This window comes from Lentzea sp. NPDC037011, from assembly GCF_055607425.1.
This window is the reverse complement of the sequence record NZ_JBVJRT010000001.1, coordinates 209,618-431,520: the sequence shown is the minus strand read 5'-3', so window position 1 is coordinate 431,520 and position 221,903 is coordinate 209,618. Positions and strand designations below refer to the sequence as shown.

Sequence of the window (221,903 nt, the reverse complement as noted above, 5' to 3'; positions counted from 1 at the left end):
CCTCAGCCCCGACCGCCAGGTCGTACTGCCGCCGGTAGTGCCCGGCGATGGCGGCCCGCAACTCCAGCACGCCCAACTGCTCGGTGTACCCCAGCGCCTGCTCGCCCAGCACACGCACCGCGGCATCCCGCACCGGCCGCGGCGCCGGACTCGACGGCTGCCCGGCGGCCAGCGACACCACGTCCCCGTGGGTGCGCTGCCGTTGCGCGGCGGCGGACAGCACGTCCATGACGTGGAACGGCGGGACGTCAGCGCGAGCAGCCACGGTCAGCATGGCGCCAGGCTAACTCGCCTGCGGGCCGGTGGGGCCTGAGACCTCGGGCGCACACCCACACATCTGCACACACGCACATCCACCACCGGGTCCAAACGCCACCACCTGCGCTAGCCAGGCCTCACCGGCTGCCCCCTCCGATGATCCCCATCAACCTCGCCGCGAGCCGCACCCGACCGACCATTTCCCCGTTCACCTCCCGGCCGCCCTCCCCGCGTTTCCCCTTTGCGGGCGAGCGAGCGGACGAATCAGGACAAAGCCCACTCGATCGGGTGAGCACGAACGAAACCCGGCGCATTTCCGTCATGCAAACACAGACGGAGATGCGCCGGGTTCCGGACAAAGCTCACTCGGTCGAGTGACGAATCAGTAGCCCTGGTACCCGCCGCCCTGGGACATCGCCTTCAGACCGGGGTGGCCTTCGAAGCCGCCGTAGCGCGAGAACGTGTAGCGGACGCCGGCGATGATGTTGTCGACCGGGTTCCAGATGTCGTCGTGGCCGGGCAGCTTGTGGGCGTTGAACGTCGAGTCGATGCACTGCATGAGGCCCTTGGACGGGGTGCCCTTCTGCGCGTTCGAGTCCCAGAGGTTGATGGCGTGCGGGTTGCCGCTGGACTCCTTCTCGATGATCTTCCAGATCTCGTCGATGTTGTCCTCGGTGACGGGGATGCCGTTGGCCTGCAGGATCTTGATGGCCTCGCGGATCCACTCCTCGACGTTGCCGGGCGGCGGGCTGCCCGACGGCGGACCACCGCTGGGACCCATGCCACCAACACCGCCGCCGCCACCGCCTCCGGAAGCACCACCGCCACCTCCACCGGAAGCACCGGAAGCACCACCCCCGCCACCGCCGCGGTCCTCGACGGGCGCCGGTTTCGCGTCCGAGCTGGACGTGGTCGTGCTGTCGTCCGGCGGCGGGGTCGCGGTCCACTCCACGGGCTTGCCGGGCGCGGGCGTGAAGGTCTGGGTGTTCGGGTCCTCGACGGCCGAGAACTTCGGTGCCAGCGCGCCGGGGCGGCCCTTGAGGGTGCCGGCGGCTGAGCTCAAGGAGCTTTCTGCTTGTGCGACAACGGGTTGTGCGTCGGCGACGGCTTCGGCGCAGTAGCTGCGGATGATGCTGTCGACGTCTTCCTGCGGCTGGCCGTGCAGTTGCCGGCGGACCTGGCGGGCGCGGCTCAGCAGGTTCTCGCAGATGCGGCTCATGGCGCTCTTCGCCGTCTCCAACGCGTTCGCGGCCGCCTCCAGGTCGGCCGCGGCGCCGTTGAGCACGTCCGTCATCGCGGTGCCGCACCTGGTGACGTTGCCCATGTAGGCCACGAAACCGTCGGCCGACGTGCCCTCCCAGGCGCCGTCGAGCTGGGAGACGGACCGCTGCAGCACGTTCGACTGGTCGCCGCACTTGCCGGCCGCCTGCTTCCAGCGGGTGGCGATGTCGCGCACGGCCTGCGGTTGGGCGTTCTCGACCTTGTCGGCGAGCTCGGCCAGCGGTGCGCCGCCGGGCAGGCCCGCGACCTCGTCCATCGCGCTCACGTCACACCGCCCTGAAGGAGTTCCGGTTGGCGTCCTCGACGGCGGCCACGTTGGACTGGATCGCGTCGAGTGCGCTCTCCACCTTGCGCAGCACCTTCTCCGCCGCCGCGAACTCCTGCGCGCCCGCCTGGTCCATTGCACTGACCGCGCTGGAGATCGCCGCGGAGGCGCCGAACTTTCCGAAGATGTCCGAATTGCCGTGTTGGTTGGAAAAGCCGTCACCGATCGCGCCGAATTGTCCGGCCTGACTGCTCACGGTTGTCCGGCACTGTTCCATGGCTTCGCTGTTGAACTTCGCCACAGCCATGCGCACGTACCCCCTCGATGTCTACTCGGAGACCTTAGAACGAATTGAGTCGAGCAGGGCGTCGATTCGCCCTTTCAACGCCGGCCGGGTGATGTCCTCGTCCACGATCACGTCGAGCCGGCACCGGCGCCCGCCATGTGTGGCGATGGCACCGATCCAGGCGCGAACACCTTGCTCCGGCACGAGTTCGGCGAGTGCGGTCGCCATGTCGGCCACCTCGTCGACCACGACCTCGTCGCGGGTGAGCACGACCCTGACCCCGCCGGCGACGACCATGGCGCGCGTCGACGTGCTGCCGATGCCGAGGCGGAGGTCGAGGGCGAGCGCAGGGGTCGCGAGCTGGTGGAAGGCCTTGGCGAGCCACGGGTCCAGCTCGTCAGACTCCACAGTGGACTCTGGCGCGTGCAGCACGATCGGCATCGCGCCCAGGTCGAGGTGGTCCCACGCCGCGCGGAACGCGGACGGGGTGAGTGCTGCTCTCACGGCGGAACTCTCCCGGCATGTCGCGGGCGACGTCCCCTGGCCCCCCAGGCCCGCGTGCGTTACGACGCACGGGCGAGCGCGGGGGTTCCGTGGTCACACTTCCTGGAGGAGCTCCCAAACGGCGGCGGCGAGCCGGTGGTTGTCGACCGGCGTGATGGTGCACCACTTGCGGCCGTCGCTGCTGGGCTTGAGCTGCCGCAGGTAGCGGCCGTTGTGCGTGTCGTGGAACGAGACCACGCGTCCCGCGCGCTGTCCGTTGCGCTGCGCACCGAACTGCCCGCGGGTGGAGGTGCCGTCGAGCATGGCGGCGAGCTCCTGCGCGTCGCCGAGGCGCATGCCCTGGCGTTCCAACGTGGTGATCATGCGCTGGGCGTCCTGCCCGACGTCCTTGGCCGCGGCCACGAGGTCGTCGTACGGCAGGCTGATCGAACGCCCGTACCCGGCCGGCATCTCACCGGCCACGGACACGGCGGCCTCGGCCAGCGCCGTGCCGCGCGCCTCGATCAGCCACATCTCGTCGCGGTCCTGCACGGCGAGGATGGCCTCGTCGCCCACGGCAGCGGCGAGCCCGCTGATCTGCCGGTCGGCCCAGACCCACAGGTCGATCGACATCGGCGCGTTCGCGAGCAACGCGAACCCGTCGGCGAGCTCGGGCACGACCCGGCCGTTGCCGGCCAGGCCGCGCGCTTCGAGCGACTCCCAGGCCCGTTTCACCACCTCGGCCTTCTCGGTGTGGGTGATGGAGGGAATCCGCGTGTCGAGCGCGACGTGGGCGGCCGGGAGGCGTTGCGCCTCCCAGACCACGGCGAACTCCACTGTGGACAGAACCACGGAACCTGGTGAGCTCAAGGGATCTACTTGTCCTTCGGTTCTTCGCCGATCACCGACTGCACCACCATGCGCTCGTCGCCGAACACGTCGTCGGAGTCGACGCCGTACTTGCGCACGTGCTCGCTGTCCTCGTCGCCCTCGCCCTTGGCCGCACCGGCCGCGGGGGACATGAGCGAGCCGGACCCCTTGCCGGCGACGGCGCCACCCTTCCCGGCGGCCGCACCGGGCCGGTTCGCGTCGGGACCGACACCCGTGGAGCCACCCGGCGTCATGCTGCCCGGCACACCCTTGCCGGCCGCACCCGTGCCACTCGCGCCGGCACCCGCGCCGCCGGGACCGCCGCCCGCGCCGGGACCACCCTTGCCACCGCCGCCGATGGTGCTCGGAGCACCCTTCGGTCCGGTCGAGGCGATCGGCGTCTTGGGCGCCTGGCTGGGCCCGCGCCCACCGCCGACGACCTGCGGCCCGCGCGCGTTGCCCGCGGCACCCGCCAGGCCGGCCGCCGCTGCGGTGGCGGCGGTGGCCGCGACCGGGAGCGGGGAGCCGAAGGGCTTGGGGAGGCCGGGGCCTGCGGCGATCGTGCCCGGCGTGGAGGTGCCGGGGAGGATGCCGGTGGTGCTGCCGGGGATGTTCGGGGTGGGGCCGACGGGGACGCCGGGGGAGCCCGGTGAGCCGGGGGTGCCGGTGAAGCCGGGACCGCCCGTGACCCCGGGCGGGGTGGAGTGGGGCATGCCGACCGCGTGGCCGACGGAGGTGGAGGACGGGGCGCTGCTCACCACGATCTCCGGTGCCTGAGGCGGCGGCCGGAAGTCGTTCAGGGAGCCCTGGCTGCCGCCGACGTACCCGTTCAGCGCGTCGATGGCCTGCTGGCGCGCCTTGTTGGTCGCTGCCACCTCGGCGGCGTGGTCGGTTTCATAGCCGACGAGACCGCCGAGCTTGTCGCCGAGGTTCCGCTCGGTGTCACCGTGCAGCTTCTCCTCCTCCGGCGACCGGTAGCGGGCCTGGCTCGTGCTCTCCTGCTGCCGCGCCATCGCGTCGGAGTTCTGCGTCGTCGCCTCACCTGCCTCGGCGACGACCTTGGTGGAAGCCTGGGTCTTGTCCTGGGCGTGCTGGCCGGCCGCGCCGTCCCAGTTGATGCCGAGCTCCTTGAGCTGCAGCTGCAGCTCGTCGTCGACCGACTTCAGCGTGCCGGCCAGGTCGCGAAGCGCATCGGAGGCCGTCGAGAACTTCCGGCCGAGATCACCGTTGTTGAGGCGGTTGACCTCTGCGGCCAGCTCACCGTTCGACCAGCCGTCGAAGTTCCAGTCGGTCAGATCGTGATATCCAGACATTGCCTCCCCCTCACTTCAGCGTCTTGAGCGTGTCCAGCGCGAGGCCGGCGGCCTTCTTCGCCTTGTCACACAGCTGCTGCTGGGTCTCCTTGACAGCGCTGTCCGGCTTGTAGTCCACGATGAGCTGCTGGCCCTCGGCCACGTCCACGGCGACCGCGCAGTCCACGGCGTCGACACCGACGAGCTTGATCTCAGCAGCGCCGTACCCGGCGACGTCGATCACGTCGGCGGTCACGTTCCCACCTTCGGTCAGCCAGTAGTCGACGCCCTTGTTGGTGGCGAGGACGGCGAGGTACGAGTAGGTGAGGTTGTTGCTGAAGAAGCAGGCGGGCATGGGCGTGCTGTCGACCATCTTCGACTGCTGGGAGGAGCCCTCCGCGATCTTGACCTGCTTCATCTGATCAGCGGTCAGGAGCTTGCAGGGCTCGACGCCGGTCACCTTGAGGTCAGCGGGGCGTGCGGGGAGCTTCTTCGTCGCCTGCGAAGTCGCCGTCGTCGTGGGCGGCTCCGGGTTGGGCTTGCCCGCTTCCCCGGTGCCGGTGCACGCCGAGGCCGTCACCAGCAGCAGGGCCGCGACGACTGGTCCGATGTACTTCTTGCTCACGCCTTCGGTCCGAACGTCGCGGTGATGTCTTCCTCGCTGATGTTGTACTGCGTGGCCGCGTCTCGCAGCTGGTCCGACAGAGCTTTCAGGCTCTTCACATATGCTTCGACCCGTCCCGCATAGGTGTCGGAGCCTCCGACCAGCCGGCTGTTCCACGCCTTGGCGATGTCGGCGCCCACTCGCCCGCCGGTGCCCGCGTCGGCGGGGATCTTGAGATCGCTCTGCACGAGCCCGAGCTTGGTCTCGAGCACCTTGGCCTGGTCGTGGATGAGCGCGCCGGCCTTCAGGACGTTCTTCTCGTTGACCTTGAAGTGCTGTGTCGCGGGACCTGCGGACATCTTGTCCAACGCGGCAGAGGCGACCTGGAAGGCGCCCACCGCGGCCCCGATAGCGCCACCCATTGCCGCAGCGGCACCGAGAACGGCATCCGCCCCCGCGTTCTCCTGTGTCACGACGTCCTACCCCCGTACGGTTGGTGACGGTTCGGTCTCGCTTCGCAGGCTACCAACGCCCGCGTAAGACGCACCTGTAGTTCGACGAAGACCACCCCCAGTTGGTTCCACGTCACTCAGCGTTCGTTTGCGCTGGCAGAACGTGCCAAGAACCGGAGCGACCGAACCGGGCACAGGAAGTCGGGTGCGCCGGCGGGGGAGCCCATAGCGTTGGTCGCGTGCTGGAACGACTCAACCAGGCCATGGCCCACATCGAGGACAGTCTCGACCGCGAGGTGGACGTGAAGCAGCTCGCGCGGATCGCGGGCAGTTCGGAGTACCACTTCCGGCGGATGTTCTCGGCGCTCGCCGGGATTCCGCTGAGCGAGTACATCAGGCGCAGGCGGCTCACCAGGGCGGCGAGTGAGGTCCTCAGTGGACAGAGCTCGTTGCTGGACGTGGCCGTCAGGTGGGGTTACGGGTCCAACGAGGCTTTTGCGCGGGCGTTCAGGGCCATGCACGGGGTTGGGCCGCAGGAGGCGCGCAGCACCAGGAAGCCGTTGCAGTCGCAGCAGGTGCTGACGTTCAAGTTGATCGTGGAGGGGAGTGCGAGCATGGAGTACCGGGTCGTCGAGAGGGACGGGTTCCGGGTGGTCGGGCGGGGGACGCGGGTGCCGTTGGTGCACCTGGGGATGAACCCGGCGATCGTGGAGTTCGTCAAGGGCATCGGGATGCCGGTGCTGGAGCGGATGAAGGAGCTCAGCGACAGCGAACCGCGTGGGCTCGTGGCGTTGACCAGCAACCAGGAGGGCAACGAGGAGGGTGACCACCTCGACTACTTCCACGGTGTGGTGACGACCGCGGAGGCGCCGGAGGACATGGAGACCGTCACGGTGCCGAAGGGCACGTGGGCGGTGTTCACGACCGAGGGGCCGTACCCGGAGAGCATCCAGTACATGTGGCGGGACGTCTACACGCAGTGGTTCCCGTCGAACAGCTACGAGAGCGCTGAGGGGCCGACGATGCTGCGGACCGAGATCCACGGGGACACGGCGAAGGCCGAGCTGTGGGTTCCGGTCACCAGCTGAGGCAGAGGCGTTCGATGACGTCCCGCAGTTCCAGGACGGCGAGCCACTGGTCGGGCACCACCTCGGCGCCGTCGCGGGCGCCGAGGAGGTTGCCGCAGATGGAACCGGTCGAGTCGCTGTCGCCGGAGTGGTTCACGGCCAGGCGCACGGCCGTGGCGAAGTCGGGGGCCACGAGGGCCGCGTGCAGGCCGATGGCGAGGGCCTCCTCGCCGACCCAGCCGCCGCCGAGCTCGGACTCGACCTGCTCCGGTGTCAGGGGGCCGAGGCTGACCACCTTGTCCAGCAACGTGGTCTGCTCTTCGTGGCCGTCCCAGCGGACCAGTTCCGCGCGGGCCACGGCCACGGCCGACAGGAGGTCGGCGCCGTCCAGCAGGGAACGCACGACCGCCGCCAGCACGCCCGCGGACAGGTAGCCGCTCGGGTGGTGGTGGGTCATCCGCGCCGTCCCCACCGCCAGGGTGAACACCTCGCGCACGTCCGGGGACCACACGGCGACGGGGGCGGCGCGCATGACGCCGCCGCAGCCCTTCGAGTCGTTCTTCTCGCCGTGCTTCAACGCGGTGATGCACGTGTGACCGGGTGCGCGGCGTGAGTGCAGGCGCCGGTCGGACATCAGCCAGCCGTCGTCGGCCACCGGCGGGCCGCCCTGGGTGTGCAGCCACCGGCCGTAGGCGGCGCGCACCGTCAGCAGCGGGTCCACGCCGTGCTGGCGGGCCAGCAGCAGGCCCTCCAGCGTGAACAGCACCATCTGGGTGTCGTCGGTGATCTCCAGCGACGGCAGGTCGACGACGCCGTCCGGGCCGTGCCGGCGGCGGATCACGTCGATCGAGGAGAACTCGATCGGCGCACCGAGACCGTCACCGACGGCGCCTCCCAGGACGCACCCGAGCAGGCTCACGGCACCGTGATCTGGTCGTCGACGGCCTTCAGCGCGATGTCGGTGCGGTGGTGCGAGCCGGTCAGGTGGATGTCGGCCACCCTCTTGTAAGCGCGCTCACGGGCCTTCGCCAACGACTTGCCGGTGCCCACGACGGACAGCACGCGGCCGCCTGCGGACACCACGGCGCCGTCCTCGCGGCGGCGGGTGCCCGCGTGCAGCACGCCGTCGGCGTCGGAGCCGGTGATCACGTCACCGGTGCGCGGGCGGCCGGGGTAGCCCTCCGCGGCGACCACGACGGTCACGGCGTAGCCGTTCTCCCACTCCAACGGCTCCAGGGACCCCAGGGTGCCGGTGGCCGCGGCCAGGAACAGCGCGGAGATCGGCGACTTCAGCAGCGCCAGCACCGACTGGGTCTCCGGGTCGCCGAAGCGGCAGTTGAACTCGATCACCTGCACGCCGTTCGACGTCAGCGCCAGGCCCGCGTACAGCAGGCCGACGAACGGCGTCTCCCGCGCGCGCAGCTCGTCGACCACCGGCTGCACGCACCGGGCGACGATCTCGTCGACCAGGCCCTCCGGGGCCCACGGCAGCGGCGCGTAGGCGCCCATGCCGCCGGTGTTGGGGCCGGCGTCGCCGTCGCCGACGCGCTTGAAGTCCTGCGCCGGGATCAGCGGCACCACCGAGACGCCGTCGGTGACGCAGAACAGCGACACCTCCGGACCGTCCAGGAAGGACTCCAGCAGCACCGGGTGGCCGCCGTCGAGCAACGTCATCGCGTGCGCGCGGGCCGCGGCCAGGTCGGACGTGACGACCACGCCCTTGCCGGCCGCGAGACCGTCGTCCTTCACGACCCACGTCGGCCCGAAGCGCCCGAGGGCGGCGTCGAGGCGAGCCGGGTTGTCCACGACCTCGCTGTGGGCCGTCGGCACGCCCGCGGCGTTCATGACGTCCTTGGCGAACGCCTTCGAGCCTTCGATGCAGGCCGCCGCCTTCGAGGGCCCGAAGCACGGGATGCCGAGCTCGCGGACCGCGTCGGCGGCCCCGGCGACCAGCGGTTGTTCGGGGCCGATGACGACGAGGTCGGCCTTCCACTCACGGGCGAGGCCGGCGACCGCCGAGGCATCTGCGACGTCCACGCCGTAGATCTCGGCGTGTCCCGCGATGCCTGCGTTGCCCGGCGCGCACGCCAGGGCAGTCAGCTGCGGGTCGCGCGACAACGCGAGGACAAGGGCATGCTCACGGGCTCCAGACCCGATGACCAGGACGCGCACGGTGCCTGAGCGTAGTTCAGCCGAGGGCCTGCTTCGCTCCAGGGTGCAGCGGGACGGGGTCGGACGCCGACGCCTTGGCCCTGTCGATGTCCTTCACGGCCGGGTGCACCTTCTCCAGGTCGGCCTTCTTGTCGAAGATCAGCTTGGTCACGGCGCACGCGTTGTTCGCGGCGAAGTCGTCCCGGACGAGGAGCAGGTTCGGCACCACGATCGTGGACACCTCGGCCACGCCGTAGGTCGCGGCGGGGATCTTGGCCGTGTCGTACACCGGGCTGATCTTCTTCATCTCCGGCAGCAGCGGGGTGATGTCGATGAACTTCACCCGGTCCTTCATGGAGGTGGTGATGTCGGTGATCTGCGGCGTCGGCAGGCCGCCGGACCAGATCAGGCCGTCGATGCTGCCGTCCTTCATCCCGTCCGCGGTCTTGGTGAGGTCGAGGCGCTGGGCGGAGACGTCGGAGTCGATGTTGAGCCCCGCGGACTTCAGCAGCCGGCCCGCGATCACCTCGGTGCCCGACTTGGGCGAGCCGGTGGAGATCCGCTTGCCCTTCATGTCCGCGATCGAGTTGATCCCGGAGTCGGCCCTGACGAGCACCTGCGTGTAGTTCGGGTAGATCCGGGCCAGCGCGGAGACCTTCTGCTTGGTCGTGAACGCGCCGGTGCCGTTGACGGCGTCCGCGGCGGTGTCGGCGAGCGAGAACGCGATGTCGTACGTGCCGCCGACGAGCTGCTGGACGTTCTGCACGGACGCACCGGTCTCGGCCGCTGACGCCTTGAGCTTCGAGTTGTCGCTGATCAGCTTCGCGAGACCGCCGCCGACGACGAAGTAGACGCCGCCGGAGTTGCCGGTCGCGATCGTGATCCGCCCGTCCGACGCCTCGCACGACGCCTGCGAGCCGCTGCCCGCGTCCGGTGTCGTGGGCGTGCGCTTGCCGCCGCACCCGGAAACCACGAGCGCCAGTGCGATCGCGCCGATCGCGTACCTACGCAGCATCAGGAACCCTCCTACGAGTGACCAGGTGGACCGCCACGGCCACCACGAGGAACCCGGCCCCGATGGCGATCGTCAGCGGTTGCAGGTAGAGCAGGAACAACGCGGCCGGCACGCACAGCAGGCGCTCCGGCCAGCGCGCAGGGCCGAACAGCCAGCCGCCCGTCAGCACGGCGAGGGCGGCGACCCCCAGCGCGGACGCGGCGAACGTCCACACCGAGTCCAGCAACGAGCCGCGCAGCAGCAGCCCGGCGCCCTCGTCGGTCAGCACGAACGCGAGCGGCACCAGGAACGCGGGCAGCGTGTACTTCCACGTCTGCCACATCGTCTTCATGACGTCACCGCCGGTCAGTGCGGCCGCGGCGACGGCGGCGAGCGCGGTCGGCGGCGTCACCTCCGACAGCACCGCGTAGTAGAAGATGAACATCGCGGTCTCGGCCGGTTCCACGCCCAGCGTGATCAGCGCCGGCCCGATGACGACCCACGAGATGATGAACGACGCCGTGACCGGCACCGCGAGCCCGAGCACGGACACGGCGACGGCCGCGAGCACCGCGGTGAGCATCAGCACGACCGCGGGTTCCGAGGTCAGCGCCGACGCCAGGTCCACCAGCGAGCCCGCAAGCGCTTGCCCCAGGCCGGTCTTGGTGATCGTCGAGGTGATCACACCCGCTGCCGCGCAGACCGCGATCACCGGGAACGCCGAGCGCACGCCGGCCGACAGCGAGTCGGCGACCATCCGCGGCCAGTCGCGCCGGTGGTTGACCAGCGCGAACAGCGCGGCCACGCCCGTCGCGTACACGACCGCCCTGTAGACGGGGATGTCCAGCGCCAGGAACACGATGATGATCCCGAGCGACAGGAAGTGGTACCAGCCGAGCTTCAGCACGTCGAGGAACCGCGGCGCGTCCACGTCGACCGGCCGCGCGCCGAACCGGCGGACGTCGGCCTCGACGGCCAGCGCGATGCCCAGGTAGTACAGCAGGGTCGGGATGATCGCCCAGATCAGCACCGACAGGTACGACACCTGGAGGTACTCGGCGATGATGAACGCCGCCGCCCCCAGCGTCGGCGGCGACAGGATCGCGCCGATGCCGGACGCCGCGAGCAGCCCGCCCGCGTTCTCCCTGGGGTACCCGGCCTTCTGCAGCATCGGCCACGTGACGGCGCCCAGCGACACCGTCGTCGCGGTGCCCGAACCGGACACCGTGCCGAGCAGGAACCCGGCGGTCGCGGCGGTGCGGCCCGGTGCCGTGCGGGACTTGCGGAACGCGGCGAAGCTGATGTCGACGAAGAACCTGCCCGCGCCGGACGCGTTCAGCACCGCGCCGTAGATCGTGAACAGCACGATGTAGGTCGCGGCGACGTCGAGCGGTGTGCCGTAGAACCCGCTGGCGTCGTTGAAGAAACCGTTGATGATCTGGGAGAAGTCGACACCGGAGTGCGCGATCGACCACGACGGCGGCAGGAACCCGCCGTAGTAGGCGTAGGCGATGAACGCCAGGCACACCACGGGGAGCACCCAGCCGGTCGTGCGCCGGCAGGCCTCCAGGACCAGCACGAGCAGCACGGCGCCCGCGGCGACGTCGAGCGCGGTGAGCTGCCCCTGCCGGTCGAGGAACGCGTCGAAGCCCCCGAACAGCGGGTAGGCGCCGACGACGAACGCCAGGGCCGCCAGCACCCAGTCCCACCACGGCGGCTGGTGCCCGCGGCCGTAGGACAGGAACACCAGCGGCAGCGTCACCGCGAGGAAGATGATCAGGTAGTACTGGCTTCCCTTGGCGAACGGGAAGAACACCTGCTTGAGCACCAGCAGTGCGATCAGCAGGCCGGCGATCCACAGCGCCCGCTCCCACCGGGGTGAGAGCGAGCGCGACGGCATCTCCTCGTCGTGCTCCGCGACGATGCGGGCGAGGTCGGGGTTGGCCACGGACCGACCGTACTGTGGGGCCGATCACAGCCCCAGGGGATCAATCCAAAGGAACTGCAAAGAGTCACCGCGACCGTCCACACGGCACGCGCAGGACAGCGCTCCCGCCATTGCGCAGAATGAGCGCATGGTCGGGCCTGAAGTCTTGCTGCTGCTGCTCGGGGCGTTGGTCGTCACGTCCATCGCCCGTCGGCTCAACTGGTCGGCACCGCTGGTGCTGGTCGCCGTCGGGCTCGTGGTGTCGTTCATACCCGGCGTGCCGGAGTTCGAGATCGACCCGCACCTGATCCTGCTGGTCGTGCTGCCGCCGCTGCTCTACAGCGCCGCGCTGGACAGCTCCTACCTCAACATCCGCGCGAACCTGCGGCCGATCGGCCTGCTCGCGATCGGCCTGGTGCTGTTCACGACGCTCGTGGTGGGGCTGACGGCGAAGCTGGTGTTCCCCGACCTGCCGTTCGCCGCCGCGCTGGTCCTCGGTGCCGTCGTGGCACCGCCGGACGCCGTGGCCGCGGTCGCCATCGGGCGCAAGCTGGGCCTCCAGCGCCGCGCGATGACGTTGCTGGTCGGCGAGAGCCTGATCAACGACGCCACGGCGCTGACCGCGTTCAAGGTGGCGGTGGCCGCCGCGGCCGGCGCCGCCATGCACCCGGTCGAGGGCGTCGGGTTGTTCTTGCTGGTCACGGCGGGCGGCATCGCGGTCGGCCTGGCCGTGGGCGTGGTGGTCAGGTTCCTGCGCAAGCGGCTCTGCGAGGGTGTGCTGGAGAGCGCGCTGGGCCTGCTGGTGCCGTTCGGCGCCTACCTGCTCGCGGAGGAGGTCGCGCACGTCTCCGGTGTGCTCGCGGTCGTCGTGGCCGGCCTGTACGTCGGTCACCACTCGCCGCGCGGCACCTACACCACCCGGTTGCAGGACGCGGCGGTGTGGCGGGCCCTGGACGTGCTGCTGGAGTCGTTCGTCTTCGCGCTGATCGGCCTGCAGCTGTCCTCGATCATCGGTGCCGCCGACCTCAACGCGAGCCTGCTGCTCGGTGCCGCTGCGGTGCTGCTGGCGACGGTGCTGGCCCGGTTCGCCTGGATGTACCCGGCCGCGTGGATCCCGTACCGGCTGTCGAAGAAGCTGCGGGAACGGGAACGGCCGCCGCACACCGGTCAGCTCACGGTGATCTCGTGGGCCGGCATGCGCGGTGTGGTCACGCTCGCCGCGGCGGCCGCGATCCCGCCGGACGTGCCTGGCCGCGACATCATCGTGTTCTGCGCGTTCGTCGTGACGGTCGCCACGCTGCTGCTGCAGGGCACGACGCTGCCGTGGCTGATCGGCAAGATCGGCTTCGAGGGCGACGACGCGCGGCAGGACGCGCTGGCGGAGGCCCAGGTGCAGCACCGGGCGGCGCGGGCCGCGGTCGACCGGCTGGACCAGGAGGTCGACGAGGTGCCCGACCACGTGCGCGACCAGCTGCGGTCGCTCGCCGAGCACCGGGGCAACGCCGCGTGGGAACGCCTGGGGCGCCAGGACGAGGAGAGCCCGGCCGCGGCGTACCGGCGGTTGCGCCGGGTGATGCTGAAGGCCGAGCGCGACGAGTTCATCAAGGCCAGGGACTCCGGCGAGATCGACGACGAGGTGCTGTTCCGGGTGCTGCGCGAGCTCGACCTGGAGGAGGCGGCACTGTCCCGTGAGTAACCGTTCACCTGCTTTTCGTGTTGCGATGCTTGGGTGCGCTCTCAACACGAAATGGGAGGTCGAACGATGGATCCCAAGAGGGGTCGCGGCCGTGGCCTGGCCGCCGTGGTCCTCGTGTTCGCGGGTGCGGTGGTGGCGTCACTGCCCTCCGCGTCCGCACACGACGACAAGGGGCCGATCGTCATCGGGCACCGCGGTGCGTCGGCGTACCGGCCGGAGCACACGCTCGCGGCGTACGAGCTCGCCGCGCGCATGGGGGCCGACTACATCGAGCCGGACCTGGTGCCCACCAAGGACGGCAAGCTGGTCGCGCGGCACGAGAACGAGATCGGCGGCACCACCGACGTCTCCGCCAAGCCGCAGTTCGCCGACCGCAGGAAGACCAAGACGATCGACGGCGTCGCGGTCACCGGCTGGTTCACCGAGGACTTCACGCTCGCCGAGCTGAAGACGTTGCGCGCCAAGGAACGCATCCCCGCGATCCGCCCGCGCAACACGCTCTACGACGGCCGCTTCGAGGTGCCGACGCTGCAGGAGGTCATCGACCTCTCCCAGCGCCTGTCCCGGGAGCTGCACCGCGAGATCGGCATCTACCCCGAGACCAAGCACCCGACGTACTTCCAGTCGATCGGGCTCGCGCTGGAGCCGAAGCTCGTCGACGTGCTCAACCGCAACGGCCTCAACCGCCGCGGCGCCAAGGTGTTCGTCCAGTCGTTCGAGGTGGCGAACCTCAAGGAGCTCAACCGGTCGCTGCGCGTGCCGATCGTGCAGCTGGTCAACGGTTCCGGCGCGCCGTACGACTTCGTCGTGGCCGGGGACAAGCGCACCTACGCCGACCTGGTCACGCCGGCCGGTCTGCGCGAGGTCCGCTCGTACGCCGACGGCGTGGGCCTGACCAAGGACATCATCATCCCCAGGGACGCCAACGGGTTCCTCAAGGCGCCGACGACCGTCGTCAGGGACGCGCACAGGCTCGGGCTGGCCGTGCACTCGTGGACGTTCCGCAACGAGAACTCGTTCCTGCCGGCGGACTTCCGGTCCTCGACCGACCCGGCCGCGTACGGCCGGGCCTTCGAGGAGTACGACCTGTTCTTCAAGCAGGGCATCGACGGCGTGTTCGCGGACAACCCCGACACGGCCGTCGAGGCCAAGGTCAAGCGCTAGCGAGTGAGAGCGTGCGGTCCCCGTCGAGCAACCCGCGTTGCTCCAACAGGGGCCGCACGCCCTCCCCGAACCAGTAGGCCTCTTCCAGGTGCGGGTAGCCGGAGAGGATGAACTCGCTGATCCCGATGGAGTGGTACTCCTCCACGAGATCCGCTACCTCCGCGTGCGAGCCCACCAGCGCCGTCCCTGCGCCGCCGCGCACCAGTCCGACCCCGGCCCACAGGTTCGGGTGGATCTCCAGACCCCGCACACCGCGGCTGAGGTCGCCGCCGTGCAGGGCCACCATCCGTTGCTGGCCAACGGACTCCGACTTGCCCAGCTGCGCCTGCGCCTGTGCGACGGCAGCCGGGTCCAGCGCGTCGAGCAACCGCGCCGCGGCCGCCCACGCCTCGGCCGAGGTGTCGCGGCTGATCGTGTGCAGCCGGATGCCGAACCGGATCGGCCGGTCCGTCAGCGCCCGCACCCGTGCGATCTTCGCCGCGACGTCGGCGGGCGGCTCGCCCCACGTCAGGTACACGTCGGCCCTGGCGGCGGCCACCGGCAGCGCGGCGTCGGACGAGCCGCCGAAGTAGATCGGCGGCACCGGGTCCGGTGCGCGCAGCACGGTCGCGCCCTCGACCTGGTAGTGCCTGCCGTGGAACGAGTAGGGCTGCCCGCTCCACACCCCGCGCACGACCTCCAGGAACTCGTCGGTGCGCGAGTAGCGCTCGTCGTGGTCGAGCCAGTCGCCGAACCGCTGCTGCTCGACGGAGTCGCCGCCGGTGACGACGTTGAGCAGCAACCGGCCGCGGGAGATCCGCTGGTAGGTCGCGGCCATCTGCGCGGCCAGCGTCGGCGACAGCACGCCCGGCCGGAACGCCACCAGGAACTTGAGCGTCGAGGTCTGGCTGATCAACGCGGCCGTGGTCAGCCACGCGTCCTCGCGCCACGTGCCGGTGGGCGTGAGCACCCCGGTGAACCCGACCTGCTCGGCCGTCCGCGCGATCTGCGCCAGGTAGTCGATGTCCGGTTCACGGCGGGCGCCGGCGGCGGGGGCGCGCTGCGCGTGGAAGTGCTCCACGACGGTGCGGCCGTCACCGGAGGTCGGCAGGAACCAGTGCAGCGTGATGCTCATGTGAGATCTCCCTGGAACCTCGTGTCGACGAACTTCGCGAAGTCGACCTTGCCGGGCAGCGTCCCGTCCTCGGTGAACGCGTCGGCGAGCTCCTGCTCCGACCTGATGAGCGTGTCGTCGATCTTCACCGGCAGGTCGCCGTTGCGGTTGACCGCGGCGAGCGCGACCTCGTGCTTGAGCCCGGTCTCCGCGGCCCACGCCTTCGCCCACTCCTCGCGGTGCGTGTCGGCCCACTTCTGGGCCTTGTAGTAGCGGATCAGGTACTCCTTGAGCGCCGGGGCCTTCCCCTTGTCGTCCAGGGCTTTCCGGCCCGCCACCTGGAACCCGTACCCGTTGGACCTGCCCTCACCGGTGGTGAGCACGCGGGCCTTGGCCTCCTGCTGCGCCTGCGCCGTGTAGGGGTCCCACACCGCCCACGCGTCGACCTTGCCCTGGGTGAACGCGCTGTAGGCGTCGGAGGGCTGCAGGAAGTTCAGCGTCACGTCCTTGGTCGTCAACCCGTTGGCGCGCAACGTGAGCAGCACCTGGCCGTGGGCGGAGCTGCCCTTGGCGACCGCGATGTTCCTGCCCTTCAGCTCGCTGACGCTGCGCAGCGGCGAGCTCTCCGGCACGAGGATGGCGTCGGCCTCGACCTGCCCCTTCGACGCGCCGATGGCGGCGATCTTGGCGTTCGCGGCGGCGGCGAAGATCGGCGGGGTGTTGCCGACACCGCCGATGTCGATCGCACCGGCCGACGCGGCTTCGAGCAGCGGCGGACCGGACGTGAACGTCGACCACTCCAGCTCGTGCGGGAAGTCCTTCAGCAGACCGGCGGCCGTCAGCAGCGCCTTCGCCCCGCCCTTCTGGTCGCCGACCTTCAGCACGACCTCACCGGCCGGGGTGTCCTGCGCGGTCGCGGCGCACCCGGTCGTCAGCAGGATCGCGGCGAGCAGCCCGAGCAACTTCCTAGGCAGCTGTCTCAACATCCACTCCCAGGTCGGCGAGCACGCGGGTGCGTTGCTCCACAACGGAGGCCCGGCGGCGCGGGCGGGACTCGGTGACGCGGTGCTCGGCGACGATCCGGCCCTCGTCGAGCACGAGGACCCGGTCGGCGAGCAGCAACGCCTCGTCGACGTCGTGCGTCACCAGCAGCACGGCGGGGCGGTGGCGGGCCCACAGGTCCTCCACCAGGTGGTGCATGGCCAGGCGGGTCAACGCGTCCAGCGCGCCGAACGGTTCGTCCAGCAGCAGCACGTCGGGTTCGCGGACCAGCGCCCGCGCGAGCGACACCCGTTGCGCCTCACCACCGGAGAGCGTCAACGGCCACGCGTCGGCGTGGTCGGGCAGCCGCACCTCCTCCAGCGCCTTCAGCGCCACCGGGCGGCCATCCGGCCGGTGCAGGCCGAGCGCGATGTTGCGCCAGACCTTGCGCCACGGCAGCAGCCGCGGCTGCTGGAAGGCGACCGACACCGTGCCGGGCACCTGGGCCGTGCCGGAGAAGTCGTCGTCCAGGCCGGCCAGGATGCGCAGCAGCGTGGACTTGCCGCAGCCGCTGCGGCCCAGCAGCGCCACCAGCTCACCCGGCGCGATCTCCAGGTCGATCCCGTCCAGCACCGTCCGCTGCCCGAAGGCCTTGCGCAGACCGCGCACCGTCACCGCGCTCGCCATCGCAGCACTCTCCTCTCCAGCAACCGCACCAGGGCGTCGGTGGACAGGCCGAGCAGCGCGTAGACCACGAGGCCGACCACGACGACGTCGGTGCGGAGGAACTCACGGGCGTTGTTGATCAGGTGGCCGAGGCCGGCGTCGGCGTTGACCTGCTCGCCGACGATCAGCGACAGCCAGGCGGTGCCGAGCGAGATCCGCAGCCCCACCAGCGTCTGCGGCACGGCCGAGGGCAGGACGACGTGCACGACGCGTTCGAACCGGGTGTAGCCCAGGACGCGGGCGGCCTCGACGAGACCGGGGTCGGTCTGCCGGATGCCGGAGTGCAGGTTCAGGTACAGCGGGAACGCGACACCGGCCGCGACCAGCGCGAGCTTGGGTTCCTCGCCGATGCCGAACCAGAGGATGAAGAGCGGGATCAGGCCCAGGTGCGGGAGCGTTCGCAGCATCTGGACGGGCGGGTCCACCAGCGTCTCGCCCCACCGGGAAAGACCCGCCGCGAGCCCCAGCGCGACACCGACCACGCCGCCGATGAGAAATCCGAAGAAAACGCGGCCCAGCGAAACGAGAAATGCGTCGACCAATTGGCCGTCGGCGATGAGCTCACCGGCCGACTCCGCCACCGTCAGCGGCGACGCCAGTTTCTCAGGCGAGAGCACACCCGTTGAGCTGGCCAGTTGCCACAGCAGAACCAGCGCCGCCGGGCTGATCCAGCGCGGCGGCAGCGTCGGTTTTCGAACAACGGAAAGGGCCACGGCGCTGAATTACAGGCGAGCCGTGGCCCTTCGTCAACGACGCCCAAATCGTGAAAACGCGTCGTACTTCGAGATAGTCGGTGTCAGCCGAGAACGTCGTGGCGGACGATCGTCTGGTCGCGGCCCGGACCGACGCCGATCGCGGAGACGCGGGCGCCGATGATGCTCTCCAGGTGCTCGACGTACGCCTTGGCGTTGGCCGGCAGCTCGTCGAACGTGCGGCAGTGCGAGATGTCCTCGAACCAGCCCGGCAGCTCCTCGTAGACCGGCACGGCGTGGTGCACGTCGGTCTGCGTCATCGGCATCTCGTCGACCCGGCGACCGTCCACTTCGTACGCCACGCAGACGGGCACCTTCTCCAGGCCGGACAACACGTCCAGCTTGGTGAGGAAGTAGTCGGTGATGCCGTTGACGCGCGAGGCGTAGCGGGCGATCACGGCGTCGAACCAGCCGGTGCGGCGCGAGCGGCCGGTGGTGACGCCGAACTCGCCGCCCTGCTTGCGCAGGTACTCGCCCTGGTCGTCGTTCAGCTCGGTCGGGAACGGACCGGAGCCGACGCGGGTCGTGTAGGCCTTCAGGATGCCGATCACGGTGCTGATGCGGGTCGGGCCGACACCGGAGCCGACCGTCGCACCACCCGAGGTCGGGTTCGACGACGTGACGAACGGGTAGGTGCCGTGGTCGACGTCGAGCAGCGTGCCCTGCGAACCCTCCAGCACCACGATCTCGTCGCGGTCGAGCGCCTGGTTCAGCAGCAGGCGGGTGTCGGCGATGCGGTGCACGAAGTGCTGACCGTGCTCCAGCACCTGGTCGACGACCTGCTCCGGGTCGAGCGCCTTGCGGTTGTAGACCTTGACCAGCACCTGGTTCTTGAAGTCCAGCGCGGCCTCGACCTTCTGCCGGAGGATCTTCTCGTCCAGCAGGTCCTGCACGCGCACGCCGACGCGGGCGAGCTTGTCCTGGTAGGCGGGGCCGATGCCGCGACCGGTCGTGCCGATCTTCGCCTTGCCCAGGTAGCGCTCGGTGACCTTGTCGATGGCCACGTGGTACGGCATGATCAAGTGCGCGTCCGACGAGATCAGCAGGCCGCTGGTGTCGACGCCCTTCTCCTCCAGGCCCGCGAGCTCGGTGAGCAGCACGCCGGGGTCGACCACGACACCGTTGCCGATCACGTTCTTCACGCCGGGCGTGAGGATGCCGGACGGGATGAGGTGCAGGGCGAACTTCTGGCCGTCCGGGAGGACGACGGTGTGACCCGCGTTGTTGCCGCCCTGGTAGCGGACGATCCACTGGACACGCTCACCGAGGATGTCGGTGGCCTTGCCCTTGCCCTCATCGCCCCACTGGGCACCGATCAGCACGACGGCCGGCATGTGAAACTCCAAGCGCTTGGACTGGTTCGAGCGAACGCCGGTAAGCGAGGGTAGACCAGGAGATGACCGTGCACGGAATCGTGTTGGCCTGCGGAAACGCGCAGTTGCCAATGATCACAGAACGTGACGACGTGCAGGTGGTGCCCACCCGCCCCGGCAAGGAGCACGTCGACCCCCACCTGGACGCGGAACGGCTGGTCGTCGTGGGCACCGACGCCGACCTCGCCGCCGTCGGGGTTCGGTTGCTGCGCAAGGAGAAGCTCGCGTCCGTGGCCCTCGGGTTCGTGCCCGTCGGACCGTCGGCGGTGGCCGCCCTGTGGAACCTCTCGACGGACCCGGCGCGGGCACTGGACATCGCCCTGAACGGTGACGTGGATCCCGTGCCGTTCGTGCGTGACGACGTCGGCGGTGTCCTGATGGGTCTGGGCGTGCTTTCCCCCGTTCGTGGCGTCGGTTACAGCGATGCGGAGAACGTGCTGCGCGGTCAGGCGTCGCGGATCGAGTGCACGCCCGACACCGAGGGTGGCCTGGGCCTCACCGTCCGGATCGTGAACAAGCGCCTGTTCGGGTCACGGGTGCGGGAGAGCAAGCCGCGGGCGTTCCAGCTGGGCTGCCTGCCCACCACCGCCGTGCTCGACGGGCACAGGCACCCGCGACCGGTCGACAAGTGGACCTGGTACCGCCACACGGAAGACCTGAGGCTGGTTCGCGGTCTTTAAAAACAGGGCTTGTTCGGCGTTTGTCGTTCACTCGTGTGTCACTCGAAGGCATTGCCTAATTGCACAATGTGACCGAGGGTGGTTCCGATCACTTCCAACCAGGAAGGTCGGGACGATGTCAACAGTTAACCGGATCATCGGTGTCTCCGTCACCGCGGTGGCGCTCACCCTTGGTTTCGTCACCCCTGCACTCGCGACACCGCCGAACATCCCCAGCGCCGCCACGGCGACCGCCGAGCTCGCCGGGCTGACCGTTCGCGCCGACGGTTCGATGACGGGCTACTCCCGCGACAAGTTCCCCCACTGGATCACCCAGTCGGGTACCTGCAACACCCGTGAGGCCGTGCTGAAGCGGGACGGCACCAACGTGGTCACCGACTCCTCCTGCGCCGCCACCTCCGGCAGCTGGTTCTCCCCGTACGACGGCGCGACCTGGTCCGCGGCCTCCGACGTGGACATCGACCACGTCGTGCCGCTGGCGGCCGCCTGGAGGTCGGGAGCGGCCTCCTGGACGACGGCGCAGCGCCAGTCGTTCGCCAACGACATGTCCGGCCCGCAGCTCATCGCGGTGACCGACAACGTGAACCAGGCGAAGGGCGACCAGACGCCGGCGACGTGGAAGCCTCCGCTGACGTCCTACTGGTGCACCTACGCCAAGATGTGGGTACACACCAAGTACCGCTGGAGCCTCAGCGTGAACTCGTCGGAGAAATCGGCTTTGTCGGACATGCTCGGAAGGTGCTGATGGCGTCACTCTCCTCGCTGTTCGTGGCGGGTCCCGGCGGCGTGATGACCGACGAGGTCGGCGTTGTGACCGGCGACCTCGAACTGCGCACGGACCTCTCCGACGACGGGAAGTTCCAGGCGCTGGTCCGCTATGAAGGCGCGGAAGAGTGGTACGCCGTCACGGGCGCTGCGTCCGCCCTGACCGATCCTCGCGACCACGAGCCGGTCCACTCCCTGCTCCTGGCTCTTCTGCACCGGCCGGAGGGCTGAGCGGCGGCAACGCCTCCATCGCCTCCGCCCGGTTCAGCCCGGTCGCCTGCAGCAGGTCCACGGCGATGCTGCGGATCTGCGCCAGCACCACCTTGGACGAGAACCCGTCCCCACCGAGGCGCCGCGCGGTCAACGGCCGTGCGGCGTCCCGCACGGCCTCCCTGGTCAGCTGCGGCGTCCTGCCCCTCTCCAGCTCACCCCTGAGGCAGTCGACGGCGTCGGCGTAGCGCTGCAGCACACCGGACACGCCGTCCGGAATCCGTTCCTCGGCCTTCAGCGCCGCCATCGTCCTGCGGGCCAGCACGCGCGTGTTGCGGATCGCGTAGTCCACCGGCCCGGCCGCGGTCTGGTAGCGCTTGAGCTCGTCCTTGGACCGCCACCGGATCGGCGCGATCTTCGCGATCTCGCTGCCGGTCTGCAGCGCGGACTTGTAGTCGTCGATCGCCGACTGGCTGTTGCGCAACTCCGCGAGCACCCCGGCCGCCTTCACGGCGTCGCGCTGGTCGATGGCCTCCGCGATGCTCCGCAGGGCCGTGCTGAGGGTGCCCGTGAGCGCTTTCGCCTGCCGGTGGGCGACCATCACCGGGTTCGCCGGGATCAGCGCGGCGACCGCCAGCCCCACCAGCCCGCCGGTGAGCGCGTCGATCATCCGGTCGAACCCGCCGCCCGCGCTGGGCGGCAGCAGCGTGGCCACCAGCACCGCGCTGCTCCCGGCCTGCAGGGCGATCACCGACCCGCCGTCGAGCAGCACGGCCGTCGACATCGCCAGCGCCACCACGAGCGCGATCTGCCAGGGTCCGCTGCCGATCCAGCCGATGAGCGCGTCGCCCACCCCGACCCCGACCGACACGCCGACGACGAGCTCACCGACCCGGCGCAGCCGTTGCCCCAGCGACACCCCGAGGCACACGACCGCCGCGATGGGCGCGAAGAACGGGTGCTGGTGCCCGATGACGAGCGTCGCCACCACCCACGCCAACCCGGCCGACAGGGCACATTGGACGATCGGCAACGCGGTCGCGCGCCACCGCGTCAACCCCCGTCCGACCGCGTCCCTGACCACGCCCACCACTGCCACCCCGTCTTCCGCCGCACCTGCCGCCGTCAGTCTTCGTCCCACGGCCACCAGGCACAACCTGCGGGGACCCGGATTCGATCCGCGATGGCGAGCAGCCTCACACCGCGCGCAGCGGGACGGCGAACCGCCCCGTGCGCGAGTTGGGTGCAGTCAGCGGCGTCTCGATCAAGGGTTGGTGGTACTCGCAGACGCCTGGACAGCCAGGGGTGGGATCAGAGGCCGAGGGCGGCCGGGGCCTGGGGGTCGGACTCCGCGAGGAACTTCGAGCAGCGCTCCCACTCCTCGTCCTCCCCGATCTCCCGCGCGGCCAGCGCCAGCGCGGCGAGCGCCCGCAGGAAGCCCTGGTTGGGCCGGTGGTCCCACGGCACGGGCCCGAAGCCCTTCCAGCCGGAGCGGCGGAGCTGGTCCAGCCCGCGGTGGTAGCCGGTGCGGGCGTAGGCGTAGGCGGCGACCGGGTCGCCGGCCTGCAGCGCCCGTTCCGCGAGCAGGGCCCACGCCTCGGAGAAGTCCGGGTACGCGCGCACGATCTTGGCGGGGTCGGTCCCGCCGTCGGCCGCGGCCTGCGCTTCCGGACGGTCGGGCAGGTGGGTCGGACCGGGGCCCAGGAGGTTCTCAACCATGCGGTCCATCCTGCCGCACGGCGCGCGGCTAGGAGAGGAACAGCCGCATGACCGCGGCCACGACGGCCAGCAGCAGAGCAGTGACGAGCACACCGGCGACGATCTTCTTGCCCATGGGCGTGCATGGTGCCGTTCTGGACCAGGCGGAGCAATGACACTCACTCGTCCGTGCACACGAATTGGAAACATCAGGGTAAAACCAGGGGCGTTTCGGCAACATGATCACCCACTGTCACCTCATGATGGGCGGATGATCCAGGGGGTTAGGCAGTTCCGGGACACGTACTGGGAGCGGGGTGTGCCCGGCAGGGAGACGCCGGCGGCGCTGACCAGGCAGCTGTACCAGCTGTGGCTCGTGGGGCTGCTGCTGAAGCTGATCGGCTCGTCGTGGGACGTCTCGTGGCACTTCAAGTGGCTGCGCGACGACTTCGCGCCGCCGCACCTGATCAACACGGTCGGCACGGCGATCGTGGTCGGCCTCACGCTGTTCCACACGTTCACCGGGTACGGCGCCGACAAGGCCGCACTGCGGCTGATGCAGGTCGGGTGCGGGATCTTCCTGGTCGCGCTGCCGATCGACGTGATCAACCACCGGATCAACGGGCTCGACATCACCAGCTGGTCCGGTTCGCACGCGCTGTTGTACCTGGGGACGGCGGTGATGCTGGCGGGCGCGATCCGCGGGTGGATCAAGTACTTCCCCGCCGGCAACTGGCGGACGTTCGGGCTGGTGGCGCTGTGGTTCTTCGTCCTGGAGAACGTCTGGTTCCCCAACCAGCACCAGGAGTACGGCGTGCGCGCGTTGCAGGCCTACGACAGCGGCAAGCCGGAGGCCGAGCCGATCCTGCTGCAGTTCGCCGCCGACCAGCTGGGCGTCCCGGTCGGCCGGGAGGCGGTGGTCAACTTCGCGCTGCCCATCGCGGACTGGGTCTACCCGGTGTGGGGGCTGGTGGCCGCGGCCGTCGTGCTCGTGATCGCGCGCCGCACCACCGACCGGGTCTGGGCGGCCACGGCGGTCGCGGGCGGGTACGTGGCTTACCGGTGCCTGATCTGGCCGTTGCTCGCGGGCATCGACTTCCCGAAGTCCGCCGTACCGCTGTTCCTGGTCGTCGTGGGGCTCGCGATCGACGCGGTGCACGTCGTGAAGATGCCGACGCCGGCCGCCGCGGTGCTCGGGTCGGCCGCGGTCACCACCATCGGGTACGTGGGGATCTGGGCGCAGCAGGAGTACCTGTGGGCGCCGCCCATCTCGTTCTCGTCCGCGGCGGTCACGGCCGTGCTGCTGGCGGTGCTGTGGACCGTGGGCGACCTGGTGATCCACCGGCCGGAGGCGCACCAGCTGGCCGCGCGGCTGAAACTCAGCTGACCGGCTGCGGCCGGGTCAGGCCGGACGCCGTGAGGTGCCGCGTGATCCGGCCGAACAGCTCCTCCAGCGGTTCGCCGAGGTCCCGTCCGAACCCCGTCAGCCCGTAGGTGACCTGCGGCGGGGTCGTCGGTTCGACGTGCCGCCACACGAGACCGTCCTCGACCAGCCCGCGCAGGGTCTGGGAGAGCATCTTCTCGCTGATGCCGCGGATGCTGTCGCGCAGCTCGAAGAACCTCAGGTCGCCGCCGCGCAGGGAGATCAGCACCCAGATGCCCCACCGGCTGGTGACGTGGTCGACCATGTCGCGCGCCGGGCAGTCGGTGTGAAACACCTCATACCGCGCCTTGACCCCGGTCTGGTCCACCTGGACACCTCCCGTCACGTCTTGAGCTTACCTGCAGGTACGTCCTTACCAGGAGTTAGCCCGGTTCCTAGCGTCGTGCCGACAACGACGAAGGAGCTGTTCATGATCGTGGTGACCGGGGCTACCGGGAACGTGGGCCGGCCGTTGACGCGGGCGCTGGCCGAGGCCGGAGAGCAGGTGACGGCGGTGTCGCGGCACGCGGCGGAGGTACCGGACGGCGTGCGGCACGTGGTGGCCGACCTGGCGGAGCCGGCGGGTCTGGAACCCGCCCTGGCGGGCGCGAAGGCGTTGTTCCTGCTGCTGTCGGGCGACCTGCACGCGGTCGGCGCCAACCCGGCCGACGTCATCGGCACGGCGGTGGCGAGCGGGGTCCGCTGGATCGTCCTGCTGTCCTCGCTGGGCGTGGTGACCAGGCCGTTCGGCACGACGCGGGTCCAGCTGCGGGCACTGGAGGACGGGGTGCGGGAGTCCGGGGCCGACTGGGCGCTGCTGCGGCCGGGCGGGTTCGCGTCCAACGCGCTGTGGTGGACGGAGTCCGTTCGCGCGCAGCGGCTCGTCGCGGCACCGTTCGGGGACGTCGGCGTGCCCGTCGTCGACCCGGCCGACATCGCGGCGGTCGCCGCCGCCTGCCTGACCGACGACCGGCACAGCGGCGGGGTGTACGAGCTGACCGGCCCGGAGGTGGTCACGCCGCGGCAGCAGACCGCGGCCATCGCCGCCGCGCTGGGCGAACCGGTGCGGTTCCACGAGCTCACCCGCGCCGAGGCGAAGGCGGGCATGGAGCGGATGATGCCGGGCGAGCTCGCCGACGACACCCTGGACATCATCGGCGCCCCGAACGAGGCCGAGCTGCGCGTCAGCCCGGACGTCGAGGCCGTGCTCGGCCGCGCCCCGCGCCCGTTCGCCGACTGGGCCGCGCGCAACGCCGACGCGTTCCGCTAGCCGCAAACGCACGCGGGGACCTTTCGTACTCTCCGAGAGTACGAAAGGTCCCCGCGTGCGGTCGGAAATCAGCCGGCGATCATGCGGCCCGACGACTTGAGGTGCTCGCACGCCTGGGCGATGCGGGCGGCCATGGCCTGCTCAGCTGCCTTGAGGTAGCTGCGCGGGTCGTAGGCCTTCTTGTTGCCGACCTCGCCGTCGATCTTCAGCACGCCGTCGTAGTTCGCGAACATGTGCGCCGCGATCGGACGGGTGAACGCGTACTGCGTGTCCGTGTCGATGTTCATCTTGATGACGCCGTACGACACGGCTTCGTGGATCTCCTCCAGCAGCGAGCCGGAGCCGCCGTGGAAGACCAGGTCGAACGGCTTCGAGCCGGCCGCGAGGCCCAGCTTCTCCGCCGCGACGTCCTGGCCCTGCTTGAGGATCTCCGGGCGCAGCTTCACGTTGCCCGGCTTGTAGACGCCGTGCACGTTGCCGAAGGTCGCGGCCAGCAGGTAGCGGCCCTTCTCCCCGGCGCCGAGCGCGTCGACCGTCTTCAGGTAGTCCTCGGGCGTCGTGTAGAGCTTGTCGTTGATCTCGTTGTCGACGCCGTCCTCCTCGCCGCCCACGACGCCGACCTCGATCTCGAGGACGATCTTCGCCTTGGCGGACAGGTCGAGCAGCTCGCTCGCGATCTGGAGGTTCTCCTCCAGCGGAACAGCGGAGCCGTCCCACATGTGCGACTGGAAGAGCGGGTTGCCGCCCTTGTCGACCCGCTCCTGGCTGATGGCGATGAGCGGACGCACGTACCCGTCGAGCTTGTCCTTCGGGCAGTGGTCGGTGTGCAGCGCGATGTTCACCGGGTACTTCGCGGCGACCACGTGCGCGAACTCGGCGAGTGCGACAGCGCCGGTCACCATGTCCTTGACCTTGGTGCCCGAGGCGAACTCGGCACCACCGGTCGAGACCTGGATGATGCCGTCGCTCTCGGCCTCGGCGAACCCGCGGAGAGCCGCGTTGAGAGTCTCAGAAGAAGTGACGTTGATCGCGGGGTAGGCGAACTCGTTCGCCTTGGCCCGGTCAAGCATCTCCGCGTAGACCTCGGGAGTTGCGATGGGCATCGGTCGTCCTCCTCAGGTGCCCTGAACGCCGTATCACCGGCATCCTACGAGGCTGGGTCACAGGCCCAACGCGGCGGCCAGTTCGGCGTAGTGCCCGTTCAGCGACTGGATGGCGACGTGGTCGGCTCCCGCGTCGACGTGCGCGCGCAACTTGGCGGCGACCTGGTCCGGGGTTCCCCACGCCACGAGTGCATCGATCAAGTGGTCAGAGCCGGTGCCGGCGACGTCCTCGGCCGAGAAACCCCACCTCAGCCAGTTGTCCGTGTAGTTGGTGAGCGTGAAGTAGAACGCGAGCTGCTCGCGTGCGATCGCCCGCGCCCGGTCCGGGTCCGCCTCGACGACGACGGTCACCTCGGGAGCGAGGACCTTGTCGCCGAGCACCTCGCGCGCGTGCGCCGTGTGCTCGACCGGGACGAGGTACGGGTGCGCGCCGCCGGTGCGGTCGGCGGCGAGCTGGAGCACCCGCGGGCCGAGCGCGGCGAGCACGAGCGACTCGGTCGGCACGTCCAGGCGGTCCAGGTACGCCACCAGCTTGTCGTAGGGCTTCTCGTACGCCTGGTCCAGCTGCCGGTGGCCCACGCCGACGCCGAGCAGGAACCGGTCGCTCGCGAGCCGGTGGAACTCGGCGGCGACCTCCTCCGGCTCCGACTGCCAGACGTTGACGATGCCGGTGGCGATCGTCATCGACCCGGTCGCGGCCAACGCCCTGCCGACCAGCCCGACGTCGGGCGAGCCACCGATCCAGAAGGTGCCGTAGCCGAGCTGTTCGAGCTCGGCGATCCGATCGACCCCGTCGGCCCACTGCACGTGCGAGCCCCACACACCGAACGTTCCGAGCGACGCTTTCGAAGGCATAGTGGAGACCATGGCAACCGCTGAGTGGAACGGCAAGATCATCGCTTCGAGCGACGACACGGTCGTGGTCGAGGGCAACCACTACTTCCCGCTGGACTCCGTGGACCCCGCGGTGCTCACGCCGACCGACCACACCACCGTCTGCCCCTGGAAGGGCACCGCGAACTACTACTCGCTGCAGGTCGACGGCGCCGAGAACACCAACGCCGCCTGGTACTACGCCGAGCCGAAGGACGCCGCGAAGGAGATCGAGGGCCGCGTGGCGTTCTGGAAGGGCGTCGAGATCACGGCCTGAGCCGGCCGGCCCGTGTTCCACCCGCTGAGCTCGTCACGTGTCCCCGGCCACGGCGGACTACCGTCGGAACATGGGGATCTTGAGCACCACTGACCTGAACGTGTCCCGGCTCTGCCTGGGCGGCAACGTCTTCGGCTGGACCGCCGACGAGGACACCTCGTTCGCCGTGCTCGACGCCTACGTCGCGGCGGGCGGGAACTTCGTCGACACCGCCGACGTGTACTCGGCCTGGGCGGACGGCAACTCCGGCGGCGAGTCGGAGACGATCATCGGCAGGTGGCTCGCCAGGCGCGGCGACCGCGACGACGTCGTGGTCGCCACCAAGGTCGGCATGCTGGCCGGTTTCAAGAACCAGAAGCGCGACACGGTCCTGACGGCGGCCGAGCGGTCGCTGAAGCGGCTCGGCGTCGACCACATCGACCTCTACTACAACCACCTCGACGACCCGGACACGCCGCTGGAGGAGACGCTCGCCGCCTACGACCAGCTCGTGCGGGACGGCAAGGTCCGCTACGTCGCCGCGTCCAACTTCTCCGCCGAACGGCTCGCGGCGGCGCTGGAGGTCCAGGAGCGCGAGGGCTTCGCGAAGTTCGTCGCGTTGCAGCCCGAGTACAACCTGGTGAGCCGCGACCGGTTCGAGGGCGAGCTGCAGGCGGTAGTGGCCGAGCACGGCCTCGCGACCGTGCCGTACTGGTCGCTCGCCAAGGGCTTCCTCACCGGCAAGTACCGGCCCGGCGTGGAGGTGCGCAGCGAGCGGGCGGGTGCCGCGTCGAAGTACCTCGACGAGCACGGCCTGCAGGTGCTGGAGGTGCTCGACGAGCTGGCCGAGACGCACCGGACGACGGTTGCCGCGGTGGCGCTGGCGTGGCTCGCCCAGCAGCCGACGGTGGCGGCGCCGATCGCGTCGGCCAGGACTTTGGAGCAGCTCAGCGACCTCACGCCGGTGCTGGAGCTGGAGCTGTCGCAGGCCGAGGTGGACCGTCTGAGTGCAATTTAACTTGCCAGTAGCTTACTGGGAGTAGGTTGCGTTACCGTGGCGGTCATGGACGTCACGGGCAAGGTGGTACTGATCACCGGCGCGGCCAGAGGCATCGGCGCCGAGGTGGCGAGGCAGCTGGCCGCACGCGGGGCTCGGCTCGCGCTCGTCGGGCTCGAGAAGGCCCAGCTGGAGGAGGTCGCGCGGGAGACCGGCGGCAGGGCGTGGGAGGTCGACGTCACCGACTGGGACGCGCTCGAACGCACCTTCCACGAGGTCGCCGGGCACTTTGGCGGCATCGACGTGGTGGTCGCGAACGCGGGCATCGCCGCCACCGGTTTCGTGCGCTCGATGGACCCCAAGGCGTTCGAACGGGTCATCGAGGTCAACCTGCTCGGGGTGTGGCGCACGGTGCGCACGGCGCTGCCGCACCTCATCGAGAGCCGCGGCTACTGCATGGTCGTGTCGTCGCTGGCGGCGATCGTGCACATCCCCGGCAACGCGGCCTACTCGGCGGCGAAGGCGGGCTGCGAGGCGTTCGCGGACAGCCTGCGCGCGGAGGTGCGGCACCTCGGCGTGGACGTCGGCACCGCGTACTTCTCGTGGATCTCCACGGACATGGTCAACAGCGCCGACGAGCACCCGGTGTTCGGCAAGCTGCGCCAGGGCATGCCGGGGGTCGCGAGCAAGAAGTACCCGGTCCGCAACGTCGGCAGGGCCGTGGTCAAGGGCATCGAGAAGCGGTCGAAGGCGGTCCACGTCCCCGGCTGGGTCGGCGCTCTGAAGTACTTCCGCGCGTTCACGCCGGTGGTCGTGGACCGCCAGGCGGTCGCGGAGGTGGCCGAGGCCGACCGGCAGATGGCCGCGAACGACACGTCCGGTCTGGTCGGGCCCGGCGGGCAGGCCGCTAGCCGTTGAGCCAGGAGCCGAGCAGGGCGTTCCACGGGCGGACGTCCCACTTGGTGACGACGTTCGCGGGCGTGTACGGGTCGGCGGCGATGATCTCCTGGAGGGCCGTCTCGTCCGCGGCCTCGTAGATGATCAACGCGCCGGTGTCGTCCGAGTACGGGCCGGCGGCGAGCACCACGCCCTTCTCGGCGAGGGAGGCGATGTACTCGCGGTGCGCCGGGCGCGCCGCGAGACGCTCGTCACGGTTTGAACCGAACACCAATTCGACTGCAAAGCGGGCCATGGCACCACCGTAGCGACGTGACCGGTACCGTCCTACCTCGTGGCTGGCGACGAAACCCCGCGCAGCGTGCAGGACACCCTGACCAACCTGCGCATCAAGGACGGCGTCGCAGGACCTCCCGCAGGGCCTCTGACGCTCGAAGACCTGTACAAGCAGCACCGCATGCGCCTGATCAGGCTCGCGCTGCTGCTGGTGGACGAGCCGGCGACGGCGGAGGACGTGGTGCAGGAGGCCTTCACGGGCCTGCACCGCAACTGGAAGGGCCTGCGCGACGCCCAGGCCGCCGTGGGCTACCTCCGCACGGCCGTGGTCAACGGTTCGCGCAGCGTGCTGCGCCGCCGCAAGACCGCCCGCGACTACACCCCTCCGCACGTGGCGAACGCACGTTCGGCCGAGTCGCTCGCGATGCTCACCGCGGAGCACCAGGCCGTGGTCAAGGCGCTCCAGCAGCTGCCGCCGCGCCAGCGCGAGGTGCTCGTGCTGCGCTACTACGGCGACCTGTCGGAGGCCGAGATCGCCGAGGCCACCGGCATCTCCAAGGGCACGGTCAAGTCGACCGCGTCCCGGGCCCTCGACGCGCTGCAGAAGCTCATGGCCGGCCGCTGAGGCAACGTCGCACCGCCCACCGGACACCCCTTTTGCCCGATGAAGGCGGTTTCCGGTCGCAGGAACACGCGCCCAATCCGGTGCTTGGTATAGACCAATAGGGCTCCGATGCCGCAGGATCACACCCCGTGGCACGCAGACACGTGGTCGCCGTCGACATCGGTGGCACCGAAACCAAGGCGGCGCTGGTCACCGGCACCTCGGAAGCCGTGGTGGCCCAGAAGCACGCGCGCAGGGCGACTCCGGCACAGCTGGAGCCGCTGCTGGACGTCCTCGCCGAGCTCGTCAACGAGCTCCGCGGGGCCTCCGAGCACGAGATCGACGCCGTGGGCATCGTGGCGCCGGGCATCGTGGACGAGGCCAACGGCGTCGGCGTGTACACGACGAACCTGCCGTGGAGCGAGTTCCCGTTCAGCGAGGTCCTGACCGAACGGCTCGGCGTCCCCGTCGCGTTCGGCCACGACGTGCGCGCCGCGGGTCTGGCCGAGTGCCGGATGGGTGCCGCGAAGGGCCTGCGCAACGCGGTGATCATGCCGATCGGCACCGGGATCGCCGGCGCGCTGCTGCTGGACGGGCAGATCTTCAGCGGCGGCGGGTACGCGGGCGAGATCGGGCACGTGGACGTCGGCCACGGCGTGCCGTGCGCCTGCGGGCAGGTCGGCTGCGTGGAGACCGTGGCGTCCTCCGCCGCCATCGCCCGCCGCTACACCGCGCGCACCGGACGGGCCGTGCACGGTGCCGCCGAGGTCGCGGACCTGGTGAGAGCCGGGGACGAGGACGCCGTCGCCGTGTGGCACGAGGCCGTGGACGCGCTCGCCAGGGGAGTCCTGGTGCTGGCGACGCTGCTCGGCCCGGAGGCCGTGGTGCTCGGCGGCGGGCTCGCACTGGCGGGAAACCTGCTGGTGGAGCCGCTCGAGGACAGGCTGGACGGCCTGATCGCCTTCCAGCGCCGACCGGAGCTTCGGCTCGCGGCGCTCGGCGACGAGGCGGGCTTCCTCGGCGCGGCGCTGCTGGCCATCGACACGCTGGAGGCGTGATGAGCACGTGGGGTGGACCGGTCGACGTGACCCTGACCGGTGGTCGGGTCGTCACGCCGGACAGGGTGCTCGAGAACGGGTGGGTGAGCGTCCGGGGCGGTCGCATCGCCGGGGTCGGTGTGGGAGCGGTACCGGACGGCCCCACGACCGACGTCGGCGGCGGCACGATCGTGCCCGGCTTCGTCGACATCCACTGCCACGGCGGTGGCGGTGACGCGTTCACCAGCAGCGACCCGGTGAAGGTCCGCAAGGCCGCGGCCGCGCACCGCAGGCACGGCACCACGACGCTGCTCGCGTCGCTGGTCTCGCGCCCGGTGCCGGAGCTGGCCGACCAGGTCTCCGCGCTGGCAGAGCTGGTCCAGGAGGGCGTGGTCGCGGGCATCCACCTGGAGGGCCCGTTCCTGTCCGCGGCCCGCTGCGGCGCGCACGACCCGGCGATCCTGTGCCCGCCGGAGCAGAGCGCGGTCACGAAGCTGCTCGACGCGGGCAAGGGCACGGTCCGCATGATCACCGTCGCGCCCGAGCTGGAGGGCGCGGTCCAGGCCGTGCACCAGCTCGTTGACAACGGTGTCCTCGCCGCCATCGGCCACACCGACGCGACCGAGGCGCAGGTCCGCCCAGCCGTGGACGCCGGTGCCAGCGTGGCCACGCACCTGTTCAACGGCATGCGGCCGCTGCACCACCGCGAGCCCGGCCCGATCGGCGCGCTGCTGGACGACGAGCGCGTGACCGTCGAGCTCATCTGCGACCTGGTGCACCTGCACCCGACCGCCGTCCGGCTGGCCGCCCGCCACGCCGGCCTGCGGCGCACCGTCCTCATCACCGACGCCATCGCGGCGGCGGGCGTGGGCGACGGCGTGTACGACGTCGGCGGCCTCGAGGTGCGCGTCGTCGACGGCGTTCCAACGTTGGCAGGAGGCGCCGCACTGGCCGGCAGCACGCTCACGATGGACATGGCGTTCCGCAACGCCGTGAACGCGTGCGGGCTGTCGCTCGTGGAGGCCGCGTACGCCACCGCGACCCGCGGCGCCGAGCTGCTCGGCCTGGAGACCGGCAAGCTGCAACCGGGCTGCGCCGCCGACCTCGTCGTCCTCGATGCAGAATTGAAGCCGAGGGACGTGATGAGCAAGGGCGAGTGGGTCCAGGACTGAGCTGAGGGCGGGGCATGGCGGAGGATCCGGAGCGACTGGTGACCAACGCACTGCGCGCGCAGGCGACCAGCACGAATGCTGGATTTGTCGCATCTGCCCCAGTTGCTCCTGAGCGCCCCGCACCCATGTCCACGTGGTGGGTGCTGGGCCTCGCCCTGCTGTTGGGCCTGGCAGCGGGCACGGTGGCCGCAGTGATCACGCTCGGCTGACCTGTACCGTTGTCGCCGTGACGATTGCATTGGGCCCTGACTGGCTGGATCCCGAAAAACTGCTGACGATGCTCGGCCCGTGGATGCTCGTCGGGCTGTGCTTGATCGTCTTCGCCGAGTGCGGTCTGCTCATCGGGTTCTTCCTGCCGGGCGACTCGCTGCTGTTCACGGCGGGACTCTTCGTCGCGGCCGGACACATCTCGACGCCGCTCTGGCTGGTCTGCGTGCTGCTGACGGTGTGCGCCTTCGTGGGCAACGTCGTCGGCTACTACATCGGCCGCAAGGCCGGTCCAGCACTGTTCAACAAACCCGAGTCGAAGATCTTCAAGCAGGAGTACGTCGACAAGACGCAGGAGTTCTTCGACAAGTACGGCCCGCGCGCCATCGTCCTCGCGCGGTTCGTGCCGATCGTCCGCACGTTCATCACCGCGATGGCGGGCATCGGCCGCATGGACGCGAAGAAGTACTTCACCTACTCGGCCATCGGCGGAGTGGCGTGGGCTGCCGGTCTGACCGTCCTGGGGTACTACCTGGGCCAGATCGCGCTCATCAAGGACAACCTGGAGATCACGCTCCTCGCGATCGTGGCGATCTCGTTCATCCCGATCATCATCGAGGTCGTCAAGGCCCGCCGGGAGAAGAAGTCGCTCATCGAGGAAGAGGCGGACGACATCACCCAGGTCATGGAGGCGCAGCTCCAGGACGACTCGACGCAGATCATCCCCCGCGTCGAGCGCTGAGCGACGCGAGGACGTAGTAGACGGGGTTGCTCAGCCGGATCACGCCGTCGGCATCGCGGTGGCGTTCCAGCTCCGCGCTGAGCTCCCGTTCCAACGCCTCGCGGGCGTCGGCGGGGACCATGTCCCAGAACAGCTTCAGCCCCTGGGTGCGGGTCCACCGCAGGAACTCCTCGCTCGTGCCGGCCACCAGCGGGAGGTCGTCCTCGACCACCAGGGGATCGGCGAATCCCGCGTCCCGCAGGTGAGTCGCCAGCGACGAGACCTCGTCCGCGGCGTCGAGCGCGTCCGCCGTCGACGTCGCATCGTCTTGGACGGCCGCGAACTTCGCCATCTGCCGCTGGAAGAACGACAGCGCGTTGTCCTCGGTCAGCTTCCCCGGCACGGCGAAGGCGACACGGCCGTCCCCCTTCAGCAACCGCGCGTAGTTCGCGAAGGTGCCGGGGTGGTCGCCCACCAGCGCGATGCTCATGCTCGCGGTGATCACGTCGAAGCTCCCCGGTGGAAAGCCGGGGTCCTGGCCGTCCATCTCGAGCGCGGTGACGGCGGTGAGGCCACGCCTGGCGATCTCGGCGCGGAGCTCGCGGACCATCCCGGGGGCGCGGTCGATGCCGACGACCTCCCCTGACGGGCCCGCCGCCCCGGCTGCGGGGAACAGCACCGCGCCGCGGCCGCAGCCGACGTCCAGCACCCGCTCACCCGGTCGCACCGCCGCCTGCTCGACCAGCCGGCGGCCCAGCGGTGTGAAGAACTCCACCCCGGTGCTGTCATAGACCTCGGCGATGTCGTCGTACACCCGCCACAGCTGGTCGTTCACGCGCTCTCCCGTCCGATCACCTGAGCCTGTTTCTTCTTCGTGCTGAGGAAGTGCAGCTGGAACGGCAGCCCGGCCACGATCTGCGGCAGCGCCTGCTGGACGTGGAAGAGCAGCGCGAACGCGAACGCCGCGTCCTGCCCGACGCCGAGTAGTCCCAGCGAGTAGAACGCGCCGACCTCGAACGTGCCGAGGTGGCCCGGCGCGGCGGGCAGCGCGTTCGAGAAGTCGATGAAGAACACCACCAGCGCCGCGGCCACCAGCGACAGCTCGATGTGCAACGCGCGCAGCACCACGAACGCGGCCAACGCGTCGAGCACCTCACCGACGAAGATCACGAGCGTCGACACCGAGAAGGCGCGCCGGTCCCGCAGGAAGTACATGCCGTCGACCACTCCGCGCAGGAACTTCGGCACCTTCTCCGGCTTGGCGCGGTGGGCGGCCCACACCAGCAGCACCAGCTGCACCGCCATCAACGCGGTGATGCCCACGACGAACGCTGGCACCCAGCCGGGCAACCCCGGCAGGAACAACGCCGACAACGCGATCACCGCGATGCACAGCGCGCCGATCGCCTTCTTCAGCACGATCAGCGCCGTCGTGACGGTCGGCGGCACGCCCTCCCGCTTGAGCATCCACAGCCGCAACAGCTCACCGGCCCTGGCGGGGCTGATCGAGGACGCCGCCTGCGCGGCGAGCTCGTAGCGCAGCAGCGGCCCGAAGCGCACCGGGTGGCGCGGCCCGAGCATCGCGGTCCAGCTGACCGCACGGACCAGCTGCGCGGCGAGGTTCAGCGCCACGGCCAGCACCAGCAGCCACGCGTCGGCACGCCCGAAGGTGTCACCCAGCTCCACGAAGTCCAGCTCGCGCAGCACCCACCACAGCGCGACCGCTGTGCCGGCGATGCAGACCAGCCGGAACGAAAAGGCGAGGCGCCTCTTCGCGACCTCACCCATCCGAGCGGACCTCGGCCGGAAGCCGCCGGGACGCCTCGTTGTCCGGCCAGATGGCCCGTTCCGTCTCGTAGAACTTGATCAGATCGCTGGTGCGGATGCCGACCCGCTCGCGGACCCTGCCGAGCGGCTCGTCGCGCAGCTCACGCCACGGCACCTCGTTGAGGGGCTTGATCCGCTGGTGTCTCGCGAACTCGACCGCCATGTCGAACAGCAACCTGTCCCCGGGCGACAGCCTCCACGGGCCGCGGTAGAGGTTCTGCGCGGCGAACCCGAACAGCTTCTGCTGCCAGCGCGGCAGCTCGCGGGCCGTTCCCATGGTCACGCCGAGCACGAACGCCTCGTCCTGGGAGAGCGTCCCCCTGCCCAGCAGGATGTGGACGCAGTCGTGGCCGTGGAGGTCGATCGCGCCGGGCAACGCCACCGGGCTCGCCGGGTTCTCCAGCAGCCGGACGTACCACGGCACCACCGACGCGTCGTCGCCCGGCATCTTGGCGTACGCCTCGCCCAGCGTCGCGCTGTCGTCGAGACCGGGAACCCACTCCGACAGCGAGAGTTTGCTCGTCATGATCCGTTCCCCTCCGTCAGCACCAGTCCTCGGTTGCCGTCCACGGTCACGAGCTGACCGTCCTTGATCACCTTCGTTGCGGTGTTCGTCCCCATCACAGCGGGAATGCCGTACTCGCGGGCCACGATGGAGCCGTGCGACAGCGCCCCGCCCGTGTCGGTGACGACCGCGCTCGCGATGCCGAGCAGCGGGGACCACGCCGGCGTGATGAAGGTGGCGACCAGCACGTCACCGTCCTGCAGCTTGTCGAAGTCCCGCACCGACGCGATGTGCCTGGCCGGACCGGTGACGAGACCGGGGCTGACCGCGACGCCGCGCAGGCCCTCGACGCCGGCGTCGGAGTCGTCGCGGCCGAGGAACGCGATGGGCAGGAAGTCGATGCCCGCCACGTCGACCCGCATCCCTTCCGGCACCCGCGACGGCGGGACGAGCTGCCGCTGCCGTTCCCTGAGCTGTCTGCGCTCCCGCACCACCTCCGCGTGGTCCGGCAGCCGCTCGCCGCGTTCGAGCGCGATCAGCGCGGCGGACAGCTCGTCGCCGGTGAGGTAGAAGACGTCCTCGTCAGCGCCGATCGCACCGGCCACCGCGAGCCGCCTGCCCAGCTCCACGTAGCCGCGCCGGATGAGCGGCCAGCCGAGCGTGAAGTGGTAGAGCGCCTCGTCCCTGACCAGCGAGTAGCGGCGGTTCCAGCTCAGCAGCCGGCGCAACGCCGCCAGCCGCGCGGGTGACGAACGCAGGGAGGACTCGATCTCCGCCCACAGCGCGTCCCGCTTGTGCGCCAGCGACTTCAGCCGCTCACGGGGGTCCTGGCCCCCGCCACCGCGGTAGTTCTCCAGCGTGGCGCGGAACGCCGCCGGGTCGTCGGCCGGGGTCGGTTCGACGAAGTCCAGCTGGTAGACCTGGTGCCCGTGCTCGGCGAGGAAGCCGGCGAACCCCTCCTCCGGCTCAGCCGACCGGGCGAGGTCGTACAGCGCCACGTCGGTGTCGGACGTCTTGGTCGGGTATCCCTGCAACAGCACCGCGAAGCCCCCGTCGCCCGCCGCCGGTCCGGCGAGCTTGGCGTACAGCTTGTGCAGCGTCCACTCACCACCGTTCCAGTACCAGGCGAGTCCGCCGAGCAGCGCCCAGTACCGGCTGCTGAGTTCCTCGGCCTCGCCGACGACCCGCCGCAGCTCATGAGTGTCCAGTTCGGACGGTTCGACCGCGCGGAGCCGGGCGATCCGCTCCAGGTGACGGGGCAGGACGTCCCTGCGCCATCGGCGTTCCAGGCGGGCGAGGTGGAAGCGGAAGAAGTGGAACACCAGCTTCGCGGTCTTCAGTGGGTGCTCGTTCAGCGGACCGTCCAGCCGGATGTAGGCGTAGCCGTTGATGGTGCCCGCCATCGGGTCCGGCAGCACGGCGGCGGTGTCCGGGGTCGACCAGTTCTGCTTCCACCGGTCTACCAGCCTGGGGAAGAGCGTGGTGGCGAACAACGGCGACAGCGGTTCCGGCAGCCAGGAGTCGCAGATGCTGATCCGCGCCCACTCCGCTCCACTGATCGGGCTGTCCCACGAGACCTCGGCCGGCACGGTGATGTCCCGCGTCAACGGCCGGGCCTGCAGGAAGCGGATCCCGCCTCCGGCGATCGCCCACTCGACGTCCTGCCGGGCACCGAAGTGCCTCTCGACCACGAGGCCGAGCCGTGCCAGGTCAGCGGCTTGTTCCAGCGTGATCGACAGTGCGGTCACCCGGTCCGGCGCGACCTCCACCACCTCCACGCCCGCGTCGACCGGCACGATCATCTGCGCCTTGGTGCCGGGCAAGCTCTCGACCCGGCCGCCTGCCCTGGACACCACGAACCGGTCGGGTGTCACGAGTCCGCTGACCACCGCCTCACCGAGGCCCCAGCCCGACTCGACCACGACGTCGTCGGCCACGAACATCACGCCCGCCGCGTCGGCCGCAACCAGTTCCTGCACGACCACCGCCATGCTCACGTCCGAGTGCGGCACGCCGACGCGCTCGCGGTACCGGATGGCGTGCGGCTCCCACACGGAAGCCCAGCACTTCTTCAGCGCCACAACGAGTTCGTCGGCCGTGCGCACTCCGAGCTCGGTGTGGTACTGCCCGGCGAAACTGGTCTCCCCGGTGTCCTCCGACGTGCCGGACGAACGCACGGCCACGGCGCCGCCGTCCGGGCACACCTCGCGAAACGCTCCCTCCAGCGAGGAGAACAGCTCGGGCGGCAGCTCGATCGACCCGATGGCAGCCCTCAGTGCGGCGGCGTCCAGCGACTCCGCCTCCGTCAGCGGTGCGATCACCGGCTTGACGAGGCGGTCGTACACGGAGATGGGAACGCAGAAGCCGGCGGGCACGTCGACACCGGCCGAGATCAGCTCGCCGAGGTTGGCGGCTTTGGCCCCCACCGCCGCCACGTCGCCCGCCGTGAGCTCCGGCAGCCGAACGATGTCATGCATCCTCTGTCACCCTGTCCACCCAGTGCTGGTAGTACTTCCGGAAGCCGCGCATGCCCCGGTCGCCGTCGACGTAGATGCCGTGCCGGTCGCCGGGCTCGATCGTGTTGAAGATCGGGATGTCCTGGTTGGACGTGAAGGTGACCTCGGGCCGGTGGATCAGGTACTTCCGCAGGTCGCCGAGGAACCGGCCGGTGGGCGCGATCGCCACCGCGATGTGCTGGACCGTCCTGTTCGGACCGATCGGCGTGGTCGCCAGCAGCAGCTTGTACCGCGGGACGCCATCGGCGAGGTAGGTGATCCGCTGCCCCGACGGCCAGCCGTCCACCCGCAGCACGAACCGCTCCGCGTTCGTGCCGAGCACCCTCGTGATCCTCCCGAGCTTGCCCGCGTACGACGGCCAGCTGAGCTCCGCGCCGAACCACGGGTCTGTCTCGATGCGCGGGCCGTTCCCCGGCATCAGCGCCGGGTCGTCCACCAACCGCATCGTGCACGCACCGCTCACGTCGAGTCCGTGCAGCTCCACCAGGTGGTCCGGATCGTAGGTGTTCTCCATGACGCGCCGGGGCGTCGCACCCGTCAGGTCCGCGAACCGGAAGCCCAGGGGGAACACCAGGTCCCGTTGCAGCTCGGGGAACTCAGGCAACGGGAACATCGGTTCCCGGCTGCCGTACCAGGCCCAGACGTAACCGAAGCGCTCGGCCGCCGGGTACGTGCGCAGCCGCGCACCGCGCGGAACCCTGTCGAGCCCTGGCACCGCCGTGCAGGCGCCGTCGGCGTCGAAGCGCCAATGGTGGAACGCGCACCTCAGCTCGCCGTCGACGACCTTGCCGTCCGCCAGGCTCGCACCCATGTGCGGACACGCGCGGTCGGCGATCACCGGCCTTCCTGCACTGTCGCGCCACGCCACCAGCGACCTGCCGAACAACGTGATCGCCCTGGGCCGGGACCTCAGCTTCGGCGACGGCAGTGCGACGTACCAGCTCGCCGCGAGGTGGAAAGCAGCCCCCGCACGTTCATTCACGACAGCACTGGACCGAGAGTTCATCCCCAGCTCCCCCATATCGGTGACGATACCACCGTCCGCAATCGTTCAAGCGCATTCCGCGTTCGTCCCGCTGATTTCTGCTAGACTGCCGGCGAGCGGCGGAAGCGCATCTTCCGCACCGCTGCCGGCGAAAGCCGCCCACTCGACGGGCGAGGCGAAGGCGCCGTAGTACGTCAATCCCTCAAATCGGTGACAAAGCGAGCGGGGCGGCTGTTCCGCAATGGACTCCAATCGAAAGGACCTGCTCGAATGACGAACGAGACGTGGAGCGCCGACACGCCGGGGGTCCTGCGCTTGCCCTCGGGGCGGTTGATCCGTGGCCGCGGTCTGCGCAATCCTCTTCCGGCAGGTCAGAAGCCCGAGTTCGGCGTCTACCTGCAGGGGAGGGAACCCGCTCCGGTGGAGTGGGAGAGCAAGTGGGTCAAGTGGACGGACTTCTGGCTGCCCGCCGACCAGGTGGCATTCGTCGAGACGTTGCGCGAATTGCTCAAGCGCGCCGAGTCGGAACGCGTCGAGATCGCCTGCAGCGGTGGATACGGCCGCACCGGCACCGCAATGTCGTGCCTCGTCGTTCTGGACGGAATTCCGAGCGCTGAAGCCGTTGCGTACGTGCGCGAGAACTACAACAAGCGCGCCGTCGAGACGCCGTGGCAGAAACGGTTCGTCAGTCGTTTTCCCGGCTGAACCGGTCTGCTCGGCGTGGAATTCCCGTCCGGCGTCCGCGGAGGACGGCCGGACGGGAAATCGGCTATCGCGCACCTGCCTTGTCCGCGGTGAGCACCACGAAACCCGCGCCGGGGAGATCGGCGAACTTCTCCATCCCGTCGACCAGCCCCGCGACCTCGGTGCCGTAGTCGCCAAGCTCGGCGAGCCTTTCGGAGTTCGCCCCGATCCACGCGCTCATCAGCTTCAGCGTGGGTGGCATGACCTCGCGGTAGACGTCCTCCAGCCGGTTCACCAGCAGGCCGGCGTCGGCGAACATCTTCGGGTACTCGTCGACGAACGGCTGCTCGGGCAGGTTGTACATCTCGTAGAGCTCGCGCAGGAACGCCAGATGCTCCTCGTCGTTCACCCGGTGCAGCATCGGCTGGGCGCAGACGAACCGCCCGCCCGGTCGCAGCACAGCGGCGATGGACCTGAGCACGTGTCGCTGGTCGGGCATGTGCTCCAGCGACTCGATCGCGAACACCGCGTCGAAGGACTCGGCGTCGAACTGCATCTCCATCGCGTCGACCAGCTCGAACCGCACGCGGTCCGCGACACCGGCGTCCTGGACACGTGCCTGCGCGATCTCCCACTGCTCGGTGCTGATGGTGATGCCGACGACCTCGACCTGCGCGGCCTGGGCCAGCCGGACCGCGGGCGCGCCGGTCCCGCACCCGAGGTCGAGCACGCGCTGCCCCGGTGTGACGGCCAGCCGTTCGACCACCAGGTCGGTCATCGCGTCCGCTGCGTCCCGCATCGTCACGCCGTCGTGCGAGCCACTGCGGAAGTAGCCGAAGTGGTGGCTGTCACCGAGCATGTCCTTGGACAGCGCGGCGATCTTGTCGTACATCTCGCCGATGCCTTCCGGCTTCGGCTCGAACGTCTCGCTCATGCTCGCTTCCCCGATCGGACCGAGGCACGGTCGACCCAGGTGGCGTACTGCTTGCGGAACCGCAGCACGGCCTGGTCGTACCGGACCGGAACAGAAGTGCTGGTGTCACTGGCGTTTCGGTAGATCAGGAGGTCTTCCCTGGTGCCCCACCAGTGGTGTGCCCGGTAGGCCGCGAGGGTCAGCGCGTCTCGCGCCGGGTTGCCGGTGCGGCGCACCAGCGACCAGCCACGCATGATCGTCTTGCCCTCGGCGACCGGCGTGATGCCGAGCAGCTCCTTGACGACCACCTCGCCGTTGAGCAGGAACGTCAGCCGTTGTCCCGCCGGCCACCCGTCGACCAGCAGGTCGAAGCGTTCCGTGCGGATGCCCATCGCCTTGATGGCGGGCGGCAGCTCCAGCCCGCGGAACTCCAGGCGCGCACCGGTCCACGCGCCGCCCCCGATGGGAGGCCCGTTCTCCGCTGCGTCCTCCTGGTCTGACAACACGACCGTCCGCAACGGCTCGCTCGACTGCACCCCGTGCAACGCCATGAAGTGGTAGTGGTCCAAGGCGTTCTCGAGGATCCGGCGCGGTGACGCCGAGGTGGTGTGGGAAAACCGGTAACCCAGGTACCGGTGCCGGTCCGCGTCCAGCGCGGGCACCTCCGGCAGCGAGTAGGCGGGGTGACCGTCGCCGTACCAGGCCCAGACGTAGCCGTACCGCTCCTCGACCGGGTAGGCCCTCGACTTCACGGCGCGCGGCAGTCCCTCGACGCCGGGCACGTCCACGCACGCGCCGGACGCGTCGAACTTCCAGTGGTGGAACGAGCACCGCAGCCGGCCGTCGACCACCTTGCCGATCGCGAGGCTCGCCCCGAGGTGCGGGCAGTGCCTCGGCATGATCGACGCGCGACCCTCGCCGTCGCGCCAGGCGACCAGCTGACGGCCGAACAGGTCGAGCTCCAGGGGCTTGCGCCCGATCTTCGACGACGGCAGCGCGATGTACCAGCCTGCGGCGAGCTGTGACTTCACGAGCGGCCTCGCACGTGGTCAGGCGCCTGCCGGCGCACGACGTCGACCCACTGCTGGTAGTACTTGCGAAAGCGCAGCACCCCGTTGTCGAGCGGGGTGCGCAACGTGCCCTCGTCCGCCTCGGTGGTGTCGTAGATCGGGATGTCCTGCGCGGTTCCCGCCCGGCTCTGGCCGTAGAGCATGACCAGGTTGAACAGCGTGCGCAGACCGGCACCGGTGCGCCTGGCCCCCGCCCAGCCGACCTGGGTCGTGACGCGGTCAGCGGTGGGCACGATCGCCAGCAGCACTTTGAAGAACTCCTTCCCGTCCACGTAGCCCGTGAAGCGCTGCCCACCGGGCCAGCCGTCGACCAGCAGTTGGAAGTTGCTGCCCGCGGCGAACGTCGCCGCCTTCGCCATCAGCCACCGGCCGGGGTCCTTCACCGGGTGCCCCGGTGTGGCCACGCCCTCGAACCAGGCGCCGAGCCAGGCATCGGTGTCTATCGGCGACCCGTTGTCCCTCGCCTCCGACTGCTCCTTGAGCACGCGGAACTCCGTGCGGTCGAGCGAAAGTCCGTGCAGCGTCTGGAAGTGGTAGAAGTCGAACGCGTTCTCCAGCAGCTGCCGGGACGTGCCGGTGGTGTGGTCGGTGTACCGGAAACCGATGTACTGGTCGCGGTGTTCGCCCAGCGCGGGGAAGTCCGGCAGGGCGAAGAGCGGTTCCGGTGAGCCGTACCAGACCCAGACGTAGCCGTACCGCTCCGCCGTCGGGTACGTCGTCACCTTGGCGGTGGCGGGGATCCGCGGCGAGCCCGGGATCTGCACGCAGGCACCGGACCCGTCGAACAGCCAGCCGTGGAACGGGCACCGCAGCAGTCCGTCCGCCACTTTGCCCAGCGCGAGGCTCGCGCCCTGGTGCGGGCAGTACCGCGGGGCCAGAACGGGTCTGCCCGCCGCGTCCCGCCACGCCACCAGGTCACGGCCGAAGAGCTGCACCGGAACCGGCCGCTTCCCCAGTTGGGCGGACGAGAGGCCGACGTACCAGCTCGCGGCCAGGTCGAGCGGGACGGGGTCGACGGTCCGGACGGGTTCGGACAGCCGTCGTCGGGCATGATCAGTCATCAGTCGGCTACCTGGTCATTTCGAACGGGAGCCGACGTAGTCGGCGATGGCGAACAGCGGAACGGCACCGTCACCGAGAGGACACACCTCGCGCTTGGCCGACTCGATGAGGTCGGCGGCGCGCTCACGTGCCCGGTCGAGACCGAGCAACCGCGCGAAGGTGGACTTGCGCATCTTCTCGTCCTTGTGCGGCGTCTTGCCCAGTTCGTCCAAAGTAGACGTCACATCGAGCACGTCGTCGATGATCTGGAACGCCAGGCCGATCTTCTCGCCGTAGAGCGAGACCCTCGTGATGGTTCCTTCGTCGGCGCCCGCCAGCACGGCACCACTGACCACGGAGGCGACCAGCAGCGCACCGGTCTTGCGCGCACACATCGACTCCAGCTCCGCGAGCTGGGCGTCGGGCCGGTTCTCCAGCCCGACGTCGGCGACCTGCCCACCGATCGCGCCGTTCACCCCGATGGCGTTCAACAGCGTCTGGACCACCCGCAGCAGCCGGTCCGGTGGCGCTTGCGTGTTCTGCATGACGTGTTCCAGCGAGTACGCCAGCAACGCGTCACCCGCGAGCAGCGCGATCCCCTCGCCGAAGACCTTGTGGTTCGTCGGACGGCCCCGGCGGAAGTCGTCGTTGTCCATCGAGGGGAGGTCGTCGTGGATCAGTGTCGCGGTGTGCAGCATCTCCAGCGCGACCGCGGTCGGCATCGCGACCTCCTCGCGGCCTCCGATCGCCGCGCACGCGGTCAGGCACAGGATCGGGCGCAACCGCTTGCCGCCGGCCAGCAACGAGTACCGCATCGACCGGTGGAGCGGGTCCGGCTCGGTGAGCCGGACGGCCCGCTCGAGTTCCCGCTCGACGATCTCCTGATATCCCCGCAGATACGAGGATAATTCGAATTCTTTCAACACCAGACATACCCCCCAGAGGTAGATCTGAACCGACGACGAACGTATCTGCGGATGAACGCAGTGTCAACAAAGGGTGGCCTCAAGGTGAACTAAGCCTGGACGACACGCGCCGGGAGGCCGTATGGTGCAGTGGCGATCAGGATGGGGGCTTGACCGTTGGGGGATATCAACATGCGCCTTTCGAGGCAGGCGCTGCCGCGCGAAATGACTACAGACAGTGTCCTGAGCTGGGCAAACACTGAGGTCTGGCAACTGCGGACGCAGTTGACCAATCGATAGCGCGCATACCAGGAACCGCTGCAACGGCGCAGCTCATTTACGCGTGGCTTGGAATCGTGTCGACCGGGTCGCGTATTCAGCGCGCGCAAAAAATGTCCCGCAACCGAGAGGTGGGTCGTGATAGCAGAAGCACCGGGAAAGAGCGCCTTGATCGGACATGCGCTTCCACTGCTGACTGATCCGCTTCGATTCCTGGCGGCTCTGCCCGAATCCGGTGACCTCGTGCGCGTACGGGTGGGACCGGTTCAGGTCGTCGTCGTGTGCGACCCGGAACTGACCAGGAAGGTGCTGGTCGACGACCGCACCTTCGACAAGGGCGGACCGTCGTTCGACTCCGGGCTCGACGACTTCGGCGACGGTCTCGCATCGGTGCCGCACAGCAGGCACCGGCGCCGGCGCCGGCTCGCCCAGCCGTCGTTCCACCACTCCCGCTACCCCGCTTACGCGCGGATGATGAGCGGCCACATCGACACCGCCACGAAGGGCTGGCGCACCGGCGACGTCCTGGACGTGCGGACCGAGATGACGTCGTTGTCCATGGCCATCGCGGTCGACACCATGTTCTCCTCCGCGCTGCCGGCGGCACGGCTGCGGCAGGCCGTCGAAGACCTGCAGACGTTCGTCAGCGGCATCCACCGCACGATGGTGCTGCCCGGCCCGATCGCACGGCTTCCGTTGCCCGCCAACGTCCGCTACCGCGCGGCCGTTGACCGGTTGCGGCGCACCGTCGCCGAGATCGTCACCGAACGCAGGGCGACCGGCGGCGACCACGACGACCTGCTGTCGTCGCTGCTGCTGGCGCGCGACAGCGACGACGACACCGACCAGGGCCTCACCGACTCCGAGGTCGTGGACGAGGTGCTCACCTTCTTCGCCGCCGGCTCGGAGACGATCGCGGGCACCATCTCGTGGGCCCTCTACCTGCTGGCGAGCCACCCGCAGGAGTACCGGCGGCTCCGCGACGAGGTCGACCGCGTCGTGTCCGGCGACGCGGCCACCTTCGACGACGTGCCGAAGCTCGAGCTCACCAGCCGGGTCGTCACCGAGACGCTGCGCCTCTACCCGCCCGCGTGGATCGTCACCCGCAGCGTCACCGCGGACACCGTGCTGGGCGGGCACGCGTTGCCGGCCGGCACGTTCGTCGCCTGGAGCCCGTACGTCCTGCACCGGCAGGACGCGTTGTTCGAGAACGCCGAACGGTTCGTGCCGGACCGGTGGGACGACACGCTCCACGAGCGACCACACCGCACTTCGTTCATCACGTTCGGCGGCGGCGCCCGCAAGTGCATCGGCGACCACTTCAGCTACGTGGAGGCGACGCTGGCACTCGCGACGATCACCAAGCGCTGGACCCTGGAACTGGTCGACGGCGGTCGGGTGAAGCCCGCGCCTTCGACCACCCTCTACCCGAAGAACCTCAGGATGCGCGTGGTCAGCGCGGACCAGGCATGAGCAGGGCCTCGTTCGTCGCGCTGCGCAAGGCCGGTGGGATCTTCCGGGACTACGTGCTGCACCTGTACTTCCCGGCGCATCGGCTGACGAGGTGGCAGCGGTTGCGCTGCATCCCGTTCCTGTTCCTCATCGAGTACCTGGTCTACCGCGTCGACGCGGTCGCCGAGCACACCAGGAGCACGGACCTCGACGTCGACGGCAACGCCGACTACGACAAGCTGGTGCGGTACAAGAAGAAGTTCGCCGCCCTGCTGCGCAAGGTGGGCGCATACAACGAGGCCGTGGCGTTCGAGCTGGACATGGGCGAGCAGTACGTGCGCCTGGAGAACAAGTCGACCACTCGTGGTGCTGCCGACCACGACCAGGTGCTCCGGCTCGCCGAACTGCGGCCGTCGGACGTGCGGTTGCTGCACGGCATGACGTTCGCCCTGCTCGGCAGGCCCGTCGACGACAAGGTGCTGAAGCTCCTGTGGCCCGTCGAGGTGCTCGCCGACATCGGGAACGACCTGCTGCACTACGAGGACGACGTCGCCGCCGGCAACTTCAACACCTACGACGCCTTCGTGCGGCTGTACGGAACAGCCGCGCCACAACGACTGCGCGCCGAGATCACCCGTTACGAGCAGCTGGTGCAGGCGGAGCTGGAGAAGTTCCCGGCCGCCCGGCGCACCGAGCTCGCCGCGCTCTGCGCGCAGCGGTACCGCCCGAGCACCGAACGGATTCCCGCACCACAACTTCCCGGCACCGGCCGGGCAGCTGATCACGAGAGGGCTCCATGACCTCGTCCATCGTCGTCGTCACCGGCGTCGCCTGCGCGATCTTCTGGTTGATCGCCTACGTCGGGATCATCTACCGCGGCTTCAAGGACAAGACCTACGGCATGCCGATCGCGGCACTCGCCGCGAACCTCTCGTGGGAGGCCGCGTACGGGTTCTTCATCAACCCGTTCGGCGACCACATCCACACCCTCAGCATCGCCTGGTTCGTCGTGGACGTGATCATCTTCTACCAGGTGTACAGGTACGCGCCGACCGAGTTCGAAGAGCCGGTGCGCAGGTACGTCAGGCCGATCCTCTTCGCCGCTGTCGCTGTCGCCTACCCCGCCGTGCACCTGGGGTTCTTCGAGTTCAACGACCCGGACGGCGAGTACACCGGGTTCGGCGTCAACTTCATGATGTCGATCCTTTTCGTGACGATGCTGATCAGCCGGGGGAGTTCGCGGGGGCAGTCCCTCTACATCGCGTTCGCCAAGTTCATGGGCACGTTCCTCGCCTGGCTGGCCACCGCGCTGACCGTCACCACGAGCACCACCAAGGCGCTGCCCGACAGCTTCTGGTCGTTCTGGGCCGACAGCCTGAGCCATGAGAAGTACCCGCTCACGCCGTTGATCAACTACCTGTACCTGGTCGTCTTCGTGTTCGACGTCGCGTACATGGTCCTGCTGTACAAGCGGCTCAAGGCGGACGGGCGCAAGCCACTGCGGCACTTCTGACCTGGTCACCGGTGCGGCATCCCCGCCGGCCGCGACGGCTCACCCGGACGAGGCGGGGTCCTGGAGGCTGAACATCGAACCGGGGTTGAACAGGTTTTCCGGGTCCAGTGCGCGTTTGATCTCGCGGTGGACGCGGAGGCCGACCGGGCCGATCTCCTTCGCGAGCCACTCCCGCTTGACCTTGCCGACGCCGTGCTCGCCGGTGATCGTGCCGCCGAGCGCCAGCCCGAGGGCGAGGATGTCGTCGAACGCCTTGCGGGCGCGGGCGAACTGGTCGGCGTCCGCGGGGTCGTAGACGATCGTCGGGTGCATGTTGCCGTCACCGGCGTGGCCCACGACGGCGATCTTGAGGCCGGTCGCCGCGGAGATGTCCTCACAGCCCTGGATGAGCTCGGCGATGCGGGTGCGGGGCACGCACACGTCGTCGGTCAGCCACGAGCCGTAGACCTCCAGCGCCGTGAGCACGGCACGGCGCGCGGTCAGCAGGTCACGGCCCTCGCTCACGTCGTGCGTGGCGTACACGAGGTCCGCCTCCAGGCAGATCTCCTCGATCTTGCGCAGCTCGTGGCGCGCCTGCTCGCCGCCCGCGTCGGACTGGCAGATCAGCAGCGCCGCACAGCCGGGACCGGCGCCGAGCTCGGTCCTGAGGTACTGCTCGACGGCCTCGATCGAGGTGCGGTCCATGATCTCCATCAGCGACGGCACCAGGCCCTCGCGGACGATCCGGCTGACCGCGGCACCGGCCGTCGCGGTGCTGCTGAACGCGGCGACGAGCGTGGCGGGGGCCTGCGGCAGCGGTTTCAGCGCCAGCGTGGCCTTCGTGATCACGCCGAGGGTGCCCTCGGAGCCGATGAAGAGCTTGGTCAGGTCGTAGCCGGCGACGCCCTTGACGGTGCGGCGGCCGGTCCGCAGCACCTCGCCGTCGGCCAGCACCACCTCCAGCCCCAGCACGGAGTCGGTGGTCACGCCGTACTTCACGCAGCACAGGCCGCCCGCGTTGGTGGCGAGGTTGCCGCCGATCGTGCACCAGTCGTAGCTGCTCGGGTCCGGCGGGTAGAACAGCCCGTGCTTCTCCACCGCGCCGCGCAGGTCGAGGTTCACGACACCGGGTTCCACGACGGCGAGCCGGTTGTCGGTGTCGACCTCGACGATCGCGTCCATCTTCGTGGTCACGAGCACCACGCAGCCCTCGACCGCGTTCGCGGCACCGGACAGACCGCTGCCGGCGCCGCGCGGGACGACGGGCACGCGGTGCCGCGCGCACGCCCGCACCACGGCCTGGACCTGCTCGGTGTCCGACGGGAACACCACCGCGAGCGGACTGCCGAACGGGGCGAGCGGCATCATGTCCCGCTGGTAGCCCGCCGTGACGTCGGCGTCCGTGAGCACGCCCGAGTCACCCAGTGCGGTGCGGAGTTCGCCGAGCAGGGTCTCCATGTCAGCCACGCTAGCGGGACCGGCCGGTTCCTTCGAGGGTGAACGAGCACGGGCGAGTTCACCCGGTGACCGGGCGTCCTCAACCCGGATTTGGCCGGCCCGTCGCACCGATGTCGCCGCCCTGCCGGCGGGCACGACGTAGGCTGGTTCACCGTGGCGCACGCATTCGCCTCGCTGGAGACCGCAGGTCCGGTGGCCGTGTGGCTGATCGTCCTGAGCTTCATCTTCATCGAGTGCGCATTCATCTTCGGGTTGTTCCTGCCCGGTGACTCGCTGCTCTTCGCGGCCGGGGTGGTCCTGGCGGCACACGGCAGCGAGGTCTCGGCGTGGGCGCTTTCGGCGGTCGCACTGGTCGTGGCCGTGGTCGGCAACCAGGTCGGGTACCACATCGGCAAGCACACCGGCACCCGCGTGCTGGCCCGCAAGGACGGGAAGGTGCTGAACCGGCAGAACCTGGAGAAGGCCCGCCGGTTCCTCGACCAGCGCGGGTTCTGGGCCGTCGTGCTGGCCCGCTGGCTGCCGTGGGTGCGCACGCTCGCGCCGATGATCGCCGGAGCGGCCCGCATGGACGTGAAGCGGTTCACGCTGGCCACGACCATCGGTGCCGTCGCCTGGGTGCCGACGCTCGTGCTCGCCGGCTACTACGGCGCCGGCGTCCTGGAGCAGCTGCCCTGGCTGGAGACGGCGGCACTGGTCGTCAGCGTCGCGTTCTTCCTCGTCGGCACCGGGTGGGGCGTCTGGCGCTACCGGCAGGAGATGCGCAAGCCGATCGACGAGGCGGCCGAGCTGGAGCCCTCCGCCCGCCGGAGCTGACGGCGGGGGCTCGCGGCCCGGTCAGAGCACCTCGGTGATCAGCAGGTCCGCCGAGCCCTTGGACGAGTTCACCATCAGCGCGTTGACGTGGTCGGTGCCGTGCAGCACGCGTTCCTCGGCCTCGGACAACGTGCGCCCGTACCGCAGGTGGCGGTCGATGAGCCGCTGCACCCGCACGTCCTCGTCGATGAACAGGAACCACGCCTCGTCGAGGATGATCCGGACGCGCTTCCACTTGTCGTAGTTGAGCAGCAGGTAGTTGCCCTCGGTCACGACCAGCGGGACGTCCGGGTGCACCGGCACCGCGCACGCGATCGGTTCCTCGACCTCCCTGCGGAACTCCGGCGCGTAGATCATGTCCGGCCCGCACGCCTTGATGCGGCCGAGCAGGTCGACGTAGCCGGGGATGTCGAACGTGTCCGGCGCGCCCTTGCGCTCGACCAGCCGCAACCGCTCCAGCTCGCTCTGCGCGAGGTGGAAGCCGTCCATCTCGACGAGCACGGCCTGCCCGTCGAGCGCCTCGACGAGCCTGCGCGCGAGTGTCGACTTGCCGGAGCCGGGAGCTCCGCCGATCCCGAGGATCTTGCGTTCACCCATGTCGGTGAGCGCCTTGGCCCGCTCTAGCAGCTCTTCGAACCTGACCTGCTGTCCTGCCACCGTGCCAGCTCCTCAACCCAGTCCCCGATCACACCGACCCGAACGGCGGCGGCCTGCGACGCGAAGCCTATGGCCGCGACCGGGTCGGCTCCTGACGCCAGCGCGTAGGCGTACGCGCCGTGCCAGACGTCACCGGCACCGTTCGTGTCCTTCACCTGCACCGCCGGCACGGGCACCGCCCCGGTCGAGCCGTTCCACGACCAGGTCACGGGTGCGGGGCCGTTGGTGCGAACCACCAGCGGGACCCCGTACGAGTGCACCTCGGCAGCGGACCGCTCGAACCCCGAAGCGCAAGCGGCCACGTCGACCAGCGGCAACAGGTGATCGAGGACAGGTTTCCAGCTCCCGGCGTCGAGCACCACAGGCAATCCCGCCGCTTTCGCCGCACGGGCGGCGGGCAACGCCAGTCCGTCGTGGTGCCCGTCCAAGAGCACCACGTCCGCGGCGGCCACGAGATCGGACAAATCCGGCGCGATGACCGGCACCGAGGCGTTGCGCGACACGACCGTGCGCTCCCCATCAGCATCTCTGACGACGACCATGCTCACCGGCGTCGTCCCCTCGACGGCGACGACGTGGACCGGCTCCAACCCGGCCCGCACGAATTCACCCAGTGCGTCGGCGCCCAGGGCGGTGAGAAGTGACGAAGATCCGCCCAGCGCGGCCACCGCCCGTGCCGCGTTGGCCGCCGGACCGCCGGGGGCGAGGTGCGCCTCGGCCGACCTGACCTTCTCGCCGGGAGCGGGGAACGCGGCCACTCGCTGGGTGACGTCGAGAGTTGTGAGCCCGACACACAGCACGGCTGCCATCTGGCCTTCCTCCAAACGGGTAAGGTCCCGGCCATGGTCACCATGCGGGATGTCGCGGCTCTCGCGGGGGTCTCCATCACCACGGTGTCACACGTGATCAACGAGACCAGGCCGGTCGCCGGGGACACGCGCGAGCGCGTGCAGAAGGCGATCGACGAAACCGGGTACACCGGTGACGCCATCGCGCGGTCGCTGGTCATGGGTGGCACGAAGTCGCTGGGCCTCGCGGTGTCGCTGGTCTCCCACCCGTACTTCGCCGAGCTGATCGCGGCCATCGAGTCGGAGGCGACGAGAGCGGGCTACTCGCTCGTGCTGATCGACACCAGGGACACGCCCGAGTCGGAGCAGGTCGCGGTGCGGATGCTGCGGTCGCGCCGGGTCGACGGGCTGCTGCTGACGCCCTCCGCCGGTGCGGGCAGCCAGGTGCTGCCGGAGCTCAAGCGGCTCGGCATCCCGACCGTGCTGGTGGACCGCCTGACCGTGGCGAAGGACATCGACCAGGTCGGCCCGGAGAACGTGCAGGCCACCTCCGGCCTGGTCACGCACCTGGCCGAGCTCGGCCACCGCCGCATCGGCATCGTCTGCGGCAAGGCCGGCGTGGCCACGACCGAGGAGCGCGTCCTCGGCCACCGCCTCGGCCTCGGCCGCGCGGGCCTGAAGTGGGACGAGTCCCTGGTCTCGCAGAGCGGCTGGCTCGCGCCGCTGATCGACCAGGACGACCCGGTCACCGCCGTCGTCGCGGCCGACCACCTGGTGACGGTCGGCATGCTGCACGAGGCCCGCGCCCGCGGCCTGAAGCTCGGCACGGACCTGGCCGTCGTGGCCTACGACGAGGTGGAGTGGGCGACGCTGATCGACCCGCCGCTGACGACACTGGCCCAGCCGGTCGAGGAGATCGGCCGCACCGCCGTGAAGCTGCTGCTGTCGCGCATCGCCGACCCGTCCCGTCCCGCGGAGACCATCCGGCTGGCCCCGTCGCTGCTGCACCGGCAGTCCTGCGGGTGCTGATCCCCGGCCTGGTCTCGGTGACGTTCCGGCAGCTGTCGGTCGGCGAGATCGGCGAGCTGGCGCTGGACTGCGGTCTGCAGGCGGTCGAGTGGGGTGCCGACGTGCACGTGCCGCCCGGTGACTTCACGGCGGCGCGCCGCGCGGTGGACACGGGCCTGAAGGTGGCCGCCTACGGCTCGTACTACCGCGCAGGCGTGACGGACCGCGCGGAGCTCGCCGCCGTGCTGGAGACCGCGGCCGAGCTGGACGCACCGCTGGTCAGGGTGTGGGCCGGCACGGCGGGCTCGGCCGAGTGCGCCGACCGCGGCGCCGTGGTGGAGGCCCTGCGGCACGCCGTCGAGCACGCCGACGCCGCAGGCACCCGGATCGCGCTGGAGTACCACCGCAACACGCTGACCGACACGCTCGACTCGGCCGTGCGGCTGCTGGACGAGGTCGACGGCGTGGTGCCGTACTGGCAGCCGAGCGGCGGCCAGGACGTGTTCTCGGCGGTGCACGAGGTCCGCACCCTGGAACCGGTGACCGCGCACGTCTTCTCCTGGGGCCCCGGCGGCTTCACCGACCGCCTGCCCCTGTCCGCCCGCCGCGACCTGTGGAAGCCGGTCCTCGGCGAGCTCGCACGCGACGGCGTCGACCGCAACGTGCTGCTGGAGTTCGTGCGCGACGACTCCGCCGACCAGTTCCGCGAGGACGCCAGGACCCTGCTGGGCTACCTCGCCGCGTCGTGACGTTCGAGCAGGGCCGCCGCCTCCAGGCACATCCACCCGCCCAGCTGCACCGACAGGTCCCTGCTCTGCGCCTCCTCGGCCGGCACGCTCCACTCCGGACCGAACAGCGGCCCGCTGACCGCCACCGTCCGGTTGGCCCACGCCGCCTCCGCCGACTCCACCACCAGCTGACGGGCGAGCTCGGCGGCCCCCTGCTGCGCGGGGTCGAGCCGCGGCATCTCCACCGCCGCCAGGGCGAGGTAGCGCACGAGGATGCCCGCGAACAGGCCGCCGTCGCCTTCGCCCTGCCCCTTGACCACCCCACCGATGGCGAGGTCGTCGTACACGGCCGTGATGGTGCGCGCGGCCTTCTCCAGCCACTTCTGCTGCTGCCCGTGCTTGGCCAGCTCCACGCACGCACCGATGAGAACACCTTGGCAGTACGTGTAGATGTTCTTCTCGACCTCGCGGACCTCCCCGTCGGGGTGCACGTGCAGCCCGTCCCACGCGAGCCCGGAGGGGTCGACCAGGTGTTCCTCCACCCAGTCCACGATGGACCGCGCCTTGGCGAGGTCGGTCCCCTCGTTCTGCCGCGCGAGGAAGATGGCCGCGGGCCCGTTCGCCGGCACGTTCTTGAAGTCGTCGCCGCGCTTCCACCAGATCCCGCCACCGGCGTGGTCGGTCCACCCGTCGCGCAGCTGGTCCGCGATCTGCCGCACCGCCCTGGGCCGTCCGACCCCGATCTTCTCCGCCCGCTGCAGCGCCAGCCCCAGCCACGCGACGTCGTCGTAGTAGTCGTTGGTCCACCCGCTGACGTTGCGCACCCGGATGCCGCGGACCACCCGCACGATCGCCTGCCTGCGCGCCTCCAGCGGGTTGCGCTCGTACCCGTCGACCATGCAGTCGAGCAGGTGCGCCTGCCACCAGTAGTTGAACGGCGCGAAGACCTTGTCCCTGAACCTCGGCGGCCACCCGCAGGCCCCCAGGCTCGTGCCCGGCACACCCCACACCCGTCGCAGGTGCCTCGAATGCACGGCACGCTCCGCAACACCCGCCCGCGCGGCCAGCAGTTTCGCGATCACCACCCTGCAATGGTGAGTTCTTGACCGGTCAAGAAGCTCGGTGAACCGCCCAGTGGTAGAGACCCATGGCGACAGAAGTCGTCAGGTTGTAACTGCTCACCTTGGCGCGCATGGGAAGGCGGACGACCTTCGCCGCGCGCTGCCTCACCTCGTCGCTCAGGCCGTGCCGCTCGGAGCCGAACGCCAGCACGGCGTTGTCGGGGATCGGTCCCCTGAGCGGTTCGCCGTCGGCGTCGAAGGCGATCAGCGGGCCCGCGAAGTCGAGGGTGCCGGCCTTGGCGACGGGCAGGGCGAAGTGCAGGCCCGCGGATCCTCTGAGGACGTTCGGGTGCCAGGGGTCGACGTCACCGGTGGAGAGGACGCCGCCGGCGTCGAGGCCCGCGGCCACCCGGATCGCGGCGCCGAAGTTGCCCAGGTTGCGCGGGTTGTCGAGGAGGACGACCGGGGCGTCGCGGTCGAACGGGAGGTCAGGGCGGTCGGCGAAGCCCGCGACACCGGTCGGGTGGGTGCGGCCGACCCGGCGGACGAACTCCTCCTTCGTCACCTCGGTCGCCCGGCAGAAGGCCTCGACCAGGTCCGGTGCGTGCGACTCGGCGAGCCCGACGGCGGCGGGCCTGCTGGTGGTGACCAGCGACGTGACGTTCCCGCCGAAGCGCAGGGCGTGTTTGACGGCGTGGAACCCTTCGAGCAGCACGGACCAGACGTTACTGAACGCCCACCCGCCGGGCCGTCCTGGCACTCGCCGCGAACCCGGCCCAGGACACGACCACGACCGCCCCGAGCACCAGCTGCACCACCGTCGACGCGCTCTCCGGGTACCAGACGCCGTCGATGTAGTGGTCGATGAACCCGGTCTCCAGCACCGGCATCCCGGCGGCGGCCCGCAGGTCGTTCTCCCAGGTGGTCAGCGGGCACACGGTGGGCACCACGAGGCTCAGCACGGCCCACGCGGCGAGGGCGAGGTGGGGGTAGATCAAGCGGCGCCAGTGCCACGCGAGGAAACCGCCGGCCAGCAGGAACGCCAGCACGGCGAAGTGCAGGAGCACAACGGCTCCCGCGAGGAACCCGGCCATTCGCACCACCCCGTCCTCCAGACCAGGACGGGGTAGCTCGAACCGCGCTCGACGAAACTCAGGCGAGACCGAGGTCGTCGAGGTCCAGCAGGTAGCGGTACTGCAGGCCCTCCGCCTCGATGGCCTCGCGGGCGCCGGTGCCGCGGTCCACGACGGTCGCGACGCCGACGACCTCGGCGCCGGCCGCGCGCAGGGCCTCGACCGCGGTGAGGACGGAGCCGCCGGTGGTGGAGGTGTCCTCGACGGCCAGGACGCGCTGGCCGCGGACCTCGATGCCCTCGATCTGGCGCTGCATGCCGTGGGCCTTGGCGGCCTTGCGGACGACGAAGACGTCCAGCACGTCGCCGGTGGTGGCGGCGGAGTGCATCATCGCGTAGGCGACGGGGTCGGCGCCGAGGGTGAGGCCGCCGACGGCCACGAAGTCCCAGTCGGCGGTGAGCTGGCGGAGCAGCTTGCCGATCAGCGGGGCCGCGGCGTGGTGCAGCGTGGCGCGGCGCAGGTCGACGTAGTAGTCGGCTTCCTTGCCGCTCGAGAGGGTCACCTTGCCGTGCACCACGGCCAATTCGCTCACCAAGCGGGCGAGTTCCGACTTCGCGTTCGCGTCCAAGACCTGTTCAGTTCGCACAGGTCGCAAGCTTCGCACACGCGCCGCCGAGACGCCGCATACCCTGCATCACCGTGAACCTGTTGAGCGCGGACTCCTTCGTGGTGGACCAGCCGTGGACGCCGGTGCGGCTGATGCTGGGGTCGAGGTACTCGGTCGAGGCCTATGACGAACGCAACACCCTGCTGGGGTCGGTGCGCGAGACCAGGCGCGGGTTCGTCACCGCCCGCCTGCGCAACCTGAGCCTGTCCCGGTGGACGCCGTTCCGCCTGCTCGCCACCGGACCGGACGGCCGGCCGCTGCTCGTGATCACCAAGTCGGCCGGCGTGGGCAGGCGGCCGACGAAGGTGGCGTGGCCGGACGGGCGGCCGGTCGGCTCGATCGTGCCGCAACCGGGCCGGTACGCCCTGCTCGACGCCAACGGCACGCACCTCTGCCTGCTCGGCGACGTGCTGAAGCTCCACATCGGACAGATCACGAAGCGCAACGGCAAGCGGGTGCGCCGGGACGTCGCTCAGCTCCGCCCCGGCACCGCCGACCCCGTCCGGTCGCTCGCGGTCGCGGCCGTGGTGGCGTTCGACGTCGTCCGCGGGGTGGGGACGAACCACCTCGGCACCGGCGACGTCATCCCGGACTTCCTGTCGAGCTAGCGGCTCACCAGACTCGTTCCTTGAACACGGGCGGGCCGTCGTCGTCACCGTCGTCACCGCGTGCGGGACGGGCCGGCGGCCGCGACGGGTTGCCCGACTCGATGATGTCGTCGAGGTCGTGGCCCTCCTGGATGGCCGTGTAGGCGCGTCGCAGGTCGGGCACGCCGGTGGCGAGCGCCTTCTGCACGCCGTCGTCCATCACGCGGCCGGCCGCGACGTCCTGCCAGCTGAACTCGCCGGAGTCGATGCGCCGCTGGAGCTCCTTGAACTCCTTGGGCGCGTTCGGGCCCTTGGCGTACCGCTCGATCGCGGCGAGGTCCTGTTCGGTCACCCCACGCGAACGCGGCTGGAACTGGGCGGCTTCCCTGCCGGTCTTCTCCACCGCGGCCGTCGTGGCGTCGAACCCGTCGACGAGCGCCTGCAACCGGGCCTGGTCGTAGGGGAACGTCACTGCTGTCCTCCGCCCTGGCCACCGGAGGCCGACGAGCTGCCCGCCGCGGATGACGAGCTGCTGCCCGCTGCCGACGAGCTGCTCGACGCGGCGCTGGACGCGCTGCTGGTGTCGTAGCGGGTGGTGGCCTTGCCGATGTCCTTGTTCAGCTTGTAGCCGTTGAGCGCGACGCCCAGCGCCCCGGACTTGGCCGCGGACTTGCCGTCGTCGAACTTCTCCTTGCCGTCCTGGTAGCCGTCGACGACGTCGAGCAGGTCGTTGACGTCGCGGACGTCCTTCAGTTTCATCAGGGCGGTGCCCATGTCCTTGATGCCGTTGATCATGCCCTGCACGCCCTCGATCAGCGTCTGCACCGCGATGATGATCTTGCGGATGCGGTCGACGATCTGGATGCAGTCGTAGACGACCCACACGGCCTTGCCCCAGCCGACCACCGGGATCGGCGCGAGGATCACCGCTTCCATCAGCTTCTGGCACAGGTAGTCGAGCAGCGACAGCGCGAGGCCCGTCAGCGTGCGGCAGGTGTTCGCCGTCGACTTGAACTTGTCGCCGATGATGCGGGCGACCTGCGAGTCCGCCTCGATCGCGATGACCCACATGGTGTCCATGCGGCGCTCGAACGCCTGCGCGGCAGAGCCGTTCCAGTGCGGGTTCAGCTGGTCGACGCCCGCGTCGACGTTGTGCCGCACGGAGTCCAGCGCCTTCGCGACGTTGTCCCACGCCTTGGCGTTGGCGTCGATCTTCTCGAAGTCGCCGAGCAGCGGGTTGATCAGCGACTCGACCAGGTTCTCGCCGGTGACCTTCTCGTAGATCCAGTTGACGCCCTGGATCTTCCAGCCGGCCTTCTCGATGAGCTCCTTGGTGGACTGCCGGCCCGGCCGGTCCTCCGCCGCCTTGTTCAGCGCGACCGAGGGGTCCTCGACGTCCGCGTACGCCGTCGTCATCAGTTGCCCCCGACCTGCGGCGCCTTCTGGGCGCTCGCCAGCTTGTTCTGGACACCGTCGAAGAGCTTGAGGCCGATGGCGTCGGCCTTCTCGTAGTGCTCCGCGGTCTTGCGCAGCGCCTCCGAGTCCTTGAGCAACATCTTGTTGGCGAAGTCCAGGGTCTCCCCGTACAGGCTCGCCACCCCGGTCACGACGGGGTGCAGCAACGACAGCAGCCCGGTGAACCCGCTGGTGTCACCGCCCTTGGAGATCGCGTGGTCTTTGATGGTCAGGAAGTGCTGGGCGTTGCGGTCCAGCAGCTCGCTGTACCCGCGCAGCTCCTCCGGCACGACGTGGAACTGTTCACTCACGGCTGCTCCGACGCTCGGTTGGTCTGAATGGTTCCGCTCACGTCCGGCCGCGCCCGCCGGCGAAGCGCGAGGCCATCTTGCGGACCAGCGCCCTGGGGAGCAGCTTCGTCGCGCCGACGATGCCCTTGTACTGGGAGCCGGGGATCGACAGGACCCGGCCGCGGCGCAGGTCGCGCAGCGCCTCGTGGACCAGGCGGTCGGCGTCGACGTACAGCCAGCCCGGCGTCTTCGACATGTCGATGTTCGCGCGCTTGTGGAACTCGGTGCGCACGAAACCGGGGCACAGGGCCAGGACGCGGACGCCGGAGCCGGCCACGGCGAGCGACATGCCCTCGGAGAACGCGATGACCCACGCCTTGTCGGCGCTGTAGCTCGTGCCGCGGCCGGGCAGGAAGCCGGCGACGCTGGCCACGTTGATGACGTCGCCCTTGCCGCGCGCGACCATCGGCGGGACGGCGGCCCTGCTCAGGCGCAGGACGGTGGCGACGTTGACGTCCAGCTGGGACTGGAGCTTCTCCACGTCGGTCTGGAAGAGCTCGCCGCTGGTGGCGAAGCCCGCGTTGTTCACGAGGAGGTCCACAGCGGACTCGGAGAGTCGGGCCTCGACCTCGAGGCGGTCAGCGCGGTCGCTCAGGTCGGCGGGCAGGGTGTCGACGTGCACGCCGTGGCGGTCGTGCAGCTGCTTCGCGAGCTCGTCCAAAGCGGACGCCGTCCGTGCGACGAGGACGAGGTCGTAGCCCTCGGCCGCGAGCCTGCGCGCGAAGGCGGCCCCGATCCCGACGGTTGCTCCGGTCACCAGTGCGGTTGGCATGGCTCCGCACGCTAGTCGGAAAACCGCCGGGGCCGAAGCACGCGGTTCCACGCAGAGTGAGGTATGACGTGAGTCACACCCGACTCAGCTACGTCTGCTTTCGCCCGAACGTCGGCCGGTAGACCTCTCCGCCCTCGTCCTCGGCGTCCGCGACGGGCTCGTCCCGCGCCGGGTCCGCGTCGAACGGGTCGATCACGTCCGCGAGCTCGCCGACGTCGCGCAGCAGCCGCTCCAGGCGCGCGGGCGACGAGTTCGGCGGCGCAGAGGCCAGTACCCAGTCGTTCTCCAGCCAGACGACCGTGACGTCGCCACCGATCTCCTCGGCCGCGTCGATCAGGTCCGGCGTGATGAGCTTGCGCGCCGCGGGCACGTCCGTCACGAACGCGTAGCGCGACCCGACCGGTCCGAGCAGATCCGGCATCTTGTCCCGCTGGAACGGCACAGTCGACAGCCACAGCTCGATGACCACGGACAACGCGCGGCGGCACCGCACGCCGACCAGCACCGAGTTGACCTTGCCGCCGGTCTCGTGGTCGAGCACGTAGACCTGGCGCCGCCCGTCCGCGGTGAAGGTCGAACCGGCGACCACGTCACGGGCGAGCCCGGTGCCGTAGTAGGCGATCGCGCCCGCTTCCCAGCGTGTCGGCAGCACGTGGTCTGTCTCTTCGAACTGCCAGCCGCGCAGGGCAGCCCAACGGCGCCGTTCACGATTACGCGCGGTTCGTTGCGCCCGGTCGGTCGCGAGCAGGGCGAACCCCGCCACGCCCGCCACCGCGGCGACGGTGAACCAGACCCACGCCGGTATGCCACCCACAGCTGAAGCGTAGTGGGTCGGCAGCCGAGAACGAAGATCACTTCCGCGCGTCGTGGGCCGGGGGCCGTGTTTCCACGTCGGCGGGGGTCCCGCGACCGGTCACCGGGGCACGACGACGACCTGGTCCGCGTCCTCGTAGACGACGCGGCCGGGGTCGTCGGACTCCACCCTGCGCCACCGCACGCCGTGGGCGTCGAGGATGTCCAGGTAGCCGGCCACGCGCTCGACCAGGTGCGTCGCCTCGACCTTGAACCACGCGGCGGCACCGGGGTTGAGCTCGCGGTCGTACACGGCCGGGTCGACCGTCGACGGGTCGGTGTAGGCGGCGTTGAACCAGTCACCGTTCACGCGGCAGTACGACTCCTGCTCCGCGGTCAGCCGACCGGCCCTGCGCAGGCCGTTCACCAGCCCGAAGACACCCGGCCAGGTGCCGCGGGCGGTCGGCTCGACCCCTTCGAACCGCACGAAGCGAAGATCCCCCATGGCGGTCAACCTATCGACCGCGGGGGATCGGGCGGACTGGAACGGCGTCGCGGGTGTGGGTTGACCACACCCGCGACGACACCTCAACCCAGCTCGGTGGGACTAAACGCCGCGGCCCACGATCAGGCCGGACTGGTCGTCCACCACGTCGACCTTCACCGCGTCACCGTCGCGCACCTCGCCGGCCAGCAGCTCCTTGGCCAGCTGGTCGCCGATCGCCGACTGCACCAGCCTGCGCAGCGGCCGGGCGCCGTACACCGGGTCGAACCCGTTGAGCGCCAGCCAGTCGCGTGCGGCCGTGGTGACCTCCAGCGTCAGCCTGCGCGCGGCGAGGCGCTCGGCCAGGCGGGCGATCTGGATGTCCACGATGGACGTCAGCTCCTCGGTGGCGAGGGCGTGGAACACCACCACGTCGTCGAGCCGGTTCAGGAACTCCGGCTTGAAGTGGCGCTGCACCACCGCCAGCACGGCGTCCTTGCGCTCGACCTCGGTGAGCGACGGGTTCGCGATGGCCTGCGAGCCCAGGTTCGAGGTGAGCACCAGGATCGTGTTGCGGAAGTCCACGGTGCGGCCCTGGCCGTCGGTCAGGCGGCCGTCGTCGAGGACCTGCAGCAGCACGTCGAAGACGTCCGGGTGCGCCTTCTCGACCTCGTCGAGCAGCACGACCGAGTACGGGCGGCGGCGGACCGACTCGGTGAGCTGGCCGCCCTGGTCGTAGCCGACGTAGCCGGGAGGGGCACCGACCAGGCGGGCCACCGAGTGCTTCTCGGAGTACTCGCTCATGTCGATGCGGATCATCGCCCGCTCGTCGTCGAACAGGAACGACGCCAGCGCCTTCGCGAGCTCGGTCTTGCCGACACCGGTGGGGCCGAGGAACAGGAACGAGCCGGTCGGGCGGTCCGGGTCGGCGACGCCGGCACGGGTGCGGCGCACGGCGTCCGAGACGACGCGCACGGCCTCGGCCTGGCCGACGACGCGGCGGGTGAGCTCGTCCTCCATCCGCAGCAGCTTCGCGGTCTCGCCCTCCAGCAGCCGGCCGGCGGGGATGCCGGTCCACGCGGACACGACGTCGGCGACGTCGTCCGAGCCGACCTCCTCCTTGAGCATGGCGGACTCCTGGGTGGACGCCTCCGCGGCGGCCGCCAGCTCCTTCTCCAGCGCCGGGATCCGGCCGTAGCGCAGCTCGGCGGCCCGGCCGAGGTCGCCGTCGCGCTCGGCGCGCTCCGACTCGCCGCGCAACGACTCCAGTTGCTCCTTCAGGGTGCGGACCTTGTCGATCGAGCCCTTCTCGTTCTGCCAGCGGGCGGTCAGCGCGGACAGCTCCTCGCGCTTCTCTGCCAGCTCGGCGCGCAGGGCGGAGAGCCGTTCCAGCGACGCCGGGTCGGACTCCTTGGCCAGCGCCATCTCCTCGATCTCGAGACGGCGGACCGAGCGCTCGACGGTGTCGATCTCGACCGGGCGCGAGTCGATCTCCATGCGCAGCCGGGACGCGGCCTCGTCGACGAGGTCGATGGCCTTGTCCGGCAGGAAGCGCGCGGTGATGTAGCGGTCGGACAGCGTGGCCGCGGCGACGAGGGCGGCGTCGGTGATGCGCACGCCGTGGTGCACCTCGTAGCGCTCCTTGAGGCCGCGCAGGATGCCGACGGTGTCCTCGACCGAGGGCTCGCCGACCAGCACCTGCTGGAAGCGGCGCTCCAGTGCGGCGTCCTTCTCGATGTGCTCGCGGTACTCGTCGAGCGTCGTGGCACCGACCATGCGCAGCTCGCCGCGCGCCAGCATCGGCTTGATCATGTTGCCGGCGTCCATGGCGGACTCACCGGTCGCGCCGGCGCCGACGATCGTGTGCAGCTCGTCGATGAACGTGATGACCTGGCCGGCCGAGTCGGTGATCTCCTTGAGGACGGCCTTGAGCCGCTCCTCGAACTCACCGCGGTACTTGGCGCCCGCGACCATCGAGCCGAGGTCCAGCGACACGACCCGCTTGCCGCGCAACGACTCCGGCACGTCGCCGGCCACCACGCGCTGGGCCAGGCCCTCGACGATGGCGGTCTTGCCGACGCCGGGCTCGCCGATCAGCACCGGGTTGTTCTTGGTGCGCCGGGACAGCACCTGCACGACGCGGCGGATCTCGGAGTCGCGGCCGATCACCGGGTCGAGCTCGCCCTTGCGGGCACGTTCGGTGAGGTCGACGCCGTACTTCTCCAGCGCCTTGTAGGTGCCCTCGGGGTCGGCCGAGGTGACCCGCGCCGAGCCGCGCACCTTCGTGAAGGCCTCGGTCAGCGCCTCGGGCGTCGCGCCGTTGCGCCGCAGCAGGTCGGCCACCTGGCCACCGTGCTGCGCCAGGCCCACGAGCAGGTGCTCGGTGGACACGTACTCGTCGCCCATCTCGGTGGCGAGCTCCTGCGCCCGGCTGAGCACCCGCACGGCGTCGCGCGAGAACTGCGGGGCGGACACGCTCGCACCGGAGGCGCTGGGCAGCGCGCGGGAGAGCTGCTCCAGCTCCTTGCGCACCAGCGTCGGGTCGGCGCCCACCGCGGAGAGCAACGGCGCGGTCAACCCGTCCGCCTGCGCCAGCAGGGCACCGAGCAGGTGCACGGGTCCCACGTCGGGGTTCCCGTTGAGGGTCGCTGCCTGCACGGCCGCGGACACGGCCTGCTGGGTCTTGGTCGTCGGGTTGAAAGCGTCCATTCCTCCACCTCGTGGTCAGCCTGCGGCACGGACCATCATCCCGCACAACGTCAGAAAAGTTGAGCCTGTTCCGCTCAACTACGAGAACGTGACGGAGGTCGCGAAAATCGCACGTCGGTGGAGCGGGGATGGGCGAAGATCAGCGCCATGACCTCAATCATCCACAACGTCACCGTCGACGCGCGCGACTCCTACGAGATCGCGTCGTGGTGGAGCAAGGTGCTCGGGCTGCCGCTGCACCCCGACGACAACCCCGGCGACGACGAGTGCCTGATCGAACTGCCGAACGGCATCCGCTACCTGTTCGTCGCCGTTCCCGAGGACAAGGCGGTCAAGAACCGGGTGCACATCTGCCTGCAGCCGGCCGACCTCTCCCGTGACGAGGAGGTCGACCGGCTGCTGGGGATCGGTGCGACGGTCTACGACGATCAGCGCAGGGCGGACGGCACCGGCTGGGTCACGATGCGCGACCCCGAGGGCAACGAGTTCTGCGTGGAACGCAGCGCAGCCGAACGTGCCGCGACCTCATGATCGCCGTCACTCGTTCGGATCAACCGCTTGTCCACACCAGGGGTTGAGTTGTCCACAATCCGCTGGTCAGTATCCACAGGTGAGGCAAGTTCGGTGGCGACCGTCTGTGCGCCAGAACCCGTTGGGGTGATCTCCGCCGTCACGTCCACGGAGTCCCGCAGCGGCTGTTCCTTGATCAGCAGCACCGCGATGACGGTGAAGACCGCGAGCCCGGCGGCGATCAGGAACAGCTCGCCCATCGCGTCGCCGTAGGAGTTGCGCACGGCCGGGGAGAGGGAGCCGCGGTCGAGCGACGTGGTGCTCACGTGGGCGGCCAGCACCGCACCGAGCACCGAGACGCCGGCCGTGCCTCCCAGCGACCGCAGGAACGTCGCCGTGGAGCTCGCCGCTCCCAGGTCGGCCATGCCCACGCCGTTCTGCACGGCCAGCACCAGGTTCTGCATGGTCAGCCCGACGCCCACGCCGACCAGCAGCAGGTAGGCGCCCATCAGCGTGAGGTTGGTGCCGTGGTCGATCGTGCCGAGCAGCGCCAGCCCGATGACCAGCGAGAACGCACCCCAGACCAGGTAGCTCTTCCACCGGCCGCTCTTCGCGATGAGCTGGCCGCTGACAGTCGAGGAGATGCTCAGCCCGAGCACCAGCGGCACCGTGAGCAGACCCGCCTTCGTGGGCGAGAAGCCCCGCGCGATCTGGAAGTACTGCCCCATGAACACCGAGGCGCCGAACATCGCCGTGCCGACCGCGATGCCACCCAGCATCGCCAGCACGACCGTGCGGTTGCGGAACAGGTGCAGCGGGATGACCGGGGCAGAGGCCCTGCGCTCGACGAAGTAGGCGGCGGTCAGCGCGAGCACCACACCGCCGACGTACAGGGCGCTCTCACCGGAGAACCAGGCGAAGTCCTTGCCGGCGAACGACACCCACATCAGCACCAGGCTCACCCCGCCGGTGATCAACGTGGCGCCCAGGTAGTCGATCTTCACGTGCTGCTTCTGCACGGGCAGGTGCAGCGTCTTGTGCAGCACGGCGAGGGCCACGAGGGCCAGCGGCACGCACACGAAGAAGCACCAGCGCCAGCCGGGCCAGTCGACGAGGAACCCGCCCACCAGCGGTCCGCCGACGGTGCCCGCCGAGATCACCATGCCGGTGTAGCCGCTGTAGCGGCCGCGTTCGCGCGGGCTGAGCAGCGCGCCGACCACGACCTGGCCGAGCGCCTGCACACCGCCCATGCCCAGGCCCTGCACGACCCGGAACGCGATGAGCTGCTCCATGTTCTGGCTCAGGCCCGACAGCACGCTGCCGATGACGAACAGCACGATGCCCGCCTGCAGCAGCTTCTTCTTGTCGAAGAGGTCCGCGAGCTTGCCCCACAGCGGCGTGCTGGCCGTGGAGGCCAGCAGCATCGCCGTGATGACCCAGGTGTACTGGGTCTGGGTGCCCTTGAGCTCGGCCAGGATCGTCGGGAGAGCGTTCGAGACGATGGTGGAGCTGAGGATCGCGACGAGCAACGCCACCCAGATGCCGGACAGCGCTTCGAGGATCTCCCGATGCGACGAGGGCCGGTTCAAGCACACCTCCAGTAGTTAGTTGATGCCATACAACTATATCGGGAAATAGTTAGCTAGAACAACTTTCCCACGGTCTCCTGCGTCACTCCCCTGCGAGTGGAGGGCACGCGGGGACCCCGCGTGCCCTCCTGGGGTACGAAAGCTCCCCGCGTGCCCTCCCAGGGTTACGAAAGCTCCCCGCGTGCACTCCCGGGGTACGAAAGGTCCCCGCGTGCCCTCCCAGGGGTACGAAAGGTCCCCGCGTGCACTTACGGCGGGGGTTAGAGGGAGGTGAGCAGGTCCTCGACCTCGGTGGCGATGCGTGCGAGTGCGGGTTCGTCAGCGACGGCGGTGGTGGCCCGGTCGATCCAGTCGGCGATCTGCGGCATGTGGGACGGGCGGAGGCCGCGGGTGGTGATGGCGGGGGTGCCGAGCCGGATGCCGGACGGGTCGAACGGCGTGCGGGAGTCGTACGGCACCGCGTTGTAGTTGAGCTCGATGCCCGCCCGGTCCAGTGCCCGCGCGGCCGGCTTGCCGCCGATGCCCCTGGACGTCAGGTCGATCAGGATCAGGTGGTTGTCGGTGCCACCGGAGACCAAGTCGAAGCCCCGCTCCAGCAACGCGGCCGCGAGCGCCTGTGCGTTGGCCACGACGGTGTGCGCGTACTCGCGGAACGCCGGCTGCGCCGCCTCGTGCAGGGCCACGGCGATGGCGGCGGTCGTGTGGTTGTGCGGGCCACCCTGCAGGCCGGGGAAGACAGCGCGGTCGACGGCCCTGGCGTGCTCGGCGTCGCTGAGGATCATGGCGCCACGCGGGCCGCGGAGCGTCTTGTGCGTGGTCGTGGTGATCACCGGGGCGTGGCCGACCGGGGACGGGTGGGCGCCGCCCGCGACGAGACCCGCGATGTGCGCGATGTCGGCGACCAGGACGGCGTCGACTTCGGCTGCGATGGCGGCGAACGCCGGGAAGTCGATCGTGCGCGGGATGGCCGTGCCACCGCAGAAGATCACCTTCGGGCGTTCGGCGAGCGCGAGGGAGCGGACCTGGTCCAGGTCGACGACGCCGGTGTCCTTGCGCACGTCGTACTGCACCGCGTGGAACCACCTGCCGGTCGCGGACACGTTCCAGCCGTGGGTCAGGTGGCCGCCCATCGGCAGCGACATGCCCATCACCGTGTCGCCCGGCGACAGGAACGCGAGGTACACCGCGAGGTTCGCGGGCGCGCCGGACAGCGGCTGGACGTTGGCGTGGTCCACGCCGAACAGGGCCTTCGCGCGGTCGATCGCGAGCTGTTCGACCTGGTCGACGACCTGCTGGCCCTCGTAGTACCGCTTGCCGGGGTACCCCTCGGAGTACTTGTTCGTCAGCACCGAGCCCGTTGCCTCAAGCACGGCGGCGGACACGTCGTTCTCCGACGCGATCATGCGCAGCCTGCGGGACTGGCGGGCGGACTCGGCCTCGATCAGTGCGGCGATCTCGGGATCGACCTGGGAGAGCACGGCTCAGCTCCACACCGGTGCACCCAGGCGTTCGGTGCGCTCGGCAGTCGCTTCCCGGTGGTCGGTTCCACCCTCGGCACGCCAGTCGCTTTCGACGTGCCGAGCCTAGTCCAGCGTGAACGGGTCGTACTTGATCCGGTCGAGCGGAGTTCCCGCGACCAGCATGCGGGACACCGTCGACCTGATCATCGCCGGGCTGCCGCAGACCAGGACGTCGCGTTCCTCCCACGCGCCGTAGCGGGTGACCACGTCGGCCAGGGTGCCCTGCTCGACACCGCGGACGCCGGGGTCCGACTCCAGCACCGGCACGACCGTGAGCCACGGGTTCGTGGTCGCGATGCGCTGCAGGTTGTCCAGGTCGTAGAGGTCCTCGCGGGTGCGGCCGCCGTAGAACAGGTGCACGCGCGGGTTGTCGCCCCACTGCGCCATCTCGTCGATGATCGCGTGCATCGGCGCGACGCCCGTGCCACCGGCCACCATCAGGATGTCCGACCCGGACGTGCGGTCGACCGAGAGGCGTCCCATCGGCGGTCCGATGCGCCACGTGTCGCCGGCCTGCGTGTGGCCGACCACCGAGCGCGACACCCAGCCGCCGTCGACGGACCGGATGTGGAACTCGATGATGCCGTCCTCGCGCGGCGCGTTCGCCGGCGTGTAGTAGCGCCACAGCCGCTTGCGCTGCGGCGTCTCGACGGACACGTACTGCCCGGCGCGGTAGTTGACCGGGTGGTCGGGCTGCAGCCGCACGACCGCCAGGTCCCACGACACGCGCTGGTGCTCCAGCACCGTCGCGTGCCAGTACGCGGGCCCGTTGTCGGCGTCGGCCGCCTCCTGCATCGCGCGGGCCATCAGCGTGTACGCCTCGGCCCAGGCCATCTCGACCTTCGGCGTCCAGGCGGCACCGGCGAACTTCTTCACCGCCGACAGCAGTGCCGTGCCGACCGCCTCGTAGTGGACGTTGATGACACCGAACTTGCGGTGGTCGCGGCCCAGCTGGCGGAGGAAGGGGATCAGGTCGTCCGGGCGGTCGACCATCTGCACCACGTGCACCAGGGCGCGCAGCAGACGGCTCCGCTGCACCTCCATGTTGGCGGGGAACATCTCGCGTGTGGCGGGCGAGAGCGAGAAGAGCATCCCGTAGAAGAACTTCGCCACTTCTTCGGAATGCGGCTCCACCACCGCGAAGCTCTCCCGGATCATCCGCACCATCGCGGTGACGCCAGGCGGGGGTTCACGGTGTGGCGGGGTAGGGATGGGGCTCAGCACAGCGTTCGCAGTCATGGTCCGCGCGCAGTCTCCACGTTCTTCGTCCTGGCACCGGTGAGGCGCCGTGCTCGTCAAACATCCGTCCCCCGACGGGGTGGACACTAACCTCTGTTCTGGCCTTCCGACTCCTTGATGCCACCTTCGAGCGAAGCATGACTACGGTACGCAACTGCTTGTTACCGCAACAGTGTGAATCTGAGGGTCCCTCCGTACCGAGTTGCGCGCTTGCGTGCAACGGTGTGGCGCGTGTCCTTGCCTGAATTGACTGGAACCACCTCACCCAACCGTGTCGAACATCCCGGCTCCCGCGGCGAGCACTTCCTCCAATGTGCCCTGGAGACCTCCGATCGCGCCACACGCTTCTACTCGGACCAGGTACTGGACCACCTCAACCCCGCGATGGCCGAGTTCGTCGGCCGGATGGAGATGGCGTTCATCTCGACCTCCGACGCCGACGGCGAGTGCGACTCGACGCTGCGCGCCGGACCCGCGGGCTTCATCCGGGTGGTCGACCCGAGGACCGTCGCGTACCCCGAGTACCGCGGCAACGGCGTCATGGCCTCGCTCGGCAACATCATGGAGAACCCGCACGTCGGCATGCTGATGGTGGACTTCACCGAGGACCTGATCGGCCTGCACGTCAACGGCAGGGCCCGCATCGCGCCGCGCGAGGAGTTCCCCACCGAGGACCGCAAGGTGGAGCGCTGGGTCGTCGTGCAGGTGCAGGAGGCCTACGTCCACTGCCGCAAGCACATCCCCCGCATGGTGCCGGTGGACCGCATCCGCGACTGGGGCACCGACGACGCGAAGCGCAAGGGCGGCGACTACTTCGGGGTGAAGGCCGGCAAGGGGTCTGGCGAGGAGTCGTGAGCGGCTAGCCGAGCGTCGCGGCCGCGGTCCGCACCTCGGCGACCGACCGCCGGACGACGTCGGACCAGTCCCCGGTGGTCGTCACCCACGTGCCGTACGCGCGTTCGAAGGCGAGCACGCCGAGCTCGGCGGCCACCGCTGCCGCCAGCTCGGCGACGCCGCGGCGTTCGAGCGCGTCCTTCATGGCCACGCCGAACCCGACCATCTTCAGCGCCGACCGCTCACGCAGTTCCAGGTGGTCCTCGATCACCGCCTGCCGCTGCGGGCCGTGCGCCCGGTGCTCGTCGGTGAACCAGGTGCCGACCGCGACCAGCGCCGCCTCGACCGCGGCCAGCGGTTCCGCCTGCTCCGGCGCGCAGGCGATGCCGGTGGTGAGCACCTCGGCGAGCTGGTCCTGACCGCCGAACAGCACCTCGCGCTTGTCCCGGAAGTGCCGGAAGAACGTGCTCTTGGTGAGCCCGGCGCGTTCGGCGATCTGCGCGACCGCGGTGTTGTCGTACCCCTGCTCGCCGAACAGGTCGAGTGCGGCGCGCACCAACCGCTCCCGCGCGTCCGGCTCCCATCGACCCATGACCCCATCCTAAGTGATGCGACTAAGTCCCATCACTCTGCTACGGTTGATGAGACCAAGTCCCATCACCTTGAGGAAGTGCGATGAAGGTTTTCGTCACGGGCGCCAGCGGTCACGTCGGTTCGGCGCTGGTCCCGGAGCTGCTGGGAGCCGGGCACGAGGTCGTCGGCCTGGCCCGGTCCGACATGTCCGCCGCCAGGCTGGAGGCCTGGGGCGCCCGGGTCCGGCGCGGTGACCTCGACGACCTGGACGGGCTGCGCAAGGCCGCGGTCGAGGCGGACGCGGTGGTCCACCTGGCGTTCAAGCACGAGGAGATGTTCGCCGGCGACTACGCGGGTGCCGCCGGAGCCGACCTGGCGGTGGTCAAGGCGTTCCTCGACGAGCTCTCCGGCACCGGCAAGGCCCTGATCGGCACCAGTGGCACGCTGTCATACGCCGGGCTGGGCCGCACCGCGACGGAGGAGGAGCGGGTCGCCGACAGCGACACCCGCGGTGCCGCCCGCAACGCGATCGTCGACGCCGCGGACGTGCGCGGTTCGGTGGTCGTGCTGCCGCCCACCGTGCACAGCCCGCTCGACACGGCCGGGTTCATCCCGATCCTGGTCAGGACCGCGCGGGAGAAGGGCGTGTCCGGCTACCCCGGTGACGGCACGAACCGCTGGTCCGCGGCGCACACCCTGGACGCGGCGCGGCTGTACCGGCTGGCGGTGGAGGCGGCGCCTACGGGCGCGGTGCTGCACGCGGTGGCCGAGGAGGCCGTGCCGATGCGCACCATCGCCGAGGCGATCGGGCGCAAGCTCGGCCTGCCGGTCGAGAGCATTCCCGCGGAACGAGCGCAGGAGCACTTCGGGCCGTTGGCGTTCATGGTGACGCGGGACGCACCGACGTCCAGCGCGCGCACGAGGACGCTGCTGGGGTGGGAACCGCAGGAACCCGGCCTCCTGGCGGACCTGGAGACCGGGTTCTACTTCGAGCGGTGAGCTACTTGCGCGGCTTGGGCTTCCACACCACGAGCGCCGTCTCCTGCCGCACCGGGACCAGGTCCCTGCGGTAGGAGGCGTGCACCGCGGCCGCCGCGGAGTCGGCGGCGGCCAGTGCCTGGGCCAGCTCCTGGGACAGCTCGGTCACGCGGGCGCGCAGGGCGTCGACCTGGTGCTCCAGGTCGATGATGCGCTTGATGCCGGCGAGGTTCACGCCCTCCTCCTGGGAGAGGCGCTGGACCTCGCGCAGCAGCACGATGTCGCGCATCGAGTAGCGGCGGCCGCCGCCGGAGGTGCGGCCCGGCGACACGAGGCCCATCCGGTCGTAGGACCGCAGGGTTTGCGCGTGCAGGCCGGAGAGCTGTGCTGCCACCGAGATGACGAAGAACGGCGTGTCCTCGTCAGTCCCCGGCGGGAACGGAAAACTCACCGGAACTCACCGCCCTTCCAGCAGCGCGTTCAGCTCACCTCGCGGGTCGTGCTCCTTGGTCACGTCCGCGTACGCCTCCAGGGCCGTGCGCGCCTCGGAGGACAGGTTGTTCGGGACGGCGACCTCCAGCGTGATCAGCAGATCGCCCTGGCTGCCGTCCTTGCGGGTGATGCCCTTGCCGCGCGCCCTCAGCACGCGCCCGGAAGCGGTGCCGGCCGGCACCTTCAAGGTCACCTTGCCGTCCAGCGTCGGCACGGTCAACGTCGTGCCCAGCGCCAGCTCGGGGAACGTCATCGGCGCGGTCAGCGTCAGGTCGTTGCCCTGGCGGCCGAACACGCTGTGCGGGTTGACGTGCACGCGGACGAACAGGTCGCCAGACGGTCCGCCGTTGCGCCCCGGTTCGCCCTGTCCCGCCAGGCGGATCCGCTGGCCGTCGTCGACCCCCGAGGGAATCCGGACGGTCAGCGTGCGGGTGCGGGTGCTGACGCCGTCGCCACCGCACTCGACGCACGGGTCGTCGATGATCCGGCCGGTGCCGCGGCAGTCGCGGCACGGCTCGCTGAACGCGAACGCGCCCTGCGACCGCGTGACCAGGCCGGAACCCGAGCAGGTCGCGCAGGTGTGCGGCGTCGTGCCCGGCTTGGCGCCGGAGCCGCCGCAGGTCGTGCACGCGGCCGGTGAGGACAGCCGCAGTGGCACCTGCGCGCCCCTCACCGCCTCGGTGAAGTCGAGCCGGACGTCGGTCTCGACGTCCTCGCCGCGACGGGGACGCGTGGCCGAGGCCGCACCGCCGCCACCGCGCCGGTTGAACAGGCCGCCGAGCAGGTCGCCCAGGCCACCGCCACCGCCACCGGTGCCCTGCGCCGCCCGGCCGAACAGGTCGTTGACGTCGAAGCCGCCGGCACCGCCGAAGCCGCCGGGGAAGCCCCCTCCGCCCGCGAACAGGCGACGAGCCTCGTCGTACTGCTTGCGCTTCGCCGCGTCGGACAGCACCCCGTAGGCCTCGGAGACGGCCTTGAAGCGGGCCTCCGCCTTGGCGTCGCCGGGGTTGGCGTCGGGGTGCAGCTCACGGGCGAGCTTGCGGTACGACTTCTTGATCTCGTCCGCCGAGGCGTCGGAGGAGACGCCCAGTTCGCGGTAGAAGTCCTTCTCGATCCAGTCCCTAGCACTCACCGGACGTCTCCCTCCCTTCAGCTCTCTTCAGCGGGTGCTGCCGGCTCGTGGTCCGTCACGGCGACGAGCGCCGGGCGGACGAGCTTCTCGCCGAACCGGTAGCCGCGCCGCAGCACGGCGGTGACGGTCGGGCCCTCGACGTCCGGGGACGTGCTGTGCTGCACGGCCTCGTGCACCGACGGGTCGAACGCCTCGCCCTCGTGCGCGAACGGCTCCAGGCCGGTCTTCTGCAGCGTGGACACGAGCTTGTCCGCCACCGCCTTGAACGCGCCGGTCAGGTCGCCGTGAGCGGCGGCCCGTTCGACGTCGTCCAGCAGCGGCAGGAGCTCGGCGGCCACGGACGCCTTCGCGTTGTTGATCACCGCTTCCCGGTCGCGTTCCACCCGCTTGCGGTAGTTCGCGTACTCGGCGGTGAGCCGCTGCAGGTCCGCGGTGCGCTCGTCGAGCTGGGCCTTCAGCTCGACGGCGGCGTCGTCCACGAACTCGGCGGCGACCACGGTCTCGTCGGTCTCCTGGGCTGCGCCCTCCTCCGCCGGAGCGGCCGGCGCGCGGACCTCGCCCGTTTCGGGGTCGATCCGGCGCCGGTCGTTCACGACGAGGGGAGGCTGCTGCTCGTCAGGAGCTGCGTGCCTCGGCTCGGTCACTTCTTCTCGTCCTCGTCCACGATCTCGGCGTCGACGACGTCGTCGTCCTTGTCGGACTTGGCCTGGCCGGCACCGGCCGCACCGGCACCCGCACCGGGGGCCTCGGCACCCGCCGCGCCCGGCGCGTTGGCGTAGATCGCCTGGCCGATGGCCTGCGACTCGGTCGCGAGCTTCTCCACCGCGGCCTTGATGGCGTTGATGTCGGTGCCCTTGAGCGCCTCGTTCGCCTCGGCGACGGCGGCGTTGACCTTGTCCTTGATCTCCGCCGGGAGCTTGTCGTCGTTCTCCTTGACGACCTTCTCCGTCTGGTAGACCAGCGTCTCGGCCTGGTTGCGGACCTCGACCTCCTCGCGGCGGCGCTTGTCCTCCTCCGCGTGGGCCTCGGCGTCCTTGACCATGCGGTCGATGTCGTCCTTCGGCAGCGCGGAGCCACCGGTGATCGTCATCGACTGCTCCTTGCCGGTGCCCAGGTCCTTCGCCGACACGTGGACGATGCCGTTCGCGTCGATGTCGAAGGTGACCTCGATCTGCGGCACGCCGCGCGGGGCCGGGGGCAGACCGGTCAGCTCGAACATGCCGAGCTTCTTGTTCTGCGACGCGATCTCGCGCTCGCCCTGGAAGACCTGGATCTGCACGGACGGCTGGTTGTCGTCCGCCGTCGTGAAGGTCTCGGACCGCTTGGTCGGGATCGTGGTGTTGCGCTCGATCAGCTTGGTCATGATGCCGCCCTTGGTCTCGATGCCGAGGGACAGCGGGGTGACGTCGAGCAGCAGGACGTCCTTGACCTCGCCCTTGAGGACACCGGCCTGCAGGGCGGCGCCGACGGCGACGACCTCGTCCGGGTTCACGCCCTTGTTGGGCTCGCGGCCGCCGGTCAGCTCCTTGACGAGCTCCGCGACGGCGGGCATGCGGGTCGAGCCGCCGACGAGCACGACGTGGTCGATGTCGCCGACGGAGACGCCGGCGTCCTTGATCACGTTGTTGAACGGCGCGCGGGTGCGCTCGAGCAGGTCGGACGTGATGCGCTGGAACTCGGCGCGCGACAGCGTCTCGTCGAGGAACAGCGGGTTCTTGTCCGCGTCGACCGTGATGTAGGGCAGGTTGATGGACGCCTGCGCCGAGCTGGACAGCTCGATCTTGGCCTTCTCAGCGGCCTCGCGGATCCGCTGCAGGGCCATCTTGTCCTTGGTCAGGTCGATGCCGTTGGCCTGCTTGAAGCGCTCGACCAGCCAGTCGACGACGCGCTGGTCCCAGTCGTCGCCACCGAGGTGGTTGTCACCGGAGGTCGCGCGGACCTCGACGACGCCGTCACCGAGCTCGAGCAGCGAGACGTCGAACGTGCCGCCACCGAGGTCGAAGACCAGGATGGTCTGCTCCTTCTCGCCCTTGTCGAGGCCGTACGCCAGAGCGGCGGAGGTCGGCTCGTTGACGATGCGGAGCACGTTGAGACCCGCGATCTGGCCGGCCTCCTTGGTGGCCTGCCGCTGCGCGTCCTCGAAGTAGGCCGGGACGGTGATGACCGCGTCGGTGATCTCCTCGCCCAGGTACGCCTCGGCGTCGCGCTTGAGCTTCATGAGCACGCGCGCGCTGATCTCCTGCGAGGTGTACTTCTTGCCGTCGACCTCGTCGGTCTTCCAGTCGGTGCCGATGTGGCGCTTGACCGAGCGGATGGTGCGGTCGACGTTGGTGACGGCCTGGTTCTTCGCGGGCTGACCCACGAGGACCTCGCCGTTCTTGGCGAAAGCGACGATGGACGGGGTCGTCCTCGAGCCCTCCGAGTTGGCGATGACCGTCGGCTCACCGCCCTCGAGAACGGCGACGACGGAGTTGGTCGTCCCCAAGTCGATGCCGACTGCACGCGCCATTGGAGTTCCTTCCGCTAGTACTTGTTGAGCGTTGCTGGCTCAAGTTTGCCACCTTGCTCAACCTTGAGCCTACCCGACTCAAGCTTTCTGACTGGCACAACGGCCGGGAAGCTCCCGTTGTTCCCTCAGAACGCCACGAGGGCCACCCCTTGTGGAGTGGCCCTCGACACAGTCCCCCTCGGACGGACTCAGATGGCGAGCACCCGGACCTCGCCGGAACCGGTGGTGAGGTTGAGCTCGAGCGGTGCGTCCGGTGCGGTCGCGACCTGGATGTCGCGGTCACCGCTGCCCGACACCCCGGTGATCCGGTACGGACCACCCGGCACCCGTACGTCCACGTCGCCGGAGCCGGAGTTGACCCGCACTGACCGCGGCTCCGCCATGATCAGCTCGACCCGTCCCGAGCTGGCGTCGGCGATCACCTCGCCGCTCAGGGACGAGCCGTCGATGTCACCGGACCTCGTGACGGCGAGCAGCTTGCCCTTCACCGTGTTCAGCTCGATGTGCCCGGACCCGAGGTCCGCGGTCACGGTGCCGCCGACCCTGGTGGCCCGGAAGTTGCCGGACCCGGTGTTCACCTTGACGTCCCCCGAGATGTCCAGGGTGGTGATGTCCCCGGAGCCGGTCGCGTACTCGACGGACGCGAGACCCTCGACGACCGCGTCGCCCGAGCCCACGTCGCCGACGACCCTGATGCCGGCGGCGGGCACGAGCACCTCGTAGTTGGCCTCGCAGTTGTCGCCGCAGGTGTCCAGCACCAGCGTGTCGCCCTCGACCCGGTGCGTGGTGCCCCCCGGCTTGTTGTTCTTGGCGTGCTCCACCCTGCGGTGGACCTTCGTCCCGGTCAGGCCCTCCTGGTACCTGATCGTCACGTCACCCGACCCGTTGCGCGCACGCACGGACGTGAACGTTTCCGCGACGACGTAGTCATCGGAGAACTCGTACTTCACGATGCGGATGCCACAGCCCGTCAGCGCCGTGAGCACCGTCCCCGCCACCAACGCCACCAGCGCTGCCCTCATCATGGGCACAAAAGTAGAGCCGGCCGGGGTCCGGCCACACGGCAGTCAGCCCCCGGAGGCGGGGTGGGGTTCTCCCTACCCCGTGCCTAGACCAGGTCTTCGAGCACCGCGCGCAGGGCCGGTGCGGTCCGCGCCGGGTCGTTGAGGAACCGCGACGACGCCAGCACGTGCGCGGGCGCGATCCGCTCCCAGAGCAGGCCCTCGACCGGCACCTCGGCGATGTGCAGCTCCACGCTCTGCGCCCACCGCCCGATCCGCGACTCGATGCCGCGCAGCACGTCGCCGATCGGCAGCGCGGCCGGGCTCTGCACCCGGTGCAGCTCCTGGATGCCGGGCTTGAGCGCGAGCACCGCCGTCCGGCTGGCGGGCCGGGTCAGCAACGCCTCCGCGTCCTCGGGCACGGCCGGTTCGGCACCGCGGGTGCACGCGTCCAGCGCGTCGGCCCACCAGCCGGGCCACTCGGCGGTCACGGCGGCGCGGTCGACCCCGGCCGGCACGTGCACCGGCAGCGACGGTTCCAGTCCCGGCACGTGCGGTTCGACGTCCACCGACAACGCCAGGCCGTCGCGCACGTAGAGCGCGGTCAGCAGCCCGAGGCTCACCCCGTGGCTGATGCCGGACACCTCTCGCGCGAACCTCATGCCGCTCATTCTCCCCGTGCGGCGGGCGTGGGATCGTCGCGACCGCGGATCAAGAAGGACACGATTGGCTCCAGCTCGTCCACGTCCGGGGCGACGTCGGCGATCAGCCCCTGGATGAGCAGGCCGTCGATCGCGGCGAGGAACGCGCGGAACGCCACGGGGTCCGCGGGCGCGGCCACCTCGGCGGCCAGGTCGAGCCAGCGGCGCGCGGCGGGCTTGAGCTCCGGTCGCCGCCCGGCCAGCAGGTACAGCTCGTACTCGGCGAGCGTGCGCGCCCGGTGCTCGTCGACCGCCCTGGCCAGGCTGCGCGCGATCTCCCGCGGGGTGCCGACGGCGATGATCTTCAGGACCTCGTCGCACATCGCCTCGGCCGACCACAGCAGCGTGGCGGTCAGCAGGTCGTCGAGCGTCGCGAAGTAGTAGGTCGGCGCCGTGGTCGGCACGCCGGCCTCGCGGGCCACGCTGCGGTGCGTCACCCCGGCGACGCCCTCGCGTTCGATGACCCGCAACGTGGCCTCGACGATGGCGCGCCGCTTCTTCTCGCCGCGCGCCTTGCGCCCGTCGACTGCCGTCGCGCTCAGTGCGTCCTCCCGAGCTCCAGGGTCACCACGCCCCCGATGATCAGGGCCAGCCCGACGACCATCGTGGGGTTGAGCGCCTCGCCGAGGAACCGCCAGCCGATGAGCGCCACGGCGGCGACACCGATCGCGGACCACACGGCGTAGGCGACGCCCACGGGCATACCCAACTTCAACGCGCGCGAGAGCGCTGTGAAGGCGATCGTGTAGCCGGCGACGACGACCACCGAAGGCCACAGTTTGGTGAATCCGTCGGAGACCTTCAGGGAGACGGTGGCGGCGATCTCCGCGACGATCGCCGCGGCCAGGTACAGGTACAACACGGCGACCTCCGGATGCCTCGCAAAACTATCTGAACAAGTGTTCCACAAGTTTTCGATCACATTCCGGGTACTTGACCGGTACGTGACGAGACACCGGCCACGTCCAAGTGGTTACTCAGCGGTAACCTGGCCTAGACTCCCGCCATGACCCTCCAGCTGGTTCTCGGACTCGTCGCCGTAGTGGTGAGCGTCGTCGCCTGGGGCGTGTTCGTCGCCGGCGTCTGGAAGATGATCAAGATCATCCGGCTCGGCCAGCCGGACGGCACCCGCACGGGACCGTTCTGGCCGCGCCTGAAGACGATGGTCGTCGAGTTCGTCGCGCACACCAGGATGGCGAAGTTCCGCTCGGTCGCCCCGTGGCACTGGATGGTGATGTGGGGCTTCCTCATCGGCTCCGCGGTGCTGTTCGAGGCCTACGGCGAGGTGTTCGACCCGCACTTCCACTGGCCGGTCATCGGCACGTGGTCGATCTGGCTGCTGCTCGTCGAGCTGCTCGGCCTCGGCACCGTCGTCGGTGGCGTGGCCCTCGCGGTCATCCGCCAGCGCAACCACCCGCGCCGCGCCGACCGCATCTCGCGCTTCGCGGGCTCCAGCTTCAGGTCGGCGTACTTCGTCGAGGCCGTCGTCATCGTCGAGGGCCTCGGCATCCTGCTCGTGAAGGCGTTCAAGCAGTCGAGCGGCCTCGAGTCCGCGCCGCTGTGGACGTCGTTCGTGACGCAGCCGCTCGCGCAGATCCTGCCGGCCGCCCCGATCTGGGTGTCGGTGATGGCGCTGGTCAAGCTGCTCAGCGGCATGCTCTGGCTGGTCGTGGTCGGCCGGAACCTGACGATGGGCATCGCCTGGCACCGGTTCTCGGCCTTCTTCAACATCTACTTCAAGCGCGAGGACGACGGCGGCGTCGCGCTGGGCGCGCTGAAGCCGATGATGTCCGGCGGCAAGGTCCTGGACCTCGAAGAGGCCGACCCGGACAAGGACGTGTTCGGCGTCGGCAAGGTCGAGGACTTCAGCTGGAAGGGCTGGCTCGACTTCTCCACCTGCACCGAGTGCGGCCGCTGCCAGTCGCAGTGCCCCGCCTGGAACACCGGCAAGCCGTTGTCCCCGAAGATGGTCATCACGCAGCTGCGCGACCACGCGTTCGCCAAGGCGCCGTACCTGCTCGCCGGCGGCTCGCGCGACATGGCCGGCGACGAGGTCGGCCTCACCGAGGACAAGTACGAGGACTACAAGAAGCGCCTCGAGTCGATCGACGTGCTGGCGATGGCCGAGTCGGAGCGCCCGCTGGTCGGCGGCCCCGGCGAGCTGGGCGTGATCGACCCCGAGGTGCTGTGGTCGTGCACGACCTGCGGCGCGTGCGTCGAGCAGTGCCCGGTCGACATCGAGCACGTCGACCACATCGTCGACATGCGCCGCTACCAGGTGCTGATCGAGTCGAACTTCCCGACCGAGCTCGGCGGGATGTTCAAGAACCTGGAGAACAAGGGCAACCCGTGGGGCCAGAACGCCAAGGACCGGCTGAGCTGGACCGAGGGCCTCGAGTTCGAGGTGCCGGTGTTCGACGGCGAGCTGGGCGACGCGGAGTACCTGTTCTGGGTCGGCTGCGCCGGTGCGTTCGAGGACCGCGCGAAGAAGACCACCCGCGCCGTGGCCGAGCTGCTGCACACCGCGGGCGTCAAGTACGCGGTGCTCGGCCCGGAGGAGACCTGCACCGGTGACCCGGCCCGCCGCGCCGGCAACGAGTTCCTGTTCCAGATGCTGGCGCAGCAGAACGTCGAGGTGCTGAACGCGGTGTTCGAGGACCGCCCGGCAGGCCAGCGCAAGATCGTCGTGACGTGCGCGCACTGCTTCAACACGCTGGCCAACGAGTACCCGCAGGTCGGCGGCACGTACGAGGTCGTGCACCACACGCAGCTGCTGAACAAGCTGGTGCGCGAACGCCGCCTGGTGCCGGTCGCGCCGGTCACCGAGGACGTGACCTACCACGACCCGTGCTACCTGGGCCGCCACAACAAGGTCTACGAGGCCCCGCGCGAGCTCATCGGCGCGTCCGGCGCGAAGCTGCGCGAGATGCCGCGCCACGAGGAGCGCTCCATGTGCTGCGGTGCCGGTGGCGCCCGCATGTGGATGGAGGAGCGGATCGGCAAGCGCATCAACATCGATCGCGTCGACGAGGCGCTGGGCACCGCGCCGTCGAAGATCGCGACCGGCTGCCCGTTCTGCCGCGTGATGCTGACCGACGGCGTGACCGCGCGGCAGTCCGACGGCCAGGCCGGTGCGCACGTCGAGGTCGTGGACGTGGCGCAGATGCTGCTGGCGTCGGTGAAGCGCAGCACGGAGAAGGCCGACACGCCGACCGACGAGGTCCCGACCGGCACGCCGCTGCCGAATGAGGACAAGGCGAAGGCCTGAGCCTGACGGCATGAGAAAGGCCCTCGGTCCGATGGACCGAGGGCCTTTCTCGTCGCGCGTCAGTCGTTGTCGGTGATCTTGTCGTAGACCACGTTCAGCAGCCAGCTCGCGAGCGCCACGATGATCGCGCCCCAGAACGCGGGCCAGAACCCGTCGACGCGGAACGGCAGGTCCAGCTGCTCGGCCAGCCAGCCGGTGAGCATGAACAGCAGCGCGTTCACCACGAGCCCGATCAGACCGAGCGTCAGCAGGTAGAACAGGCAGCCGAAGAACTTCACGAGCGGCTTCACGACCGCGTTCACCAGGCCGAAGATCACCGCCACGCCGATCAGCGTGAGAATCCGCGACCCGGTGCTGCCCTCGCCCAGGTCGATGCCGGGAATGGCCGTCGAGACCCAGACCGCCACGGCAGTCAGCAGCACATGCACCAAGATGCCCATGCCGCAGACTAACCACTTCGGTCCTAAGTGGCCGGGAGCGCCGGCGTGGTGCGCCGGACGCAGAACCGCCCGCGTCCTCTCGCTGGACGCGGGCGGTTCCGTCTTACCCCCTTGGTGATCAGCGTCTCCCCCCCGGAGCAGATCCCGTCCCTAAGACACCACAGCCCCCGGCGATGTTGCCCGGTTCCCCGAATGTCACTCGAATGAACCAATGAACGCCTGTGGTTCAGGGCGGTTTGTCCGGTTGCCGGGGTTCGGATCGTGCCAGGTCACAACCGGTGGAGCGGCCCCGCCGGGCCTACGCTGATCACCATGAGCGACAAGCCGCAGGGCTCTGGGGAAAGCACGCTGACCGTCGTACTCGCCCTGCTGGTGAACCTGGCGATCGCCATCACCAAGGCCATCGCGGGCGTGCTGACCGGTTCGGCCGCGATCCTCTCCGAGGCCGCGCACTCGGTGGCCGACACGTTCACCGAGGCCCTGCTGCTCACGGCCCTGCGCCGCTCCGACCGCCCGGCCGACCGCCGCCACCCCTTCGGCTACGGCAAGGAGCGCTACTTCTGGTCGCTGCTGGCCGCCGTCTCGATCTTCGCCTCCGGCGCGATGTTCGCGTTCTACGAGGGCTTCCGCACCGTCTTCGGCGAACCGGAGGAGCAGACCCGCCCCCTGGTCGGCTACATCGTGCTGGCACTGGCGTTCCTGCTGGAGTCCGTGTCGTGGACGCAGGCGTTCCGCCAGGTCCGCTCCCAGTCCGCCGAGCACGGCAAGAGCTTCTGGGCGTTCCTGCGCGAGTCCGACGACCCCACCGTGAAGACCGTGTTCCTGGAGGACTCGGCGGCCCTGATCGGCCTGGTCCTCGCGTTCACCGGCCTCGGCCTGCACCAGCTGACCGGCTCGTCGGTGTGGGACGGCCTCGCGTCACTGGCGATCGGCGTGCTGCTCGCCCTCGTCGCCTACACCCTGGCCCGCACCAACCGCGGCCTGCTGATCGGCCGCCAGGCAGACCAGGTGGTGGTCAAGGCGATCTGGAAGTGGCTCGCCGACCTGCCCGAGGTCGACGCCGTGGTGGACGTCCTGACGATGCTCATCGGCACCGACCGCGTCCTGCTGTGCGCCCGACTGGACTTCGACGACTCCATGACCGCCCACGAACTGGAACTGGCCTGCGTGCGCATCTCCGCGGACCTGCACTCGGAGTTCCCCGACCTGGACGAGATCTTCCTCGAACCGGTCCCGCGCACCGATCCCGAACTGCGCCGCCGCGTGCTGGAGCGCTACGGCTTCTAGCGGCGCGTGTCCGTCCGGTGGAAGTTCAGGTACGCGCGGCTCGGCGTCGGTCCCCGCTGCCCCTGGTACCGGCTGCCGGCCTGCGTCGAGCCGTACGGGTGCTCCGCCGGGCTCGACAGCTTGAACAGGCACAGCTGGCCGATCTTCATGCCGGGGTGCAGCGTGATCGGCAGGTTCGCGACGTTCGACAGCTCCAGCGTGATGTGGCCGGAGAACCCCGGGTCGATGAACCCGGCCGTGGAGTGCGTCAGGAGGCCGAGCCTGCCCAGGCTGGACTTGCCCTCCAGCCGGCCCGCCAGGTCGTCCGGGAGCGTCACCATCTCGTAGGTGCTGCCCAGCACGAACTCGCCGGGGTGCAACACGAACTGCTCACCCTCCGGCGTCTCCACCAGGCTCGTCAGGTCGTCCTGCTGCTGCGACGGGTCGATGTGCGTGTACTTCGTGTTGTTGAAGACCCGGAAGAACCGGTCGAGCCGCACGTCGATGCTGCTCGGTTGGAGCATCTCGGCGTCGAAGGGGTCGAGGTGGAGACGGCCGGACTCGACCTCTTTGCGCAGATCCTGGTCACTCAGCAGCACCTGGGCAGGGTAACCGAGTTGGTCCGGCTCGCCGACGAGGACGGTGAGACGTCACGTTGCCGGGCTGTGTATGATCGGCTGCGAGCTTGCTCCTGCGGGTGTAGTTCATTGGTAGAACGACAGCTTCCCAAGCTGTAGAGGCGGGTTCGATTCCCGTCACCCGCTCCACCCGAGGGCCCTGGACGAGCTGTCCAGGGCCCTCGTCGTTTGCTCAGGTGACGCGCAACGGACCGTTGAGTCGCTGGAGCTACTGGAAGTCCAGGTACTTGTCGCTTCCAGCCGGATGCGGCCAGGGCAGGTAGTCGTAGTCGGCGACCTGGCGCTCGATGTGGGCCCTCGCAGCTTCGACCAGCGCCGTCGCATCGTGGACGACGCCACCATGAGTACGACTACGCCCGTCGTGAACTGTGTCCCAAGCGCTCTTCGCGCTCTTCCGGGTTGTCGCCCCCTGCTCGTTGCTACCGAAACCCTTCAGCTTGTCGTTCCAAACAGGTACATATTCAACACGCAGGCCGTTTTCGCCCAGGTTGGCGTGAACCTCCGGGAGCAACAACGCCCTGAACCTGAACTCAGCGATCGGCAGACCGCTCTCCATGATCGAACGGCGGTGCTTGCGCAGCCGACTGTGCAATGGAAAGCGCTCACGAACCCGCTTACCGGTCGCACTGTGACTCGACGCCTGTCCGACGTAGACCGGCACCTGGATTGTCGCCAGCGGTCGATAGAGCGCCACGCTACTACCTCGGTAGTAAATGGCGTACAAACCCGACCCCTCGAACTTCGGAATTTCGTGAATCATCCCGACCAAGGGCTGCCGTTCAAAGTACTCGCAGATGGTGCGCGAGATCTGCTCGGTCGACAACGGATCAAACGAGAACGGGATATAGCCAGACATGAATTCCTGTTTCGATTTTCAAGGGCGCGTCACTGATCTGAACCGAAGAGATCCTCTTGAGCTGGGCCTTCTTCATCCTCAGACACCTCTTCGGACGAGACCTCCGGCACAGCTTCCACCACGTCACCGGACCGGTAGTAGCGCCATGCGCTCTTGTACTCCGACGGCGAATCGTTGTACATGATGACGTAGCCCATCAAGGCGGAAATCTGCCACGAGCCCGGTACAAACTCCGACAGCAATCGGAACGCGATGTCAGCAGACAGCGCGCCTGAAGGAACCTTGAGAATGGTTGCATTCGAACGCGGCGGCTCGGCGTACCGGAAGTTGTACGGCAGGCCAGACTTCAGTTTCCTCAGAAATCCGCTCAGCGTGATTTCACCCGAACTCAACCCGCCGACCGGAAGACTTAGGTCAATCGGATACTTCAAGTCAAAATGATTTTTCTTCAGGATTGTCTTGTCACGCTGACGACCGGGGTCTTTGTTGCCGAATCCATTGTTATTCCAAGGGATTCCACCATCGTCTTTGTAGAGGTTGATCAGCAGCCTTTCGGGAGCCAGTGCCGAAAAATCCTCCGCGACATACAGGCAAGAAAACGAAACATCTTCGATGTCGATGTTTCGCCTACCTCTGAGCTTGCGCAGGTGATTGGCCAGCCGAGCACGCAAGGATCGATCCGCCTTGCCGACGTACACGAACTCGCCGGCCAGATACAGCTGATACACACCTGGGCGTTCCTCGACCGCCGCCAGACGCTCATACGTCAACGGCGCATGAGCCAATCCCTTGAGCGCTGCGGCCAACTGATCACCAAGCGCCTTCGTGATGCTGAGCCGGAAGTTGTCGTGATACACACGCCCGTCCGCCGACGCCCCCTCCGTCATACGCGTACCCCCTCCAAGAGTTGATCTCCAACAAGCCTATGGCGTTACTCACTAGAGGTCGACACATTCGAGTGAGGGACTTCCACGAACATGATTTCCGCGGTACGATTTCGCCATGGTTGACCAGGCCAAACAAGCAGTTGTGCCCCGCACTAGCGTCGAGTTGTTCGCAGGTGGAGGCGGCCTTGCCATGGCGGTCCACCAAGCGGGGTTTCGCCCACTCTTGTTCAACGAGTTCAACAAGCGAGCCTGCGAGACGCTCGTCGCCAGTGCCTGCAAGACTCTCGGCGTCGACGGTCTCAAGCGCAGCGAGGAGACGAAACCACAGCCGCCGGAGGTGGGCCAGCCCGCCCCTCTCTACCCAGGTGACGTTCGCGATCTGGACCTGAGTGCGCTGCAGGGCAAAGTGGACTTGCTGGCGGGCGGTCCTCCTTGCCAGCCGTTCAGCGCCGGAGGTGTCGCCAAGGGGGACGAGGACAAGCGGAACATGTTCCCTGCGGTCTTCAAAGCGGTGCGGGAGATGCGGCCGAAGGCGGTGATCTGCGAGAACGTCCGAGGGCTGCTGCGACCGTCGTTCGCCGAGTACTTCCAGTACATCCAGAACGAACTGCGTCTCCCCTTTGAGAAGCGGAACGATGATGTTCGGTGGCAGGACCACAACGCGCACCTGACCCGCATCCTCGGTCAACTCTCAGAAGGAGACCAAGATCCGGATCACTACAAGGTAGTGATGGTGCCAGTCAACGCCGCGAACTACGGGGTACCGCAGATTCGTAATCGTGTTGTCCTCGTCGCCTTCCGCGCCGACCTCGGTGTTGACATCAAGGCCTTCGAGAAGGAGGTCAAGACCGAGAGGTTCTCGGAGGCCGCATTGCTGCGGTCGATGCAAGATGATGATGGGGCGTACTGGCAACGGCATTCCGATGTACCGGATCACGTCCGCCGGAAGGTCCAAGCAAGAATCCCCAAGGTGGTCAAGGAGGACGACTGCCAACCGTGGCGCACGCTGCGTGACGCCATCAAGGGCTACGGGACTGACATCAAACTTCCCGAGCTTCCACACGTCGACATGGAGCGATTGGAGGAGAAGTTCGACTTCGGCAAGAAGATCAAGGTCGCCGATCACATCGGCTGGCCAGGCGCTCGTATCTACAAAGGACATACCCCGAACGAGCTCGATCGCCCCGCGAAGACTGTTAAGGCCGGCGTTCACGGTGTGCCAGGCGGTGAGTCGGTGATGCTCGTCGACGAACGGTTCGCGGACACCTCTTCTGAGGGTGGGTGGACCTATCGCCACAGGTACATGACCGTTCGGGAGACAGCACGGGTGATGACTTTTCCCGATGAGTGGCTCGGGTCGGGTCCCCGTGGTGAGCAGATGCGCCAGCTGGGCAACGCTGTCCCGGTGGTCCTCGGAGAGTTCTTCGCAAACGCGGTTGCGGATGCGTTGAAAGCCACCGGTCACTAGCCCGCCGTGTCCCGAAGCGACACGAGTCGACGGTGGAAGGAACAGCTTCCGCATGAACGCGCGTACAAACGTCACGCGGGCGCTGCATCACCGATGGTGGAACAGGACCGAGCCGCCAAAGGTCGTAACCGCCGAAATGTCGATCTTGGCGACGGCCGATGCGCGCGAGGATCGATCAGTTTGCGCTTGTATCGGCGAACACGCCGCATCCGAGCCTATCTTCGGTGGTCGCAGGATGGCAGGACGCAAGAGAAGTACGTGTGCGAAGTCGAGTTCTCCTCGCGCGGGAAGAACCTCGCCGAGGCTTGGCGACAAGCTCGCGAAAAAGGCCTGCTCGCAGACGACAAACTTCCTGCGGGATCGACTGCGTCGTCCGTCGAGGTGCGAGCCTCCATGCGAGGCAATCGCAGCAAGGACACAGAGCCAGAAATAATGCTTCGACGACTTCTGCACCAGCGCGGTCTGCGATACCGAGTTGATGCGCGGCCGATCGCAGAAGTACGCCGCCGTGCCGACGTCGTCTTTCCCGGCGCGCGTGTAGCAGTTTTCGTGGACGGCTGTTACTGGCACGGTTGCCCCGATCACTACCGGCCGGCCACGAAGAACGCGGAATTCTGGCGCGAAAAGATCAACGGCAATCGAGCCAGAGACGCCGACACCAACAGAACGCTCACCGCCGCTGGGTGGTCGGTCATCCGAGTATGGGAGCACGATGATGTCGAACTAGCCGCGGCGCTGATCGACGAAACTGTCCGAAACGCCCGTTGTTGACCCATCAGCGCCCCCTCGCGGAGGAAATGGAGTCAGTCGACCGGTAGGCCCCACGGTCGGCGGTCCAGGTCCACCCACCCGCCACCACGGGCCAGCGCCGCACGCACCCCCGCGACGTGCTCCGCGAACGAAGCCAGGTCCCCGTGCAGCAGCTCGGCGCGTTCCACGTCCAGCGGATGGACGTCGTCGTGCCACAGGTCGACCGGGAACGACGCCACGAAGGTCATCGACTGCAGCAGCTGCAGCAGCGCGGCGGAAGGCGACGGTGACTCGGTCAGGTAGTCGGTGCGGATCGAGTCGCAGGCGGCCAGCAGGTCGCGGACCTGGCGGATGGCGTCGGCCGGGGTGCCGTCCCAGGACGGGCCGGGGTAGACGCGGTCGGCGAGCTCCAGCCAGAGTCGCCAGCCTGCGGTCAGTTCCGCGTCGTCCGCCGGACGCCATGCACCCATGACCTCCACTGTGCATGCGGACGAAGCGGGAGTCTCGTGACGATGACGCACGCCACGGCAACCAACGGGTGATCTGCGCGTCTCGCGGCGGCGTGGCGTGGCGCCGCGAGACGCGCAGGAAATCAAGCCCTGACGCGCTCGCGCTCGTCGGAGTTGAGCGAGTCGAGCAGGGCGTCGCGCTCGGTGGAGGGCTCCTTCTTCAGGAAGCCGATCGACAGGTACAGCACCAGCGAGAGCAGCAGGGGCCACGAGACGAGCACGCCCTTGGTGACCCACGCGGCCTTGCTCATCTGCTCGACGTAGAGGAACGCCCACATGCCGAGGCCGCCGACGACCGAGGCGATGGCGGCCGTCGAGCCGATCTTGCGGAACCACGGGAGCAGGCCCAGCATGAGCGGGATCGCGATCGGGCCCATCGTGGCGGCGACCAGGTCGACGACCACCTTGAGCACGAAGCCCTGGCCGCCGGAGGCGATGGCGATGATCATGCTGATGCCGATGAAGAGGAACGTCGTGACGCGGGCCAGGACGAGCTGGTTGTCCGCGGAGAACGTCTTCACCTTCTTCCAGATGTGCGGCAGCATGTCGCGGTTGATCACGGCGGCGATGACGTTCGCGTCCGAGGACACCATGGCCATCGTGTGCGAGAAGAAGCCGGCCAGGACGAGGCCGATCATGCCGGCGGGCAGCATCTGCTTGCCCATCTCGATGTAGGCGTTCTCCGCCTGCGCGCCTTCGAGGCCGGGGACGATCAGCGGCGCTGCCCACATCGGGAAGAACAGCACCAGCGGCCACACCAGCCACAGCGCGGACGACAGCAGCGCGGACCGCTTGGCCGCGAAGCCCGACGGCGCGGCCATGTAGCGCTGCGCCAGGTTCCACATGCCGCCGTTGTACTCCAGCGTCTTGATCAGGAAGAGCGCCATGAGGAACGTCGAGGTGTACGGGCCGGCGAGCGGGTCGCTGTGGCTGTCGGGGAGCCTGTCCCAGATCGTCACGGGGAAGCCCCAGCCGAGGGTATCGGCGACGGCGATGAACATCGCGAAGCCCGCGGCCGCCTGGATGATGAACTGGCCGAAGTCGGTGAGCGCGTCCGCCCACAGGCCGCCGAGCACCGAGTAGACCATCGTCACCAGGCCGATGATCACGATGCCCCAGGTGATCGGGACGCCCGCGAAGCCGCGGAGCAGGATCGAGACGGCCGCCCACTTCGCGGCGATGTCGACGACCTTGAGCAGTGCGCCCGCGTAGGCCATGACCTGCTGGGTGGGCAGGTTGTAGCGCTTGGCCAGGTACTCGAGCGGCGACTTGACGTCGTGCTTGGAGCGCAGCCGGTTCCACCGCGGTGCGAACAGGAACGCGCCGATGCCGACGCCGATGCCGATCGTCAGCGACCACCACACGTAGACGGTGAGACCGAGCCGGTACGCCTCGGACGCGAACGCCACGAACATGACGGCGCTGTAGCCCGACATGTGGTGGGAGATGCCGGACAGCCACCACGGCATCTTGCCGCCCGCCGTGAAGAAGTCGGCGATGTTCTGGACCCGCCCGCGCGACCAGAGCCCGATCGCGACCATCACGAAGAAATAGCCGACAACCACGATCCAATCGAGGGTGCCCATGTGACCTCCTTGCGTGCACACACGTGTGCCCGCGAGAGCACCAGGCCTCATGGCGGCGGGAACCTGGCACATCCGCACGGGATATGTGACGTAGGTCTTACGAGACCGTTGCCCCCGGGTGGAAGACCTTGGCCAGTCTTGAATCACATTCGTGACCCTTGTTCACCTACATGAACGGCACTTTCCACGTCATGCGGCCGGGGGAACGACGTCATTCCTCTGGAAGCACGAACGGAGGTGCTGATGCTCCCGCCAGGCCGGCCTGCTCCCGGCGTCGCGCTGATCGACCCCGTACCGCTCTACCGCGAGGGCCTGTCCTCGCTGGTGAGGCGGACCGCCGGCCTGCGCTGGCTCGGGTCGACGGGGCACCCGGAGGCCGCCGCGCGCCTGCAGGAGCACCTGAACCCGGACGTGCTGCTGGTCGACTCGATGCTGGACCCGGTGGGGCAGCTCGCGCGGCAGCTCCTCGAACGCGACAGCCGGCTCGTCGTGATCGGGCTGGCCAGGGACGCGCACTCGCACGCGAACTACGTCACGAGCGCGCTGGAGGCGGGTGTTCGCGGTGTGGTGCCGCGGTCGGCGGAGCCGGAGCAGATCGTGCGGGTGATCTCCGAGACGCTGCGCATCCGCGGGTACGTCCACCCCGACCTGCGCTGCCGGGAACGGCCGGCGCTGACCCGGCGCGAGTACGAGGTGCTCACGCTCATCGCGGACGGGATGGAGAACCGGCAGGTCGCCGACGCGTTGATCGTGTCCGTGGAGACCGTGCGGACCCACGTGAAGGGCATCCTCCGCAAGCTGAGCGCGCGCGACCGGACGCACGCGGTGTCGCTCGCGTACCGGTCAGGCCTGCTGCTGAGCCTGCCAACCGTGTTCGAGTAGGCCGAACAGCTCCGCCGCCGCCCGCTCGCGGTCCGGCCGGCTGAAGATCACGTCACGGGCCTCCAGCGCGAACCGGGCGAGGCCCGCGCACCGGACGTCGCCGGGTGGCGCGCCGATCTCCGCGGCGATGGCCTCGGCCAGCGCCTTCTCGTGGCGGAGCCACATCGTGCGCTGGTAGGCGCGCAGCGACGGGGTGCTCTCGACCAGCCGGGCGAACGACTCGAACAGCGGGTGGTCGACGTGGCCCTCCGCGGCGCCGACGAAGTGGTCGCGCAGCGCGGCCGGGATCGACGTCCCCTCCGGGCGGTCCCGCACGGCGCCGATGAGCGAGGACTCCATCTCGGCGTCCTCGTCGAACAGCAGCGCCTCCTTGCTCGGGAAGTGCTTGAACAGCGTCGTCACCGACACGTCGGCGCGGTCGGCGACCTCCTTCACGCCCACGTCGTCGAACCCGCGCGCCAGGAACAGCTCCAGTGCCGCGTCGGCGATCGACTGGCGGGTCTGCAGCTTCTTGCGCTCACGGCGGCCGAGTTCGGTCACGCCGGCAGCCTACCCTGCGAGTTGAACCACTTCAAAAGTGTAGTCATTGCACTTTTTGAGTCAGTGCGCTTTCATCGGTGGCATGACCACACCACGCATCGCCATCGCCGGAGCCGGTCTCGGCGGCCTCACCTGCGCCCGCGTCCTGCAGCAGCACGGGTTCACCGACGTCGCCGTCTTCGAGCGGGAGAGCTCCCCGGACGCCCGCCAGCAGGGCGGCACGATCGACCTGCACGCCGACAGCGGCCAGCAGGCGATCCGCGCCGCCGGCCTCTACGACCAGTGGCGCGCGCTCGCCCGGTTCGAGGGCCAGGAGCAGCGCAAGGTCGACCACGCCACGGCCGCGCTGGTCGAGCACGAACCGGCCGAGGGCGACTTCCGGCCGGAGATCGACCGAGGGCAGCTGCGCGGCCTCCTGCTCGACTCGCTCGCGCCGGGCACCGTCGCGTGGGGCCTCGGCGTCACCGGCGCCGCCCCGCACGAGGTCACGCTCACGGACGGCACCACCGCGACGTTCGACCTGGTCATCGGCGCGGACGGCGCCTGGTCACGGGTGCGCGGCGCGGTCTCGGCCGCCGTGCCGCGGTACACCGGCGTGCTGTTCGTCGAGGTCCGGCACGACGGCGACGAGGCGCTGCTCGACCTCACCGGCCAGGGCACCATGGTCGCCGACCACGACGGCCTGATGCTGTGGTCGCAGCGCAGCAGCGGCGACCACATCCGCGCGTACGCGTGCCTGCGTGCCCCCGAGGACTGGCGGCCCTCCACCGCCGACCTGCTGGACGTCTACGCCGACTGGCACCCGTCGCTGCGGGCGTTCCTGCACGGCGAGCCCGTCCACCGGCCGCTGTACGCCCTGCCCGTCCCGCACCGGTGGGAGCCGACGCCGGGCGTGACGCTGCTCGGGGACGCCGCCCACCTGATGCCCCCGCTGGGCGTCGGCGCGAACCTCGCACTGCAGGACGCCGCCGAACTGGTGCTCGCGGTCGCCCGCGACGGTGTCGACGAGGGCGTGCGGGCCTACGAGTCCGTCATGGTGCCGCGTGCGGTCGACTTCGCCGAGCGCACGGAGGCCGGACTGCTCGACATGGTTCCCGCACGCCCCGTACGCGTCTGACCTGCTCTCATGTCCGACCTCATGCCCGATTCAGGCCGCGCGGAGGACTGTCTGCTTCGCCACCGGTGGGTGGTCGCCCTTGCCGGGGTTACTGTCGGGTAATACTCTGTTGTTACCGGTCAGTAGGCGACCCCGCCGCGACCCTGAGGAGTGAGCTGACGAGATGGGCCACTACAAGAGCAACGTCCGGGATCTCGAATTCAACCTGTTCGAGGTCTTCAACGTGCAGGACCACCTCGGCAAGGGGCCGTTCGAGCAGTCCGACGAGGACACCGCGCGCGGCGTTCTGGCCGAGATGAAGACCCTGGCGGAGGGTCCGCTCGCGGACTCGTTCGCCGACGCCGACCGCAACCCGCCGAAGTTCGACCCGGCGACGCACTCGGCGACCCTGCCGGAGTCGCTGAAGAAGTCGTACCAGGCCGTGTGGGACGGCGAGTGGTACCGCATGTTCCTGCCGGAGGAGCTGGGCGGCTTCGGCACCCCGCCCTCGGTGGCGTGGGCCGCGTCCGAGCTGATCCTGGGCGCCAACCCGCCGATCTACATGTACCTGGCGGGCCCGAGCTTCGCGACGGTCGTCTACAACAACGGCACCGAGCGCGACCAGCACTGGGCGCAGCTGATGATCGACCGCGGCTGGGGCGCCACGATGGTGCTGACCGAGCCGGACGCCGGTTCCGACGTCGGCGCAGGCCGCACCAAGGCGATCAAGCAGGACGACGGCACCTGGCACATCGAGGGCGTGAAGCGGTTCATCACGTCCGCCGACCAGGACCTGACCGAGAACATCATGCACATGGTGCTCGCCCGTCCCGAGGGTGAGGGCATCGAGGCGAAGCCCGGCACCAAGGGCCTGTCGCTGTTCCTGGTGCCGAAGTTCCACTTCGACCCGGAGTCCGGCGAGCTGGGCGAGCGCAACGGCGCCTTCGTCACCAACGTCGAGCACAAGATGGGCATCAAGGCGTCCACGACGTGCGAGCTGACGTTCGGCCAGCACGGCGTCCCGGCCAAGGGCTGGCTGCTCGGCGAGGTGCACGACGGCATCGCGCAGATGTTCGACGTCATCGAGTACGCCCGCATGATGGTCGGCACCAAGGCCATCGCGACGCTGTCGACCGGCTACCTGAACGCGCTGTCCTACGCCAAGGAGCGCGTCCAGTCCGCCGACCTCACGCGGATGACGGACAAGACCGCCCCGCGCGTCACCATCACCAACCACCCGGACGTGCGCCGCAGCCTGATGCTGCAGAAGGCGTACGCCGAGGGCCTGCGCGCCGTGTACCTGTACACCGCGACGTTCCAGGACAAGGTGATGCTCGGCGGCGACGACGCCAAGCTCGCGGCCCAGGTGAACGACCTGCTGCTGCCGATCGTCAAGGGCGTCGGCTCCGAGCGCGCCTACGAGCAGCTCGCGCAGTCGCTGCAGACCCTGGGCGGCTCCGGCTTCCTGCAGGAGTACCCGATCGAGCAGTACATCCGGGACTCGAAGATCGACTCGCTGTACGAGGGCACCACGGCCATCCAGTCGCTCGACTTCTTCTTCCGGAAGATCATCCGCGACAAGGGCCAGGCGCTCGCGTTCATCAACGGCGAGATCCAGTCCTTCCTCGACAACGAGGGCGGCAACGGTCGCCTCAAGGAGGAGCGCGCTCTCCTGAAGCAGGGCCTGGAAGACCTGCAGGGCATGCTCGGCGCCCTCGTCGGCTTCCTGACCTCGTCGCAGGAGGACGTCCGCAACCTCTACAAGGTCGGCCAGAACTCGGTCCGCCTGCTGATGACCGCGGGTGACGTGCTCGTCGGCTGGCTGCTGCTGCGCCAGGCCGAGGTCGCGCTGGAGAAGCTCGGCGGCACCCCGTCGGCCAAGGACAAGGCGTTCTACGAGGGCAAGATCGCGGTGGCGTCGTTCTTCGCGAAGAACGTGCTGCCGGAGCTGACCGCGCGCCGCAAGGTCACCGAGCAGACCGACAACTCGCTGATGGACATCGACGAGAGCGTCTTCTAGGACGCGATCACGACGACGGGTCCGCGCACCTCCTGCCCGAGGTGCGCGGACCCGTTTTCAGTCGGTCTCCGTTTTCCGGCTCCTGCTCACTCCTTGAGCGCCCGCGCGGCGACGAAGCAGTAGACGCCGAACGCCGCGATGCCCACCGCGACCGCCGACAGCAGGAACATGCCGAACGGCTGCGCGGCCAGCGTGTGCAGCGCCTTGTCCATGCCGCCGGACTGCTCGGGGTCCGCGTTGATCGCGGCCAGTCCGACGAGGACGCCGATGACGCCGTACGCGACGCCCTTGCCGATCCAGCCGATCCGGCCGACGGGCTCGACCCACGACGGCGCACGGCTCATGTCGAGGTCCTTCTCGAACGACTTCTTGAAGCCCTTGTAGGCGATCACGCCGGCGGTGACCAGGATGCCGATCGCGATCGCACCCACGATCAGCTGGCCGCCCGGCCACGCGAGCACCTGCGCGGTCAGCTCCTGCTGCTGTTGCGTGGAGTCACCGGTGGCACCGCTGGTGGCGTACTTGAACGCACCGAACGCGATACCGCCCGCAGTGATGGCACGTGCCGCGGAGCCGACGCGTTTGGAGATCCGCTTGCGCTTCTTGCTCACGTAGGTGTAGCCGACGAAGGCCAGGATCAGCTGCCACACGGCGAAGAACACCAGACCGATGCCGACGGCCCACAGCAACCAGGCGCCGTTCTTCGCAAGCTCGCTCAGCGCTCCCTTGGAGTCCGTCCGCTCGGCGTCCGTGCCGAACGCGACCTGGAGCGCGAGCCACGCGATGAGCACGTGCACCGCTCCGTACACAACCATCCCCACCCGCCCCAGCGTCTGGACGACGGGGTGTCTTCGCGCCTCATGCGCAACAGTGGCCACGAACGGGTGAATACCCGCTCGTGGCCACGGCAAATCCCGGGTTCGGGTCAGCCGCCCGCAGGCGGCGGACCCTCACAGATGATCTTGAACTGCGGGTCGTAGCGGACCGTGCGCGACTCGCTGCGGGTCTGGCCCGTGCGGCGGTCCTTGATCGTGCGGGTGTCCGTCACGGAGAAGCCGGGGGCGCCGTTGCTCGGCGTGCACCCCTCCTTGGTGATCTTCTTCTCCTGCGGCTGGGTCGGGGCGAACTCACCGCTGGTGGAGCCGGTGACGTCGTAGTTCTTGGTGCCCCAGAGCACGATCTTGATCGACGAGGGGGTCCAGATCGTCTGGATGGCGACGCCCGTGTCGTCCGGGTTCGTGAACGCGATGTCGATCAGGCTGTTGCCCGCGCCGTCCATGAACACGGTGGCCTCGCGGCCCTTCGGGTACCGCGTGATCCAGTAGCTGTGCTCCTTGTGGCCCGCGTCCTTCATGCCCGCGTAGTAGGACGCGTTGTAGAGCGTGGTCGCGAACTGCGAGATGCCGCCGCCGACCGCCTTGCCCGGGATGCCGTTCTCGATGATGCCCGCCTCGACGTAGCCCTGCGCGGTGCCGCGCGGGCCGGTGTGCTTGTTGAGGCTGAACGTCTCCTTGGGCTTCACGATCGCGCCGTTGACCTTCTCGGCCACGACCCGGATGTTCACGCCCGACGTCGCGGCGAAGCCACCGGTCTGGAACTCGCCGATGACCTCCTTGATGCCCATCTTGTTCGCCTGCTCGGTGGTGACCTTCGCGGGCGTGTGCTTGTACTCGAACTTCAGCTCGCGCCCGTCGGTCTTCTTGAGCGTGTCGAAGTAGGGCTGGATGTTCTTGTCCCAGTCGACGTCGAGCCCGTCGACGGACGGCTTCACGGTCGGCCGGCCGCCCTCGAACACGATCTGGGCGTCCTTGCCCTCCTTGACCGTCTCCTTCAGCGGCGGAGCGGCCACCTCGACGAGCTTGTCCTTGTTCACGCCGACGTCGAGCGCGCCCCCGTCGAGGGGCACGAAGTTCAGCGTGGCGGCGATCTGCTCGGGTGCGAGGACCGCGTCCTTGCCCTCGCCCTTGATCGTGACCGGGGCGGAGACGGCGGTCTTCACGACCTCGTTGAGCGCCTTCTCGACGCCCTCCTTGGTGGTCTTGACCGGGGTGAAGTCCATCGGCACGTCGACCGGGTCACCGGAGGCCCAGTTGGCCACGACGGTGCGCGCCGCGTCCTCCGTGCGCATCTTCTGACCGGCGTGCGGCTCGACGGCGACCGGGGCGGCACCCTCGAACCTGATGGTGCCCTCGATCGGCTCGTGGTCGAGCTCGGGGCGCAGCGCCTCGAGCGCGCCGGCGACCTTCTCGTCGTCCGCCTTCGTCGCCACGCCCACCTCGCGGCTGGTGAAGAACGACGTCACGCGGGTGATCGGGGAGAGCGGCTGGCTGCCCGCGCGGTCGATCGTGGCGTTCCAGTCGAGCTCCAGGCCCGCCGCCTTCGGGTCGAGCTCGCCCGTGACGTCACCGGCCTTCAGCGCGACCGGCTTGCTCAGCCGCGGCTCGATCGCCTCGCGCAGCTTCCCCTCGGCCTCGGAGTGGCTCATGCCGCCGACGTCGACGCCCGCGACGGTGACGCCGCGGGGCACGTTGCCGCTGGAGACGAGCATGTCGAGGCCGTACAGCAGACCGAAGGCGCCGACCACGGCCGCGGCCACGATCAACGCCTTCTTCTTCGTGTTCTTCGGCTCTGCCCCGTCGTCCTCGTCGCCCGGTTCGATCATCACGGGCCCGTAGACGCCGGAGTCCTCCGGCAGGGGCTGCGGCGGGGTCACCGGTCGCATGTACTCGGTGGCGTCCTCGCCGGCGGGAAAGCCGACACCGGGCACGGCGGCCGTGACGGTCGGCTGCTCGGTGTCCGGTTCCTCCGACGGCCAGGCCTCGGTGGACGCGTTCACGTTCACGGGCGCGATCTGGGTGGTCTCCTCGGAGGCGGTGCCTCTCGGGTTGACCGGTGGCATCGCCCTCGTCTTGTCAGCGTCGTACGGCACAGCTCTCCCCGTTGCCCTGTCTCTCCACTGAGGCGGCGTATACGTGTGTACAGCTAGCAGTTCACCATCTCGAACCGGCGGCTCACAGGTACAGGCCGGTGCCGTGCTCGGTGAGCTCGCTGGCCACAGCGTGCAGATCGCGTTCCCTCAGCACGAGGTACGTGGTGCCCTGCACCTCGACCTCGAGCTGATCGTCCGGGTTGAACAGCACCCGGTCTCCCACCTTCACGTGCCGCACGCTGGTACCGACTCCGAACACGCTGCCCCACGCCAACCGCTTCGCCATCTGGGCCGTCGCGGGGATCACGATGCCACCGCTGGACCGCCGCTCGCCGTCCTCCGGCGAGATGCGCACCATCACACGGTCGTACAGCATCTGGATCTCGAGCTTGACATCAGGCACCCGCAGAGTCTACGTGGCCTGCGGAGGTGCCTCGTCCATGCCGCCCATCAGCAGCGGGAGCCGGGTCGGTGCATCGGCAACCACTCGAACGGGGACGCCCCAGTCCTGCCTGGTCAGGCGGCAGACCGGGTGTTCGTCGGCAGGATCGTCACTGCAACTGGCCGCCTGCGCTACGACGTGCAGAACGCCGTTCGTGACCTGATCGTTGATCCGCAACGCCCGTACCAGTTCGGTGCCGACGCCCGCGCCCTCCAGGATCAGCTCCGGGGGTGAGCTGGTGATCTCCAGGCGGGTGGACGGTCCGTACCGTTCGTCCAGTTTCGTCCCGGTCGGCGGGGTGAAGACGACGGCGAGCTCGACCGCACCGGCCGCGATGTCGGTGCTCGGCCGCTTCACCCGGTGCGCCTCGCCGTCGACCTTGACGGCCGCGGCGGTGAACCGCTCAAGCCGGTGCGCCGCGCTCGCCACGACGACGAGCTCGCCGTCCACGACCAGCGCGTCACTCGGCTCGGCGAGGTCGGTCGCGATGGTGCTGACCGTCCGCGTCTCCGGGTCGTACCGGCGGATCGCGCCGTTGTAGGTGTCCGAGACCGCCACCGACCCGTCGGGCAGCACCGTGACGCCGAGCGGGTGCTGCAGCAGCGCCTCATCCGCGTCGCCGTCCCTGTGCCCGAAGGCGAACAGCCCCTTGCCGACCTCGGTGCGCACCTCGCCGTTCTCGAGGTAGCGCAGCGCGGAGGTCTCCGAGTCGACCATCCACAGCCGGTCGCCGGCCGCGGCCAGCCCGCTGGTCTGCGCGAAGAACGCCCCCTCCGCCGGACCGTCGTTGATGCCCTCGACGGTCGTGCCGGCGAGCCTGCTGACCTGGTTCGTCCCCGGGTCGAAGAACCCGAGCGTGTGGTTGCCGGCCATGGCGATGGCGACGCCGCCGTTCCACCACGCCACGTCCCACGGGCTGGTGAGGTCGATCTTGTCGGCCGGTCCGTCGGTCTGGCCTTCCCGCCACTGCTCACCGGTGCCCGCGATGGTCGTTACCTCGCCGGTCTCCAGGTCGAGGCCGCGGAGGAGGTGGTTGACCGTGTCCGCGACGACCACGTCGTAGCCGTGCGTGTTCGGCACCAGCGTGAGCCCGGCGGGCTCGGAGAAGGTCGGGTTCAGCCCGTCCGCGCGCCCGCGCTCACCGGTGCCGATCCGCCGGACGACCGTCTCACCGTCCGCTTCGAGCTCGACGAGGCTGTGGTGGGCGCTGTCGCTGACCAGGATCGTGTTCCGCGGCGTGACGATCGCCTTGGCGGGGAACCGGAGCGTGGTGCTCGGCGGTTCCGGCGCGACGTACGGCCCGCTGCCGCGGTGCAACGTGCCCTTCGCCGCGTGCTCGGCGACCAGCTCGCCGATGATCGTGTCGAGCGCGTCGACGTGCCCCTCACCGGCGGCGACGTGCACGACGTACCCCTCCGGGTCGACCAGCGCGAGCGTCGGCCACGCCTTGACCGCGTACTGCTGCCACATCTCCAGCTCGGGGTCGTCGAGCACCGGGTGGTGCACCTCGTAGCGCTCGACGGCGGCCTTCAACGCCTCCGGGTCCGCCTCGTGCACGAACTTCGGCGAGTGCACGCCGATCGTGACCAGGACGTCGGAGTACTTGGCCTCCAGCGGCCGCAGCTCGTCGAGGACGTGCAGGCAGTTGATGCAGCAGAACGTCCAGAAGTCGAGCAGCACGACCTTGCCGCGCAGGTCCCTGAGGCTGACCGCGGCGTCACCGGTGTTCAGCCAGCCGCGGCCGTGCAGCTCGGGGGCACGGACACGGGCACGGCGCTTGGCAGTCGTCACGGCCGTATCCAACACTGTGGACGGTGGTGGTGTTCCGACGTCCATCATGTGGACCGGGCCAGTACCGCGCGCAGGTCGCCCACGCCCTGGCGCCACAGCGGTCCGTGCCCGGCGTCGTCCCACAGCACGGCGAGCTCGGAGTTCGCCAGCACGCGGTCCAGCGCCCTCACCGCCAGCGGAGGCAGGTCCGCCGGGAACGCGGGGAGGGGCTCGCGGGGGCCATAGGCGGTGGTGACCGGCTTCCCACCAGGACACTGCGCGGCGACCAGCGTGGCTGCCGCCACGGCTTCGCTGCCGTCATCGGCCTCGACGTCGTCCGCTTCGGCCGCGCCGGCCAGGACGGCCCGGACGATGCCCTCGCGCTCCTCGGCCCGCGCCTTGTCCAGCCTGCCGGCGAAGTCCGCTGCCGCGTCGTTGTCGAACGACCCGATGTCCCAGGTACCCAAGGCGATCTCCCAGCGCAGGTGGAAAGGCGGCGTGGTGCCGTCCGGCGCTGATCATGCGCGACCGCGCGGCCCCCGCGAGCGGCCCCCTGGCCACGCGCCCGCCGAACCTGTCGACGTCGACAGGTTCTGAACCGTTTACGTGCCGTCGGCGTAGAGGTCGCCGGGAGGTGCGCGATGGTGGAGTACCTGGTGATCGGCGCCGGTCCGGCGGGTCTGCAGATGGGGCACTTCCTGCACGAGGCCGGGCGCGACTACGTGATCCTCGAAGCGGGGCCGTCGGCGGGCACGTTCTTCCGCGAGTTCCCGCGGCACCGGGTGCTGGCGACGGACGACAACTCGTTGTTCGGCACGCCGTTCGAGCGGTACAGCAAGCGGGCGTTCCCGCCGGCGGACGAGCTGGTGCGGTACCTGGAGGACTTCGCGCGGCCGTTGCACGTGCGGTACCGGACGCGGGTCGAGGGCATCCGGGGCAACGAGGTCCGGCACGCGCACGGGCGGATCGAGGCGGAGCGGATCATCCTCGCCACCGGGCGGGCGAAGGAGCACCTGCCGCGGATCGAGGGAATCGGGCTCGCGGAGACGTACGCGACGGCCAGCACCGACCCGACGGTGTACGCGGGCCAGCGGGTGCTGATCATCGGGCGGGGACACAGCGCGTTCGAGACGGCGGACCTGGTGTCGTCGACGGCGGCGGTCACGCACACGGTGGGGCGGACCGTGCGGCGGATCGCCAGGCACGGCAAGGGGTTCAAGGCGGTGCTGGACACCGGGGAGCTGTACTACGACCGGGTCATCGCGTGCACCGGGTTCAAGCGGGACACCACGCTCGACGTGCCGCACGTGCACCTGGCGGCGGGTGACTCGATCAGGGCGATCCGGCACTCGACGAGGGCGCTGCACCGGACGCTGGAGGCCGAGCACCACGGGGTGCCGTGGCCGCACCGCAAGCTGCGCAACCGGCCGGACGCGCTGGCGGCGGCGATCGCGACCAGGGCTCGGGAGATCCCGGAGGGGCTGGCGGATGTCGTTGTGCCGCAAGGACAGAATGCACTGCTCTACGACGAGATGCCGACCAGGCGGCGCACCGGGTTCGTCGTCACCAACGCGCAGGTCGAGCACTACCGGCACAACGAGCTGATCGCCGTGGAACGCAGGCTGCACCGCAAGCCGCTGGAGAGGTTCTTCTCCACGCAGCTCGCGGTGCCTTGTATCGCCTGAAAGGCCTTACACCACCGGGAACTCGTGCAGCTTGGTGTTCTGGCCGGCCTTGACGGTGCACGGCGAGGTGAAGGTGCCGAGGAACGTCGTCGAGCCGTCCGCGTGGCGCGGGGTGAGCGTCAGCGAGGCGTTGCCGAGGTTGACCGTGGTGGTGCCCGCCCTGGTCAGCGTCAGCGACGGGAACGTGCCGGTGCCGGTCACGTTGAACGTCCCGGAGGAGGCGACGTTCGTCTTCGGGATCGCGAGCGTCGCCGTGACCGACGAGACGCTGCCCGCGTTGTTGATCGTGTTCGTGGTGCTCAGCGTGCCCTCGACGGTCGCGGCGCCGAGCCAGTTCAGCACGCCCGTGGCCGCGGCGGAGACGGTCGAGACGACCTGGGTCTGACCGCCCGCGGTGGGCGTGCCGACGGTGGCGGAGTCCGGCAGGTTCGTCGCGGTGACCGTGGACGGCTGGTCCTGCAGGCCGATCAGGGTGAACGTGCAGGAGTACGTGATGTTCAGGGTCACGTCGGCGGCCTGGCTGGTGCCCGCCGCGACAATGCTCGTCGCTCCGGCGAACAGGACGACCGCGGCGGCACGTGCGATGATTCCGAGTTTCATGGCAGGGTTCTCCTGAGTGCGGCATCGAACTGCAGGGAATGGAGCTACTGGTCAGTAAGGTAGCGACGCCGACAATGCAAAGCAAGCATCAGCGCGTTTTTGTCATCCGCGTAATAATTGCCGCGGTGCGATTTGTCAGTCGAGACCCAAAAACGCGCGGACCCGCAGTGCGAGTTCGAGCGTGAAGCGTTCGCCGGCGTCCTGCAAACGGTCGCCGAACAGTTCCTCCAACTGGTTCACCCGGTATCGCACGGTCTGCGGGTGGACCGCCAGCCTGGCCGCGATCTCCGGTGCGCCACCGCGGGCGGAGAGCCAGGCGAACAACGTCTCGGCGAGCTTCGTGCGTTGCCGGGCGGTCAACGGTGCGAGGGGCGCCAACGCGCGTTCGGCCAGCTGGCGGGCCAAGAACTCGTCGGCGAGCAGGGTCAGCTCGACCAGGTGGTCGGCGCAGTCGAGCACCTGGTCACCGGGCAGCACCCCGGCGTTCGACAGCGCCAGCACCCGGCGGGCGCAGGCCAGCGACCGGCGCGCCTCCCGCGGTGGCACGGCCAGCCCCACCACGGCCCGCCAGCCCACCGCGCGGACCATGCGCAGCACCTCGACCGGGTTCGGGACCAGCACGTACGGCGTGGCGTCTTCGAGGTTGACCAGCACGTCCTGCGGCAGCAGCAGCTCGTCGACGTGCCCGGACGACGGCTCCAGCGCCACCGCGCACAGCGAGTCCGGCATCGGCCACGCCGCCACGTCCGCCGCGTCGACGACCGACTGCCACGGCACCGGCGGGTCACCGACCAGCAGCTCCGTCAGCCGCCGGCGCTTGCGCTCCAGCGTGCCGGCGGCACTGGCCTGAGCCGCGGCGTACCCGTCGACCGACAGGCTCACCAGCTCGTCGACGTGCGCGATCATGGCTTCGCCGAGCACGCTCATCAGGTGCAGCGACAGCGTCCGCCGCTCCGCGAACGCGCACACGTGCCGCCACGCCACCCGAGCGCCGATCCGGTAGGCCGCCTGCAGGCTGTCCAGGCTGCGGCCGGACTTGAACTCCCAGGCGCCGAGCTTGCGGTGGATGTCGTGCGGGTAGACCAGCGCATCGGGTGCCGCGATGTGGTCGACGAACTTGTCCAGCGCCTGCTGAATGCCTTCGATGACGTTTTTCCGGAAATGCTGGTACTCCGGAATCGATTTCTCGATCGCCTCGAAGATGCTCACGGCGAGCGGCGGTATCTCCCGACGCAGAAGTGGCGCGAGTTCGCGGGGCACCGAACTGCGTGGATCGTCCGGTTGGCTCATTCACCCTCCCACTGCCCGGAGCGTACGGGGCAGGTGAAAGGACGTCGTCAGCCAACCGGACGAAGCCGCAGTCGGGACAACCGCACTACGCCACGGGCAGGGTGCGGTCCAGGAACGCCGTCGTCAGGTCCCACGCGCGGTCGGCGGCGGCCTTGTCGTGGAAGTGGCCGAGGTGGTTGTGGAACGCGTGCCCGGCCGGCTGCAGGTGCACCTCGGCGCCCTCGTGCGAGTCGGACGCGTCGACCACCTTCTGGTAGCCGGGGATGAAGTCGTCCTCGGTGCCGAAGTGGAAGATGATCGGGCAGGACACCTGGTCCAGCAGCGCGACCTGGTCCGGCACGCCCGAGCCGTAGAACGACACGGCGGTGTCCGGGTCGGAGACCGCGGCGGCGTTGAACGCGAGCGTCCCGCCCAGGCAGAAGCCGAACACGCCGACCCCGCCGGAGACCTCGGGCAGCGAGCGCAGGTACTGCACCGACGCGACCACGTCCTGCACGGCCTGCGGGAAGTCCAGGCCCTGCACGACCTCCATGGACCGCGCGACGCCGGCCTCGTCGTGCTCGCCGACCCAGCCCGGCTGGAAGCGGTGGAAGAGCTCGGGGATCGCCACGACGTACCCGCGCGCGGCGAGGTCGGCGGCGACCCCCTGCAGGTAGGAGTCCAGCCCGAAGATCTCCTGGATCAGCACGATGCCGGGGCCGGTTCCGCTCTCCGGCAACCAGACCGGGAGCGGGATGTCGTTCACGCGGTGAGTCATGGGGTGATCCTGCCGGAAGGTCGACTTCGCGCCCACGCCCGCCCGTGCGACGGGAAAACCCGTCCCGCACGCGCGGCCGGTGCCCGATAATCGGCCGATGATCAGGCTGATCGCCACCGACCTCGACGGCACCCTGCTGCAGCCGGGCGGTGTGCTCAGCGACCGCACGCGCGCCACGCTGGAGGCCGTCGACGCGGACGTCGTCGTGGTGACCGCCCGGCCGCCGCGGTTCGTGGCGGACCTCGGGTTCACCGGGACCGCGGTCTGCTCCAACGGGGCGATCGTCTACGACCTGGCCGGCCAGAGCGTCACGCACGCGCAGACGGTGCCGCTGGACGTCGTGCGGACGGTGTCGGAGGCACTCGCGAACGTCATCCCGAACGTCGGCATCGCGGTCGAGACCGGCCTGGAGGTGTTGTGCGAGCCCGCTTTCCGCGGGTTCAGCGCCAACAACCCGCACCGGACGCTGGAGCTGCTCGACCACGTCCTCGACGAGGCGCACCAGGTGGTGCAGATGCTCGCGTGGGCGCCGGACAGCGAGTCCGACCACATGGTGGAGATCGCCAGGGAGGCGGTCGGCCAGCACGTCTCGGTCACGCACTCGGGCGGGCTCGGGCTGCTGGAGATCAGCCCGCCGGGGGTGTCGAAGGCCGCCACGCTCGAAGCCCTCTGCGCGACGCGCGGCATCGGTCAGCACGAGGTCGTCGCGTTCGGGGACATGCCCAACGACCTGTCGGTGCTCGGCTGGGCGGGCACGGCCTACGCGATGGGCAACGCGCACCCGCTCGTGAAGCAGGCCTGTGCGAACCACGCGCCGCCGAACACGGAGGACGGCGTCGCACAGGTCCTCGAACGGCTCTTCCGCCTCTAGGGACTAACGGCGCGGCACCGAGGTGGGTCCGGCCACCTCGGCACCGAGCTCCGCCACCCGCCGCCGCAGCTCGCGGTCAGCGGTCACGACCGTCACCGCGCGGCCGGCGCCCTCGGTGCGCACGACCTCGACGACGGTGTCGTCACCGGAGTGCTCCGCGGCGACGACCCGCACGTCGTCGACGCTGGACACGGTGCGCGCCTTGCCTTCCACGACCAGGACGACCTCCTCGTCCCGGCCGCGCAACGCGTCGCGCAGGCGTTCGGCCGCGCCCGCGCGGTCGCGCCACCACCCGTCGGGCACCGAGCCCACGACGTTGGCGGCGTCGACCACGAGCAACGGCTTCACGCCCGTCAGCCTGCCTCAGCCGCGGCGGGCCCGCAGCGCGTCCAGCGAGTCCGGGTCGGGGCCGGCGTCGGGGCCGGTGTCGGACAGCGCGGCCGAGACCGGGGAGGACACGCCGGCCCACCGCAGCACCGCCGCCGTGGCCGCCGCGCGCCGGTCCTCCGGCAGCTTCGCGATGTTCGCGCCGTGGTTGCCGGCGGGCACCTCGAACGACAGCGAGTCACGGGTGCCGGGCCCGAGCCGGAACGGTTCCGCGCTCCACGGGTCGTTCTGCCCGTACACGAACAGCAGGCGGTTGCCCTGGTGGCGCACCCAGCGGTCGACGTCCTTCATGGCGTGCCGGTCGAAGCGCGGGAACCTGATGTCGGGGGACACCATCGTGCGCGGCACCGAGACGCCGGGGTGGCGCAGCAGGCTGGCCACCGCCGACTCGTCCGCCTCCGGCCAGCCGAGCTGCGTGCCCGCCTGGTAGTAGTACGCCGCGTAGGGCGCGACGCCCGCGTCGTTGTAGAAGTCCCAGCCGACGGTCTTGTCGATGAACGTCCAGAGGTCGTCCACGGACGCACCGGCGCCCGGAACCAGCGCGCACTGCTCCTGGGTGCCGTACTGCCAGAACGTGAACGGCGTGTCGAGCACCAGCACCTCCAGCGCCCGGTGCCCGCCGCCGAACTGCTGGAACGTGTAGCCCCGCGCGGTCAGCCTGGCCACGATCTCGTCGCGGTGCTGCAACAGCTGCCGCTGCACGCCTTCGAGCCGGCGGTTGCAGGACGGGTCGGTGCCGACCTCGCGGATGAACTCGCCGTAGGTGTCGCGGTCGTTCACCACGTCGTTCGGCGTGACGTAGGCGATGGTGGCGTCGACGTCACGCGGGAAGAACCGCCGGTGGTAGATCGACGTCATGCCGCCCTTGCTGGCACCGGTCGACAGCCACTTCGCCCCGTAAAGCTCCTTGAACGCCGTGACGATCCGGTGGTGGTCGTTGGCCGCCTGCCAGATGGTCAGGTCGTCCCAGTCGGCCGGTGACGGGCGCGAGGGCGCGAAGAACCGCTGTTCGACGCTGAGCTGGTTGCCGTCGACGAGCCGGGCCGGTTCGGAGGCGCCGATCGTGCCTGGCAGGTTGTAACCCGTGGTGTGCAGCACCATCGGGCGGGAGACGTCCTTGTGCAGCAACGAGAACCGCTGCTCGAACCGCTGGCCGCGCGGCTTGCGGTGGTCCGCGGGCTGCTGGATGCCGAGCACGAACGTCCTGGCGGTGCCGGACGTGCCCTCGCTGATGATCCGCACACCGGGGATGGCGGCGATGCGGTCCTTGATGTCGGTGGCGGCGGTCGCGACCGCCGCTGTGGCCGTGACCTGCGCTGATACCAGGCCGAACGCCAGCAGGGAGCGTACGAGTCTGTTCACGCTCCGACGCTAGCCAGCGGCGGGCGGGCGGCGGACCGGCCGATCGGCGGGACTGCAGGTGGCTTGCAGCGGACTTGGAGACGCCTTGCAGACCGGCCCCCGAACCTGGGTCCACGTCCGAAGAGGGGGACTGACATGAAGGTTCGAGAACTGCTCGGCACGACAGCCGTGGCCGTCGCGCTCGTCATGGGGACGGCGAACGCGAACGTGGCCACCGCCGACGAGATCGGCGTGATGTTCAACTGCGGCAACTACCCCGCGGGCAAGCAGACCGCGAGGGACGAGGCGCTGGCCAGGTCGACGACGTGGCTCCAGGCGCGGGTGCCGTACAGCCAGAGCGCCTGCCACAACAACCAGTTCGGCTCGTACCGCACCGACTGCAGCGGCTACCTGTCGATGATCTGGGGGCTGGCCCACTCCTACACCACGTCGACGCTGCACCAGGTGTCGCACACGATCAACCGGGCCGACCTGCAGCCGGGTGACGCGCTGAACTGGCCGGGCCAGCACACCGCGTTGTTCCTCGGCTGGGCCGACGCCGCGCGGACGATGCCGCGGGTGCGCGAGCAGGCCGGTCCGAACGGCTCGCCCACGGTGGAGCGCAACTGGTCGGCCGCGACGGCCGCCAAGTACACGCCGATCCGCTACAACAACATCGTCTCGTACAACGTCGCCGGCGACATCGGCACGAAGTGGCGTGCGATGGGCGCGGAGAACAGCGTCGTGGGCGCCCCGGTCAACAACGAGCAGGACGGCGCTCCCGGCGGTCGCTGGCAGGGCTTCCAGCACGGCAACATCTACTGGACCCCTGTGCTCAACGCCCACCCGGTCTACGGCGACATCCTGACCCGGTTCATGGACACCGGTGACGAGCACCGCTGGGGCTACCCGGTCAACGACGAGTCGCCCGGCGCTCACGGCGGCCGGTGGCAGCAGTTCCAGACCGCGCACTTCTACTGGACCGCGGCGACCGGCGCTTTCCCGGTGTACGGCGAGATCCTGACCAACTTCATGAACGCGGGCGACGAGCACCGCTGGGGTTACCCGCTCATGGAGGAGGCGGCCGGCGCCAACGGCGGTCGCTACCAGAAGTTCCAGAACGGCATCTGGTACTGGAGCGCACGCACCAGCGCGTACCCGGTGTACGGCGACATCCTCTCGAAGTTCATGAGCACCGGGGACGAGCACACCCACGGCTACCCGAGGGAGGCCGAGAAGGACTGGGCCGGCGAGGCAGGCGGCCGGATGCAGGTCTTCGAGGGCTCGACCTTCTACTGGACGCCCGCCAAGGGTGCCTGGTCGGTGCGGAACTAGTTCTTGAAGCTGGCGTAGTAGGCGGCGGCCAGGTCCTCGTCGCCGTGGCCTCGGGTGACCGCGCGGTTCAGGCGGGCGCCCGAGGCCTGCGCCACGTCCAGCTGCACCCCGGCCCGCGTGGCCGCCTCGTTCACGAGCAGCGCGTCCTTGAGGGCGTTCTGCACGGTGAACGCCGGCGGGAAGGAGCGTTCGATGATCGCGTTGCCCTTCGTCTGCAGGTACGCGCAGTCCAGCGGGCCACCGGAGACGGCCTCCAGGAACAGCCTCGGGTCGAGGCCGGAGGACTCGGCCAGCGCCACGGCCTCGCCGACCGCGGCGGTCAGCGAGAGGACCCAGCTGTTCGCGACGAGCTTCAACCGCGTCGCCGCACCCGCCTCGCCGACCCACATCGTGCGGGCGCCGATCACGTCGAACACCGGCTGCACCCGTTCGCGCAGCTCCTCGACACCCGCGGCGAGCACGACGAGGGTGCCGTCCTGGGCCGGTTTGGTGCTGCCGAGGACCGGGGCGTCCACGAACTCCAGCCCGAGCGACCGGGCGAGCGCGATGTGGTCCTCGGTCGACTCGATGCCGACCGTGGAGGCCTGGACCCACACCGCGTCGTGCGGCAGCGAGGGGGCCGCGTCCTGCATGGTCGTGGTGACGGCGGGGCCGTCGTTGAGCATCGTCAGCACGACCTCGACGCCGTCGACGGCCCCCGCGGGCGTGTCCACGACGGTGACGCCCTGCGCGGCCAGCGGTTCGGCCTTGGCGCGGGTGCGGTTCCAGACCCGGACGTCGTGTCCGGCGGCGGCGAGGTTGGCTGCGATCGGGGCACCCATGAGGCCGGTGCCGAGCACGGCGATCTTCATGCCCCCAGCAAACAAGAAACCTCGCGGTGCTGCCAGGTCGGGGGTCCGACAGCACCGCGAGGTCATCCGTGACATCGGCGGACCGATGCGCTCTGTTACACGGCCAGCATACTGTGGCGTGGATCACGTTTAACAGAATGAAACCCCTGGAGCGCGGGAGGTGCTCCAGGGGTTCCCGTTGGGGAGGCACTCGCGCCGGGGCGCCGTGCGAGTGCCGGGTTCTCGAGTGTCAGCGCAGGGTGGTGACCTGAGCCTGGGCGATGGCCATCAGCTCGTGACGCATGGCCGGGGTGGTGGCCATGTCGATCGCGCGAGCCACGGCCTTCCGGTTGCGCGCCTCGGCACGACGGGCGCGGAGCTTCGCTGCGAAGTTCATCTCGGTCTGCACTTCCCTCTCGGAGATCTGTTGGGCTGGTGACTCAAGTATGCACCCTGAGCCCGCCGAAAGCACGCGATTATCCGGTGAGGTGGGGCACACGCCGATGAATCGCCGGTGGACGACGTGAACGACCGGACAACACCGGTCATCCCTCACAGCCGGCCAAAGACCGGCCGCAGTACGGCCCGGCGGCCCGCACCAGGCCCGCTCCGAGGGGCACGCGGGGACCCCGCGTGCCCCAGGAGGGTACGAAAGCTCCCCGCGTGCACTCGCGAAGTGAGGATTGGGGGTGCTGGTGGGAGAGCTGCAAGAGGTAGTGGTTGCGGATGGAGTGGGGTGGCGGTTGGGTGGGTGGTGTGGCTGAAGTGGTGACGAAGGGGACCGGCGAGGTCGAGCGGACCGCCGACCGCGCCCAGGTGGACGTGACGTTCGAGGCGCTCGGCGCCGAACGGTCCGAGGCGGTGAGCACGCTCAACCAGCGCATTTCCGCCGTAGAACCGCTGCTGGCGGACTTCGAGGTGCGGTCGCGCCAGCTGTCCGTGCACGACAACTGGGACAACAACCAGCGCATCGGCAGCCGCGCCACCCAGCAGTACGTGATCTGGGTGTCCGACCTCGACAAGCTCGACGGCCTGCTCGCCGAGCTGGTGCAGGCCGAGCCGTCGTGGGTCAACGGCCCGTCGTGGACGCTCGTCGACGACACCGAGGCGGTCCGCGAGGCGCAGAAGGAGGCCGTGGCCGACGCGTTGCGCCGCGCCGAGGGTTACGCGAACGCGCTGGGGCGGCGGCTCGGGCCGTTGCTGCGCATCGGCGACACGGACGGCGGCGGCTACTCGCCGAAGATGATGCGCAGTGCGTCGTTCGAGATGGCCGGGCCGGCCGGGATGGTCGACCAGCTGAACCTGAAGGCGCAGCAGATCACGGTCACCGCGACCTGCACCGCGGCCTGGGCGTTGCTCGACTAGGTCCGGCCCGCCCAGTGCTCCAGGGCGGCCGTGGGGAAGTGTGCTCGACGGAGGGTGCTATCCGGCAGCGAGTTCCCAGAAGTCGCGCATGACCGGCGCCGGCTCGGGATTCGTCATGGCCGTGCGCGTGAGCAGCACGGTCACCTTCCGCTGCGCCGGGACGACGTGCAGCGCCGTGCCCGACCCGCCGACCCAGCCGTAGCGGCCGGGGACGTTCCACGGGTCGACGTCCGCGACGTCGACGCTGCCGCCGCAGCCCCAGCCCTGACCCTCCAGGAAGATCCGCGCGGCCGAACGCCAGCAGGTCGTCCGCCGTGGAGCTCAGGCCACCGGCGCCGGACGGGAAGACGGGGCTCACGAAGCCCGTGGCGGTCATGCCGAACGGCGCGAAGACGCGTTCGGCGAGGAAGTCGGGCAACGAGCCGGTGACGCGGTCGAGCAGCACGCCGAGCACGTCGTAGGAGGTGTTGTAGGTCCACCCGGTGCCCGGCTGGTGCAGCAGCGGCACCTCGGCGAGGCGCGGCAGCCACTCGTCCGGCGTGGGCAGCTCCGGCACGCTGTGCAGGTGCGCCTTCTCGAACAGCAGCCGCGTGGCGGGCAACGAGAAGTCCGCCGTGAAGCCCCAGCCGGACCGCGAGGTCAGCAGGTGCCGGACGGTGATCGGCGTCGTCGCGGGCACCACGTCGTCGGCAGGCCCCTGCGGCGTGCGGACGACCTTCGGCTCGGCCAGTTCCGGCAGCCACCGCGCGACCGGGTCGTCCGGCGCGATCCGGCCGTCGTTCACCAGCAGCTGCGCGGCGTACGCGACGACCGGCTTGGTCACCGACGCGACCGCGAACGCCGAGTCGCGGGTCTCGCCGCCGACCGCCGCGACCTCCACGTCGTCACCGCGGGCGACGAGCGCCACGGCGTTCGGGGTGGTCCCGCGGTGCTTTTCCAGCACGTCCTGCAAGGTCATGGTCGTCATCCTTCTCCGTGAACGGGTCGGATGTGCTGACCTCGGGACCGCGCGGAACTCATCGCTCCAGGATCGCCGTGATCCCCTGGCCGCCGGCCGCGCAGATCGACACGAACCCGCGCCCGCTGCCCTTCTGGTGCAGCAGCTTCGCGAGCGTCGCCACGATCCGCGCACCGGTCGCCGCGAACGGGTGCCCTGCGGCGAGCGACGAGCCGTTGACGTTGAGCTTGGCGCGGTCGATCTCGCCGAGGTCGGTCTCCCAGGCCTTCAGCGTCGCGAGGACCTGGGACGCGAACGCCTCGTGCACCTCGTAGAAGTCGAACTCCTGCAGCTTGAGCCCCGCCTTGTCGAGCATCCGCGGTGCGGCGTGCACCGGGGCCATGAGCAGGCCTTCGCCGCCGTGCACGTGGTCGACGGCGGCGGTCTCGGCGAACGTCAGGTACGCGAGCACCGGGAGGTTGCGGGCCGCCGCCCACTCCTCGGTGGCGAGCAGCACCGCGGAGGCGCCGTCGGACAACGGGGTGGAGTTGCCCGCGGTCATGGTGTCGCCGAAGACCGGCTTGAGCTTGGCGAGCTTCTCGACGCTGCTGTCCGGGCGCAGGTTCTGGTCGCGGGTGAGGCCGAGGTAGGGCGTGACGAGGTCGTCGAAGAAGCCCTCGTCGTAGGCGCGGGCGAGGTTGCGGTGGCTGCGCGCGGTCAGCTCGTCCTGGTCCTCGCGGGTGATGCCGTACTCGGCGGCGGTCAGCGCGGCGTGCTCGCCCATCGACCTGCCGGTGCGCGGTTCGCCGTTGCGCGGCAGGTGCGGGACGACGTGGCCGGGCCGCAGCTTGGCGAGCAGACCGACCTTGCGGGTGCGGTTGAACTCCAGCAGCAGCTTGCGGAAGTCCTCGTTCACGCCGATCGGCGCGTCGCTGGTGGTGTCGACGCCGCCCGCGATGCCGGACTCGATCTGGCCGAGCGCGATCTTGTTGGCCACCGCGATGATCGCCTGCAGGCCGGTGCCGCACGCCTGCTGGAGGTCGTATGCGGGTGTCTGCGGGCTGAGCCTGCTGCCCAGCACCGACTCGCGGACGAGGTTGAAGTCGCGCGAGTGCTTGAGCACGGCGCCGGCGACCACCTCGCCGAGGCGTTCGCCCTGCAACCCGAAGCGGCTCACCAGGCCGTCCAGCACCGCCGTGAACATGTCCTGGTTCGACGCGGTGGCGTACGGGCCGTTCGAGCGGGCGAACGGGATGCGGTTGCCGCCGATGATCGCTACTCGCATGCCGCCATACTACCTACTAGCGGGTAGACTTACTAGCGAGTAGGTTGTGTGACGTGGACAGGTACCAGAAGTTCGCCTCGTCGGGACTCGGCCTCCAGCTCGTGCGCAGGCTCGGCCTGCCGAACCCGCATCCGCTCCGCCGCGACGCCGCACTGGCGACACCGGTCCTGGTCGGTGGCACCCCCCGGCTGCCCTTCCTCAAGACGCTCGAAACCGGCTCGGCGCCCTACGGCGCGCTGGTGTTCGACGCCTCCGGCATCGAGACCGTGGCCGACCTGCGGCAGCTGCACGACTTCTTCCACCCGGTGATCACGCAGCTCGGCCCGTGCGGGCGGGTGGTCGTCATCGGGCGGTCGCCGGACTCGGTGGCGCAGCGGGCCCTCGAAGGGTTCGTGCGCTCGGTCGGCAAGGAGCTGCGCCGCGGCGGCACGGCGAACCTGGTGTACGTCGCCGACGGCGCCGAGGACGGTGCCGAGTCGACGCTGCGGTTCCTGCTGTCCGGGCGGTCCGCGTACGTGTCCGGCCAGGTCGTCCACGTGTCGGGAGCCGCGTCGACCGGCACGCTGGAGGGCAAGGTCGCGCTGGTCACGGGTGCCTCGCGCGGGATCGGCGAGGCGATCGCCACGACGCTGGCCCGCGACGGCGCGCACGTGGTGTGCCTGGACGTCCCGGCGGCCGGCGAGGACCTGTCGAGGGTCGCGAACGCGGTCGGCGGGTCGGCGTTGCAGCTCGACATCACCGGCGACCCGGCTCGGTTGACCTCGTACCTGATGGAACGGCACGGCGGCGTGGACGTCGTCGTGCACAACGCGGGCATCACCCGGGACAAGACGTTGGCGCGCATGGACTCCGACAAGTGGGACGCCGTGCTGGAGGTCAACCTGGCCTGCCAGGAGCGGATCAACGCGGCCCTGCTGGACGGCGACGTGCTGCGGACCGGCGGGCGGATCGTCGGGGTGTCGTCGATCGCCGGGATCGCGGGCAACGTCGGGCAGACCAACTACGCCACCTCGAAGGCCGGCGTGATCGGGATGGTCACGTCGCTGGCGCCGGTGCTCGCCGAGCGCGGCGCCACCATCAACGCCGTCGCACCCGGTTTCATCGAGACGAAGATGACCGCGGCCGTGCCGCTCCTGACCCGCGAGGTCGGGCGGCGGATGAACAGCCTGTCGCAGGGCGGGCTGCCCTCTGACGTCGCGGAGACCGTCGCGTGGTTCGCCGCGCCCGGATCCGGTGGTGTCAACGGGAACGTCGTGCGGGTGTGCGGCCAGATGCTGCTGGGGGCGTGATGTTGCTGAAGGCGGCGCTCACGGCGTTCCGGCGCGGTGACTCCCTTGCCGCACAACCGGTTTCGGCCACCTACGACGTCTCGCTCAAGCACCTGGCGGCGTACAACGAGGTGTGCGGGTTCGGGCTGCGCGACGCGTTGCCGTTGACCTACCCGCACGTGCTGGGTTTCCCGTTGCAGCTGGAGCTGATGACGGGGGCCGGTTTCCCGTTCCCGCTGCCCGGTCTGGTGCACGTCGCGAACCGGATCACGCAGTCGCGGCCGCTGCGCCTGGACGAACCGCTGGAGGTCACGGTGTCGGCGCGCGACCTTCGCCCGCACCCGCAGGGCAGCCAGCTCGACGTGGTGACGGCGGTGTCCGGTGTTTGGGAAGGGGTGTCGACCTACCTGCGGCGCACCGGTTCCGGCTCGTCCTCCGGTGAGGAGCTGCGGCGGCCGGCCGGGTCGGCGCAGTGGCGGGTGCCCGCGGACATCGGGCGGCGTTACGGCGCGGTGTCCGGCGACCGCAACCCGATCCACCTGCACCCGTTGAGCGCCAAGCTGTTCGGGTTCCCGCGGGCGATCGCGCACGGGATGTGGACCAAGGCGCGGTGCCTCGCGGCGCTGGAAGGCCGGTTGCCCGAGGCCGTGACGGTGGACGTGAGGTTCAAGAAGCCGTTGCTGATCCCGGGGCGCGTCGAGTTCTCGGCGCGCGAGGACGAGAACGGCTGGGAGTTCGCCGTCTGGGGCAAGGGACCCCACCTGCTCGGCTCAGCGACGTGACGGCGGGTGCCAGACGTTGCCGTCGACGAGGTCGCCGAAGCCCATCCACACGAGGTTCATGAGCCGGGCGGCGACCACGCCGGCCGGTTCCTCGGGGTGGTCGAGCCACCAGTCCGCGAGCGACTCGCCGGCACCGACGAGCGCGGCCGCCAGCGACTCGGCCTCCAGCGTGGTCGCCGGCGCCTTCGTCGACTGGGTGAGCAGCGCCGCGACCAGCGACACCGCGCGTCCGCGCATGTCCGCGAGCTCGGCCGCGAACGGCCCGCCCTGCGAGGACGCCTGCCGGTGCAGCACCTGCCAGCTCGCCCGGTTCTCCCCGACGAACCCGAAGAACGCCCGCAGCCCGCTCCACAGCTGCACGTCCGGTTCCTGGTCGGGCTCGACGCCGGTCGCGATGGCCTCGATCATCCTGGTGGCCTCGCGCCGGATGCAGGTCGCGAACAGCTCCTCCTTCGACCCGAGGTAGGCGTAGAGCATCGGCTTGGAGATGCCGGCGACGTCGGAGATCTCGTCCATCGACGCCGCGTGGAAGCCGAGCCGCGAGAACACGTCGACGGCGGCATCCATGATCTGCCGCTCCCGCACGGCGCGCGGCAAGCGCTTGGCCCGACCTTCTGTGCGCATCACTACCCCTTGGTTCGGAGGTGCAAGATTATCCGATCGGCTTGCCGCTCTATCTACTCGCCAGTAGTCTTACTCGCGAGTAGGTACCAGGAGGTGTCTCGATGACGCACGACCTCACGACCGAGGCGATCGCGAAGCTCAGCCCCGCCGAGCTCATCAGCACGTTGCAGCAGATCTCGCCGGACGACCCCGCGCTGAAGGACGTCGACATCGACGTCATCGCGCGCGGCATCGACCCGAAGAAGCTCGGCAAGGACGACTTCGGCGCCCTGCTGAACGCCCTCGGCGCCCTGGCCGACGGCGGCGCGGACCTCGACCTCTCGAAGATGGACCCGTCGAACTTCGCCCGCATCATCTCGCGCGCCTCCAAGGACCAGATCGAGGCGGTCGTCGCGGACCCGGCGCTGCGCGTGCGCGTGCTGGACGAGGTGTTCCGCCGCATGGAGGTCCACTTCCGCGCGGACCGGGCCGGTGCCACCCGCGCCGTCGTGCACTTCCACGTGCTCGAAGACGTCTACGAGGCCATCATCGAAGACGCGACGTGCACCATCAACAAGGGCGTGACCCGCGAGGCCCGCGCCATCGTGACCTTGACGCCTGCCGACTTCCTGAAGCTCGCGACCGGCAACGCGTCGGCCCCCGTGCTGTTCATGACGGGCAAGCTGAAGGTCAAGGGCGACCTGGGGTTCGCGGCCGGGTTCATGAGCCTGTTCAACATCCCGAAGGCGTAGGAAGGTTCTCCCGTGGGTGGCTTCTCGCTCGAACTGAACGAAGACCAGACCGACCTGCGCGACTGGGTGCACGGTTTCGCTCGCGACGTCATCAGGCCGGCGGCCTCGGAGTGGGACGAGCGCGAGGAGACGCCGTGGCCGGTCATCCAGGAGGCCGCGAAGATCGGTCTCTACGGCTTCGAGGCCCTCGCGACCTGGTTCGCAGACCCGATCGGGCTGTCGCTGCCCATCGCCACCGAGGAGCTCTTCTGGGGTGACGCGGGCATCGCGCTGTCGTTGATGGGCACCGGTCTCGCGGTCGCCGGCATCTTCGCGGGCGGCGAGCCGGAACAACTGGCCGAGTGGGTCCCGGAGTGCTTCGGCGACGAGTCGGACCCGAAGCTGGCGGCGTTCTGCGCCTCCGAACCCCAGGCGGGCTCGGACGTGGCGGGCTACCGGACGCGGGCCCGCTACGACGAGGCCACCGACGAGTGGGTCCTGAACGGCCAGAAGGCCTGGGCCACCAACGGCGGCATCGCGAACGTGCACGTGGTCACCGCCGTCGTCGACCCCGCCCTGGGCTCGCGCGGCCAGGCCGGTTTCATCGTTCCCCCCGGCACCCCCGGCCTGTCGTCACCGGGAAAGATCAAGAAGCACGGCATGCGCGCGTCGCACACCGCCGACGTGTTCTTGGACGACGTGCGGGTACCCGGACGGTGCGTGCTGGGCGGCAAGGAGCGGTTGGACGCCCGGCTGGCACGAGCTCGTGAGGGTCTGAAGGCCGGCGGCCAGGCGGCGATGGCGACCTTCGAGACCACCCGCCCGACCGTGGGCGCGATGGCCGTCGGTGTCGCACGGGCCGCCTACGACTACGCGCTGGAGTACGCGAAGGACCGCGAGGCGTTCGGCCGCAAGATCATCGAGAACCAGTCGATCGCCTTCGACCTCGCGAACATGCGGATGGAGATCGACGCGTCACGCCTGCTGGTCTGGCGGGCGGCGTGGATGGGGCGCAACAACGTGCCGTTCACCGCGGGCGAAGGCTCGATGTCGAAGCTGAAGGCGTCCGAGGTGTCGGTGTGGGCGACCGAGCGGGCGATCCACATCCTCGGCGGCGCCGGCTACACGCGGGAGCACCCGGTGGAGCGGATGCACCGCGACGCGAAGATCTTCACCATTTTTGAGGGGACGTCGGAGATCCAGCGGCTGGTGGTGTCGCGGATGATCTCCGGGATGCAGATCAAGTGAGTTGATCACCCCAGGCCGTCCTCAGGCCGTCTGAGGGGCGGGGTCTTGCGAGGCTTGAAGACCCCGTCCACCGCGAGCCGTCACCTTCGTCGCCACGGGAACGAGCTGGGCGCCCAGCTGGTTCCCGCTTCGAAGGTGATCAGCCCAGCGGCACCCCGGCGGCGCGCAGCCACTCGCGCTCGCGGGTGTTGTCCGGCATGGCGGGCCAGCCGTTGACGCGGCCGATCAGCACCCAGTACCGCTCGGCCCGTGGGTCCGCGAAGTCGGCGAACTCGCGCAGCCGCCGCACGACGGTCTCGTCGTTCGGCACGTCCAGCGCCTCCGCCCACTTCGCGTTGACGCGGGCGACGACCTCCGCGGCCTCCGCCGAGTCCGGTGCGATGCCGGCCTCGATCGCCTGCCGTGCCTGGTCGATGGAGTAGGTGAACGTCTCCATCTGGTTGCCGCTCGGCGGCGGGGTCATGTTCACGTTGTCGCGGCGGTACTGCTCGTGCTGCCGGGACATCCGCTTGATCGACGCGCGGAAGTCCGGGTCCTGCACGAGCTTCGCGAGCTCGACCCAGGCCTCCAGCTGTTCCGGCGACGGGTCGTCCGGCAGCTCGATCCGCACGGACCGCATGTGCTGCTCGAACTGCGGGTCCAGCTCGTACGGCCCGAACACGTCCTCGAAGAAGTCGTCGAGGATGCGCTGCCGCTCCTCGTCCGACATGCGGGCCAGCTCGTTCATCAGTTCCATCTCCCCTCCCTTGGCGACGGCGCGCAGCACGGCACGGCGGAGCCGCAACGTCCTCATCTGCGCGTCGATCGCATCAGCGTGTGCACGCGCCACGTCGGTCACCGACACCTCCTTGGCGAGCACCCGCCCGGCCGTCGGCAGGTCCACACCCAGGTCGCGCAGGGTGCGGACGAGCTTGAGCCGGGCGACGGCCTCCGCGTCGTAGGTGCGGTACCCGCCGGCGGTCCGGTCCGTGGGCGGGATGAGGCCCGAGTCCGAGTAGAACCTGATGGTCTTCACGGTCAGGCCGGTCATCCTGGCCAGCTCGCCGATCTGGTAGCGCGTCACGGGGACAACTGTGCAGTCTCCAGTGGCTGGAGGGTCAAGCCGGATTGGCCGAACAGGTAGCTGAACAGCGAAAAGGCCCCCGTGCCGCAGCACGGGGGCCTTTCACGGACCTGGGATCAGTAGGTCAGCGCGATGCCCGGCTCGGCCAGCAGCGCGCCGACGTCGGCCAGGAACTGCGAGCCCTGCTGGCCGTCGACCACGCGGTGGTCGAACGACAGCGCGAGCTGGCAGATCTTGCGGACCTTGATCTCGCCGTCGACCACCCACGGCATGTCGCGGATCGCGCCGAGGGCGAGGATCGCGGACTCACCGGGGTTGAGGATCGGCGTGCCGGTGTCGACGCCGAAGACGCCGACGTTGGTGATCGTGATGGTGCCGTTCATCATGTCGGCCGGCGCGGTCTTGCCCTCGCGGGCCACCGTGGCGAGCTCGTCCAGCGCGACGGCCAGTTCCTTCAACGACATGCGGTCGGCGTCGCGGACCTTCGGGACCACCAGGCCGCGCGGCGTGGCGGCCGCGATGCCGAGGTGGACGTAGTCCTTGTAGACGATCTCGTTGGCCGCCGCGTCCCACGTGGCGTTGACGTCCGGTGTGCGGCGGGCCGCGAGGATCACGGCCTTGGCGCAGAACGCGAGTGGCGTCAGCTTCACGCCGCGGAACTCCGGGTGGTTCTTCAACCGGGCCCGCAGCTCCATCATCGGCGTCACGTCGACCGTCAGGAACTCGGTGACGTGCGGTGCGGTGAACGCGCTGTCCACCATCGCCTGCGCGGTCGCCTTGCGGACGCCCTTGATCGGCACCCGGCGCTCCCGCGTACCGTTGTCCACAGTGGACGCGGCAACGGGTGCGGCGGCCGGTGCGGACACCGCGTTCTCCACGTCGGACCGGGTGATCACGCCGCCGGGGCCGGAGCCCGTGAGCGCGCGCAGGTCGACGCCGAGGTCCTTGGCGAGCTTGCGGACCGGCGGCTTGGCCAGCGGCACGTACCCGCCGGGGGCCGAGACCGGAGCCGCCGCAACGGGTTCCGGGACGACCGGAGCCGGAGCCGGGGCGGGGGCCGGCGGTGCCGCGACGGCGGCCGGGGTGACCGCGGCGACGGCGGCGCCGGCCACGGCCGGGGCGTCCTTGCGGGCACGGCGCTTGGCCGCACCGGACTTCGGGCCGTAGCCGACGAGCGTCGCGATGCGCCCGCCCGGCATCTCCTCGCCGATCTTGCCGGACGAGGTGCCGTTCGTCTCTGCCGCGGCAGGAGCGGGGGCGGGTGCGGCCGCGCCACCGGGGTCGGTGTCGATCGTGATGATCGGGACGCCGACCTCGACGGTCTGACCGGGCTCCGCGAGCAGCTCGGTCACGACGCCGGCCCACGGGCACGGCAGCTCGACGGCGGCCTTGGCCGTCTCGATCTCGACGATGATCTGGTTGACCGTGACGGTGTCACCGGGCTTCACGTGCCAGGTGAGGATGTCGGCCTCGGTCAGCCCCTCAGCCGTGTCCGGCAGGGGGAACTGCTTGTACTGCGGCATTTCCGGTTGTCCCCTTACCAGGCGAGAGAGCGGTCGACGGCGTGCAGCACCCGGTCGAGGTCGGGGAGGAACTCCTCCTCGAGCTTCGACGGCGGGTACGGGGTGTCGAAACCGGTCACCCGCAGCACCGGTGCCTGCAGGGAGTAGAAGCACTCCTGCTGGACCTTGGCCGCAATCTCGCTGGCGATCGAGGACTCGGACGGCGCCTCGGACACGACGACCAGCCGGCCGGTGCGGCGCACCGACTCGAACACCGGCTCCAGGTCGAGCGGCGACAGCGTGCGCAGGTCGATGACCTCCAGCGACGTGCCGTCCTCGGCGGCCGCGTTGGCGGCGTCGAGCGAGGTGCGGACCATCGGGCCGTAGGCGACCAGCGTGGCGTCCGTGCCGGGACGCAGCACGCGCGACTCGAACAGCTTGCCGGGCTGGGTCGTGGTGTCGACCTCGCCCTTCTCGTAGTAGCGGCGCTTCGGCTCGAAGAACAGCACCGGGTCGTCGCAGTCGATCGCCTGCTGGATCATCCAGTACGCGTCGGCCGGGTTCGAGCACGAGACGACCTTGAGGCCGGCGGTGTGCGCGAAGTACGACTCCGGGGACTCCGAGTGGTGCTCGACCGCACCGATGCCGCCACCGAACGGCACGCGGATCACGATGGGCATCTTGATCTTGCCCTGCGTGCGGTAGTGCAGCTTCGCGACCTGCGACACGATCTGGTCGAAGCCGGGGAAGATGAAGCCGTCGAACTGGATCTCGCACACCGGGCGGTAGCCGCGGATCGCGAGGCCCACGGCGGTGCCGATGATGCCGGACTCCGCGAGCGGCGTGTCCAGCACGCGCTGCTCACCGAAGTCCTTCTGCAGGCCGTCGGTGATGCGGAAGACGCCACCGAGCTTGCCGATGTCCTCGCCCATCATGATGACCTTGGGGTTGGCCTCCATGGCCGCCCGCAGGCCCATGTTGAGCGCCTTCGAGATCGTGAGCGTCTGCACCGGGGTCGCCGGGGCGGCAGCGGTGGAGCGGTCCATCGTCGGAGCAGCCATCAGTGCTCACCTCCAGCAAAACCCGAGACGTAGTCGAGGAACTCATCGCGCTGCGCGTCGAGGTTGGGGTTCCCCTCCGCGTAGACGTTGCTGAAGATCCGTTCAGCCGGCGGGTCGGGCATGTTCGTGCAGAACTCCCGCAGCTCCTCGCCGAGCTTGTCGGCGTCCGCCTCGACGCCCTCGAAGAACGCGCTGTCGGCCCACTGCTGCTTCACGAGGTAGACCTTGACCCGTTCGATCGGGTCCTTGAGCTTCCACATCTCCAGCTCGTCCGACAGCCGGTAGCGGGTCGGGTCGTCGGAGGTGGTGTGCGCGTCCATCCGGTAGGTGAACGCCTCGATCAGGATCGGGCCGTTGCCGTGGCGGCACTCGTCGAGCGCCCACTTCGTCACGGCGAGCGTGGCCAGCACGTCGTTGCCGTCGACCCGGATGCCGGGGAAGCCGTAGCCGCGGGCGCGCTGGTACAGCGGCAGGCGCGACTGGCGCTCGGTGGGCTCGGAGATGGCCCACTGGTTGTTCTGGCAGAAGAAGACCAGCGGCGCGTCGTAGACCGCGGCCCACACGAAGCCCTCGTGCACGTCACCCTGGCTGGTCGCGCCGTCGCCGAAGAAGCACATGGTGGCTTCTCCCTCGTCGTCGCCGACCTTGCCGTCGAACTTCTGGCCCATCGCGTACCCGGCCGCGTTGAGGACCTGGTTGCCGATGACGATCGTGTACGGGTGGAAGCGCTTCTCGACCGGGTCCCAGGTGCCCTGGTCGGTGCCGCGGAAGATGCCGAGCAGCTCCGTCGGGTTGATCCCGCGGGTCCATGCGATGCCGTGCTCGCGGTAGCTCGGGAAGGCCATGTCGGTCGGGCGCATCGCGCGGCCGGCACCGATCTGCGCGGCCTCCTGGCCCAGCAGCGGCACCCAGATGCCGAGCTGGCCCTTGCGCTGCAACGCGTTCGCCTCGCGGTCGACGCGGCGGATCAGGACCATGTCGCGGTACAGGCCGCGCAGCTCCTCCGCCGAGATGTCGATGTCGAAGTCGGGGTGCTCGACCCGCTCGCCCTCGGGGGTGAGGAGCTGCACCAGGTCGGCGCCGCCCTCGTCGGTCGCTCGCAAGCCCGCGATCACCTGTTCCGCCGTCGGTTTCGCGGCAGTGGCGGCCGGCGCTGCGTCCGGCTCAGGGTGCGTCCATTGCTCAGGGGACGACATGCGCCTTCTCCTCTGTCTTCTCCGACCGCCCGATCGCTCGTGACGACCTCGTGCGGCGACGTCGGCGGTCGCCGCCAGCCCTGTGGGGCCGGAGGCAGCCGTCGACGGTGACGGTGGCTTACGACCACATCCTGACACGGCCTCACCCGAGTTGGTGAGACCCGTCCCACTTCGTAACACACGAGTCAACGTTCTGATCAGCGACAACAGTCGGAGGTTCGACCTTTTGTCCTCCGAGTAGGCCGTCCGACTACCGGACGCCACTGTCCCGGTTACCGATCGTTAACTTCTGTGCGGGCCTCCTGGTAAGAGTCTGACGACGCGGGCAGAGGCGGAGTCGTGACAGGATCGAGAGGTGGACCGCTCCGTTGTGACCAGCACCGTCCGGACGCTCTGGGACTCCGAGATCGTCCCGAGCCTGTCTCGGCTCGTGGCCGTGCCTGCCGTTTCCCCCGCCTTCGACCCGGCGTGGGAGGAACACGGCGAACTGGCCGCCGCCATCGACCACGTGCGCGCGTGGATCGCCTCGCGAAACCTGCCCGGCGCGACCCTGGAGGTCGTCCAACTGGCGGGACGCACGCCGCTGCTCGTGGTCGACGTGCCGGCCGCCGGCAACTCCGGCGACGACACGGTGTTGCTCTACGGACACCTCGACAAGCAGCCCCCGGTGGGCGGGTGGGGCGAAGGACTCGGCCCCTGGACCCCCGTGCTGCGTGACGGACGTCTCTACGGGCGCGGCGCTGCCGATGACGGTTACTCCGGTTATGCCGCAGTTGCCGCAATCGAGGCCGTGCGCGCGTCGGGCGGTTCGCACGCCCGTTGCGTCGTGCTGCTGGAGACCGGCGAGGAGTCCGGTTCGCCCGATCTGCCGGCGTACCTGGAGCACCTGTCCGACCGGCTGGGCCGCGTGTCGCTGGTCGTCTGCCTCGACTCGGGCGGCTCCGACTACGACCGCATGTGGCTGACCACGTCGCTGCGCGGGTTGGTGCAGGTCACGGTCACCGTGCGGGTGCTGGAGGGCGGCCTGCACTCCGGCATGGCGTCGGGCATCGTGCCGTCGTCGTTCCGGATCGCCCGCACCCTGCTCGACCGCATCGAGAACTCCGAGACCGGCGAGGTCCTGGTGCCGGAGATGCACGTCGAGATCCCCGCTCACCGGCTGGCGGAGGTCCGCGAGGCCGTCGAGGCCGCACCGGGCGCCCTGTGGGACCCGGTCCCGCGCGTCGGCGACCTGCGGCCGATGTCCCCGGACGAGGTCGAGCTCGCGCTGAACTCCGGTTGGCGGCCCACCCTGTCCGTGACCGGCGCCGAGGGCCTGCCGCTGCCCGACGACGCGGGCAACGTGCTGCGCCCGTACACCTCGCTGGTCCTGTCGTTCCGCCTGCCGCCGACCGCGTCCTCCGCGGCCGCGCTGGAGGCGGTGCGCACGCTGCTCACCACCGACGTGCCCTACAACGCGACCGTGGAGCTCTCCCGCGTCGAGGCCGCCGACGGCTGGAACGCGCCCGAGCTGGCCCCGTGGCTGTCCGCCGTGCTCGACGAGGCGGGCAAGGACGTCTTCGGCGCACCGTGGCGGACCGTGTCGCTGGGCGGCTCGATCCCGTTCATGGGGCTGCTGCACGAGGCGTACCCGGAGGCGCAGTTCGTGGTCACCGGCGTGATCGGACCGGACTCGAACTGCCACGTGCCGGACGAGTGGCTGCACCTGGCGCACGCGGCCAGGGTCACCGAGGCGGTCGCGCTGGTGCTGGACGCGCACGCGGCACAGGGGTCCTGACCCGGTCTTTCAGTGAGGTACGACCCAAACCACACCCGGGCCCCAGCAATCGTCCTGACCCGTGACGCACACTGGGTCGATGGGCGAAGAAGCGGAACGGGCGCGTCTCGCGGAGTCGGGCACACCGACTTCGCCGTGGCGGCTGTGGGGGCCGTACCTCTCCGGCCGGCAGTGGGGCACGGTCCGCGAGGACTACTCGCCCGGCGGTGACGCCTGGGCGTCGTTCCCGTTCGACCACGCCCGCTCGCGGGCCTACCGGTGGGGCGAGGACGGCATCGCGGGCATCTGCGACGTGCACGGGTTCCTCAACCTCGCCCTGGCGCTGTGGAACGGCAGGGACCCGATCCTCAAGGAGCGGTACTTCGGTCTCGCCAACGAGGAGGGCAACCACGGCGAGGACGTCAAGGAGCACTGGTGGGTGACCGACGGGACGCCCACCCACTCCTGGATGCAGGTGGTCTACCGCTACCCGCAGCGCGAGTACCCGTACGAGCGGCTCAGGGAGATGGCGCGCACCGCGGGGCGGGAGAACCGGGAGCCGGAGCTGTCCGACACCGGGGTGCTCGACGAGAACCGGTTCTTCGACGTCGTGGTCACGTACGCGAAGGCGGAGACCGACGACATCTGCGTCGAGATCAGCGCCACGAACTGCGGGCCGGAGGACGCGCCGCTGCACCTGCTGCCGCAGCTGTGGTTCCGCAACACCTGGGCGTGGGGGCGGGACGGGCGGCCGTGCCGGCTGGTCGCGAGCACCACGACCGGGCGCAAGGTGACCGCGGACCACGGCAACCTCGGCCGGTACACGCTGCACCTGGACGACTCGCCGTCGTTGCTGATGACGGACAACGAGAGCAACGAGGTGGCGCTCTTCGGGGCCGAGCGCAACCCGTCGCCGTGGGCCAAGGACGGCATCTGCGAGTACGTGGTGCGCGGCTCGACCAGCGCCTGCCAGGTCGTGGGGCCGGACGACCCCGGTGCGGCGGGCACGAAGTTCGCGGCCTGGTACTCGTTCGACCCGGTGGAGCCGGGCGAGACGGTGACGGTGCGGCTGCGGCTGACCGGCGGCGACGGGCACGTGGACCCGTTCGGGCCGAGCTTCGCCGAGACCATGGCCGCCCGCAGGCGGGAGGCCGACGAGTTCCACGACGCGATCGCGCCCGAGGCGGGGCCTGAGCAGAGGCACGTGCTGCGGCGCGCGCTCGCCGGTCTGATGTGGACGAAGCAGCACTACCGCTTCCGCACCCGCGACTGGCTCGACGGCGACCCGACGAAGCCCGAGGCGCCCAGCTCGCGGCGCACCCCCGAGGCGCGCAACGTGCACTGGCGGCACCTCGACGTGGCCGACGTGATCTCGATGCCGGACGAGTGGGAGTACCCCTGGTTCGCGGCGTGGGACCTCGCGTTCCACACGATCCCGTTCACGCTGGTCGACCCGGCGTTCGCGAAGGAGCAGCTGCTGCTGTTCTGCCGCGAGTGGATGATGCACCCGAACGGCCAGATCCCCGCCTACGAGTGGGAGTTCGGCGACGTCAACCCGCCCGTGCACGCGTGGGCGGCGCTGCAGGTCTACCGCGCGGACGGCAGCAGGGACCGCGGGTTCCTCGCCAAGGTCTTCCACAAGCTGCTGCTGAACTTCTCCTGGTGGGTCAACCGCAAGGACGCCGGCGGCAGCTACCTGTTCGAGGGCGGCTTCCTCGGCATGGACAACATCGGCCCGGTCAACCGGTCGGAGCCGATGCTCGGCGAGTGGCGGCTGGAGCAGTCCGACGCCACGTCGTGGATGGCCGCCTACAGCCTGCACCTCATGCAGATCGCGCTGGAGCTGGCGCGCGACGACGAGTCGTACGAGGACGTGGCGACCAAGTTCGTCGAGCACTTCCTGTCGATCGCGGAGGCGTTCACGCACTTCGGGTCGTCGGGCAGCGGCATCTGGCACGACGAGGACGGCTTCTGCTACGACCGGGTCTCCCGGCGCGCCCACGACGGGTCAGTGGAGTCCGAACCGGTGCGGGTGCGGTCGATGGTGGGCCTGATCCCGCTGCTGGCGTCCGCGGTGCTGGAACCGTGGGTGCTGGAGGAGCTGCACGGCTTCACGTCACGCCTGGAGCACCTGCTCAAGCGGCGGCCGGAGCTGCGGCAGTTCATCACGTTCCACTACGAGCGCGGCGCGTTCGCGTCGTTGCTGGACGAGCACAGGCTGCGGCGGGTGCTGCACCGGATGCTCGACGAGCACGAGTTCCTCTCGCCGCACGGCATCCGGTCGCTGAGCGCCGCGCACCGCGAGGGCCTGGAGGTCAAGGTCGCCGGGCAGGACCACCGGATGGGCTACGAGCCGGGCGAGTCGCACACCCCGATGTTCGGCGGCAACTCGAACTGGCGCGGCCCGGTCTGGCTGCCCACGAACGCCCTGCTGGTCGAGGCGCTGCGCACGGTCGAGGCGTTCCACCGCGGCGAGTTCCAGGTGGAGATGCCGACGAACTCCGGGCGGGCGATGACGGCCGGTCAGGTCGCGGACGAGCTGAGCGACCGGCTGGTCGGGCTGTTCCTGCCCGACCACGACGGGCGCCGGCCGTCGGACGGCAAGCGGATCGAGGCGTCGGAGTCACCCCTTTGGCGGCGGCACGTGACGTTCAGCGAGTACTTCGACGGCGACACGGGCGAAGGGCTCGGGGCGACGCACCAGACGGGGTGGACGGCGCTGGTGGCGGGGCTGCTCGCGGAACGGAGCAGCTGAGGCGGAACCGGACCGACCCGCGGTCCCCGTGATCAAATCCTGATCAAGGACGCGCTCGCAGTTCGTCACCATTCGTGTGCAATACGTGCAGACGTTGTGTGATCTAGGCCAATTTGCGCAACATCCTGCGGCCGATTTGCCCATGTCACGCAAAATTGTTGCAACGGAGTGGCCTGTAACACGCACGTGCTGTCCACCACGTCACCCGGGTGGCAGTATCCCGTTCACTCGTCCGCAACAGTTACGAGGAGTGACGCAGTGGCTCGTCGAACCAGGCACGTGCTCGCCCTGCTGCCCGCAGCGGCCCTAGCGCTGACCGCGCTGACCGGCTGCGCGACGAGCACCAACAGCGGTGGCGGCACCAGCAGCGACAGCGGGGTGAAGCTCGTCAAGGACGGCAAGCTCGTCACCTGCACGCACCTGTCGTACAAGCCCTTCCAGTACAGCGAGGGCGACAAGACCATCGGCTTCGACGTCGACCTCGTCGACCTGGTGGCCAAGAAGCTGAACGTCCAGCAGGAGATCCTCGACACCGCGTTCGAGGGCATCCAGAACGGCCAGAGCCTCAACGTCGGCGACTGCGACGTCGCCGCCGCGGCGATGACGATCACCGACGAGCGCAAGAAGGCGCTCGACTTCTCGGACCCGTACTTCGACGCCGAGCAGGCCCTGCTCGTGAAGAAGGGCACCGGTTACAAGGACCTGGCCGCGCTGAAGGGCAAGAAGCTCGGCGTGCAGCAGTCCACCACCGGTGAGATCTACGCGAACGAGAACAAGGAGAAGTACGGCTACGAGGTCGTGCAGTTCGAGGACCTGACGTTGCAGGAGACGGCGGTCCGCACCGGGTCCGTCGACGCCGCGATCAACGACAACGGCCCGCTGTACGACTACGCCAAGGAGTTCCCCGACACCGAGGTGACGACGGAGTTCCCGACCGGCGACAAGTACGGCATCGGCATCAAGAAGGACAACAAGGCCCTGCTCGACGTCGTCAACCAGGTGTTGAAGGACGCGAAGAGCAGCGGCGAGTACGACAAGATCTACGAGAAGTGGTTCGGCAAGAAGCCGGCGTCGAAGTAAGCGGCTTCCCACGGGGTCGGCAGAGGACCTGCCGACCCCGTCTCACGTCCGGACCGATCCGCTAGGAGCCTCACATGGCGCTGTCCAAGCGAAAGCGCGCCACATACTTCAGGTACGCGCAGTACGGCCTGCTGGTGCTGGTCGCACTGGTGGTGGCGTTCACCGCGAACTGGTCGGAGATCGCGCACACGTTCTTCGACGTGGATACCGCGGGGGCGATGTTCCCCGAGCTCATCACGGTCGCGTTCAAGAACACCGTCATCTACACGCTGTTCGGGTTCGGGCTCGCGTTGGTGCTCGGCCTGCTGCTGGCACTGATGAAGCTCTCGTCGGTGGCACCGTACCGGTGGATCGCCACCGTCTACATCGAGTTCTTCCGCGGTGTCCCCGCCCTGCTGGTGTTCCTCGCGTTCACCGTCGCGGTGCCGCTGGCGTTCCAGCTGAAGTTCGACATCTACTCGATCGTGATGATGGCGCTCGGCCTCGTCGGCGGTGCCTACATCGCGGAGACGGTCCGCGCCGGCATCCAGGCGGTGCCGAAGGGCCAGGTCGAGGCCGCGCGCTCGCTGGGCATGTCGCGGGGCCGCGCGATGATCACGATCGTGATCCCGCAGGCGTTCCGGATCATCCTGCCGCCGCTGACCAACGAGCTGATCCTGCTCACCAAGGACTCGTCGCTGGTCTACGTCATCGGCCTGGCGCGCGACGACTACGAGCTGCTCAAGTTCGGCCGCGAGTTCCTCAGCCGCAGCCCCACGCTGACGCCGATCCTCGTGGTCGGCCTGTCCTACCTGGTGATCACGCTGCCGCTGGGCTACCTGTCGCGGTACCTGGAACGGCGCTCCGGCGGGAAGAAGGTGGCCGTCGTATGAGCGACGTCAGTGTCGAGATCAGCGGGCTGAAGAAGTCGTTCGGCCCGCTCGAGGTCCTGAAGAACATCGACCTCCAGGTCAACCGCGGTGACGTGGTCTGCATCATCGGCCCGTCCGGTTCCGGCAAGTCCACGTTGCTGCGCTGCATCAACCTGCTGGAGGAGCCCCAGGGAGGCCGGATCGTCGTCAACGGCGTCGAGCTCACCGACCCGGACGTCGACATCGACCTCGCGCGCACGAAGATCGGCATGGTCTTCCAGGGCTTCAACCTGTTCGCGCACCTCAACGTCATGAACAACCTGACCGTGGCGCAGCGCAAGGTGCTCAAGCGCAGCGAGCAGGCGGCGAACGAGATCGCGTTGCGCAACCTCGAACGCGTGGGGCTCAAGGAGAAGGCCAACTCCATGCCCGCGGAGCTGTCCGGCGGGCAGCAGCAGCGCGTGGCGATCGCCCGCGCGCTGTCGATGGACCCAGAGGTGATGCTGTTCGACGAGCCGACCTCCGCGCTCGACCCCGAGCTCGTCGGTGACGTGCTCGGCGTCATGCGGCAGCTCGCCGACGAGGGCATGACCATGCTGGTCGTCACGCACGAGATGCAGTTCGCCCGCGAGGTCGCCGACAAGGTGATCTTCATGGACGGCGGCTACATCGTCGAGGCGGGCCCGGCGGCCGAGGTGATCGGCAACCCGCAGGAGGAGCGCACCAAGTCGTTCCTGTCGCGCGTGCTCGACCCGACGCACCAGGGGCCGTCCGCATAGCCGCGCCGGTTCCTCGTGATCGACCTCGAAACGCGGCGCGGCCGGTCACACTGGTGCGGTGGCCACGCAGAAGAGGCTCCCTGCGGCTGACGTACTGCGCGGCCTGGGGGAGAACGAGAACAGCACCGGCGGTGGCGGGTGGCGGTTGCCGCGGCGCAAGCCGAGCACCCCACCCGTCATCCGCGTGGTGGACCACGTCGTCACCGGCGTGCTCGACCTGCGCGCGGTCGAGGTGCCGTACGTGCTGGAGTTCGAGCGCTGCCGGTTCGAGGCGACACCGGACCTGCGGCAGGCGAACCTCGCCGGCATCTCCTTCACCGACTGCGACCTGCCCGGTCTGCAGGCGCGCAACCTGCACAGCAGCAACGACGTCTCGCTGCTCGGCTGTCGCGTCGGCGGGCTCGTCGACCTGACCGACGCCGACATCGCGGGCTCGGTCCTGTTGCGCGACAGCGAGTTCAGCGTTCCCGGCGGGCTGTGCGTGCACGCCGACCGGGTGACGCTCGCCGGCGCGTTGCTCGGCTTCGGCATCCGCACCGAGGGCGAGATCCGGATCGCCGGTGCGCGGATCGGCGGCAACGTCAACCTCGTCAGCGCGGTGCTGAGCAACGCCGACGGGTTCACGTTGAACGGCAACGGGGTGCAGGTCGGCGGCAACTTCCTCGGCACGTTCACCTCGCACGGCGTGGTGTTCCTCGCGAACGCCCGGATCAGCTCGGCGTTGTCGTTGCGCGGCGCGGTGCTGTCGCGCGGCGCGGAGTTCGACGAGACCACCGACCCGCACGCGGACCCGTCGGCGACGCTGGTCCTCGACCGCGTGGACGTGTCCGGTGACGTCGAGCTCGACCGCGGTTTCACCAGTGCGGGCACGATCCGCGCGGTGAACGCGAAGATCGGCGGCACGCTGTCGTTCGCCGACGCCGTGCTGGACGCCGTGTCGCCCCCCGCCGTCGGCACCGAGCCGACCGGCGCCGGGCGCGCGTTGCACGTCGACGGCGCGGAGATCGGCGGTGACGTCGTGGGCCGCGGCGTGCACATCCAGGGCCAGCTGCGGATGGTCGACACGCACGTGCGCGGCAGCATCACCGTGGAACGCGCCGTTGTGGACAACCCGTTCGCGGACGCCGTGCTGGCGAACCGGACGCGGGTGGGCAGCAACTTCGTGGTCCGCGAGTCGAACGTCTCCGGCGGGCTGGAGCTGCGCGCCGTGACCGTGGGCGCGAACCTCGACCTGCGCGGCAGCCGGTTGACCAAGCCGGGCAAGTACCGCCACCAGCCGCGGGAGAAGCCGTCGCTGGACATCGGCGGTGCCACCATCGGCCGCGACCTCATCTGCGCGCGCGGCGAGAAGGAGTTCGTGGCGCACGGCGGGGTGCGGTGCCGGCGCGCGGTGATCGGCCGCATGGCGAACTTCAACGGCGGCGTGCTCGGCTACAAGCTCGACAGCCACGCGTTGAACGGCATGGGCATGCAGGTCCAGGAGCTGATGCTGAACGTGGTGTCACCGCCGAAGGGTCTCGTGACGCTGCGGCAGGCGCGCTGCAACTCGTTGGACGACAACGAGAACTTCTGGAACGCCACCGGTTTCATCGACCTCGACGACTTCCGCTACGACTCGCTGGCCCACCCGATCGACCTGCGCGACGACGCCCAGGTCGAGCAGCGGCTGCGCTGGCTGCGGCACGCGATGCGGCGCAGCTACCACCCGCGCCCGTACGACCAGTTCGCGGAGATGCTGACCGCGGCCGGCAACGAGGAGCACGCCTCCACCGTGCTGATCGAGAAGCAGCGCCTGCGGTACCGCGCGGTCGCCGAGGGCATGCGGTTCTTCGGGCCGCTGGTGCTGCTGTGGAGCTTCCTGCAGCGCTCGATGGTCGGCTACGGCTACCGCCCGGCGCGCGCGTTGGGGTGGCTGATCACCGCGTGGCTGATCGGGAGCATCTGGTTCCAGCACAAGGGCCCGCTGGTGCCGATCAACGAGGACGACCACCTGCCGTGGAACGCGTGGCTCTACACGATCGACCTGGTCGTGCCCATCGTGGACTTCGGCAACAAGAACCGCTGGCAGACACCGGGCACGTCGATGTGGATCGCGTCCGGCCTGATCGTGTCCGGCTGGGTGCTGGCGACGACCGTGGCCGCCGGTCTCACCCGGATGCTGAAGCGCTGACCCCGCCGCCACACCGTCCACTGTGATCGGTGTGGAGCCGCTGCCGGAGTGCGCGGATTAGGATCGGCGACCGTGACTGATCTGGTGCTGGCACTGGACTTCGGCGGCACCAAGATCGCCGCCGCCCTCGTCGCCCCCTCCGGCGCGGTGGTGCGGACCACCCGCGTCCCCACTCCCGCCGCGGACCCGTGGCCCGCGGTGTCGTCGCTGGTCACGTCGGTGGTCGCCGACGTGGCGGTGGCCGGCGTGGGCATCGCCTCGGCCGGCCCGGTCAACACGGTGGACGGCACCGTGTCGCCGATCAACGTGCCGTCCTGGCGGAACTTCCCGCTGCGCGACTCGGTGGCGTCCCTGCTCCCCGGTGTGCCGGTGGAACTGGCCGGCGACGGCGTCTGCATGGCCCTCGGCGAACACTGGCGCGGCGCCGGCCAGGGCAGCCGCTACCTGGTCGGCCTGGTCGTCTCGACCGGCGTCGGCGGCGGCCTGGTCCTCGACGGCCGCCCGTTCGGCGGTCGCACCGGAAACGCCGGCCACATCGGCCACGTCGTCGTGGACCCGGACGGCACCCCGTGCACGTGCGGCGGCCGCGGCTGCGTGGAAACCGTGGCCGCCGGCCCCCGCATGGTCGCCTGGGCGCGCCACGCGGGCTGGCAGGCCCCGGACGACGCCGACGCCGCCCTGCTCGCCGCCGCAGCGCTCGCCGGTGAGGAGATCCCGCTGGCCGCCTTCGACCGCGCTGGCCGAGCCGTCGGGATGGCCATCGCGGGGGCGGCTGCGGTGTGCGACCTGGACGTGGCGGTGATCGGCGGCGGGGTGGCGCAGGCCGGTGAGCTGCTGTTCGAGCCGGTGCGGCGGGCGTTGAAGGCGCACGCCGGGTTGTCGTACCTGGCGGGTCTTGAGGTGCGGGCGGCGGAGCTCGGTGGGGAAGCGGGGTTGGTCGGGGCGGCGGCGCTGGTCCAGGCCCGGTGAGGCGGGGCAGGCGCGATCCGGTGCGGCGATGCGTGGGCACCGGCGCGCGATTGTAGAATTGTTGAACGATACTGCAATCGAACGATCCCGCAAATAGACTGGCGCGGTGACCGAGACGTGGGTGTCGACGCTGGCGCAGGGCAAGGGCGGCCTGGAGCGGGCCAGCACCGCGCAGAAGGTCGCCGACATGCTGCGCGAGCGCGTGCTCGACGGGGAGCTGGCACCGGGCCTGCGGCTCAGCGAGGAGGCGATCGGCGGGGCGCTCGGGGTCAGCCGCAACACGCTGCGGGAAGCGTTCCGGCTGCTCACGCGGGATCGAATCCTCGTGCACGAGCACAGCCGCGGGGTGTTCGTGCGGACGCCGACGGCCGAGGACGTGCGCGACCTCTACGCGGCGCGGCGGGTGATCGAGTGCGGTGCGCTGCAGAAGTGGGCCGACGTCGACGAGGCGCGGCGCAACGCGGTGCGGATGCCGGTCGAGGAAGCGCTCTCGCACGGGTCCAGGAAGGACTGGGGGCGGGTCGGGACGGCCAACGTGCGGTTCCACCGCGGGATCGTGGGGCTGGCGGGCAGCAGCCGGCTGAGCGAGGAGTCCGACCGGCTGTTCGCGGAACTCATGCTGGCGTTCCGGGTGGTCAGCGATCCGAAGCGGCTGCACCTGGCGTACCTGCCGCTGAACCGGGAGATCGTCGAGCTGCTCAACGCGGGTGACGTGGACCGCGCGACCGGCAAGCTGCGGGAGTACTTCGACCTCGCGGAGGCCGACCTCGTCGAGCAGCTCGGGGAAGCGCGGAGCTGACCGCCCAAAGAAAGTGTTAAGCGGAGTGCAACGATTCCGATCAGCGTGCTGACGAGCCGTGTCGTCAGGCCTAACATCCGCGCAACACCGCGTACACGGAGGGCCCCATGCCGTCGGAACCCAGGACCGGCTTGCGCTGGAGCAACTGGAACCTGTTGCTGATAGTCCCGCTGCTGATGCTCATCACACCGTGGTTCAACATGGACGAGCCCCGCCTCTTCGGGCTCCCCTTCTTCTACTGGTACCAGTTCGTGTTCGTGCCGGTCGGCGTGCTCGCCGTCGGTCTGGTCTACATGAAGACCAAGGACGCGCCGGTCGTCACCGGTAAGCCGGACGAGCTGGGTGTCGACGACCTGGACGAGGGAGCGAACTGATGCAGTGGACTGAGCTGATCGTCTTCAGCGTCCTCTTCCTGCTCGTCACGGTCATGGGTTTCGTGGCGGCGCGGTGGCAGAAGGGCGAGACCCTCGACCACCTCGACGAGTGGGGTCTGGGCGGCCGGAAGTTCGGCAGCTGGATCACGTGGTTCCTGGTCGGTGGCGACCTCTACACCGCGTACACGTTCGTCGCTGTGCCGGCGCTGATGTTCGGTGCCGGTGCGCTCGGCTTCTACGCCCTGCCGTACACGGTGGTGCTCTACCCGATCGTCTTCCTGCCGCTGGTGCGCATGTGGTCGGTCAGCCGCGTGCACGGCTACGTCACGCCCGCCGACTTCGTGAAGGGCCGCTACGGCTCGCACTGGCTGGCACTGATCATCGCCGTCACCGGCATCGTCGCGACCATGCCGTACATCGCGCTGCAGCTGGTCGGTCTCGAAGCGGTGCTGCGGTCGATGGGCCTCAACGGCTCCGGCATCCTCGGCCACCTGCCGCTGTTCATCGCGTTCGTGATCCTCGCGCTCTACACCTACCAGTCGGGCCTGCGGGCGCCGGCGCTGATCGCGTTCGTCAAGGACATCCTGATCTACATCGTCATCCTCGTGGCGATCGTCTACCTGCCCGCGAAGTTCGGCGGCTGGGGCGAGATCTTCAACGACGCGCAGGCCAAGTTCGACGCGACGCCGGCCAAGACCGACGGCATCCTGTTGAACAGCAACAACCAGCTGCAGTACGCGACGCTGGCGCTGGGCTCCGCGCTGGCGCTGTTCATCTACCCGCACTCGCTGACCGGCATCCTCGCGAGCCGCGGCCGCAACGTCATCAAGCGCAACATGGTCGCGCTGCCGGCGTACTCGCTGGTGCTGGGTCTGCTGGCGCTGCTGGGCTACGTCGCGATCAGCGCGGGCACCAAGCCGATCGTCAACCAGGCGACCGGCCGCCCCGACACGAACACGATCGTTCCCGAGCTGTTCGGCCAGAACTTCCCGTCGTGGTTCGCGGGCATCGCGTTCGCGGCCATCGGCATCGGTGCGCTGGTGCCCGCGGCGATCATGTCGATCGCGGCGGCGAACCTGTGGACGCGCAACGTCTACAAGGAGTACGTGAAGAAGGACGCGACGCCGGCGCAGGAGGCGAAGCAGGCCAAGCTCGCGTCGCTGGTCGTGAAGTTCGGCGCTGTCGCGTTCATCGTGTTCGTCGACCCGCAGTTCTCGATCGACCTGCAGCTCATCGGCGGCGTGATGATCCTGCAGACGCTGCCGGCGGTCGCGATCGCGCTGTACACCCGCTGGTTCCACGTCTACGGCCTGATCGCCGGCTGGGTCGCGGGCATGGGCTACGGCATGTGGCTGCTCTACAACATCGGCAACCCGGCCATCGGCAAGGCGCACTTCGCCGGGTCGGCGCTGCCGCTCGGCAAGCTGTCGATCTTCGGCTGGCACCCGTTCGGCGCCTCTACCGTGCAGATCTACGTCGGCATCGTGGCGCTGGTGGTGAACCTGCTGGTCGCGGTGATCGCCACGCTGATCGCGAGGAAGGCCGGGGTCTCCAACGGCGTCGACCACACCGACCCGTCGGACTACCACGTCGACGAGGACAGCCCGCGGGTCAAGCCGGTGGCCGCGCACTGACACCTGTCGAGACGCAAGGCTGACGACAACGGGCCACCTGGCGGGTTTGCCGGGTGGCCCGTTGCGCTAAGCATCTAGGTGTGAAAACCATCGCCGGTCTGGTCGGACTCATCGCGACGGCGTCGCTCGTCGTGGCGCCGGGGGTCGCGCAGGCCCAGGACGCGCACTGCTACGACACCGCCGCACCGCTCACGGTCGAGGAGCAGCGGCTCGACGACGTGCTCGTGCCCGGCGGGCCCGCGGTCGGTCCCGCACTGGTGGCGCTCGGCGGGTTCGACGGCAGGGTCGGGGACTTCACCGCCAAGCTGTGCCGCCAGATCGTCGCGAAGCAGGCGCGGCAGTTCGTCGTGAACGAGGGCAACGCGCTGTGGAAGGCCGCCGTCGCCCGCGCGCAGAGCGCGAAACCGCTCGCGCACGACGCCTACGACGACCGCCCGCTCTACTGGGCGCGCTTGCAGCTCACCAGCGCGCTGCGGCAGTGGAAGCCGCGGTTCGCGTTGTCCGTCAACGACCGGGCGAAGCTGATCCAGCAGTTCGACTGGGCCTCGCGCGGGCTGAGCGACGCGGCGTTCCCGGTGAGGCCGGGGGTGCGGCGGATCGCGGTGACCGGCTTCGACCCGTTCCAGCTCACCGGCACGAACGTCCGGCGCGCCAACCCGGCCGGTGCGGCGGCGTTGCAGCTCGACGGCCGTGAGATCGACACTCCCGGCGGCAAGGTCGTGGTGCAGGCGGCGGTGCTCCCGGTGCTGTGGGGCGGTTTCGACGAGGGGATCGTCGAGCAGTTCTACGGTTCCGCGTTGCAGCAGCGGAACCGGCCGGACGGGTTCGTGACGATCAGCCAGGGCCGGCCGGACCGGTTCGACGTCGAACGGTGGGCGGCTCGCTGGCGGGGCGGCTCGCCGGACAACAACGACGTGCGCACGTTCGGCAGCGTCCCGGACGCGGCCGGGTGGCCGCAGCCGGCGACCGAGTTCATCGAGACCTCGTTGCCGTACCAGAAGATGATCGACGCGGGCACCGGTCCGTACCCCGTGGTGCTCAACCGCAGCTTCTGCGAGTGGAAGGTCGGCACGCCGGTCGGTTCGCAGCAGGACTGCCGCACGGACGAGCCCACCCCCGGTGCGGCCGCGGCGGTCGGCGGTGGCGGCGACTACCTGTCGAACGAGAGCATGTACCGCGCGAACCGGCTGCGGATCGGTTACGGGGCAACGGAAGTCCTCGGTGGACACCTGCACACGCCGGTCCTCGGGCAGCCCGCCGACCCGGCCGCGCTGACCGATGCGGCCTTCGAAAACCAGCGCCGGGCCATCGCCGATCAGGTCAAGGCCCTAGTCTCTGCGGTGTGACTCGTGTGCGGCTGGCGGTGGGCATCTTCTTGAGCGCGTGGGCGGTCTCGGCCTGCACGATCAACGTGGGCGGGCAGGCGGTCCCCGGACCGATGCCGTCCACCGCCAGCGCGTCCGCGCCGACGCTGCCGAAGGCGGGGCAGTGCATGAACGCGTTCGACCTCAAGGTCCTCGACTGCGCCGGGGCGCACGAGGCCGAGGTGATGAGCGTCGGTGAGCTCTCCGGTCTCGGCGCGAGCTACCCGGACACGCAGGCGCTGCGCAAGGTCGCGCTGCCGCCGTGCCGTTCGGTGCTGACCGAGTACCTGGGCAGTGGCGACGCGGACTCGACGCGCCTGCGGGTGTGGGCCTTCTGGCCGAACGAGCAGGGCTGGAAGGACGGTCAGCGCTGGCGGCTGTGCACCGTCGTGGAGATCAGCCCCGACGAGAAGCCGCTGGCGCGCAAGGGTTCCGTGAAGAACATCCTCGGCCAGAACGGCTTCTCGACGTTCCAGACCTGCACCAGCGGCTCACCGTCGAAGGACGCGGAGGTGAAGGTGACGGCCTGCAACGGCGCGCACCTCGCCGAGGCCGTGCCCGGCGGTGTGGTCTCCCTCGGCAAGCCGAGCGACCCGGCTCCGTCCAAGGAGCAGATGAACGCCATCGCGACGGAAAAGTGCACCAAGGCCGTGCACGACTACCTGGGTTCGTCCAAGCGCACGGACGTCTTCCCGGCGTGGCGGAACCCCGGTTCGCAGGCGTGGTCAGAGGGTTGGACCAACGCCATCTGCTACGCGGAGGCCACCAGGGCCTTCAGCGGCACTCTCCTCGGCATCCGCGACAACCCGCTGCCCAACTGATCCGGCGATCACGACCATCAGCACGGCGGCGAGGGACAGCACCAGCATCGCGACTCCTGCGATTCCCACGGCACACCTCCCTTTCCGTCCCCGGTGACGATCTTGGTGATCGCCATCACATGTACAAGACGTTCCCGGGAGGGGCCGGGTTCATTCCTGGAGCGGGACCGCTTCTCCCGATAGAGACCGCGCCCCGGTGTGCCCACAGGGCTGTCCACAACCATCCACAACCTGTGCACAGAGCCGTCCACATCTGTGGACAACTTCGTCCGCAATGGACGATGAGCTGCGCGGACTCAGAGGAATTCGCTGCACAGGACCACGCCGGCGGCAACGCCGAGCGCGAGTCCGACGAGGAACACGAGGGCGTAGCGCCACCACGGCGTGCGGGACGGTGGTGCGGGCGGCACGGGGTAGTAGCGGACGATGCCCGTGGAGGGACCGACCGCGACGTCGCGGCTGGTGCCGTCGTAGTGGAGTCCGCCGAGGAAGTCCTCGTCCTGCGTCACCCCTCAGTGATACCCCACCTCAGCGACCCAGTCACTCCCCGCCCCCGTTGAAAACGCACGCGGGGACCCCGCGTTCCCTCTGGGGGAACGCGGGGTCCCCGCGTGCCGTGAAAGGTCAGCCGAGGCGCTGCTTCAGAGCGGCGAGCTGGTCGCGGAGCGTGGTCGGCACCTTCTCGCCGATCTTGTCGAACCACTCCTCGACCAGCGGGATCTCGGCACGCCACTCGTCGGCGTCGAACGCGAGCGAGGCCTCGATGTCCTCGATCGGCGCGTCCAGGCCCTCCAGGTCCAGGTCAGCGGCGGTCGGCACGTAGCCGATCGGCGTCTCCTGGGCGGCGGCCTTGCCCTCGATGCGCTCGATGGCCCACTTCAGCACGCGCGAGTTCTCGCCGAACCCGGGCCACAGGAAGCGCTTGTCGTCGCCGCGGCGGAACCAGTTGACGTAGAAGATCTTCGGCAGCTTGTCGGCGTCGGCGCGCTTGCCGAGGTCGACCCAGTGCTGGAAGTAGTCGCCGGCGTTGTAGCCGATGAACGGCAGCATCGCCATCGGGTCACGACGCACGACACCGGTCTTGCCGACCGCGGCGGCCGTGGTCTCCGACGACAGCGTGGCGCCCATGTAGGTGCCGTGCTGCCAGTCGCGCGACTCGGTGACCAGCGGGATCGTCGTGGCGCGACGGCCACCGAAGAAGATCGCGCTGATCGGCACGCCCTTCGGGTCGTCCCACTCGGGCGCCTTGATGTCGCACTGCTCGATCGGCGTGCAGTAGCGGGAGTTCGGGTGCGAGGAGAGCTCCTCGCTGTCCGGCGTCCAGTCCTGGTGCTTCCACGAGGTGAGGTGGGCCGGGGGCTCGCCCATGCCCTCCCACCAGATGTCGCCGTCGTCGGTCAGCGCGACGTTCGTGAACAGCGAGTTGCCCTTGGCGATGGTGCGCATCGCGTTCGGGTTGGTGTGGTAGTCGGTGCCGGGCGCGACGCCGAAGAAGCCGTTCTCCGGGTTCACCGCGTACAGGCGGCCGTCCTCACCGAAGCGCATCCAGGCGATGTCGTCGCCGAGCGTCTCGACCTTCCAGCCCGGGATGGTGGGCTCCAGCATGGCGAGGTTCGTCTTGCCGCAGGCCGACGGGAACGCGGCGGCGACGTAGTACGCCTTGTTCTCCGGCGAGGTGAGCTTGAGGATCAGCATGTGCTCGGCGAGCCAGCCCTCGTCGCGCGCCATCACGGACGCGATGCGCAGCGAGTAGCACTTCTTGCCGAGCAGGGCGTTGCCGCCGTAGCCGGAGCCGAAGCTCCAGATCTCGCGGGTCTCCGGGAAGTGCGAGATGTACTTGGTCTCGTTGCACGGCCACTGCACGTCCTCCTGGCCGTGCTCCAGCGGAGCGCCCAGCGAGTGCAGCGCGGGCACGAAGTCCGCGTCGTCACCGAAGACCGCGAGGGCCTTGCTGCCCATGCGGGTCATGATGTGCATCGAGACGACCACGTACTCCGAGTCCGTGATCTCGACGCCCAGCATCGGCTTCTCCGCGTCGAGCGGGCCCATGCAGAACGGGATCACGTACATCGTGCGGCCACGCATGCAGCCCCGGTAGAGCTCGGTCATGATGGCCTTCATCTCGGAAGGGTCCATCCAGTTGTTCGTCGCGCCCGAGTCCTCCTCGCGCACCGAACAGATGTACGTGCGCTCCTCCACGCGGGCCACGTCGCTGGGGTCGGAGGCGGCCCAGAACGAGTTCGGCTTCTTCTTCAGCGGCACGAACGTGCCGGCGTCGACGAGCTTCTTCGTGAGGCGGTCCCATTCGGCCTGGGACCCGTCAGCCCAAACAACCTCGTCGGGGCAGGTCAGCTCTGCGACTTCCTGAACCCATGCGAGCAGACGCGCGTGGTTGGTAGGTGCGTGGTCGAGACCGGGAATGGTCACTGCCGTCATCTCGTCTCGTCTCCTGACTGAACGCCTCGGCCGCCCGAGGACGTGGATCGTCCGGTGTGCGGGACTTCGTCGTCCTCGGGAATAGCTCCACAACGCCCGGTGGGGCCGGGCGCACGTGGAAGGGGATGGACCGAGGTTAGCCCGGTGAATGGCAGGTAACGCACCCCCAGCCTGTCGCTTGCCTCACAAAACCGATTCTGGAATCGATTCAGCACACGGACGGAGTTAAGGCGTCCACGACGGGGGAAAAACACAAGAGGCCCCGATGCGGTTCTCACCACATCGGGGCCTGTGAGCTGCGCTTCAGTTGGGGCTGATCCACTGCCCGGTCGTGGAATCGATTCGGACGACCCCGTTGAACCGTTCTTCCTCGAACCACTCGTCCGAGTCGTCCAGAACGCCGCTCTTGGAGTCCGTCACGTACCGGCCGTCGGACTCGATGTGCCCGTGCTCGACCTCGACCCAGTCGTCACCGCGCTGCTCGGACATCGTGACCTCGCCAGACCGTGTGATCTCGGTCGCCACGTCGGCCCGCCCGTCACCGTTCTTGTCGGTGAACAGCCAGGTGTCGCCCTCGTCGTCCTTGACCACCGCGGTGTCGGCCTTGCCGTCGCCGTCGGTGTCCTCGGTCGCCGGACCGACCTTTCGCTCACCTTCGTCGGTGTCCACGACAATCGTCTGCGAAGCACCGGAATTCGTCTTTTGTTGCGTCTGGTCGTCCGGGTGGACGGCAACCCACTCACCGGAATTCTCCTCGAACCGCGCCTGGCTCAGGAGATTGCCGTCCTTGTCGAACGTGCTCATCAGATCGGCGTCACCGTCGCCGTTCGTGTCGGTGAACGCCAGATGGCCGCCGTCGTCCGTCTCGACCACGGCGGAGTCGTTCACGCCGTCGTCGTTCAGGTCGAAGGTGACGTCGGCGGTGTACTCCTCGTCCTCGACGGTCACCTTCAGCTCGGCGTCGGCCGCACCGTTCTCGTCGATGTACACCGGGACACACCTCCTACACCTTCTGCGTACCGGTCTGACCTACGTTATGCCGGTTTGGTTCCACCGCCAACCACACCCGCCGACCGGAGGAACAGTCATGGCAGTCGTGTTGCGCTGCTCGTCGCGTACGCGGGAGGTCGACCTGTCGGGCTCCCGAGGGTCGGTCGCGCAGGCCGCCGACCTGTTCTTTTGCACGGGCGGGCGGGTGGAGACGGAGCTGACCGACCCGGCCCCGTACGAGACGTGCCTGCGGGCACTGGAGGTCCGGGTGACCGGGGGCGAGGTCGTGGTCGACGTGGTGGACCAGGAGCTCGTGGTCAGCGGTGGGGCCGAGCACCTGGCGGTGCTGGGCGAGGTGCTGCGCGATCTGGCCGAGGAGGCGGACTTCGACCACCACGTGCACGTCGACCACTTCCCGGGCCACCACCACCTCGCCGAGGAGTCGTGGCCGCTGGTCGTGCAGGTCACCGAAGCCTAGGTGCGGTCGCGGACCTGGCGGATGCGGCCCAGCAGCTCCTCCGCCCTGGACCGCCCCGACTCCACCTCCGCCAGCTGACGCGTCACGGCCTGGAGCTCGCGGCCGCGTTCACCGGCCTCCATGCGGAGGGCCTTGTCGACCTCGCGCAGCTCGGCCTCGATGGCCTCGATCCGCTTGGCCAGCGCCTCGTCCAGCGCCAGCGACAACGCCTGTTCGGCCTCGATGAGCTGTTCGGCGGCGAGCTGGTCGACCATCGACCGCGCGTCGGCGATGGCGTCGGAGAGCCACTGCTTGACGTGTTGCTTCTCGGCGGTGTGGGTGCGGGTCCTGGCCATCCACCAGCCGGCGCCCAGGCCCAGCGCGATGGTCACCGGCAGGACGATCGGGTTCAGCGCGGCGATGCCGAGGCCCGCCAGCGGCATGACGGCGAGCTTGCCGGCGCCGAGGCCGCCGGAGACGCCCATGAACACCAGCAGTTTGTCCTCTGCCGTGGGTGGGCGTTTCTCCTTGGGGCGCAACACGACCGGGGGTCGCTCGCCGCGGGCGAACTGGCCGCGGATCAGGGTCAGCTCGTCGGGGCTGAACAACGAGGACAGCACGGTGTCGGCGATGGCGGCCAGGCGCACCGACAGCACGGTGGAGATGCGGCTGGAGACGACCTGCAGTGCCGTGTCGACCTGGGCGGGCAACGCCGCCAGTGCCGTGCGGTCGGCGGTGTCGATGGCCTGGCGGTACCAGGTCTGCAGGTCGCGCATCTGACGGGAGATCTCGTGGGAGTTCTCGACGCGGGCGCGCTGGACCTCGCCGCGCAGGCGGACCTGCCAGCCGCGGGTGGAGGAACGGCGTTCGGTGACGAGCTCCTCGCGGCGGGCGCGCAGCACCTCCGCCTCGTCCTCGCCGACGGACAGGGCGCGCTTCTCGTGGTCGAGGCGGATGGTCAGCTCGGCGAGCACCGTCGTCAGTGCGCGCAGGGCGTTGGCCTCGGCGAGCATCCCGGCGCGGCCGGAGACCAGCTCCTGCAACGAGGTCTGCAGCGCGGCGACGCCGGAACGCTCGCGGAGCATCGCGGCGGCGTCGGGGTTCGGGGCCTGGGCGGCCATCTCGAACATGCGGGAGGAGACCGGGAACCACGCCGCCTCGGCGAAGCGCGGGGCGTGCTCGGCCAGCAGGGCCGTGTTCGCGTCCTGGACCTGGCGCCAGCCGCGGTACCGGTCGGTCTTCGTCAGGGCGAAGACGACGGTCTCGACCCGGTCGCCGACGCGCTTGAGGAAGTCCAGCTCACCGCGGGTGAACGGGGAGGAGGCGTCGACCACGAACACCAGCGCGGTGGCGGAGGTGACGGCCTCCAGGGCCAGCTCGCCGTGCACGGACTCCAGCCCGCCGACCCCCGGAGTGTCCACAACGGACATCCGCGAGAGCAGCGGGATCGGCGCGTCGACCTCGACGTAGCGCGGTGGCAGCTCGCCGGGCGGCAGCTCGTGGGCCGCGGACACCCAGTTGATCAAGGCGGGCAGCGGGAACGACACGGGCGCCAGCACACCGGGGTAGCAGGCGCGGGCGGCCCAGTCGGGGCCGTGCTGGAAGACCAGGTAGGTCGAGGTGGCCACGTCGGCGTCGACCGGCGACAGGCCCGGTGCGGCCAGCAGTGCGTTGACCAGCGACGACTTGCCGCGGTTGGTCTCGCCGACGACCACGACGGACGAGGTCTCCGGCACCGAGCGGCGGGAGACCCAGTCGGCCATCGCCGGGTCGAGGTCGCGGACCACCGCCGTGAGGCGTTCACGGGTCGCGCGGACCGTCTGCGGGAGGTTGCTCATCGGGGCGTGTAGACCGTCACGATCGGTGCGCGCAGGACCCGGCCGCGGTCGCAGAAGCCGGGGACCTCGGTCTCGGCGACCAGGCCGAGCAACGACACGTCGTCCGTCGGCACCGTGCCGCCCGCCTCGTGCTGCGCGGGGTCGAACCGCTGGCCGTCCGCGCGGACCGCGACCACTCCTATGGACGACAGACCTTCCTCGATGCGCTGCACCACGCCGGAGCTCGCGCGGTCGAGCGCGTACAGGCAGAGCTGGACCAGTGCGCGGCGTTCGGCCAGCGCCTGGTCGAGCAGCTCGTCGGCAATGGTCTCCACACCAGCGTCCGACGCCAGGTCCGCCGGATCGGTTCCACCCACGCTCATCGGTGCCCCCCAGCACGTAGTTGCTGCCAAATGAGGAAATACGCCCTGTGGACGACGTGCGCCACCCGGGCCTGCGCCGGCGTCGCGCCGAAGGAGGCGAACGAACGCCACCAGCCGGCCCGTTCCAGCGCGAACGCCTGCAGCTCCGCCACCGGACGGCCGGGCAGTCCCAGCCGGCCGGACACGCCGGGGGTGCTGCCCAGCCGCAGCACCTCCTCGGTCAGGTCCGGCGCCAGCACCACCGCACCCGACGAGACCAGCGTCAACGCCTCCAGCAACCGCAGCTGGTGCGCCTCCGGCCGGGCCAGCAGCACCTCGATCGCGTCGTGCACGCGCTGCCGTTCACCGGGGTCGGCCGCGGCCAGCGACGTCACCGACGCGAGCGCGGCCGCCGCCTTGATGCCGTCGGCACGGGAGCGGAACACCGCGTCGAGCCGCGCCCGCACGGCGGCGAACCCCGACGCGTCGAACAGCACCCGCCGCAACGCGCCGGCGGTGAGACCGGGCTCGGCGTCCAGGGCGGCCAGTGCGCGGCCGATGCCGTACAGGTCGAGCTTCTCCAGCAACCGCGACCGCACGCCCGCCGGCACCGCGCAGTCCCACGACGTGAAGAGGTCGCCGGACATCAGCATCATCGTGCGGGTGTCCGCGTCCAGCGCGGCCAGCTGCCGCAGCGCGTCGGCGTCGGCGGAGGTGAACTCGCCGGTCTCCGCGGACTCGGCGAGCAGGCTGATCACCGGCAGCACGTCGGCCACCCGCGGCTTGAGCAGCTCGGCCTGCTTCGCCGCCAGGATCTCGGCGGCGCGCCACACGTCGCCGTCCGACCCCGCGACCGACTCCGGGGCGACCGCGTCGACCTTGTTCAACGCCGCCACCGCGTTGACCGGCCCCGCCTCCCGCGACGCCGTGGCGGCGGTGAAGGCGGCCAGCGTCTGGTGGTCGTCGGCGCGCACCCCCTGCGTCACGACGTACAGCACGGCCTCGGCGCCGGCGACCGCGTTGCGCGACACCGGGTCCAGCAGCTCCTCGGTCCGCGCTACCGAGCTCGCGTCCAGGGAGCCCAGGCCGGGCGTGTCGATGACGGTGAAGTCGCGCAGGACCGCGTTCGTCAGGTAGGCCTCGATGTGCGAGACGCCGTCGAGGCCGAGCGAGGCGGGGATCATGCCGGCGGCGTCGAACGGCAGCACCTGCCGCCGCCCGTCCTGCAGCACCACCTCGATCCGGTCGACCGTCCCGTACTGGTACCGGGTCACGAGCCGCGTGCACTCGCCGACGTCGGTGGGCGCGACCCGACGCCCGATCAGTGCGTTGACCAGCGTCGACTTGCCGGACTTGATGCGGCCGGCGACCGCGACCTGCAACGGTGCGTGCAGCCGGCGCAGGACCTCCTGGAAACCGGCGGCCGTGGCGGGGGAGACCTGCTGTTGCAGCGCGACGCACAGGTGGGCCACCGCCGCGCAGAGCGGGCCGGCCAGTTGTCGTCCCTGCAACGCCGTCACGTCCGAATCCTGCCACGGTTTGTGCACGTACGTACTCGGGTAGCCACCGTGCATGGGTGACAGCTACGTGACGTTCCTAGTGCTGGGGATCGTCCTGGTCGTCGTAGACGGCCAGCTGATCTACCGCAGTGGCAAGGAATACCTGAAGCGCGCGGCGTACGACGACGACCAGGCCGGCGGCATGATGAAGCTGACGGCCGTCCTGTTCCACCTCGTCGTGCTCGGCCTGCTCGCGTTGGTCTCGACGATTGGCATCGAGACCGGTGACGCGGTGAAGAACGTGGTCGTGAAGCTGGGGATCGTGCTGCTGCTCCTGGCACTGGCCCACGGCGTCACGATGGCGATCCTGGCCAGGATCAGGGATCGCCAGGTGCAGCAGCAGCTCGCCGACCAGATGGCGGAGGAGCACCGCATCTACGAGGAGCGCCACGCACATGTGAGCGACCCGCGACCCGCACCGAAGATCGAGTCGCCCTACTCCGCGAAGTAGTGCGCGCGGACGGCGTCCAGTGCAGATGAAGGCAGGGCAGCTACCACGGTGCCCTGCCTTCGTCCTGTCGTGAGCACGCCTGCGGTGCATCAACCCCTCGACACAGGAACTCACTCCGAGGTAGTACCCGGTGTCAGCCCGTGGCGCGACGCGCGGAAGTTCGACTCGCACCTAACCTTGTCCGGTGCGGCGGTTCAGCCTGTGGATGAAGGCACACCCGGCGTTCGGGGACTCCCTGATCGCCGGGATCTTGGCGTTGTTCGACCTGGCAGCGGGTGTCGCAGGCGTCGACCGCGGCCTGTCCGTGTCCGCGTTCCTCGCCGTCACGCTGCTGCTGCTCGGCCCGCTGCCGTTCCGGCGCTACCACCCGGTCGGCTCCAGCTACCTGATCCTCGCGGGCGGGTTCCTGCAGCTGTTCACGCACGGCGGGTGGGAGACCGGGCTGCCGGTGCGGATGGCCGACTTCGCAATGGCCATCGCGCTGTACACGCTCGTCGCGTACATGGGCCGCAAGGCCGGGTTGATCTACCTGGCCTGGCTGATCGCGGGCACGCTGCTCTGGGCGGTCTTCCAGGTCGGCCAGCCAGAGGCCGTCCTGTTCGTGTTCATGATCTTCGTGATCTTCGGCTTCAGCTGGGCGATGGGCGAGTTCATCGGGGCCCGCCGCGCCTACCAGAACGAACTGGAGCAACGCCTCAAGCTGCTGGAGACCGAGCGCGACCAGCAGGCGCGGCTCGCGGTCGGCGAGGAGCGCTCCCGCATCGCCCGCGAGCTGCACGACGTGGTCGCCCACGCGGTCAGCGTCATGATCGTCCACGCCGACGGCGCCGCGTACACGATCCGCAAGCAGCCGGAGGTCGCCGAGAACGCCGTGCGCACGATCGCCGAGACCGGCCGGCTCGCGCTGACCGAGATGCGGCGGCTGCTGGGCGTGCTGCGCAGCGAGGACTCCGAGACGCAGTGGGAGCCGCAGCCCGACGCGCGCGGTGTGGTCGAGCTCGCCGAGAACGCCCGCGCGGCCGGGGTCCCGGTCCGCCTGGAGATCACCGGCGACGTCGACGACCTGCCCGCCGGTGTCGGCCTGAGCACCTACCGGATCGTGCAGGAAGCACTGACCAACACCATCAAGCACGCGGGCACCGGTTCGACGGCGACCGTCCGGCTGGCCCGCACGCCGGAGCAGCTGCACCTCGAGGTCGTCGACGACGGCTTCGGCACACCGCACGACGTGGTCAAGGTGTCCGGCGGCAACGGTCTCATCGGCATGAGGGAAAGGGCGGCGGTGCTGGGCGGTGAGTTCGAGGCGGGCCCCAACCCCGGTGGTGGCTGGCGCGTCCGCGCGGTCTTCCCGCTCGCCGCATAGGGTGATCACGTGATTCGGGTGCTGCTGGTCGACGACCAGGAACTCATGCGCATGGGCTTCCGCATGGTGCTGGGGGCGCAGGAGGACATCGACGTCGTCGGCGAGGCCGCCGACGGCCTGGACGCCGTGCAGATGGCCGACAAGCTGCGGCCCGACGTCGTGCTGATGGACGTCCGCATGCCCGTGCTCGACGGGGTCGAGGCGACCAAGCGCATCACCGAGGCCGACACGGCCAAGGTGCTGGTCATGACGACGTTCGACATGGACGAGTACGCGCTGTCGGCGTTGCGCAACGGCGCCAGCGGGTTCCTGCTGAAGGACACCCCGCCCGGCGACCTGGTCTCCGCGCTGCGGGCCGTGGCCTCCGGTGACGCGGTGGTCTCGCCGTCGGTGACGAAGCGGCTGCTCGGCCGGTTCCTCGGCGACGGCGGCGGTGAGCTGCGCGACGCCACCGTGCTGGACGTGCTGACCGAACGCGAGCGCGAGGTGCTCGTGCTGATCGCCAAGGGCCTGTCGAACACCGAGATCGCGCGCAAGCTCTTCCTGTCGGAGGCGACGGTGAAGACGCACGTCGGCCGAATCCTCGCGAAGCTGGAGCTGCGAGACCGGGTGCAGGCCGTGGTGCTGGCCTACGAGACCGGTCTCGTCCGCCCCGGTGACGCCTAGCGGTAGTCCTCCGGGTCCGCCTCCACGGTCTGACCGGCCCTCCGCGGCTTCGCCACCTCGTCGTACCAGCGGCCCCAGTCGGGCTGCGAGCCGTCGAGGTCGGTGAACCCGTACTCGCGCATCAACTTCCACGACGACAGGCACCGCCCGGCGAACCGGCGCCGGTCCGGGTCCGCGGCGAGGTGCGCGAGACCGCGGCCGAGGTAGTGCGGTGTCTCGGACAACGCGTAGTCCGGCACGTCCTTGACCGCGTCGCGCCAGTTCGCCTCGGTGACGCCGAAGCCCTCCAGCATCTGCTCGGACCGCAGGAACCCCGGCGTGGCCGAGAGCGCCGTGACGTTCGGGTGGTCCTCCAGGTCCTTCGCCAGCACCTCGCCGAACCGCCGCACCGAGCTCTTCACCGCGTCGTACGGCAGGTTCACGAAGTAGGCGTCGCCGTCCTCGCCGTCGGTCACCTCGACGACGAGCCCGTCGTCGGACTTGAGCACCAGCGGCACCAGCCGGTGGATCGCGACCAGGTGCGACTCGACGCCGTTGCGCCACATGCGCAGCTGCCGGTCGAGGTCGTGCTCCCAGAACTTGCCCCACTCGACGAGGTTCTCGCCGCCCCAGGCGTTGTCGACGAACACGTCGAGCCGGTCGATGCGCGCCGCCAGCGCGGCCACGTCGGACGGGTCGGTCAGGTCGCACCGGACCGCGATCCCCCTGCCCCCGGCGGCGTCGACCAGTTCCGCGGTGTCCTCGATGGTCTCCGACCGCCCGACCTCCGACTGCCGCGTGCGCGTGGTCCGGCCGGCGACGAACACCGTGGCCCCCGCGGCGCCCAGTTCGACCGCGATCGCCCGGCCGGCACCGCGCGTGGCGCCGGTGACGACGGCGACCTTCCCGCTCAGGTCAGGGCTTCTTCGCGACACGACGAGCTCCCCTTCCCTCGTGCCAGGACACGACGACCATCTCGTCGCCCTCGACAGTGATCGACACGACCTCGGTGACGTTCATCCGGAACAGGTCCAGGGCGTCCGGCATCCAGCCGGTGCGGTCGTACAGGTCTTTCAGGTAGTCCTCCTTGTCCGTCCAGAACTCCGCGGTGCCGCTGATCTTCGCGTCACCGGCCTCCGCCATCGAGGCGGCCGTGGTGGTGCAGTGCAGCGAAAATCGCGGGTCACGCCGCAGGTCGCGCGACTTCAGCGAGTCGAGCATCATGCCCGTCCACAGTTCGCCGCGCGCGAAGTCCGGTTCCACACCGCTGAGCCGCGGTGCGCCGTCCCTGCGCAGGGTGGCGATCAACGCGTGCCGGTCAGCGGCGAACCGGCCCTCCACGAACGCGGCCAGCTCGGGCTCCTCGGCCGCGAACTCCGCCCAGGTCGCCATTCAGCGCATCCCTTCCAACACCAGGTCGACGTCTTCCTCCATGCGTGCCATCAGCTCTCCGCGCGGCCGGATCGACCAGTCCATGGCGATCCCGTACACCAGTGCGGCCAGCACGCGCGCCGCGTTCGGTGGCAGCCCCTCGGCCGCGCACAGGACCTCCAGCTCGGCCTCCATCGCCGCGTAGTGCCCGGCCAGCAACGCCCGCAGCTCCGGGTCGATCAGGTCGACCCCCAGCTGTGCCAGGTTGTTCGTCGCCACGACCGGGTCGGCCAGCCGGTCGAACCAGGTCAGCAGCGCCGCCCGGACACCGCCCGCCTCTCGCGTCCTGCGGACGACGTCCTCCGTTCCGGCCCTGGTCAGCGCCTGCAGCAGGCCGCTCTTCGAGCCGAACCGCTTCGCCACCGCACCGACCGACACCCCGGCCTCGGCGGCGACGTCCGCCACCGTGAACTCCGGGCCGCGCCGGTCGATCACGGTCGCGACCGCGGTGAGGACGCGTTCGTCGGAGATGGTGCGAGGCCGTGCCACCGCGTTAGTGAACCACAGTTCACTAACCTTCGCCTAGGGTGGCTCCACGTGAACTGGAGACCGCACCTGGTTGCGCTGGACATCGACGGAACCCTCACCGGAGTCGGCTCGAACGACGTCTCACCCGCCGTGAAAGCCGCCGTCACCCGTGCGGCAGGCCACGGCACGCACGTGGTCCTGTGCACCGGCCGCAGCCTCATCGGCACCACCCCGGTCGCCCCGCAGCTGCCGGTCTCCCTCGCGCTGTGCTCGAACGGCGCGGTGTGGTGGGACCCGGCGACGGCGGAGATCACCCGGCGCACGACGTTCGAACCGGGCCCGACGATCAGGACGTTGCAGGCGCTGCTGCCCGGTTCGGTGTTCGCGGTCGAGCAGACCGGCGTCGGCAACCTCTCGCTCGGCAGCTTCCTGCCGCACGACCTGTGGGGCGAGACGACGCAGGCGACCTTCGAGGAGCTCGCGGCCACACCGACCCCGCGGCTGGTGATGCGCTGGCTCGACCACACCCCGGCCGAGCTGGCGTTCGCCGTGCGGGAGCTGGAGCTGCCCGGCGTCTCGTGGAGCGTCGACCACACCGAGGCGTGGCTGACCGCGGTGCCACCGGGCGTCACGAAGGGCTGGGCGCTGGAGGACCTGCGGAAGTCGCTGGGGGTCGACGCCGCGGACACGCTGGCGATCGGGGACGGCTCCAACGACGTCGAGATGCTGCGGTGGGCGGCACGCGGGATCGCGATGGGCCAGGCACCGGCGGTCGTGCAGGCGGCGGCCGACGAGGTGACCGGCACCGTCCTGGAAGACGGTGCCGCACAGGCGCTGACCCGCTTCTTCCCGGCCTAGCTTCCACGGCATCTGCGAGCAAGGGGGTCAGGTTGCCACGTTCGTCTTGGCCACGACCTTGTCCACCTTCACGCGGACGACCATCTCGCCGGGCACTCCGTTGCGCTCGGCGTAGGCGTCGGCCTGGTCGTCGCCCATGTAGCGGGCGGCGGTCCGGCCTGCCCAGTACCTCAGCTGCTCGGGGTCCTCGTCGGTCACGGCGCGGCCGGTGATGGTGACGAAGTTGAACGGCGGCGTCTCGTCGTCGAAGCACAGGGCCACCCGGCCGTCGCGCAGGATCGACTTGCCCTTGACCGTGTCGCGCGCGGTCAGGAAGACGAGGTCGGGGCCGTCGAGGTCGACCCACACCGGCGCGATGTGCGGTGAGCCGTCCTTGCGGGTGACCGCGAGCTTGCCGGTGCGGGCCGGCGTGGCCAGCACGAACTCACGCCACCAGCCTTCGGGAGCATCCGTGTATCCCATGTGGCTCATTCAACTACGACCGAGGTAGCGCCACCGGACGACGGAAGTTGACGCACGCGCAGACCGCAGGGCGATGTGGTGGCACCCCTCGCCGCAGGAGAGTTGTCCCATCACGAAGAGGGGACGACACCATGATCGAGGCAATCGGCCTCACCAAGAGATACGGCAGGACGGTCGCGGTCGACGACCTGTCGTTCACCGTCCACCCTGGACGGGTGACCGGCTTCCTCGGTCCGAACGGTGCCGGCAAGTCGACCACGATGCGCATGATCCTGGGGCTCGACCGTCCGACGGCAGGCCGCGTGCTGATCGACGGCAAGCCCTACGCGGAGCTGAACCGTCCACTGCGGACGGTCGGGGCGCTGCTCGACGCGAAGTGGGTGCACCCCAACCGGAGTGCGCGGGCTCACCTGCGCTGGCTCGCGAAGTCCAACGGGCTGCCGGACGGGCGCGTGGACGCGGTGCTCGACGCCGTGGGCCTGACGCAGGTGGCGGGCAAGAAGGCCGGTGGGTTCTCGCTCGGCATGTCGCAGCGGCTGGGGATCGCCGGGGCACTGCTCGGTGACCCGGGGGTGCTGCTGTTCGACGAGCCGGTGAACGGCCTGGACCCCGAGGGCATCCTCTGGATCCGCACGTTCATGCAGAACCTGGCCGCCGAGGGCCGCACGGTCCTCGTGTCGAGCCACCTGCTGTCGGAGATGGCCCTGACGGCCAGCGAGCTCGTCGTGATCGGCCGGGGGAAGCTGATCACGCAGAGCACCACGCAGGAGTTCATCGACCGCTCGACCGGCAACTCCGTGCTCGTGCGCAGCCCGCAGCTGTCGAAGCTCGGCCCGCTGCTCGTGGACAAGGGCTTCACGGTTCGTGACGGCGCCGACGGGGCGTTGTCCGTATCGGGTGCCACCAGTGACCAGATCGGTGACATCGCGGCGGCGAACGGTGTGGTGCTGCACGAGCTGAGCCCGCAGCGCGGTTCGCTCGAAGAGGCGTTCATGCAGTTGACCGGCGATGCTGTCGAGTACCACGCAGAGATCGGGAAGTGAGTCTGATGACCCTGTTGGCAGTCGAACGGATCAAGCTCTTCTCGACCCGCTCGCCGTACTGGTGCAGCGCACTCGCCATCGTGCTGGGCGTGGGCCTCACCGCGATCATCGCCGCGGCCAGCGAGGGCCAGGTGTCGCTCGGTCTGACCCAGATCGGCAGCGCCCAGCTCGCCATCGCGGTGGTGCTGGTGATGGCGGCGATCGCGGTCACCACCGAGTACCGCTTCGGCACCATCCGCTCGACCTTCCTCGCGGTGCCGAACCGCACGTCGGCGCTCGTCGCGAAGACCGTCGTGGTCGCGTTCATCGCCGGTGTGCTCGGCGAGGTCATCGCCTTCGGCTCGGTGGGCATCGCGAAGCTGCTGTCGTCGGGCTCCGACCTGGCGATCAACACGGCCGCGGAGTGGCGGCACGTCGCCGGGGTCGGCCTCGTCTACGCCATCGGCGCGGTCATCGCGATCGCCGTGGGCATCATGGTCCGCCAGACCGCCGGTGCGGTCTCGATCCTGCTCGTCTGGCAGATGGCCGCGGAAGGCCTGATCGGGTTCATCCCCAAGGTCGGCATCAAGATCCAGGCCTGGCTGCCGTTCACGAACGCCACCCACTTCCTCTCCATGGGCGCGGAGAGCCCGGAGCAGGGCGGGGCGGGCATCGACTTCAAGCTCAGCCAGTGGGGATCGCTGGCCTACTTCGCCGGCATCGCGGTCGCGTTGCTGGTGGTCGCGCTGATCGTCGCGAAGCGCCGGGACGCGTGACCGGTTCCAGGTAAAGGGGGAGCGGGACGCAGGTCATCCGTCGGGGGCGACCTGCGTCCCGGTCAGTTCTTCCAGCGAACAGGAGAGGCCATGATCGAGGCAGTGCGGTTGCGCAAGCACTACGGCAGCACCAAGGCCGTCGACGACCTGTCGTTCACCGTCCGGCCGGGCCGCGTGACCGGTTTCCTCGGACCGAACGGCGCGGGCAAGTCCACGACGATGCGGATGATCCTCGGCCTCGACACCCCCACCGGGGGCGACGTCACGATCGACGGCAAGCACTACGCCCAGCTCAAGCAGCCGCTGCGCAAGGTCGGCGCGCTGCTCGACGCGAAGTGGGTGCACCCCAACCGGTCCGCCCGCTCGCACCTGAAGTGGCTCGCGGTCTCCAACAAGATCCCGGTCAGCCGGGTCGGCGAGGTGCTGGAGGTCGTCGGCCTCACCGAGGTCGCGCACAAGAACGCGGGCGGCTTCTCGCTCGGCATGTCGCAGCGGCTCGGCATCGCGGGCGCGCTGCTCGGCGACCCCGAGGTGCTGCTGTTCGACGAGCCGGTCAACGGCCTGGACCCCGAGGGCATCCTGTGGATCCGGCAGTTCATGCACCGGCTCGCGGACGAGGGCCGCACGGTGTTCGTGTCGAGCCACCTGCTCTCGGAGATGGCGCAGACCGCGCAGGACCTCATCGTGATCGGCCGCGGCCGGCTGATCGCGCAGACCACCACCGAGCAGTTCATCGCCGACGCGACCCAGGACACCGTCCGGGTGCGGTCGCCGCACGCCGCGAAGCTGCGCGAGGTCCTCGCGGCGCACGCGACGGTCACCGACGACCCGGCGAGCGGAGCGCTGGTGGTGCAGGGCATCCCGGCGCAGCAGATCGGTGAGCTCGCCGCGGAGCACCAGGTCGTGCTGCACGAGCTCAGCCCTCAGCGCGGGTCGCTGGAGGACGCGTTCATGCAGCTCACCAAGGAGTCGGTGGAGTACCAGGCGCACTGACCCGTTCCGGCTGCGGGCGGCGGCGCGACCGGGCGGTGGGCAGCGCGATCAGCAACGCCGTGAGCAGCGCGACGCCGCCGGCGGTGCCGGCGACGAACGGCAGCCGGTCCTTCACGACGACCTGCTGCGCGACCCGTTCCTGCGCCACCGCGGCCGGCGCCGGGTCGGTCGACGGCGCGGGCGGCGGCAGCAGCGGGTTGCGCTCCACCGGCGGCAGCTGGGCCGCGACGGCGGCGGCCGGGTCGACCAGGCCGAAACCGGTCCGGTCGTCGCGGCCGGGCACGTCGACGTCCTTCGCGGTCCTGATCAGCGCGTTGACGACGTCCTTGGCCGCCATGTCCGGGTGCTTGGCCCGCACCAGCGCCGCGGCACCGGCCACGATCGCCGACGCCGCGCTCGTGCCGTCCATCTCGGCGTAGCCGCTGGCGTACACGCTCTCCGGCGCGGCGGTGACGATGCCCTCGGCGGGCGCGGCGAGCACGGTGCCCGCACCGACGTTGGAGGACTTCCACGGCTGACCGGTGCGGTTCGTGCCCGCGACCGCGATCACGCCGCCGATGTTCGCGGGTGCCGAGACCGCCTTGCCCTCGTTGCCGGTCGCGGCGACGAGGACGACGTCCTTCTCCACCGCGTAGTTCACGGCACGGACGAGGCCCGGCGTCGTCGAGCCGGTGAAGCCCAGCGACAGGTTGATCACCTTGGCGCCGTGGTCGGTGGCCCACCGGATGCTCTCGGCCACGACGTCGAGCGCGAACTGCGTCTTCTCCGCGCTCGCAACGGGGAGGACCTTCGCGCCGGGCGCGATGCCGAGGGCCCCGCCGTTGCGACCGGTCCCCGCGATGATCGCGGCCATGGCGGTGCCGTGCCCGTCGGTGTCGGTGGTGCCGTCGGTGCCCTTGGAGCTGCCGAAACCGGTGCCCGGCAGGACGCGTCCGACCAGGTCCGGGTGCCTCGCGTCGACACCGGAGTCGATCACGCCGACGATCACGCCGTCACCGCGGGTCTGGGCCTGCGCGCTGTAGACGTCGAGCGCGTCGAGGTGCCACTCCTGCTCCTCGATCGTCTGCGCGGCGAGCAGCAACGGCAGCACGACGGCGAGAGCGGGGAGCAGTGGCACGTCGGGTACATCGTGTTTCCGCTGCGCGGCGCAACGTGCCCGGGGTCACACTCAGCGTAATAGTGGTGTTAACAACCCGTGAAACACCACTATTCGGACATCCCTCACGTTTGAGTTGGCGTTCAATGGGGTTATCCCGAGGCCGGAGGTGGCCAGTGGTTCGTGTCGAAGCAATGCTCGGCCTCGAATGGGCTAGTGCGCTCGAGGCGCCCAACTCTCTTGATCTCGCTCTGTCCCCTGCAGACGCACGCAAGTCGTGGGTGAACAAGGGCGACGAAAACCAGATCCTCGCGATGTACCGGTCCGTTCGAGACGTCGAGGACGCACCTGCACCCTGGTGGCTGCGCGCGCTCGACCGGGGCAGACTCCGGTCCCGCGCCGAGGGTCACGCCGTCGAGGACGCCGTCACCGAGCTCCTGTCGTCCCGCCCCGGCTGGGTGTACGTGCCGTGGGCCGACTTCGGCGAGGTCGGTTACTGGGAGTACGTCCCCTCCGAAACCGGTGTCTACGGTCCGGCGACACCCACCACCGTCCAGTTCACCGACTCCCACCGCGGCTGGATCCACCTGGTGCCGGCGCACCGGGGTCCCGGCCAGGCCCAGCCGATCGACTTCACCGTCGCCGACCTGCGTGCGCAAATCGAGGACATCGAGCTCATCGCCTAGGCTGTCCGGTCGTGACCAGGCCTGAGCACCACCGTTCCATCGTCAGCTTCGTGCAGCGCGGCGAGCGCATGACCGTGGGGCAGGAGCGTGCCTGGGACACCCATTGGGAGAAGCTCGGCCACGACGTGAAGACGCTGCCCGAGGGGCCGCTCGACTTCACGTCGTGGTTCGGTCGTCCCGCACCCGTCCTGCTGGAGATCGGTTCCGGCATGGGCGAGACCACCTCCCAGCTCGTGGCCGCCGCACCCGAGCTGAACTACGTCGCCGTCGAGGTCTACAAGCCCGGTCTGGCCCAGCTGCTGCTGCGCGCCGAGCACCTGGGCGGGCTCGACAACCTGCGCGTGCTGCGCGGTGACGCCGTCGACCTGCTGACCGACCACGTGGCACCCGCGTCGTTGCACGGCGTGCGGATCTTCTTCCCGGACCCGTGGCCGAAGAAGAAGCACCACAAGCGCCGCCTGGTGCAGCCCGAGTTCGTGGCGCTGCTGGCCTCGCGGCTGGAGCCGGGTGGCGTGCTGCACCTCGCCACCGACTGGGAGAACTACGCGGAGCAGATGCTCGCGGTGTGCTCCGGCGAGCGGCTGCTGACGAACATGTACGACGGCTGGGCGCCGCGGCCGGACTGGCGGCCGGTCACGAAGTTCGAGCAGCGGGCCGTGAACGAGGGGCGCGTGTCGCACGACCTGATGTTCAAGCGGAACGACCTCACCTGATCGAGGTCTCAAGCTGCGGCGTTCACCACTGCGGGTCCTGCTGTCACCCGATCAGGTGGCAGGTGTTGATCACCCGATGTGCCCCGAGTGGCAGTGACGCGTGAGGCCGTCGCGGAATTAGGTTCTCGCTCCGTGACCCCCGACGTCCTCCCCGTCGCGGAGGAGTTCGTCCGCATGTTCCACGCGGCGCACTCCGACGCAGGCTCGTTGTCCGCCCGCATCGCTCAGGTGCGCGCCGAGATCGCCGAGACCGGAACCTACCGCCACACCACCCACGAGCTCGCCTACGGCGCGCGGATCGCGTTGCGCGACTCCGGCTGGTGCACCTCCGGGGTGCCGTGGCGGCGGCTCAAGGTCCGCGACCTGCGCGGCTACCGCAACGCCGCCGCGGTGGCGGGCGAGTGCGTGGAACACCTGCGGCTGGCGACGAACGGCGGTGAGATCCGGCCGCTGGTGACCGTCTTCGCGCCGGACGCGCCCGGCTCGCCGGGGCCGGTGATCTGGAACGAGCAGCTGATCCGGTACGCCGGGTACGCCGACGGCACCGGCGACCGGCGCTACGCCCAGTTCACCGAGACCGCGCAGGGCATGGGGTGGCGGCCGCCGGCCCGCAGGTCGCGGTTCGACGTGCTGCCGCTGGTGGTGGAGACGCAGCACGAGGGGCCGCGGCTGTTCACGTTGCCGCCCGAGGTCGTGCACGAGGTGCCGCTGGAGCACCCGACGCTGCCGTGGTTCGGCGAGATGGGGCTGCGCTGGCACGCGGTGCCGGTGATCTCGAACATGCGGCTGTCGATCGGCGGCGTGCACTACCCGGCGGCGCCGTTCAACTCGTGGTTCGTCGGCGCGGAGATCGGCACCCGGTCACTGGCGGAGGAAGGCGCCTACGGGGTGGCGCGCGTGGTGGCGGAGGCGATGGGCCTCGACACCTCGTCCGAACGCACGCTGTGGCGGGACTTCGCGACCGTTCACCTGAACGCGGCAGTGCTGCACTCGTTCGACCAGGCGGCCGTCACGATCACGGACCACCACGCGGAGGCGCTGCACCGGCTCGCCTGGCTGCGCTCGCGCCAGCGCCCGTCCGCGGCCCGTCCGGCCTTCCGGCTGGACCCGGCCGCCGCGGCGCGCGCACGGACCGGTGCTCCGGCGCGCTTCACCGCCGCGGTGGACGAGACGCGTCCGCAGCCGACCAGCAGGCTGGCCGAGCTGCTGCGCCAGCAGAACTCCCTGACCAGCGTCTGACTTCCCCACCACACGCTGGTCGCGCACCTAGTGCTTGGAGTCGATCAGCACGCCCGACAGGGCCATGAGGGCAAGGACCAGCAGACCGACCACAGCGGCGGCCCAGGTGAACACGACTGACAACACGACGTCCTCCGTTCCCCGACTTCAGCTCCTCCAGAGTCCGTGACCGGGGCGTGATCCGGCATCCGCCGTGAGGGTATTTCCGCAGGTCGCCCACTCAGCCTTCTGGCTGATGGCGTCCCAGACCCCGGTCGGACGCGGGATCAGACCTCCGGCTTTACCGTGTACCGGGTGGAGAGCACGGATCTGAACTGGCGGTTGCTCGCCAAACGCCAGTGGCCGCTGGCGCTCTCGCTCACCGGCATCGTCATCGCCGAGACCGGCTCGATCACCACCGACCTCGGCTGGTGGCAGGTCCCCGGCGTGCTGGTCGTCTGCGCGATCGCGGTGCTCGCGCCGCGCCGGCCGTTCGACGCGGCGCTGGCGCTGGCCTTCGCGGTCGTCTGCACCGCCCTGTACCTGCGGTTCCTCGGTGTGGCGTTCGAGCCGCACTTCTTCGTCAGCGGCGTGAACATCTCGGTCACCGGTGCCGCGATGGCGACCATCGCGATCCTCGTGCGGGAAGGCTCCTCCTGGCGTGCGGTCGCGGGCACGCTGCTGGTCATCGCGGCGGTCATCACGGCGGAGGTGCTGGGGTGGCCGGTCGTGTCGGCCACCGAGTACCGCGAGTGGCGGCCGGACCCGACGTCGTACCTGTTCGGCGCCACCATCATGCTCGTCCTCGCGGTCGGCACCGGCCTGTACTTCCGCGCCCGCGACAACGAACGCGCGTCCCAGCTGGCGGCCTCCGTCGCCGCCGCCCAGAACGCCGAGCGGATGGCGTTGGCGCGCGAGCTGCACGACGTGGTGGCGCACTACGTGACGGCGATCGTGGTGCACGCCCAGGCCGGGCAGGTGAACCGCGAGGTCGACGTGCTGCCGTCCATCGCCGCGTCCGGCGCGGAGGCGTTGACGGCGATGCGGCGCCTGGTCGGGACGATGCGGGACGGGACGTCCACCGGACCGGCCGCGTCCTCGTCGCTGGAGGACGACGTGCGCGCGCTGGCGGAGGAGTCGGAGCTGCCGGTGCGGCTGTCGTTCGACCTGCGGGACTCGGTGCCGCAGGAGCTCGCGCGGTCCGTGCTGCGGTTGGTGCAGGAGTCGTTGACCAACACCAGGAAGCACGCCGCCGCTGTGTCCTCAGTGGACGTGGAACTGTCCTCAGGCGACGGTGTGCTGCGGCTGGGCGTGGCGGACGACGGCGTCGCCTCCGGCGTTCCCGTCGGGGGGTCGGGCGGTTACGGGATCGTGGGGATGCGCGAGCGGGTGGAGCTGCTCGGCGGGACGTTCTCCGCAGGCCGACGCGAACCGACGGGGTGGACGGTCCGCGCCGAGCTGCCGATCAGCTAGCTCAGCTGTCGTCGCGGATGACGTCGAACTCCTGCGTCATCTCGACATCGGTGAGCTGGTCGTCGTTCTGTGGGTCGATGTCGGCCACTGATGCCTCCGCATGATCACGCCCGTACCCGTGCGAGGTGATCATGCCAACTCAGCGCCGGGTGGGCGGCTTGGGGGTGGCGGGCTTCTGTGCGCGCCGGAGGTCTCCACGGGACGTGCACGGCTTCTTCGACATGATCAAGTGACGCCGGGGCCGCACCCGCGGTTGCGCGGGATGCACAAAAGGCCCGTCGCGCGACGCGACGGGCCCCTTGGATGGGGTGAAGTTTTTGGTCGGGGCGGACCCTGGGGGTCGGCCCGCGCCCGACAGGGACGGGATTCCCCCACTTCGCCCACCTATGCATGTTTGTGATCGGCATCACAATGGCAGGATCCTCCGCATGTCACTGCGTCTGCACGCCCCCGTGGTCCTGCCCTGCGACCCGTCCTGCTCCGTCCTGCGCGACGCGGTCGTGGACGTGGTCGACGGCCGCATCACCCACGTGGGCCCGCTCTCGGACGCGCCCGCCTTCGACGGCGAGGTCCGTTCGTTGTCCGGCATCCTGATGCCCGGTCTGGTGAACACCCACGCGCACAGCCCGATGACGGTGCTGCGCGGTCTGGGCTCCGACCTGCCGCTGCTGCGCTGGCTGCAGGAGCAGATGTGGCCGAACGAGGCGCGGATGACGCCGGCGGACATCGGCACCGGCATGCTGCTGGGCGCCGTGGAGATGCTGCGGCACGGCGTGACGACCTCGGCCGAGATGTACTTCCACGGTCCCGAGCTGGTGTCGTCGGTGCTGGCGGCCGGCTCGCGGGTGGTGTTCGGCGGGGCGATCCTCGACGTGCCCGGCATGGACTGGAAGGCGCTGACCGGCGAGATCTCCGCCTGGATCGACGCCGACGGCCTGCGCTTCGGCCCCGGTGAGCGGGTCGAGCTGGCCTACGGGCCGCACTCCGCCTACACGCTGTCGGCCCCGCAGCTGACGGCGATCGCGCAGGAGGCACGGGCCCGCGGCGCGCTGTTCATGGTGCACGTGGCCGAGTCGCCGTTCGAGGACGAGGCCGCCCGCGCGGAGTTCGGCTCGGTGCCGGCGCTGCTGAAGGCCTCGGACGTGCTCGGCGGCCGCGTGCTGTCCGCGCACTCGGTCCACCTGTCCGACGACGACATCGCCCTGTACGCGTCGTTCGGCGTCGGCGTGGCGCACTGCCCGGCGTCGAACGCGAAGCTCGCCTCGGGCATCGCACGGGTCCGCGACCTGCTGACCGCCGGCGTGCACGTCGGCCTCGGCACCGACGGCCCCGCGTCGAGCGACGACCTCGACCTCCTCGCCGCGGCCCGCCTCGCCGCCCTCTTCGCCCGCGCCTCGGCCATGGACGCCACCGCACTCGGCGCCGCCCAGGCGTTGCTGATGGCCACCCGCGGCGGCGCCGACGCGTTGAGCCGCGACGACATCGGCGCGCTGGAGACCGGTCGCTGGGCCGACGTCGTGCACGTCGACGCCGACGACCCCGTGTTCGCGACCGGTCTGGACGCGCCGGACGACCAGCTGCTGGCGAACCTGGTCTGGGCGGCGGGCTCGCGCCGGGTCACGGACGTGTGGGTGGCGGGCGACCACGTCGTCGCCGGTGGGGAGTCGACGCGGGTGGACCGGCAGGAGGCGCAGGCCGACGTCACGGCGGTCGCGCAGCGACTCCGGAGCGTCAGCCACTAGCCACAGGCTGTTGACAATCCTGTGGACAACTTCAGCGGGGCTGTGGACGGAGGACGAGCTCGGTGATGTGGGCGTCCGGCGTGGCCAGCACGGCCGACGCCACCGCCCGCCCCACCGAGGCCGCGTCCAGGTACTGGGTGGCGTCGTAGTCGCCGCCCTCCTGGCGCCGCACGCCCTGCTGCATCGGCGTGTCCGTGCGGCCGGGGAAGACCGAGGTCACGCGCAGTGCGGGCTCGTCGGCGCGCAGGGCGTCGGCGTAGGCGCGGAGTGCGAACTTCGAGGCCGCGTAGACGCCCCAGCCCGGGTTGACGCGCAGACCGGCGCCGGAGTTGATCAGCACGACCTGGCCGGAGGCTTCGCGGAGCCGGGGCAGCAGCAGCTGGGTCAGCGCGGCGACGGCGAAGACGTTGACCTCGAAGGTCTTGCGCCAGTCGTCCTCCGTGGCCTCGGCGAGCGGGCCGAGGACCGCCACGCCGGCGCTGTGGACCAGCACGTCCAGGCGGGGGAGCGCGCCGAGGTCGGCGGAGGCGGTGTTCGTCAGGTCGAACGGCCAGGCCTGCGCTCCTGGGAGCTCGGTGGCGAGCAGCGAGAGGGACGTTTCGTCGCGTCCGCCTAGCAACAGGTCGTGGGTCGGGGCCAGACTTCTGGCGATGGCCGAGCCGATTCCGCTGGAGGCCCCGGTGACGAGGGCGACCGGACGATCAGTCATGGGGGAACTGTAGTGCCGAAGAAGCTGATCCTGCCGTACCTGTGCCTGCTCTACTTCATCAACTACCTGGACCGGGTCAACATCGGGTTCGCCGGGCCGAACGGCATGTCGGAGGAGCTCCAGCTCACCGCGACGGTGTTCGGGTTCGCCTCCGGCGTGTTCTTCCTCGGCTACCTGCTGCTGGAGGTGCCCAGCAACCTGGCGCTGCACCGGTTCGGCGCCCGCAGGTGGATCGCGCGGATCATGATCAGCTGGGGTGTGCTGGCGAGCGCGATGGCGTTCGTGCCCAACGGGACCGTGCTGATCGTGCTGCGGTTCCTGCTGGGTGTGGCGGAGGCCGGGTTCTTCCCCGGGATCATCCTGTACCTGACGTACTGGTACCCGCAGGAGGACCGGGCGAAGGTCGTCGCGATGTTCATGGTCGCGGTGCCGATCTCGACGGCGCTGGGCGCCACGCTCAGCGGGCTGCTGATCCAGTGGACGGACTGGCGCACGATGTTCCTGGTCGAGGGGCTGCCCGCCATCGCGCTGGCGTTCGTCACCTGGTTCTGGCTGCCGGACAAGCCGGAGGAGGCCGTCGAGCAGCCCGCGGAGGAGCACTGGCCGCTGCGCAAGGCGCTCACGCACCCGCGAATCCTGGCGTTGAGCTTCGTGTACTTCGGCATCGTGTACGGCCTGTACACGCTGGGGTTCTTCTTGCCGACGATCATCAAGGGCCTCGCGCCGGGTGCGGGCGTCGTCGAACGCGGGCTGATCAACGCCATCCCGTACGTCCTCGGCGCGGTCGCCATGGTCCTGTGGGCCAGGCACGGCGACCGCACCGGGGAGCGGAAGTGGCACGTCGCCGCGCCGATGCTGCTCGGTGGCGCGGCGATCCCCGTGGCGCTGCACCTGGAGCACCCCGTCGCGGCGATGGTGGCGGTCTCGGTGTGCGCCATCGGCGTCTGCGCCGCCCTGCCCACGTTCTGGGCGCTGCCCACGAGCTTCCTGGGCGGCACGGCGGCGGCCGGCGGGATCGCGTTGATCAACTCGCTGGGCAACGTGAGCGGGTTCGCCGCGCCCTACGTCACCGGGTGGCTGCGCGACCTCACCGGGACGCAGAAGACCGGCCTGTGGGTCGTCGGCATCACGATGGTCAGCGCAGCGGTGGTGGCGCTGGTTCAGCGGGCGGGCACGGAGAAGGTGTAGAGCGCCTCGTAGTGCACGGACGTCTGGGCGCCCTCGGTGCAGCCGCCCGCGGGTGCGACGCCGCCCTTGGTGGCGAGCCGCTGCACGTAGCTGACGCCGGAGAACACGCCGGTGCCCCTGGTGGACTTGGCCTGCAGCAACAGTTCGGGAACAGCGCCCTGCACCTCGTTGCGGGCACCGTCGACCGGGGCGGCCTCGACCGCGCTGCCGTCCACGGTGGACACCCAGATCGGGCCGCGGCTGTGCAGGCCCACGGCCCGGCCGAGCCGGTCGGCCAGGGTGGCGGCGGGTTCCAGGCCCTTCCACGCACCTGCCGTGCAGCTGTAGGTCTGCACGCCCTTGGCGTAGAACTTGGCGGCGAGCCGGTGACCGGGCGGGACCTGGACCGCGGGTGCGGTCCGCACGGCGGAGTCACCGAGGAGGTCCGGGGTCGGCGCGGCGGTGGAGCCCACGCCTCCCGCGAGGATGCCCAGGAGGGTCGACGAGACCAGGACCAAGCCAGCACGTTTCATCACACCGTGGGCTACGGGCCGGTTTCCGGGCCGGTTCAGTACCGTCTCAGCCGGTGGCACGGCCACCCGTCACGGGACGGGTGGCCGCACCGGTCGGCCTCGGGTCAGTCACAGATCTTGCGACGGTCCTTGCGCCACACCACCGCGACGGACGGACGCGGCTGGGACGTGCCGCCGTCCGGCCAGTGCGACAGCGGGTTGTTCGCCGACGCCCCGTCGATCTCACCGGGGTGCTGCACCGACACCAGGACGAAGTCCTCGGTGATGACCGGGCCGCAGGTCTCCGCACCCCGCGGCACGGTGAGGAACTGCTTCACCTGACCGCGGCGCTTGCCCTCGACCGGCACCGCGAACAGGCCGTCGTTGGAGCCCAGCGCGTTGCCGTCCGTGGAGATCCACAGGTTGCCGTGCGTGTCGAACGCGACGTTGTCCGGGCAGGAGATCGCGCTGACCTGGGACTTGTCGAACCCGCCGAAGTACGTGCCGGGGTCGTTGGGGTCACCGCAGACCAGCAGCAGCTTCCACGAGAACGTGGTCGCCGTGTTGTCGCTGCGGCGCTCCTCGATCTCCAGCACGTGGCCGTGCTTGTTGCCGTTGCGCGGGTTGATCTCGGTCGGGCCCTCCTTGCCGGCCTTGCCGCGGTCGGTGTTGTTGGTGAGCGCGGCGTAGATCCGGCGGTTGTGCGTCGAGGGCTCGACGTCCTCCGGGCGGTCCATCTTCGTGGCGCCCACCTTGTCGGCGGCCAGGCGCGTGAAGACGTAGACCTCCTCGGCGGTGAAGCCGGGCACGAACGACCTGTCGTTGTGCGCCAGCGGGATCCACTCGCCGGTGCCGTCGAACTCGCCGTCTGCGGGGAGCTTGCCGGTGCCGTCGATCTCGGCGGCCGGGCTGTCGCCGGAGAAGCGCGCGACGTACAGCGTTCCCTTGTCCAGCAACTGCTTGTTGTGCTCGCGGGCGCGCTTCGACTGGCCCTTCTGCATCTTCTCGTCGGAGACGAACTTGTACATGTAGTCGAAGCGCTCGTCGTCGCCCATGTACGCGACCACGCGGCCGTCCTTGGCGACGATGACGTTCGCGCCCTCGTGCTTGAAGCGGCCGAGCGCGGTGTGCTTGACCGGCGTCGAGTTCTTGTCCAGCGGGTCGATCTCGACGATCCAGCCGAAGCGGTTGGCCTCGTTGGGTTCCTGGGCCAGGTCGAAGCGCTTGTCGAAGCGCTCCCACTGGCGCAGGGTCGCGCCGCCGCTGATGCCGTAGCGGGCGAACTTGGCCTTCGTGTCCGGGTCGGTCACGGTGCCGCCGTTGGCGAAGTACTGGTTGAAGTTCTCCTCGCCGGACAGGATCGTGCCCCACGGCGTGACGCCACCGGCGCAGTTGTTCTGCGTGCCCAGCACCCTGCGGCCGGTCGGGTCGGCGGAGGTCTTCAGGTGCTTCGAGCCGGCGGCCGGGCCCTTCACCTCGAACGGCGTGGTGAGGGTGATGCGGCGGTTGTACTTCTTCTTGTCGTCCGGGCAGACGAAGAGCCGGCCGGTGCGCGGGTCGCGGTCGACCATCACGACCGACAGGCCGTGCGCGGCCCACGCGATCTTGGCGTGCTTCTCGGTGATCGTCGTGGACGACCAGTCCTTGAACATGAACGATTCGGTCGTGTACTCGTGGTTGCTCACCATGAGCCAGCTGTTGGGGTCGCCCGGCACCGGGACGAGGCCGCAGAAGTCGTTGTTGAAGCCGAACTGCTTGGCCTGCGCCTCCGGCGTCTGGTTGTCGAAGTCGAACTTCGGCGCGTCGTCCAGCACCGCGTCACCCCAGCGGATGACGACGTCCTGCTGGAACCCCTGCGGAACGCTGAGCTGGTCGAGGGTGTTGGGCGCCACCGGCTCGAAGTTGAGGCCGCCGGGGTCCTTGCCACCGCCGTGGCCCCGGCCGAGGGCCTCGGCGCCGGTGGGCGCCGGGGCAGCGGCGGCCGCACCGGAGAACGCCAGCGCGCCGGCACCGGCGGCGGCGACGACCGCACCGGCCTTCAGCATGCCGCGGCGACTCACGACCTCCTTGACGACGTCGCCGAAGTAGGCGTTGCGCGACGAGTTGGGCGCCTCGTGCGCACACGCGTTGCCGCAGCGGAACTCGCAGGTGACGGCCTGACGCCCGAGCGGGTGGTTCGTCGGGAGCAGGGGCAGCAGGCGGCGGCCCCGATCGGTGGGTGAGGACACGCAGGCCTCCGAGATCGGTCAGTGTGGGAACTGGCCGAACCTAAGAGCCCAACGAGATCGCCCGCCGTCCAGCAGGTGAACGGCAGGCGAACTCGTACTACTCCCGAAAGACCACGGCACGCAGGGTGATCAGCCGATCTCACCGAGCTGACGACGGCCCTTGCGCCACACCGCGACGACCGACGGGCGCGGCCGGCTCGTACCGCGGTCCGGCCAGTTCGAGACGGGCTTGTCGGCGCTCGCGCCGTCCACCTCACCGGGGTGCTGCACGCACACGGTGATGACCCGCTCGCCGATCACCGGGCCGCACGTCTCGGCGCCGCGCGGGACCGTGAGGAACAGCTTGAGGTGACCGCGTTCCGGACCCTCCAGCGGCACGCCGTAGAGGCCGTCGTTCAGCCCGTTGAGCTTGCCGTCGGCGTCCGTGGAGATCCACAGGTTGCCGAAGCGGTCGAACGCCACGTTGTCCGGACTGGAGATCGGGCTGACCTGGGACTTGTCGTACCCGCCGAAGTACGTGTTCGGGTCCTCGGGGAAGCCGCAGACCAGGAACAGGTCCCAGTCGAACGTCAGCGCGAGCGCGTCGCCCTTGCGCTCGGTCAGCTCCAGCACCTGCCCGTGCCGGTTGTTCACGCGCGGGTTCGGCTCGGTCGCGCCCTCCCTGCCGGGGGTGACGCCGCGTTCGACGTTGTTGCTGAGCGCGCAGTAGACGGTGCCGGTGCGCGGGTGGCACTCGATGTCCTCGGGGCGGTCCATCTTCGTCGCGCCGACCTTGTCCGCCGCGATGCGCGTGAAGACGTACACCTCCTCGGCGGTCATGCCCGGCACGAACGACCTGGTGCCCGCGGCCAGCGGAATCCACTCGCCGGTGCCGTCGAACCTGCCGTCGCTGGGCAGCTTGCCGGTGCCGTCGATCTCCGAGACCGGGCTGTCGCCGGTGAACCGCGCGACGTAGAGCGTGCCGTCGTCGAGCAGCGTCATGTTGTGCCGGCGCGCGGCCTTGCTCTTGCCGGGCTTCATCTTCCCGGTGGAGACGAACTTGTAGATGTACTCGAACCGCTCGTCGTCACCGGAGTACGCGACCACGCGGCCGTCCTCGGCGACGCGGATGTTCGCGGTCTCGTGCTTGAAGCGGCCGAGGTGCGTGTGCTTGACCGGCGTCGAGTCCGGGTCGTGCGGGTCGAGCTCGATGACCCAGCCGAACCTGTTGACCTCGTTGGGTTCCTGCGCGAGGTCCCAGCGCTTGTCGAAGCGCTCCCACTTGCGCGTGGTCGCCGTGCCGGTGACGCCGTAGCGGCTCAGCCGCGGGTCGTTGCGGGTGGCGGCGTTGGCGAAGTACTGGTTGAAGTTCTCCTCGCCGGACAGGATCGTGCCCCACGGCGTGACGCCGCCGGAGCAGTTGTTGATCGTGCCGAGGACCTTCCTGCCGGTGGGGTCGGCGGAGGTCTTCAGCAGGTCGCTGCCGGCGACCGGGCCGCGCACCTCGAACGGCGTGTTGAGGGTGATGCGGCGGTTGTACCTGCTGAACCGCGGCCGGTAGTGGCCGGAGAAGTACGACCGCTTGATCATGAACACCGACAGGCCGTGCGCGGCCCAGGCGATCTTGACCTGCTCCTCGGTGGGGTTGTTCGGGTCGTAGCCGCGGAACATGAACGGCTCGCTGGTGTACTCGTGGTTCGTGACCATGATCCCGCTCAGCTCCAGCGGGTCCAGCGGCAGGATCGCGGCGAAGTCGCAGTTGAAGCCGAACTGCTTCTCCTGCTTGGCGGCCGTCTGGTCGTCGAAGTCGAAGTCGGGGACGCCGGGGAACAGCGGGTCGCCCCAGCGGATCACGACCGCCTGCTCGTACCCCTCCGGGACGACGACCTCGTCCTTGGTGTTGACCTCGACCGGCGTGAAGTCGAGGCCCCTGGGCGGCCGGTGTCCCTGCGCCTCGGGCTGGGCGGCGGTGGTGACAACGTCGTCAGCGGCGGCGGCAGCGGTCGCGGGCAGTGCGACCGTCGCGGCGGCGGCGACCACGGCACCGGCCCTGAGGGCGGTGCGGCGGCTGACGAGGTCGCCGAAGTAGGGGTTGCCGGAGGTGTTCGGGACGTCGTGGAAGCACGCGTCCCCGCAGCGGTACTCGCATGTCACCGCTGCTCTGCCGATCCGGTGGTTGACGAGCGGCAGAGGGATCATGGTGGGGGCCTCCTACGGTCGGTTCGGGAACCGCGACCGACCGTAGTTCACCCTTCGTTAACCGACTAGCTGCTCACCGGCAATCACGACTTCCGTCGGTACCTCGTGCGTGTCCGTGCGGTTGAACGCCAGCAGCACCGCCGCGCCTGCGCACAGCACCGCCGCGACGACGAACGGCTGCGCGAGGTGGCTGACGAACGTCGCCGCCAGCGCGCCACCGAGCCAGCGCAGGAAGTTGTACCCGGCGCTCGCCACCGGCCGCGGCGCGTCGCTGACGCTCATCGCGGCGCCGGTGAACAGCGTGTTCAGCAGCCCGCTGACGACACCGCTGACGATCACGGCGACCACCAGCAGCGGCTTGCTCGGCACCGCCATCAGCAGCATCAGCGCGGCGAACGCGAGCACCGACCCGATGACCGCGCTCTTCTCACCGAAGCGGTCCGCGAGCCGCGGCGCGAGGAAGACGCTGGAGACGGCGACGCACACGCCCCAGCCGAAGAAGATGAGCCCGATCTCGACGGCACCCCACTGCAGCACGAACGGCGACCACGCCAGGACCGTGAAGAACGCGGCCGTGTAGAGCGCCGCGCCGATGGAGGTGCGCAGCAGAACGGGGTGCCGCAGCGCCTTGAGCGGGTCGAGCACGCCGATCTTCTGGCGTTCGTGGTGCGCGTCCCGAGCCAGGAACGTTGCACAAAGGACCAGTGCGACGGCCATGAGGACGGCGGTGCCGAGGAACGGCCCGCGCCACGAGAAGCTGCCGAGCAACGCCCCGAGCAGCGGCCCGACGCTCAGACCGAGCCCGAGCGCGGCCTCGTAGAGCAGGATCGCCCCCTTCTGCCCGCCGCTGGCCGCACCGACGATGACGCTGAGCGCGGTCGCGATGAAGAACGCGTTGCCGAGCCCCCAGACCGCGCGGAGACCGACGAGCTGACCGATGCTCCCCGCCGCCGAACACGCCAGCGTGGCGACCACGATCAGCGCGAGCCCGCCGACGAGCGTGCGCTTGGCCCCGAACCGCGCCGTCGCCGCGCCCGTGAAGAGCATCGCCACGACCTGCACGCCGAGGTAGGAGGAGAAGAGGAGGGTGACCTGCGACGGTGTTGCGTGCAGACCCTCTGCGATGGACAACAGGATCGGGTCCACGAGCCCGATCCCCATGAAGGCGATCACGGCTGCGAAAGCAGTGATCCACACCTGTTTGGGCTGAGCCTTGAAATTCACTTAGCTACCCTAACAGATTTACTTAGCATAGCGAAGTACAACGCGTCACAGTACGGTTCTCGTCGTGGAAGCGGTGATCTTCGACCTCGACGGCGTGCTGATCGACTCCGAGCAGGTGTGGGACGAGGTGCGCCGGGCATTCGCGGCGGCGCACGGCGGCACGTGGACCGCCGAGGCGACCAGGGCGATGCAGGGCATGTCGACACCCGAGTGGGGCGCCTACCTGGTGTCGCTGGGCGTCCGGCTGTCGGCGGACGAGGCCTCCGCCGGGGTGATCGCGGAGATGGAGAAGGCCTACGCGGCGCACCTGCCGGTGATCCCCGGCGCCGTGGACGCGGTCCGCTCGGTGGCGTCCCGTTTCCCGGTGGCGATCGCCTCGTCCGCGCCGGCCGTGCTGATCAGGGTGTTCCTGGACGTGACCGGGTTGCCGGTGCCCGTGGCGGTGTCGTCGGAGTCCTGCGCCGCCGGGAAGCCGTCGCCGGACGTGTACCTGCTGGCGGCTTCGCGGTTGGGCGTCGACCCGGCTCGTTGCTATGCCGTGGAGGACTCGACGAACGGGTTGAAGGCCGCGCTGGCGGCCGGGATGACCGTGCTGGCCGTGCCGAACCCGCACTTCCCGCCTGCGGAGGACGTGCTGGCCCAGGTGACGGTGCTGGAGTCGATCTCCGACCTGCCGGACGCGCTCGCGTAACCGGCCGCGGCGAACCCAGCGGTGACCGGCGCCCACCCGGCTAGACTCGCCCACTTTCAGGCAATTCGACCCGGCGTGTCGAACCTGTGTTCGATAGGATGTGACCGTGGTGGACCGGCGTGAACAGGCGGCGCTCCTGCTCGCACTGCGCGACAGCGGGCGTGGCTGGGCCGACGTCACGACCGCCGTGGAACAGGCCGGTTCCGCGCTGTCCGTCCTGGACGCGTTGCTCACCCCCGACCAGCCCACGCTGGACCACGTCCTCCCCGACGTGGCGGGCCGGCTGGAACTGGTCGAGAAGGAGATCGAGTCCTGGGCGGACGAGGGCATTCACCTCGTCACCGTGCTGGACGAGCAGTACCCGGCCCAGCTGCTCATGGTCCACCAGCGCCCGCCCTTCCTGACCTGCAGGGGTTTTCTCGATCCCGCCGACCAGCTCGGCGGGGCGAACGTGTGCACGACGTGCCGGCGCTCGACGGAGGGTTACGAGCGGTGCTGGCAGTGCAACCAGCACTTCAGGCAGCACGGGGACCAGCTCGCCGACGAGGTCGTGCCGATCTCGTTCGCGGAGAAGGACCACCAGCTCGCCCGAGCCCTCCACCAGTACAAGAACAACCAGTCCGCCGATGTGCGGCGGCGGTTCACCGATGAGCTCGCCTACGTCCTCGCGACCTTCCTGAGCCGGCACGAGACCTGCTGGGGCGTGTGCTCGACCTGGTGACGGTCGTCCCCACTTCTCAGGGGCGGACATCACCACTGGTCGACGCCCTCGGCCGGCGCATCACCCGGACACGGGGACGGTTCGCCGAGCTGCTCGTCTCCCGGTGCGAGAACGACCGGAGGATGCGGCCGGACTGCTACGAGGTCCTCACCGAGGTCGAGGGCCGCAGTGTCCTGCTGGTCGACGACACCTGGACGTCGGGAGCCAGCCTGCAGTCCGCGGCGGTGGCGTTGAAGCGCTCCGGCGCTGTCCGCGTGGTGGGCCTCGTCATCGGCAGACACCTCGACAGGCCGGCCCCGGCGGCACCGGCCGCGTTCGACTGGGACACGTGCGTGCTCTGCCAGCAGGTCTGATGCTCAGCACCAGAACCGGGCGCGGGTGTCTCGCACCGGTCGCCCGCGATGCCTAGCCTCGCGCTCATGACGCAACGAGTGGCTGTGGTGACCGGCACGGCGCAAGGCATGGGCCGGAGCATCGCCGAGGTGCTGCGCGCGGACGGGTTCACCGTCGTCGGGTTCGACCTGCGGGAGAGCGAGGGCGGGATCGTCGGCAACGTCGCCGACGCCCAGGACGTGCAGCGCCTCACCGAGCACGTCACGAGCACCTACGGGCGGGTGGACGTGCTGGTCAACAACGCGGGGATCGCCGGCATCGTGCCGTTCGAGGACACCACGCTGGAGCAGTGGCAGCAGATCATGGCGGTCAACCTGACCGGACCGTTCCTGCTCACGCAGGCGCTGGGCAAGGTGATGCTCGCGCAGCGCAGCGGCAGTGTCGTCAACATCGCGTCCGTCGCCGGGTTGCAGGGGGTGGCGGACCGGGCGGCGTACAACACGACGAAGCACGGGTTGATCGGGTTGACGCGCACGCTCGCCGTCGAGTGGGGCGGGCGGGGGATCAGGGTCAACGCGGTGTGCCCCGGCTGGGTCAAGACGGAGATGGACGTCGAGTCGCAGGCCGGCGGGTACTACGTGGACGACGACATCACGGACCACGTGCCGATGGGGCGGTTCGCGGCGCCGGACGACATCGCGCAGGCCGTGCGGTTCCTCGCGGGTGACGGCTCGAAGTACGTCAACGGGGTGGCGTTGCCGGTGGACGGCGGCTGGACCGCGGACGGCACCTGGCAGAGGCTGCGCCTCTCGAAGCGCTGAACGGCGTCTGCAAGTACCACCAACACCCGTGTTGGTGGTACTTGCAGACGACCGGACATCACTCGCCGCGGATGAAGGCCTCGACGGCCGCGTGGGCCTCGGAGTCCGAGTACTGCACGGGCGGGGACTTCATGAAGTACGACGACGCCGAGAGGATCGGGCCGCCGACACCGCGGTCCAGGGCGATCTTCGCGGCACGCACGGCGTCGATGATGATGCCCGCGGAGTTCGGGGAGTCCCAGACCTCCAGCTTGTACTCCAGGTTCAGCGGCACGTCGCCGAACGCGCGGCCCTCGAGGCGCACGTACGCCCACTTGCGGTCGTCGAGCCACGCCACGTAGTCGGACGGGCCGATGTGGACGTTGTCCTTGCCGATGTCGCGGGACAGCTGCGAGGTGACGGACTGGGTCTTGGAGACCTTCTTGGACTCCAGGCGCTCCAGCTCCTTCATGTTGAGGAAGTCCATGTTGCCGCCCACGTTCAGCTGCATGGTGCGGTCGAGCTGGACGCCGCGGTCCTCGAAGAGCTTGGCCAGCACGCGGTGCGTGATGGTGGCGCCGACCTGCGACTTGATGTCGTCACCCACGATCGGCACGCCGGCCGCGCGGAACTTCTCGGCCCACTCCGGGTCCGAGGCGATGAACACCGGCAGGGCGTTGACGAACGCCACACCCGCGTCGATCGCGCACTGGGCGTAGAAGCGGTCGGCCTCCTCCGAGCCCACGGGCAGGTACGAGACCAGCACGTCGACCTCGGCCTCGCGCAGCGCCGCGACCACGTCGACCGGCTCGGAGTCGGACTCCTCGATCGTCTCGCGGTAGAAGCGGCCGAGACCGTCGAACGTGTGCCCGCGCTGCACGACCACGCCCAGCGGCGGCACGTCCGCGATCTTGATCGTGTTGTTCTGGCTGGCCACGATCGCCTCGGCCAGGTCGACACCGACCTTCTTCGCGTCGACGTCGAACGCGGCGACGAACTCGACGTCGCGCACGTGGTAGTCGCCGAACTGCACGTGCATCAGGCCGGGCACGCGGGTGCTCGGGTCGGCGTCCCGGTAGTAGTGGACGCCCTGCACCAGCGACGCCGCGCAGTTGCCAACCCCGACGATGGCCACGCGAACGGTGCGGCGATTTCCGCCCATTGCCCAGTCCTCCTTGATCAACGGTGAGTACTACTCGTCCTGCTCGGACTGTTCGTGCGCGATGAGCTCGTTGAGCCACCGCACCTCGCGCTCCGTGCCCTCCAGGCCCAGCCGGTGCAGCTCACGGGTGTAGCGGTCGATCTGCTCACCCGTGCGCGTGAGCCGCTCCCGCAGCCCCTCCCTGCGTTCCTCGACACACCGCCGCCGGCCTTCCAGGATCCGGATCCTGACGTCGGCCGGCGTCCGCGAGAAGAACGCCAGGTGCACGCCGAACGAGTCGTCGTCCCAGGTCTGCGGACCCGCGTTGACGAGCATGTCGGCGAACCTCTCCTTGCCTTCCGGAGTGAGCTTGTAGACCTTGCGCGCCCGACGTCCCCAAGCAAGGGCCGACTCCTCCGGCCCTTCCTCCACGATCAGGCCCGCACGCTGGAGTCGCCGCAATGTTGGGTACAGCGATCCGTAGGAGAACGCGCGAAACGCTCCGAGCAGGTCGTGCAAGCGCTTGCGCAGCTCGTAGCCGTGCATGGGCGCCTCGTGCAGCAGGCCGAGCAGCGCGAACTCGAACACGAGTCACCTCCTCGCACCTGCACCGATAGGTGAGGTGATTATATCGACGCGATACATCGTGGACCCCTCTTCGTTGTGGGATGTGGCACACCGTGATACCGCCCCGGACCCTGCTGCCCTGAACGGCCCATCATCGGAAAGGACTCGGCACGTACTCTGGTCACGTGTTGACCCAACGGCAGGTCGTGGACTACTCGCTGCAGCGGCGTGCGCTGCTGGCCGAGGTCTACTCCGGCCGGACGGGCACCATGGAGGTCTGCGACGCGAGCCCCTACCTGCTCCGAGCTGCGAAGTTCCACGGCACGCAGACGGACGTGCCGTGCCCGGTGTGCCGCAAGGAACCGCTGACCCACGTGTCGTGGGTCTACGGTGACGAGCTGAAGCACGCGACCGGCTCGGCCCGCACAGCTGAAGAACTCGCGCGCATGGCAACCCTCTTCGACGAGTTCACCGTGTACGTGGTGGAAGTCTGTCGCACATGCAGTTGGAACCACCTGGTGCAGTCATACGTCCTGGGGAAGCGTGGGCTGGAAAAGCCACGCAGGAGGACTGCGGCGGAGTGAACCACCGGTGAGCCTGCTGCGAACGAAGTACGACCACCGAACCGTGTGCTGATGCACGCCGGTCTGGGAGGCCTTTTCACGTGAACGACCAGCATGATGACAGGCAGCGCGGCGGCGAGCCGCAGTGGCCGACCGGGGACGACCCGGACGGCGGCAGGCGCGATGCCCCGAATCAGCCGCGACCGGGCACTCCGCCCGGCGGTTTCGCACGCCCTCCCCAGGGTGGCACGCCGCCCGGTGGTTTCCCACAGCAGCAGCCCCCACGCCGCCCGAACGGACCAGGCGGACCCCAGGGCGCCCCTGGCGGGCCTCAGGGTGGTCCCGGCCGTCCGCAGGGCGGTCCCGGTGCACCTGGTCCCGGCAGCCCCGGCGGTCAAGGTCCTGGTGGTCCCGGTGGTCAGGGTCCAGGCGGTCCCGGCGGTCGTCCGCCCACGCCGCCCGGTGGCATGCCGGTCCCACCGCCTCCCGGCGCCCGCCGCCCCGGTGGCCCTGGCGCCCCCGGCGGCCCTGGTGGTCCCGCCGGCCCGCAGGGTGGTCCCGGCCGCCCCGGCGTTCCCCCGCGCAAGCCCGGTGAGGAGCGGACCACGCAGCTGCCCCCGGTCAACCGGCCGCCGGCGCAGCGCGAACCCGACCTGCTGACCCACCGCGAGCCCGACGACGAGTTCCTGCTCGCCGGCGCACCGGTCGACGACGACGAGTACTACGACGACGACGAGCCGGAGCTCACCGAGGAGGAGGAGCGCCGCCTGCGCAAGAAGAAGATCTGGAAGCGCGTCCGGATCGGTGCCTTCGTCGCGCTCGGACTGATGATCCTCGGTCCGGTGATCGCCGTCGCCGTGGCGTACCCGCTCGTGAACTGGCCGCGCCCGGACGAGATCGCGGCCGACCAGGACAAGACGATCACGCTGAAGTACTCCGACGGCTCGGAGATGGGCAAGATCACCTCGCCCGGTCAGAACCGCACGATGCTGACCTACGAGGAGATCCCGGACAACGTCAAGCACGCGGTGCTCGCCGCGGAGGACGCGAACTTCTACGAGAACCCCGGCTTCGACGCGAAGGCCATCGTCCGCGCCGTGTGGATCCAGGCGACCGGCGGCAGCTCGGGTGGTTCCGGCCTGACCCAGCAGTACATCAAGAAGGCCACGGGCAAAGAAGAAGCGACGCTGACCCGGAAGTTCACCGAGCTCGTCAAGGCCTACAAGATGAGCAACGAGTCGGATCACAACACGATCCTGACCGCGTACCTCAACACGGTGTACTTCGGTCGTGGCGCGAACGGCATGAAGGCCGCCGCCCAGGTCTACTACAAGAAGGAGATGAAGGACCTCACTCCTTCCGAGGCCGCCTACATCGCGGGCATGATCCAGCTGCCGTCGTACTCCGAGGACAAGGACCACGCGCAGGGGCGCTGGGAGTTCGTGATGGGGCAGATGCTCCAGAAGGGCTGGATCGACCAGGCCTACTACGACGCCCAGAAGGTCCCGGTCCCGCTGCCGTTCGAGGAGACCCAGCCGCAGAGCCTCGAGGGCCCGCTCGCCCGCGTGAGCCAGCAGGTCCAGAACGAGATCGACAGCGACATGGTCGGCCTGACCATGGAGCGCGCGCAGAAGGTCGGCGTCACCGTCCACACGACGGTCGACCCGAAGATGCAGAACGCCGCGGTCGAAGCGGTCAACGCCGTGATGAACGGCGAGGACCCCGACCTGCGCACCTCGCTCAGCGCGATCGACCCGACCACGGGCGCGGTCCGGGCGTACTACCCGGGCAAGGACGGCCTGAAGGGCATCGACTACGCGAAGGGCACGATCCAGGAGGCCGGCTCGTCGTTCAAGCCGTTCGACCTCGTGGCGGCCCTGAAGATCGGCAAGGGCATCGGCGACACCTACGACGGCACCTCGCCGCGCAAGATCGCCGGCGTCGAGATCCGCAACGCCTCCAGCAGCACCTGCGGCCCGCAGTGCCCGATCAAGCAGGCCATGAAGGAGTCGCTCAACACCGTGTTCTACGACATGGTGGCGAACGACACCGGCCCCAAGGCGGTCGCGGACGCGGCCCACGCGGCCGGCATCCCGGAGACGGTGCCGTACGACGGCAAGCCGTTCCAGACGCTCGTCGGCGAAGGCGGCGGTCCGCCCAACACCGGTATCTCCATCGGTGCGGACAACGCCCGCGTCCGTCCGTTCGACATGGCTTCGGCGTACGCGACCTTCGCCGCCCGCGGCATGTACCGCCCGCCGTTCTTCGTGACGAAGATCGAGGCGCCGAACGGCGACCTGCTCTACCAGCACGTGGACAAGAGCACGCCGGCGTTCGACCCGGTCGAGGAGAAGAGCCGCGACATCGCCGACAACGTCACCGAGACGTTGAAGGAGATCCCGACCGGCAAGATCGCGTGCGCGGCGAGCCGCCCCTGCGCCGGCAAGACCGGTACGCACGAGCTCCCCGAGAGCAAGGACCAGAACTCGAAGGCCTGGATGGTCGGCTACACGCCGCAGCTGTCCACCTCCGTGTGGGTCGGCAAGGACAAGGGCGACCAGCCGATCAGGGACCGGTCGGGCAAGCCGGTCTTCGGCTCGGGCCTGCCCGGTCTGATCTGGAAGAAGTTCATGGACGCCGCGCTGGACGGCTACCAGAAGGAGTCGTTCGCGAAGCCCAGGCCGCTCGGCAACTTCAACCCGCCGCCGCCGTCCAAGGCGCCGGTGTCGAACACCGCTCCGAGCACGCAGACGAACACGACGACCACCGAGCCGACGCGGACGCCGCCGACCAAGACGACCGACCCGGACAACGGCAACTGCGGCATCCTGCCGTGCCCGCCGTCGGGCACCAAGCCGACGACCACGAAGCCAGGACCCGGCAACCCCACGGGTGGCCGAGACCCTGGTGACACGTAGCAGTTCCGCTGTCCGACAGGAAGCGAAGGGGCCCGACGCACCGCCGTCGGGCCCCTTCGCCGTGAAGGGCGCGGTGTGCCCCGGCCCGGATGTTGACCACGGCGAAACGGTCTTGGCCGTAACATCCCGCCCGTGCCCAGCCCTGTTGAGCCCAACCAGGTCGAGCTCCCCGCAGAGGACACCGACTCGCTCACCCCGCAGCAGCGGGTCGCGCCCACCTGGACCGAGTCGCTCGCCCGCACCCTGAGCAGACCGTTCGGCGGTCCGCTGGGCCGGCACGCGCAGGTCGGGCGGCACTGGTTCTGGTCGGCGCTGCGGGTGGTGCTGCTGCTCGCGGTGCTGACGCTGCTGCTCGGGTACCTGCAGAAGTCGCCGTGCATCCAGCAGTACGTGGACGAGAAGGGGCAGGTGCAGCTGGACTGGCGGGGGAGCAAGCAGTTCACGGCGCTCTGCTACTCCGACACCGTGCCGCTCTACACGGCGGAGCGGCTGGACCAGCGCGGGTCGTTCCCGTACATCACCTCGTGGAAGGACGACGAGGGCAAGCCGACCGAGCACGTCCGCTACATGGAGTACCCGGTGGTCACGGGGCTCTTCCAGTGGCTGAACGCGCGGGTGGCGCAGGGGCTCGCGGTGCTGGTGCCGGGGCTGCCGATGACGGTGATCGTGTACTTCAACGTCACGGCGTTCTGGCTGGCGGTGGCGTGGCTGATCACGGTGTTCTCGGTGGCGCGGATCGCGCGGCGGCGGATGTGGGACGCGGCGATCGTGGCGGTGTCACCGCTGGTCGTCGTGCACGCGTTCACGAACTTCGACACGATCGCGACCGCGTTCGCCACGGCCGGGTTGCTGGCGTGGGCGCGGAAGAAGCCCGTGCTGGCCGGTGTGCTGCTCGGGCTCGGCGGTGCGGCGAAGCTGTACCCGTTGTTCCTGCTGGGGCCGATCCTGCTGCTGTGCTGGCGTTCGCAACGGCTCAAGGCCGGTTTCGCCGCCACCGCGGCGGCCATCGGGGCGTGGGCGCTCGTGAACGCGCCGATCGCGTTGAACCCGGCGTCGCACACGGGCTGGAAGGAGTTCTTCCGGCTCAACACCGAGCGCAACGCCGACCCGGACACTCTCTACAACGTGCTGGTGCAGTGGACCGGGTGGCAGGGCTTCGACCCCGGTCTCACCCAGGGGCAGGCGCCGACCGTGCTGAACACGGTCAGCATGGTGCTGTTCATCGTCTGCTGCGCCGGGATCGCGTACGTGACCCTGTCGGCACCGACGCGGCCGCGGCTCGCGCAGCTGTCGTTCCTGGTCGTGGCGGCGTTCCTGCTGACGAACAAGGTGTGGAGCCCGCAGTACTCGCTGTGGCTGGTGCCGCTGGCGGTGCTCGCGCTGCCGCGGTGGAAGCTGCTGCTGGCGTGGATGACGGTCGACGCGCTCGTGTGGGTGCCGCGGATGTACTTCTACCTGGGCACGGAGAACAAGGGGCTGCCGATCGACTGGTTCCTCGGTGCCGTGCTGCTGCGCGACGCCGCGGTCATCGGGTTGTGCGTGCTGGTCCTGCGGGAGATCTACCACCCGGAGCGCGACCGGGTGCGGATGGCGGGCGACGACCCGTTGGCGGGCGTGCTGGAGGACGCGCCGGACCGGCAGCTCGTCACACCCGCACGAGGCGAGCCATCGCACCGAATGCGGACGCGTTCGGATGCAGGTGATCACCGGAGTCGAACTCCGGACGCAGTCTGAGCGGGTCGGCGGGGTCGCGCAGCGCGGCGTCGAAGTCGATCACGCCGGGGACGTTGGCGCGAATCCACGCATTGGTCCTCAGGCGCTGCTGCTCGCGTTCCTCCGTCCAGTTGACCCAGCCGCGCCACGGCGTGATCGTGCCGACGACGACGGGCACGCCCTCGTTGCGGCACCGCAGCTGGACGGTGCGGATGCCGGCGATGACGTTGTCCGCGCTGATGCCGTTCTGGATGTCGTTGATGCCCGCGAGCAGCACGACCTTGCGCACCTCCGCGCTGAACAGGACGTCCCGTTGGAGGCGGGTGATCATCGGGGCGTCACCGGTCAGCAGGCCGTTGCCGCTGATGCCCGCGTTCAGGACGGCGTAGTCGGTGCGCACCATGGACGGCCACGTGCCGGTGGAGTTCCCCTCGGTGATCGAGTCGCCGAACATCACCACGGCGCCCGGTGCGGTGAACCCGGCGACCTCGACGGCCGACACGAGGCAGACGTGGTCGCGTGCGGAGGTGATCGTGCGCAGTGCGCGCGCTTGGCACGGTGTACCCGCCGGTGCGTAGGTGGTGATCTCCAGCGTTCGCGTGACGGCCAGTTGCACGGGATCGCTGTAGACCTCGGATCGGGCCCTCATCAGCACGCCGCGCGCGCCGCGGAACGTGAGCTCGCGCGTCTCGCCGTTCGCGGTGACGGCGACCCGGTCGACCCGGACCGGCTTGATGCCCATGAGGTTCGACAGCCGCACCCGGACCGCCGTTCCGCCCGCGGTGAGGTCGACGGTCGTGCGCACGACCTGGTCCGGTGTGGCCGCCGAGAGGGTGGGCACCGCCTGCCACACCGGCAGCCAGCGCACCGGCGCGCCCCGGTCGTGCGCGCCGGAGGCACCGCAGACCAGCAGCAACGCCAGCACGATGATCACCCTCACGGGTGCAGTGTGCGGCTGATCAGCGTTCCGCGGCTACGGCTCCGCGGAGGAACTTCCGGTCGTCGGGCTGTTCGTCCTCGGTCACGTCCCTCGCCCTGAGGAACACGATGAACAACGCCACCAGCAGCGCGGCCCGGCCCCACACGCCGATCATCACGGCCTGCGCGGAGAAGCTGTCGTAGATCCCGGCCGGCTGCCCGAACTCGATCGCCCAGAACCAGCGGAAGATCCCGATCCCCATCGCCAGGTCGACGACGAAGTAGGCGAACGACCAGACCAGCGGCACCCGCATGAGCACCAGGAACGGCACCAGCCACAGCGTGTACTGCGGCGAGTGGACCTTGTGCAGCAGCATGAACCCGCACATCATCGCGGCCGACACCGCGATCCACGGGTAGCTGCCCTCGCGCCGGAACCGCAGCCAGCCGTACCCGGCGGCGACGCCGAACGAGACGAGCATCAGGATCGGCGAGATGACGCCGACCAGCGACTGCATCGCGTCGTCGCCGATGAACGGCCGCAGGCCCCAGTACCAGATCGAGTTCGTGGTGATGTCGACCCGGCGCTGGCCCTGGAACTCGAACGACGCGAGCCAGCCGTCGTAGCCGGCGATGGCGAACGGCAGGTTGACCAGCACGACCGTGCCGATCGAGGCCAGCGCGACCCTGACCGCGCCGGCGACGTCGACCTTCTTGCCCGCGCGCAGGACGCGTTCCGGCAGCTCCTGGCCGCGCAGGCCGCCGGTCGCGACGAACAGCATCAGCGGCAGCACGAAGATCGCCGGGTAGACCTTGAACGCGAACCCGAGCCCGAGCAGCACGGACGCCACCGTGGCGCGTTCGACCAGCGGCCGGTTCCAGCGGTGCACCACGTAGACCGCGGCCACCGAGCACAGCACGACCGGCAGGTCCCAGTTGTGGAACGCGTACAGCACGAGCGGCGGCCCGATCGCCCACAGCAGGGCGCGCCAGCGGGCGAGCTTGCCCAGCAGGTAGCCGGTGAGCAGGCCGAACGGCGCCATCAGCAGCGACGAGTAGAGCAGGTACTCCGCGTCGTTGTGCGCGAAGATCGCGCCCGCCCAGATCAGCAGGCCGCTGAGCACCGGGTACTCGACGGAGCCGCCGATGAGGATGCCCTGCTCGTTGATCGCGCCGTCGACGTAGGGGAAGACGTGCCGGTCGATGTCGCGCCCGATCCAGAGGTGCTGGATGTCGGAGTAGCAGACCTCTTCCTTGTTGCGCTCGTCGTAGTCGGGCTGCGTGCGGCCCCACTGGTCGAACGCGGGACCGGTGCAGCGGTCCTTGTTGGCGAAGCCCAGCAGCAGCGTGAGGCCGCAGAGCAGCACGAGCACGGCCAGTGCCGCCCTGCCGAAGCGGTGCGCGGAGCCCGCGGCATCACCTCGGTCGGGCGTCACGCTCACCACCTCGTGCACGCTGTTCACCGGCCGGCGCGGTCGCGCAGGAACGCGATGTCGTCGGCTTGGCCCTCGTCCGGCGTCTCCACCACGACCGGGCATCCGGCACTGGCGACCACGGCCACCAGTTGATCTGCGTCGATCGTGCCAGTCCCGATGTTGTCGTGCCGATCGCGGGACGAGCCGAACTCGTCGCGCGAGCTGTTGAGGTGCACCAGGTCGATCCGCCCGGTGATCGCTTTCACCCGTTCGACGATGCCGACGAGGTCCTCACCCGCGGCGAACGCGTGGCAGGTGTCCAGGCAGAAGCCCGCGCCGAATTCGCCTACCGCGTCCCAGAGCAGCTTCAGCGAGTCGAACGTGCGCGCCATCGCACCGTCGCCGCCGGCGGTGTTCTCGATCAGCACCGGCACGGCGAACCCGCCCTCCGCGACCTGCCGCTCGAAAAACTTGCGCCAGTTCGCGAAGCCCTCTGCCGGGTCCTCGCCCTTGGTGACGTGCCCGCCGTGCACGACCAGGCCCTTCGCACCCACGGCGGCGGCGGCTTCCGCGTGCTGGACCACGTTCTTGCGGCTGGGAATCCGGATCTTGTTGTTCAGCGACGCGACGTTGATCAGGTACGGGGCGTGGACGAACACCTCGAGGTCGGAGGCGAGCAACGCCTCCGCGTGCGGATGAGGCTTCGGCTTCTTCCACCCCTGCGGGTCGGACAGGAAGAACTGGACGACCTCGGCACCGCGTTCGGCCGCGGCGCCGACCGGGTCGTCGTCGCGGACATGTGCCCCGATGCGCATGACCACGAGGGTAGTCGGCACGCCTGACGCCATCGCAGCCGCCGCCGATAGGAGTAATTGCGAAAACCGGGGGTGGCTCGCGTCACCACCAGGACCTACGGTCGTTACTTGAGAGTAGGTAACGAGGTGAGACAGGGGTGCACATGCGACTGCTGAGCGTCACGACCGCGACGCTGCTGGCGCTGGCCTCCGCTTCGGTGGGCCTGGTCCCGGCGACGGCGGCGGAACCCATCGTCGTGGGCAGCTGCGCGACCTCGGTGCAGGGCGTGCCCGGTCAGCCCGTCTCGCTGAGCCCGGCCGCGGTGGTGCAGCCGGTGACCGACCTCGTCCGCGCCGTGCCGGTGCTCGGCCCGCCGCTGGTCAAGCCGTTCCAGGACGGCTTCGCGCAGGCCAAGCCCATGCCGATCGGCGTCGTCCAGGTCGGCACGACGACCATCAGCGGCGCGACCATCGCGAACGCGGTGATGGTCGAGGTGCGCAAGATCCCGCTGCTCGGCCCGATCCTCGTGACCCTCGACCAGACCGTGCGCCAGACGCTGTCCGCCGGCTGCAAGGTGGTCGTGACCGGCGTCAACCAGGTCAGCGCGCCGATCCAGGACGGCAGCAAGGCGATCGCCGACGCGTCCCAGAACGCCGCGCCGCAGCTGCCCGGCCAGCAGAAACCGCCTGCTCAGCAGCCCCAGCCCCAGCCGGGCACGAACCCCGGGACCCAGCCGGGCACCAACCCCGGTGTCCTGCCCGGCTCCCCGGCCGGCACGCCGATCAACCGCGACTTCTCCCTGTACTCGCTCGGCACGAACTTCGGCCGCGTGCCGCTGTTCAGCTACGGCTCGCTGCCGTTCGCGATGCCCGGCCTCTACTCGCCGTCGCCCGGTGTGCGGTACGGCTCGCAGGTGCCGCGCGCGTCCAGCGGCAACGGCCTGGACGAGGCGGTGCAGACCGCGGGCCGCGCCACCGCGCTGCCCAGGACGTCCGGCCCCGGCGGCGTCGGCCTCCCCGTGCTGGTCGCGGTGCTGCTGCTGGCCTGCGTGACGGGCGCGCTGGTGCGGACCTGGGTGCTGCGCCGCACCCCTGCGTAGTCGTTGGACGCGCTCTGTTAACCTTCTTCAGTTGCTGACGCGACGACCCTCCTGCCACGGAAAGCCCGTGGCCGCGAGTCCACAGGAGGTGAGTGGTCCTCATGCGTCATTACGAAGTGATGGTCATCCTCGACCCCAGTCTCGACGAGCGCACGGTTGCGCCGTCTCTCGACACGTTCCTCAACGTCATCCGCACCACGGGCGGCAACGTTGAGAAGGTCGAGGTGTGGGGCAAGCGCCGGTTGAGCTTCGAGATCAACAAGAGCAGCGAGGGCATCTACGCGGTGCTCGACCTGACCTCGACGCCGGACGCGGTGAAGGAACTGGACCGCCAGCTCGGTCTGCAGGAGACGGTGCTCCGGACGAAGGTCCTGCGCCGCGAGCCCGCCAAGGCCGCCAAGTTGGCCGCCAAGGCCGCGGCGAAGGCGGACGCCAAGTCGGCCAAGTCGGCGGCCAAGGCCGCTGCCAGGGCCTGACGAACCTCGATTAGGGGAGCTCCCAAGACATGGCTGGCGAGACGACGATCACGGTGGTCGGGAACCTGACCGCCGACCCGGAACTCCGCTTCACCCAGAGCGGTGCCGCGGTGGCGTCCTTCACGGTCGCCTCCACGCCCCGCACCTTCGACCGCCAGTCCGGCGAGTGGAAGGACGGCGAAGCGCTGTTCCTGCGGTGCAACGTGTGGCGGCAGGTCGCCGAGAACGTGGCCGAGTCGCTCACCCGCGGTTCACGCGTGCTCGTCTCCGGACGGTTGCGCCAGCGTTCCTTCGAGACGAAGGAAGGCGAGAAGCGCACTGTCGTGGAGCTGGAGGTCGACGAGATCGGCCCCTCGCTGCGCTACGCGACCGCGAAGGTCAACAAGGTCAGCCGTGGAGACGGCGGCGGTGGCGGCGGCTTCGGCGGCGGCGGCGGTCAGCAGTCTCGTGGCGGCGGTGGCGCACCCGCGGACGACCCGTGGGGTTCCGCCCCGCCGGCCGGCTCGGGTGGTTTCGCCGACGAGCCCCCCTTCTAGACCGCTGCACCGGTCATCCAGAACCTGATCACTGCGTATTCCAGGAGTTAGAGACACATGGCCAAGCCGCCTGTGCGCAAGCCCAAGAAGAAGGTTTGTGCCTTCTGCAAGGACAAGAGCGCGAACCTGATCGACTACAAGGACACGACGCTGCTTCGGAAGTTCATCTCCGACCGCGGCAAGATCCGTGCCCGCCGCGTCACCGGCAACTGCTCGCAGCACCAGCGCGACGTCGCTGTTGCGGTGAAGAACGCCCGTGAGATGGCGCTGCTGCCCTACACCTCGACCGCCCGCTAAGAGAAGGGAACTCCTGCGATGAAGCTCATCCTCACCGCTGACGTTTCCGGCCTTGGCGCTCCCGGCGACGTCGTCGAGGTCAAGGACGGCTACGGCCGCAACTACCTGCTCCCGCGCGGTCTCGCGATCGTCGCGACCCGCGGTGCGCAGAAGCAGATCCAGGTCATCACCCGTGCGCAGGACAACCGCCGCGTGCGCGACCTGGACCACGCCAAGGAGATCAAGGCCAAGCTCGAGGGCCTCGACGGCGTGACGCTGACCGCGAAGGCTGCGGCCGGCTCCAACAAGCTGTTCGGCTCGATCACCACCGCCGACGTGGCGGCGGCGGTCAAGAAGTCCGCGGGTGGCCTCACCCTGGACAAGCGCGCCATCGAGCTGCCGGGTCACATCAAGACCACCGGCAAGCACTCGGTGACGGTTCGCCTCCACCCGGAGGTCACCGTCGCGCTGCCGCTCATCGTCACCGCGGCCGAGTAAGACCGCTCGACGAAGCTCGGGGACATCCCGTCAGGGATGGTCCACACGTGCTCGTTTGCAGAAGCGCCGCTCATCCGGAATGCTCCGGGTGGGTGGCGCTTTCGCTCGTTCGGACCAGCGGAGTTCTGTCCACGTCCTGTGGATAAACGCAGGGTCCGGCCACCTGGCGACACGCCGAAGAAGGTGTTTCTCGCGACACGCCGGGGCTGTGGCGCACAACTTTTTCCACAAGTTGTACACAGCCCTTGAGCTGGGGTTATTTCTGTCACTCCACCGGTTGTCAACAGGTTGTCCCCAGCGCCTTGGTCCCTGTGGGCAACCATCCACAAGTTGTCCCCCAGTTGTCCACAGGGCGATCCACACGCTGGTTTGCTTGCTCCGGACGGGGCCCTCTAGCGTCGCAGCGCGGGCAGGACCATCGCACAGTGTGGCCGCCCGGAATTGTCGGTGCCGCGCGGTACAACTAGGTGGCAGGCACCGGCTCTCGACGTCTTCGCAGGGGTGATTCAGCAGTGGCGTTGGTCGACGACCGGGGTATGGCGGAGCCCAGTTTCGAACGTCAGCCGCCGCAGGACCTCGCCGCTGAGCAGTCGGTGCTGGGCGGCATGTTGCTGTCCAAGGACGCCATCGCGGACGTGATCGAGGCGCTCGCGCCCAACGACTTCTACCGCCCCGCCCACCAGGCCATCTACGACTGCATCCTCGACCTCTACGGCCGCGGTGAGCCGGCCGACCCGATCACGATCTCCGCCGAGCTCGAACGGCGCGGCGAGCTGCTGCGCGTCGGTGGCGCGCCGTACCTGCACACGTTGATCGCGACGGTGCCGACGGCGGCCAACGCCGGGTACTACGCCGAGATCGTGGCCGAGAAGGCGGTGCTGCGCAGGCTGGTCGAGGCGGGCACGCGCATCGTGCAGCTGGGGTACAACGGCGCGGAGGGCGCGGACGTCGACGAGGTGGTCGACCGCGCGCAGTCGGCGATCTACGAGGTCACCGACCGCCGCACGACCGAGGACTACTCGGTGCTGGAGGACCTGCTCCAGCCGACGATGGACGAGATCGACGCCATCGCCTCGCGCGGTGGCCAGTCGCTGGGCATCCCGACCGGCTTCGCCGACCTCGACGAGCTGACGAACGGCCTGCACCCCGGCCAGATGATCATCGTCGCGGCCCGGCCGGGTGTCGGCAAGGCGCTCGCCCTGGACACCCCGCTGCCCACGCCGTCCGGCTGGACGACGATGGGCGCCGTGGGCGCCGGCGACTTCCTGATCGGCGCCGACGGCCGGCCGACCCGCGTGGTCGCCGCGACCGGGGTGATGACCGGCCGCCCGTGCTTCGAGGTGGCGTTCTCCGACGGCACGGTGATCGTCGCCGACGCCGAGCACCAGTGGCTGACCGAGTCGTGCAGCGAGACCGGTGGGTTCTGGGCGATCCGCACGACGCAGCAGCTGTTCCACCGCGTCGGCGAGTGCCGCGTGTTCATCCGCATGTCGGCCGCCTGGGAGCTGCCCGCCGCCGAGCTGCCGCTCGCGCCCTCCGCGCTGGGGAAGTTCCTGTCCGGCCTGGGCGAGCTGGAGCTGACCGACGAGGAGCTGCGCACGGCCAAGGAGCTGGGCGTCGCCGACGAGCCGCACATCCCGGCCGCGTACCTGCGGGCGTCGCGGGCCCAGCGCTCCGAGCTGCTGGCCGCTCTGCACGTCGACGGCCGGTTCGCGCGGCTGCGCCGGGACGTGGACGAGCTGATCGCCGGTCTCGGTGAGCACGCGCAGGTGGAGATCGTGGCGGTGCGCCCGGTCGCGTCCGTGCCGGTGCGGTGCGTGGAGGTCGACAACCACGACCACCTGTACCTGGCCGGCGAGACGATGATCCCGACCCACAACTCGACGCTGGGTCTCGACTTCGCCAGGTCGTGCTCGGTGAAGCACGGCCTGACCAGCGCCATCTTCAGCCTGGAGATGAGCAAGACCGAGATCGTGATGCGCATGCTCTCCGCGGAGGCGCGCATCCGCCTCGGTGACATGCGCGGTGGCAAGATGAGCGACGACGACTGGACCCGTCTCGCCCGCCGGATGAGCGAGATCAGCGAGGCGCCGCTGTTCGTCGACGACAGCCCGAACCTGACGATGATGGAGATCCGCGCCAAGGCCCGCCGGCTGAAGCAGCGCCACGACCTCAAGCTCGTCGTCGTCGACTACCTCCAGCTGATGAGCTCCGGCAAGCGCTCCGAGTCCCGCCAGCAGGAGGTCTCGGAGTTCTCCCGGTCGTTGAAGCTGATCGCCAAGGAGCTCGAGGTCCCGGTCATCGCGATCTCCCAGCTGAACCGCGGTCCGGAACAACGCACCGACAAGCGCCCGATGCTCTCCGACCTGCGTGAGTCCGGCTCCCTGGAGCAGGACGCCGACATGGTCATCCTGATCAACCGCCCGGACGCCTGGGAGCGCGACGACCCCCGCGCCGGCGAGGCCGACCTGATCATCGCGAAGCACCGCGCCGGTCCCACCGCCACGATCACCGTCGCGCACCAGCTGCACTACAGCCGCTTCTCCGACCTCGCCCAGCAGTGACGTCCCGCTGAACGACCGGTGGGTCACGTGTACCGAGAACCCGCACACCCGCCGGTGGTCCGCCCGGCAGCACCCGCCGACATCCCGGCGCTCGTCGCGTTGCGCCTGGCGAACGCCGCCCGGCACGTCGCCCTGGCACCGGACGACTTCCGCGTGCCGGACGCCGGGGCGGTGCGCCGCCACTTCGCGCTGACGCTGGGGTCGTCGCTGATCACGGTCGCCGAGGTCGGTGGCGCGGTGGTCGGCATGGCGGAGGTCGTGCTGCTCCCGCCGCCGCCCGACCACCAGATCCTGGTGCCGCGGACCGGCGCCGACATCCACACGGTCGTGCTCGACACCCACCGCGGGCAGGGCATCGGCACCGCACTGGTGGCCGCCGCGGAGCAGGTCGCCGCAGCTCACGGGGTCACCGCGCTGCACGCCGTCATCTTCGCGACGAACGCTCCGGCCGTGTCGTTCTACTCGTCGCGCGGCTTCACCCCGCGCGGCACGATGCTCAGCAAGTCCGTTCCGCCGCGGCGATGACCACCGGCGGTACGGCGCTACCGGTCGCGCGGGTGCAGCCCGCGTAGCGCCGTGTCCACCACCTGGTCGGCGTACTCGCTGGTCAGCGGGCCGTTGCGGTGCAGCCAGCGGTTGAGGACCGGGCCGAACACCAGGTCCACGGCGACGTCGAGGTCGACGTCGCCGGCGAGCTGGCCCGCGGTCTGGGCGGCGCGCAGCCGGGCCTTCTTCAGCTCGCGCATCGGGCCGTCGAGCCGGTGCGCGTAGTCGGCGGCGAGGGCCGGGTCGTGGACGATCTCGGTGTGCATGGCGCGCATGGCCTGGTCGAAGCGCGGGTCGTTCAGCTCGTCGACGGTGGCCCGCAGGACCAGCTTGAGGTCCGCCGCCAGGTCACCGGTGTCGGGCAGCGCCGCGGCCTCGCCCTCGCCGGCCAGTGCGAGGAAGGCGTCGAAGAGCAGCGCGCCCTTCGAGGACCACCACCGGTAGATGGTCTGCTTGCCGACGCCCGCCGCCTGGGCGATGCCCTCGATGCTGAGCTTGGCGTAGCCCACCTCGCCGACGAGGTCGATGGCGGCGCCGAGGATGGCCCTGCGTGCGGTCTCGCTGCGGCGGCTGGGGTCCGGGGCGACCTTCGTGGGCATGGCGGTCACCCTAGCGCAGAATGAGACGAGACGGTCCGTCTTGACAAGCCGATCTGACGCAGTGCATGCTCCTCCCATAAACGAGACGGAACGGTTCGTCTCGTCACTGCGAAGGAGACCGCATGGAAGCCCCCACTCGCGTCTGGTTCGTCACGGGCGCAAGCCGCGGTCTCGGCCGCGCGTTCACCGAGGCCGCTCTCGCCGCCGGTGACCGGGTCGTCGGCGCGGCCAGGGACATCGCACCGCTGGCCGACCTCGCCACCCGGCACCCGGACCGGCTGCTCGCGCTGGACCTGGACGTCACGGACCGGTCCGCGGTCTTCGCCGTCGTCGACCGGGCGGTCGCGCACTTCGGCCGGCTCGACGTCGTCGTCAACAACGCCGGCGCGCTGTTCGCCGGGATGGTCGAGGAGTTCACCGAGGAGGAGGCCCGCGCCCAGCTGGACGTCAACTTCTTCGGCGCGCTCTGGGTGAGCCAGGCCGTGCTGCCGCACCTGCGCCGGCAGGGCAGCGGTCACGTCCTGCAGGTCTCCAGCATCGGCGCGCTCAGCGGCTTCCCGAGCACCGGCCTGTACAGCGCCAGCAAGTTCGCGCTCGAAGGCATGAGCGAAGCACTCGCCGCCGAGGCCGCGCGGTTCGGCGTCAAGGTCACCATCGTCCAGCCGGGCGGGTACTGGACCGACCTCTACACCAGCAGCAGGGCCACCACCCCGGACCCCGCCTACGACGAGCTGCGCGCGGAGCTGGAGGAGCAGTGGGCAGAAGGCTCGATCGACAGCGAACCGCGCCTGGCCGCCGAGGCGGTGATGACCCTCGTCGACAGCGACGACCCGCCGTTGCGGCTGCTGCTCGGCAGCATGGTCTACGACCTGGCGTTCGACCTCTCCCGGCACCGCATGGACACCTGGGCGGCCTGGGAGCAGACCAGCCGCGCGGCGGAGAAAGCCGTCCCCGCACCCGTGACACACGGGTGACTTCGCTGGTCAGCGGCCGGTTCGTGGACTGGACACGGCTTGTGCTGCACGACCCGTTCACGGGCCTGCCCGGCTACGCGCTGCTGCTGGACCGCCTGGAGCAGTCGCTCGTCCGTGCCCGCACCCGCGGCACCCTCGTGACGCTCGTCCTCGTCACCGCACCGACCTCGCTGCTGGAGGCGGCGCGGACCCTGCGCGCGGGGCTGCGCCCGGACTTCACGGTGGCCCGGTACCGCGACGACACCCTGGCCGTGCTCGCCGACCACGACTTCGGCGACGGCTCGCCGATCGCGTCGCTGGTGCGGCAGCTCGTGGGCGAAGGCGCCCGCGTCCACTGGGTGACGAGCGACGGGGACACGCCCGTCGAGGAGGTCATCGCGACCGCCGAGCAGCACTGACCCCGAACAGCACCGAGCCCCGGTGACACCGTCGTGTCACCGGGGCTCGGCTTTTCACCGGAGGAGGGTGTGGAGCAATCCGGGCGAACCCGGGGTGATCTTACGGGGTCGTACGACCCTTACAGCGTGCCCGCAACGCGGTCGAACACGTTGCCCGGCTTGAGGTGCGCGATCGCCGGAGCGGTCACGGGCAGCCCCGGCATGGAGCGCTCACGCGCCGGAACCAGAGCGGCGGTCGGGTTCAGGTTCAGACCCGAGACGTTGGTCGGACGGGTGGTGGGAAGGACGGGCACCGAACGCTCGGTCGGGATCGGCAGCGGGACGGGCAGCGCCGGCATGGCCGGAGCGGTCACCGGCAGCGACGGCACCGAGCGCTGGGTCGCGGTGCCGGGGAGCACCTTCTTCGCGGCCTCCAGCACCTGCGCGAGCGGCAGGCCCTGGATGTTCGGGGCCACGTTCGCGGCGTTCTGGCCCACCGGCAGCTCCGCGCGCTGCTTGGCGAGCTTGGTCACCGGCAGCTGACCCACGGGCAGCTTGCCGACCGGGAGCTTGGTCACCGGCAGCTGACCGACGGGCAGCTTGCCGACGGGCAGCTTGCCGACGGGGAGCTTGCCGACCGGGAGCTGACCCGCGGGGAGCTCGCGGACGGGCAGCTGGCCCACCGGGAGCTGGCCCACGGGCAGCTGACCGATCGGGAGCTGGCCCACGGGGAGCTGGCCGATCGGCAGCTGACCGGTCAGACCGGTGATGCCGCCGAGGCCGCCGAGCGAGGGCAGCGTGTTCACGGGCAGGCCCTTGAACGACGGGACGCCGCTGTACGAGGGGATCTCGGTGGCGCCCATGAGCATGTCGACGCCCTGGGGGAGCTCGATGCCCTTGAGCTCGGTGGCCCGCAGCGTGTCGGTGTCCTCACCGGTGAGCTGCGTGTCGTCGCTGGTGCCGCCGGTGAAGGCCTGGCCGACCAGCTCGACGGGGATGCGGCGGACGCTGGCTGCGGCCTCCGCGGGAACGGTCATCTCGCGGCCGGCCAGCGGGCCTTCGCCCAGGGTGTCGGTCTGACCGCCGGCCTGCGTCTCCGAGTCCTTCTCGGTCCAGGTCGAGGCCGAGCCCGCGGCCGCGATGGCGTCCGCGTAGGGCTGCACGGCCGCGTTGGCCGGCACGTGGAGCAGGTTGCCGGAGACCGAGCCGTCCTTGCCCGAGGTCTGCGAGTCCTCGCCGGCCTGGACCTGGGTGTCGGTGTCGCTGTCCGAGGTGGCGATGCCCGCGGCCGAGATCGTGTTGCCGGGCACCGGCACGAACGGGGTGGCCTGCGCGCCGAGCAGGTTGCCCGCCAGCGAGCCGCGCTCACCGGTGCTGCGGACGTCGCCGCCCGCCGCCGACTTGAGGTCGTTGGTTGCGGTGGAGTTGACGTTGCTGCCGCCGCCGACCGACCAGCCCATGACCTGGGTGGCGGACGCGACCGGCGCCGAGATGGCGTTGCCGCCGATGGAGCTCTGCTGGCCGTCGGTCTTGGCGTCGCCACCGGCCTGCATGTCGGTCGCGTTGTCGGCGTGCGCCTCGTTGTTGCCGACGAGGGTGACGCCGTCGCCGAAGACCTGAGCCGGCGTCGAGGTCGGGGCCTGGATGATGTTGCCGGAGACCGAGGACTTCTGGCCGCTCGCCTTGGGGTCGTCGCCCGCGCGGACCCTGGTGTCGTTCGCGCTGGTCGACGTGGTGTTGCCGACCAGGCCGGCCGTGTCGCCGAAGACCTGCGCGGCCACGGCGGTCGGCGCGGTGATGATGTTGGACGAGACGGTGCCGCGGTCGTCCACGGTGTTCGGCTCACCGGTGGAGCGGATGTCCTTGACCTCGTCCGCGGAACCGGTGGCCTGGCCACCGACGGTCGCGGCGGCGCCGTACAGCTCGGCGGGCGCGGCGAGCGGGGTCTGCGCCACGTTGCCGGACAGGACCGAGTCGTCACCGGTCGTGCCCTGGTAGCCGCCGGTGCCGGAGTCCACGTCGTTGACGCAGGTGCCGACGGACTGGCCGGCACCGGAGGCACCGTTGCCGCACACGTCCACGGCCGTGGCCGGCGGGACGTTCGCGACGTTGCCGGACAGGACCGAGTCGTGGCCCTTGGTCCAGTTGTTGCCACCCGCGGCCGACTCGGCGGTGTTGGTGTGGTCGGCACCGCTGTTGCCGACGAGCGACGCGGCGTTGCCACCGGCCGAGACGGGCAGCGAGATCGGGGTGTCGGCGATGTTGCCCGAGACCGAGGAGCCGTTGCCCGCGGTGTTGGTGTTGCCACCGGCGAAGGACTGGTTGACCGTCTCGCTGGTCGCGTAGGAGTTGCCGCCCACGCCACCCGCGTTGTCGCTGATCGTGACCGGGCCGGCGAGCGGCGTCTTCGCGACGTTGCCCGCCAGGGTGGCCGGGTCGCCGTCGGTCCAGACGCGGTCGCCGGCGTGAGCCGTGCCGGACTGCGTCGAGTGGGTGTCGGCGTTGCCCGCTCCGGCGGCCGAGTTGCCGTTCACCTCGAACAGCGGGGCCAGCGGGACCTGGCCCGCGTTGCCGGACAGCGTGCTGTCCTTGCCGCTCGTCCGCATCATGCCGTTCGACTCGGCAACGGTGTCCGCGGTGGAGCGGGACTCGGCGATGCCGCCGGCGCCCACGGCGTTGCCGGTCACCTGGAGCGGGGTCGCGCCCTGCTCGGCGAGGATGTTGCCGGAGATGGAGCCCTTGTCACCGTTGGTGGTGATGTTGCCGCCGGTCGTACCGGTCTGGCGCGCGGTGGTGTCGTTGGCGGCGTTGCCGCCCGCGGCGATCGAGTTGCCGGTGACCTGCGCGGGCAGGACGTGGTTGACGCCCACGACGTTGCCGGCGAGCGCCTGGCGCTCACCCGTCGTCGTGACACCGCCCTTGCGGCTCACGCTCTGCTCGCAGTCGGCGCTCGTCGCACCGTCGGCCAGAGCCGAGACCTGGTTGCCGCAGACGGTGACCGGCACGTCGGCGTACGCCTGGAGCCTGTTGCCGCGGGCGTTCTGCGTGGCGGTGTCCTGCAGGCGTCCGCTCATCGAGCGGAACAGCGGGTTGGCGACCGGGGCGTCCGCCCTCGACGGCACCGCGCTGGTGACGCGGTCCGTGCTGACCGTGCGGTCGACCTTCGGAACGTTCAGGTCCCTGGCCGGCGTGGCCAGGTTGTTCTGGTCGATCTTGACCGGAACGGAGGCACCCGCGTCGACGACCGGAGGAGCTGCATCCGGGTTGACGTTCTCCTGGGCAGAAGCGATGCCCGTACCGAGCATCAGCAAACCACCAGTGACAAACGCGGACTGGATTCCGCGCTTTGCCCAGGTCTGCATTCGATCTCCTTCCAAAGCCCCTGTTGTCAGGGGGGTTACGGGGGGTGGGCCGGACGCGTGGGGATCGCGTCATCACCGGGGGAGAGCACGCGGTGCCGACCGGAAGGAGCGCATGAAAAAAAGCGCGACGGTCGACTTCCGGACAGCCGGGGAGTGGGCTGCCGCGGACCGCGCGCTGAAATCAGTCGGGGGTGGTACCAGGCTGCTTGCCCGGCTTCACGGACACCTCGGCGGTGGACGGCGCGAGAGCGCTCGCCACAGCGGTGTCGTGAACGGAGCCAGGAGCAGCGAAGGCAGCCTTGTTGCTGCCGCCAGCAGCACCCGAGCCGTCGGAACTGCACGTGCAGTGCACCGGCGCGGGGGCCGGGACAGGCAGTTCGGGGGACGGGTCTGCGGGCAGGGACGGGTGCTGCGCCGAGGGCACCACGAGGTGGCGCGTCTCGAGCAGCTTCGTCCAGGTAGCACCGGAGGGGCCGGTGAGCTGCGAAATCACCTTCGCGACCGGCGACTGTCCGGTCTCGGGGGCGTCCGCCGGCGTCGCCACGTACGTCACGTCCTCTGCCCGCGCGACCGCGGGAGTGGTGGGCGTGACGACCGTGGTGACTCGGGGCAGGACCCGCTCGGTGATCTGTTCGACCGCCTGCTGGACCTGCACCTGCGGCAGGGCATCGCGTGCCTTCTCGTGCTCGGCGCGCAACGCTTCGTCGATCTTGTGGACGGCCTCGGCGGCGGGGACGACGACCGGCAGCTTCTCGTCCACGGTGGCGATCTTGGTCACCACGTCGAACTGCTCCGCGTCGTCGGCCGCGTGTGCCGCGGTCGTCGAGAGCACCCAGGCGACGGCCGTGCCCGCGACCGCTCCACCGACGGCGAGCAGCGCTCGGGTGGCGAACCGGCGGATGCCGTTCGCTCCCGTCTTCGCTCGCAGACCGGCAGAGGACAACGCGGGAACCTCGCTACTTTCGGGGGCACTCGGGGAAGTTCGCCGACGACCAACACGATCAAGCCGACGCCGCGACTCTGCCAGCCGCGGCGCCCCGAACGCACGCCCAGAGCGTCCGATTAACTACATCGTGTGACGATCACACCCGCTTCAACACGCGTGCCGCACCGGCCGCCGCGGTGGAGGCGAGCACCCAGCCCACGGCGATGAGCAGCGCCGAGACCCATTGCGACGCACCGGTGAACTGCCACTTGCCGTCGTGGCCGAAGTCGATGATCGGGATCAGCAGGTCGAGCGCGAGGAGAGCGGCGTTCCACACCGGGTCCTCGTCCTTGTTGAGCTTGACCAGCGGGTGCCAGGTGAACCACAGCGCACCGCCCAGCCAGAACACGCCCAGCCAGCAGATCGCGAGCCACGGCCGGTAGCCGTACCCGACGGTCCACCGCTGCACCGCGCCCCAGACCCGGCCGGCCCTGCCCAGCTCGGAGTAGCGGCGGCGTTGCTTCTCCAGCTGGACCTTCTGCGCGAGCTCCTCCTCGCCGCCCTGCTGGTACACGGCGGCCAGCTGCTCGTACGGTCCGGGCGCGAAGTCGGGCTGCACCTTGCGCAGCCACTGCAACCGGGTGTCCACCGACACGTCGGGGTCGGCGGTGATGCCGTCGAAGGTGAAGTCGTCGACGGCGACCCCGCCCTCCGCGTCCCACAGCCCGGGGCCGTCGGTGACCGACACGGCCTTCAGCCGGCTCAGCACGATCTTGCCCTTGGGCTGCTGCCCCTCGGGGATGTGCAGGCGGAACTGGTGGACGGTGAGCCCGTAGGCGTTGAGCGCGATGTCGGCCGCGGTGGAGCCGAGGTGCGAGTCGCTGAACGTGGCCATCTTGCCGACCTCGCCCAGCCGGATCCGCACGCCGCCGACGGCGGTGAACCCGCGGCTGCACAGCAGGTCCTTGCCGATCGTGATGGCACGGGCGTCGAGCGACGGCTTCTGCGTGCCGTTCGGTCGCAGCCGCGGCAACGTCAGCGAGGCGCCGGAGAGGTCGAGCGTGGAGCCGATGTTCGCGTTCTGCAGCCGGATCGAGCCCTTCGCCCTGAGCTCGCGCAGGAAGAGCGTGCCGCCGATCTCCAGCCGGTCGGCGAACAGGACGTCGATGCCGGGGCCGTGCAGCGAGACGCCGGACATGCTGGCGCTGCCCTGGATGTGCGCGTTGGACAGCCGGACCTGGCCGTAGGTCTGCAGTGCGGGCGAGCGCAGGCCGGAGCCGTTGGCCGCGCTGCGGGCCTCGACGTCGCCGCGCACCTGCATGCCGTCGGCGTGCAGGGCGACCGGGATGCGGTTGGTGATGTCGCCCGCGAGCTCCTCCGCGAGCTCGCGCGGTCCGATCACCGCGCCGGACAGCCGCAGGTACCCGCCGATGCTCGCGTTCGGCAGCCGCACGGTGCCGGTGCTGGTGAAGCCGTCGTCGAGCTCGACGTTGCCCTCGACCCGGATGCGGTCGCCCACGAGCGTCGCGGCCTCGTCGGCCAGTCCGTGCGGCAGGACGAGCACCTGGTGGTCGACCCGGTGGGCGGAGTTCAGCCGGGCGCCGGTGAACTCGAGGTTGCCGCCGACGCGGGCGCCGTCGAACAGCACCCGGCCGTCCGCGCTGAACCGGCCGCCCTCCGCGTTGCAGAAGACGTTGCCCGTCACCACGATCCCGGACGCCTCCAGCGCGTCCCTGCCGCTGTTGACCAGCCGCGCGCCGCCGAGGTGGACGCTGCCGCCGATCGCCGCACCGCGCAGCCGCACCTCCCCGTTGGCCCGCAACGCGATGGCCTGGACGGACCCGCTCACCCGCAGCCGCGCGCCGAGCAGCGCGTGGTCGGTGGTGCTGCGCAGGACGGCACCGGCCAGCCGCAGCGTCCCGTCGACGGCGGCGTCGGTGAGGTCCACTGTGCCGGTGCAGGTGAACCCGGCCTCGAGGACGAGGTCGCTGAACACCCGGAGGTTGCGGCCCTGGATGCCGGGAACGCGGGTGCCGCGCAGCCGCAGGCCGATCAGCCGGGCCATGCGGAGGTCCAGCGGTTCCTGGAAGGTGCAGTGCGTCAGGTCGATGACCCGCGTGACGCGAGTGCCTTCCAGCTCGAACTTCCCGGTCACACGGGCGTTTTGAAGTCGCAGAGCGGGTAATCCCTTGCGCGGCACCCGGTACATGCCGGTCAGCAACCCGGTGAGCACCTCGCCGCGCACGCTCTGCCCGGTCAGGTCGATCTCGGTGCCACCCGCGTAGGCCCCGGCGACCTGGCGTTCGACCTCGGTCAAGTCTTCCGGCTTGATCACTTCGTCCTCCCCCGACGAACCGGATCATCCCTTCCGGGTTCCGCCTTCGCCAGGGTCCGAACAGTTAACGTGAGGCACGTGAGCGCACCGGAGTCGGAGATCAGCAGCCGCGTCCCCAGGCTGCTGAGGGTCAGCGCTGCCCTGAGCTGGCGCTTCGTCGTTGTGGTGGCCGCGTTGTACGTGGTCGCGTACGTCCTGGGCTACCTCGCCTCCATCGTGATCCCCGTCGCAGTGGCGCTGCTGCTGGCCGCCCTGCTCTCGCCCGGCGTGGCGAAGCTGGTCGAGTGGCGGGTCCCGCGCGGTGTCGCGACGACGGTGATGATGATCATCGGCATCGGCGTGCTCGGCGGCGTGCTGACGTTCGTGATCAGCGAGTTCTCCCGCGGCCTGCCCGAGCTGCAGACGCAGGTGTCGGCCTCGCTCGACACCATCCAGCAGTGGCTGAAGGACGGCCCGGCGCACCTGTCCGACGCGCAGTTGCAGGGCTACCTCAACGACCTCGTGAAGACGATCAAGGACAACCAGACCGAGATCACGTCCGGCGCGCTCACCACGGCGGCCACCCTGGGCGAGGCGTTGACGGGCCTGCTCCTGGCGCTGTTCACGCTGATCTTCTTCCTGCACGACGGCGACGGCATCTGGAAGTTCGTGACCCGCGCGTTCCCGCGCGACGTCCGCCCCCGCGTCGACGTCGCCGGCCGCCGCGGCTTCGCCTCCCTCGTCTCCTACGTGCGCGCGACGGCGGCGGTCGCGGTCGTGGACGCCGTGGGTGTCGGCATCGGCCTGGCGATCATCGGGGTGCCCCTGGTCGTGCCGCTGTCGGCGCTGGTGTTCCTCGGCGCGTTCATCCCGATCATCGGTGCGGTGTTCACGGGCGCGGTGGCGGTGTTGATCGCGCTGGTGACCAACGGCCCGATCGCGGCGCTCATCGTGCTGGCGGTGCTGATCGGCGTGATGCAGCTGGAGTCCCACGTGCTGCAACCGATCCTGCTCGGCCGCGCGGTGAAGCTGCACCCGCTGGCGGTCGTGATCGCGATCGCCGTCGGGTTGGTGGCGGGCGGCATCGCCGGTGCGCTGCTCTCGGTGCCGTTGCTGGCGGTGCTGAACTCCGGCATCCGGTCGCTGCTCTCGGACGCGGACTCGGAGCAGAAGCCGGAGAAGGTGGACGTGCTGGAACCGCAGGAGACCGCGCCGCGGGACGACCGGAGCGAGCGGCAGAGGGAGCTGTAGGCCGCGGTCAGGCCATCGAGCGCGGCAGGAAGGTGAGCGGTCCAAGGGCATGCGCGCCGGTTACACCGGCGTGCACGTGCGTGAAAGGACCGTTCAAAAGCTCTGTTCGGTGAGCAAGGCGGTCGGGTTGCACGAATGCCGGACCTTCACAAGCGCGACGACTGCAGCGGCTTCCTGTCCGCTGCTGTCTTTGCGACTCCTTGCGCGCTTTGCACCACGTGGAGGTGAACCACGGCACCACGAACCACGCCTGAGCTTCAGGCCATCGAGACCAGGTTGCGGCCGTACGCCTTCGCGGCCAGCAGAGCCGCGTCGGCCGCCACCAGCAGGTCCGGCAGCTCGTAGCCGAAGCGGCTCGTCGTCGACACGCCGATGCTCACGGTCAGGCCGCGCAGCTCGTGCGGTTTGCCGTCGGTGCCCATGGTCGGCACGCGCAGGGCGGCCACGGCCTTGCGCACGCGTTCGGCGACGGACTCGGCCTCGTCGGGGGTGGCTTCCGGCAGCAGGACCACGAACTCCTCGCCGCCGAAGCGGCCGACCAGGTCGCCGCGGCGGACGGTGCCGCGCAACAGCAGGGAGATCGCGGCCAGTGCGGCGTCGCCGGCGAGGTGGCCGACCTCGTCGTTGACGCGCTTGAAGTGGTCGAGGTCGAGGAGCATCACGGCCATGGGGCGGGTGCGGGTGGCGCCCTTGGTGAGCTCGTAGCGGGCGCGGCTGTCCCAGTGGACGGCGTTGGCGAGGCCGGTCTTCGCGTCGCGTTGGGCGGAGCGGCGCCATTGGGGGAGTTGCGCGGCTCGTTCCAGCAGGGCCAGGGGCGGGCCGGCGATGAGGGCGTGGATGGCGTTCGCCTCGGCGACGCAACCCATCAGGCCGCCGATGGAGACGGCCACGATGCCGAGGACCGCGTCGATGGGTTCGCCGACGTTCTCCTCGAAGGTGTCGGACGGGCGGCGGAGCTTCAGGCCCACTGCGATCAGGGCGGCGCGCAGGACGAGCAGGACGGTCGCGGCGAAGACCATCATCGGCAGGCCCGCGTGGGGGTTGGTCCAGCCGAGCAGGTAGCGGGTGACGAAGACGGACAACGCGGTCGCGCTCAGCGTGAAGACCCAGCGGTGGCTCTCCGGGCGCTGGGTGAGCAGGCAGTGCAGCGCGGGGCCGAAGAGCAGCAGCACCAGCAGGTTCGGCGGCAGGGCGAGGATGCCCGCGGTCAGGTAGGAGAGGTGCGCTGCCCACGGGTTGCGCTCCGTCTCGCCCATGCGGTGGCTGTAGATGGAGCTGAGGATGACCACCGCGCCGGCCGTGCCCGCGATCGCGGCGAACCGGGCGATCTCGGAGGGCGACGGCTGTCCGGAAGAGACGATCACGTACGTCACGACCGCAAAAGCTGATCCGTCGATCAACAACCAGTAGCCGAGGGCAGGCCGTCGCAGTGTCCACACCGGCCAGTCGCGCACGTGTACTTGCCCTCCCCGTCCAACGGGAGCGCTGCCCCGAACCCGGGAAGCGTCGCACATTCCTCCGTTCGGCAGAAGACGGCCACCTGGGGGTTAGCCAGCGCACGTTCACGCGGCAGGATGGGGTGCGAAAGGAGCACAGCGTGCCCGAGCAGCCTGCCGAACGTGTGACGAAGGTGATCGACGACCCGGCCACGCCCCTGTGGCGCGGGGCTGTTGCTCTACGCATAGTCACATTCCTCTTCGCGGCGGCGAACGTCATCGCGAACCATTCCGATTACATCCGGCCGTGGCTCGCGTGGAGCGCGCTCGGGGCGATGGCGCTGTGGTCGGTGTTCACCAGCCGCGCCTACAGCACGACGTGGGGCCGGCGCTGGCCGGTCGTGCTGGTCGACCTCGTGCTGACCTGCGGGCTCATGTCGCTGTCGCCGTTGATCATGTCGAGCCACCAGCTGCTCACCGAGAACGTCCCGCTCATCACCACGATCTGGGCGTGCGTGCCCGTCGTGGCCATGGGCGCGCTGGGCGGGTCGGCGGCGGGGTTCGCCGGTGGTCTGACCGTCGGCCTGTTCACCTACCTGACCAAGCGCGTGCCGAGCCTCGACCTGCTGCGCGACGTCGTGCTGCTCGCGGGGGCCGGCATGGTCGTCGGCATGGCCTCGGCCACGGCGCGGCGTTCGGCGGTGCGGCTGGCGCAGGCGTTGCGCACGGAGGCGGCGACGGCCGAACGCGAGCGGCTGGCCCGGTCGATCCACGACAGCGTGCTGCAGGTGCTGGCGCGCGTCCGCAAGCGCGGCGCGGAGGTCGGTGGCGAGGCGGCGGAGCTGGCGCGGCTGGCCGGCGAGCAGGAGGTGGCGCTGCGCAACCTCGTGGCCGCCGCCCCCACCGACTCCACAGTGGACGGCGACGTCGACCTCCGCCCGGGGTTGCAGCTCCTCGCCACGCCGCGGATCCAGGTCTCCACGCCGGCGACGCAGGTCATGTTCGACGCGGCGGCCGCGGGCGAGCTCACGTCGCTGGTCCGCGAGGCGCTGTCCAACGTGGACAAGCACGCCGGCGGTGACGCCAGGGCGTGGGTGCTGCTGGAAGACCTCGGGGACGAGGTGGTGCTGAGCGTCAGGGACGATGGACCAGGGATACCGGAGGGCCGGATCGCCTCCGCGGAGGCGGAGGGCCGGATGGGCATCGCGAAGTCGATCAGGGGCCGGGTGGCGTCGCTGGGCGGCACCCTGGAGCTCCAGACCGGGCCGGGGGAGGGCACGGAGTGGGAGGTTCGCGTGTTCAGGAAGAAGGCGGTGCGGTGACGGTCTCGGTGATGGTGGTCGACGACCACCCGATGTGGCGCGAGGGCGTGGCGCGCGATCTGCAGGAGCGCGGCTTCTCGGTCGTGGCGACCGCGGGTGACGCGGCCTCCGCCGTGCGCATCGCGAAGACCGTGCGGCCCAACGTCGTGCTGATGGACCTCAACCTGGGTGAGCTGTCCGGTGTCGACGCCACCCTCATGATCACCGGTGAGCTGCCGGAGACGCGGGTGCTGGTGCTGTCCGCGAGCGGCGAGCACGACGACGTGCTGCAGGCGGTGAAGGCGGGCGCGTCGGGCTACCTGGTGAAGTCCGCGTCCGCGGAGGAGCTGGTCGAGGCCGTGAGCCGGACCGCGGCCGGCGACGCCGTGTTCACCGCCGGTCTCGCGGGCCTGGTGCTGGGCGAGTACCGGCGGATGGCCGCCGCGCCCGACGACGCGGAGGAGAAGCCGCAGCTGACCGAACGGGAGACCGAGGTGCTGCGGCTGGTGGCCAAGGGGCTGACCGCGCGCCAGATCGCCAACCGCCTGGTGATCTCCCACCGCACGGTCGAGAACCACGTCCAGTCGACTTTGCGGAAACTCCAACTGCACAACCGGGTGGAGCTGGCGCGTTATGCCATCGAGCACGGTCTCGACAGCGAACCGGAGGCAGAGAGATGACAGACCCCAGAGCTTTGCGCGTGTCCGACGCCGAGCGCGAGCACGTCGTCGGCCTGCTGAACAAGGCAGTCGGCCGCGGCATGATCACGCTCGACGAGTTCACCACCCGCACCGACACCGCGCTGGCGGCCGTGACCAGGGCCGACCTGAACGTGGTGCTGGTCGACCTGCCGGGCATGGTCAACACCGAGGTGGCCCGTGAGCGCACCGAGCTGAAGAGCACGATGAGCACCACGACCCGCAAGGGCCACTGGATCGTGCCGAACGAGCTCGTCATCCGCAACACACTCGGCACCACGAACCTCGACTTCACCGCCGCCGAGGTGCCGCCGGTCGTCACCGTCGACCTGGACGTGTCGCTCGGCACGGTGAAGCTGCTGCTGCCCGCCGGGGCCGCGGTCGACGCCGACGCCGTCGAGGTCACCGCGGGCGAGGTGAAGGACAAGGTCCGCAGCACCGCGGGCAGCCCGCGCTTCCGGCTCAGGGGCGCGGTGCGCGGCGGGACCGTGGTGATCAAGCGCTCCAAGCGCTGAATCTGCGCGAACACCCGGTACCCCGCAGGATCGAGGCATGCGTTGTCTCGTGACCGGTGCGACCGGGTACCTCGGCGGACGGCTCGTGCCCCGGCTCCTGGCAGAAGGGCACGAGGTCCGCTGCCTCGTGCGTTCGCCCGAGAAGCTGCGCGACGTCCCGTGGGCCGCTGACGTCGAGGTCGTGCGCGGTGACGTGCTCGGCGACCTCGACGAGGCCATGCGCGACGTCGAGGTCGTGCACTACCTCGTGCACTCGCTGCACTCGAAGGACTTCGCGAACGCCGACCGCGAGGCCGCGGAGAACACGGCGGCGGCCGCGGAGCGCGCGGGCGTCCGGCGCATCGTCTACCTGGGCGGGCTGCACCCGGAGGGCACGGAGCTGTCGCCGCACCTCGCCTCGCGCAAGGAGGTCGGCGAGGTCTTCCTGCGCTCGCCGGTGCAGGCCGTGGTGCTGCAGGCCGCGATGATCATCGGGTCGGGCTCGGCGTCGTTCGAGATGCTGCGCTACCTCACCGAACGGCTGCCGGTCATGGTCACGCCGAGGTGGGTGCACAACCGGATCCAGCCGATCGCGGTGCGGGACGTGCTGCGGTACCTGGTCGAGGCGACGACCCTGGAGGACCAGAACCGGACGTTCGACGTCGGCGGGCCGGACGTGCTGACGTACCTGCAGATGATGATGCGGTACGCGGAGGTCGCCGGGCTGCCGAAGCGGCGCGTGCTGCCCGTGCCGTTGCTGACGCCCGGCCTGTCCTCGCACTGGGTCAACGTCGTGACGCCGGTGCCGAAGTCGATCGCGAAGCCGTTGATCGAGTCGCTGGTGCACGAGGTGGTGTGCCGGGAGAACGACATCCGCGCGGTGCTGCCCGGCGAGAACATCGGCTACGACAAGGCCGTCGAGCTCGCGCTGAGCAAGATCCGCGACGCCGACGTGGAGACCCGCTGGTCGGGCGCGTCCACACCGGGTGCGCCGAGCGAGCCGCTGCCGACCGACCCCGACTGGTCCGGCGGCTCTGTCTACACCGACGAGCGCGAGGCCAGGACCAACGCCACGCCCGAGCGGTTGTGGGAGGTCGTGGAGGGCATCGGCGGTGAGCGCGGCTGGTACTCGTTCCCGCTGGCGTGGGCCGTCCGCGGCTGGCTGGACCGGCTGGCCGGCGGGGTGGGGCTGCGGCGCGGGCGGCGGGACCCGCACCGCCTGCACGTCGGGGAGGCGCTCGACTTCTGGCGCGTCGAGGAGATCGAACGCGGCCGGCTGCTGCGCCTGCGCGCCGAGATGAAGGTGCCGGGGAAGGCCTGGCTGGAGCTTCGAGTGGCGGGCAACGAGGGACACGGGTCCACTTACCGCCAACGTGCCGTGTTCGTGCCCAAGGGGCTGGTCGGACACCTCTACTGGTGGGCCGTCTACCCCTTCCACGGCATCGTGTTCGGCGGCATGGTGCGCAACATCGCCAATGAAGCTGAGCTGCACAAGAACTTCAGAAAGTCCTGATGGACTGCACAAGCAGCAAAGGGTGAGACTTCCCGCATGAAGGCTCTCGTCAAGGTCGCCGCTGGGCCTGGACTCGAACTGACCGACGTCCCCGACCCCACGCCGGGTCCGACGGACGTGCTGGTCAGGGTCCTGCGCACCGGCATCTGCGGCACCGATCTGCACATCGACTCGTGGGACGACTGGGCCGCGGCCAACATCAAGGCGCCGCTGGTCCTCGGGCACGAGTTCGTCGGGGAGGTCGTCGAGGTCGGCGGCTCGGTGACCGGCGTGAAGGTCGGTGACCTGGTCAGCGGCGAGGGCCACCTGGTGTGCGGCACGTGCCGCAACTGCAAGGCGGGCCGCCGGCACCTGTGCGCCAACACGCGTGGCCTGGGCGTGCACTCCGACGGCGCGTTCGCGCAGTACGTGGTGCTGCCCGAGCAGAACGCGTGGGTGCACCGCACGCAGGTCGACCTGGACGTGGCCGCGATCTTCGACCCGTTCGGCAACGCCGTGCACACCGCGCTGTCGTTCCCGGTGATCGGCGAGGACGTGATCATCACCGGCGCCGGTCCGATCGGGATCATGGCCGCCGCCGTCGCCAAGCACGCGGGCGCGCGCAACGTCGTGATCACCGACATCTCCGAGCACCGCCTGGACCTGGCCCGCAAGGTCGGCGTCGACCTCGCGGTGAACGTGGCCGAGAAGTCGATCGCCGACGCGCAGGCCGAGCTCGGCATGGCCGAGGGCTTCGACGTCGGCATGGAGATGTCGGGCAAGCCGGTCGCGCTGCGCGACATGATCGCGAACATGGCCCACGGCGGCCGCATCGCGATGCTGGGGCTCCCCGCGGAGGAGTTCCCCGTCGACTGGAGCAGCGTCGTGCTGAAGATGCTGCACATCAAGGGGATCTACGGCCGCGAGATGTTCGAGACCTGGTACTCGATGACCGTGCTGCTGCAGCGCGGACTCGACCTCGCACCGGTGATCACGCACCGGTACGACCACACGCAGCACGCCGAGGCGTTCGCCACGGCGCGCGAGGGCAAGTGCGGCAAGGTCATCCTCGACTGGACGGGAGCCTGATGTACGGCGAGCTGAAGAACGACCTGGTCAAGACGATCGGGGAGATCCGGGAGGCCGGGCTCTACAAGGCCGAGCGAGTGATCGCGACCCCGCAGAACGCCGCCGTCCGCGTCGGTTCCGGTGACGAGGTGCTGAACTTCTGCGCCAACAACTACCTGGGACTCGCCGACCACCCGCGGCTCATCGAGGCCGCGAAGTCCGCTTTGGACGAGTGGGGCTTCGGCATGGCCTCCGTGCGGTTCATCTGCGGCACCCAGGAGCCGCACAAGGAGCTGGAGGCGAAGCTCTCGTCGTTCCTCGGCACCGAGGACACGATCCTGTACAGCTCGTGCTTCGACGCGAACGGCGGCCTGTTCGAGACGCTGCTGGGCGCCGAGGACGCGATCATCTCCGACGAGCTGAACCACGCGTCGATCATCGACGGGGTGCGGCTGTCGAAAGCCCGCCGGTTCCGCTACAAGAACCGCGACATGGACGACCTGGAGCGCCAGCTCAAGGACGCCTCCGACGCGCGCTACCGCCTCATCGCGACCGACGGCGTGTTCTCGATGGACGGTTACCTCGCGCCGCTGGACGAGATCTGCGACCTGGCCGAGCGGTACAACGCGCTGGTCATGGTCGACGACTCGCACGCGGTGGGCTTCACCGGGCCGACCGGTCGCGGCACGCCGGAGCTGTTCGGCGTGCAGGACCGGGTCGACGTCGTGACCGGCACGCTGGGCAAGGCGCTGGGCGGTGCGTCCGGCGGGTACACGTCCGGTCGCGCGGAGATCGTCGAGCTGCTGCGCCAGCGGTCGCGGCCGTACCTGTTCTCGAACTCGCTCGCGCCGTCGATCACGGCCGCCGCGATCGCCGCGCTGGACATGCTGTCGTCATCCTCGGAGCTGCTCACCCAGCTGCGTTCGAACACGGAGTTGTTCCGCCGCCGGATGACCGAGGAGGGCTTCGACCTGCTGCCCGGCGAGCACCCGATCATCCCGGTGATGATCGGCGACGCCGCGGAGGCCGGCCGCCTGGCCGACCTGCTGCTGGAGCAGGGCATCTACGTGATCGGCTTCTCCTACCCGGTGGTGCCGCACGGCAAGGCCCGCATCCGCACGCAGATGTCGGCCGCGCACTCGACGGAGGACGTGAACCGCGCCGTCGACGCGTTCGTCGCCGCTCGCGCGAAGATGTGATCCAGGTCACCTCGCAGTAAGAATCGGCACGGTCTGCGCACTACCTCGTGAAGAGGGAGGGGCGATCGTGGAGGACTTCTCCGCCGTCTACCGCGAGTGCTACCCGCGGGTGCTCGCCTACGTGGCGAGCCACGCCGGGTCGCGGCTCGCCGAGGACATCACCAGCGAGACCTTCACGATCGCCTGGCGCAGGCTCGACCGCATGCCGGCGAACGCGCTGCCGTGGCTGATCGGGATCGCCCGCAACCTGGTCAGGGAGGCGCGCCGGCAGACGACGCACTACGAGCTCGCCGACCTGCCGGGTGACGACGCCTTCGCGGTGGTCGAGCTGCGGGCGGCGCTCGCGGGCCTGTCCGACGCCGACCAGGAGGTGCTCACGCTCATCGCGTGGCACGGCCTGGGCGCCGCGGAGGCCGCGCAGGTGCTCGGGTGCACCACGGCAACGTTCTTCGTGCGCCTGCACCGAGCCCGACGGCGGTTGCAGGCCGCTCTCTCGGCACCGAACTCCGACCGTGCGAGGGAGTCATGGAAGACCTCATGAAGAGCCTGGCCAGGGCCAAGCCGCCGACACCGGAGGTCGACCCCGCGCGGGCGGAACGCGACCTGGCCCGCATCACCGCGCTGCCGAGGGACAGGCCGGCCAAGCGGCAGTTCGTGCTCCGGTTCGCCCCACCGCTGGTCGTGGCCGGGGTGATCGCGCTGGTGGTCGTGCTGCTGCCGCGGCCCGTCGACCCCGCGCGACCGGCCGAGCCGCCGCGGTGGTGGCACGTCCTGACGCAGCACTGGTCGTTGATGCGCGTCGGCGAGCCGACCAACCCGTACCTCGTGGAGTTCGAGTCGAAGACGGACCGGTGGCTCAACGCCGACACCGAGGTCGCGGTCGTGCAGAAGGACGGCGAGGTGTCGCCCTATTCAAGTGAGGACGAGGAGCGGTGGACCGCGGCGGGCAAGCCGGCCACCGCACCCCAGATCGGCGGGTCCCGTTCCGTGCGCATCGGGCCGATGAAGCCCGCCGTGCAGAAGGCCGCCGTGTCCGGGTTCCAGATGTCGTTGCACAGCCCCGTGCGGCTCGACTCGTTCAGCTCGCTGCCCACGGACCCGGTGGAGCTGCGGAAGGTGCTGGAGTCCCTGGTCGGCACCGAGGACGCGTACCGGACCGCGACGCTCGCGATGGACCTGATGACCGCGAACGTGAGCGATGCCCAGCGGCGGGCGGTGTTCGAGCTGCTCAAGACCCTCGACGGGGTGCGCTTCCTGACCGACGTCCCGGTGGGCGCCGACCGCAGGGGCGTCGCCGTGGCGATCGCCGCGCCGCCGACCTTCCAGTTCTCCGACGTCGAGACCCGCCTGGTGGTCAACCCGGAGACCGGGCTGCCGGTCGAACGCCGGGACGTGCTCACCACGGCGCAGCTCGGCCTCCCCGCGGGCATGCCGATCGCGGAGGAGAAGTACCTCCTGCTGGACAGCACGTCGATCGACCCGATCCTGCCGCGGGACGTGCCCGTGAACGGCGGAGTGGAATCCCCCATCATTGAGCGGTGATCGATCCGCGACGCCTCCGAGTCCTGCGCGCGCTGGCCGACCACGGCACCGTGACCGCCGCTGCCGCCGCACTGCACCTCACGCCGTCGGCGGTGTCACAGCAGCTGGCGGCCCTGGAGTCGGAGGCCGGTCACCCGCTGCTGCGCCGCTACGGCCGCCGGGTGTCGCTGACCCCGGCCGGTGAGCTGCTCGTCGCGCACGCCCACGTCGTCGCGGCGGAGCTGGAACGCGCACAGGCCACTTTGGACGCCCTCGCCTCGGGCTCTGCCGGTCGGCTGGCGGTGGCGTCGTTCGCCTCGGCCATCACGCAGGTGGTGGCCCCGGCACTGGCGGCGCTGCGGGAGCGGTCCATCGACCTGTCGGTGCGCGACGCCGAGGGCCACGAGAGCGTGCGGCTGCTGCTGGACGGCGAGATCGACGTGGCCATCACCGAGGAACACCGCACCACCGAACGCTTCACGTGCTTCCCGCTCTACACCGAGCCGTTCGACGTGGTGCTGCCGCCGGGCCACCCGCTGACCGGCCCGGTCGACCTGGCGGCGCTGGCCGACGAGGACTGGGTCGTGACCCTGCCCGGCAACCCGCTGCGGGACGTCGTGGAGATGGCCTGCGCCCAGGCCGGTTTCGCACCGCGGATCCGCCACACGTCCGACGACTTCCGCGCCATCGAGGCACTGGTGGCGGCGGGTGCCGGGGTGGCGCTGGCGCCGCGGAACGCCATCGCCGGTGTGCCGGTGGCGGGCGTGGCGCCGTTGCGGCGGGTGGTGGCAGCGGTCCGGCGGGGCAGTGAGGAGCACCCGCTGGTGCAGACGGTGCTCCGGGAACTGCAACGGGCCGCAGGCCGCTAGACCGGCGGCAGATGGGCGGCGACCTCGGCGAGCGCGTCGAGGGTGTCGTGGTCGATGCGGCCGGTGGCGGTCTCGGCCTCCGCGATGGTCACGCGCTTGCCGTCGCGGTCGCTGCCGTAGCGCAGGCCGGTGAAGCGGATGTCGGCCATGCCGAGCAACGCGGCGCCGAGCGGGTGGACGTCACCGCTGCCGTACCGGGCCATGACGGACTCGAACGCGCGGGCGTCGCCGGTGGACGCGAGACCCACCCACACGACCGAGACGACCGCCGTGTTCCCGGCTCCGTCGGTGACCGCGAACAGCACCCGGTCCAGCGAGGTGCAGCGGTTGCGGGTGAAGAACTCGCGCACCTCGCCGAACGACGCCGCCACGCACTCGGCCTGCTGCCGGGCGGTGCGGTTGAGCTGTCGCATGCCCAGGCGCTGCCAGGCACCGCCGGTGTCGCCCTTGCGCGCGGCCTTCTGCCCTTCCGCTTTGCGCGGGCCGAGCCGTGCCGACGACGTTCCCGAGCCCAGCTCCGCCGAGCCCGCGCCGCCGACGGAGAGCGAGCCGGTACCAGCGGCGACGCTCAAGGCCAGCGCACCGGCCACCACGACACCCGCGCCCTTCTTGCCGCCGCCGTTGAGCGGGATGCGTCTGCCGTTCTTGGTGATCCAGTCGGTCATGGGACTCAAACGCCGTGACCGCGGCCCGGCGTTGTCACCCGATCCGGTGGTCGCTAGGGCGGGGGGATCGTCACCCGCAGCTTCGCCGCGATCCGCGTCAACGCCTCCCGGTCCGCCGCCGTCAGCGGGTCCAGCACGTGTTCGCGCACGCTGCGCAGGTGCACCGGCGCCGCGGCGGCGACCACGTCGTAGCCGGTGTCGGTGAGGGTGGCGAGGGTGTAGCGGCCGTCGTCGGGGTCGGGGGCGCGGGTGATCCAGCCGCGCTGTTCGAAGCGCTTGACGACGTTGGACAGGCGGGAGAGGGAGCCGTTCGCGAGGTGGGCGAGCTCGCTCATGCGGATGGTGCGGGCCGGGGCCTCGGAGACGTGGCTGAGGACCAGGTAGTCGAAGAGGGACAGGCCGGCCTCGGACTGCAGCGGGGCCTCCAGGCGGCCGGGGAGCAGCAGGACCAGGGAGATCAAGCCGGTCCAGGCGTCCTTCTCGTCGGCGTTCAGCCACTCCATGGGCGGCAGCTTACTTCACGCTTGAAGTCGTGTACGGTTGACTTCAAGCGTGAAGTGAAAGGAGCGGGACATGCCGGAGTTCTTCGCGACGCCGGGGTACGGCGAGACGCAGCGCGAGAACATGCACTACAGCCAGGCCGTGCGGATCGGCGACCGGGTCGAGACCTCGGGGCAGGGTGGCTGGGACGACGGGTTCGAGTTCCCCGAGAGCCTCGAAGCGGAGATCGTGCAGGCCTTCGAGAACGTCGAGCGGACGCTCCAGACCGCCGGTGCGAGCTGGGCGGACGTGGTGCACGTGAACTCGTACCACGTGCTGGGCGACGACACGTTCGACGACCACAACCGGGTCATGGTCGAGCAGTTCCGCGCGCGGATGGGCGAGCGCGCGCCGATCTGGACCGAGAGCGGGGTCACCGCCCTCGGTCACCCGAAGATGCGCGTGGAGATCCGCGTGACCGCGGTGGGCTAGTGCGGGGCGCGGGCGGCGAGCTTGGCCGAGGCCGGGTCGTGGGCGGCCAGTGCGCCGCGGGCCGCGAGCTGGCAGATGTCGAGGCTGGAGGTGGCGAGGCGGGCGCCGACGTCGGCCAGTGCGGTGTGGTTCATCGACAGCGACGTCACGCCCATGCCGACCAGCACGCACGCCAGCAGCGGGTCGGCCGCCGCCTCGCCGCACACTCCGACGGGCTTGTCGGCGGTGGTGGCGGCCTCGCCGACCAGGGCGATCAGGCGCAGGAGCGCGGGCTGCCAGGGGTCGTTCAGCGCGGCGACGCCGCCGAGCTGGCGGTCGGCGGCGAAGACGTACTGCGCCAGGTCGTTGGTGCCGATGGAGATGAAGTCGACGACCTGGAGGATCTCGCGGGCCGAGAGCGCGGCGGACGGGACCTCGACCATCACGCCGGCGCGGGCGATGCCGGCGGCGCGGGCGCGTTCGACGAACCAGGCGGCCTCGGCGGCGGTGGCGACCATCGGTGCCATCACGGAGACGTCGGCGCCGGTGGACTTCGCTGCGGCCGCGATCGCCTCCAGCTGGCGGTCCAAGACCTCGGGGCGGTCGAACGCCACGCGCAGGCCGCGGACGCCGAGGGCCGGGTTCGGCTCGGGGTCGGGGCTCAGAAACGCCAGCGGCTTGTCGGCACCCGCGTCCAGGGTGCGCACGACGACCGGCTTGCCCTGGAACGGCGCCAGAACAGCCTCGTAAGCAGCGGTCTGATCGGCAACGGACGGTTCCTCCGCGGCGTCGAGGAAGCAGAACTCGGTGCGGAAGAGCCCCACGCCCTCGGCTCCGGCGGCAGCGGCGGCCGCGGCGTCGGCGGGGGAGCCGACGTTGCCGAGGACCTTCACGCGGTGGCCGTCCTTCAGCACGCCGACGCCGTTCCACACGGCCTTCTGGCCGGTGCCGGCGGCGCGGACCTTGCCGTCGGACTCGCGCACCACGCCGGTGTCGCCGTCGACGTCGAGCGCGGGGACGTCCAGCGCCAGCACGCCGCGGCACGCGACGACGGCGGGGATGCCCAGGGAACGGGCGAGGATCGCGGTGTGCGAGGTGGGGCCGCCCTCCTCGGTGACCAGCGCGAGGACCTTCGACGGGTCGAGGCCCGCGGTGTCGGCGGGCGCGAGGTCGCGGGCCACCAGCACGGACGGCGAGGCCAGGTCGGGAACGCCGGGTGCGGGCAGGCCGAGCAGTTCGGCCACCACGCGGTCGCGGACGTCCTGCACGTCGCGGGCGCGTTCGGCCATGTAGCCGCCGGCGGCCTGCAACGCGGTCACGAACTTCTGCGCGGCCTGGTGCACCGCGCGGGCAGCGGGCAGCGACTCGTCGACGACGAGCTTCTCCGCGGCCTTGATCAGGGAGGGGTCGCCGGCCATGGCGGCGGTCGTCTCCAGCACGGCGCGGGCGTCGCCCTCGACCGTCTTCGCGCGCTCCATCAGGCGCTGCGCGACGACCTCGGTGGCCGGGCGGATGCGGGAGGCCTCGTCCTTGGTGTCCGCGGGTCGCGGTCCCGTCGGGGGTTCCGGCAGGGCCTCCGCGACCCGCACCACGGGACCGGAAGCCCGGCCGCTGCTCACACCGACACCGCTCAGCCGCGCGCTCGACATGGTCTAGACCATACCCTTCAGCTGGATTCTGAGGACAGCTCAGTGTGACCAATCCAGCCGCGGGGCGCGGAACGCCGCGACGCTCGTCATGTGGTCTTAACGCAAGAGGTCACTCCGGCAGGGCGCTGACCTCGGCCGCGGTCGGGTAGGACGGCTGCGCGCCGGCCTTCGTGACGGACAGGGCGGCCACCTTCACGGCGTAGCGCGCGGCGTCCGGCAGGGTGTCGCCCGCGGCGAGCCTGGCCGACAACGCACCGGCGAACGCGTCACCGGCACCGGTCGTGTCCACCACCTCGGCCACCTCGACAGCGGGCACCTCGACCGTTCCGCCCTCGGCGACCACGGCGACGCCACGCGACCCGAGCGTCACGATCGCCGCCTCGGGACCGAGCTCCAGCAGGCCCTGCCACGTCGGCGCGAGCTCGGCGGCCTCGTGCTCGTTGACGACCAGCACGCTCAGCCGTTCCAGCGTGGCGGCGGGCAGCGGCGCGACCGGCGACAGGTTCAGCACCGTCCGCACACCGGCGGCCGCGGCTGCCTCGATCGCGTGGCTCACGGTCTCCAGCGGGACCTCCAGCGAACACGCCAGCACGCGCACGCCGTCGAACGACAGCGCGTCCACCTCGGACTTCGACACGTCCAGGTTCGCGCCGGGCGAGACCACGATCGAGTTCTCGCCGTCCGGCGTCACGGTGATGTACGCGATCCCGGTGGGCCGCTCGGACGTCTTCACCAGCGCGGTGTCCACACCGGACGACTCCAGCGAGTCGCGCAGCAGCGACCCGTACCCGTCGCCGCCCAGCGCACCGACGAGCGCGACCGGCGCACCGGCGCGAGCGGCGGCGACGGCGGTGTTCGCGCCCTTGCCGCCGGGCAGCACGACGGTGTCGCCGCCGAGCACGGTCTCACCGCCGGCGGGCCGCCGGCCGACCTCGACGACGAGGTCGGCGTTGGCGGACCCGAGGACCAGCAGGGTGTTCGTCACTTGAGGAACTCTGCCACGTTCTGCTTGGTGATGACCTTCACCTCGACGTCCACGACCTGCTGGACGGCCTCGCCCTTCGCGGCGTGGACGGCCTGCTCGACGGCCTTCTCGCCGAGGACCTTCGGCTGCTGGGCGACGGTCGCGTAGAGCGTGCCGTCCTGGATCGCCTTCAGGCCGTCGGGCGTGCCGTCGAAGCCGACGACCATGACGTCCTTGCCGGCACGGGCGCCGAGGGCCTTGATCGCGCCGAGCGCCATCTCGTCGTTCTCGGCGAAGATGCCCTTGATGTTCGGGTTGCCCTGCACCAGGTTCGTGGTCTCGTTGAGGCCCTTGGCGCGGTCGAAGTCGGCCACGGCGGTGGCGACGACCTTGATGTTGCCGCTGTTCAGGCCCTGCTCGAAGCCCTGACCGCGGTCACGCGACGCGGACGCGCCGGAGATGCCCCTGAGGTGCGCGACCTCGCCGGAGGCCGCACGGCCGAGCTCGATGGCCGCGAGGCTGCCGCCCTGCACGTTGTTCGACGCGACCTCGGCCGCGACCTTGCCCTCGACGGCGCGGTCGACCGAGATCAGCGGGATGTTCGCCTGCTCGGCGGCCTTGGCCGCGGGGGCGGACTGCTTGGAGTCGACCGGGTTCAGGATGATCGCCTTGACGCCCTGCGTGACCAGCGTCTGCACCTGGTTGACCTGGTTCGTCGCGTCGTTCTGCGCGTCGACCACGGTCAGCTTGGCGCCGAGCTTGTCCGCCATCGCCTGCGCGCCCTGCTGCAGCTCCACGAAGAACGGGTTGTTCAGGGTGGACACGGCGAGGCCGATGGTGATCTGGCCTCCGGACGCACCGGTCCCACTGCACCCGGACGCCAGCAGCGCGGCACCCAGGGTCAGCGCGATCCGTCGGGTCACCTTCATTGGTGTCTTCCTTACCTGTTGCGGGTTGTCTCAGCGACGGCGAAGGGAGTCGAGCAACGCGGCGAGTGCGATCACCGCGCCGATGACGACCTGCTGCCAGAACGGCGGGACCTGGAGCAGGTTGAGGCCGTTGCGCAGGACGGCGAGCACGAGGGCGCCGACCAACGTCCCGGTGGCGCGGCCAACGCCACCGGACAGCGACGCACCACCGATGACGACAGCGGCGATGGCGTCGAGCTCGTAGCCGGCCGCGGCCTGCGGACCGGCGGACCCGAGCCGTCCCGCGAGCACGAGACCCGCGGCGGCGGCGAACAGGCCGGACAACGCGTAGATCCAGAGCTTGGTGCGGCGCACGTCGATGCCGCTGAGCTTCGCGGCCTCCTCGTTGCCACCGATCGCGTACATGCGGCGGCCGAGGTTGGTGCGCGTCAGGACGAGACCGGTGACGCCGAAGAACAGCAGCATCAGCAGCAGCGGCAACGGCAGCGACGGCGTGAGGTTCGAGCCGAGGAACGTCACCAGCTCGTCGGTCTCGTGCGGCTGGCCCTCGGAGAACACCAGCGTGAGACCGCGGGCCACGCTGAGCATCGCGAGCGTCGCGATGAACGGCGGCAGCTTGCCGTAGCTGACCAGCGCGCCGTTGACGAGACCGCACAGCGCGCCGACGACCAGGCCGAGCGGGCCCGCGGTCAGCGCGCCGACCATCGCGGCCAGCGCGGCGATGCTGCCCACCGACAGGTCGATGCCGCCCGCGACCACCACGAACGTCATGCCGAACGCCATGATCGCGATGACCGCGGCCTGCACGCCGACGTTGAGCAGGTTCTGCGCGTTGAGGAACGCCGGCTGCATGACCGCGATGACCACGGCGAGCACGAGGAGCCCGGCGAGGGCCCCGTTCTCACTTGCGTACTTGCGAATGCTGATCGTGCTCACGCTGGGATCTCCTGCACGGCGAGTGCCATCACCTGGTCTTGGGTCGCGCCCTTCGGCAGCTCACCGGCCACCCGGCCGTGGGCCATCACGACGACGCGGTCGCTCATCCCGATCACCTCGGGCAGGTCGCTGGACACGAGCAGCACGGCCCGTCCGGCGGCGGTCATCCGGTTGATGAGCTCGTAGATCTCGACCTTCGCGCCCACGTCGACACCGCGCGTGGGCTCGTCGAGGATGAGCACCTTCGGGTCGGCCAGCAGCCACTTGCCGATGACGACCTTCTGCTGGTTACCGCCCGACAGCTCCTTCACGGGCTGGTCGACGCGGCCCTTGATGCGCAGCTTGCCCGCGATGTCGTGCAGCCTCGACCGGTCGCGGTCGGTCAGCGTGACGAGTTCGAGGTTCGAGCCGACGGTGGCGGTGAGGACCAGGCCTTGGCCCTTGCGGTCCTCCGGCACGAGGCCGAGACCGGCCTTGATCGCGGCCTGCACGTCGTGGCGCGGCAACGGCTTCCCGTCGACCGCGACCGTGCCGCTGTCGTAGTCGTCCACGCCGAACGCCGCGCGCGCGACCTCCGTGCGACCGGCGCCGACCAGTCCGGCGACGCCGACGACCTCGCCCGCGCGCACCTCGATGTCGACGTCGGCGAAGACACCGCGCTTGGTCAGGCCGGAGATCCGCAGCAACGGCTGACCGGGGCGACCGGCCGCGCGCGGGTACTGCTCGTCGATCGGGCGGCCGACCATCAGCTCGATCATGTGCCGCGTGGTGGCCCGCGGGCCGAGCACGCCGACGGACCGGCCGTCGCGCAGGACCGTGATGCGGTCGGCGATGCGCTGGATCTCGTCCAGGTGGTGCGTGATGAAGACGAGGCCGACGCCGTTGCGCCGCAGCTGGTCCATGATCTGCAGCAACCGGTCGGTCTCGGTGTCGGTGAGCACCGCGGTCGGCTCGTCGAGGATCAGCACGCCCGCGTCCTTGTCGAGCGCGCGGGCGATCTCGATCATCTGCTGCTGGGCGATGCCGAGGTCGCGGACCTTGGCGTTCGGGTCGACGTCGAGGCCCACGCGGTTCAGCAGCTCGGGCGCCCGGCGGCGCATCTCGGCCCGGTCGACGAACCCGAACCTGCGCGGCAACCGGTTGAGGAACAGGTTCTCCGCGACGCTCAGCTCGGGGACGAGCGCCAGCTCCTGGTGGATCACGGCGAGGCTGGCGCGGCCCTCGATGGTGCCCGCGTCGTGACCGTGGATGCCCGCGAGCACCTTGACCAGCGTGGACTTGCCCGCGCCGTTCTCGCCGAGCAGGACGTGCACCTCGCCCGCGTTGATGTCGAGGTCGACGCCGTCCAGCGCCCTGGTGGCGCCGAAGTGCTTGGTGATCCCGCGGGCGGTGATGAGGGTCTTCACAGCTCGGCCTCCCCGAGCGAGCCGCGCAGCACGAGCTTCGCGGTGAGGCGGACGTCGTCTGGCTGCTGCCCGTTGATCAGGGCGAGCAGGCTGCGCGCGGCGGCCCTGCCCATCTCCACCGTCGGTTGCGCGATGACGGAGATCGGCGGGTCGAGCAGCGGGAACCACGGCTGGTCGTCGAACACCGCGAGCGCGATGTCGTGCGGAATCCGCAGGCCGCGCGACCTGATCTGGGCCAGCGCGCCCAGGCCCATCAGGTTGTCCATCGCGACCAGAGCGGTGGCGCCGTCGTCGAGGAGCCTGGCGGCGGCCTGGCTGCCGCTCTCCTGCCGGAAGTCGCCGTGCACGACCTGCGCGAGGCCGCCCAGTGCACCGGTGAACACGGTGCTGCGCTCTCTCCCGGTGGAGGTGTCCGGTGGTCCCGCTATCACACCGATGCGGGAGTGGCCGGCGCCGACGAGCCGCCGGGCGAGCGCGGTCAATGCCTCGCTGCCGTCGGCGCGGACGACGGGGCAGGTCGCGCCCCTGACCGTCCGGTCGAGCAGGACGAGCGGAACGCCGCCTGCGCTCACTTCGCGAACCAGGGCGGGGTCATCGGTCGCGGGGCACAGCAGGAGGCCGTCCACCCGGCGGTCGAGCAGGGTGCGCACGTAGGTGGCCTCCTGCTCGGCGCTCTCGTCGGCGTTCCCGATCACGACGCAGTAGCCGTGTGACCGGGCTTCGTCCTCGACCGCTCGCGCGATCTCGGCGAAGAACGGGTTCAGCAGGTCGCTGATGACCAGACCGAGGGTCTGGGTGCTGGTGGTCCTGAGGGATCGCGCCAGGGCGTTGGGCCGGTAGCCGAGCTCCTCGATCGCGGCGAGCACCCGCTCACGGGTCTCGGGCGTCGGCGCGGCGTGGCCGTTGAGCACGCGCGACACGGTGGCCGTGGAGACGCCTGCGTGCTGCGCGACGTCCTTCATGGTCGTCACGAGGGCGTAGTTAATCGATTACACACCTGTCCAGTCAAGCCGGGTGAGTAGGTGTACGGATGTCACCGGGCGTGTGCTGCCTCACCCTTGTCGTATGAACGGACAGGATCGCCTCGGGTACGAGCAGCGCCTCGCGTTGGAGCTCGCCGCGATCGGGCAGCGGCTGACCACGATCAGCGCGGAGATGCGCGAGCAGCACTCGGCCGTCGCCGTGGCGGAGGCCGAGGCACCGGCGCGGGCCGCGGAAGCACCGGCCGCGGAGGCCGTCGCGCCGCCCGCCGAGCCAGCCACCCCCGTTCCACCCCAGGCGCCCGCACCGGCCGCACCCCCGCCCTCGCCCAACCCCTGGTCACAGACCGCACAGCCGCAGTTCCCCCCGCCCCCCACCCAGTGGCCTCAGGGGCACGCGGGGACCCCACGTACCCCTGTGGGACACGCGGGGCCCCCGCGTGCCTTCCCGCAGCAGGGGCGGCCGCAGTGGCAGCAGGCGCCGGTGCCGCCGCGCGAGACGCTGTTCCAGAAGCTCAGCAAGGACGGCGCGGGCTCGAAGCTGCTGGCCTGGGTCGGTGGCGCGATCACCGTGCTCGGCCTGGTCATGCTGATGGTCCTCGCGATCCAGCGCGGCTGGCTCGGCCCGGTGCCGCGCGTGATCGGCGGCGCGGTGCTCAGCTCCGCGATGATCGGCATCGGCATGTGGCTGCACCGCAACCCGACCGGCCGCACCGGGGCGTTCGCGCTCGCGGCGACCGGCTTCGCGGGCCTCTACCTCGACGTCATCGCCGCCACCAGCCTGTACGGGTACCTGCCGCCGTTCGCGGGCCTGGTCGTCGGCCTGGTGGTCGCCGTCGCCGGTGTCGTGCTGGCGCTGCGGTGGGACTCGCAAACGCTCGCGGTGTGCGTCGTCGCAGCGTGCGCCGTCTGTTCGCCGATCATCACCGAGGGCTTCTCCGTGCTGCTGGTCGGCTTCCTGCTGGTGCTGAAGATGGCCAGCACGCCGGTCCAGATCAAGCGCAACTGGCCGGGTCTCGCGATCGCCGGCGGCTTCCCGCCGATCATCGCGTCGATGCTGGCCACCGCGAGCGCGATCCCCGCGGACTACGAGTGGACGGTCGTCGGCGTCGCGGCGGCCACGACCGCGGTGGGCATCGCGGTCGCCCTGATCACCGTCTGGAAGCGACCGGCGGACGTCGTCGCGATCGCACTGGTCGCCGGGTCTGCGCTGCCGTCGATGTTCGCCACCACGCTGCTGGACCGCACCGCCGGGTCGGTGCTGGTCGGAGCGGTGGCCGCGGTGCTGCTGGCTATCTGGATGGTGCCGGACCTGCCGCGGGCGTTCGCGACGGCGGCCGGTGCGACCGGCATGCTGGCGCTGTTCCAGACGACGGTGGTCGCGCTCGACGGCAACGTGCGCGCGGCGGTCGTGCTGGCCGAGGCGATCCTGCTGGCGTTCCTCGCCGCCCGCCTGGGCAAGAAGAGCGCGCTGGTCGGATCGATCGCGTTCGGCGCGCTCGGGTTTCTGCTGGCCATCACGCAGGCGGTGCCGCTGCCGTGGCTGCTCGACGAGCCGCGCTACCGCCCGGCCGGCGTCGGTGACTACGCCGCGGGCATGGTGACGGCGCTGGTGCTGGCCGCGTTCGCGGTGGCCGTTCCGTGGTCGGCCAGGAAGATGCAGGTCCTGCGCGAGCCGGCGGAGAACCCGCTGCCGTGGATCGCGTCCGGGCTGGTGGTGCTCTACGGCGCGGCGGGCCTGGTGATCTGCGGCGCGCTGCTGGTGTCGCCGAACGAGACCGGGTTCCTGTTCGGGCACTCGATCGTCACCGTGTCCTGGACCGTCGCCGCACTGTTCCTGCTGGTCAAGGGCATCAACGTGACGGCGCTGCGGATCTGCGGCCTGGTGCTGGTCGCGGCGGCGGTGGCGAAGCTGCTGCTGTTCGACCTCTCGGCGCTGGACGGGTTCGCGCGGGTGCTGGCGTTCCTCGGTGCCGGTCTGGTGCTGCTCACCGCGGGCGCCCGCTACGCCAAACTGGTGGCGTCGCGGAAGACCCCCGAGCCGCACGAGCCCACTCCGGTGGCTCCGCGCTCCTGCTGATCGGGACGAACGCCGCCCGCGCCGCCGTCGCGGGCGGCGTTCGTACTACGACCAGGCGTAGATTCCCCTCGACGGAGTGACGCAGGTAGATCGAATAACCCCGAAGTGGTCCGATTCGGGCTATGGCAAAGCCACGCCTCGTGGCCGCGGTTCTGGCACTCTCAGCGGTCATCGCGGCGATGGGTGTCGAGCAGCAGCACGACCTCGTTCCAACCTCGTCCGGCACGTCGGCGCCACGCGCGTACGTGGTCGGCAGAACCGGTCTCGTCCAGGTCGTCGACACCGGCAGCGGTGCCGTTCTGGCCGAGGCCGACACGGCGGGCCGCGCGACGGGCGTGGCGGTGTCACCGGACGGCGAGCGCGTCTACGTGGTCAACGGCTGGTCCGGCGCGATCACCCAGGTCGACCCGCACACCGGTGCGGTGCGCGACCGGCTCTTCACCCAGGTCCAGCTCTCCCAGGCGGCGATGCGCCCGGACGGCCAGCGCCTGTACGTGAGCGCGAGCGGCAGCGTGGCCGTGGTGGACCCGCGGGAGTTCCGGCTGGTGGCCGCGATCAAGGTCGGCGGGCAGCCGCAGGGCCTCGCGGTCCACCCGAACAACAAGGTCCTCTACGTGGCGAACGCCCAGGACGGCACGATCAGCCTGGTCGACACCGCCGTCGCGTTCCAGACCTCGACCGTCTTCGTCGGCGGCCTGCCGCAGCACCTGGCGGTGTCACCGGACGGGTCGCGGCTCTACGTGAGCGGCATGCGGCTGGGGGAGAGGACGCCGGGCACGCTGACGGTGATCGACACGGCCACGAACCGGGTCGTCGGCTCGGCGGGCATCGGCACCGGGGCGGGCGGCGTCGCGGTGACCCCGGACGGTGCGACGGTCTACGTCGCGCTGCCGAAGGAGGGCTCGGTCGCGGTGGTCGACGCGGCGACCATGACCGTGCGGGAACGCCTGCCGATCAACGCGCCCGGTGTCGCCATCGCGCCAGGTGACCGGAGGGTCTTCCTCGCGACCGGGGCGACGACGACCGTGCTGGACAGCTCGAACGCGGTGCTCGCGACCTACCCCATGCGCACCACCGCGTTCGTGGAAACGACAGGGCCGCGCCAGTTCGACGCGGCCCTGATCGCTTTCGCTCCTGGTCAGCCGACCGCGGCCGGGACCTTGACCTCCTCGTCGAAGTCGTCCGCCGGCTCGTCGTGAAGCGCGAGGCGCTCCTGGATCCGCTTGAGGGGACCGGGCGCCCACCACGCGGCGTTGCCGAGCAGCTTCAGCACGGCGGGCACGAGCAGCATGCGGACCACGGTGGCGTCGAGTGCCAGCGCGAGGATCATGCCGACGCCGACGAACCGCATCATCGCGACCTGCGAGAACGCGAACGCGCCGGTGACGACGATCAGCAGCAGAGCGGCTGAGGTGATCACCCGGCCGGTCTTGGCGAGACCGGTCGTGACCGCCTCCTCGGTGGTGGCGCCGTTGCTGCGCGCCTCGACCATCCTGGACAGCAGGAAGACCTCGTAGTCGGTCGACAGGCCGAACACGATCGCCGCCATCAGCACGACGATGCCGGACTCGAGCGGCCCCGGCGTCACGCCGAGCAGGTCGGCGAAGTGGCCCTCCTGGAACACCCAGACCAGCACGCCGAAGGTCGCCGACAGCGACAGGGCGCTCATGACCACGGCCTTGAGCGGCAGCACGACCGAGCCGAACGCGAGGAACATCAGCACCAACGTCGCGCCGACCAGCAGGGCGACCATCAGCGGCAGCCCGTCCTTGATCGCGTCGAGCGAGTCGCTGACCATGGCGGTGTTGCCGCCGACGAGCACCTCGGCGCCCTGCGGGGCCGGCAGCGCGCGGACGTCCTTGAGCGCCTGCTTCGACTCGTCGCTCAGCGCGTCCCGGTCGAGCCCGGCGGACACGGCGGTGACGCCGTTGCCCTGGCCGAGCGGCTGGAGGTCACCGATGCCGGAGACGTCCTTGACCCGGTCCAGGTACTGCTGGACGGCGGCCTGGTCCCCGCCCTTCACGACGACCTTGAGGCCGGTGCTGGAGAGCGCGGAGAAGTTCTCGTTGATGTTCTCGGTGGCCACGCGGACGGCGTTGCCCTCGGGCAGCACCTTCTCGGTGACCTGGCCGAACTGCACGCCGAGGAACGGCGCGCCGAGCGCGACGAGCACACCGATGATCGGCACGGCGACCAGCACGGGCCGCTTCATGACCTTGCCGCTGAGCGTGCGCCACCCGCGTTCGCTGGGCTCCTTCTTGCGCCACGGCATGGCGAGCTTGTCGACGCGGTGGCCGAGCACGCCCAGCAACGCGGGCAGCAGCGTGAGGGAGACGAGCGCGGCGATCGCGACCGCCGCGACACCGCCGTACGCGAGTGACTTCAGGAAGCCGTGCGGGAAGATCAGCAACCCGGCGAGGGCGATGACCAGCAGCGTCGCGCTGAACAGCACGGTGCGGCCGGCGCTCGCGACGGTGCGGCCGACGGCCTGTTCGGTCGTGCGCCCCTGCGCGAGCTCCTCGCGGAACCGGCCGACCATGAACAGGCCGTAGTCGATCGCCATGCCGAGGCCGAGCAGCGAGGCGACGTTGACCGCGAACGAGTTGACCTCGGTGTAGATGGCGACGACGTGCAGCACGCCGAGCGCGCCCATGATCGAGAGACCACCGACGACGACCGGCAGCGACGCGGCGACCAGGCCACCGAAGATGACCACCAGCAGGAGCAGGACCAGCGGCAACGAGAACATCTCTGCCCGCGTGAGGTCCGCCTGCGACATGTCGTTGATGGCCTTCTGGGTCGGCACGAGACCGCCGACCTGCTGGCTGAACCCGTCGATCGCGAGCCGCGGCTGAACGTCCTCGAACTGCTTGATCTGCTCGTTCGAGTCGCTGCTGCTCAGCGTGATGACGACGAGGGCCTGCTGCTGGTCGTCCGCAGGCACGGGCCCGACGACGCCCAGGACGTCCTCCTCGGGCAGTCCGGCGACGTGGTCGGCGACCTTCTTCAGTTCGAGCGGGTTCGCGAAGTCACCCCGGTAGATGACGATCACATCACCGTTCTTGCGCCCGAACGCCTCTTCAGCGACCTTGTCCGCACGCGCGGCCTCACTGCTCGGGGCCTCGTACCCACCCTGGCTGAGCTTGTCGAACACGCCCAGTCCCCACACGCCGCCGAGGACGGCGAGCAGTACGGTCGCGACCAGCACCACCCAACGCCGTCTGTGTGCGAGCGAGCCCCATTTCGCGAACATGGACGACGGCCTCCTGGGTAGTACCGTGAACACCCGAACCTTGTAAACACCGTTCACTGAAACCGTACGGGGCCGTGCACGGGGTCTACAACCCGATGGAGTGACATATGACCCAGGCCACTCGCCGAGACCGCCTTCGCGCAGAAACAGAGCGTGAGATTCGGCAGGCGGCCCGCGCCCTTTTGGTGGAACGCGGCCGTGACGCAGTGACCCTGCGTGCGATCGCACGCGAACTGGGCATCACCGCACCGGCGCTCTACCGCTACTACGACTCGCACGACGCGCTGCTGCGCCAGCTCTGCGACGACATCTGCCAGGACATGGGCGCCGCGCTGCACGCCGACCTGGCCGCGGAGACGTCCGACCAGGTGGACTGCCAGGTGCGGGCGGTGTGCCACAGCTTCCGCCGCTGGGCGCTGGCCCACCCGCAGGAGTTCGCGCTGGTCTTCGCCTCACCCCGCGACCCGCTCGGCGCCGACCAGTTCGGTTCGGTGTTCCTGCAGCTCGCCGGTGGGCTGATCGCGTCCAACCTGGGCGCCAAGCACGTGGACGACCCGGTGCCGAAGGCGCTGCACGAGGACCTGGCGCGGTTCCAGCAGGTCCTGATCGACGTGGTGGGGCAGCACGGCGTGACCGTCGGCGACGACGTTCTCAGCCTGGGCAAGATCTACTACGTGGTGCAGTCGTGGGTGCGGCTGTACGGGCACGTGGCGCTGGAGGTGTTCGGGCGCTTCCCGTTCGCGGTGAGCAACCCGGAGCCGATGTTCGACAGCATGATCGACCAGCTGCTCACGGACATCGGGTTCGACGAGGAGGAGGCCGCTGCTCGGTGAGCAACGGCCTCCTCGTCGACTGACGTCCTACAGGACGACGTTCACCAGGCGACCGGGGACGACGATCACCTTGCGCGGCTCGCCACCGGCGACCAGCTCGGCGATCTTCTCCTCGGCCAGCGCCGCCGCCTTGATCTCGTCCTGCGCGGCGGAGGCGGACACGACGACCCGCGAGCGGACCTTGCCGTTGACCTGGATCGGGTACTCGACCGTGTCCTCGACCAGGTACTGCTCGTCGGCCTTCGGGAACGGGCCGTGGGCCAGCGAGCCCTCGTGGCCCAGCTTCGTCCACAGCTCCTCGGCCACGTGCGGCGCCTGCGGTGCCAGCATCAGCACCATCGGCTCCGCCAGGGCGCGCGGGGTGCCCGCCGAGTAGTGCTTGGTGACGAAGTTGTTCAGCTCGATCAGCTTCGCGCCCGCCGTGTTGTAGCGCAGGTTCGCGTAGTCGTCGTGCACGCCGGCGATCGTCTTGTGCAGCAGCCGCAGCGCCTCGGCGGACGGCTCCTCGTCGGTGACGCGCAGCGAGCCGTCGGTCTCGTCGACCAGGTTGCGCCACAGGCGCTGCAGGAACCGCTGCGCACCGACGACGTCCTTGGTCGCCCACGGGCGGGAGACGTCCATCGGACCCATGGACATCTCGTAGAACCGGAACGTGTCGGCGCCGTACGTCTCGCACATCTCGTCCGGCGTGACGACGTTGTTCAGGCTCTTGCCCATCTTCCCGTACTCGCGGAAGACCTCTTCGCCGTTGTAGAAGAACTTCCCGCCGTCCTCGACCACCTGGGTCGCGGGCACGTACGTGCCGCGGGCGTCGGTCCACGCGTACGCCTGGATGTAGCCCTGGTTGAACAGGCGGCGGTACGGCTCGTCGCTCGACAGGTGCCCCAGGTCGAACAGGACCTTCTGCCAGAAGCGCGAGTACAGCAGGTGCAGCACCGCGTGCTCGACACCGCCGATGTACAGGTCGACGCCGCCGGGGTCGTTCGCGCCGTGCTCGGCGGTGCGCGGGCCCAGCCAGTACCGCTCGTTCTCCGGGTTGACGAACCGCTCGGTCTCGACCGGGTCGACGTAGCGCAGCTGGTACCAGCACGAACCCGCCCAGTTCGGCATGGTGTTCGTGTCGCGGCGGTAGGTCTTCAGCCCGTCGCCCAGGTCCAGCTCGACCGTCGTCCACTCACCGGCGCGCGACAGCGGCGGCGACGGGACGGTGTCCGCGTCCTCCGGGTCGAACGTGCGGGGGGAGTAGTCGTCGACGTCGGGCAGCTCGATCGGCAGCATCGACTCGGGCAGCGGGATCGCGGTGCCGTCCTCGTCGTAGACCACCGGGAACGGCTCGCCCCAGTAGCGCTGGCGGCTGAACAGCCAGTCGCGCAGCTTGAACTGGACGGTGCCGCGGCCGTGGCCGTGCTCCTCCAGCCAGCCGATGATCGTCTTCTTGGCCTCGTCGACCAGCATCCCGTCCAGGAACCCGGAGTTGATCGCGGGACCCTCGCCGGTGAACGCCTCGCCCTCGAAGCCCTCGGACGGCTGGACCGTGCGGATGATCGGCAGGTCGAACTTCTTCGCGAAGTCCCAGTCGCGCTGGTCCTGACCGGGCACGGCCATGATCGCGCCGGTGCCGTAGCCCATCAGCACGTAGTCGGCGACGTAGACGGGGAGCTCCGCGCCGTTCACCGGGTTCGTGGCGTACGCCCCGGTGAAGACGCCGGTCTTCTCCTTGTTCTCCTGGCGGTCCAGCTCGGACTTCAGGGACGCCGCGCGCCGGTACGCGGCGATGTCTGCCACGCGATCGGGCGCCGCAATCTGGTCCACCAGCTCGTGTTCCGGTGCCAGGACCACGTAGGTCGCGCCGAACAACGTGTCCGGACGGGTCGTGAAGACCTCAATGCTCTCGCTTCCCACCGCAAATCGGACTCGGGCACCGTGCGAGCGCCCAATCCAGTTGCGCTGCATGGCCTTGACCTTGTCCGGCCACTCCAGCCGGTCCAGGTCGTCGATCAGCCGGTCCGAGTACGCGGTGATGCGCATCATCCACTGGCGCAGGTTTTTCCTGAACACCGGGAAGTTGCCACGCTCACTGCGACCGTCCGCGGTGACCTCTTCGTTCGCCAGCACAGTACCCAGTCCCGGGCACCAGTTGACGGGCGCCTCCGACAAGTACGCCAGCCGGAAATCGCCCAAGATCCTTTGCTGGTCGGCAAAAGACAGCTCAGACCACGTGCGACCGTCCGGAGTGGGACGCTCGCCGGACTCGAACCGGGCGACCAGCTCGGTAATCGGACGGGCCTTGCCCGCGTCGGCGTCGTACCAGGAGTTGAAGATCTGCAGGAAGATCCACTGGGTCCACTTGTAGTAACCCGGGTCGATCGTCGCGATGCGGCGGCGCTCGTCGTGGCCCAGCCCCAGCCTGCGGATCTGCCGCAGGTAGGTGTTCATGTTGTCTTCGGTGGTCTTGCGCGGGTGCTGCCCGGTCTTCACCGCGTACTGCTCGGCCGGCAGCCCGAAGGCGTCGAAGCCCATCGTGTGCAGCACGTTCCGGCCGTTCATGCGGTGGTAGCGCGCGAACACGTCCGTGCCGATGAAGCCCAGCGGGTGGCCGACGTGCAGGCCGGAACCGCTCGGGTACGGGAACATGTCCTGCACGAACAGCTTGTCGTCCGGGACGTCACCCTTGAGCGCGCCCACGGGGTTCGGCGCGTGGTAGGTGCCGTGTTCCTCCCAGTACCGCTGCCACCGCTCCTCGATCCGGTTCGCCAGCTCCGCGGTGTAGCGGTAGGCGGGGATCTCCGCCGCGTCCGTGCTCATCTCAACGTCCCTCTCACCATCGATCCTGCCCCTGACATGACGAAACCCCCCAGCCCAGATGGGCATGGAGGGCTGCC

219 protein-coding genes, 1 tRNA gene and 1 riboswitch (1 of these 221 cut by a window edge) are annotated in these 221,903 nt (G+C 69.9%); of the genes, 99 read left to right on the top strand and 121 right to left on the bottom strand.

Features of this window, described 5'->3' with window-relative positions:
- The 8 genes from ACZ7CH_RS02185 to ACZ7CH_RS02150 form a co-directional block, all read right to left on the bottom strand.
- Nucleotides 1–274, bottom strand: the beginning of a protein-coding gene (locus tag ACZ7CH_RS02185; protein ID WP_470372988.1) for a pyridoxal phosphate-dependent aminotransferase. It extends 872 nt beyond the left edge of the window; 274 of the gene's 1,146 nt are visible here — the first part of the coding sequence; the start codon lies at nt 272–274; the stop codon falls past the left edge of the window.
- Between the two features lie 366 nt (nt 275–640).
- The gene (locus tag ACZ7CH_RS02180; protein ID WP_470372987.1) at nt 641–1,804 is read right to left on the bottom strand and encodes a transglycosylase SLT domain-containing protein; all 1,164 of its coding nucleotides are present in this window, start codon (nt 1,802–1,804) and stop codon (nt 641–643) included.
- Nucleotide 1,805: 1 nt separating this feature from the next.
- Entirely contained in the window at nt 1,806–2,111 is a 306-nt protein-coding gene (locus ACZ7CH_RS02175) for a hypothetical protein (protein ID WP_470372986.1), read from the bottom strand.
- A 21-nt stretch (nt 2,112–2,132) separates the two neighbouring features.
- On the bottom strand, nt 2,133–2,594 hold the full coding sequence (locus tag ACZ7CH_RS02170) for an ESX secretion-associated protein EspG (protein WP_470372985.1): 462 nt from the start codon (nt 2,592–2,594) through the stop codon (nt 2,133–2,135).
- Between the two features lie 93 nt (nt 2,595–2,687).
- Nucleotides 2,688–3,425 (bottom strand): ESX secretion-associated protein EspG, encoded by a 738-nt coding sequence (locus ACZ7CH_RS02165; protein WP_360394303.1) that lies wholly within the window; start codon nt 3,423–3,425, stop codon nt 2,688–2,690.
- A gap of 23 nt (nt 3,426–3,448) precedes the next feature.
- A complete protein-coding gene (locus tag ACZ7CH_RS02160) occupies nt 3,449–4,756 on the bottom strand; it encodes a WXG100 family type VII secretion target (RefSeq protein WP_360394301.1) in 1,308 nt (435 codons plus the stop codon).
- 10 nt (nt 4,757–4,766) lie between these two features.
- On the bottom strand, nt 4,767–5,360 hold the full coding sequence (locus ACZ7CH_RS02155) for a DUF3558 domain-containing protein (RefSeq protein ID WP_360394300.1): 594 nt from the start codon (nt 5,358–5,360) through the stop codon (nt 4,767–4,769).
- A complete protein-coding gene (locus ACZ7CH_RS02150; protein ID WP_360394298.1) occupies nt 5,357–5,812 on the bottom strand; it encodes a hypothetical protein in 456 nt (151 codons plus the stop codon). The genes ACZ7CH_RS02155 and ACZ7CH_RS02150 overlap by 4 nt, the downstream gene beginning before the upstream one ends.
- Nucleotides 5,813–6,030: 218 nt before the next feature.
- Here ACZ7CH_RS02150 and ACZ7CH_RS02145 point away from each other — a divergent pair, with 218 nt between their 5' ends.
- Nucleotides 6,031–6,879: an AraC family transcriptional regulator gene (locus tag ACZ7CH_RS02145; RefSeq protein WP_470369830.1), complete on the top strand. Its 849-nt coding sequence runs from the start codon at nt 6,031–6,033 to the stop codon at nt 6,877–6,879.
- On the opposite strand, the gene ACZ7CH_RS02140 is transcribed toward ACZ7CH_RS02145, so the two are convergent.
- The 4 genes from ACZ7CH_RS02140 to ACZ7CH_RS02125 are packed head-to-tail and all read right to left on the bottom strand — an operon-like array spanning nt 6,869 to nt 11,903.
- Nucleotides 6,869–7,777, bottom strand: coding sequence for an ADP-ribosylglycohydrolase family protein (locus ACZ7CH_RS02140; protein ID WP_470372984.1), 909 nt, complete (start codon nt 7,775–7,777; stop codon nt 6,869–6,871). The genes ACZ7CH_RS02145 and ACZ7CH_RS02140 overlap by 11 nt on opposite strands.
- Nucleotides 7,774–9,030 (bottom strand): phosphoribosylamine--glycine ligase, encoded by a 1,257-nt coding sequence (purD, locus tag ACZ7CH_RS02135; protein WP_470369828.1) that lies wholly within the window; start codon nt 9,028–9,030, stop codon nt 7,774–7,776. The genes ACZ7CH_RS02140 and purD overlap by 4 nt, the downstream gene beginning before the upstream one ends.
- A gap of 16 nt (nt 9,031–9,046) precedes the next feature.
- Nucleotides 9,047–10,024 (bottom strand): TAXI family TRAP transporter solute-binding subunit, encoded by a 978-nt coding sequence (locus tag ACZ7CH_RS02130; protein WP_458429957.1) that lies wholly within the window; start codon nt 10,022–10,024, stop codon nt 9,047–9,049.
- A complete protein-coding gene (locus ACZ7CH_RS02125; protein ID WP_470373181.1) occupies nt 10,014–11,903 on the bottom strand; it encodes a TRAP transporter permease in 1,890 nt (629 codons plus the stop codon). The genes ACZ7CH_RS02130 and ACZ7CH_RS02125 overlap by 11 nt, the downstream gene beginning before the upstream one ends.
- A gap of 175 nt (nt 11,904–12,078) precedes the next feature.
- On the opposite strand from ACZ7CH_RS02125, the gene ACZ7CH_RS02120 reads away from it, so the two are divergent.
- Entirely contained in the window at nt 12,079–13,626 is a 1,548-nt protein-coding gene (locus ACZ7CH_RS02120; protein ID WP_360394284.1) for a Na+/H+ antiporter, read from the top strand.
- A 66-nt stretch (nt 13,627–13,692) separates the two neighbouring features.
- A complete protein-coding gene (locus tag ACZ7CH_RS02115) occupies nt 13,693–14,790 on the top strand; it encodes a glycerophosphodiester phosphodiesterase (protein WP_470372983.1) in 1,098 nt (365 codons plus the stop codon).
- Here the strand turns inward: ACZ7CH_RS02115 and ACZ7CH_RS02110 are convergent.
- The 5 genes from ACZ7CH_RS02110 to ACZ7CH_RS02090 all read right to left on the bottom strand — a co-directional run bounded on the left by ACZ7CH_RS02110 (nt 14,780) and on the right by ACZ7CH_RS02090 (nt 19,676).
- Entirely contained in the window at nt 14,780–15,904 is a 1,125-nt protein-coding gene (locus tag ACZ7CH_RS02110; RefSeq protein ID WP_470372982.1) for an LLM class flavin-dependent oxidoreductase, read from the bottom strand. The genes ACZ7CH_RS02115 and ACZ7CH_RS02110 overlap by 11 nt on opposite strands.
- Complete coding sequence (locus ACZ7CH_RS02105) at nt 15,901–16,869, bottom strand: ABC transporter substrate-binding protein (RefSeq protein WP_360394275.1); 969 nt, start codon at nt 16,867–16,869, stop codon at nt 15,901–15,903. Before ACZ7CH_RS02105 ends, ACZ7CH_RS02110 begins: the two co-directional genes overlap by 4 nt.
- The gene (locus ACZ7CH_RS02100) at nt 16,850–17,551 is read right to left on the bottom strand and encodes an ABC transporter ATP-binding protein (RefSeq protein ID WP_360394273.1); all 702 of its coding nucleotides are present in this window, start codon (nt 17,549–17,551) and stop codon (nt 16,850–16,852) included. Before ACZ7CH_RS02100 ends, ACZ7CH_RS02105 begins: the two co-directional genes overlap by 20 nt.
- Complete coding sequence (locus tag ACZ7CH_RS02095; protein ID WP_470372981.1) at nt 17,536–18,303, bottom strand: ABC transporter permease; 768 nt, start codon at nt 18,301–18,303, stop codon at nt 17,536–17,538. Before ACZ7CH_RS02095 ends, ACZ7CH_RS02100 begins: the two co-directional genes overlap by 16 nt.
- Nucleotides 18,304–18,386: 83 nt before the next feature.
- Nucleotides 18,387–19,676, bottom strand: a complete 1,290-nt coding sequence (locus tag ACZ7CH_RS02090) for an adenylosuccinate synthase (protein WP_360394269.1) — start codon at nt 19,674–19,676, stop codon at nt 18,387–18,389.
- 110 nt (nt 19,677–19,786) lie between these two features.
- Between ACZ7CH_RS02090 and ACZ7CH_RS02085 the strand changes: the two genes are divergently transcribed.
- The 3 genes from ACZ7CH_RS02085 (at nt 19,787) to ACZ7CH_RS02075 (ending at nt 21,391) form a co-directional block, all read left to right on the top strand.
- Complete coding sequence (locus ACZ7CH_RS02085; RefSeq protein ID WP_470372980.1) at nt 19,787–20,395, top strand: hypothetical protein; 609 nt, start codon at nt 19,787–19,789, stop codon at nt 20,393–20,395.
- Nucleotides 20,396–20,510: 115 nt separating this feature from the next.
- Nucleotides 20,511–21,140 carry a GmrSD restriction endonuclease domain-containing protein gene (locus tag ACZ7CH_RS02080; RefSeq protein WP_470369823.1) on the top strand — a complete coding sequence of 210 codons (630 nt, stop codon included), beginning with the start codon at nt 20,511–20,513 and terminating at the stop codon, nt 21,138–21,140.
- A complete protein-coding gene (locus ACZ7CH_RS02075) occupies nt 21,140–21,391 on the top strand; it encodes a hypothetical protein (RefSeq protein ID WP_470372979.1) in 252 nt (83 codons plus the stop codon). The genes ACZ7CH_RS02080 and ACZ7CH_RS02075 overlap by 1 nt, the downstream gene beginning before the upstream one ends.
- Here the strand turns inward: ACZ7CH_RS02075 and ACZ7CH_RS02070 are convergent.
- On the bottom strand, nt 21,300–22,460 hold the full coding sequence (locus ACZ7CH_RS02070; protein WP_360394261.1) for an FUSC family protein: 1,161 nt from the start codon (nt 22,458–22,460) through the stop codon (nt 21,300–21,302). The genes ACZ7CH_RS02075 and ACZ7CH_RS02070 overlap by 92 nt on opposite strands.
- 221 nt (nt 22,461–22,681) lie before the next feature.
- A complete protein-coding gene (locus ACZ7CH_RS02065; protein WP_360394259.1) occupies nt 22,682–23,089 on the bottom strand; it encodes a DUF3151 domain-containing protein in 408 nt (135 codons plus the stop codon).
- A 250-nt stretch (nt 23,090–23,339) separates the two neighbouring features.
- Between ACZ7CH_RS02065 and ACZ7CH_RS02060 the strand changes: the two genes are divergently transcribed.
- Nucleotides 23,340–24,455 carry a hypothetical protein gene (locus ACZ7CH_RS02060; protein ID WP_458429951.1) on the top strand — a complete coding sequence of 372 codons (1,116 nt, stop codon included), beginning with the start codon at nt 23,340–23,342 and terminating at the stop codon, nt 24,453–24,455.
- Here ACZ7CH_RS02060 and ACZ7CH_RS02055 read toward each other — a convergent pair.
- Nucleotides 24,448–24,837: a winged helix-turn-helix transcriptional regulator gene (locus ACZ7CH_RS02055; protein ID WP_458429950.1), complete on the bottom strand. Its 390-nt coding sequence runs from the start codon at nt 24,835–24,837 to the stop codon at nt 24,448–24,450. The two genes, ACZ7CH_RS02060 and ACZ7CH_RS02055, sit on opposite strands and share 8 nt — an antisense overlap.
- An 84-nt stretch (nt 24,838–24,921) precedes the next feature.
- Here ACZ7CH_RS02055 and ACZ7CH_RS02050 point away from each other — a divergent pair, with 84 nt between their 5' ends.
- Nucleotides 24,922–25,761 carry an SDR family oxidoreductase gene (locus ACZ7CH_RS02050; RefSeq protein WP_470372978.1) on the top strand — a complete coding sequence of 280 codons (840 nt, stop codon included), beginning with the start codon at nt 24,922–24,924 and terminating at the stop codon, nt 25,759–25,761.
- 68 nt (nt 25,762–25,829) lie between these two features.
- Here ACZ7CH_RS02050 and fbaA read toward each other — a convergent pair whose 3' ends face one another.
- Together fbaA and ACZ7CH_RS02040 are read right to left on the bottom strand one after the other, a co-directional pair.
- Complete coding sequence (gene fbaA, locus ACZ7CH_RS02045; RefSeq protein ID WP_360394248.1) at nt 25,830–26,864, bottom strand: class II fructose-bisphosphate aldolase; 1,035 nt, start codon at nt 26,862–26,864, stop codon at nt 25,830–25,832.
- Between the two features lie 57 nt (nt 26,865–26,921).
- Entirely contained in the window at nt 26,922–27,719 is a 798-nt protein-coding gene (locus tag ACZ7CH_RS02040) for an LLM class F420-dependent oxidoreductase (RefSeq protein ID WP_360394245.1), read from the bottom strand.
- Between the two features lie 10 nt (nt 27,720–27,729).
- Between ACZ7CH_RS02040 and ACZ7CH_RS02035 the strand changes: the two genes are divergently transcribed.
- From ACZ7CH_RS02035 to ACZ7CH_RS02025, 3 genes are all read left to right on the top strand, one after another.
- Nucleotides 27,730–28,014 (top strand): DUF427 domain-containing protein, encoded by a 285-nt coding sequence (locus tag ACZ7CH_RS02035; RefSeq protein ID WP_470372977.1) that lies wholly within the window; start codon nt 27,730–27,732, stop codon nt 28,012–28,014.
- A 70-nt stretch (nt 28,015–28,084) separates the two neighbouring features.
- Nucleotides 28,085–29,011 carry an aldo/keto reductase gene (locus ACZ7CH_RS02030; protein WP_458429947.1) on the top strand — a complete coding sequence of 309 codons (927 nt, stop codon included), beginning with the start codon at nt 28,085–28,087 and terminating at the stop codon, nt 29,009–29,011.
- A gap of 45 nt (nt 29,012–29,056) precedes the next feature.
- The gene (locus ACZ7CH_RS02025; RefSeq protein ID WP_470369819.1) at nt 29,057–29,908 is read left to right on the top strand and encodes an SDR family oxidoreductase; all 852 of its coding nucleotides are present in this window, start codon (nt 29,057–29,059) and stop codon (nt 29,906–29,908) included.
- Here ACZ7CH_RS02025 and ACZ7CH_RS02020 read toward each other — a convergent pair.
- Entirely contained in the window at nt 29,898–30,182 is a 285-nt protein-coding gene (locus tag ACZ7CH_RS02020) for a YciI family protein (RefSeq protein ID WP_360394234.1), read from the bottom strand. The genes ACZ7CH_RS02025 and ACZ7CH_RS02020 overlap by 11 nt on opposite strands.
- 39 nt (nt 30,183–30,221) lie before the next feature.
- On the opposite strand from ACZ7CH_RS02020, the gene ACZ7CH_RS02015 reads away from it, so the two are divergent.
- From ACZ7CH_RS02015 to ACZ7CH_RS01995, 5 genes are all read left to right on the top strand, one after another.
- On the top strand, nt 30,222–30,788 hold the full coding sequence (locus ACZ7CH_RS02015) for a SigE family RNA polymerase sigma factor (protein ID WP_065915671.1): 567 nt from the start codon (nt 30,222–30,224) through the stop codon (nt 30,786–30,788).
- A gap of 128 nt (nt 30,789–30,916) precedes the next feature.
- A complete protein-coding gene (locus tag ACZ7CH_RS02010) occupies nt 30,917–31,825 on the top strand; it encodes an ROK family protein (protein ID WP_470372976.1) in 909 nt (302 codons plus the stop codon).
- A complete protein-coding gene (gene nagA, locus ACZ7CH_RS02005; protein WP_470369818.1) occupies nt 31,825–32,976 on the top strand; it encodes an N-acetylglucosamine-6-phosphate deacetylase in 1,152 nt (383 codons plus the stop codon). The genes ACZ7CH_RS02010 and nagA overlap by 1 nt, the downstream gene beginning before the upstream one ends.
- Nucleotides 32,977–33,014: 38 nt before the next feature.
- Nucleotides 33,015–33,185 (top strand): hypothetical protein, encoded by a 171-nt coding sequence (locus ACZ7CH_RS02000; protein WP_458429943.1) that lies wholly within the window; start codon nt 33,015–33,017, stop codon nt 33,183–33,185.
- A 68-nt stretch (nt 33,186–33,253) separates the two neighbouring features.
- Nucleotides 33,254–33,925: a DedA family protein gene (locus ACZ7CH_RS01995; RefSeq protein ID WP_458434286.1), complete on the top strand. Its 672-nt coding sequence runs from the start codon at nt 33,254–33,256 to the stop codon at nt 33,923–33,925.
- Here the strand turns inward: ACZ7CH_RS01995 and ACZ7CH_RS01990 are convergent.
- From ACZ7CH_RS01990 to ACZ7CH_RS01970, 5 genes are read right to left on the bottom strand one after another with little or no spacing between them, the layout of a single operon-like run.
- The gene (locus ACZ7CH_RS01990; RefSeq protein ID WP_470372975.1) at nt 33,903–34,739 is read right to left on the bottom strand and encodes a class I SAM-dependent methyltransferase; all 837 of its coding nucleotides are present in this window, start codon (nt 34,737–34,739) and stop codon (nt 33,903–33,905) included. The genes ACZ7CH_RS01995 and ACZ7CH_RS01990 overlap by 23 nt on opposite strands.
- On the bottom strand, nt 34,736–35,692 hold the full coding sequence (locus ACZ7CH_RS01985) for a lysylphosphatidylglycerol synthase transmembrane domain-containing protein (protein ID WP_470372974.1): 957 nt from the start codon (nt 35,690–35,692) through the stop codon (nt 34,736–34,738). Before ACZ7CH_RS01985 ends, ACZ7CH_RS01990 begins: the two co-directional genes overlap by 4 nt.
- Nucleotides 35,685–36,257 carry a hypothetical protein gene (locus ACZ7CH_RS01980; RefSeq protein WP_470372973.1) on the bottom strand — a complete coding sequence of 191 codons (573 nt, stop codon included), beginning with the start codon at nt 36,255–36,257 and terminating at the stop codon, nt 35,685–35,687. The genes ACZ7CH_RS01985 and ACZ7CH_RS01980 overlap by 8 nt, the downstream gene beginning before the upstream one ends.
- Nucleotides 36,254–38,713, bottom strand: coding sequence for a PEP/pyruvate-binding domain-containing protein (locus ACZ7CH_RS01975; RefSeq protein ID WP_470372972.1), 2,460 nt, complete (start codon nt 38,711–38,713; stop codon nt 36,254–36,256). Before ACZ7CH_RS01975 ends, ACZ7CH_RS01980 begins: the two co-directional genes overlap by 4 nt.
- Nucleotides 38,706–39,734 (bottom strand): Rieske 2Fe-2S domain-containing protein, encoded by a 1,029-nt coding sequence (locus ACZ7CH_RS01970; RefSeq protein ID WP_470372971.1) that lies wholly within the window; start codon nt 39,732–39,734, stop codon nt 38,706–38,708. Before ACZ7CH_RS01970 ends, ACZ7CH_RS01975 begins: the two co-directional genes overlap by 8 nt.
- A 273-nt stretch (nt 39,735–40,007) precedes the next feature.
- On the opposite strand from ACZ7CH_RS01970, the gene ACZ7CH_RS01965 reads away from it, so the two are divergent.
- Nucleotides 40,008–40,442: a protein-tyrosine phosphatase family protein gene (locus tag ACZ7CH_RS01965; RefSeq protein WP_470372970.1), complete on the top strand. Its 435-nt coding sequence runs from the start codon at nt 40,008–40,010 to the stop codon at nt 40,440–40,442.
- Nucleotides 40,443–40,506: 64 nt separating this feature from the next.
- Here ACZ7CH_RS01965 and ACZ7CH_RS01960 read toward each other — a convergent pair whose 3' ends face one another.
- The 4 genes from ACZ7CH_RS01960 to ACZ7CH_RS01945 are packed head-to-tail and all read right to left on the bottom strand — an operon-like array spanning nt 40,507 to nt 44,371.
- Complete coding sequence (locus ACZ7CH_RS01960) at nt 40,507–41,355, bottom strand: SAM-dependent methyltransferase (protein WP_470372969.1); 849 nt, start codon at nt 41,353–41,355, stop codon at nt 40,507–40,509.
- Entirely contained in the window at nt 41,352–42,365 is a 1,014-nt protein-coding gene (locus ACZ7CH_RS01955; RefSeq protein WP_470372968.1) for a Rieske 2Fe-2S domain-containing protein, read from the bottom strand. The genes ACZ7CH_RS01960 and ACZ7CH_RS01955 overlap by 4 nt, the downstream gene beginning before the upstream one ends.
- Entirely contained in the window at nt 42,362–43,465 is a 1,104-nt protein-coding gene (locus ACZ7CH_RS01950) for a Rieske 2Fe-2S domain-containing protein (RefSeq protein ID WP_470372967.1), read from the bottom strand. Before ACZ7CH_RS01950 ends, ACZ7CH_RS01955 begins: the two co-directional genes overlap by 4 nt.
- Nucleotides 43,466–43,480: 15 nt before the next feature.
- Nucleotides 43,481–44,371 carry a polyprenyl synthetase family protein gene (locus ACZ7CH_RS01945; protein WP_470372966.1) on the bottom strand — a complete coding sequence of 297 codons (891 nt, stop codon included), beginning with the start codon at nt 44,369–44,371 and terminating at the stop codon, nt 43,481–43,483.
- Between the two features lie 396 nt (nt 44,372–44,767).
- Here ACZ7CH_RS01945 and ACZ7CH_RS01940 point away from each other — a divergent pair, with 396 nt between their 5' ends.
- The 3 genes from ACZ7CH_RS01940 to ACZ7CH_RS01930 are packed head-to-tail and all read left to right on the top strand — an operon-like array spanning nt 44,768 to nt 47,594.
- Complete coding sequence (locus tag ACZ7CH_RS01940; protein ID WP_470372965.1) at nt 44,768–46,102, top strand: cytochrome P450; 1,335 nt, start codon at nt 44,768–44,770, stop codon at nt 46,100–46,102.
- Nucleotides 46,099–46,881, top strand: a complete 783-nt coding sequence (locus tag ACZ7CH_RS01935) for a hypothetical protein (protein ID WP_470372964.1) — start codon at nt 46,099–46,101, stop codon at nt 46,879–46,881. Before ACZ7CH_RS01940 ends, ACZ7CH_RS01935 begins: the two co-directional genes overlap by 4 nt.
- Nucleotides 46,878–47,594: a transmembrane-type terpene cyclase gene (locus ACZ7CH_RS01930; RefSeq protein ID WP_470372963.1), complete on the top strand. Its 717-nt coding sequence runs from the start codon at nt 46,878–46,880 to the stop codon at nt 47,592–47,594. The genes ACZ7CH_RS01935 and ACZ7CH_RS01930 overlap by 4 nt, the downstream gene beginning before the upstream one ends.
- Nucleotides 47,595–47,633: 39 nt before the next feature.
- On the opposite strand, the gene ACZ7CH_RS01925 is transcribed toward ACZ7CH_RS01930, so the two are convergent.
- Complete coding sequence (locus ACZ7CH_RS01925) at nt 47,634–49,031, bottom strand: FAD-binding oxidoreductase (protein ID WP_470372962.1); 1,398 nt, start codon at nt 49,029–49,031, stop codon at nt 47,634–47,636.
- Nucleotides 49,032–49,184: 153 nt separating this feature from the next.
- Here ACZ7CH_RS01925 and ACZ7CH_RS01920 point away from each other — a divergent pair, with 153 nt between their 5' ends.
- Nucleotides 49,185–49,844, top strand: coding sequence for a DedA family protein (locus ACZ7CH_RS01920; RefSeq protein ID WP_360394220.1), 660 nt, complete (start codon nt 49,185–49,187; stop codon nt 49,842–49,844).
- Nucleotides 49,845–49,865: 21 nt separating this feature from the next.
- Here ACZ7CH_RS01920 and ACZ7CH_RS01915 read toward each other — a convergent pair whose 3' ends face one another.
- Together ACZ7CH_RS01915 and ACZ7CH_RS01910 are read right to left on the bottom strand one after the other, a co-directional pair.
- Nucleotides 49,866–50,441 carry a nucleoside/nucleotide kinase family protein gene (locus ACZ7CH_RS01915; protein ID WP_360394837.1) on the bottom strand — a complete coding sequence of 192 codons (576 nt, stop codon included), beginning with the start codon at nt 50,439–50,441 and terminating at the stop codon, nt 49,866–49,868.
- A gap of 23 nt (nt 50,442–50,464) precedes the next feature.
- A complete protein-coding gene (locus ACZ7CH_RS01910; protein WP_470372961.1) occupies nt 50,465–51,310 on the bottom strand; it encodes a PfkB family carbohydrate kinase in 846 nt (281 codons plus the stop codon).
- Nucleotides 51,311–51,343: 33 nt separating this feature from the next.
- On the opposite strand from ACZ7CH_RS01910, the gene ACZ7CH_RS01905 reads away from it, so the two are divergent.
- Nucleotides 51,344–52,318, top strand: coding sequence for a LacI family DNA-binding transcriptional regulator (locus tag ACZ7CH_RS01905; protein WP_360394215.1), 975 nt, complete (start codon nt 51,344–51,346; stop codon nt 52,316–52,318).
- A complete protein-coding gene (locus tag ACZ7CH_RS01900; protein ID WP_458429940.1) occupies nt 52,312–53,046 on the top strand; it encodes a sugar phosphate isomerase/epimerase family protein in 735 nt (244 codons plus the stop codon). Before ACZ7CH_RS01905 ends, ACZ7CH_RS01900 begins: the two co-directional genes overlap by 7 nt.
- Here the strand turns inward: ACZ7CH_RS01900 and ACZ7CH_RS01895 are convergent.
- Genes ACZ7CH_RS01895 through pyrE form a run of 4 tightly spaced genes read right to left on the bottom strand, consistent with a single transcriptional unit; the run spans nt 53,028 to nt 55,787 of the window.
- Entirely contained in the window at nt 53,028–54,110 is a 1,083-nt protein-coding gene (locus ACZ7CH_RS01895) for a glycoside hydrolase family 76 protein (protein ID WP_360394210.1), read from the bottom strand. The two genes, ACZ7CH_RS01900 and ACZ7CH_RS01895, sit on opposite strands and share 19 nt — an antisense overlap.
- Nucleotides 54,111–54,135: 25 nt before the next feature.
- Nucleotides 54,136–54,801, bottom strand: a complete 666-nt coding sequence (locus tag ACZ7CH_RS01890; RefSeq protein WP_470372960.1) for a TrmH family RNA methyltransferase — start codon at nt 54,799–54,801, stop codon at nt 54,136–54,138.
- A gap of 10 nt (nt 54,802–54,811) precedes the next feature.
- Nucleotides 54,812–55,180 carry a DUF2784 domain-containing protein gene (locus ACZ7CH_RS01885; RefSeq protein ID WP_470372959.1) on the bottom strand — a complete coding sequence of 123 codons (369 nt, stop codon included), beginning with the start codon at nt 55,178–55,180 and terminating at the stop codon, nt 54,812–54,814.
- Nucleotides 55,181–55,238: 58 nt separating this feature from the next.
- On the bottom strand, nt 55,239–55,787 hold the full coding sequence (gene pyrE, locus ACZ7CH_RS01880; RefSeq protein WP_470373180.1) for an orotate phosphoribosyltransferase: 549 nt from the start codon (nt 55,785–55,787) through the stop codon (nt 55,239–55,241).
- A gap of 71 nt (nt 55,788–55,858) precedes the next feature.
- Here pyrE and ACZ7CH_RS01875 point away from each other — a divergent pair, with 71 nt between their 5' ends.
- Nucleotides 55,859–56,434, top strand: a complete 576-nt coding sequence (locus ACZ7CH_RS01875) for a hypothetical protein (protein WP_360394202.1) — start codon at nt 55,859–55,861, stop codon at nt 56,432–56,434.
- A 4-nt stretch (nt 56,435–56,438) separates the two neighbouring features.
- Here the strand turns inward: ACZ7CH_RS01875 and ACZ7CH_RS01870 are convergent, their stop codons facing one another.
- The 7 genes from ACZ7CH_RS01870 to clpB form a co-directional block, all read right to left on the bottom strand.
- On the bottom strand, nt 56,439–56,885 hold the full coding sequence (locus ACZ7CH_RS01870) for a hypothetical protein (RefSeq protein WP_360394199.1): 447 nt from the start codon (nt 56,883–56,885) through the stop codon (nt 56,439–56,441).
- Entirely contained in the window at nt 56,882–57,829 is a 948-nt protein-coding gene (locus ACZ7CH_RS01865) for a WXG100 family type VII secretion target (RefSeq protein ID WP_360394196.1), read from the bottom strand. Before ACZ7CH_RS01865 ends, ACZ7CH_RS01870 begins: the two co-directional genes overlap by 4 nt.
- Nucleotides 57,829–58,179: a hypothetical protein gene (locus tag ACZ7CH_RS01860; RefSeq protein ID WP_360394194.1), complete on the bottom strand. Its 351-nt coding sequence runs from the start codon at nt 58,177–58,179 to the stop codon at nt 57,829–57,831. Before ACZ7CH_RS01860 ends, ACZ7CH_RS01865 begins: the two co-directional genes overlap by 1 nt.
- Before the next feature lie 37 nt (nt 58,180–58,216).
- Nucleotides 58,217–58,990 carry an SDR family NAD(P)-dependent oxidoreductase gene (locus ACZ7CH_RS01855; protein WP_458429933.1) on the bottom strand — a complete coding sequence of 258 codons (774 nt, stop codon included), beginning with the start codon at nt 58,988–58,990 and terminating at the stop codon, nt 58,217–58,219.
- Nucleotides 58,991–59,078: 88 nt separating this feature from the next.
- Nucleotides 59,079–59,795, bottom strand: coding sequence for a type III secretion system chaperone family protein (locus tag ACZ7CH_RS01850; RefSeq protein ID WP_360394832.1), 717 nt, complete (start codon nt 59,793–59,795; stop codon nt 59,079–59,081).
- A 108-nt stretch (nt 59,796–59,903) separates the two neighbouring features.
- Entirely contained in the window at nt 59,904–60,287 is a 384-nt protein-coding gene (locus ACZ7CH_RS01845; RefSeq protein ID WP_360394189.1) for a hypothetical protein, read from the bottom strand.
- Nucleotides 60,288–60,389: 102 nt separating this feature from the next.
- On the bottom strand, nt 60,390–62,975 hold the full coding sequence (gene clpB, locus ACZ7CH_RS01840) for an ATP-dependent chaperone ClpB (protein WP_360394186.1): 2,586 nt from the start codon (nt 62,973–62,975) through the stop codon (nt 60,390–60,392).
- Between the two features lie 147 nt (nt 62,976–63,122).
- On the opposite strand from clpB, the gene ACZ7CH_RS01835 reads away from it, so the two are divergent.
- Complete coding sequence (locus ACZ7CH_RS01835; RefSeq protein ID WP_360394183.1) at nt 63,123–63,506, top strand: VOC family protein; 384 nt, start codon at nt 63,123–63,125, stop codon at nt 63,504–63,506.
- On the opposite strand, the gene ACZ7CH_RS01830 is transcribed toward ACZ7CH_RS01835, so the two are convergent.
- The 3 genes from ACZ7CH_RS01830 to ACZ7CH_RS01820 form a co-directional block, all read right to left on the bottom strand.
- Nucleotides 63,404–65,074 carry an MDR family MFS transporter gene (locus ACZ7CH_RS01830; RefSeq protein WP_360394180.1) on the bottom strand — a complete coding sequence of 557 codons (1,671 nt, stop codon included), beginning with the start codon at nt 65,072–65,074 and terminating at the stop codon, nt 63,404–63,406. The genes ACZ7CH_RS01835 and ACZ7CH_RS01830 overlap by 103 nt on opposite strands.
- A 260-nt stretch (nt 65,075–65,334) precedes the next feature.
- The gene (locus ACZ7CH_RS01825) at nt 65,335–66,552 is read right to left on the bottom strand and encodes a serine hydroxymethyltransferase (protein WP_470372958.1); all 1,218 of its coding nucleotides are present in this window, start codon (nt 66,550–66,552) and stop codon (nt 65,335–65,337) included.
- Between the two features lie 14 nt (nt 66,553–66,566).
- Nucleotides 66,567–66,651: riboswitch (ZMP/ZTP riboswitch) on the bottom strand.
- Nucleotides 66,652–66,657: 6 nt separating this feature from the next.
- Complete coding sequence (locus ACZ7CH_RS01820) at nt 66,658–67,761, bottom strand: FAD-binding oxidoreductase (protein WP_360394178.1); 1,104 nt, start codon at nt 67,759–67,761, stop codon at nt 66,658–66,660.
- Nucleotides 67,762–68,217: 456 nt separating this feature from the next.
- Between ACZ7CH_RS01820 and ACZ7CH_RS01815 the strand changes: the two genes are divergently transcribed.
- On the top strand, nt 68,218–68,688 hold the full coding sequence (locus ACZ7CH_RS01815) for a pyridoxamine 5'-phosphate oxidase family protein (RefSeq protein WP_360394175.1): 471 nt from the start codon (nt 68,218–68,220) through the stop codon (nt 68,686–68,688).
- 4 nt (nt 68,689–68,692) lie between these two features.
- Here ACZ7CH_RS01815 and ACZ7CH_RS01810 read toward each other — a convergent pair whose 3' ends face one another.
- Nucleotides 68,693–69,259, bottom strand: a complete 567-nt coding sequence (locus ACZ7CH_RS01810) for a TetR/AcrR family transcriptional regulator (protein WP_360394172.1) — start codon at nt 69,257–69,259, stop codon at nt 68,693–68,695.
- An 83-nt stretch (nt 69,260–69,342) separates the two neighbouring features.
- Between ACZ7CH_RS01810 and ACZ7CH_RS01805 the strand changes: the two genes are divergently transcribed.
- Nucleotides 69,343–70,239, top strand: a complete 897-nt coding sequence (locus tag ACZ7CH_RS01805; RefSeq protein ID WP_470372957.1) for an SDR family oxidoreductase — start codon at nt 69,343–69,345, stop codon at nt 70,237–70,239.
- A 1-nt stretch (nt 70,240) separates the two neighbouring features.
- Here ACZ7CH_RS01805 and ACZ7CH_RS01800 read toward each other — a convergent pair whose 3' ends face one another.
- From ACZ7CH_RS01800 to ACZ7CH_RS01765, 8 genes are all read right to left on the bottom strand, one after another.
- Entirely contained in the window at nt 70,241–70,669 is a 429-nt protein-coding gene (locus tag ACZ7CH_RS01800; protein WP_360394166.1) for a heat shock protein transcriptional repressor HspR, read from the bottom strand.
- 6 nt (nt 70,670–70,675) lie between these two features.
- The gene (dnaJ, locus tag ACZ7CH_RS01795; RefSeq protein ID WP_470372956.1) at nt 70,676–71,842 is read right to left on the bottom strand and encodes a molecular chaperone DnaJ; all 1,167 of its coding nucleotides are present in this window, start codon (nt 71,840–71,842) and stop codon (nt 70,676–70,678) included.
- 17 nt (nt 71,843–71,859) lie between these two features.
- Nucleotides 71,860–72,486: a nucleotide exchange factor GrpE gene (gene grpE, locus ACZ7CH_RS01790; protein WP_360394161.1), complete on the bottom strand. Its 627-nt coding sequence runs from the start codon at nt 72,484–72,486 to the stop codon at nt 71,860–71,862.
- Nucleotides 72,483–74,351 carry a molecular chaperone DnaK gene (gene dnaK / locus ACZ7CH_RS01785; protein ID WP_360394159.1) on the bottom strand — a complete coding sequence of 623 codons (1,869 nt, stop codon included), beginning with the start codon at nt 74,349–74,351 and terminating at the stop codon, nt 72,483–72,485. The genes grpE (ACZ7CH_RS01790) and dnaK overlap by 4 nt, the downstream gene beginning before the upstream one ends.
- A 188-nt stretch (nt 74,352–74,539) precedes the next feature.
- Entirely contained in the window at nt 74,540–75,376 is an 837-nt protein-coding gene (locus ACZ7CH_RS01780) for a DUF4097 family beta strand repeat-containing protein (RefSeq protein WP_458429923.1), read from the bottom strand.
- A gap of 83 nt (nt 75,377–75,459) precedes the next feature.
- Complete coding sequence (locus ACZ7CH_RS01775; RefSeq protein WP_470369804.1) at nt 75,460–76,014, bottom strand: hypothetical protein; 555 nt, start codon at nt 76,012–76,014, stop codon at nt 75,460–75,462.
- Nucleotides 76,015–76,019: 5 nt separating this feature from the next.
- The gene (locus ACZ7CH_RS01770; RefSeq protein ID WP_360394826.1) at nt 76,020–76,595 is read right to left on the bottom strand and encodes a TetR/AcrR family transcriptional regulator; all 576 of its coding nucleotides are present in this window, start codon (nt 76,593–76,595) and stop codon (nt 76,020–76,022) included.
- On the bottom strand, nt 76,592–76,915 hold the full coding sequence (locus ACZ7CH_RS01765) for a DMT family transporter (RefSeq protein ID WP_360394150.1): 324 nt from the start codon (nt 76,913–76,915) through the stop codon (nt 76,592–76,594). The genes ACZ7CH_RS01770 and ACZ7CH_RS01765 overlap by 4 nt, the downstream gene beginning before the upstream one ends.
- A gap of 144 nt (nt 76,916–77,059) precedes the next feature.
- Between ACZ7CH_RS01765 and ACZ7CH_RS01760 the strand changes: the two genes are divergently transcribed.
- Entirely contained in the window at nt 77,060–79,321 is a 2,262-nt protein-coding gene (locus ACZ7CH_RS01760; RefSeq protein ID WP_360394147.1) for a (Fe-S)-binding protein, read from the top strand.
- Between the two features lie 59 nt (nt 79,322–79,380).
- Here ACZ7CH_RS01760 and ACZ7CH_RS01755 read toward each other — a convergent pair whose 3' ends face one another.
- The gene (locus ACZ7CH_RS01755; protein ID WP_470372955.1) at nt 79,381–79,761 is read right to left on the bottom strand and encodes a phage holin family protein; all 381 of its coding nucleotides are present in this window, start codon (nt 79,759–79,761) and stop codon (nt 79,381–79,383) included.
- A 312-nt stretch (nt 79,762–80,073) separates the two neighbouring features.
- Between ACZ7CH_RS01755 and ACZ7CH_RS01750 the strand changes: the two genes are divergently transcribed.
- The gene (locus ACZ7CH_RS01750; protein WP_360394141.1) at nt 80,074–81,048 is read left to right on the top strand and encodes a cation diffusion facilitator family transporter; all 975 of its coding nucleotides are present in this window, start codon (nt 80,074–80,076) and stop codon (nt 81,046–81,048) included.
- Here the strand turns inward: ACZ7CH_RS01750 and dcd are convergent.
- Nucleotides 81,045–81,626 carry a dCTP deaminase gene (dcd, locus tag ACZ7CH_RS01745; RefSeq protein WP_360394139.1) on the bottom strand — a complete coding sequence of 194 codons (582 nt, stop codon included), beginning with the start codon at nt 81,624–81,626 and terminating at the stop codon, nt 81,045–81,047. The two genes, ACZ7CH_RS01750 and dcd, sit on opposite strands and share 4 nt — an antisense overlap.
- A 94-nt stretch (nt 81,627–81,720) precedes the next feature.
- Here dcd and ACZ7CH_RS01740 point away from each other — a divergent pair.
- A tRNA-Gly gene (locus ACZ7CH_RS01740) sits at nt 81,721–81,794 on the top strand.
- 79 nt (nt 81,795–81,873) lie between these two features.
- Here ACZ7CH_RS01740 and ACZ7CH_RS01735 read toward each other — a convergent pair.
- Nucleotides 81,874–82,521 (bottom strand): Eco29kI family restriction endonuclease, encoded by a 648-nt coding sequence (locus ACZ7CH_RS01735; protein ID WP_470372954.1) that lies wholly within the window; start codon nt 82,519–82,521, stop codon nt 81,874–81,876.
- A 29-nt stretch (nt 82,522–82,550) separates the two neighbouring features.
- On the bottom strand, nt 82,551–83,408 hold the full coding sequence (locus tag ACZ7CH_RS01730; protein WP_470372953.1) for a GIY-YIG nuclease family protein: 858 nt from the start codon (nt 83,406–83,408) through the stop codon (nt 82,551–82,553).
- Between the two features lie 115 nt (nt 83,409–83,523).
- Here ACZ7CH_RS01730 and ACZ7CH_RS01725 point away from each other — a divergent pair, with 115 nt between their 5' ends.
- Together ACZ7CH_RS01725 and ACZ7CH_RS01720 are read left to right on the top strand one after the other, a co-directional pair.
- Entirely contained in the window at nt 83,524–84,876 is a 1,353-nt protein-coding gene (locus ACZ7CH_RS01725) for a DNA cytosine methyltransferase (RefSeq protein ID WP_470372952.1), read from the top strand.
- 93 nt (nt 84,877–84,969) lie between these two features.
- On the top strand, nt 84,970–85,647 hold the full coding sequence (locus tag ACZ7CH_RS01720) for a very short patch repair endonuclease (protein ID WP_470372951.1): 678 nt from the start codon (nt 84,970–84,972) through the stop codon (nt 85,645–85,647).
- Nucleotides 85,648–85,679: 32 nt separating this feature from the next.
- On the opposite strand, the gene ACZ7CH_RS01715 is transcribed toward ACZ7CH_RS01720, so the two are convergent.
- Both ACZ7CH_RS01715 and ACZ7CH_RS01710 read right to left on the bottom strand, forming a co-directional pair.
- Nucleotides 85,680–86,096: a hypothetical protein gene (locus tag ACZ7CH_RS01715; RefSeq protein ID WP_458429915.1), complete on the bottom strand. Its 417-nt coding sequence runs from the start codon at nt 86,094–86,096 to the stop codon at nt 85,680–85,682.
- 122 nt (nt 86,097–86,218) lie between these two features.
- Nucleotides 86,219–87,721 (bottom strand): sodium:solute symporter family protein, encoded by a 1,503-nt coding sequence (locus ACZ7CH_RS01710; protein WP_360394115.1) that lies wholly within the window; start codon nt 87,719–87,721, stop codon nt 86,219–86,221.
- 243 nt (nt 87,722–87,964) lie between these two features.
- Here ACZ7CH_RS01710 and ACZ7CH_RS01705 point away from each other — a divergent pair, with 243 nt between their 5' ends.
- Nucleotides 87,965–88,603, top strand: a complete 639-nt coding sequence (locus ACZ7CH_RS01705) for a response regulator transcription factor (RefSeq protein WP_360394112.1) — start codon at nt 87,965–87,967, stop codon at nt 88,601–88,603.
- Here the strand turns inward: ACZ7CH_RS01705 and ACZ7CH_RS01700 are convergent.
- Entirely contained in the window at nt 88,565–89,143 is a 579-nt protein-coding gene (locus ACZ7CH_RS01700) for a TetR/AcrR family transcriptional regulator (RefSeq protein ID WP_470372950.1), read from the bottom strand. The two genes, ACZ7CH_RS01705 and ACZ7CH_RS01700, sit on opposite strands and share 39 nt — an antisense overlap.
- An 82-nt stretch (nt 89,144–89,225) precedes the next feature.
- Here ACZ7CH_RS01700 and ACZ7CH_RS01695 point away from each other — a divergent pair, with 82 nt between their 5' ends.
- Nucleotides 89,226–90,260: an FAD-dependent oxidoreductase gene (locus tag ACZ7CH_RS01695; protein WP_470372949.1), complete on the top strand. Its 1,035-nt coding sequence runs from the start codon at nt 89,226–89,228 to the stop codon at nt 90,258–90,260.
- 163 nt (nt 90,261–90,423) lie between these two features.
- Nucleotides 90,424–92,259 (top strand): acyl-CoA dehydrogenase, encoded by a 1,836-nt coding sequence (locus ACZ7CH_RS01690; RefSeq protein ID WP_360394103.1) that lies wholly within the window; start codon nt 90,424–90,426, stop codon nt 92,257–92,259.
- 86 nt (nt 92,260–92,345) lie between these two features.
- Here the strand turns inward: ACZ7CH_RS01690 and ACZ7CH_RS01685 are convergent, their stop codons facing one another.
- The 5 genes from ACZ7CH_RS01685 to ACZ7CH_RS01665 form a co-directional block, all read right to left on the bottom strand.
- Nucleotides 92,346–93,074, bottom strand: coding sequence for a DUF1206 domain-containing protein (locus ACZ7CH_RS01685; protein WP_360394823.1), 729 nt, complete (start codon nt 93,072–93,074; stop codon nt 92,346–92,348).
- Between the two features lie 110 nt (nt 93,075–93,184).
- Nucleotides 93,185–94,981 carry a VanW family protein gene (locus tag ACZ7CH_RS01680; RefSeq protein ID WP_470369992.1) on the bottom strand — a complete coding sequence of 599 codons (1,797 nt, stop codon included), beginning with the start codon at nt 94,979–94,981 and terminating at the stop codon, nt 93,185–93,187.
- Nucleotides 94,982–95,270: 289 nt separating this feature from the next.
- Entirely contained in the window at nt 95,271–95,564 is a 294-nt protein-coding gene (locus tag ACZ7CH_RS01675) for a GroES family chaperonin (protein WP_360394817.1), read from the bottom strand.
- A gap of 36 nt (nt 95,565–95,600) precedes the next feature.
- Nucleotides 95,601–97,421: an NHL domain-containing thioredoxin family protein gene (locus ACZ7CH_RS01670; RefSeq protein ID WP_470372948.1), complete on the bottom strand. Its 1,821-nt coding sequence runs from the start codon at nt 97,419–97,421 to the stop codon at nt 95,601–95,603.
- Nucleotides 97,422–97,465: 44 nt separating this feature from the next.
- Nucleotides 97,466–97,867, bottom strand: a complete 402-nt coding sequence (locus ACZ7CH_RS01665; RefSeq protein ID WP_470372947.1) for a DUF4259 domain-containing protein — start codon at nt 97,865–97,867, stop codon at nt 97,466–97,468.
- 174 nt (nt 97,868–98,041) lie between these two features.
- Between ACZ7CH_RS01665 and ACZ7CH_RS01660 the strand changes: the two genes are divergently transcribed.
- The gene (locus tag ACZ7CH_RS01660; RefSeq protein ID WP_470372946.1) at nt 98,042–99,085 is read left to right on the top strand and encodes an NAD(P)-binding domain-containing protein; all 1,044 of its coding nucleotides are present in this window, start codon (nt 98,042–98,044) and stop codon (nt 99,083–99,085) included.
- Between the two features lie 6 nt (nt 99,086–99,091).
- Here the strand turns inward: ACZ7CH_RS01660 and ACZ7CH_RS01655 are convergent, their stop codons facing one another.
- From ACZ7CH_RS01655 to ACZ7CH_RS01645, 3 genes are all read right to left on the bottom strand, one after another.
- Nucleotides 99,092–99,685, bottom strand: coding sequence for a DUF6801 domain-containing protein (locus ACZ7CH_RS01655; protein ID WP_470372945.1), 594 nt, complete (start codon nt 99,683–99,685; stop codon nt 99,092–99,094).
- A 135-nt stretch (nt 99,686–99,820) separates the two neighbouring features.
- On the bottom strand, nt 99,821–100,975 hold the full coding sequence (locus ACZ7CH_RS01650; protein WP_470372944.1) for a PucR-like N-terminal domain-containing protein: 1,155 nt from the start codon (nt 100,973–100,975) through the stop codon (nt 99,821–99,823).
- An 85-nt stretch (nt 100,976–101,060) separates the two neighbouring features.
- Nucleotides 101,061–101,732, bottom strand: a complete 672-nt coding sequence (locus tag ACZ7CH_RS01645) for a dienelactone hydrolase family protein (RefSeq protein ID WP_360394090.1) — start codon at nt 101,730–101,732, stop codon at nt 101,061–101,063.
- Nucleotides 101,733–101,829: 97 nt separating this feature from the next.
- On the opposite strand from ACZ7CH_RS01645, the gene ACZ7CH_RS01640 reads away from it, so the two are divergent.
- The gene (locus ACZ7CH_RS01640) at nt 101,830–102,603 is read left to right on the top strand and encodes an HAD family hydrolase (RefSeq protein WP_470372943.1); all 774 of its coding nucleotides are present in this window, start codon (nt 101,830–101,832) and stop codon (nt 102,601–102,603) included.
- A gap of 3 nt (nt 102,604–102,606) precedes the next feature.
- Here ACZ7CH_RS01640 and ACZ7CH_RS01635 read toward each other — a convergent pair whose 3' ends face one another.
- Complete coding sequence (locus tag ACZ7CH_RS01635) at nt 102,607–102,951, bottom strand: NTP pyrophosphohydrolase (protein ID WP_360394084.1); 345 nt, start codon at nt 102,949–102,951, stop codon at nt 102,607–102,609.
- A gap of 15 nt (nt 102,952–102,966) precedes the next feature.
- A complete protein-coding gene (locus tag ACZ7CH_RS01630) occupies nt 102,967–104,352 on the bottom strand; it encodes a S28 family serine protease (protein WP_470372942.1) in 1,386 nt (461 codons plus the stop codon).
- A 135-nt stretch (nt 104,353–104,487) separates the two neighbouring features.
- Between ACZ7CH_RS01630 and ACZ7CH_RS01625 the strand changes: the two genes are divergently transcribed.
- On the top strand, nt 104,488–105,666 hold the full coding sequence (locus tag ACZ7CH_RS01625; RefSeq protein ID WP_470372941.1) for an LGFP repeat-containing protein: 1,179 nt from the start codon (nt 104,488–104,490) through the stop codon (nt 105,664–105,666).
- On the opposite strand, the gene ACZ7CH_RS01620 is transcribed toward ACZ7CH_RS01625, so the two are convergent.
- A complete protein-coding gene (locus tag ACZ7CH_RS01620; RefSeq protein WP_458429902.1) occupies nt 105,663–106,517 on the bottom strand; it encodes an NAD(P)-dependent oxidoreductase in 855 nt (284 codons plus the stop codon). The two genes, ACZ7CH_RS01625 and ACZ7CH_RS01620, sit on opposite strands and share 4 nt — an antisense overlap.
- Before the next feature lie 229 nt (nt 106,518–106,746).
- Nucleotides 106,747–106,893, bottom strand: a complete 147-nt coding sequence (locus ACZ7CH_RS01615; protein WP_167969512.1) for a hypothetical protein — start codon at nt 106,891–106,893, stop codon at nt 106,747–106,749.
- A 359-nt stretch (nt 106,894–107,252) separates the two neighbouring features.
- Here ACZ7CH_RS01615 and ACZ7CH_RS01610 point away from each other — a divergent pair, with 359 nt between their 5' ends.
- The gene (locus tag ACZ7CH_RS01610; RefSeq protein WP_458429901.1) at nt 107,253–107,861 is read left to right on the top strand and encodes an SIMPL domain-containing protein; all 609 of its coding nucleotides are present in this window, start codon (nt 107,253–107,255) and stop codon (nt 107,859–107,861) included.
- On the opposite strand, the gene ACZ7CH_RS01605 is transcribed toward ACZ7CH_RS01610, so the two are convergent.
- Both ACZ7CH_RS01605 and ACZ7CH_RS01600 read right to left on the bottom strand, forming a co-directional pair.
- The gene (locus ACZ7CH_RS01605; protein ID WP_470372940.1) at nt 107,821–108,819 is read right to left on the bottom strand and encodes a serine hydrolase domain-containing protein; all 999 of its coding nucleotides are present in this window, start codon (nt 108,817–108,819) and stop codon (nt 107,821–107,823) included. The two genes, ACZ7CH_RS01610 and ACZ7CH_RS01605, sit on opposite strands and share 41 nt — an antisense overlap.
- A 58-nt stretch (nt 108,820–108,877) precedes the next feature.
- Nucleotides 108,878–110,083 carry an acetyl-CoA C-acetyltransferase gene (locus ACZ7CH_RS01600; protein WP_360394064.1) on the bottom strand — a complete coding sequence of 402 codons (1,206 nt, stop codon included), beginning with the start codon at nt 110,081–110,083 and terminating at the stop codon, nt 108,878–108,880.
- A 53-nt stretch (nt 110,084–110,136) separates the two neighbouring features.
- Between ACZ7CH_RS01600 and ACZ7CH_RS01595 the strand changes: the two genes are divergently transcribed.
- The gene (locus ACZ7CH_RS01595; RefSeq protein WP_470372939.1) at nt 110,137–111,372 is read left to right on the top strand and encodes a 3-oxoacyl-ACP reductase; all 1,236 of its coding nucleotides are present in this window, start codon (nt 110,137–110,139) and stop codon (nt 111,370–111,372) included.
- The gene (locus ACZ7CH_RS01590; protein ID WP_360394811.1) at nt 111,372–112,133 is read left to right on the top strand and encodes a MaoC family dehydratase; all 762 of its coding nucleotides are present in this window, start codon (nt 111,372–111,374) and stop codon (nt 112,131–112,133) included. The genes ACZ7CH_RS01595 and ACZ7CH_RS01590 overlap by 1 nt, the downstream gene beginning before the upstream one ends.
- On the opposite strand, the gene ACZ7CH_RS01585 is transcribed toward ACZ7CH_RS01590, so the two are convergent.
- A complete protein-coding gene (locus tag ACZ7CH_RS01585) occupies nt 112,122–112,757 on the bottom strand; it encodes a TetR/AcrR family transcriptional regulator (protein ID WP_360394060.1) in 636 nt (211 codons plus the stop codon). The two genes, ACZ7CH_RS01590 and ACZ7CH_RS01585, sit on opposite strands and share 12 nt — an antisense overlap.
- Before the next feature lie 101 nt (nt 112,758–112,858).
- On the opposite strand from ACZ7CH_RS01585, the gene ACZ7CH_RS01580 reads away from it, so the two are divergent.
- Complete coding sequence (locus tag ACZ7CH_RS01580; RefSeq protein ID WP_470372938.1) at nt 112,859–113,488, top strand: SCP2 sterol-binding domain-containing protein; 630 nt, start codon at nt 112,859–112,861, stop codon at nt 113,486–113,488.
- 12 nt (nt 113,489–113,500) lie between these two features.
- Nucleotides 113,501–114,715: an acyl-CoA dehydrogenase family protein gene (locus tag ACZ7CH_RS01575; RefSeq protein ID WP_360394054.1), complete on the top strand. Its 1,215-nt coding sequence runs from the start codon at nt 113,501–113,503 to the stop codon at nt 114,713–114,715.
- A 139-nt stretch (nt 114,716–114,854) separates the two neighbouring features.
- On the opposite strand, the gene ACZ7CH_RS01570 is transcribed toward ACZ7CH_RS01575, so the two are convergent.
- The 4 genes from ACZ7CH_RS01570 to pdhA form a co-directional block, all read right to left on the bottom strand.
- The gene (locus tag ACZ7CH_RS01570; protein ID WP_470372937.1) at nt 114,855–115,778 is read right to left on the bottom strand and encodes a helix-turn-helix domain-containing protein; all 924 of its coding nucleotides are present in this window, start codon (nt 115,776–115,778) and stop codon (nt 114,855–114,857) included.
- A gap of 116 nt (nt 115,779–115,894) precedes the next feature.
- Nucleotides 115,895–117,301, bottom strand: coding sequence for a dihydrolipoamide acetyltransferase family protein (locus ACZ7CH_RS01565; RefSeq protein ID WP_470372936.1), 1,407 nt, complete (start codon nt 117,299–117,301; stop codon nt 115,895–115,897).
- A gap of 14 nt (nt 117,302–117,315) precedes the next feature.
- Entirely contained in the window at nt 117,316–118,341 is a 1,026-nt protein-coding gene (locus tag ACZ7CH_RS01560) for an alpha-ketoacid dehydrogenase subunit beta (protein ID WP_470369788.1), read from the bottom strand.
- A complete protein-coding gene (gene pdhA, locus ACZ7CH_RS01555; protein WP_360394044.1) occupies nt 118,341–119,537 on the bottom strand; it encodes a pyruvate dehydrogenase (acetyl-transferring) E1 component subunit alpha in 1,197 nt (398 codons plus the stop codon). The genes ACZ7CH_RS01560 and pdhA overlap by 1 nt, the downstream gene beginning before the upstream one ends.
- Nucleotides 119,538–119,892: 355 nt before the next feature.
- Between pdhA and ACZ7CH_RS01550 the strand changes: the two genes are divergently transcribed.
- The 12 genes from ACZ7CH_RS01550 to ACZ7CH_RS01495 all read left to right on the top strand — a co-directional run bounded on the left by ACZ7CH_RS01550 (nt 119,893) and on the right by ACZ7CH_RS01495 (nt 134,889).
- Nucleotides 119,893–121,314, top strand: coding sequence for a M20/M25/M40 family metallo-hydrolase (locus ACZ7CH_RS01550; RefSeq protein WP_470372935.1), 1,422 nt, complete (start codon nt 119,893–119,895; stop codon nt 121,312–121,314).
- Between the two features lie 79 nt (nt 121,315–121,393).
- Nucleotides 121,394–124,048 carry an MGH1-like glycoside hydrolase domain-containing protein gene (locus ACZ7CH_RS01545; protein ID WP_470372934.1) on the top strand — a complete coding sequence of 885 codons (2,655 nt, stop codon included), beginning with the start codon at nt 121,394–121,396 and terminating at the stop codon, nt 124,046–124,048.
- Between the two features lie 258 nt (nt 124,049–124,306).
- Complete coding sequence (locus tag ACZ7CH_RS01540) at nt 124,307–125,128, top strand: transporter substrate-binding domain-containing protein (RefSeq protein ID WP_360394033.1); 822 nt, start codon at nt 124,307–124,309, stop codon at nt 125,126–125,128.
- Between the two features lie 74 nt (nt 125,129–125,202).
- Nucleotides 125,203–126,000: an amino acid ABC transporter permease gene (locus ACZ7CH_RS01535; protein WP_360394031.1), complete on the top strand. Its 798-nt coding sequence runs from the start codon at nt 125,203–125,205 to the stop codon at nt 125,998–126,000.
- Nucleotides 125,997–126,758 (top strand): amino acid ABC transporter ATP-binding protein, encoded by a 762-nt coding sequence (locus ACZ7CH_RS01530; protein ID WP_360394028.1) that lies wholly within the window; start codon nt 125,997–125,999, stop codon nt 126,756–126,758. The genes ACZ7CH_RS01535 and ACZ7CH_RS01530 overlap by 4 nt, the downstream gene beginning before the upstream one ends.
- A 58-nt stretch (nt 126,759–126,816) precedes the next feature.
- Nucleotides 126,817–128,928, top strand: coding sequence for a pentapeptide repeat-containing protein (locus ACZ7CH_RS01525; protein WP_458429891.1), 2,112 nt, complete (start codon nt 126,817–126,819; stop codon nt 128,926–128,928).
- A 72-nt stretch (nt 128,929–129,000) separates the two neighbouring features.
- Complete coding sequence (locus ACZ7CH_RS01520) at nt 129,001–129,897, top strand: ROK family protein (RefSeq protein WP_470372933.1); 897 nt, start codon at nt 129,001–129,003, stop codon at nt 129,895–129,897.
- A gap of 106 nt (nt 129,898–130,003) precedes the next feature.
- Nucleotides 130,004–130,696: a GntR family transcriptional regulator gene (locus ACZ7CH_RS01515; RefSeq protein WP_360394020.1), complete on the top strand. Its 693-nt coding sequence runs from the start codon at nt 130,004–130,006 to the stop codon at nt 130,694–130,696.
- A gap of 107 nt (nt 130,697–130,803) precedes the next feature.
- Complete coding sequence (locus ACZ7CH_RS01510) at nt 130,804–131,070, top strand: DUF3311 domain-containing protein (protein ID WP_470372932.1); 267 nt, start codon at nt 130,804–130,806, stop codon at nt 131,068–131,070.
- Nucleotides 131,070–132,704 (top strand): monocarboxylate uptake permease MctP, encoded by a 1,635-nt coding sequence (gene mctP, locus ACZ7CH_RS01505; RefSeq protein WP_360394016.1) that lies wholly within the window; start codon nt 131,070–131,072, stop codon nt 132,702–132,704. The genes ACZ7CH_RS01510 and mctP overlap by 1 nt, the downstream gene beginning before the upstream one ends.
- Before the next feature lie 80 nt (nt 132,705–132,784).
- A complete protein-coding gene (locus ACZ7CH_RS01500; protein ID WP_470372931.1) occupies nt 132,785–134,050 on the top strand; it encodes a pyroglutamyl-peptidase I in 1,266 nt (421 codons plus the stop codon).
- The gene (locus ACZ7CH_RS01495; RefSeq protein ID WP_470372930.1) at nt 134,047–134,889 is read left to right on the top strand and encodes a septum formation family protein; all 843 of its coding nucleotides are present in this window, start codon (nt 134,047–134,049) and stop codon (nt 134,887–134,889) included. Before ACZ7CH_RS01500 ends, ACZ7CH_RS01495 begins: the two co-directional genes overlap by 4 nt.
- A 296-nt stretch (nt 134,890–135,185) precedes the next feature.
- Here the strand turns inward: ACZ7CH_RS01495 and ACZ7CH_RS01490 are convergent, their stop codons facing one another.
- The 3 genes from ACZ7CH_RS01490 to ACZ7CH_RS01480 all read right to left on the bottom strand — a co-directional run bounded on the left by ACZ7CH_RS01490 (nt 135,186) and on the right by ACZ7CH_RS01480 (nt 138,315).
- Nucleotides 135,186–135,398 (bottom strand): hypothetical protein, encoded by a 213-nt coding sequence (locus tag ACZ7CH_RS01490; RefSeq protein ID WP_470372929.1) that lies wholly within the window; start codon nt 135,396–135,398, stop codon nt 135,186–135,188.
- Nucleotides 135,399–135,513: 115 nt separating this feature from the next.
- The gene (locus ACZ7CH_RS01485; RefSeq protein WP_360394004.1) at nt 135,514–137,325 is read right to left on the bottom strand and encodes a phosphoenolpyruvate carboxykinase (GTP); all 1,812 of its coding nucleotides are present in this window, start codon (nt 137,323–137,325) and stop codon (nt 135,514–135,516) included.
- A gap of 303 nt (nt 137,326–137,628) precedes the next feature.
- Nucleotides 137,629–138,315, bottom strand: a complete 687-nt coding sequence (locus tag ACZ7CH_RS01480) for a hypothetical protein (RefSeq protein WP_360394001.1) — start codon at nt 138,313–138,315, stop codon at nt 137,629–137,631.
- Between the two features lie 97 nt (nt 138,316–138,412).
- Here ACZ7CH_RS01480 and ACZ7CH_RS01475 point away from each other — a divergent pair, with 97 nt between their 5' ends.
- Nucleotides 138,413–138,793 (top strand): Imm32 family immunity protein, encoded by a 381-nt coding sequence (locus ACZ7CH_RS01475; RefSeq protein ID WP_360393998.1) that lies wholly within the window; start codon nt 138,413–138,415, stop codon nt 138,791–138,793.
- Here ACZ7CH_RS01475 and ACZ7CH_RS01470 read toward each other — a convergent pair.
- From ACZ7CH_RS01470 to ACZ7CH_RS01460, 3 genes are read right to left on the bottom strand one after another with little or no spacing between them, the layout of a single operon-like run.
- Nucleotides 138,790–140,610, bottom strand: coding sequence for a dynamin family protein (locus ACZ7CH_RS01470; protein WP_470369780.1), 1,821 nt, complete (start codon nt 140,608–140,610; stop codon nt 138,790–138,792). The genes ACZ7CH_RS01475 and ACZ7CH_RS01470 overlap by 4 nt on opposite strands.
- A complete protein-coding gene (gene grpE / locus ACZ7CH_RS01465; protein ID WP_360393992.1) occupies nt 140,607–140,972 on the bottom strand; it encodes a nucleotide exchange factor GrpE in 366 nt (121 codons plus the stop codon). Before grpE (ACZ7CH_RS01465) ends, ACZ7CH_RS01470 begins: the two co-directional genes overlap by 4 nt.
- A complete protein-coding gene (locus tag ACZ7CH_RS01460; protein WP_360393989.1) occupies nt 140,969–142,471 on the bottom strand; it encodes a dynamin family protein in 1,503 nt (500 codons plus the stop codon). The genes grpE (ACZ7CH_RS01465) and ACZ7CH_RS01460 overlap by 4 nt, the downstream gene beginning before the upstream one ends.
- Before the next feature lie 52 nt (nt 142,472–142,523).
- On the opposite strand from ACZ7CH_RS01460, the gene ACZ7CH_RS01455 reads away from it, so the two are divergent.
- The 3 genes from ACZ7CH_RS01455 (at nt 142,524) to ACZ7CH_RS01445 (ending at nt 144,990) form a co-directional block, all read left to right on the top strand.
- Complete coding sequence (locus ACZ7CH_RS01455; protein ID WP_360393986.1) at nt 142,524–142,961, top strand: hypothetical protein; 438 nt, start codon at nt 142,524–142,526, stop codon at nt 142,959–142,961.
- A gap of 184 nt (nt 142,962–143,145) precedes the next feature.
- Nucleotides 143,146–144,324, top strand: coding sequence for a sensor histidine kinase (locus ACZ7CH_RS01450; RefSeq protein WP_360393984.1), 1,179 nt, complete (start codon nt 143,146–143,148; stop codon nt 144,322–144,324).
- 9 nt (nt 144,325–144,333) lie between these two features.
- Nucleotides 144,334–144,990 carry a response regulator transcription factor gene (locus ACZ7CH_RS01445; RefSeq protein ID WP_360393981.1) on the top strand — a complete coding sequence of 219 codons (657 nt, stop codon included), beginning with the start codon at nt 144,334–144,336 and terminating at the stop codon, nt 144,988–144,990.
- Here the strand turns inward: ACZ7CH_RS01445 and ACZ7CH_RS01440 are convergent.
- The 3 genes from ACZ7CH_RS01440 to ACZ7CH_RS01430 are packed head-to-tail and all read right to left on the bottom strand — an operon-like array spanning nt 144,987 to nt 146,889.
- Nucleotides 144,987–145,904: an SDR family oxidoreductase gene (locus ACZ7CH_RS01440; RefSeq protein ID WP_360393978.1), complete on the bottom strand. Its 918-nt coding sequence runs from the start codon at nt 145,902–145,904 to the stop codon at nt 144,987–144,989. The two genes, ACZ7CH_RS01445 and ACZ7CH_RS01440, sit on opposite strands and share 4 nt — an antisense overlap.
- A complete protein-coding gene (locus ACZ7CH_RS01435; RefSeq protein WP_360393975.1) occupies nt 145,885–146,361 on the bottom strand; it encodes a pyridoxamine 5'-phosphate oxidase family protein in 477 nt (158 codons plus the stop codon). Before ACZ7CH_RS01435 ends, ACZ7CH_RS01440 begins: the two co-directional genes overlap by 20 nt.
- A complete protein-coding gene (locus ACZ7CH_RS01430) occupies nt 146,362–146,889 on the bottom strand; it encodes a TetR/AcrR family transcriptional regulator (RefSeq protein WP_360393973.1) in 528 nt (175 codons plus the stop codon).
- 48 nt (nt 146,890–146,937) lie between these two features.
- On the opposite strand from ACZ7CH_RS01430, the gene ACZ7CH_RS01425 reads away from it, so the two are divergent.
- Complete coding sequence (locus ACZ7CH_RS01425; RefSeq protein ID WP_470369777.1) at nt 146,938–147,726, top strand: HAD family hydrolase; 789 nt, start codon at nt 146,938–146,940, stop codon at nt 147,724–147,726.
- Between the two features lie 27 nt (nt 147,727–147,753).
- Here the strand turns inward: ACZ7CH_RS01425 and ACZ7CH_RS01420 are convergent, their stop codons facing one another.
- Complete coding sequence (locus tag ACZ7CH_RS01420) at nt 147,754–148,188, bottom strand: PPOX class F420-dependent oxidoreductase (RefSeq protein ID WP_360393967.1); 435 nt, start codon at nt 148,186–148,188, stop codon at nt 147,754–147,756.
- A gap of 131 nt (nt 148,189–148,319) precedes the next feature.
- On the opposite strand from ACZ7CH_RS01420, the gene ACZ7CH_RS01415 reads away from it, so the two are divergent.
- The 3 genes from ACZ7CH_RS01415 (at nt 148,320) to ACZ7CH_RS01405 (ending at nt 150,979) form a co-directional block, all read left to right on the top strand.
- Entirely contained in the window at nt 148,320–149,231 is a 912-nt protein-coding gene (locus tag ACZ7CH_RS01415; protein ID WP_360393964.1) for an ABC transporter ATP-binding protein, read from the top strand.
- A gap of 5 nt (nt 149,232–149,236) precedes the next feature.
- Entirely contained in the window at nt 149,237–149,986 is a 750-nt protein-coding gene (locus tag ACZ7CH_RS01410) for a hypothetical protein (protein WP_458429879.1), read from the top strand.
- Nucleotides 149,987–150,076: 90 nt separating this feature from the next.
- Complete coding sequence (locus ACZ7CH_RS01405; RefSeq protein WP_470369776.1) at nt 150,077–150,979, top strand: ABC transporter ATP-binding protein; 903 nt, start codon at nt 150,077–150,079, stop codon at nt 150,977–150,979.
- On the opposite strand, the gene ACZ7CH_RS01400 is transcribed toward ACZ7CH_RS01405, so the two are convergent.
- Nucleotides 150,945–152,096, bottom strand: coding sequence for a S8 family serine peptidase (locus tag ACZ7CH_RS01400; protein WP_470372928.1), 1,152 nt, complete (start codon nt 152,094–152,096; stop codon nt 150,945–150,947). The genes ACZ7CH_RS01405 and ACZ7CH_RS01400 overlap by 35 nt on opposite strands.
- Nucleotides 152,097–152,356: 260 nt before the next feature.
- Here ACZ7CH_RS01400 and ACZ7CH_RS01395 point away from each other — a divergent pair, with 260 nt between their 5' ends.
- The 4 genes from ACZ7CH_RS01395 (at nt 152,357) to ACZ7CH_RS01380 (ending at nt 156,165) form a co-directional block, all read left to right on the top strand.
- Nucleotides 152,357–152,761: a hypothetical protein gene (locus tag ACZ7CH_RS01395; RefSeq protein WP_470372927.1), complete on the top strand. Its 405-nt coding sequence runs from the start codon at nt 152,357–152,359 to the stop codon at nt 152,759–152,761.
- 68 nt (nt 152,762–152,829) lie between these two features.
- Nucleotides 152,830–153,474: a tRNA (guanosine(46)-N7)-methyltransferase TrmB gene (gene trmB / locus ACZ7CH_RS01390; protein ID WP_458434279.1), complete on the top strand. Its 645-nt coding sequence runs from the start codon at nt 152,830–152,832 to the stop codon at nt 153,472–153,474.
- A 132-nt stretch (nt 153,475–153,606) separates the two neighbouring features.
- The gene (locus ACZ7CH_RS01385) at nt 153,607–154,713 is read left to right on the top strand and encodes a nitric oxide synthase oxygenase (protein WP_470369775.1); all 1,107 of its coding nucleotides are present in this window, start codon (nt 153,607–153,609) and stop codon (nt 154,711–154,713) included.
- A 294-nt stretch (nt 154,714–155,007) separates the two neighbouring features.
- Entirely contained in the window at nt 155,008–156,165 is a 1,158-nt protein-coding gene (locus tag ACZ7CH_RS01380) for a sensor histidine kinase (RefSeq protein WP_470369774.1), read from the top strand.
- Between the two features lies 1 nt (nt 156,166).
- Here the strand turns inward: ACZ7CH_RS01380 and ACZ7CH_RS01375 are convergent, their stop codons facing one another.
- Nucleotides 156,167–156,298: a hypothetical protein gene (locus tag ACZ7CH_RS01375; protein ID WP_360393946.1), complete on the bottom strand. Its 132-nt coding sequence runs from the start codon at nt 156,296–156,298 to the stop codon at nt 156,167–156,169.
- Nucleotides 156,299–156,593: 295 nt separating this feature from the next.
- On the opposite strand from ACZ7CH_RS01375, the gene ACZ7CH_RS01370 reads away from it, so the two are divergent.
- Complete coding sequence (locus ACZ7CH_RS01370; RefSeq protein ID WP_470372926.1) at nt 156,594–157,907, top strand: amidohydrolase family protein; 1,314 nt, start codon at nt 156,594–156,596, stop codon at nt 157,905–157,907.
- Between the two features lie 31 nt (nt 157,908–157,938).
- On the opposite strand, the gene ACZ7CH_RS01365 is transcribed toward ACZ7CH_RS01370, so the two are convergent.
- Entirely contained in the window at nt 157,939–158,616 is a 678-nt protein-coding gene (locus ACZ7CH_RS01365; protein WP_470372925.1) for an SDR family oxidoreductase, read from the bottom strand.
- A 12-nt stretch (nt 158,617–158,628) separates the two neighbouring features.
- Between ACZ7CH_RS01365 and ACZ7CH_RS01360 the strand changes: the two genes are divergently transcribed.
- Entirely contained in the window at nt 158,629–159,804 is a 1,176-nt protein-coding gene (locus ACZ7CH_RS01360) for an MFS transporter (RefSeq protein ID WP_360393939.1), read from the top strand.
- Here the strand turns inward: ACZ7CH_RS01360 and ACZ7CH_RS01355 are convergent.
- From ACZ7CH_RS01355 to ACZ7CH_RS01340, 4 genes are all read right to left on the bottom strand, one after another.
- Complete coding sequence (locus ACZ7CH_RS01355) at nt 159,777–160,316, bottom strand: DUF3455 domain-containing protein (protein WP_360393936.1); 540 nt, start codon at nt 160,314–160,316, stop codon at nt 159,777–159,779. The two genes, ACZ7CH_RS01360 and ACZ7CH_RS01355, sit on opposite strands and share 28 nt — an antisense overlap.
- 104 nt (nt 160,317–160,420) lie before the next feature.
- Nucleotides 160,421–162,523 (bottom strand): PhoX family protein, encoded by a 2,103-nt coding sequence (locus ACZ7CH_RS01350; protein ID WP_470372924.1) that lies wholly within the window; start codon nt 162,521–162,523, stop codon nt 160,421–160,423.
- A 129-nt stretch (nt 162,524–162,652) separates the two neighbouring features.
- Nucleotides 162,653–164,701: a PhoX family protein gene (locus ACZ7CH_RS01345; protein ID WP_360393930.1), complete on the bottom strand. Its 2,049-nt coding sequence runs from the start codon at nt 164,699–164,701 to the stop codon at nt 162,653–162,655.
- Between the two features lie 57 nt (nt 164,702–164,758).
- Nucleotides 164,759–165,925: an MFS transporter gene (locus tag ACZ7CH_RS01340; RefSeq protein ID WP_360393928.1), complete on the bottom strand. Its 1,167-nt coding sequence runs from the start codon at nt 165,923–165,925 to the stop codon at nt 164,759–164,761.
- 64 nt (nt 165,926–165,989) lie between these two features.
- On the opposite strand from ACZ7CH_RS01340, the gene ACZ7CH_RS01335 reads away from it, so the two are divergent.
- The 4 genes from ACZ7CH_RS01335 (at nt 165,990) to ACZ7CH_RS01320 (ending at nt 168,491) form a co-directional block, all read left to right on the top strand.
- Nucleotides 165,990–166,616, top strand: coding sequence for an HAD family hydrolase (locus tag ACZ7CH_RS01335; protein ID WP_360393925.1), 627 nt, complete (start codon nt 165,990–165,992; stop codon nt 166,614–166,616).
- 106 nt (nt 166,617–166,722) lie between these two features.
- Complete coding sequence (locus tag ACZ7CH_RS01330) at nt 166,723–167,337, top strand: hypothetical protein (protein WP_470372923.1); 615 nt, start codon at nt 166,723–166,725, stop codon at nt 167,335–167,337.
- Nucleotides 167,334–167,690, top strand: a complete 357-nt coding sequence (locus ACZ7CH_RS01325) for a hypothetical protein (protein ID WP_470372922.1) — start codon at nt 167,334–167,336, stop codon at nt 167,688–167,690. The genes ACZ7CH_RS01330 and ACZ7CH_RS01325 overlap by 4 nt, the downstream gene beginning before the upstream one ends.
- 66 nt (nt 167,691–167,756) lie before the next feature.
- Nucleotides 167,757–168,491 carry an SDR family NAD(P)-dependent oxidoreductase gene (locus ACZ7CH_RS01320; RefSeq protein ID WP_360393918.1) on the top strand — a complete coding sequence of 245 codons (735 nt, stop codon included), beginning with the start codon at nt 167,757–167,759 and terminating at the stop codon, nt 168,489–168,491.
- Nucleotides 168,492–168,549: 58 nt separating this feature from the next.
- On the opposite strand, the gene ACZ7CH_RS01315 is transcribed toward ACZ7CH_RS01320, so the two are convergent.
- Both ACZ7CH_RS01315 and ACZ7CH_RS01310 read right to left on the bottom strand, forming a co-directional pair.
- Nucleotides 168,550–169,632: an inositol-3-phosphate synthase gene (locus tag ACZ7CH_RS01315; protein ID WP_360393915.1), complete on the bottom strand. Its 1,083-nt coding sequence runs from the start codon at nt 169,630–169,632 to the stop codon at nt 168,550–168,552.
- Between the two features lie 30 nt (nt 169,633–169,662).
- Nucleotides 169,663–170,199: a PadR family transcriptional regulator gene (locus tag ACZ7CH_RS01310; RefSeq protein WP_360393912.1), complete on the bottom strand. Its 537-nt coding sequence runs from the start codon at nt 170,197–170,199 to the stop codon at nt 169,663–169,665.
- Between the two features lie 164 nt (nt 170,200–170,363).
- Between ACZ7CH_RS01310 and ACZ7CH_RS01305 the strand changes: the two genes are divergently transcribed.
- From ACZ7CH_RS01305 to ACZ7CH_RS01295, 3 genes are all read left to right on the top strand, one after another.
- The gene (locus ACZ7CH_RS01305; protein ID WP_360393909.1) at nt 170,364–170,762 is read left to right on the top strand and encodes a DUF5318 domain-containing protein; all 399 of its coding nucleotides are present in this window, start codon (nt 170,364–170,366) and stop codon (nt 170,760–170,762) included.
- A gap of 446 nt (nt 170,763–171,208) precedes the next feature.
- Nucleotides 171,209–173,659 carry a transglycosylase domain-containing protein gene (locus ACZ7CH_RS01300; protein WP_470372921.1) on the top strand — a complete coding sequence of 817 codons (2,451 nt, stop codon included), beginning with the start codon at nt 171,209–171,211 and terminating at the stop codon, nt 173,657–173,659.
- A gap of 132 nt (nt 173,660–173,791) precedes the next feature.
- Nucleotides 173,792–175,393, top strand: a complete 1,602-nt coding sequence (locus ACZ7CH_RS01295) for a glycosyltransferase family 87 protein (protein ID WP_360393903.1) — start codon at nt 173,792–173,794, stop codon at nt 175,391–175,393.
- Here ACZ7CH_RS01295 and ACZ7CH_RS01290 read toward each other — a convergent pair.
- The 3 genes from ACZ7CH_RS01290 to ACZ7CH_RS01280 are packed head-to-tail and all read right to left on the bottom strand — an operon-like array spanning nt 175,305 to nt 178,520.
- Nucleotides 175,305–176,312, bottom strand: a complete 1,008-nt coding sequence (locus tag ACZ7CH_RS01290) for a GDSL-type esterase/lipase family protein (RefSeq protein ID WP_458429866.1) — start codon at nt 176,310–176,312, stop codon at nt 175,305–175,307. The two genes, ACZ7CH_RS01295 and ACZ7CH_RS01290, sit on opposite strands and share 89 nt — an antisense overlap.
- 19 nt (nt 176,313–176,331) lie before the next feature.
- Nucleotides 176,332–177,726 carry a glycosyltransferase family 87 protein gene (locus tag ACZ7CH_RS01285; protein ID WP_360393897.1) on the bottom strand — a complete coding sequence of 465 codons (1,395 nt, stop codon included), beginning with the start codon at nt 177,724–177,726 and terminating at the stop codon, nt 176,332–176,334.
- 23 nt (nt 177,727–177,749) lie between these two features.
- Nucleotides 177,750–178,520, bottom strand: a complete 771-nt coding sequence (locus ACZ7CH_RS01280) for a deoxyribonuclease IV (protein ID WP_360393894.1) — start codon at nt 178,518–178,520, stop codon at nt 177,750–177,752.
- 143 nt (nt 178,521–178,663) lie between these two features.
- Here ACZ7CH_RS01280 and ACZ7CH_RS01275 point away from each other — a divergent pair, with 143 nt between their 5' ends.
- From ACZ7CH_RS01275 to ACZ7CH_RS01245, 7 genes are all read left to right on the top strand, one after another.
- The gene (locus ACZ7CH_RS01275; RefSeq protein WP_470372920.1) at nt 178,664–179,599 is read left to right on the top strand and encodes a hypothetical protein; all 936 of its coding nucleotides are present in this window, start codon (nt 178,664–178,666) and stop codon (nt 179,597–179,599) included.
- A gap of 101 nt (nt 179,600–179,700) precedes the next feature.
- On the top strand, nt 179,701–180,075 hold the full coding sequence (gene rpsF, locus ACZ7CH_RS01270) for a 30S ribosomal protein S6 (RefSeq protein WP_360393888.1): 375 nt from the start codon (nt 179,701–179,703) through the stop codon (nt 180,073–180,075).
- 29 nt (nt 180,076–180,104) lie between these two features.
- On the top strand, nt 180,105–180,611 hold the full coding sequence (locus tag ACZ7CH_RS01265; RefSeq protein WP_065915547.1) for a single-stranded DNA-binding protein: 507 nt from the start codon (nt 180,105–180,107) through the stop codon (nt 180,609–180,611).
- A gap of 57 nt (nt 180,612–180,668) precedes the next feature.
- Nucleotides 180,669–180,908, top strand: coding sequence for a 30S ribosomal protein S18 (rpsR, locus tag ACZ7CH_RS01260; protein WP_030465683.1), 240 nt, complete (start codon nt 180,669–180,671; stop codon nt 180,906–180,908).
- An 18-nt stretch (nt 180,909–180,926) separates the two neighbouring features.
- Nucleotides 180,927–181,385 carry a 50S ribosomal protein L9 gene (gene rplI, locus ACZ7CH_RS01255; protein ID WP_360393883.1) on the top strand — a complete coding sequence of 153 codons (459 nt, stop codon included), beginning with the start codon at nt 180,927–180,929 and terminating at the stop codon, nt 181,383–181,385.
- Between the two features lie 536 nt (nt 181,386–181,921).
- Nucleotides 181,922–183,949: a replicative DNA helicase gene (dnaB, locus tag ACZ7CH_RS01250; protein ID WP_458429863.1), complete on the top strand. Its 2,028-nt coding sequence runs from the start codon at nt 181,922–181,924 to the stop codon at nt 183,947–183,949.
- Between the two features lie 27 nt (nt 183,950–183,976).
- On the top strand, nt 183,977–184,474 hold the full coding sequence (locus tag ACZ7CH_RS01245) for a GNAT family N-acetyltransferase (protein ID WP_360393877.1): 498 nt from the start codon (nt 183,977–183,979) through the stop codon (nt 184,472–184,474).
- A gap of 17 nt (nt 184,475–184,491) precedes the next feature.
- Here ACZ7CH_RS01245 and ACZ7CH_RS01240 read toward each other — a convergent pair whose 3' ends face one another.
- Entirely contained in the window at nt 184,492–185,094 is a 603-nt protein-coding gene (locus ACZ7CH_RS01240; RefSeq protein WP_360393874.1) for a TetR/AcrR family transcriptional regulator, read from the bottom strand.
- A 122-nt stretch (nt 185,095–185,216) separates the two neighbouring features.
- On the opposite strand from ACZ7CH_RS01240, the gene ACZ7CH_RS01235 reads away from it, so the two are divergent.
- Together ACZ7CH_RS01235 and ACZ7CH_RS01230 are read left to right on the top strand one after the other, a co-directional pair.
- The gene (locus tag ACZ7CH_RS01235) at nt 185,217–186,068 is read left to right on the top strand and encodes an SDR family oxidoreductase (protein WP_360393871.1); all 852 of its coding nucleotides are present in this window, start codon (nt 185,217–185,219) and stop codon (nt 186,066–186,068) included.
- Entirely contained in the window at nt 186,065–186,466 is a 402-nt protein-coding gene (locus ACZ7CH_RS01230; RefSeq protein ID WP_360393868.1) for a nucleotidyl cyclase domain-containing protein, read from the top strand. Before ACZ7CH_RS01235 ends, ACZ7CH_RS01230 begins: the two co-directional genes overlap by 4 nt.
- A gap of 119 nt (nt 186,467–186,585) precedes the next feature.
- Here the strand turns inward: ACZ7CH_RS01230 and ACZ7CH_RS01225 are convergent, their stop codons facing one another.
- The 3 genes from ACZ7CH_RS01225 to ACZ7CH_RS01215 all read right to left on the bottom strand — a co-directional run bounded on the left by ACZ7CH_RS01225 (nt 186,586) and on the right by ACZ7CH_RS01215 (nt 193,067).
- Nucleotides 186,586–189,750 (bottom strand): beta strand repeat-containing protein, encoded by a 3,165-nt coding sequence (locus tag ACZ7CH_RS01225; RefSeq protein ID WP_470372919.1) that lies wholly within the window; start codon nt 189,748–189,750, stop codon nt 186,586–186,588.
- Nucleotides 189,751–189,988: 238 nt separating this feature from the next.
- Nucleotides 189,989–190,750 carry a hypothetical protein gene (locus ACZ7CH_RS01220; RefSeq protein WP_470372918.1) on the bottom strand — a complete coding sequence of 254 codons (762 nt, stop codon included), beginning with the start codon at nt 190,748–190,750 and terminating at the stop codon, nt 189,989–189,991.
- Nucleotides 190,751–190,889: 139 nt separating this feature from the next.
- A complete protein-coding gene (locus tag ACZ7CH_RS01215; RefSeq protein WP_360393859.1) occupies nt 190,890–193,067 on the bottom strand; it encodes a translocation/assembly module TamB domain-containing protein in 2,178 nt (725 codons plus the stop codon).
- Nucleotides 193,068–193,145: 78 nt separating this feature from the next.
- On the opposite strand from ACZ7CH_RS01215, the gene ACZ7CH_RS01210 reads away from it, so the two are divergent.
- Entirely contained in the window at nt 193,146–194,297 is a 1,152-nt protein-coding gene (locus tag ACZ7CH_RS01210) for an AI-2E family transporter (protein ID WP_360393856.1), read from the top strand.
- A 257-nt stretch (nt 194,298–194,554) separates the two neighbouring features.
- On the opposite strand, the gene ACZ7CH_RS01205 is transcribed toward ACZ7CH_RS01210, so the two are convergent.
- Nucleotides 194,555–195,670 (bottom strand): GGDEF domain-containing protein, encoded by a 1,116-nt coding sequence (locus ACZ7CH_RS01205; protein WP_470372917.1) that lies wholly within the window; start codon nt 195,668–195,670, stop codon nt 194,555–194,557.
- Between the two features lie 224 nt (nt 195,671–195,894).
- Between ACZ7CH_RS01205 and macS the strand changes: the two genes are divergently transcribed.
- The 9 genes from macS to ACZ7CH_RS01160 all read left to right on the top strand — a co-directional run bounded on the left by macS (nt 195,895) and on the right by ACZ7CH_RS01160 (nt 204,375).
- Entirely contained in the window at nt 195,895–197,055 is a 1,161-nt protein-coding gene (gene macS, locus ACZ7CH_RS01200; protein WP_360393850.1) for a MacS family sensor histidine kinase, read from the top strand.
- Nucleotides 197,056–197,066: 11 nt separating this feature from the next.
- Complete coding sequence (locus ACZ7CH_RS01195; RefSeq protein WP_360394807.1) at nt 197,067–197,714, top strand: response regulator transcription factor; 648 nt, start codon at nt 197,067–197,069, stop codon at nt 197,712–197,714.
- Nucleotides 197,711–198,247 carry a DUF1707 SHOCT-like domain-containing protein gene (locus ACZ7CH_RS01190; protein WP_458429853.1) on the top strand — a complete coding sequence of 179 codons (537 nt, stop codon included), beginning with the start codon at nt 197,711–197,713 and terminating at the stop codon, nt 198,245–198,247. The genes ACZ7CH_RS01195 and ACZ7CH_RS01190 overlap by 4 nt, the downstream gene beginning before the upstream one ends.
- 37 nt (nt 198,248–198,284) lie before the next feature.
- Nucleotides 198,285–199,739 carry an SDR family oxidoreductase gene (locus tag ACZ7CH_RS01185; protein ID WP_360393844.1) on the top strand — a complete coding sequence of 485 codons (1,455 nt, stop codon included), beginning with the start codon at nt 198,285–198,287 and terminating at the stop codon, nt 199,737–199,739.
- A 36-nt stretch (nt 199,740–199,775) separates the two neighbouring features.
- Nucleotides 199,776–200,807: an L-threonine 3-dehydrogenase gene (tdh, locus tag ACZ7CH_RS01180; protein WP_360393841.1), complete on the top strand. Its 1,032-nt coding sequence runs from the start codon at nt 199,776–199,778 to the stop codon at nt 200,805–200,807.
- Complete coding sequence (locus ACZ7CH_RS01175) at nt 200,807–201,985, top strand: glycine C-acetyltransferase (RefSeq protein WP_360393839.1); 1,179 nt, start codon at nt 200,807–200,809, stop codon at nt 201,983–201,985. Before tdh ends, ACZ7CH_RS01175 begins: the two co-directional genes overlap by 1 nt.
- A gap of 67 nt (nt 201,986–202,052) precedes the next feature.
- The gene (locus ACZ7CH_RS01170; RefSeq protein ID WP_360393836.1) at nt 202,053–202,526 is read left to right on the top strand and encodes an RNA polymerase sigma factor; all 474 of its coding nucleotides are present in this window, start codon (nt 202,053–202,055) and stop codon (nt 202,524–202,526) included.
- Nucleotides 202,511–203,527 carry a hypothetical protein gene (locus ACZ7CH_RS01165; protein ID WP_360393834.1) on the top strand — a complete coding sequence of 339 codons (1,017 nt, stop codon included), beginning with the start codon at nt 202,511–202,513 and terminating at the stop codon, nt 203,525–203,527. The genes ACZ7CH_RS01170 and ACZ7CH_RS01165 overlap by 16 nt, the downstream gene beginning before the upstream one ends.
- Nucleotides 203,524–204,375 carry a LysR family transcriptional regulator gene (locus ACZ7CH_RS01160; RefSeq protein ID WP_360393831.1) on the top strand — a complete coding sequence of 284 codons (852 nt, stop codon included), beginning with the start codon at nt 203,524–203,526 and terminating at the stop codon, nt 204,373–204,375. Before ACZ7CH_RS01165 ends, ACZ7CH_RS01160 begins: the two co-directional genes overlap by 4 nt.
- Here the strand turns inward: ACZ7CH_RS01160 and ACZ7CH_RS01155 are convergent.
- Both ACZ7CH_RS01155 and ACZ7CH_RS01150 read right to left on the bottom strand, forming a co-directional pair.
- A complete protein-coding gene (locus tag ACZ7CH_RS01155) occupies nt 204,372–205,040 on the bottom strand; it encodes a hypothetical protein (protein ID WP_470372916.1) in 669 nt (222 codons plus the stop codon). The genes ACZ7CH_RS01160 and ACZ7CH_RS01155 overlap by 4 nt on opposite strands.
- 53 nt (nt 205,041–205,093) lie before the next feature.
- Complete coding sequence (locus ACZ7CH_RS01150; protein ID WP_470372915.1) at nt 205,094–205,543, bottom strand: MarR family winged helix-turn-helix transcriptional regulator; 450 nt, start codon at nt 205,541–205,543, stop codon at nt 205,094–205,096.
- A gap of 70 nt (nt 205,544–205,613) precedes the next feature.
- Here ACZ7CH_RS01150 and ACZ7CH_RS01145 point away from each other — a divergent pair, with 70 nt between their 5' ends.
- Nucleotides 205,614–206,012 (top strand): Rid family hydrolase, encoded by a 399-nt coding sequence (locus tag ACZ7CH_RS01145; RefSeq protein WP_360393822.1) that lies wholly within the window; start codon nt 205,614–205,616, stop codon nt 206,010–206,012.
- On the opposite strand, the gene ptsP is transcribed toward ACZ7CH_RS01145, so the two are convergent.
- From ptsP to ACZ7CH_RS01115, 6 genes are all read right to left on the bottom strand, one after another.
- Complete coding sequence (gene ptsP / locus ACZ7CH_RS01140) at nt 206,009–207,640, bottom strand: phosphoenolpyruvate--protein phosphotransferase (RefSeq protein WP_470372914.1); 1,632 nt, start codon at nt 207,638–207,640, stop codon at nt 206,009–206,011. The genes ACZ7CH_RS01145 and ptsP overlap by 4 nt on opposite strands.
- A 109-nt stretch (nt 207,641–207,749) precedes the next feature.
- Complete coding sequence (locus ACZ7CH_RS01135; protein WP_458429847.1) at nt 207,750–208,625, bottom strand: ribokinase; 876 nt, start codon at nt 208,623–208,625, stop codon at nt 207,750–207,752.
- Nucleotides 208,622–209,533: a substrate-binding domain-containing protein gene (locus tag ACZ7CH_RS01130; RefSeq protein WP_470372913.1), complete on the bottom strand. Its 912-nt coding sequence runs from the start codon at nt 209,531–209,533 to the stop codon at nt 208,622–208,624. The genes ACZ7CH_RS01135 and ACZ7CH_RS01130 overlap by 4 nt, the downstream gene beginning before the upstream one ends.
- A 30-nt stretch (nt 209,534–209,563) precedes the next feature.
- Nucleotides 209,564–210,469, bottom strand: coding sequence for an ABC transporter permease (locus ACZ7CH_RS01125; protein WP_360393811.1), 906 nt, complete (start codon nt 210,467–210,469; stop codon nt 209,564–209,566).
- A complete protein-coding gene (locus ACZ7CH_RS01120) occupies nt 210,466–211,875 on the bottom strand; it encodes a sugar ABC transporter ATP-binding protein (protein WP_458429845.1) in 1,410 nt (469 codons plus the stop codon). Before ACZ7CH_RS01120 ends, ACZ7CH_RS01125 begins: the two co-directional genes overlap by 4 nt.
- Complete coding sequence (locus tag ACZ7CH_RS01115; RefSeq protein WP_360394804.1) at nt 211,872–212,837, bottom strand: LacI family DNA-binding transcriptional regulator; 966 nt, start codon at nt 212,835–212,837, stop codon at nt 211,872–211,874. The genes ACZ7CH_RS01120 and ACZ7CH_RS01115 overlap by 4 nt, the downstream gene beginning before the upstream one ends.
- A gap of 103 nt (nt 212,838–212,940) precedes the next feature.
- Here ACZ7CH_RS01115 and ACZ7CH_RS01110 point away from each other — a divergent pair, with 103 nt between their 5' ends.
- Together ACZ7CH_RS01110 and ACZ7CH_RS01105 are read left to right on the top strand one after the other, a co-directional pair.
- Nucleotides 212,941–214,935 (top strand): DUF2339 domain-containing protein, encoded by a 1,995-nt coding sequence (locus tag ACZ7CH_RS01110; protein WP_470372912.1) that lies wholly within the window; start codon nt 212,941–212,943, stop codon nt 214,933–214,935.
- Nucleotides 214,936–215,057: 122 nt separating this feature from the next.
- Nucleotides 215,058–216,134 (top strand): beta-propeller fold lactonase family protein, encoded by a 1,077-nt coding sequence (locus ACZ7CH_RS01105; protein WP_360393803.1) that lies wholly within the window; start codon nt 215,058–215,060, stop codon nt 216,132–216,134.
- Here the strand turns inward: ACZ7CH_RS01105 and ACZ7CH_RS01100 are convergent.
- Nucleotides 216,074–218,143, bottom strand: coding sequence for an MMPL family transporter (locus tag ACZ7CH_RS01100; protein WP_360393801.1), 2,070 nt, complete (start codon nt 218,141–218,143; stop codon nt 216,074–216,076). The genes ACZ7CH_RS01105 and ACZ7CH_RS01100 overlap by 61 nt on opposite strands.
- A gap of 152 nt (nt 218,144–218,295) precedes the next feature.
- On the opposite strand from ACZ7CH_RS01100, the gene ACZ7CH_RS01095 reads away from it, so the two are divergent.
- Entirely contained in the window at nt 218,296–219,021 is a 726-nt protein-coding gene (locus tag ACZ7CH_RS01095) for a TetR/AcrR family transcriptional regulator (protein WP_458429841.1), read from the top strand.
- A gap of 27 nt (nt 219,022–219,048) precedes the next feature.
- Here ACZ7CH_RS01095 and leuS read toward each other — a convergent pair whose 3' ends face one another.
- Nucleotides 219,049–221,826, bottom strand: coding sequence for a leucine--tRNA ligase (gene leuS / locus ACZ7CH_RS01090; protein ID WP_360393795.1), 2,778 nt, complete (start codon nt 221,824–221,826; stop codon nt 219,049–219,051).
- Nucleotides 221,827–221,903 lie beyond the last annotated feature (77 nt).

Bases quoted from the DNA above. Each gene is read 5' to 3' on its own strand.
- ACZ7CH_RS01980 (WP_470372973.1), bottom strand. From the start codon at position 36,257: ATGACGAGCAAACTCTCGCTGTCGGAGTGGGTTCCCGGTCTCGACGAC.
- ACZ7CH_RS01485 (WP_360394004.1), bottom strand. From the start codon at position 137,325: ATGACGGCAGTGACCATTCCCGGTCTCGACCACGCACCTACCAACCAC.
- ACZ7CH_RS01805 (WP_470372957.1), top strand. From the start codon at position 69,343: ATGAAGGTTTTCGTCACGGGCGCCAGCGGTCACGTCGGTTCGGCGCTG.
- ACZ7CH_RS01975 (WP_470372972.1), bottom strand. From the start codon at position 38,713: ATGCATGACATCGTTCGGCTGCCGGAGCTCACGGCGGGCGACGTGGCG.
- ACZ7CH_RS01780 (WP_458429923.1), bottom strand. From the start codon at position 75,376: ATGATGAGGGCAGCGCTGGTGGCGTTGGTGGCGGGGACGGTGCTCACG.
- ACZ7CH_RS01645 (WP_360394090.1), bottom strand. From the start codon at position 101,732: ATGACTCACCGCGTGAACGACATCCCGCTCCCGGTCTGGTTGCCGGAG.
- ACZ7CH_RS02080 (WP_470369823.1), top strand. From the start codon at position 20,511: ATGTCAACAGTTAACCGGATCATCGGTGTCTCCGTCACCGCGGTGGCG.
- grpE (WP_360393992.1), bottom strand. From the start codon at position 140,972: ATGAGCGTGGGTGGAACCGATCCGGCGGACCTGGCGTCGGACGCTGGT.
- rpsF (WP_360393888.1), top strand. From the start codon at position 179,701: ATGCGTCATTACGAAGTGATGGTCATCCTCGACCCCAGTCTCGACGAG.
- nagA (WP_470369818.1), top strand. From the start codon at position 31,825: ATGAGCACGTGGGGTGGACCGGTCGACGTGACCCTGACCGGTGGTCGG.
- ACZ7CH_RS02050 (WP_470372978.1), top strand. From the start codon at position 24,922: ATGATCGTGGTGACCGGGGCTACCGGGAACGTGGGCCGGCCGTTGACG.
- leuS (WP_360393795.1), bottom strand. From the start codon at position 221,826: ATGAGCACGGACGCGGCGGAGATCCCCGCCTACCGCTACACCGCGGAG.
- ACZ7CH_RS01145 (WP_360393822.1), top strand. From the start codon at position 205,614: ATGCCGGAGTTCTTCGCGACGCCGGGGTACGGCGAGACGCAGCGCGAG.
- ACZ7CH_RS01280 (WP_360393894.1), bottom strand. From the start codon at position 178,520: ATGCGCATCGGGGCACATGTCCGCGACGACGACCCGGTCGGCGCCGCG.
- ACZ7CH_RS01710 (WP_360394115.1), bottom strand. From the start codon at position 87,721: ATGGGCACCCTCGATTGGATCGTGGTTGTCGGCTATTTCTTCGTGATG.
- ACZ7CH_RS01950 (WP_470372967.1), bottom strand. From the start codon at position 43,465: ATGACTGATCATGCCCGACGACGGCTGTCCGAACCCGTCCGGACCGTC.
- ACZ7CH_RS01375 (WP_360393946.1), bottom strand. From the start codon at position 156,298: ATGATCACCTCGCACGGGTACGGGCGTGATCATGCGGAGGCATCAGTG.
- ACZ7CH_RS01275 (WP_470372920.1), top strand. From the start codon at position 178,664: ATGCGACTGCTGAGCGTCACGACCGCGACGCTGCTGGCGCTGGCCTCC.
- ACZ7CH_RS01810 (WP_360394172.1), bottom strand. From the start codon at position 69,259: ATGGGTCGATGGGAGCCGGACGCGCGGGAGCGGTTGGTGCGCGCCGCA.
- ACZ7CH_RS01690 (WP_360394103.1), top strand. From the start codon at position 90,424: ATGGGCCACTACAAGAGCAACGTCCGGGATCTCGAATTCAACCTGTTC.
- ACZ7CH_RS01625 (WP_470372941.1), top strand. From the start codon at position 104,488: ATGAAGGTTCGAGAACTGCTCGGCACGACAGCCGTGGCCGTCGCGCTC.
- ACZ7CH_RS02035 (WP_470372977.1), top strand. From the start codon at position 27,730: ATGGCAACCGCTGAGTGGAACGGCAAGATCATCGCTTCGAGCGACGAC.
- ACZ7CH_RS01510 (WP_470372932.1), top strand. From the start codon at position 130,804: ATGCCGTCGGAACCCAGGACCGGCTTGCGCTGGAGCAACTGGAACCTG.
- ACZ7CH_RS01585 (WP_360394060.1), bottom strand. From the start codon at position 112,757: ATGCGCACAGAAGGTCGGGCCAAGCGCTTGCCGCGCGCCGTGCGGGAG.
- ACZ7CH_RS01650 (WP_470372944.1), bottom strand. From the start codon at position 100,975: ATGAGCCAACCGGACGATCCACGCAGTTCGGTGCCCCGCGAACTCGCG.
- ACZ7CH_RS01885 (WP_470372959.1), bottom strand. From the start codon at position 55,180: ATGGCCGGGTTCCTCGCGGGAGCCGTTGTGCTCCTGCACTTCGCCGTG.
- ACZ7CH_RS02120 (WP_360394284.1), top strand. From the start codon at position 12,079: ATGGTCGGGCCTGAAGTCTTGCTGCTGCTGCTCGGGGCGTTGGTCGTC.
- ACZ7CH_RS02100 (WP_360394273.1), bottom strand. From the start codon at position 17,551: ATGGCGAGCGCGGTGACGGTGCGCGGTCTGCGCAAGGCCTTCGGGCAG.
- ACZ7CH_RS01565 (WP_470372936.1), bottom strand. From the start codon at position 117,301: ATGCCGCAGTACAAGCAGTTCCCCCTGCCGGACACGGCTGAGGGGCTG.
- ACZ7CH_RS01225 (WP_470372919.1), bottom strand. From the start codon at position 189,750: ATGCTCGGTACGGGCATCGCTTCTGCCCAGGAGAACGTCAACCCGGAT.
- ACZ7CH_RS01175 (WP_360393839.1), top strand. From the start codon at position 200,807: ATGTACGGCGAGCTGAAGAACGACCTGGTCAAGACGATCGGGGAGATC.
- ACZ7CH_RS01620 (WP_458429902.1), bottom strand. From the start codon at position 106,517: ATGAAGATCGCCGTGCTCGGCACCGGCCTCATGGGTGCCCCGATCGCA.
- mctP (WP_360394016.1), top strand. From the start codon at position 131,070: ATGCAGTGGACTGAGCTGATCGTCTTCAGCGTCCTCTTCCTGCTCGTC.
- ACZ7CH_RS01680 (WP_470369992.1), bottom strand. From the start codon at position 94,981: ATGCGACCGGTGACCCCGCCGCAGCCCCTGCCGGAGGACTCCGGCGTC.
- ACZ7CH_RS01095 (WP_458429841.1), top strand. From the start codon at position 218,296: ATGACCCAGGCCACTCGCCGAGACCGCCTTCGCGCAGAAACAGAGCGT.
- ACZ7CH_RS02075 (WP_470372979.1), top strand. From the start codon at position 21,140: ATGGCGTCACTCTCCTCGCTGTTCGTGGCGGGTCCCGGCGGCGTGATG.
- ACZ7CH_RS01925 (WP_470372962.1), bottom strand. From the start codon at position 49,031: ATGGAGACCCTGCTCGGCGAACTCCGCACCGCACTGGGTGACTCGGGC.
- ACZ7CH_RS01405 (WP_470369776.1), top strand. From the start codon at position 150,077: ATGATCGAGGCAGTGCGGTTGCGCAAGCACTACGGCAGCACCAAGGCC.
- ACZ7CH_RS01845 (WP_360394189.1), bottom strand. From the start codon at position 60,287: ATGGGGGATCTTCGCTTCGTGCGGTTCGAAGGGGTCGAGCCGACCGCC.
- ACZ7CH_RS02160 (WP_360394301.1), bottom strand. From the start codon at position 4,756: ATGTCTGGATATCACGATCTGACCGACTGGAACTTCGACGGCTGGTCG.
- ACZ7CH_RS02130 (WP_458429957.1), bottom strand. From the start codon at position 10,024: ATGCTGCGTAGGTACGCGATCGGCGCGATCGCACTGGCGCTCGTGGTT.
- ACZ7CH_RS01755 (WP_470372955.1), bottom strand. From the start codon at position 79,761: ATGGGCATCTTGGTGCATGTGCTGCTGACTGCCGTGGCGGTCTGGGTC.
- ACZ7CH_RS01660 (WP_470372946.1), top strand. From the start codon at position 98,042: ATGGTGGAGTACCTGGTGATCGGCGCCGGTCCGGCGGGTCTGCAGATG.
- ACZ7CH_RS01705 (WP_360394112.1), top strand. From the start codon at position 87,965: ATGCTCCCGCCAGGCCGGCCTGCTCCCGGCGTCGCGCTGATCGACCCC.
- ACZ7CH_RS01935 (WP_470372964.1), top strand. From the start codon at position 46,099: ATGAGCAGGGCCTCGTTCGTCGCGCTGCGCAAGGCCGGTGGGATCTTC.
- ACZ7CH_RS01835 (WP_360394183.1), top strand. From the start codon at position 63,123: ATGACCTCAATCATCCACAACGTCACCGTCGACGCGCGCGACTCCTAC.
- ACZ7CH_RS02065 (WP_360394259.1), bottom strand. From the start codon at position 23,089: ATGGTTGAGAACCTCCTGGGCCCCGGTCCGACCCACCTGCCCGACCGT.
- ACZ7CH_RS01815 (WP_360394175.1), top strand. From the start codon at position 68,218: ATGGCCGAGTTCGTCGGCCGGATGGAGATGGCGTTCATCTCGACCTCC.
- clpB (WP_360394186.1), bottom strand. From the start codon at position 62,975: ATGGACGCTTTCAACCCGACGACCAAGACCCAGCAGGCCGTGTCCGCG.
- ACZ7CH_RS01655 (WP_470372945.1), bottom strand. From the start codon at position 99,685: ATGAAACTCGGAATCATCGCACGTGCCGCCGCGGTCGTCCTGTTCGCC.
- ACZ7CH_RS01320 (WP_360393918.1), top strand. From the start codon at position 167,757: ATGACGCAACGAGTGGCTGTGGTGACCGGCACGGCGCAAGGCATGGGC.
- ACZ7CH_RS01615 (WP_167969512.1), bottom strand. From the start codon at position 106,893: ATGAACTTCGCAGCGAAGCTCCGCGCCCGTCGTGCCGAGGCGCGCAAC.
- ACZ7CH_RS01760 (WP_360394147.1), top strand. From the start codon at position 77,060: ATGACCCTCCAGCTGGTTCTCGGACTCGTCGCCGTAGTGGTGAGCGTC.
- ptsP (WP_470372914.1), bottom strand. From the start codon at position 207,640: ATGTCGAGCGCGCGGCTGAGCGGTGTCGGTGTGAGCAGCGGCCGGGCT.
- ACZ7CH_RS01195 (WP_360394807.1), top strand. From the start codon at position 197,067: ATGGTGGTCGACGACCACCCGATGTGGCGCGAGGGCGTGGCGCGCGAT.
- ACZ7CH_RS02085 (WP_470372980.1), top strand. From the start codon at position 19,787: ATGATCACAGAACGTGACGACGTGCAGGTGGTGCCCACCCGCCCCGGC.
- ACZ7CH_RS02090 (WP_360394269.1), bottom strand. From the start codon at position 19,676: ATGCCGGCCGTCGTGCTGATCGGTGCCCAGTGGGGCGATGAGGGCAAG.
- ACZ7CH_RS01910 (WP_470372961.1), bottom strand. From the start codon at position 51,310: ATGGCAGCCGTGCTGTGTGTCGGGCTCACAACTCTCGACGTCACCCAG.
- ACZ7CH_RS01560 (WP_470369788.1), bottom strand. From the start codon at position 118,341: ATGGCTGCTCCGACGATGGACCGCTCCACCGCTGCCGCCCCGGCGACC.
- ACZ7CH_RS01165 (WP_360393834.1), top strand. From the start codon at position 202,511: ATGGAAGACCTCATGAAGAGCCTGGCCAGGGCCAAGCCGCCGACACCG.
- ACZ7CH_RS02175 (WP_470372986.1), bottom strand. From the start codon at position 2,111: ATGGCTGTGGCGAAGTTCAACAGCGAAGCCATGGAACAGTGCCGGACA.
- ACZ7CH_RS01435 (WP_360393975.1), bottom strand. From the start codon at position 146,361: ATGGCGACCTGGGCGGAGTTCGCGGCCGAGGAGCCCGAGCTGGCCGCG.
- ACZ7CH_RS02030 (WP_458429947.1), top strand. From the start codon at position 28,085: ATGGGGATCTTGAGCACCACTGACCTGAACGTGTCCCGGCTCTGCCTG.
- ACZ7CH_RS01455 (WP_360393986.1), top strand. From the start codon at position 142,524: ATGGGTGACAGCTACGTGACGTTCCTAGTGCTGGGGATCGTCCTGGTC.
- fbaA (WP_360394248.1), bottom strand. From the start codon at position 26,864: ATGCCCATCGCAACTCCCGAGGTCTACGCGGAGATGCTTGACCGGGCC.
- ACZ7CH_RS01960 (WP_470372969.1), bottom strand. From the start codon at position 41,355: ATGAGCGAGACGTTCGAGCCGAAGCCGGAAGGCATCGGCGAGATGTAC.
- ACZ7CH_RS02105 (WP_360394275.1), bottom strand. From the start codon at position 16,869: ATGTTGAGACAGCTGCCTAGGAAGTTGCTCGGGCTGCTCGCCGCGATC.
- ACZ7CH_RS01240 (WP_360393874.1), bottom strand. From the start codon at position 185,094: ATGCCCACGAAGGTCGCCCCGGACCCCAGCCGCCGCAGCGAGACCGCA.
- trmB (WP_458434279.1), top strand. From the start codon at position 152,830: ATGACCGTGGGGCAGGAGCGTGCCTGGGACACCCATTGGGAGAAGCTC.
- ACZ7CH_RS01725 (WP_470372952.1), top strand. From the start codon at position 83,524: ATGGTTGACCAGGCCAAACAAGCAGTTGTGCCCCGCACTAGCGTCGAG.
- ACZ7CH_RS01720 (WP_470372951.1), top strand. From the start codon at position 84,970: ATGGTGGAACAGGACCGAGCCGCCAAAGGTCGTAACCGCCGAAATGTC.
- ACZ7CH_RS01735 (WP_470372954.1), bottom strand. From the start codon at position 82,521: ATGTCTGGCTATATCCCGTTCTCGTTTGATCCGTTGTCGACCGAGCAG.
- ACZ7CH_RS01150 (WP_470372915.1), bottom strand. From the start codon at position 205,543: ATGGAGTGGCTGAACGCCGACGAGAAGGACGCCTGGACCGGCTTGATC.
- ACZ7CH_RS01470 (WP_470369780.1), bottom strand. From the start codon at position 140,610: ATGAGCAACCTCCCGCAGACGGTCCGCGCGACCCGTGAACGCCTCACG.
- ACZ7CH_RS01750 (WP_360394141.1), top strand. From the start codon at position 80,074: ATGAGCGACAAGCCGCAGGGCTCTGGGGAAAGCACGCTGACCGTCGTA.
- ACZ7CH_RS01545 (WP_470372934.1), top strand. From the start codon at position 121,394: ATGGGCGAAGAAGCGGAACGGGCGCGTCTCGCGGAGTCGGGCACACCG.
- ACZ7CH_RS01865 (WP_360394196.1), bottom strand. From the start codon at position 57,829: ATGACGACGGCGTACGCGGACGTCGAGGACCCCTCGGTCGCGCTGAAC.
- ACZ7CH_RS01345 (WP_360393930.1), bottom strand. From the start codon at position 164,701: ATGATCCCTCTGCCGCTCGTCAACCACCGGATCGGCAGAGCAGCGGTG.
- ACZ7CH_RS01315 (WP_360393915.1), bottom strand. From the start codon at position 169,632: ATGGGCGGAAATCGCCGCACCGTTCGCGTGGCCATCGTCGGGGTTGGC.
- ACZ7CH_RS01580 (WP_470372938.1), top strand. From the start codon at position 112,859: ATGACGCACGACCTCACGACCGAGGCGATCGCGAAGCTCAGCCCCGCC.
- ACZ7CH_RS01695 (WP_470372949.1), top strand. From the start codon at position 89,226: ATGACCACACCACGCATCGCCATCGCCGGAGCCGGTCTCGGCGGCCTC.
- ACZ7CH_RS01590 (WP_360394811.1), top strand. From the start codon at position 111,372: ATGTTGCTGAAGGCGGCGCTCACGGCGTTCCGGCGCGGTGACTCCCTT.
- ACZ7CH_RS02060 (WP_458429951.1), top strand. From the start codon at position 23,340: ATGATCCAGGGGGTTAGGCAGTTCCGGGACACGTACTGGGAGCGGGGT.
- ACZ7CH_RS01535 (WP_360394031.1), top strand. From the start codon at position 125,203: ATGGCGCTGTCCAAGCGAAAGCGCGCCACATACTTCAGGTACGCGCAG.
- ACZ7CH_RS01235 (WP_360393871.1), top strand. From the start codon at position 185,217: ATGGAAGCCCCCACTCGCGTCTGGTTCGTCACGGGCGCAAGCCGCGGT.
- ACZ7CH_RS01365 (WP_470372925.1), bottom strand. From the start codon at position 158,616: ATGACTGATCGTCCGGTCGCCCTCGTCACCGGGGCCTCCAGCGGAATC.
- ACZ7CH_RS02020 (WP_360394234.1), bottom strand. From the start codon at position 30,182: ATGGCCCGCTTTGCAGTCGAATTGGTGTTCGGTTCAAACCGTGACGAG.
- ACZ7CH_RS01775 (WP_470369804.1), bottom strand. From the start codon at position 76,014: ATGAGGTTCGCGCGAGAGGTGTCCGGCATCAGCCACGGGGTGAGCCTC.
- ACZ7CH_RS01730 (WP_470372953.1), bottom strand. From the start codon at position 83,408: ATGACGGAGGGGGCGTCGGCGGACGGGCGTGTGTATCACGACAACTTC.
- ACZ7CH_RS01415 (WP_360393964.1), top strand. From the start codon at position 148,320: ATGATCGAGGCAATCGGCCTCACCAAGAGATACGGCAGGACGGTCGCG.
- tdh (WP_360393841.1), top strand. From the start codon at position 199,776: ATGAAGGCTCTCGTCAAGGTCGCCGCTGGGCCTGGACTCGAACTGACC.
- ACZ7CH_RS01685 (WP_360394823.1), bottom strand. From the start codon at position 93,074: ATGGTTGTGTACGGAGCGGTGCACGTGCTCATCGCGTGGCTCGCGCTC.
- ACZ7CH_RS01820 (WP_360394178.1), bottom strand. From the start codon at position 67,761: ATGGTGCGGATGATCCGGGAGAGCTTCGCGGTGGTGGAGCCGCATTCC.
- ACZ7CH_RS02115 (WP_470372983.1), top strand. From the start codon at position 13,693: ATGGATCCCAAGAGGGGTCGCGGCCGTGGCCTGGCCGCCGTGGTCCTC.
- ACZ7CH_RS01715 (WP_458429915.1), bottom strand. From the start codon at position 86,096: ATGGGTGCATGGCGTCCGGCGGACGACGCGGAACTGACCGCAGGCTGG.
- ACZ7CH_RS01530 (WP_360394028.1), top strand. From the start codon at position 125,997: ATGAGCGACGTCAGTGTCGAGATCAGCGGGCTGAAGAAGTCGTTCGGC.
- dnaK (WP_360394159.1), bottom strand. From the start codon at position 74,351: ATGGCGCGTGCAGTCGGCATCGACTTGGGGACGACCAACTCCGTCGTC.
- ACZ7CH_RS01600 (WP_360394064.1), bottom strand. From the start codon at position 110,083: ATGCGAGTAGCGATCATCGGCGGCAACCGCATCCCGTTCGCCCGCTCG.
- pdhA (WP_360394044.1), bottom strand. From the start codon at position 119,537: ATGTCGTCCCCTGAGCAATGGACGCACCCTGAGCCGGACGCAGCGCCG.
- ACZ7CH_RS01965 (WP_470372970.1), top strand. From the start codon at position 40,008: ATGACGAACGAGACGTGGAGCGCCGACACGCCGGGGGTCCTGCGCTTG.
- ACZ7CH_RS02125 (WP_470373181.1), bottom strand. From the start codon at position 11,903: ATGCCGTCGCGCTCGCTCTCACCCCGGTGGGAGCGGGCGCTGTGGATC.
- ACZ7CH_RS01855 (WP_458429933.1), bottom strand. From the start codon at position 58,990: ATGCCAACCGCACTGGTGACCGGAGCAACCGTCGGGATCGGGGCCGCC.
- ACZ7CH_RS01605 (WP_470372940.1), bottom strand. From the start codon at position 108,819: ATGACCTTGCAGGACGTGCTGGAAAAGCACCGCGGGACCACCCCGAAC.
- rplI (WP_360393883.1), top strand. From the start codon at position 180,927: ATGAAGCTCATCCTCACCGCTGACGTTTCCGGCCTTGGCGCTCCCGGC.
- rpsR (WP_030465683.1), top strand. From the start codon at position 180,669: ATGGCCAAGCCGCCTGTGCGCAAGCCCAAGAAGAAGGTTTGTGCCTTC.
- ACZ7CH_RS01420 (WP_360393967.1), bottom strand. From the start codon at position 148,188: ATGGGATACACGGATGCTCCCGAAGGCTGGTGGCGTGAGTTCGTGCTG.
- ACZ7CH_RS01190 (WP_458429853.1), top strand. From the start codon at position 197,711: ATGACAGACCCCAGAGCTTTGCGCGTGTCCGACGCCGAGCGCGAGCAC.
- ACZ7CH_RS01995 (WP_458434286.1), top strand. From the start codon at position 33,254: ATGCTCGGCCCGTGGATGCTCGTCGGGCTGTGCTTGATCGTCTTCGCC.
- ACZ7CH_RS01915 (WP_360394837.1), bottom strand. From the start codon at position 50,441: ATGGGTGAACGCAAGATCCTCGGGATCGGCGGAGCTCCCGGCTCCGGC.
- ACZ7CH_RS01355 (WP_360393936.1), bottom strand. From the start codon at position 160,316: ATGAAACGTGCTGGCTTGGTCCTGGTCTCGTCGACCCTCCTGGGCATC.
- ACZ7CH_RS01675 (WP_360394817.1), bottom strand. From the start codon at position 95,564: ATGCTGTACGACCGTGTGATGGTGCGCATCTCGCCGGAGGACGGCGAG.
- ACZ7CH_RS01110 (WP_470372912.1), top strand. From the start codon at position 212,941: ATGAACGGACAGGATCGCCTCGGGTACGAGCAGCGCCTCGCGTTGGAG.
- ACZ7CH_RS01130 (WP_470372913.1), bottom strand. From the start codon at position 209,533: ATGAAGGTGACCCGACGGATCGCGCTGACCCTGGGTGCCGCGCTGCTG.
- ACZ7CH_RS01640 (WP_470372943.1), top strand. From the start codon at position 101,830: ATGATCAGGCTGATCGCCACCGACCTCGACGGCACCCTGCTGCAGCCG.
- ACZ7CH_RS01905 (WP_360394215.1), top strand. From the start codon at position 51,344: ATGGTCACCATGCGGGATGTCGCGGCTCTCGCGGGGGTCTCCATCACC.
- ACZ7CH_RS02040 (WP_360394245.1), bottom strand. From the start codon at position 27,719: ATGCCTTCGAAAGCGTCGCTCGGAACGTTCGGTGTGTGGGGCTCGCAC.
- ACZ7CH_RS01300 (WP_470372921.1), top strand. From the start codon at position 171,209: ATGCCGGTCCCACCGCCTCCCGGCGCCCGCCGCCCCGGTGGCCCTGGC.
- ACZ7CH_RS02110 (WP_470372982.1), bottom strand. From the start codon at position 15,904: ATGAGCATCACGCTGCACTGGTTCCTGCCGACCTCCGGTGACGGCCGC.
- ACZ7CH_RS01930 (WP_470372963.1), top strand. From the start codon at position 46,878: ATGACCTCGTCCATCGTCGTCGTCACCGGCGTCGCCTGCGCGATCTTC.
- ACZ7CH_RS01105 (WP_360393803.1), top strand. From the start codon at position 215,058: ATGGCAAAGCCACGCCTCGTGGCCGCGGTTCTGGCACTCTCAGCGGTC.
- ACZ7CH_RS01155 (WP_470372916.1), bottom strand. From the start codon at position 205,040: ATGACCGACTGGATCACCAAGAACGGCAGACGCATCCCGCTCAACGGC.
- ACZ7CH_RS01985 (WP_470372974.1), bottom strand. From the start codon at position 35,692: ATGGGTGAGGTCGCGAAGAGGCGCCTCGCCTTTTCGTTCCGGCTGGTC.
- ACZ7CH_RS01370 (WP_470372926.1), top strand. From the start codon at position 156,594: ATGTCACTGCGTCTGCACGCCCCCGTGGTCCTGCCCTGCGACCCGTCC.
- ACZ7CH_RS01475 (WP_360393998.1), top strand. From the start codon at position 138,413: ATGGCAGTCGTGTTGCGCTGCTCGTCGCGTACGCGGGAGGTCGACCTG.
- ACZ7CH_RS01265 (WP_065915547.1), top strand. From the start codon at position 180,105: ATGGCTGGCGAGACGACGATCACGGTGGTCGGGAACCTGACCGCCGAC.
- ACZ7CH_RS01410 (WP_458429879.1), top strand. From the start codon at position 149,237: ATGACCCTGTTGGCAGTCGAACGGATCAAGCTCTTCTCGACCCGCTCG.
- ACZ7CH_RS02025 (WP_470369819.1), top strand. From the start codon at position 29,057: ATGGACGTCACGGGCAAGGTGGTACTGATCACCGGCGCGGCCAGAGGC.
- ACZ7CH_RS01185 (WP_360393844.1), top strand. From the start codon at position 198,285: ATGCGTTGTCTCGTGACCGGTGCGACCGGGTACCTCGGCGGACGGCTC.
- ACZ7CH_RS01115 (WP_360394804.1), bottom strand. From the start codon at position 212,837: ATGAAGGACGTCGCGCAGCACGCAGGCGTCTCCACGGCCACCGTGTCG.
- dnaB (WP_458429863.1), top strand. From the start codon at position 181,922: ATGGCGGAGCCCAGTTTCGAACGTCAGCCGCCGCAGGACCTCGCCGCT.